Source organism: Paenibacillus gyeongsangnamensis (genome assembly GCF_027533625.1).
GTDB lineage: Bacteria > Bacillota > Bacilli > Paenibacillales > NBRC-103111 > Paenibacillus_G > Paenibacillus_G gyeongsangnamensis.
The window spans coordinates 1-230,686 of the sequence record NZ_JAQAGZ010000005.1 but is presented as its reverse complement, the minus strand read 5'-3'; the positions used below and the strand labels follow the sequence as shown (position 1 = coordinate 230,686).

Here is a 230,686-nt window from a genome sequence, read left to right as displayed (position 1 = left end):
GTAATACCGGGAACACCCGGGGCCCGATGGTCATCGGCATTGGGATGAACCTGCTGCATATCGTCGGTAACGCGCTGTTTATTTACGGGGCGCTCGGGTTTCCGAAATGGGGACTCAGCGGCGTAGCCTGGTCCACGAATTTCAGCCGAATCGCGGCGCTGCTGTTCCTGTTCTATATTTTCCGGCAGGCGTTCCCGGTTCTGATCCGCATCCGCGACCTGAAGAAAATCGATGTGCCGATCCTGAAAGAAATCACCCGCATCGGCTGGCCGATGTCCATTAACGCCGCCTCCTGGACGTTTACGCAAATGATCATTTTCTCGATTATTGCGATGATGGGCGTTCATGAGCTGGCCGCCCGGACGTATATGAACACGATCGAATCGTTCTCCTTCTTATGCGGCTGGTCTCTCGCCATGGCGGTGCAGATCCAGATCGCCCATCTGTACGGGGCGGGCCGCATCGAGGAGGCTTACCGCGCCGCGTGGAAGGCTTTCTATGCCGGACTCGCCGTCGTGATGACGAATACGCTGCTTATGTATGTGTTCGGCAAACAAATTCTACACATCTTTACGGGCGACACCGACATCGTCCGGATCGGCCTCGTGCTGCTCGGCATGAATCTGCTGCTGCAGCCCGGCAAGATGGTGAACATGGCCTTCGGCAATGCGCTGACCGCCGTTGGGGATACCCGTTTCATTATGGCCTCCGGCTTCTTCTCGCTCTGGGTCATTTCCGTCGGAGTATCCTACTGGCTCGGCTTAACGCTCGGATGGGGACTTGTCGGCGTCTATATCGCCATGATCTCGGACGAAGCTATGCGCGGCCTGTTCTCCGTCATTCGTTGGAAGCGCAAGAGCTGGTATGGTGCAGCCCGTCCGGCTGCCGCCCGGTTCACCGAAGCCCGGTAAAAACGATGCACATACGACCAGGTTAAACGGCTACGCCGTCCTTGTCTTACAAGGACCAGCGCGTTTATCAAGGTTGATGCGATGCTATAAGTTGCGAACACTTATAAAGTCTTATCAACTAAAAAAAGCACGCCCCGGACGGCAGGAACTTGGATCTCCAATTCCTTGCTGCCGCGGCGTGCTTTTGGCCGTTATGTTCTTCCAACCAATATGGTCAAATCAACTGTTATTTCTTTAAGGTTCCTGTCTAAAGCTTGCTGGAGACGCTCTTCCGCCACTCCCCAAGACAAGGGCGTCATCCGGAGCAGCGGCTGGATGAGCGTATCGTCCAAAGCATAACGGTAGCGTACCCGGTCCGCTTCCACCAGCTTGAAATGCTCTTGGAAACGGCTTACCGTGCGATCGTTGGAATAGCTTGGTTTCCCCGTCCCCCCATGGATCAGCTCTCTCCACTCTTTGAGATAATCCTTCCCGGGAATCACCTTGATGAGCGCTCCGTCGTCCGTCAGCATCCGCCGAAACCCAGCATAATTGGAAGGGGACAGCATATTCACAATGCAATCGAAAGAAGATGGGGCAAACGGACAATGGGCAAGATCGGCAACGCACCAAATTGCATTCGGATACTCCCTCGATGCGAGCCGGATCCCATCTTTGGAAAGATCCACGCCGACTCCCAGCAGTTCCATGCCGAAATCTCGTCGGATAGTTTCCTGCATGCGGTGTAAATGCGTGCCTTCGCCGCATCCGGCGTCCAACAAACGGATGCGCTGATTCTCGGCTCGGCCGGCCTTCACGATCTTCTTGCACAGGATGTCATAGAGCGGGTCAAAAAATCCGCTTCTGCCAAGGATCCTTCGGGATGCAAACAAACGTTTATCGTATAGGGTATGGACGGGACGAACGGATAAATTGACATACCCCTGCCTGGCAATGTCGAAGCAATGACGACGGCGGCACACGAGACTTTGGGAATGAGCCGTTTCCATCGGACTGAAGCAGATCGGACACCGAAATAGGTCTTGATATTTGGATAGAAGATTAGCATGTTCGGACACAATAAAAGCACCCCGTTCATTCGTAATCGGTGAATGAAAAAAGGCACAGTCAAATAAACCCTAGTCATCTTTTTCAAAAAAATGACCGGATTATCAGGCTGTACCTCTTTCTATCGTAAACGAATGAATTGGATGATCATGCTTGAAGCACTCCCATGCGGGTCATGTTTGGTTAATCCGTTGGTTATTATAGCACAAAAATAGAGCGCCTGCCGGCGCTCTTACCCTAATGATTTATTCCGTATTAGTTCGAGATAAATTCTTGTACCCATTCGCCGTTATAATAAGCGACACCGATTTTGGTGTAGTTCGGGCTAAGAATATTTTGGCGGTGACCCGGGCTGTTCATCCATGCCGTCATAACTTCTTGCGGGGTACGTTGTCCCATAGCGATGTTCTCGCCTGCATAGGAGTACTGGATCCCGTATCGATTCATCATGTCGAAGGGCGAACCGTAGGTCGGAGACGTATGGTCAAAATAATGATTGTTGTACATATCCTTCGCTTTATCCAGTGCCATCCCTGTTAGGGCGCTGTCGCTCGCCAGAGGATTCAAGCCGGCCTTAGCGCGTTCTTGATTCACCAGCGTTAAGACTTGGCTGGCAAAGGCGGATGTCGTCGTGCTGCCGCTCGGCTGTTGAACCGTCGTTCCCGTCTTGCCAGGAACGTTCAGCACCATACCCGGCCAAATGATGTTCGGATTGGCTACTTGCGGATTAGCTGCAATCAGCGATGCCAGACTGATTCCACGGTTCTGGGAGATTTTCCACATGGTGTCATTGCCCGAAACGGTATATGGTGCAGCCGAGACCGCGCCGGCTCCTACAATCATGCTGAGTGCCAAGGCTCCAGTTACAATCGACTTCTTGAAACGCATTAAATAACTCTCCTTTTCACGGCCTGCGAGGTTAGCTGACGGATTCGGGTCAAAGAGCAAGCACCCGGCCACATGGCGTGGCTTCACCCCGGAAAACTTGGGTTCCCCCGTGCTTCTGAACTGAAGCTTCGGCCTTTAATTTGGACTCCAACAGGGACGGAAGCTCCCGTCCTGGTGGGCACGTCCATTTTAGCATGCTCAGTCCGCCCAGACACCCCTCAATTTTTCCCATGTCAAGGAATCTTACGAACGACCGTACCGGATCAGACTGCCTAGCTCAGTCTTCACAAGCCGATAGCCAGTCCACCCCTCGGATAACAGCGCCACCTGCCGATCCGTATCGAAGCTGTCGATATCCGCCGTCTCGTTCGGGGGGACTTCTTCTCCCGCGGACATATTGCGGAAGAAGATATACCGCCAGCGGCCTCCATATTTCGGCTTCAGCCCGACAATCCGAAGGCCCGCGCTGAATTTATCCTGCAGGCTCGCATAATTGCCTGGAGCCACCGTCGCGCAAACATACCGGTAATCGCCCGGAGCACCCGGTCCAGAGCCAGCTGCCTCAGCCGCTGCTGCAGCCCATTGCCGCGAAAATCCGGATGGACGGCGGATGCCTCGAAATGCACGACGTGATGCCGTTCCTCTTCATCCAAGCCGACATCGCCGCCCAGGTTATGCGTCCTGCCTCCCGGATAGTAGAAGACGCGGAAGGCCACTAACTGCCCCCTAACAGACACCCCCAGCGCAAACCCGCGACCCCGAAGCATATCGCACAGTTCTTCCCTGCTCAGCGGACAGAATGAGTCCGGATCCGCAAGATTCCGGGCGATGTACGACTGCAGCGCAGCCACAGCTTCCTCATCTCCGGCCGTCAGCTCGCGCACCGTAGCTTCCATCAGATCTCCCTTGCACAGCAGGCTCCAGATTTGAGGCAGCTTCCCTTGCTCGTTCATCTCCCAGCTTCACTCCTTTCACAACATTCGTTGACATCCTTAGTCGCGATTCGTTGACGTTTTATTTCGCGGCTTATCTCGACGGTCCGTTCACAACCTTCAGCGCTTCCCTCACGCTAAGCGGGGACAGCGGCTGCTCCGCGACAAAAGCCCTTACCGCGTTCTCATCCGTCTTGGAGTACTCGCGCAGCGCCCAGCCGATCGCTTTGCGGATGAAAAACTCCTTGCTGTCCGCACATTCGCTTATAAGCCGGAACAACAGCTTCGTGTCCGTTCGCCGCTTATAGCCCAGCTGAAACAAGATCGCCGTACGCTGCAGCCATAAATTCCAGGACGCCATCCAACATTCCACGCAGCCCGGAATTTGCTCCGGGAAGCTTGCCAAATGCGCTCCGACACCGTGCGATGCAAGCCAGTCCACCGTATCCCACCATGATTTGGCCAGAATAAGCTCCTCCAAGAGCTCGATCCGCGACGGATCCGTTTCTTTCCGGCGTTTCTCGAGCAGCGTCATGGCTACATATTGGAACTCCCGCTCCGGGAGCCGCCATAAGGCGCGCACCACCATTTCCAGCGCCTCTCCTTGCGGCACGCCGTGCTCTTTGATGAACGCCCGGGTAAGCTCCTTTCGCTCCGGCGATTTGATTCCGAGGAACGGGAACTGGCCGCGCATATAAGCCTCCATCGGCCCAGCCTGCTCCATATTGGCATGCTCACGCATCCAGGATTCCAGCCTTGCGACGTAACGGTCCGGCGTATTCATTCGCAAACTCCCTCCCCTGACTTCATCTTCTTTACCGTACTGCTCTCCGGTCCTCGGCCCCATTCCTTTCACCCTTCCTTACCGGATGAACAGGCGTATAAAAGGCCGCCGGGGAGATCCCGGCAGCCTGCAGCACTCATTTACTTTCTAACAAAGCCGGCAAAAGGCCGCTGCGCTTCCTCCACCGAGGAGAGCGGAACCATCTCGGCCGCCGCCATCATCCGCTCCCAGATCGGCCATACGACCGGAGACCGGTGGGCCGCATCCTTGGCCGCTTCGGACTTCCACTCGAAAAGCTCGATCAGCGTTCCGTCCGCCGCCTGCAGCTGCACGAAGGGGAAGTCGGTGATCAGCCCTTCCCGCCGAAGGGCAGGCTCGTGCTCCCGCAAAATTTCGCGCAGCTCGGCTTCCTTCCCCGGATGGGGACGATAGGACGCAATCGCAAACAAGGTTTTTTCGGACATCGGTACATTCCTCCTGTCACTTATCCCCGCAATACGGGGGTCTTACGCCTGCCGCTTCTTCATTTGCTCCTCGATCAACCTAGTCATTTCCGTATCGCTCCACTTCTTGAGCATCAAAACCAGCGCCCGTCTCACCAAGCCTCCGCGTCGGCGGGATACACCAGACCGATCTGACGCCGCACCTCATCCATGATGCTCATGACGGCCAGCGAATTCGCATGCGAGTTCACCCGGGATTGCCGCTGCCCGGTCCGGATCAGCGAGATGAATTCCTCGGTCTCATACCGCATCGTCTTGCCGCTCTGCAGCACCGTGAGATCATCCATCCGGCCGTCCCGGAACCGCAGCTCCACGCGCTCCGGCTGGTTGATTTTATCGATGACCAGCGTAGCGCGCTCTCCTTGGATCTCCGCCGGCAGGAACGAGTGGGCGATCTTCGAGTACATGATGACCGCGTCCATCTCCTTATATTTCAGCAGCAGGCTCCCTTCCCCGTCCACGCCTGAACCGAGCATCCAGCCTTGCGCCTGAATGCGCTCCGGCATCCCGAACAGCACCACAAGCGGGTAAATGCAATAGATCCCGAGATCCATCAGCGCCCCGTTCGAGAACTCCGGCTTGAACGCGTTCAGCACGTTCCCTTCCTTGTAGGCGTCATACCTCGAGGAGTACTGGCAGTAGCTCGCAAAATAACGCCGCACCTGTCCGATCTCCGGCAAATGTTCCCGTACCGCTCGGAAATTCGGCATCAACGTGGACTTCATGGCCTCCATGAGCAGCACGCCGTTCGTTTCGGCCGCCGCGACCATCGCGGTCAGCTCCCGCGTATTGGAGGCGATCGGCTTCTCGCACAGCACATGCTTGCCGTGGTTCATGCATAGTATCGCCTGATTCGCGTGAAACGCATTCGGGCTGGCGATATAGACGGCGTCGAACGTGTCGCTCCGGGCCATCTCCTCCAGATCGGTGAACCGATTCGCGATCCCATGCTTGTCCGCGAAAGCATTCGCCTGCTCCTCCGTTCTGGAATACACGGCGGTCAAGGCGAATTCATCCAGCTCCCGTGCCGCGTCGATCCACTGCTCCGTAATCCAATTCGTGCCGATCACAGCAAAACGTACCATATCCGCTCCATCTCCCTCTAAAAATCCTTGATTCCCGGAAACCGCCTCTCGACATCCGCCATCAGCTCCCGATAGGTCAGCAGAAATTCGTTCAGCGTAAGCAGCTCCGGCGTACGGAGGCGTTCCTCTTCCGTATGGCCGTTCAGTATGCTTTCCATGCCTTCCACCTGATACTTCAAATCCTTATATGTCTGACCCAGCTTCTCGATCATGACGCCGATCAATGCGTTGTATCGCTCCATCGCGGCACCCTCTATCGTTATCGGTTTGGCTTTCCTCTGAACTCCATTCTAGTCGATCGGAATCGGAAATCACAACCTTACCGTTTCGCAGTTCCCATCTTGGAGCGCAGCAGGTCAGAGTAGCCGTCGTAGGAGGTCACGGCGATGCCGTCCAGGAACAGCACATCGGTGATGCCCTGTTCCTTCACGAAATCGAGCACATTCGTCTTGAAGTACCGCAGATCCAAAAACAGCACCTGCTCATAATGCGGCAGCAGGAACGGAATAAACGGGTTGCCGTAGGAATCCTTGATGACCAGGAGTCGCTTCCCGTTCGCGTTCTCGGTCTCAATGCGTCCCCAAGGGGAATCTCCCTCCAGGAACACCTGGTAGGCTCCCCCTTCTTTGCCCGCATAGCCCGGGTCCACCACATTGCGCTTTAGCGGCACGTCATCGTACCAGTAGAGCGTGTAATGATGGGGAACAAAAGGCTTGTAGATCGTGATCGTATCCGGGTTTTTCTTCAAATTTTTGTTGAGCGTTGCGGCATAAGCGCTGCCAAGGAATCCCGGAACCTCCGCCGTATCATATCGGCTTAACGGAACGGCCGTTTCCCCGGTACGCTCGGCGAACGCCCTGTAAGCATAATAGGCGCCCAAGGCGGTCCAGTGATGATCCGTACGGAAATAGGTATATTCATTGCTATGATCAGCCAACGGCTTATAGGCGTCGACAGGAACGATCCGGCCGGAGAGCCGGCGGTTGACACCGGCGATGGCGTCCTTTTGCGAATCGGAGAGCGATCGGTATTTGTCCATATTCAGGAATTCGACGGCCGACGGAACAAGCAGCGAATACACCTTCACCCCCGGGTCGATGGACTCGGCAAAAAGATTCAGCGACTTCGCATAAGCCTCCGCGTCGCTGTCGTTATAGCTGAAGAGCGACATGGCGCGGTCCTTCACCACCAAGTATTTATCCGATTCCGTGCCTTCCAGCTGGCCCTTCTCGTCTTTGGCGGCTTGAGACTGCGGGGCCAAGGCCGGGGCCGGGCTATCCGCGAGCGCGGAAGCGGAAGCCGGAACGGCGGCGGAAGCATAGGTCCCGGACGCTACGCTTGTCTTGTCCAAGCCGGATGCGGGCGGGGTTGCCGCCGTCATGTCCTGGAACATGTTGTTGCCCTTCTGCACGACGATGGAGGCTTGATCCCCCGCCGGAATGCCGCGCAGCTCCTTCAAAGCGCTTCCCGCATGAACGAAAGCGTCCCGGAAGGCGAAATGGTCGGCGAAGTAATTGTCATAATCCCGGAAATAACTCCCCGTCCGGAGAGCTTCCCAGCTGAATTGGGGCAGCGCCTTGAGCGCGCGTTTCTCAAGCAGCGAGATGTCCTGGCGGTTCGGCACGGCCGCATTGTACAGCGACAGCAGGAACAGCGGAATCAGAAACAGGAAAACGTTCAATTTGTGCATGGCTTCCGTCCTTTAAAACCGGTAGTAGAGAAACGGATTGTAGGTGCTGCCCACGAGCAGCAGCGTAGAGACAGCGAATAGGCCGAAATTCATGACCGGCACCAATGTCCGTCCGAGCGCAGTATCCTGCAAGCGGAGGAGGTCTATGATTCTCCGCGCCAGGAAGGCCGGCAGAGGCGTCGCCCCGATGGCAGCGAGGAGGAAGATGAGCAGGTTATCGTAGAACACGATCCCGAGCTCCACATTCGCGAGCGGCTTCCCGGTCGCACCGAACATGACCTGGATCAGGCCGAGCCCCTCGCTCAGGTCGGTGTAATAAAACCAGACCCAGCCGATCAGCATAGCCGCGGTCAAATACGTATGGGACACAAGCCGTGGGGCCGCCTCCAGCAGCCGCGACAGGAACGCCCGCTCGAGCCAGATCAGCAATCCGAAGTAAAGGCCCCACACGATAAAGTTCCAGCTGGCTCCGTGCCACAGCCCCGTAAGGAACCAGACGACGAACAGGTTGCGGAGGTACAAGCGGCGGTTTCCGCCAAGCGGAATGTAGACATAATCGCGGAAGAAGCTTCCAAGCGAGATATTCCACCTTCTCCAAAATTCCGACGCCGACCGGGAAACGTACGGGTAGTGGAAATTTTCGCGCAGGGTGAAGCCGAACATCTTGCCGAGACCGATCGCCATATCCGAGTAGCCGGAGAAGTCGAAATAAATTTGCAGCGCAAAGAGCGCGATCCCGAACCAGGCCCCGAGCACGCTGTGCGTCCCGGCTCCGCCGTGCTGCAGCAAATTCGTCACATGCTCGCCGATGGTGTTGGCGATGATGACCTTTTTGCCGAGGCCGATCATAAACCGGGTGACGCCCTCCGAGAACAGGCTCAGCGAGAACGGGCGGGACTTCATCTGCTCCTCGATATCGACATACCGGATAATGGGACCGGCAATCAGGTGCGGGAAGAAGGAAACGTACAGAAAAATGTGGGCGGGCGATCTCGGCGCTTTGAGCGTTCCCTTGTACACGTCCGCCATGTACGAGATGATCTCGAAGGTGAAGAACGAAATGCCGATCGGCAGCCCGATCTCCTGATGCGGCAGATTCCAATGCAGCAGTGCGCTCATATTGTCCAGCAGGAAGCCGGTATATTTGAAATAACAGAGCACGAGCAGGTTGACCGCGACGGACAGGACGAAGAGCGGCTTCGCGAGCCGCGTCCCTCGGTACTTCTCGATGGCGAGAGCGAACAGATAGCCGAGGAAAGCGCAGGCGATAAGCAGCACAATCCATACGGGCTCGCCCCAAGCGTAGAAGGCGAACGAGAATACGATCAGTACCGCGTTGCGGTAAGCCATGCGGCCCGAAAGAAAATAAACCGCAAGGAGCATGGGCAGAAACAAATACAGGAAAATCAAGCTGGAAAAAACCACGCTGTGGCGCTCCTCTCCGAAGGTTAAGCGGATAACGGCGGAACCGCCCGCTTATTTGGCGTCTTGCGACTCGCTTGGCTTCACGTTAGCCCGGTACAGATCGCCATTCCAGTCGACCTGGGCGCCTAGGGCTTCCGCTACGAAGCGCAGCGGCACGTATAGATGCCCGTCCACGATCTGAGGCTCTGCGTCCATCGTCACCGTACGGCCGTTCACGGACGCTGATCTGCTGCCGAGACTTACCTCAAGCTTGGCCTTATCCTTTGTTATGGAAAGGCTCGATGTTGCCCCGTCCCAGCGGTACTCCTCCTTCAAACGGTTCAAGAGCACCCGGAAAGGCACCATGGTCACGTCTTGATCGACATAGCCGTAGTAGTTGCCTACGGATTGCCCGTTCACCTGCAGCTGCACCTGCGGACTAGCCGTCTGCCGGACGATCAGCGCGTTGCTGAGCAGCCTGCCGGGCGCCCGCAGCATCCGCCCCTTGTAGTACAGCGCGGAGCTGGCTCCGCCATCCAGGTTGATGGCGTCCTTCATCCCGATCTCCACCATCACATCCGCCATTTGTTCGATCGTGCAGTACGAGACGGTCCCGAAGACAAGCTTGCCTTCCTGATCCACTCCCGCGAAGCTTCGGACATTCGGCCTCTCCGTGACCAGCGGATCGTTGAACCGGTCCCGCTCGAAATCAAGATCGACCCGGCCCTCCGTCACCAGCTTCGGTCCGGCTCCGATCGCCATCCGTACCTGATCGATCGGCACACTCGCTTTCGTATCGAGGTTCGTGACGGTCTGGCTCACGCTGAATTTATCGCCGGCCTTTACGATCTTGATTGTACGGTCGAACGTGAAGTCGGAGGAAAGGAGCAGTACCTTCCCTCCGGCCGGAATCGCCGCCGTCCCTTCAGCGGTCACGGAAGCGACCTTGCCGTCCGGTCCGACGACGATTTTCACCCCAGGATACGACAGGTCGTCCCCGTAGTCCTTGGTGAACAGCCAAGCGCTATGAGGAACGTCGCCATAGTATACGTCGACGCCGGCCAGGAGCGAGCTCCAGCTCCCCGCCCTCACCGTGCTGTTCACCTGCAGCCGCTGGACCGACGCTTCTTTATCCGTCGAGACGGTAATGGACGTTTCCTTATCCCCGCTGTATAACAAATCGTTGTTATTCATGACGAGGCCATAGGGCGTCCGGTAGGATATATCCTCCGTGAAGGCATCGAAGAACGTACCGTTGATGCCGGCGGCCGCATCGTTATCCGCCAGCATGTCGCTGAATTTCTCCACGCTTCCGAGCTCGCGGTTCGCGGCCACGGCTTTCACTTGAATCGTCGGATCCTTAAGATTGACGCGGATGATATCAAGAGTGTACGTTGCGCCGTTCGATTGGACTTGACGGTGCTCGTGCGCAATGGGCGGCTCGGCTGCCGATGCGAGACGGGAGAAGCAGATAAGCATGACGGCGGCAGCCGCAAATATCATCCGATAGGGTTTCCGGAAGGTCAAGGTGACAGCTCCTCTTCTGCAGATCCGGTTGAACGATCTGGTTATTTATGGTACATATTCGGCGAAAAAAGTGAAAATCCTGTAGAATTCTGTAATTTAATAGACTAAGAAGGCACCTCTGCATGGGTTGCAGGGTGCCTTGGTAGATGGTTATGGAAAAGAACTACACCGCTCGAAGAACAAGATGAAGCGTGATCCCGGAAGGATCTTGAACGATAACGGCCGTTCCTTCCCGCTTGAAAGGAAGACCCGCCGCCTCCAGCCGACCAATTACCTTTTCAAGGGCTTCCGGCTCCGGCAGCTCTATCGTGTAGTACGACAAACCTGCAGCCGCCTGTGGAGCGAGCGCTGCCCCGACGCCGGCCCAGACGTTCAGCCCGATGTGGTGATGATAGCCCCCGGCGGACAGGAACAGGGCGGAATCGTCCATATGCGCCGTCACGTCGAAGCCCATCACCCCGTTATAGAAGCTGCGCGACCTCGCGAGATCCGAGACGTGAAGGTGGATGTGTCCGATGATCGTGCCCTCCGGCAGCCCTGTCCATTCCTTGCCTTCCGCCAAGTCGAGCAAACCGTCCCAATCGATCGGGTCAACCGCCATTCGGACCTCCCCGCGCTCGTCCCAGCTCCAAGCAGGCCGCGGCCGGTCGGCATAGATTTCGATTCCGTTATTGTCGGGATCGGCAATATAGAGCGCTTCGCTGACGAGATGGTCCGCTTGCCCGATATGGATGCCGGTGCGGATCAGATTCCGCAGAGCAAGACCGAGCGCTTCCCGGGTTGGAACCAGAAGCGCATAATGATACAGTCCAGCCGCGGAACGGCGGGGAAGCTTGACCGCATCCGGGATTTCCTCCAGCAGCACCAGCGGACGCTCCCCGTCCGCCGTAAGCTCCGCCGAGCCGCTCCCTTCCTTCAACACTTGGAGTCCTACCGCCTCGCGGTAAAAAGCGATCGATCGCTTCAAATCGCTGACTCGCAGCTTCACCAGACCGATTCCCGTATGCGGGTGAATCGTAAACGGCGTATCCTGAATGACATTCGGCATCGTTTTGCCCCTCCTGGTCCTCACCGCGGACGATCTCCTCGTCCGTTTTCATCATCGTTTTTCACTAACTTATTTTAGTATAGCTATTAAATATTTTTATTTCAATCCTAAAAACTCCCCACCTATTGTATCCAATAATAACCAAGCTACTCCGGTTTCTCCGAATCCCCCAATACGGCTGGGCGCTTGAATTCGTTGACACCTTCTGGGCATTCGCGGAATACAGTACCTTAGATCATCCTGAAAAAAAGAAGGTGCATTCCGTGCTAATCCATGTAATTTCCAAAGGAGAGAATTTGTGGCTGCTCTCCAATATGTACGGCGTTACGGTCCAGCAGATCGCGGCGGCTAACGCGCTCCCCGATCCGAGCAAGGTTACGATCGGGCAGGCGCTCGTCATCCCTGCGCCTCCTCGCTATACCGTCCGGCCGGGCGATACCCTGTGGCAGATCGCCCAGCGTTTCGGCACAACCGTCCAAGCCTTAATCCAGGCCAATCCCGGGGTTAATCCTAACCAGCTCTACCCCGGTCTCGTGCTCAATCTTCCGCAGAAGCCGAAGCCGCTCATTGAAGTAAATGCATTCACCACGGAGTTTAACCCGGCCGGGGCTGCCGAAGTACGGGACATCGGAGGTCATCTGACCTATTTGGCCCCGTTCGGGTACAAAATCAAGGCGGACGGCAGCCTCGAGCCACCGAACGATGTGCCTTTGATACAAGCGGCTCAGTCGACACGCACCGTGCCGATGATGGCCGTAACGAATTTCACCGCCACCGAGCCGGGCTCCAACAGCGCTCACATCATTCTAAGCAGCCCCGAAATTTCGAATAAGGCGCTGGACAATATTGTAGAGACGATGAAGAGCAAAGGCTACCGTGGGCTGAACGTCGACTTCGAGAACATCCTGCCGGCCGACCGGGAGCTGTATAGCGATTTTATACGCAAAACGGCGGCGCGGATGCATGCGGAGAACTTCTTCGCCTCCTCCTCGCTCGCTCCCAAAACCAGCGCTACCCAGACGGGCGTGCTTTATGAGGCGCACGATTATCCCGTACATGGAGCCCTTCTCGACTTTGTCGTGCTGATGACGTATGAGTGGGGCTACCGGTTCGGCCCTCCTCAAGCGATCTCTCCGATTAACGAAATTAAGGCCGTCCTCGACTACGCCGTAACGGACATTCCAAGGAATAAAATTATGATGGGCTTCGAGCTGTACGCCCGGGATTGGGTTCTGCCGCATGTGAAGGGACAGGAAGCCGAAACGTTCAGTCCGCAGGCGGCCGTCCTCCGGGCCGTTCAATATGGGGCGGAGATTCATTACGATCCGAAGGCCCAGTCTCCCTATTACCGTTATACGGATGCGCATGGGCGGCTGCACGAGGTATGGTTCGAGGATGCAAGAAGCGCTCAAGCGAAGTTTGATTTGGCGAAGCAGTACAACTTGCGCGGCATCAGCTACTGGGTGCTCGGGTATCCGTTCCCGCAGAACTGGCTCCTGCTCGCCGACAACTTCAGGGTGAAGAAGCTGATGTAACGACAACAAGCGTCCCCCATGTACAGGGAGACGCTTGTTTTATAGTATTTATGGGAATTACACTGTATGGGATTAAACGGGGAACCGGCTTCGCAGTTCTTCCGGCATTTCCCGTCCCGTGCGGGTCGCCATGTCCATCGTCACGCTGGTGACCTCCGCATCGGCGCACAGCTCTCCGCGATCATTGCGTATTTCCTGCTTGAACACGTAGCTTGAACGTCCTGCCCGGCCCGGATAAGTCCGGATCGTCAGCAGGTCCCCCTGCCTGCACTCCCGCCGGTAATTGATGTTGATATTGACCGTGACGGTTTGAATGCCGAGCTTCAGGAACGCTTCGTAAGGCAGCTCGGCATTCTCGTACCATTCCTCGCGTCCCCACTCCAGGTACTCCAAATATTTGGCGTTGTTCACATGGCCGTTCACGTCGATTTCCGTGGAACGGACGATGATATCGAGCGATGCTTCCATCCTGTCACTCCTCGCTGCTAATGAACGGTTTTGCCTTCCATTGTAGCACAATCACCTGCCGATTAGAAAAGCGAACGCTGAAAGCCCGCTCTTCCCTCACATAAAAAGAAACCGTTCCGGATAAAGGAACGGTTTCTGGGGTGCAGCCCGTTAATTGATGAACTCTACGAATTTCAGCAGCCGCTTCAGCATGACCGCGGCTTCCGCGCGGGTCGCTTGGCCGGCCGGCACGAACGTGCTGTCGGTTACGCCGCTCACGATTCCCGCGTTCACCGCGCCTGCAACGGCATCCTTCGACCAACTGGAGAGGGTGGAGCTGTCCTTGAAGGCATTCAGCTTCTTGGCATCCGTATCGCTCTGCTTCCCGGCCAGCTTCATGGCACGGAAGATCATTACCGCCTTCTGCTCGCGGGTAATCGTCGCATTCGGCTGGAACTTGCCTTCGCCTGTGCCTTCGATTAGACCCGCCTTGGAGGCTGCTCCTACGGCTCCGGCGAACCAATCGGTCGACTGCACATCGGAGAAGTCCGTTACCGCCGCCTCCGTCAGACCTGCTGCCCGTACGAGCAGCGCGGCAAATTCCGCACGCGTAATTCGTGTATCCGGAGCAAAGGTCTCAGCCGTTGTTCCGTTTACCACTAATTTCGAGGCGAGCAGCTCGATATCGCTCTTTGCCCAATGCCCCTTCAAGTCATCGAACGTCTTGGACGATTGCACGACTGCGTAAATGCTGTTGCCCGGACGTTTGATCGTCACTTCGATTGTTCCGTTGATCGTCGTTCCATTGCAGATTGAAATGAGCCTTCGCACATAAAAAAACAACCTTCCGAAAGCGGCAAGTTGTTTTAAGCTGATGACAAATATGAAATTCGCTGCTTTTCCTCCTGCCCCAACCCAAGCGCATGGAACAGTATATCGGTTGGGTCGGGCTTCCCTTGCCTGCAGGACAGCCCGCGCAAAAAACGGGGCTCACCGCGCCCCGGCCAATAGAACACGCGCTTTCCGGTTAAGCCCCGAACCGCTTGCGGTACCCGCACTTCCGGCACAGCTCCTCCACCGCTTTCCGTTCGGAGAAGCCGTAGTAAAGGTTGTTCGCCCGCTCCCCTTCGACGATCTCCGAGAACGGCGTCGTATGGACGTTGCCCAGATTAATGACCCCTTCGCCGTCCAGGCAGCAGGGCACGACCGTGCCGTCCACGAGCACGGCCGCCTGGCTGCGCAGCGCGTAACAGAAGCCGACGCCGTCGTCCTCCGGCGCATCCAGGCTGGGCCACTCGAACTCGTGGTCCTGATTGAGATAGACCCGGTCGGCGATCTTGACGCCGCTGCCGGGGACGACCTTCTCCTCGATGCGGTAGTCCAGACCGAATTCCTTCTCGATGATTTCCAGTGTGGCCCGGTTGCGGCTTCGCTCCAGGTTCGTCGCGTTGTCCTTCGTCAGATTCCACAGCCGGAACGAGAAGATGATCTTATGCTCGGCGGCTTCGCGGACGAACGATAAAATTTCCCTCAGGTAGCCCTCGCGGTCCGTCGATCCCTCATGACCGTCAAAGCTGTGCAGCGAGAAGTTCATCTGGCGCAGCGCCGGCTTGCCCAGCAGCTTGTGCTTCGATTTCTGTATCAAGGTGCCGTTCGTCGTGATATTGACCTTGAAGCCCTTCTCGTGGCTGGCGTCCAGCAGCTCGTCAATCTTCGGATGCAGCAAGGGCTCGCCCTTCACGTGCAGGTAGATATGATTCGTATGAGGCTTGATCTGATCGAGTATGTGATTGAACGTATTCAGCTTGATGAAATTTTTCGCCCTTGCCGTCTGCGGGCAGAAACTGCACGCCAAATTGCATACGCTCGTAATTTCGATGTACACCTTTTTGAAAGTTTTCATGATGCGTTCCCCATTCCAGCCCGTTTCTATGAAACCTATTATAGCATAACGGGAACGGGATCATAGAAAAAGCGGTGTCTATTCCCAGTACCTTCTCGACGCGCAGTGCTCGGCCGCCAGACGATAGCCGCTTAAGTCGATCAGCTCGATCGATTTAACCGATTCGGGGGAGTGAAGCATCCGGCCGTTACCGGCGTAAATGCCGACATGATGAACCGCGCCTTTCCCTTCTTCGTGGGCAAAAAAGAGCAGATCCCCCGGCTCCAGCCGGTCCTTCTCCACGGGCTTGCCATGTCTGGCCTGATCCGAAGCGTCCCGCGGAATCGACAGGCCGAAGGCGCGGTGCATCGAATACGCGAAGCCGGAGCAGTCGTAGCCGAAGGAGGACATCCCGCCCCACAAGTACGGAAGTCCGAGGAAGGCCTCTCCCTGCTTCACGATCGCTTGCCCGACGCCGCCCTCAGGGGCAGGCCCGGGAGCCGAAAGATCGTCAGTCAGACGCACATCCGCCGCCCGCAGGAAGCCGCTTCCCTCTGCAGTCCGTACCTTGACCCATTCCTCGCCTGTTTCCAATACAGGCAGCACCGTAAGGAAGCTGAGCTCAAGATGCGGTATCGGGGCCGATGGGGCGCTGTACAGCCAAGCTCTTCCCGACGCCACTTTCGCCTGCAGCGCCGTGGCCGGCCACCCCTCAGGCTCCGGCATAAGCTGGCGGCGCGGCACCCAGCCGGGATAGCCTCTTGCTTCCTTACGCGTCGCCTGCTCCGGGATCAGCACCTTCACCCAGCCGTCCCGCTCCTCTTCCGCGAGAACGAGGGTCCCGTACAGGATTTGCGTCTGAACCCGGTTCGCTTCGCATAAGTCCAGCTTGTCGGCTACCGACATGTGCGCAAGCCATGCCCGCAGGTCCGCCGGATGCCGCAGCGCAGGCTCATCCATCAGGCGCGGCGATTCCGGCTTCGTCCATACGGTCGCAACGGATACCGCGGCAATCATCCGTTTCAGCTGTATCATCCGACGACTCCGATCGTCCGGCTGTGCAGCACGTCGCGAATCCCGAGACCCGGCTCGTCCGGGAAGGTCATGATCCGGCCGTCGTACCGCACCCCTCCGACTACGATATCGCTGCGCATCATGAGCGGAGCGTCGAAGTCGAAGCGCGTAATGTTCTTCTTGCTCGCGGCCAAATGCGCAGCGGCCGTCACGGCGACGCGGGATTCGATCATGCTGCCCACCATGCACTCGACGCCGAACTCCTCGGCGATATGGTTGATGATCTGGGCCTTATAAATGCCGCCGGATTTCATCAGCTTGATGTTGATCAGATCGGCTGCGCGGCGCTTCAGCACCTCGAACGCCTGAGCCGGCGAGAACACGCTTTCGTCAGCCATAACCGGCGTCTCGACCGCATCCGTCACGGCCTTCAGCCCTTCGATGTCATGCGCTTTGACCGGCTGCTCCACCAGTTCGATGTCCAGTCCCAGATCCTCCATACGGCGGATGGCCCGGACCGCATCCTTCACTTGCCAGCCCTGATTGGCGTCGACCCGGATCTTGACGGCACTGCCGACGCGGCTGCGGATTTCCTTGATTCGCTCGATATCCTCCTGGGCGTCGTCCTTGCCGACCTTGATCTTGAGCACGTTAAACCCGTCCTGGACGTAACGGAGGGCGTCCTCTCCCATTTCCTTCGGCGCATTGACGCTGACGGTGAAGTCCGTCTCGATCCGGTCCTTGTAGCCGCCAAGGAATTGGTACAGCGGCAGACCGCAGTATTGGGCTACAAGATCGTATATCGCCATATCGACCGCCGCCTTCGCGCTGGAGCTGCCGATCATCGAATGATGCACGGCCTGCAGAAGCTGCTCGTATGCAAGCAGACTCTTACCCACCAGGAGCGGCGTGAACGTATTCACGATCGCCGAGTGGATGCTGTCGAGACTGTCTCCGGTGATGACGATCGTCGCCGGAGCCTCTCCCCAGCCGACGCGGCCGTCGTCCGCCTGAATGCGGACGAGCACCGATTCGGCGTTAACGACGGTGCGCAGCGCCGTTTTGAACGGCTTCTTCAAGGGAGTGGATTGTCTCATGACTTCTATGCTTCGTATTAACATGCTTGTTGCCTCCTTGGGCGTTCTATGCTGCCGTGCCGGGAAAGCGACAGCCGCTTCATGTAGCAATCCGGCTTCGCAAAAAATTTAACCCTCAACGCCGGGCTCCACGCATTCCAGCAGCTTTTCGGCCGTGCTCATGCGGGCTTCGATACCGAGCGGGACGGCGATGTTCGGGGAGCAGTGGCCGATCTTGAACCCCGACAGTGCCGGTTTGCCTGCCGGAACGATATATTCCTGCAGCAGCTGCTCCAGCGTGAGCGAGACCTTCCGCTTGTTCGGCTCGCAATTATGGAAGTCGCAGACCATAATGCCTGCCGCATCGGCGAATTTCCCGGCCTGCCTCAGCTGGTTCAGCATGCGGTCGATCCGGTAGGGCTCTTCGTCGATGTCTTCGAGGAACAGGATTTTCCCCGCCGTATCCAGCTCATAAGGCGTTCCCATCGTGCTCGCAAGCAGCGTCAGGTTCCCGCCGGTCAGCGGTCCGTACGCCTCCCCTTCGACCAGCGTCCGCAGCGGCGTGATGTCTTCCGTATAACGGAGCACCGAGGGGCGAAGCAGCGTCTCGAAATTTTGCACCGTCACCGGAAGCAAGTCCTCCCGCGTCAAATCCACCAGCATCGGACCGTGGAACGTAACCAATCCCGCGAACCGGCCGATCGCCGCATGCAGGAAGGTGATGTCGCTGTAGCCCCAGAACACCTTCGGGTTCGCCCGGATCAGCCCGTAGTCGAGCAGGTCGGCAATGCGCCCGGTCCCGTACCCGCCCCGCGCGCAAACGATCGCCTTGATCTCCGGATCGGCGAACATCGCGTTCAGCTCGCCTGCCCGTTCCTCGTCCGATCCGGCCAAATAGCCGTACTGCTTGGTCAGCGTCTGCCCGAAACGCACCCGGAATCCGAGCCGCTCCAGATAAGCCGCCGCTGCTGCTGCTTGGTCCCGGTCCACCCAGCTGGCCGGAGCCGTAATGCCCACGAGATCGCCGGGGAGAAGCTTGGGAGGCTTCACCAACGTTTTCATTCTGACGCCCCTTTCCCTGTTGGAACCTGTAAGTCCGACGCCTCTCCGGAACGCTTCCGCCCGCTCCGCCGCTTATCTTCTTCGCCGGATCTCCTCAAGGGGCGGCCCCTTCTCCCGGCGCACACCCCTCGTCCATTCATTCGCTCTTATTTCAAATCCGCCCACTTGAAGTCGAGAAAACCGAAGGCGTGCCGGACAATCCCGTCCACCTTTTCGCTTTGCAGATATACGTTATTGTAGAAGTACAGCGGCAAAATCGGCGCTTCGTCCATCAGAATCTTCTCGGCGTCGTGCATCATCTTGAAGCGTTTGGCTTCATCCGGTTCATTATATGCGTCCTTGATCAATTTATCGTACTGCGGATTCGCCCAGCCTGTCCGGCTGAACGGATTCGTCGACTGGAAGCCGTCCAGGAAGTTAATCGGGTCGGCGAAATCCGGAAGGAACGAAGAACGGGAGATTTGCAGCTGCAGCTTCTTCTGCTCGTCGGTCAGCACCTTGCCTTCCTTGTTCGCCAGCTTCACGTCTACGCCGAGGTTGTCCTTCAGCATCGCTTGGAGCGCTTGGGCCACCCGCTGGCTCACATCGTTCGTGTTATACGTCAAGGTCACTTCCGGCAGCGTCTTGTAGCCCGCTTCCTGCAAGCCCTTCTCCAGCAGCTTCTTCGCATCGGCCGGATCGAACTTGATCAGGCTTCCGCCGGCTTTGCGGAAGTCTCCGCCCGCCGGATCCTTGAGCCCCGGAGAGACGTAGCCGTCGGCCGGCTTTTGCTTCTGCTTCAGGACGAGGTCCACCAGCTTCTGGCGGTCCACCGCCTCCACGAACGCCTTGCGGATGTTGGCGTTGTTGAACGGCGCCATTTTCACGTTGAACCGGTAAAATGCGGTGCCCGCCCCGTCTTCCACCTTGACCTTGTTCTCGGCGAACAGCTTGTCGCTGAGATCGGCCGGAACGGCTCCCGTCGTGTTGGAGCTGTGCAGCTCGCCGGTGGAGAACAGCTGGTAAGCCGTATTGGAATCGTTGACCATCTTATACGTCACGCCGTCCAGCTTCACGTTCGCGGCATCCCAATATTGGTCGTTCTTCACGAGCTTCAGCTCGCTGTCGTGCTTCCATTCCGCCACCTTGAACGGCCCGTTGCTGACGATCGTCGCCGCTTCGCCGGCCCACTTCGGGCTTTTGTCCACAGCCGCTTTGTTCACCGGGAAGAACGCCGGATTCGCTACCATGCCGAGCAGCCAGGAAGCCGGCTGGGCCAAGGTCACCTCCAGCGTCTTGTCGTCCAGCGCCTTGACCTTCACCCCGTCGGCCGGACCTTTGCCGGAGTTGAACGCTTCCGCGCCTTCGATCGGATAAGCGAGGAACGCTGCGTCGGACGCGGTCTTCGGATCGAGCATCCGCTTCCAGGCGTACTCGAAGTCGCCGGCCTTCACCGGATCTCCGTTCGACCATTTAATGCCGTCCCGGAGCGTAAACGTGTACTTCTTTCCGTCCGGCGTAACCTTCCATTCCTTCGCCATCGCCGGCTCGGGGGTTTGGTTTTTGCCAAGCCTGGTCAGCCCTTCAAAAGCGTTGTTCACGATGTCGTAAGACACTTGATCGAAACCGATCGGCGGATCGAGCGAGGTCGGCTCTTTCAGGTTGTTGTAGAGGAGGATCTTGGACTTCGTTTCTTTGGCGGCTTCCTTCTGATTGCCTGACGCCGCACCCGGATCTTTACTGCATCCGGCCAGCGCCGTTCCGAATACCAGCGCGCAGCTGATCAGCATTGCGTAACCTTTTCTCATGAACAGTTCTCCCCCTAATCGATAATCGTGATTTTTATCCTAGAGCCGTCTTGATCGAAATCTTGGGCGGCGTTTGGAACGCTTGTCGGGCCCGCGGGTCCTGAAGCCAGCAGGCGGCCTCGTGGCTGCCCGTCACCGGAGTCGGCTGCGGCATGTAAGCACTGCATACCTCCATCGCATGACTGCAGCGGGCGGCAAAGGCGCAGCCGGCAGGCGGAGCGAACAAATCCGGCGGCGTGCCGGGAATCGGAGCGAGCGGAAGGCCCCGATCCGTGTCCAGGCGCGGGATGGAGGCGAGCAGCCCCTTCGTGTACGGATGCTGCGGCTGGTGGAACAGCTCCCGGACGGTGCCGGATTCGACCACCTGTCCCGCGTACATCACGTTCACCCGGTCTGCGATCTTGGCGACGACGCCGAGGTCGTGCGTAATGAGAATGATCGAGACGCCGGTCGTCCGCTGGAGCATCTTGAACAGGTCGATGATCTGCGCCTGGATCGTCACATCGAGCGCCGTAGTCGGCTCGTCCGCAATGAGCACGGAAGGCCGGCCGACCGCCGCGATCGCGATCATCATCCGCTGCCGCATCCCGCCGCTGAATTCATGAAGATACTGCTTCAGTCGCAGCTCGGGGTTCGGAATGCCGACCAGCTGAAGCATCTCTACGGCCTGCCTCCGGGCTTCCGCCCTCGACAGCTTCTGATGGCGGATAATACCCTCCATAATCTGCTCCCCGATGGTGATCGTCGGATTGAGAGCCGTCATCGCATCCTGAAATATCATCGAGATTTCCGAGCCCCGCAGCTCCCGCAGCTGCTTCTCGGTCAGCTGCGTCAGCTCCCGGCCCTTGAACCGGATGCTGCCCTGCGTAATTCTTGAGGTATGCTCAGGAAGAAGGCGCATGACGCTGCGGGCAGTTACGCTCTTGCCGCAGCCGGATTCGCCTACGATCGCCAGCGTCTCCCCGGGGTTCAGCGTAAAGCTGACGCCGCGTACGGCCTTTACTTCACCCCCGTGGGTCTTGAACGACACGTGCAGGTTGTCCACTTCGAGCAAAGCCTCGGACGGATGGCTCTTTGTCATGCCGGTTACCTCCTCTGTTTCGGGTTAAAAGCGTCCTGCAGGCCGTCCCCTACCAGGTTGAACGCCAGCATCGTCATCGAGATGAAGAATGCCGGATAGAACAGCCGCCACCAATGGCCGGACAGGATCGTCGGCAGTGCGTCGTTCGCCATCACGCCCCAGCTGGCGAGCGGCGGCTGAATACCGAGGCCGAGGAAGCTGAGGAACGCTTCGGCGAAGATCGCCGACGGCACGGAGAACGTCACCTGAACGATGATGACCCCGACCGCGTTCGGCAGCAAATGCTTGCGGATAATGTAGCCCGCTCCGGCACCCAGCGTCCGCGCCGCGAGTACGTACTCGGACGACTTCAGGCTGAGCACCTGTCCGCGGACGATGCGGGCCATGCCGATCCAGCCGGTGGCGCTCAAGGCCACGATGATGGTCAGAAGCCCGGGGCCCATGACCACCATGAGCAGGATGACAATCAACAGATAAGGGATGCCGTACAGCAGATCGACGAACCGCATCATCACATTATCGATCCGGCCGCCGAAATATCCTGCGATGCCGCCGTAGACGATGCCGATGGCGAAGTCGATGAGTGCCGCCGTCAGGCCGATGAAGAGCGAGATGCGCGCCCCGTACAGGATGCGGGCGTACACGTCGCGCCCCAGCTCGTCCGTGCCGAACCAGTGCAGGGCCGAAGGCTTCTGGTTGCCGTCGAGCAGCGATTGCTTGGAGTAGCTTTGGTCCGTGAGCAGCGGGCCGAAGACGGCAAGTGCGGCGATAACGATAATGAGGATGAGCCCTAGCATGGCGAGCTTGTTTTTCAACAGGCGAAGCCACGCCTCCTGCCAGAACGACAGCCGCGGGCGAACGATGGCCTCCGCCGTGCTTTTATGCGCCATCGGTACGAATAACGAATCCGGAACGTTCATGATTATGCCTCCTTCCGGTGCAGCTTGATGCGGGGGTCGATGAAGCCGTAGGCGATATCCACAAGAAACATCATGAAGAGGAGCAGCGCGCTGTAGAACACGGTCGTCCCCATAATCAGCGCATAATCGCGGTTGTTGATGCCGTCCACGAAATATTTGCCCATCCCCGGTATGGCGAAAATCTTCTCGATGACGAAGCTTCCCGTCAGCACGTTGGCCACGAGGGCACCGAGCAGCGTCACGACGGGCAGCACCGCATTGCGGAGCGCGTGCTTGAATACGATCATGAACGGCGAGAGGCCCTTGGCCCGCGCCGTTTCGATGTAGTCCGCCGTCAGCACCTCCAGCATGTTCGCCCGGGTCAGCCTCGCGATGATCGCGAGCGGTCCGGCCGACAGCGCCAGCGCGGGCAGAATCACGTGCTTCCAGCTGCCCCAAGTCGCTACCGGCAGCAGCCTCCACTCGACCGCCACGAACTTGATCAGCATCGTCGCTACGATGAAGTTAGGCACCGCGATGCCGATGACGGCGAAGATCATGGCGAAGTAGTCGATCAGCCGGTTCTGCCTTAGTGCGGCCACCGTCCCGAGTGCGATCCCGGATACGATGGCGAACAGGATCGATACCATCCCGAGCTGGAACGAAACGGGAAACCCCCGCTCGATCATGGAATTGACGCTGTCCGGGAAGTGCCCGATGGACGGGCCGAGGTCGAGCGTCAGCAGCGATTTTAGATAAAGCACATACTGCACGGACAACGGTTGATCGAGATGATAAAACTCCATCATGTTCTGAACCGCGGTCGGGTTGGCATTGCGACCGTCCTTCTCAAACGGCGACCCGGGTACCGCATGCATCAGGAAGAACGTGATCGTGATGATGAGCCATAGCGTGACGATCATGGAAAAGAGTCTGCGAACGATATATTGTGCCATGCCTGCCTCACCCGCCTTTAACTGAATGCCGTACGCATCGCCAGCTCCGTCATGACCAGCATCGCTTGGTAGGCTTCCAGAATGTCCTTGGCCTGGAACCTCACGACCGGGCTATGGTCCTCAATCGTCGTACCCGGCATCAGATGGGCCCATTCCGCCTGCCCGTAGTTGGCGAATTCGATCGACAGCACCGGCCGGTCAGGCGGAACAAGCGGCTTCACCCGGCTGCGTCCTGCCAGCGCCTCCTTCGTCTTCTTCCGAAGCAGCTCGCCGCTCTTCTCAGGGGTCAGGCACAGCGCCGCCGTGCGCGATATGCGCTTTTTCACAACGGCCGTCGTGACGCCCGGAATGAGCTCCTCCGCCTCGGCCGCCGTCTCGTCGTCCCCCGCCACGAGCAGCACGGGTACGCCGTAATGCCCCGCTACGTAAGCGTTGAAGCCAAGCTCTCCGATCGCGGTATCGTAAATGTACATATCGCGCACGGCGAAGATCATCGTATGGCCTAGCACGCCCTTCTGGGCCGCTCTCGTGTGGTAGCCGAGGAAAGCCGCTCCCCCGAAGGAGGCGTCCAGTCCTTGGACCATGGAGAAGGGCTTCACGTCGCCCGAAATCAGCTGCGACTCGGGATGAAGCTTCTCGATCAGTAAATTGTTCATCTTGGAATGGCTGTCGTTGACGATCACTTCCGTACACCCTTCGTCGAAGGCGGTGCCGATCACCTGATTCGCTTCCTGCGTCATGATGTGCTGCCCGCGTGGGTAATTGTGCTGTCTGGAATCGACGAACGTCGGGTCCACAAGCCCGGTAATGCCTTCCATATCCACAGAAATATACAACTTCATGCCTCTTCCTCCAAACTTGTTGGGTACCAGGATAAACGGCTACGCCGTCCTTGTCTTATAAGGACCAGCGCGTTTACCAAGGTTGATGCGAAGCTATAAGTTGCGAAAACTTATAAATTCTTATCAACCCAGGATAAACGGCTACGCCGTCCTTGTCTTACAAGGACCAGCGCGTTTACCAAGGTTGATGCGAAGCTATAAGTTGCGAAAACTTATAAATCCTAATCAACCAAAAAAACCCGGCAAACAGTTTCGGGACCACTTCATCCCAAATCACCGTCTGCTGGGTTTTATTTACGGGGTATGGGCCAGCCATACGATAAATAAAGCAGCTACACCGTGCCGGAAGAGGGGCTTCCCTGCTCTTCCCGGCCGCTTAGTGCGAGTTTATATTTTTTTTGCGCGTCCTTGTACGCTACGATCAGCGCCTTCTGCGAGGAGCCGTGATATCTCCGGCGAATCTCGGCCGCCACGGACTCGAGGTGCTGCATACTGTGGCCGATAAAGATCGAGCGGACAAAGTCCGATGTCAGCGGGATGGTCGAGGAGCATCCGGCATCGATGATTTTATGGCTCGCCGTATCCACGACCAGCCCGATAAAAAACGCGTTGTACTGCTGCGTAATCGGATTATTGACCGAAGCCTGCGCGTCGCCGATCACATAAATCGTGTCTTTGTCGTACATCATGCGGCTGCACTCCTTATTAGCATTCAGACTTGCTCCGTTCGGGATGTCGGAAGGGAAGCTTCCCACGACCGCCGGATGCTGAAATACTAATGGTGTAATATAGTCTAACATCACATTTACATGTTGTAAATATTCGAATTATCGGGTATGCAAAAATGTCTCGTACAGCAGTCCCGCCAGCTCCTCCTCCGCCTCGAAGAACGCGCCACGTCCCTTGCGCCGGACCAGGCCGTTCATGATCAGAACGAACCCCCACCGTTCCTGCGGCTCGAAATACATATCGCTGAGCAGGCCGTACGCGTCGCCGGCATGTCCTACGAGCCGGTGTCCCGGGATGAGATCGTCCGTGAGCTGAAACTGCAGTCCGCTGTGGCGAAAAAAGCCTTCGGCCCGGTGCCCCGACCAATGCGGGGCATGCATCCGCTCCGCCGTCTCCCGCCTCAGGATGCGCGTCCCCCCCAGCTCGCCTCCGCCCGCATGAGCCTTAAGGAACCCCGTCAAGTCCTTCACCGTCGTACGGAGCCCGCCCTGCGGACTGAACAGCGCTCCGTTCGTGCCCGGCACATAGCCGCTGTAATTGATCGCTTCAGGCCTCCGGCCCTGGAAATCATCGGTGCCGACGATAAAGCGCCGCTCGGCGTCCGAGTATTCGTACAGCACGGCGATGTCCTCCATCCGCTCAAAGTCGCTGATATTGAAGCTAGTATTCCGCATCCCGAGCGGCTCGAACAGATGCTTCCGGCAGTAGAGATCGAAGCGCTCGCCGGACAGCTTCTCCACAACCGCCGCAAGAAGGACCGCGCCAAGATTCGAGTATTCAAAATGGCCCGGGTCCCCCGGCGGCCCCTCGCCCCAGAGGCGGTCCGTATAGTATGGCCCGTCCGGCAGCAGCAGGTCGGCAAGCCGCAGCCTCGGCGGATTCTCCCTGCGCGAATCGGCGACGAAACGCGCATATTCATCTTGCAGTCCGGAGGTATGCGTCATCAGCATCTTCAGCGTAACCGGAAGCTCAGGGTACCGGGGATTCCGGAGGGGCAGCCCGAGCAGCTCGCCCGCATCCTGATCGATGCCGCACAGCCCCTGCTCCGCCAACTGCATGAGCGCCGTGGCAACCACGGTCTTGGAGATGGAGGCGATGCGGAAGACAGTATGCTCCGATACCGGGATATGGCGATCCAGATTCGCTGAGCCGTAAGCTCCGCTCCAGACCTTGTGCCCATTACGGATAACGGAGGCAGCCAATCCTGCAATCCGGTGCCGCTCCGTCAGCTGCCGGATCCGCACATCCAAATCGTTCAATCCGGGCGCCTCCCGCAATAAAATGTAAACCTTTTCAAAAGGAACATATCTCCATAGTAACTTAAAACCTAGCTTAGGTAAATTGTTTTTGCAGGGTGCTAATGGCCGCAGCATTTCTTAAACTTTTTGCCGCTGCCGCAAGGACAAGGGTCGTTCCGGCCTACTTTCGTGCGTGTCGTAAAATCGATGAACTCTCCCGCACCCGACCGCAATGGTGGAGTACCCGTACTGCGGTTTCTTAAAGCAGACAACTCGTTCGGAGAATAGCCCTTCAGGAACCATTGCTTTGTATTATTGTGGAGCTTCACAAGGTGATCCAGGATGACTTGTGCCGTGTTCACGTCATTGATCTCCAATTGTTCCCGAAGGTACTCAAGCACTTCGGAAGGCGTATCGCCGTTCTGAATATCGTATACGCAGTCCTCGACGATGCCGTCGGCCTCTTCCGGAGAAATCGTATAATGATTAACGATATAATGAACAAATTCCCTGTAGCTCGCATTTCGCTCCACGTAATCCGGGTCGCCCGCTTGCAGCAGCTGCTCTTTGGAGAATGAATAGAAAGGCAGCTCTTTTCTCATCCTGTGCTCTTTCTTCACCCGCTCGGAATCCATGACCGTAATATACGAGTATCCTGAATTACACTCCTCAGCCAACTCCTCGTAGTCTTGGGCCTCCTGCATAACCTGTAAATATTCACTCATGATGACATGTTCGCCGGAGTATTGCTTTATAAAGTCGTTCAGCTCGCTAAGCGTCAACGAGCCGTAGTAATATAGCAACCCTTGCGTAAGCAGGATCCACTCCGTATTCCTGCGAATCCTGGCTTTGTAGTCCTGCGTATCCAACGCCTGAAATACATGCTGCACTTCCTGCGGAATCGCCAATGTTTTCTTGCCTTTATAGGTTCCTGAGAAGATAAGGCTTCGATTTTTAAAATAATTCAAGTGGTACAGCTCCACAGAAAGTTGCCCTTGTCCTCCTCGATTCGCAAGCTTCTTCAGGAGGTCATAGCGGGTTTGATCCAACAGTTTTAAGCAGTAGGGAATTGCCGTCGGCACATTGTCTACCAACGCGTGAATCAAATCCTGCTTCTTAAGCGAGCTCAATCCCGGGATGGCTAAGCTCGACCGAATAGCGGACAGCTCATCCTTTGTAAATACGGCAAGCGCTGCCTCAAGCGTCAGCGGGATTTCTATCGCAGACCAACACTTCTCCTCTTCCTTTGCCTTTAGTGTATGACTCATTTCTTGCATTTTGTTCAAGGCGTTTAACAGAGCGTTCTTCTCATTTCTAGAAAAGTGCTTGTCCATAAGCTCATCCTTTCATTTAGCCGACGGTATGATCTTTTCTTCTAAACTCGCTGCTTTAACTGAACGATGAATTCCAGCTGCTTAGGGGCTGAATCGTGAATGGTCCAGGATAAACGGCTACGCCGTCCTTGTCTTACAAGGACCAGCGCGTTTACCAAGGTTGATGCGAAGCTATAAGTTACGAAAACTTATAGCTTCTTATCAACTAACAAAAGCCGCTCAGCAAGCGGCTCATGGATAACGTACTTATTTATTTCGCCGTCAGAAGCAGCTCAAGAATGGCGATGACCGCGAGATGAGCGGGGTAGAAGCTTCTCCAGAGCCAGCTCGGTATGCTTCGGTGCTCCAACCGGCGGTACAGCGCCGGAACGTAAGCAATAACCAGGGTCGGAATCAGACTGAAGCCTTCGATGAGCCAGTCCTTGAGGAACAAGTATAGAAGGTTCAATACGAAGTGACTGAACACCATCGTATGGCTTTTCGAGTATTTGTAAATGAGCACCAGCAGCAAGCCGTACAGGCCGTAATCAAAATCCAGAACCTCCATGAGAATGACTGAGGCGGCGGCGACAGGAATCCATACGCTTTTCTTGCGGTTCTCGATGAGATATAGTACCGCGATGCAGACGAGCAGCGTCCCTACGGCATTCACGCCCATGATGCCGAAGGCCAGCATGAAAGGAATTTGAGATACCGCCGCAATGAAGAAAAGGCGCCTCATATAAAGCTTTAAATTCCTCGTGTGCATGTACCCCAGCACGATGCAATATGCATAGATGGGGAAGGCGATCCGCCCGATGATTCTCCAGAGCAGTTGATCCTTGAAAAATACGGCGCCTACGTGATCAATAAGCATGGTCAGCATCGCGATCAGCTGCATGGGCTCCTCCTTGTAAAGCTATCGATATACAACCCGCTCAGCCTATCATATCAAGCCGATCCCGTTACTTCCAGAATAATTGTTGTGATTTCACAAAAAGTAGAGTTTATTTTTAATAGATTTGTCGATGCTAGTTTATAGTCCGTATTGCTCGGTTAATCATGGGATGATCCTTTTATACGAAAAATAAACGGAATTTACTCCCTTAGGAAGGAGGGGTCGATGTTATGCTGCCGCAGACCCGATTTTTCAAAGCATGTCTGGGGATCATTTGCATCCTTGTCATCCTTCTGCTCTTATCCAAGGTGAGCTTTCTCTTCAAGCCCGTCTTGTTGATATTTCATATTCTGATCGTTCCCTTCATCCTGTCAGGCTTTCTCTACTATTTGCTTCGTCCGCTCGTCGCCTACCTATGCGCCAATCAGATGAAAAAGACGTTCGCGATCCTATTTATTTACTTTGTGCTCATGGCTGTTCTCATTTTGTTTCTTACCCTCGTCTGGCCGACGCTGCAATTCCAAGTGAAGAACTTTATCGAAGGAGCTCCCCTGCTCATCCTGGCGTTCCAGGAGCAGCTCACGCGGTTTCAGCAAAACCGCTTGTTCTCCGCCTTTCTGACGAACGGAACAGATTTTTCGAAGCAGTTGTCGGACTACCTGAGCCATTGGATCACGGTCGCCTCAAATTATGTAACGCATGTCATTTCCTTCGTCACGAACTTTGTAATTGTTGTGGCAACCGTACCGATCATCCTCTACTACATGCTGAAGGAAGGCGAGCAGCTTCCCTCCTACATCCTGCGCTTGGTCCCCCGCCGGTACCGTAAAGACGGGCGGGAGGTGATGTCGGACATCGATTCGGCGCTGAGCGGCTTCATCGTCGGCCGCGTAATCATTACGCTTCTCCTGGGAGTGATGATGTTCATCGGCTTCCTGCTGATCGGACTCCCCTTCTCCCTGCTGATTACGGTGGCGGCCACGATACTGAACCTTATCCCTTATATCGGCCCGATCCTTGGCGCCGTGCCGGTACTTATCGTCGCCTTCGCCTATTCCCCTGGCATGGTCCTGTGGTCGCTGGTCGTCGTATTGATTGCCCAACAGGTCGAGGGTTCCTTACTTGCGCCCCATATTTACGGGAAGCGGCTCGATATCCATCCGCTCACGACCATCGTCATCCTGCTTGTTGCCGGCGATATCGCCGGCATTCTCGGCGTAATTCTCGCCATTCCGCTATATATGGTGGTCAAAATCCTGATCGCCAGGTTGTACAGCCTGTTCTTGGAGGAGAAGGTGGAGGAGCTCGTGGAGTAGGGCTTGGTATATTCAGGGTTCGTCTCCGGCAACGTTAATAAGTCAAAAGCAGCCGATCCTCGAGTAAGGATGGGCTGCTTTTTCATTTTGTACGGCGACTGTTTTCTTTTGTCAAGGATTACCTCTACCTGCTGCTTAAGCCGCCAGCTTAACGGATAGCGCCAGCCGCGGCAAAGCTATATTTCTTCCGAGACGTCTGATCATTCGTCTCCAATGCTTCCCGTTCATTGACTTTCTCACCCGGCTTTCGAGTTTTATCAAAAATCCAACGTGTTCCATGATACAGATGGTTTGTAAAATCCGCTTTAGAATCTAATAAAGTTATTGTAAAAGGCAATTTTTCAAAACCAGGATAAACGACTACGCCGCCCTTGTCTTACAAGGAGCAGCGCGTTTACCAAGGTTGATGCGAAGCTATAAGCTACGAAAACTTATAAATTCTTATCAAACAAAAAAGCCTGTCCTCAACGGACAGGCTCTTATTATTTCATTCGATAAATTCTGGCTTCATAGGGACTCAGCCGAAGCTCATCGCCTTCATGCGGCTGTCCAGAAGCATTCGTAAGAATCATTTCTCTCGCTCGTCCAGACATCGAGACTGGAAGATTACATGCAGCCGGACGGTCCGAAATGTTGAGGACGACGAGCCATTGTTCTTCCCCCAATACCCGGGAATAAGCATAAATCTGCAGGTCGTTCTCCAGGATCGGCTCGTAGCTTCCATAGACCATCACTTCATTGTGCTTGCGAAGCTCAATGAGCCGCTTATAGTAATAAAACACGGAATCCGGATCGGCGAGCGCCTCGGATACGTTGATCTCTTTATAGTTAGGATTGACCTTGATCCAAGGGGTGCCGCTGCTGAACCCGGCATTCTCCGTTCCGTCCCACTGCATGGGCGTTCTTGAGTTATCCCGGGAAAGATGGAGCAAGCTCTCGAATACTTCCTCCGGATCTCTGCCTTTGGCTACTTCTTCCTTGTACTTGTTCTTCATCGCGATATCGTTGTAATCGTCAATGGAACCGAAGCGGACGCCGGTCATCCCGATCTCTTCGCCCTGATACACGTACGGCATTCCGGGCAGCGTGTGCAGCAGCGTCGCGAAGCATTTAGCGGATTCCACGCGGTAACGGCCGTCATTGCCGAAGCGGGTCACGAGCCGCGTATGGTCGTGGTTGTTTAAGAACTGGGAATTCCAGCCTTTCCCCCACATGCCTACGTACCACCGCTTCTGGATGTCCTTAAATTTCGGCATATCCCAATGGGCCATATAGTCGCACACTTCAAAATGGAACAGCGTATGAAGCTCCTTGCGGCCTTCTCCTACGTAAAGCACCCCGTCCTCGGGCGTAACGAACGGAATTTCCCCTACGGTAAAAATATCGTAATGCTTCAGCACCTGATCGTGCATTTCCTGCAAATATTCATGGATTCCCGGATTGTTGCCCAAATACGAGATGTTCTCCGGATGCTCCGCATCGGGGAAGCCGGCTTGCTTGGCGAGCAGGTTGATGACATCCATCCGGAAGCCGTCGATCCCCTTATCCAGCCAAAACCGCATCATGTCGTAAATTTCTTCCCGGACCTTCGGGTTCTCCCAATTTAAATCCGGCTGCTCAACGGCAAACGAATGGAAATAATATTCCCCTGTACGCTCATCGTATTCCCAGGTCGAAGGAGTGAAATACGATCTCCAGTTGTTCGGCTCCTTGCGCCATATATAATAGTCCCTCTTCGGATGTTCCTTGGACGACCGGGATTCCTCAAACCAGGGATGCCGATCGGACGTATGATTGACGACCAGGTCCATGATCAGCTTCATGCCGCGAGCGTGGACTTCTTGAAGCAGCCTTTCCAGTGTTTCCATCGTCCCGGCTTTAGCCATCACGGAACGATAATCGGAAATATCGTACCCGTTATCGACGTCCGGCGAGCCGTAGCACGGATTCAGCCAAATGACGTCGGCCCCCAGCTCGCGGATATAATCCAGCTTGCGGATTACGCCCTCCAAATCTCCGTAGCCGTCCCCGTCCGTATCGTAGAAGCTTCGCCAATATACCTGATAGACGACCGCTTCTTTCCACCATGCTTTCGTTATGCCCTTCATGCCTTGGAGGCCTCTCTTTCCTTGGAGGAATGAATCAATTCAAAGCCCGTCGTATTTTCCAGCACCTGTACCTCGAAGCCGCTTCCGGTCTCCACGCCGCGGGTTACCTTGAGCGACAGATAGCCGGAGCCGATCCGGATGCGCTCCGCCGCAAGCTCATCCATGCCTTCCGGCAAATAGGGATCGATCGCGATCTCACGGGTGAGCGCATTCGGATGCAAACCGAGCATAGCCTGCAAGAAAACCACCGACGTGCCTGCAGCCCAAGCCTGCGGCGAGCAGGTCGTCGGATACGGCACGGGATGGCCCAGACTCGAATCGTGACCGCAGAACAGCTCGGGCAGCCGCTGATATTCGAACGCGCGGGAAGCCTCCAGCAGGCTGGAGATCACCTTGCCGGCCTCCTTCTTATAGCCCATCCGGCTTAAGCCCAGCAAAATCATCGCATTATCGTGCGGCCAAACGCTGCCGTTGTGATAGCTCATCGGGTAGTAGCCCGCGGCCTTCGTGCTCATCGTGCGGATGCCGTAGCCGCTGAACAGGTCTTCCGCGACAAGCCGCTCCGCAACGTGCCCGGCGCGGGAAGCGTCCGGCAGACCGGACATCAACAGATGTCCCGGATTCGACGTCACGGATTGGACCTTCCGCCCATCCCTATCCAAGGCGATGGCATAGAACCGCTCTTCCTCCATCCAGAACGCCTGCTCGAACCGGGCGCGCAGCGCCTCGGCTTCCCTAGCCAGCTTAGACGCAAGCCCGCTCTCGCCCATGGCCTCGAATACGGACGCCAAGCCGTTCTTCGCCTGGTACACGTAGCCCTGCACCTCGGACAAGGCGATCGGCGAGGCCGCGTAGCCACCCGAGGCGTGAACGATGGAATTGCTCGAATCCTTCCATCCCTGGTTCGGGAAGCCCTTCTCCGCTTCCTGGTGATAAGTTAAAAATCCCGATCCCGCTGCCGCGGCGGAATCGATCCACTCCAGAGCGCGCACGATATTCGGCTTCAGCTCCTCCACCAGTGCAAGATCGCCGGTCCAGCGGACATATTCGGCGATCAGGACGAGGAATAACGGCGTCGCATCCACCGAGCCGTAATAAGGTCCGAACGGCGACTGCTTCGTATTCACCAGTTCGCCGAAGCGGATTTCGTGCATGATTTTGCCCGGCTGCTCGTCACGCCATGCATCGGTCGTCGTTCCTTGATGCGCAGCGAGCGTTCTCAACGTGCCCTTCGCCTGCTCCGGCTGCAGCGGGAGCAGGAACAGGGACGCGATCAGGCTGTCCCGGCCGAACGGAACGGCAAACCACGGCAGTCCGGCCACCGTCGTATGTCCGTAGCCCACGTCGGTCATCAGCATCCGCAAATCCTGCACGCCGCGGCGGTACAGCCCATTAAACACGTCCGAATCGGAAGCGATGCGGGTTGTCTCTTGAGACCATACCGCATAGGACGCTTCCAGCCGCTTGAGGCCTTCCTCGAAGCTGAACATAAGCGGCGGCTGCCCTTCCAGCACGGGAGCAATATAGAAGCAAATACGCTTCGTTTCTTTAGGCTCCAGCGACAGCGCAAAACGAACATGGCCGTCCGCGTCCCTTTCCGTCTCTTCCAGGTCCCACCCGATCCGCGTTTCCCGCAGCAGGTTGTCCGCCCCTTGGTAACGGATCGCCAGCTGACGTTCCCCGGCTTCCGAGCCAAGCAGTTTCCCGACCTCACCCGTCCGGTACTTCCGGACGATGAACATGTCCTGGAAGTCGGCCGCGAAGGAAGCGGCCAATTCAAAGGCCGCGGCTTTCGGGAAATAATTCGTTACCGTTACCCTCTCGTACAGGACGCCGCCGTAGATGAACCGCTCTCTATGGAGCTCAATGGCTCCCTCATCCTTGCGGTCCTTCATTAGCCGAATCGAAGCGAAGTAGCTTCGGTCCGCGGCAGAGGACAGCAGCGTCGGCTTCTCCCCGTCGATGAACAGCTCCATCCGGCTTAAGAACCGCGTATCCTTGGTGTATAATCCGTGCCCTTGATCGTTATTTCCGGTGACGTCGCCTTGCTTGTCCGTAAGAAAGAACAAGTCTCCTTCTTTAATTACGCTGTAATCCATATGTCTAACGCCTCGCCCTCGCTTGGTTTATCCTTTGACCCCGGAGCTGGAAATGCCCTCGATGTACTGTCTCTGGAAGAAAAAGAAGAAGATCAGGATCGGCAGGGTGGTCAGCACAACCCCGGCCATAATGAGCGGCGTATTCTCGAACATCATGTCCTTCACGCTGTTCAGACCCACCACGAGCACATACATATCCGGAATATTGGTTAGCGTGCTCGGGATCAGGTAGCTGTTCCATGTCCCGGCAAAAGCGAGAATCGACATCGTAATCAGCGACGATTTGGCCAGCGGATAGACGATGCGCCAGAAGGCGCCCATCTTCGTCAGCCCGTCCAGCCTTGCCGCTTCGATGAATTCATTCGGCACCGTGATGAAAAATTGCCGCAGCATGAAGATGTACATGCATTGATACAGGAACGGAACCGTCAGCCCAGCGAACGTATTCAGCCAGCCGAGCTGCGCCATATTCACATACACAGGAATTAGGATCATATGGTAAGGCACCATCATCGTAGCGACGACGATCCAATAGATGACCTTGCTTCCCGCAAAATCCAGCTTGGCCAGCGCAAAGCCGGCCATCGGGTTGATGATCAGGTTGCCGAGAATGACGATCCCCGTCATGATTACCGTATTGAAAAGCCATTTAGGCACGTTATAGGCGTCGTTAGTGAAAAAGATTTTGTAATTCTTAAAACTCCAGTGGGATATGCCGGCTAATTTATTGACATCCTGCATCGAAACGAAAGACGTGTACAGCGTATAAAGGAACGGCAGAAGAAACAGCAGTCCGACGATCGTAATGACCGTATAATTGCTAAACAACGAAACGCGGTTTTTGAGCTGCATGGATGTCACCCCTTTTCGTCCAGCAATTTTTTCTGAAGGAATGTAATGAACATGATGATGAAGAAGAACAGGACGACGGCCGCGCTGCCGTAGCCGATTTTCATATACCGGATCCCGTTCTGGTAGAAATAGGTCACCACCGTGCTGGTAGCTCCCGCAGGCGAGCCCAAAGCTCCGTACCGGGAGATGGCGGCGATCTGGTCGTAAATTTGGAAAGCCAGGATCGTGGAGACGGATACGACGAAGAAGGTAACCGGCTTCAAATAAGGAACGGTAATGTAGCGGAACTGCTCCCACTTGGAGGCCCCGTCCATCTGCCCCGCCTCGTACAAATCCTTAGGCACTTCCTGAAGCCCGGACAAGTACACGATCATCGTAAATCCGCACTGCTGGAATATAAACAAGATGCAAACGAATAACAGCGCATAATGCGTATCGGCAAACCACGTCACGTTCCCGAAGCCGAAGATCGAGAAGAAATTCGTCACGAAGGTACCTTTCTTGAACAGCATCATAAACACCGTTGCGATCGCGATCTGCGAGGTAATGTACGGGATGAAGAAGACCGTCCGGAAAATGCCCTTTCCTTTGATCTTTTGGTTCACTAGAATGGCCATGAGCAGGCCGAGTATGGTTTGGACCGGAACGGCAATGACGACGATCTCGAGCGAATGGACCACCGCCTTGTAAAATTCCGGGTCATGCAGGATTTGAACATAGTTCTGCAGGCCGATAAATTTCGCATCCTTCAGGGAAGCGAAGTTGGCATCCTGGAAGCTCCGCACGAACGACTGCAGGAACGGATACAGGAACCACCATACCCACAGCACCAGGAAGGGCAGGATGAACAGCCACCCTACGGTGAGATCGGAATCGGCGACGAAACGGATCCAGGACTGCTTCTTCACCCGGCTTGCGGGCATATCTGTGCTAACATGATCGTAGGCAGCCATAGCGCACCTCCCAAACTAAATAATGGATATTCGACGTGAAAAAAAGCGTTCCCGTTTCATCGTCCGAAACGGGAACTGACCGGTTATTTAAACTGCTGCTGAACGCTGTCGAGAATCTCTTTCGGCGATTTGTTCGTTCCGCCCAGAATGCTGGATTCCAGCTGCTTCACGAGCTCATCCTTGAACTTCTTCGCTTCGACCGGATAGCCGAAGTCCGTGCTGTATTCAAGCGCCGGCTTCACGGCCTGGAATTCCGGATTCAGCTCGAAGTATTTCGAGGTCAGGCTGACGTTCGACGAGTTGAAGCCGAGCTTCATAAATTCCGTCTGCGTCTTGTCTTCCGTCATATAGTAAGCCGCCTGCGCCGCCGCTTGCCGGTTCTTCGAATCCTTCAGAACGATATAGGCGTCGGAGATCATCGTACTGCCGTTCACCGTCCCTTTCGGAACCGGAATCGCTACATATTTCAGGTTCGGATTGGCGTCCTTCAAATACCCTTTATACCAATAGCCGCCCGTCGTCATGGCCGATTTGCCGTTGGCGAACACTTCGCCGTCCCAGCCGTAGCCCAGAGACTTCGGTGTCACAGCCGAGCCGTCTTTGTACATATCCAGAATTTTTTGGAGCGCTTGAACGTTTTCCGGGGAGCTGATCGTCTTGCCTTCGCCCCAACCGCCGCCGTAGCTCTTCACATAGTTGGTGATGTGGTAGGCGTCGATATTGATCGTAATCCCTTTGACATCCTTGGTCGTCAATTTCTTAGCGGCTGCTTGGACGTCGTCCCACGTTTTCGGATAATCGGTCAAGCCGGCTTGCTTCCACATGTCTTCGTTAATAAAGAACATAGCCGGCATGTTGACGTTCGGAATGCCGTACTGCTTGCCGTCTTTCTTCCACAGCGCTACCGCCGACGGCGTGAAACGGTTCATATCGATGTTCGCTGCGGGAATCAGCTCGTCCAGCGAAGCGAACAAGCCTTTATTGATGTATTCCAGCGCGCCTTCATTGGAGATCTTGATAAAATCGGGCGCTACGCCGGCCGCGATTTCGCCGGGCAGCATGTTCCAGAACTGGTCGCTGCTCGGATACTGCTTCACCTTAAGCTCGATATTCGGGTATTTTTCCGAAATGGACGCCGCCGCGTCCTGGTATACTTTCAATTCCTGCGTGGTTCCCCAGAAGCCCATCGTGACCGTGGCTTTTTTCGCCCCGCCGTTTGCTTTGGCATCTCCCGCTTGGCTGCTGCTGCCGTTATTGCCGCAGGCCGATAAGCCCGCCGCTAAAGCAATGGAAAGAACAATGGCCGAAACTCTTTTCATGCTGCGCACTCCCTTTTTTGTTCAAATGTCTATCTGTAGGAATAGGTTAACGGTTTCGGGCACAAAAAAAAATTAATCAAATGATGATTAATTTAATAAGATTAGCTTTATTGATTTTTTTTAAAGCCCTCCTCCGGGCATTTTTAATAGGATTGACTTTTTTTCAATAAAATTAAACATGCTCCTTCCGGTATTCCTTCGGCGCCATGCCCACATATTTCTGAAACACGATCGCAAAATGCACTTGGCTGTTGAAGCCGACCATCTCGGATACCTCGTAAATTTTGTAACGGTAATCCTTCAGCAGCTCCTTCGCCCTCTCGATCCGGATTTCGTTGACGAAATGAAACAAGCCTTTGCCTACTTCCTGATTGAACAGCCGGCTGATGTAGTTGGCGCTGACCTGGAAGTGCTCGCCCAAGCTTTTGAGCGAGATATTTTCTTTATAGTTGGCTTCGATATACTGCACGATATTCCGGATCAGCGGACTGTACTCCTTGTTCGTTGCGGAAATCATGGCCTCCAGCTTCTTATTAAACAGGTCATGATAATATACGGAGAGCTCCTCAAAATCCTCGATAAACTCCAGGGTACCGCCGGCCTCCAGGTACTTCTCGCGGTCCTCCATCATAAAGAGGAGGCCCTCGTAAATTTTTTTCACGTCTCTTTCGTTCAGGATCTCCTTGCTGCGGATATACTGCTCCCATTCATTTAAGTTCCGGGCGAATTCATCGTACCGTTCTTCCCTGAGCCCGTTCTTCATCGCAACTATAAAGTCATTCACCCGGTCGAGCGACGGTTCCTCGTCACTTTGACGGTAATAAAACACAGGGTCGCTCGGATGATAAAATTTTTGCTCCAGCGCCTGCCTAGCCTGCGCCGCGGCCCGTTTGCCGCCCTCAAACGATTGGAACAAGTCGCTTATTCCGAATACCGTCTCGATATTGACAAACCGCATCAGATTCGAGCTAATCAGATACGCAATATCGTTGACGCGGGTAAAGCAGGCTTGTACGCTCTTGATTTCATGCTGGCTGAGGATCACTGCGTACAGATTGTCTTCGAGCTGCACGAATTCGGTTTCCGGCTCTTTGGACAGCAGCTCGGTTAACAGATTCCTAATCGTGCTCGGAAGGAAGGAGGCCGGGCCTTGGGCATATCTTTGGAGCACATGGGCCCACTTCTTGACGGAGAACAGCATGATGTACAGATTGCCTTCCCTCAGCTTCGTCCGTTCAATGCCTTCCGTGCTTCCCTGGAGCCAGCGGCGCAGAACCCCCTCTCCCGTAACCTCTCCGGGGACCGTGGCTTCGGGACCGGACTGCCGCTCGCTTTCCAGCTCTTCCTTTACCTTATACAGCACAGCCTCAATCTCATGCTCGTTCATGCTGGGCTTGTGGAAATAATCGACGGCTCCCAGCTTCATCGCTTGCTTGACCATCGTGAAGTCGTCGAAGCTGCTCAGGATGATGACCTTCGCGCGGATGCCCTTTTCCTTCATCTCCGTCAGAACTTGAATCCCGTCCTTGCGGGGCATCTTAATGTCCAGAATGACGACGTCCGGCTTTCGCTCCTCGATCAGCCGCAGGGCCTCTTCGCCGTCCGCCGCCTCCCCGACGATGTCCATTCCGCCCGCTTCCCAGCGGATGGACGATTTGATTCCGATTCTTACCAAGGCTTCATCATCCGCAATCAGCACCTTCATTCCGGCTCACCCTCTTCTTCCTGTTTCATGACCGGAACGACGATGGTTGCGGTCGTACCGTTGTTGTTCTCGCTTGTCATCGATAAGCCGTAGCCTTCTCCATAATGGAGCCGGATCCGCTCACGTATATTTCGGATTCCGATCGAATTCATTTGATCCGCCGTTCCCCGCGGCTCCGGGCTCTCCAGCTGCGCTGGGGCCATTCCTTTGCCGTTGTCGGCAACCTCCATCACCAGGTTCCCGGCTTCCTCCCGGATCCGGATGCTCAGCAGCCCCTTATAGGGGATACCGTCAAAGCCGTGGAAGACGGCGTTCTCGACCAGCGGCTGGAGCAGGAACTTGAGCGTCCGGTATTCCATTACGGCGGGATCGATTTCAAAGATCACCTCGAACTTATTCATGTACCGGAAATCGAGAATTTTCGTATAGCTGCGGATAAATTCGACCTCTTCGTTGACCGTCACGAAGTCGCTTTCCGTCTTGGCCGTAAACCGGATCACGGAAGAGAAGGCCGTCAGCGCGTCCTCGATTCCTTTGGCTCCTTGCATTTTGGCCATCCATTTAATGACGTTCAAGGTGTTGTATATAAAATGGGGGCGGATTTGCGATTGCAGCGCAAGCATCTCCACCTTCCGCTTCGCCTGTTCCTCGTTGTAAATGCGCTGGATCAGCCTGCGGATCTCCGACAGCATATGGTCAACGGTAACGCTGATTTTTCCTACGTCCCCCTGCTGGATATCGATCTTCACGTCCATATTGCCTTGGGCGATCTGCTTCATTTTGCCGTTCAGAATGAAGAGCGGCTTCGTAATACCGAGGGCGATATAGACGGAGGCTATAATGGACAGGCCGAGCAGCAGCAGCAAAGCGATCAAGATCGTGCGGACGATCGTATTGACGAAGCCGAACAGCTCATTCTTCGGAATGATGGTCAAAGCTTTCCAGCCCGTTACAAGAGAAGTCGACATTATGAAATAATTCATATCGTTCTCCCGCGTTTGCTGCTCCTCCCCGTGGACAAAGTCTATATCTTGCCCAAGCGCGCCGGCAGCCGGCAGCCCGTATTCGGACGGGTTGTTGCTGTACACGATATTTTGATTCTCGTCGATCAAATAAAACCGGGTGCTGTCCGTAAAGTGGATGTCGCTCCATAACGTCTTCAGCTTATCAATGCCGACATTGAGCAGGATCAGCCCGAGAATGTCCTTCGTATACGGGTCCACGACCGCCCGGCCGATCGAAACCACGGGACTGCTGTTCGTCGACATCAGCCTCTCCGGATGGACGCCTACGGGAACGACAAGTCCCCGCTTTTGCAATATCTTTTGTACGAAGGGCTCCCGGTAAAATTCGGTTTCGAGGTAACGGTGATTCATGTATTCATTATTGCTTCGTCCCACGATGATCCGATTCTTGCTTTGGTAAATCGCCACGGAATCCAGCAAATCCGTATACAGCATCATGCTGTTCCGGATAATCCCGCCCGCCGTATCGAAATCCTCGCCCCGTTCATATAAGGGGTAAGGCAGCGCATCGTAATCTTTTTTCATCATTTGAAAAATAGCCGGGTCATGCTCGGGAAACATCGACAGCCGCAGCAGCGGATTGAACGAGGCATCGATATTCTTGACGATTTGCTTGTTATTCTCAACCGCCGCGTCCAGAACCATACTCCGGTTCGACTGCATGTACAGCCAAGATAGCGTCCCGCCGATGGTCACGAAGGGGATAATAATAAAGCAGGAAAACGCGAGAATGAGCGTGTTCCTTAGACCTAAATTTTGTATTTTGCTCTTGAGGCTCGTCTTCATCCAGGCTCACTCATTTTCCGTCATTCATTATTTATACTATAACCAAATTGAGAAACAATGGGCAAATGGATGTCTATGAACCCCAAACCTCCTTCAGGGTCTCGCGGAACAGAACGTCGAATGCGGCGTCCTGCTTCTCCCCCGAGACGGGAGCGTGTTTGGCGGTTTCCTCGTAATAGGCGATTCGCTGTTCTAAAAATTCGTTGATCATGGAGATCTTCGGCTCCAGGCCGAATTCGACCCCCGACTTCTTCCGGGTAAGCAGCTTAACCACCTCTTGCTTCAGTCCGGAAGCAACGCTTCCGCCAGCGCTTCAAAATCCATCGGCGGCATGCCGCCCCGCTCCTCAATCCATTGGCAGGCGAGCATCGGACGCAGCACGTAGAAGTATTTTTTGATCTTAACGGCATCGTCCTGCAAATATTCTCGGAAGTTCCGCTTCGCCATATGCAAATAATGGTAAATGCTGGACTTCGGCGAGAAGGCTAACGGGGAGAGCTGCCGGATTCGGTCCGTCACCGTATGGCGCTCGGCATAGCGGATGGGCGACTGCAGCCATTCGAGCAAGGGCGGGTTCGATTTGCGGAACAGGCCCAGCGCCTTCTTCAAATCCCACCCGTTCACGTCCAGCTGATCGTTGATCGGACGCTCGATCACGTCTCTTTGCTCGAATATCGACAAGTACCAGTCCACGGGCCGCACATACAGGAACCTCACGTCGTAATCGCTGTCCTTGGACGACAATCCCCAAGCTCTGCTCCCCGATTCGCATGCGTATAAGATTCTTACCTGCTCCTCGCGCTCGATCCGCCGCAGTTCTTCTTCAATTCGGCCTCTAATCTCATCTTGCATGGAAATCATCCTCTGTATCGTTATGAACTCAAAAAAAGTATAGACCCAGGTTGCTCATTTATACGCAAATCATACCCTGAGGCCCTTTCGGTTGTAATAGAAAAAAGGACGCTGAGGCAAGCAAGCCTCAGCGTCACCCAAAAATATGGATATGATCTTACTTCGATTCCCCGAGAATGCCTTCGATCCGCTCCAGCAGTTCCTGCGGAAGCACAATCCCCGAAGCCTTGGCGTTCTCTTCCACCTGCTCCGGACGGCTCGCGCCGACCAGGGCGCTGGCGATGTTCGGCTGGCGCAGGATCCAGGCGAGAGCGAGCTGGCCGACCGTAATATCCAGTTCGCCGGCGATGGCCGACAGCCGGCCTACCTTCTCGATCTTCTCGGCCGTTATAGCCTTGCGCACGCCTTCCAGCTTGGCCGCGCGGCTATCCTGCGGAATGTCGGACACGGACTTGTATTTGCCGCTAAGCAGCCCTTGCGCAAGCGGGGAGAACACGACTTGGCCGATTCCTTTGGACTCGCCGAGCGGAATGACGTCCTTCTCGATATAGCGGTTGAACATATTGTAAACCGGTTGATTGACCACAATGCGATCCAGCAAGTATTTGTCCGCAACGGCCAAGGCCTCGGCCATCTGCACGGCCGTCCACTCGCTGACGCCGACGTAGAGGATTTTGCCCTGGCGCACCAGATCGTCGATCGTCCGGAGCGTCTCCTCGATCGGGGTTTCCGGGTCGAAGCGGTGGCAGTAGTAGATATCGACGTAATCCGTTCCCAGCCGCTTCAAGCTGGCGTGGCACTGCTCCATGACATGCTTGCGCGACAAGCCGCGGTCGTTGGGACCGTCGCCCATCGGCCAGAACACTTTGGTCGCCAGCACATAGGAATCGCGCGGATATGGCTTCAGCGCTTCCCCTACCACTTTCTCGGCGGCTCCGCGTTCATACACATTGGCCGTATCGAAGAAGTTAATGCCAAGCTCGTACGCCTTATGAATCGACTTCACCGCGTTATCCTGCTCTACGTAGCCGCCGTACGTAAGCTAACTGCCCAGACTGATCTCACTGACCTTCAAGCCGGTTTTGCCTAATTTGCGATATTGCATGTTCATTGCCTCCTAATAAAGTATATAGTTTGGGGAGAAATGTTCCCTCATCAAGCCTGTATAGCGAACCGGTCCCACCAACGGCCCTCCGGCCTCTAGCGCTCGCCTGCAGCCCGAGAAGCGGAAGCTGCAGCTGCGGCCGGAGCCTCGGCTTTGCCCCCGCTTCGGAGAACGACAGCCCCGGCCAAGCCGGCCAAGCCGGCGATCAGAAACACAGCATTGAACGAGATATAATCCGCCAGCCAGCTGCTTCCGATCATCACGATCGAGCTGACGCACAAGGTAATCATCGCATTGATGCTGATGCCCATCGGCAGGCGCTCTCTCGGGATTTGTTCGAGGATCAGAATGCCGCTGCTCAGGTTATAGCCGATGACACATAAATTCGTTAAGGCGAAGGCTCCGTATATCGTCCATAGGCTGGGAAACAGGATGATCAGCCCGCATGCCAACCCTCCTGCGGCCGATGCCATCACAAGAACGGGCCGATGGCCGATGCGGTCCGCCAAGATTCCGAAGACCATACTGCCGGCAATATTGGCCAGTCCCGTAATCGCCGTGAACATCGCGATCGCGGTGCTGCCGGCATCAAACGTCCTTACCGCATAAAGCGTATAATACGCAAGTCCGGCTTGCGCCGCTACGGTGCAGGAGAAGCCGATCACCGTGCGCTGATACGCCTTGAATTCGCGGAACATCGCCGGTATCGCCTTGAAATATTGAAAATAATTAAAATCGACCTTCGTGACCGCATCCGGTTCCATCTCTTTCATCATCGCAAACGTTAACACGTCGAGCAGGAGCAGGACGACGCCGATGGCGAAAATCAACGTGTAATTGTACGGATACGGCACTTTGCTCAAGATAACGCCGCACAGCGCGGAGGAACCGAGCGCCAGCAGACTGCCGGCACCGCTGCTGAAGCCGCGCAGCCGGCCGCGCGAGCTCTCCGCGACCAATTTGGCGAACAGGCTCATAAAGAACGGACCATATGCACCGACGAACAGATTGAACACTCCCCAGCCCGCAAGGAACAGCAAGACCATCAACTTCGGGTGTGATTCGGCAACCAGAGGTATCGTCAAGACGAACAAGAGAAAGACGATCCTTTGTATGAACAGGATTCTCACGAACGTCTTCGCCTTGTGCGTCAAATTCATCACCTTCTTGGCGAAGAACGGCTGGCTGACGAACGCGCCGATCGAGACCAGGGCGTTGACCAAGCCGATCTCGAAGGTGCTCGCCTTCAGATGGGCCAGGAAATAAGTAATGACGGCATTGACCGACAAGAATGTCATCGCATTCATAAACAACACCGTGTCCATAAACAAGAGAACATAATTTCTGCGATGATCATTCATAAGCGCGGTTCTCTCCTATCGATACATTCGCCGGGCGTCAACCCTGATAAAAATTGCGGACCCAGCGATGCCTGCGCAGAATGCGAAGCTGTTCGTCGCTCAGCGGGTTTCCGTCGCTGACGGCGCAGTTGTTCTCGACGTTGCGGATGGACCGCATCCCCGGAATCACCGTCGACACTGCCGGATGGCTGAGCACGTACCGCAGCGCCACCTCGGGCAGCCGGTCGAGGCCTACTCCTAAGTCCTGGACGATCGCCCGATTGCGCTCGGCGATCTGGCGTTTGCGGTCGTCCCGGAAGTAGCCGTTACGGAAATCGCCCTCGGGGAACGTCGTCTCCTCGTTGATCCGGCCGGTCAAGCCGCCCTCGTCGAAGGGCACGCGAACGATCACTCCGACGTTATGCTCGAGACAAGCGGAAAACAGCTCATCCTCCGGACTCTGGTCAAACACGTTATAGATCACTTGAACCGAATCCACGACCCCGGAGCGGATCAGCTTAATCGCGTTGGACGGCTGGTGATCGTTGATCGATATGCCGAAGTAGCGGATCTTCCCCTGCTCCTTCAGCTTGCGTACCGCCTCCAGCCAATCGCCGTGACCGACCCAATCGTCGTTCCAGACGTGGAACTGCTGCACGTCGATGGTGTCCAGCCCCAAATTGCGCAAGCTTTGCTCCGTGCATGCGATGACATGCTCCGCCGGGAACGTCTCCTCTACGGGCACACCGGGACGTGCCGGCCATTGGTAGTTTTTGGGCGGAATTTTTGAAGCTACGGCAATCGTCTCCGAACGTTCTCGCACCACCTGGCCGACCAAACGTTCGCTGTGGCCATTGCCGTAGCCGAGGGCCGTATCGATAAACGTAAGTCCCAAATCAATCGATTGGTGCAGCGCGCGAAGCGAATCGTCATCGCTCGCGCCGATCCAGCTGCTCTTGCCGATGCCCCAGGCGCCGTAACCGATTTCGGATACGCTTAGCCCTGTCTTACCGAGCGTACGGTACTTCATAGTCCGATTCCCTCCATCGTTAGTTATAGGCCGAACTCTTTCATTATAAAGTCAATCGGGATTCCATGTAAGAGCTTACAGCAAGCTAACCTAATTACCTGAGGGTAAGTAATGCTCCTAAAGTAGCTTCCTTGAAAACAAGAATGACTCTGACAATTCAGAAGTCATCCGCTCATGCGCTTGTTATAAAGGTGCCCCAACGTTAATGTACCCGTACCTTTGTCCGATCTCGTTTACTTTTTGGATGTCGACTTTACCGCTCGGAAGCGCGGCTACCTCTTCCCAAAATTTTCAGGTGGATATGCAATGGTACACATGGATAGATTAAATCCAAGCTTCAACATAAAACATCCCCTCTTCCGTCCTGACCCGGTATAGCTCATCGAATCCTTCGCTGAATGCGGGTACCTGCAGCTTTTTCATGACGCTCCTGATCCCTGCCTCCGGCACTTTGTCTTTCCCCGTACGCGCTTCATTTCTTTTCATCGATTCGGCGAAGTCCGGTTCGAAGTAATATCCCGCTACCCGGAATTTGTGCTCTTTGGCAAGGAAGATGTACTTGCTCCGATCTTGGGCCGTGGGATTGGTGTTGTCTACGACAAACGGCTGCTTGGCTTGGAAGGAAGCCTCTAAATAAATCATTTCCCTGTGCCTGGTCTTGAGCATGTCCAAGTTGATTCGAATGTGGGAGTTGAACATCCGCTCTTTAAAGAAGGTGGATTTGCCTGAAGCCTGGATACCGATAAAAATGACGCATTCCATCATTACTCATCCCTATCCGAATAGACATATTGGTCGATATAGTCCCGATCCTGCGAAAAAACCGGCGTATCCGGGTCCACGTCCCACTTGCTTCTTCGGGCTTCCCCTTTGAAATACGACTGTTTCGTGATGCATACCCCGCGTTTCTGCCAGACCGGAAGCTCGTTCCAATCGATCCCCTTGTCCGCCAGCAGCTTGTCCAACAGCCGTTTCCCGTCAAGTCCATGAAGCTCCTGATGCGGGAAGTGGGCCTGAGCCGTCATCGACATGCTATTCCTTATCGCATCCTGCTGCCGCCATATAAAATAGTTCGTTACCTCGCCCTGCGGAAGCACCCAGGCTCTGCTGTCAAAGGTCGCCAGCTCCTTGTCCGGATAATATTTCTTGATCGCTTCGTTAAACTTAGCCGTGGCCATGGAGGCGGACACCGATACCATTTTCTGCAGGTTGTTATCGTACCACGATTGGGTAGTCCATTGATCGTCATTCGTAAGGAGAAGCGAAATCTCGTCGCTCTGGTGATAAACCAGCTTGCAGCCCATGATCTGCCCAGCCAAATACTTACATGTATCCCATAGCGCCAGGGTGAGCGGCTCGTCGAACGGCTTGCCCATCCCGCGGGTAAAGCTATGAAAGTGGCAGCCGTCGATTCTTAGCACCACGGGAAGACGCCGCGGCAAACGGTGCCGATAGGCATTCTCATACTCCTTCATCCGGTTTCCGAAATCATCCTTTTTCATGGGCGCTCCACCTCCCCTTTCCCCCAAGCCGACATTGTACTAGTTTAATCCAATTTTCAGGATATCATAATCCAAGCCACCCAAAAGTAAGAGTTCCCCTTAAATGCAAAAAATCTTCCCTGTCCGGTCCGGACAGGAGAAGATTCTTCAGCCGTTCTATTCCCGAATGTCGGGTTATAGACGATCTATTATTTTTTGTTCGGAAAGATGTGAAACGATATTTTAGCCCGTTCGGGTGCATTTAAATTTTTATATTTGCCAAGCTCCTCGGGAGATAGAAAATAAGTGGTAACCTCGCCTGATTTATAATCCTCATATACTTTGAGATCGTGCTTGGAAATTGCCGTATGTTTTCGCATTTTCACTCGTCTCCTTTAATCATAATAATGAACGCTAGTATGACTGTATATGAAAATAACATTACTCTTACCTTCTCATTGTAAAAAACAAATGTCAATTAGGATAGAGAAATACATTATAACGATGTAAATTTTCAGACTGCGCTATGGAATTTTTACAAAAATAAACGGTCACCCCATTCAAGGGTAACCGTTCATAAGCTTTATATGCAGCTAATCACAGCCGCAAGATGATTTTATGTATTTTTTTCTTCGTCTTGGTTATTCATTACGTTGTTGACCAAATTTTGCGTTGCATTCTGCGTTGCTTCGCCCGCATTTTCCAATGCATTCTGTACGTAATTCGTCGCCCTTTGCAAACCGTTTCTAACCGCATTCGTCGTATTCTCAACAGCATTGTTCTGGTTCTGATTATTGTCAGCCATCTGCTCACCTCCCTGTCATCGATTCAAGACTTAATTTGCCAAGGATAACGGAATAATATGCATCTGAATCCGGCTTTCATCCTTTACATCAGGTTACGGGTGCGGGGTTAAACAAGCTTAATGCGTTGTGCAGTCCCCAATGATCCGCCCACGTTATCTTACGGCCGCTGGCTACGTCTAGAATGAACCGGAATATTTCCCAGCCGACCTCTTCTATGGTCGCCTCGCCCGTCGCAATGCGTCCCGCGTTGATATCGATCAGATCGTGCCACTGCTCCGATAATGCATTGCGGGTCGATACTTTGATCACCGGTGCCATAGCCAAGCCGTAAGGCGTCCCGCGTCCGGTCGTAAAGACTTGCAAATTGATCCCCGAAGCGAGCTGCAGCGTGCCGCATACAAAATCGCTGGCCGGTGTTGCCGCAAAGATTAACCCTTTCTGAGCTGCCTTCTCGCCTGGAGACAGCACCCCTGCGATCGGACTGCTGCCCGATTTCACGATAGATCCCAGCGATTTCTCCACAACGTTCACCAATCCGCCTTTTTTATTGCCGGGTGACGGATTGGCGCTTCGGTCCGCCTGACCGTTCTGCAAATAGTGATCGTACCATTTCATTTCGCGAATCAGCGCGCGGCCGACCTCTTCATTCACTGCCCGGGGCGTTAACAAATGAACGGCGTCCCGTACTTCGGTCACCTCCGAGAACAAGACCGTCGCCCCTGCGCGCACGAGCAAATCCGCCGCGTATCCGACTGCCGGATTGGCCGTAACGCCGGAGAAGGCATCACTCCCGCCGCATTGCAAGCCGACGACTAGATCGGATGCGGGGCAAGTCACGCGCTGCCGGCGGTTTAACCGCTTGAGGCGCTCTTCAGCCATGCTCATGATCGATTGAATCATGGGCATAAACCCTTGATGATCCTGCAGCGACATGAGGCTAGCGGCCGGATCCCCGGCCGGTATCAATCGTTCCGGAAGCAGCTTCTCACACCCCAAACCGACGACCATGATTTCACCGCCGAAGTTGGGGTTCCTGCTTATATTTTGAAGCGTGCGGATCGGGATCACCGCATCGGGGGCATGGATCGCCACGCCGCACCCATAGGTATGATTCAATGCCACGACATCCGATACGTTCGGATAACTCGGGAGAAGCTCATCTTTAATCCGTTTGACCGCATAATCCAGGACTCCGGCAACACATTGAACACTTGTCGTAATGCCTAAAATATTTTTCGTCCCGACGCTGCCGTCTGCATTCCGGTACCCTTCGAACGTAAATCCTTCAAGAGGCGGCAGCGGTTCCGGCACACGGTTTGCAACGGGAAGCTCATCCAAGTCGGGAGGCTCCGGCAGCCTGACCAACGATTCGTCAATCCAGCAGCCTTGCGGGATCGGCCTGACCGCATAGCCAATGACTTCACCGTAGCGGATAATGGCTTCATCTTGCTCCAAATCCGTTAAGGCCACTTTATGGCCTTGCGGAACATGTTCCTTAAGCTGAAGACCGCAAGGAAACCCGGTTCCTGACGGCAATCCTCCCGTATTGACAATGATTGCAACGTTATCCTTAGGATTGACTTGGATATAGAGCGGCTTTTCGTTTTGATGGATGGGCATGGCCACGACGAGTTCCCCTTTCTTGTTCCAAAGAGCGATTAGATGGCGATCGTTGAATTGTTCTGTTCCGCGGCGCTTTCCTCGGGTAATTCGATTCTTTCCACCTTATTCACGATGAAGATGTAGGAAAGAGCTCCGATAAACAGGATCACGCCTATAAACAGAAGGGCGCCGCTGAATGAATGGGTTGTGGCCAAGATATAGCCGACCAGAATCGGAATCACAATGCCGGCCAGGTTGCCGAATGTATTAAAAATGCCGCCACTGATGCCAATCAGCTCTTTAGGCGACATATCCCCAACAAGCGTCCAGGTCAGGCCTGCCAATCCTTTTGCAAAAAAGGCAACCGACATGATCACGATAATCGCGGCAATCGAACTGGTGTAATTGGCTAATATAATGGTGCTGGAAAGAAGGAAACCCGTAATAATCGGCGTTTTGCGGGCTACCGCCAAGGACTTGCCGCTCTTCAGCAGCAGGTCGGAAACATATCCTCCAACGATGCCGCCCGCGAAGGCCGCTATATAAGGTATTGAGGCTATAAACCCGACCTTAAGCATGGACATGCCTTTGTCTTGGGCGAGATAGGTGGGGAACCACGTTAAGAAAAACCATACAATTGTATTTAAAGCAAATTGCGCAATATAGATTCCGATCATTTGCCGGTTCGTCAACAATAGACGTACGTGAGACCACTTCACCTTCTTGGGCTTATCTCCCACATCCGTAAGGCCCCCGCCCTGCTTGATATAATCCAGTTCAGCCTGATTTACGCCGGGATGATTCTTGGGATCGCGCACGATTTTAAACCAAAAGAAGGATAAAAGGATGCCGGCCGCGCCCGTATAATAAAAAATCGAATGCCATCCGTAGTTTTGTAAAAGCCACGCCAATACCGGTGTAAAAATGGCCAGCCCGAAATACTGTGCGGAGTTATAAATCGCAACGGCGCTGCCGCGCTCGTGCTGCGGAAACCACATCGTTGTGATTCGGCTGTTCGCGGGAAACGAAGGGGCTTCGGCCAGCCCGACGACAAATCTTAATGCGAACAGCGTGATAAAGCCGCCGACATACCCTTGGAAAAAGGTAAACAAGGACCATAGGAAGAGACCGGCGCCATAAACGACACGCGCTCCGAACCGGTCGAGCAGCCAGCCTCCGGGTATTTGTAAAAAAGTATATGCCCAGTTAAACGCGGAAAGAGCGAAGCCTAATGTAACCGCATCCAAAACTAAGTCTTTTTTCATGACAGGGGCCGCAATGCCTAACGTGGAACGGTCCAAGTAATTGATCACGGTCGTGATGAACAAGATGGCTAGAATCAGGTATCGCACATTGGTCTTCTTCGTTAACGTATGGATCGGAGTTTCCTGACCGGTCATTGAATTTCTCCTCCTTGTCGTAACAAACAGGGTTACCCTTCGAATTCAACCAGTGCTGCGAGCAGCGCTTTAATGTACCCGATGGAATATGCGTACCCGATGTTGTTATAATTCCATTGAATACAAGTATTAGGCCAGCTGTCGTTCTTTTCGATCTGCACCCCTTCCAGAATCGGAACGTGATCGGGGTTCAAGCAGCCGTTAAAGCCTACCTTGCGAAGCTCCAGCAAAATCTTGAACATGTTCATGTCGCCATCGTCCAGCAGCGCCTCCTCGAAAGCGCCTGCTGTCGGAAGACTGCCCCTGACATTACGGAAATGAACCAGGAACAGCTTGCCTTTTCGGCCATAATGATTGATTTCATTCAAGACAAGCGGACTTCCCCCCTCTTCGGCTCTTGTACCGATACAGTAAACATAGCCGACATGCTTGCTTGGAAACGCATCGATAATCCGATGATAACCAAGTCCGCCGAAGGCCGTTTCCGGATGAGGCGCGTCCGACGGGTGCATGCCTAAAAGCACGTTGTAATCCTCTGCCACGGGAACGAGTTTTTTGTAGGCTTCGCAGAAGCGTTCCCAATAGGCTTCATGCTCCTCTAATGTCGGGTGCGCGAACTTTTCCTTCGTAAAACCTAGACTCTCCCCGCGCGCGATGGCCCCCCCTCTTTGGATGGAACGATATTTGGTCGTCAAATAAGGAAACGTATCCCCTTCAAACCGTTGTCTGGCAACCGGGATCCCCGCTTCGCCGAATACCTTCATCGCGTTGATCGAATTTTCCAGCTCTCTTTCGCATCCGGGTTCATTCCTCATGAACTTGGTTGATAAATCCGGCAAAGTCACACGGTTAATATCCAGTCCGAAGGAACGAATTCTGCGCTTTAGCTTCAAGAGCGAGTCCAGGTCCGGATAGCCTTGCTCTTTTACTCCCGCAAAGGCGGAGCCTTTTCCGAAATCAATGCAATCGACCCCTAATTGGTTTAATTGTCTTAGATCGCCGTCGGTTAAATCAGCCGTGTACGACGTGATTGAAACTTTCATCATACTCCGCAGCTCCTATTCTCTCCCCAGCATTGTTACCGCTTTCATTATGTAATAAAATTGTAGTATGATCTTGGAAATAAAAGAAGTATTTAATTTTTATTGAAAAATCACTAGCGTTGCATTAAAATCGTTTGGATAAGTTGTCGAATTATTCTGAACAATGATTCAAGCCGCATCGCCAAAAGGTCGATCACCTCTGAAAGGTAGCTCTGTCCATTTGGTAATTATATGGTAATTTACTCATCCATCTAACAACGGTACTTATTGCTTTTTTCGTCTACCCTCGGATATCCTTTGAGGCAAGCGATGTATTCGTTCCATCCAGTCTTGAACGGAATCCCATAATAAGATTTTCAACCATCGGTAGAGCTGAAGCAGGCTGTGACGAGTTCCTGTTTCCAGTTTCACCAATACCAGTAAGCAAAAAGCAATCAGTGCTGTCCATACTTGGTTCATCACGGCTTGTTCGCTTGTTCCGTAAAACGACTTAATCCGGATGTGCTGCTTCATCCATTTGAAAAAGGTTTCAATCACCCACCGTTCCCGGTAGATCTGTCCAATTTCTTCGGCATTCAGATCAAATCGATTGGTTAAAATGGCGACAGGGTTGCCCTCGGAATCTACCGTGTGAATCAGACGCAGCACGTTTTCCATTCTCTTTTGCGGGGTACCGACATAGACCATTTCATCGGTAAGAACGGCGCTCTCTGGCGGCAAGCTAAAGGATTCTATCGGACGAATCATCGTATTCTTCTTCGTTCGGGTCACGAAGAAAATGCCGCGATCACAGTAATCATCGAACCTCCCGTAGTCGATGTAGCCGCGATCATACACATAGGTGACTCCGAGTTCGTTGACTAAAGCATCCATCTGAGTTCGATCATTCTTTTTTGCCGAGGTGATCGTCACTTTCTCGGGAACGACCGTCTCATCATCGATGTATTCCAGCCGGAAATGCAGTTTAATACCTGCTTTTGTTTTTCGGAATTCTGCCCATTTGTACTTTTGCAAGCACAGTCCGATGGTTGTGGAGTCAATGATTTTAAAATCCTTCCGTAACATGGAGGGCGATGTATGTTGGCGAATACGTAAAACCAACTGCATAAAAACATGCTCCAGCAAAGCGGGATCGACTTGGTTATGTTTCCGACTCAATTGAGCAGCAGAGATCGATTTCAACCCAAGTTCTTTCTGGAAGTCTTTCGAAAGCACATCATCGGCGATTTCACGCAGTCCGTCCCGCTGCTGAATCTGAGCATGAAGGAATAGCTTCAGATAGGACAGCGTAGTGAATTTCTTAACGTACTTATCTTGGTTCGTTTCCTTCACTTTTTCCGTGAACGATTTCGTACAAATGGGTGCTAACCATTTACCAAATGAAGAAAATAGAGTATCCTTGTCCATGGGCTTAATCCTTTTCAGTGGATTATGGACAGGAACTACCTGCCATTTCATTGTAAAGGATTTTTTTATGCCCTGATGATAAAAAGGCAGAAGATTATGAACATTCAGAGAAAATTAATGCAACGCTAGTGATAAGATTTATAAGTTTTCGAAGGCTTATAGCTTCGCATCAACCTTGATAAACGCGCTGGTCCTTGTAAGACAAGGACGGCGTAGCCGTTTATCCTGGGCATGGAACAACGCCTATAAGTTTCTTCCTGTTTATAGTTACCCATCCATCCCGGATAAGAAACGCCGTCTTGCATAGCTGCGTCTGCTTATTTCGTCACGTAATAGCCTGCGGCCGCCTGCACCGTCTGCTGCATCGGCAGATGATACGGACACTTCTCTTCGCACAGCGGCTTTTCTTTGCACGGTTCATACTCCGCGCATGCGAGGATCTTATCCTTCATCCGGTCGTAGAAGCCGTTTCCCTTCGGAAGCAGCCCGAGCGTCTCGCGGATCCGGCTAGAGATCATGACATCCGGGATCGCTACGCCTACCGGACACGAGCAATAATTGCAGCGGCGGCAGTTATGGCTCCCCAACTGCAGAGCGAGGCTTTCCAGCTCACTCCGCTCCTCGGCACCGACCTCCACACGCATCGCCGCGATATTCTCACGCACCTCTTCTACGCTGACCATACCCGAAATCACCGTGTGCACATCCTGACTATACGGGTAGCGGATCGCCTTCTCAACCGGCTGAATGAATCCGCCCGAAAGCGGCTTCATCGCGGTCTTGCCCATGCCTTGACGATTCGCCTCCGGTATCAGTTCCTGAAGGGCGAAAGGCTGCGCCAGATTCAAATGAAACAGCACTTGATCGAACTGGCCCTTGCTGATCCACTTCGCGAGCAGTTCAGGGCGGTGACCGGTAATGCCGATGAACCGCACATGCCCCTTATTCTTCATCTCGAGCGCCGCATAGTAAGCGCCGTCCTCTTCCATCGCCGCTTTAAAGTCCTGAACGAAATTGACATAGTGAATCTGCAGCAAATCGATGACGTCCGTTTTCATCCGGTCCAGGCTGCGTTCGATCTCTTCCTTCGCCGTCTTGTAATCCCGGTTATTCGTCTTCGTCGCCAGAAAATATTCCGAGCGGCGGTGCGAGATCGTCTCCCCGATAATCTCTTCGGAATTGCGATAGCCGGCGGCCGTATCGATATAGTTGATCCCTTCGTCCAGCGCATAATTGAGCGCGGCCCGCGCTTGCTCCAGCGGCACGCCGGGCAGATTCATCGCCCCGAAACCTAACGAGGACACCTCATAGCCTGTCTTGCCGAACGTCGAATAACGCATGCTCCCCATCTCCCCTGAAATGACAATTAAGCCTACGAAGCCTTTACCGATATTATAGTGGAATCTCCCGTAAAAAAATAGTTCTAGCAGAGCCGGACCGCTTGCTTGCGGCTGGCGATTCGGCCCCAAATCCAGCCTATTCGCTAGATTCACCCTAAATTTTAGAAAAAAAGAAGACACAGCGGTCTCCCCTAACTTCCGCTGTGTCACGCGATTCATCGCTTATCAAAAGTTCCGATCCCGGGAAATTGATCCTTTGATCCGATCGTCCTACTAAGATTAATCGTCTTTTTTCGACTTATCGTCGGAGGCGTTCGATCGGTTGTCATTCCCCTTTTTATCGTTGTTGCTCTTGTTGTCGTCCCTCTTCGGATCGTCCTTTTTACCGTCGTCCTTGGCATCCTTAGAGGGCTCATCCTTTTTTCGGGAATCCTCCTGCTTCTTGCCATCCTGCTGCTTGGAATCCGTGCTTTTCTTCAAGTCATCCTTCGCTTGCTCGTCGGACCGCTGCTTATCTTCGTCCTTCTTCTGCTGCTGGTCCTGTTTGTCATCCTGCTTCTTGCCGCCGGCGTTCCGATCGTCCTGATTATCTCCGGGACGGGAAGCGCCAGGAGCTGTCGTTCCTGGCTTGGTGTCGGCGCTTGATCCCGGCTTACCGTTCACGGGAGCCGAAGGGGAGCTGCCCCTTTTATCATCGTTTCCGTTACCCGACCCGTTGTTCTTGCTGCCGTTTTCATTATCGCCGTTCTTGTTGTTATTGTTGCTGCTATTGTTTTTGGAATTGCTCGGGTTATTGGCACCGTTTTTGTTATTGCCGTTGTTACTGTTGTTGCTGCCATTCCCGTTTTTGTTAGTACTGTTGTTATTGTTGTTCCCGTTGTTGTTATTGCCACCGGGCTTCTTCGGATCGGTCTTGTTATTATCCGTTCCGTTCTTCCCGTTGTTGTTCTTCTTCTGCTGCTCCTCAAACTTCTTATCCAGAGCTCCGCTCTTCTCTTCCTCCACCAGCTGCTTGATCGCCGCTTTGCCAGGAAGCCGGTCCTGCTGCATGATTTGCGCAACCTCCGGTTTATCCTTGAGAATTTGGAGCACGGATTCCTTCTTCAGCTCATCCACCGTCAGCGGCGTCCCGCTGTTCTTGGCGTTCAGGTAAACGGTATATTTCCCCATGGACAAACCGTTCTCTGCGGCCGCGGTACGCACTTCCTGCGGTGCCGCGAAGGCCGCTACCTGGTATGCGCTTGCCTGGTTCGGATGTGTTTCCTGAATGTGCTTCGTCACCTGCTGCTTCAGCTTCTCGGCAAGCTGGACGTCATTCACCTTGCTGTTCTCGTTCACTACCGTGCTGGCGATGACGATTTCGCCTTCGCCCTTGGCGAGCGCTTTCTGCTCGGCCTTGTCCAGCAGCTTCGAGGTGACCTGGTCGATCGGCTTGTTTTTGTAATCTAGCGCCTCGATCAGCTGAACGCCGTCATCGTTGAGACCCCTGAGCTCAAGCACGTTTTCTTTCGTATCGATGCCCATTTCCACGCTGGGATTAATGTCCATCGATACATAGGCGACTACCTCCGGGCTGCCGAGCTTGCCGCTGAAGCTCGCAAACAGCACAATGCAGAATACGACGGCGGCTGCAAGCGCCGATTTTCCGGCCACGGACGGGCTGCGCCAATGGAAGCCGGCGTCGGCATAGACGATTTCCTCGCCGATCTCACAGGTACGGTTCTTGCGCGCTACCCGATCGAATTTGCCGTCCGGACGCATCACGATAATGTTGCTTTCCGTGATGTCCATCACAATCCCTTTATTCATTCGCGGCCCCCCCTTCTTCCGAATCTTCTCTAATATGTAGGTATTCCCTAAGAAACGGATACGGTCCGTTGTAAATCAGCGCAACGGCAATGATAAACTTGCGGTTACGTTCCAACGTTTTCCGGGATACCTCCACTTGGTCAAGCAATTCCTTAATCGGCAGCATTCGCTTGGTCAGCATGACACGCATAAGATCGACATCATTCGACAACGTTTTGGCGATGCTGAACAACGCCTGCCGGGAATCATCATGCTTTGGGGACGCTTCAACCAGATCATTGAACCCAATGCCGAAGTCCTTCAGGCACCGGTTCAAATCTATGATTTCGCTGCGCCGCTCCTCCATTCCTTTTTGTTTCTCGTATTGTTCGATCGCTTGGTGAATTTCGATCGGATTGACGATGTTGTCCTCCTCGTCCTCCACCTCGAACGTACTATAAGGAATTTGCTGGGAGAAGCGCTGCTCCTTGCGGACGTAGTCGATCAGACGCCGGCGGATGACCTGTTCGGCGAAGCCGAGGAAGGATCGCCCCGCTTGCTGCGAATATTGATTGATCGCTTCGTTGAATGCGGCAAGCGCAATGCTGAACTCATCGTCCCTTGCCGGGTCTACATATCGTTTACAGAAACGGCTCGTAACCTTTGCGACATAAGGCTGATAATCCGTTATAAATTGATTCCGAAGTCGCAGATCACCTTCTTGTATTCGAATCACAGCCTGTTCCGGTGTTTGCGAGCCGGCCGTATCAGGGTGGTGAGACTGACGTTTCCCGAGAAACTTCTTGAATAACACTAACAGCAATCGTTCCACCTCACACTAAAATTTTCGCTACCATCCAATCGATTACGGGGGTTGTGTAAGTCGTGCGAAAAAGGTTTTTTTCAAGGATTTTTTTGTAAAATCCAGAAACCTCTGCCTGTCCCCCATGACATGAAAAAGTCCCTTTCCTTCTCGCGTGCGCCGGCAGCCGGCTATGGAAGAATGGGCCCTTAGCCCCAAACGTAGCGCTGCCCGCTGACAGCGGGACGGCAGGAACGGAAGGAGGCAGCTGGAGCCGGGGCTTCGCACTGCGCGATAAGGTTAGGGACGGAATCTTTCGGAGCGGCTTCGGCCTACGAGCGGCCGCGCAGCGTTTTCTTATTCTTCAGCCGGTCGCGGCGTTTGCTGAGCGCATTCAACCGTTTGATCAACGCAGCTTCCCATTCGGCATCGCCGATTTCCTTGGATACCATCAGAAGATCGAGCGCCATGTCGATTTGACTGCGGACGACGTCCATCGGATCTTCATTCTCGGTATTGACGCAATTCTCGAACAGCTCGGCTTGATCGCGGCTTTCCACGTATTCCTGAAAATCCACCTCAAGCGCGCCGTCCCCATGCGCATATTCGGCTAATATTTCATACTCGTTCTCCACTTGATGATGGACCTCCACCCGGTGGCACACCGGACAAAACAAAAGAGGCACATTATGGATTTGGGTTCGGATATGCTTTAAGGTTCCTTTAGTTCCGAGCATACTGGCTCCGCAGCAAAAACTCATCGTGTTATGCCTCCCTTATCGAATCACAAGCAGGGCTTGTTGCATTCTTTCTATATCGTATTCCGCATTCATTCTCAAAGTGCTGTGCTCATTGGCATCCTACGTGCCGCTCCAAGGAATAACGGCATTCATGCTTACAGATATTAACCATTAACAGCCTTAATCGTAAGGCGGTTTTATACCGTAATACCGCTATCCGTAAAACTATTCGACCCCTCACCCTAAAAATCCTCTTTTTTCGCCGCCGAAAGGTGCAGTTAAATGTTTCCTAGGTATATGGAATAGGAAAGCTTATTCCAACTCTATGTATGAAGGGAGCTCGATTATGATCAATCCACGGGCGAAAGAAGGGTTGGAAGGCTAGTCCGCTTATGGTTCTCCATGCCCAAGCCCAGTACCGCAGGAAGCCGTGAAGTTTTCGCCGGAAGTGCCTTCCGGAACCGCTTCTAAACGGAATTGGCTAAGCATATAGTGAATTAAGGAATGCCAACCGAAGCCGGGCTTCCCGGACCGGTTGACCTCTCGCCAATCGCCCCGGACCGTGCCGTCGGTTCCTGCGACTTGCGACGGACTTCGGACCATCCGCTGCTGCGATCCCTCCCGCACGCAGCAGGATGGTCCGCACTTATCAGCCTCCCTGGGAAGGAGTAATCGGTATGAAGATGATTCCGATCGGCTCAAAGCAAATCACGTTTGTCGCGTACGACGATCAGGCGGCCCAGATGCACATCCAGTATCATACGGGCCAAACCTATACCTGCTGCGGGGTCAACGAGGACCAGGTGCAGCTTCTGCTGCAATCGCCCAATCCGTATGATCTGATCGTTAGAATGACGGGAAAGAACGCTCTCCCCACCAAAGTATAGAAGCCCGGCTTCAGACCGAACCGGCTTTGCCCCTATCACAGCGCAGGTAACGGCTGTATCCGTCTTTAAGAGCAGCCGATTGGACGGTTACCATATAGATCAAGCACTTACGTACAATCCCAAATGCTTTCCTCTGATCTCCAACCGGCTGAGGGCCGCGGTCTCCTTGCCACGGGCGCTCCTCAGCATGGTTTGGAGATTATTTTTTCCTTCCGTATATGAAGACTCCGTACAGGAAATCATAGATTCATAGAAGCCTCAACATCGCTCGAGTTCACCCGTTCATGCGAAAAAATCGCGCCGGAATCCGTTTTCAATAATTTTCATGCATTGACCGGCTTGGCATAAAAAGGTACTCTTATCTTAAGATCAGATAGCAACAACCCGGAAAGAAAAGGATGTGGATCGATTGCCTAGACAGCTTGTCATCGGAAACGGCAAATTTTTGATTAATCTGGACAGTCATACGTACATGCGGGACTTATATTATCCCTATGTAGGGCAATTGAACCACGTCGGCGGATATCAATGCAGAGTCGGCATCTGGGTGGACGGTTCATTCAGCTGGCTTTCCGACCCGGAATGGAGCTTTCAGCTTTCCTATGTGGAGGATTCGCTCGTAACCGAAGTAAAGGCGTCCCACTACCATTTGGGCATCACCCTGATCATTAACGACGGCGTACATCAGCGCGAGGACATCTACTTGAAGCGCGTCCGCATTCAAAATCATTGGGAGACGGTTCGCGAGGTACGGATGTTCTTCAACCAGGATCTCGTCATCAACGAGACGGAGGTCGGCGATACGGCCGCCTATTATCCTCTTAACAACACGGTGTTCCATTACAAAAAAGACCGCTACTTCATGTTCAACGGCCTCACGGGAACGGAAGGGCTCTTTCAATATACAACCGGGGTCAAGCGCTTCTACAACGCCGAAGGCACGTGGCGCGACGCCGAGGACGGCCATCTGATGGGCAATGCGATCGCCCAGGGCTCGGTGGACAGCACGATCTCCTTCCGGCTTCATGTGCCACCGAATTCGGAGGAATCGCTTTACTACTGGATGACGGCGGGCAAAAACCTCGAGGAAGTCAAGAAGCTGGACAGCTATGTCAAAGAAAGCCATCCGGGCAATCTCCTGGACCGGGCGCAAATTTACTGGAAGCGGTGGGTCAACAAATCGGAGCGCGACTACGGCAACCTGAGCGAGGCGTGCATTCGCTTATACAAGATGAGCCTGCTGATCGTCCGGACACAGACGGACGTGAACGGGGCCATTATCGCCGCGAACGACTCCGACATCATGCAGTCGAACCGCGACCATTACAGCTACATGTGGCCGCGCGACGGCGCGCTTATCGCTTATGCGATGACGATGGCAGGATATCAAGGAATGATTACGCCGTTCTTCCACTTCTGCGCCAATGCGCTCTCGCCGGAGGGCTACCTGCATCACAAATACAACCCGGACGGCACCGTCGGGTCTTCATGGCATCCCTACCTGAACAACGGCAAGATGCAGCTGCCGATTCAGGAAGACGAAACGGCGCTCGTGCTGTTCGCGCTCTGGCAGGATTACGTCCGCCACGGGGTGATCGAGCTCCCGCAATCGTTGTACCGGACGCTGATCCGCCGCGCGGCGCGGTTCATGTCCAGCTACATCGAGGCCGATCTTAATCTGCCTAAGCCGAGCTACGATCTGTGGGAGGAGCGCTACGGCATCTATACCTTCACCGCATCGGCCGTTTACGGCGGGCTGATCGCCGCCGCGAACTTCTGCAGCCTGTTCGGCGACGAGGAGCGCTCCAGCAGGTACCGGCATACCGCGGAGCGGATCAAATCGGGCATTCTGAAGCATCTGTGGGATGAGAAGGAAGGGCGTTTCGTCCGCGGTCTCTATCTGGAAGGCGGGCAGTGGGTCCAGGATAAGACTCTCGAGAGCAGCGTCTACGGCATCTTCGAGTTCGGTGTTCTGCCGGCCGACGACACTCGTGTCGTCAGCACGATGAAGGCCAACAAAGCCGGACTTACGATCAAGACGGACATCGGCGGCGTAGCCCGTTACTATCACGATTATTACTTCCAGCGCTCGTCCGATATTGATAACGTTCCGGGCAACCCGTGGATCATCTGTACGCTGTGGATCGCGGAGTGGGAGATCGAATACGCCAAGACGCTGTCCGATCTGGAGTCGCCGCGCCGTACGCTCGAATGGGTCGTCTCGCATGCGATCGAGAGCGGCATTTTGCCGGAGCAGCTCGATCCGTTTGACGGCAGCCCGGTTTCGGTAGCCCCGCTCACCTGGTCCCACGCCACCTATGTCCTGACGGTTGTAAAATATACGGAGAAATACAAGAAGCTGAGCCTTTAAACCAAATACAGAGCTTGGTACCCTCCCTCTGGAGGGCTTTTTTTATTTATAAGAAAGTCAAAACCTCGTTCCATTTCACATATTTTTCACAAAATTGATGTCTGTTTTGTCCTAAATTCACATTCTCTTCACACTATCTTCACAATAAATTCGCTAATATTATTTCAAAATCAAATTTCACGCGCGCCTCCAGCCCCTCACCTGAGTCATCTGCTGGAGACCCGATTACATAGATCAACCTATCGTTAAAAGGAGGCGGCTCAAGTCAAAGGGATCGGAAGCGAAAGGCTCGCTGCACAAGATCGTCAAAGTACATAGACAAGGGAATAGAGTGGATGAAAATAAACAAATACTTAAGCGCTTACAAAACCAATGACGGAGGTACTAAAATGAACTCAAAAGCCATGTCTAAGATATTCTCGCTTGCCACAGCATTTTCGATGGTAGTGTCCGGCCCTGTCCTAGCGGCCGAAGCGGACGCGACCAAAGATTCCTCAAGCTTCTCCGACCTGAAGGACCTGGATGCGGCCACCAAAGCCAAGTTTGACGAACTGATCAAAGGCGGCGTATTCGACGGCGTGAAGGATAACGTCTTCGGGCTCAAGGATAAAATGAACCGGGCCCAATTCGCCAAGGTCGCTTCGCTCATTTTTCAGTTAAAAGTAGACAGTTTTTTGAAAGCGTCTTCATTCTCCGACGTCAAGGCGGACGACCCTGCCAATGGTTATGCTCTCCCTTATATCGAGGCCATCTATAAAGCCGGGATCACCGACGGATATGCCGCAGGTCAGTTCAATCCGGCCGGCGAGGTGACGAAGGAACAGCTGGTCGCCTTCCTGCTGCGCGGCTTGAATTTGGATACACAGGCCAAGGCGACGCCCGGAGTAAGCGATCAGACGGTTTCCGACTGGGCTAAAGGGTATGTCGCTCTGGCCCTCCAGAAGAAGCTGATGACGAGCGGTACCGACGGGAGCTTCGGCGGAACCTCGGCGGCCACCCGAGAAGTGCTTGTACTGGCAGCTTATGAGGCCAAGAAGCAGGTTGTACCGGCGAAGCCGGATACGGTCACGAAAGTTTCGATTGCCAAAGCGGAAGCAACCGGGGCCAAGACCATTACCGTTACGCTGAACGGCGCCATTGCCGATACGTCCAAGCTGAATGTGTCCATAAGCCGAGGGTCCAGCGCCGTGACCGCCACGCCGAAATGGAATGACAACAAAAATCAGGTGACGTTAACGCTCGATACGAAAATGACGGAGGCCACCTACTCCGTTAAGCTGGAAGCCGTCAAGGACGGCGGATTAACAGTGGACAAAGGCACGGCCGACGTAGCGGTACAGAACGAAAAGATTACAAAAATCGAATTCGTCTCCAGCTCCGATACGGTAGCCCAGGGCGAGAAGGTCAAAATTGCTTTTAAAGCCTTAAACCAATACAACGAGCAGTCGGACTTGTCGGCTTCGCGGTTCAATATCGTGACAAGCCCGGACCTAGGAGCCCAGCTTTCCGGCAGTGAGCAAGCCCTTTCCGTCAACATTTATAAAGCCGTTAACAGCTCTCCTGCCCTCCTCGTGCGGGATCAGCTCTTTGCGGTCACGATCATCGCTCTCGACAACACGGCGCAGGCGAGCAAGACCTTCAAGGTCGGCGACCGCCAATCGATAGCCAAGGTAGAGCTCGGGGATCTGAAGCTGCTCGGAGGGAAAACCCAGCTGGAAGCGGGGGACAGCGCCTATCTCGCTTACAAAGCTTATGACCAGTACGGCTTTGAAGTAACGGATCTGAAGACGCTTCGCGACGGCACATCGACTTACAACACCGGTGCGAACGCTCTGGTTTCCGGGACGACGACGGACAGCAACGGGCTGCAGGTCGATAAAGGCTTTGACTTTTACGACGATGAGGACGGGGATGATCGTCCGGAATTGAAGATCAATACGGTAGCCGTGGACATGAGTACCTTCTTGGTCGAACAAGAGCTGAACCTTACTGTCGTAGCCCACCAGAGCGGGCAATCCGCAACGAAGAAGGTGAAGCTGAACGCCCCGAAAATTCCTTATGAGATCAGCTTCGGCTCAACCAACAATACGATTGCTTGGGGCGATGACGACGTTTATCTTCCAATTGTAGTTAAAGATAAATTCGGCAATACGCTTTCGGGCGATGATGTGCTGAAATACGCCGGGGATATAAGTATTTACGCATACGGCTCCGCAGGTGCCGAGGTCGGAACCGAAGGTCGGATCGAGATTACGGGAGCCAACAAGGGCAAGATTCGAATCGGGGGACTGAAGATTAATGAAGAGACGAGGAAATCCGGCAGCTTGACGATCAATGCGCTCGTTACGAAGACCGGCAAATCGGCTACCTATACGACTACGATCTCGGAGAAGCGGTATCCGAACCAAATCTATGTTTCTTCCGAGCCGAAACCGAAGATGCTGCCTTCTCTTGCGCCGTTCGGCGCCAATGCCTCCACTACGGAAGATAAGATGAAGCTGAAGTTCAAGGACCAGTACGGCGAGGATTTTGACAAGGACTATGGAGGCTACGAAGTGGAGCTCTCGTTCTCTCAAGTTGGCGGGAACAGCTCGGTTACCGGGAATGTATACTTCTCCAAAGGCTCCATGAATGGTACGCCGACCTGGTCGATGAATGCCGACCCGAAATCTGGAAAGCCGAGCACCCTGAAATTTATCGGCGACGATACCCGCGCGGACGGATACAGCACCGCTTCTACTTCGATCAAGGCCATTCGCGACACGGACTTGACCTTTACGCCAATCCAAGGGGACAACTACGAAGGATCTTACCAAGTAACGGCAAGGCTGTTTAAATCCGGTACGAACCGCACCCAAGTATCCTCTACCTCGCGTACCATAGACGTCATTAAGCCGGAACAGGCGGCGAACCTAACGTACTCGCTCGCAGCGATGTCGAACGGCTTGTATGCAACCCACGAGCTTGACTATGCGAGCGTATTGACTGAAAATCCGGCGGATGCGCTCCCTTCGACGAATATCCAAGGGGTATCCTCGCCTGCGTCGGACATCGATTATATGATAAACTGGAATGCCGCCAAAGTGGAGGTCACGGCCAAAGACAGCTCGGGCAACAATGTGGCCATGCCGAACAACCTGATCCGCGGCATCTCCATCTCCAACCCTAGAGCCGCTCAAGCCGTTCTCAAACCGAAATCTGACTCCATCGGCTATGACGTTTATGGCGTCCGGGGATTGGAGGCAGGAACGACATCCATGCTAGTCTCCTTCTACCCGTCCAACTACACGGGCATTAGGACGGCGCTTCTCGAGAATGTGCAGGTGAAGAAAGACGCTCCCGTCACAGCCTCGCTCTCCGCCGGAGAGAACGGCAAAGGCAAAACAATCTGGTTGTCGGTTCTTAACGGCCTGAGCATCAGCAGCGGCGACTCTGTAGTAAGCAATCGGACCGCGAAGAAGAAAACGTTCGGCGATATTAAATTGAAAGATGCTTACGGGTACACCGAATATAAGAACTATGGCGTATACCGGACTGCGGACTTGTACGGAACGATATTTTATGTGAGCAGCCTGAAATGGTCCGATCCGGCGAATCCCGGAACGCTTCGGATCGATGTCGATAAAAATGCCGGTACGGCCGTCTACTATTATCAGCCGGGCCCGGGAGGCAGCCGGATCATTTCCTTTACGGCAACGGTGACCAGCGGCGGCAAAACGCAATCCGTGGACGTTTTTGTAGACGCGAACAATTAAACAGGCGATTGGTACAAAGAGGGCTCTGCTGCGGGAATTATCGCAGGGCTCTCTTTTTTATCCGATAGGACGAAAAAAAGAACCGAATGGCCGGTTCCCCAGGAGACCGCCGCTTCAGTTCATTCGGAAAGCCGCTATTCGTGCACGTAGGTCGCTTCGTACTTGTCCGCATCCCACAGCTGCTCCAGCTCTGAGGGGTCGCTCATCTCTACTACGATCAGCCAGCCTCCCTCATAGGGCTGCATATTAATGATGCCCGGGTTTTCCTGCAGCTTGCGGTTCACTTCCAGTACCTTGCCGGAGACCGGCGCGTAAATCTCGGTTACGGTCTTCACCGACTCCATGCTGCCGATCGGGTCTCCCGCCTTGAGCGAATCCCCTGCTTCCGGAAGCTCGACGAATACGATCGTGCCGAATTCCTCCTGCGCGAAGTCGGTGATCCCCATAAAGGCGCGGCTGCCCTCCACCCGTACCCATTCATGATTCTGGCTGTATTTCAGCCCTTGCACGATTTCCATTAACGGTCGTAAGCCCCTTCCTGCCACTATGTATTCTTTAACGCTAAAAAAACCATTAGGCCTGCCGGTAAGGGCAGGCCGAGGTTTATCGGTATTGAACCGTATAAAAGATGGGCTTACTTCGCAACCAGGTGCTTGTCGCCTTTTTTCCAGCCGATTGGGCACAGGCCGCCGGATTGCAGAGCTTCCAGCACGCGAATCGTTTCTTCTACGCTGCGTCCAACATTGTTGTGGTGAACGACTTGGTACATCAGCTCACCCTCTGGGTTGATGATGAACAGGCCGCGGAGCGCAACGCCCTCGTCTTCGATCAATACGCCGTAGTCGCGAGCTACGGATTTCGTGATGTCGGAAGCCAGAGGGAAGTTCAATTGACCCAGGCCGTTTTGGTCAACAGGCGTGTTGATCCAAGCGCGGTGGGAATGGATGCTGTCGATGGAAACGCCGAGGATTTCAGTGTTCAGCGCTTTGAACTGGGAAGCCGCTTCGCTGATCGCCGTAATTTCCGTCGGGCACACGAACGTAAAGTCCAGCGGGTAGAAGAACAATACGAACCATTTGCCTTTGTAGTCGGACAGGGATGCTTTGCTGAAATCTTGTCCGTTGCCGAGTACCGTGTCCATTGTGAAATCCGGAGCTGGTTTACCAACCAAACGTTCTGCCATGATATAAAATCCTCCTTATGAGTTAAAATTTAAGTTTGTTTTTACGAGATAAATCGTATCATTCCAACCGTGCCTAAGTCAAGATTAAAACAATTATTTAATAATAATAATTATAATTTGTCACATTTTGTACACATTTTGTTCGATAATGTAGAAAAAACTCTCAAGAATGATCCATTCTCAAGAGTTTCTTCGATGTCTTCTATGCCAAATCCTGCTTACTTGCGGATAGCGTTCACGATCAGTTCGCCCATCGCAACGGTGCCGATCGCCTTGCTCTTGTCTACGGCGATGTCGCCCGTACGGTGACCGGCGTCCAGCACTTCCTTCACGGCGTGCTCGATTGCTTCAGCCGCGTCGTGATAACCGAAGGTAAGGCGGTACATCAGCGCGACCGACAGAATCGTAGCGATCGGATTGGAGATGCCTTGGCCTGCGATGTCCGGAGCGGAGCCGTGTACCGGCTCGTACAAGCCGAAGGCGCCTTCGCCGAGGGAGGCGGAGGACAGCATGCCGATGGATCCCGTCAGCATGGCCGCTTCGTCGCTCAGAATGTCGCCGAACATGTTCTCCGTCACGATGACGTCGAAGCTCGAAGGGCGGCGGAGCAGCTGCATCGCGCAGTTGTCGACAAGCACATGCTCCAGCTCCACGTCCGGATATTCCGGAGCGATCCGGTTCACGACTTCACGCCACAGGCGGGACGTCTCGAGCACGTTCGCTTTGTCTACGGAAGCCAGCTTCTTGCGGCGGGTTTGGGCGATTTCGAACGCTTGGCGTACGATGCGCTCCACTTCCGTCACGTTGTATACGCAGGTATCCACCGCTTCTTGTCCGTTCGCGCCTTCGCGGCGGAACTTCTCGCCGAAATAAATGCCGCCGGTCAGCTCGCGCACGACGATCAGGTCCGTACCCTCCAGCACTTCAGGCTTCAGCGTGGACGCTTCCTTCAGGCAATCGAATACGTTCGCCGGACGGATGTTGGAGAACAAGCCGAGCGCTTTGCGGATGCCGAGCAGGCCGGTTTCCGGACGAAGCTCCTTCGAGTTGTTGTCCCACTTCGGACCGCCTACCGCGCCAAGCAGAACGGCGTCCGCTTTTTTACAAATGGCGAGGGTTTCCTCCGGAAGCGGCGTTCCTTTCTCGTCAATGGCGATGCCGCCGAACAAGCCGTGCTCGAATTCAAAACGGTAGCCGAACAGCTCCTCCGTCTTCTTCATCACTTTAATTGCTTCCGCCACAACCTCGGGACCGATACCGTCCCCGGCGATGACGGCGATCTTTTTCACGTCTGCCATGTTTTCACTCCTCCAGAATCTCAATATCTCATTAATAGCACACTTGTCTCTCTTTTACAAAGATATAAAAGCTATCATCGCGATAGGCTTTGACTATAGCGCTGCCCAAAGACAAGAAAGCCTGATTTCCTTTATTTTCCAACAGTCGAAGGAACAGGCTTCCCTCCGGAATAGGCCCGATTTTTCCGATCGAGTTGTTGTATTGACTCTTTGAAAGGTTTACAATAATTTTAATCAGTCTCAATTCGATCCCACAGCCCAAAGGAGTCATTATTCATGAATTACCGATTCTCCGATACGATGGAAAGCTTCAAGTCGTCCGCGGTCCGCGATATTCTCAAGCTGACGCAAGGCAAATCGATCATCTCGCTCGCCGGCGGCTTGCCGAACGAGCAGTACTTTCCGGTGGAAGCCGTCCGCGACGCCTTCTCCCGTGTGTTCGACCAAGGCAAAGGCGTGCTGCAGTACGGCCTCACGGAAGGCTTTACGCCGCTGCGGGAAAGCCTTGTAAAGCATCTGGCGCGCAGCAAGAACATTCATGTCGGCATAGACAACATGCTGATCACGACAGGCTCACAGCAGGCTATCGATCTGCTCACGCGCGTATATATTGAGCCGGGGGACGTCATTCTCGTCGAGAAGCCGACCTACCTCGCGGCGATTCAGGTGTTCCAATCCTACAAAGCGCGGCTCGTATCCGTCGACTGCGACGAACACGGTATGAATCTGGAGGATCTGGAACTCAAGGTTCAGCAGTATAATCCGAAGATGATCTATGTCATTCCGACCTTCTCCAACCCGTCCGGTAAGGCTTGGAGCCTGGAACGGCGCGTGGGGACGCTCGATATCTGCAAGCGTCACGAGGTGCTTATTCTCGAAGACGATCCTTACGGCGAGCTGCGCTTCGGTTCGGGCGAAACGTTCCCTACTCTCTTCTCCCTGTACGGCGAAGCGGAGAACAACCCGGTCGTCTATACCAGCACGTTCTCCAAAATCGTAGCCCCCGCCCTGCGGACCGGCTGGGTCGTCGGCGATCCGCGCGTCATCCGCAATATGACGCGCGCGAAGCAGGCGGCGGACCTGCACTCCAGCACCATGGACCAGCAGGCGCTGCACCAGCTGTTCGAGCATTTCGACCTGTACAGCCATATCGACCTGATCCGTACGCAGTATGAAGCCCGGATGCGCCAAATGCTCGAGCTGCTTAAGGCGCAGGCCTGGGAAGGCGTGCACTGGATCGAGCCGAAGGGCGGCATGTTCATTTGGGTCGGAATGCCGCAGGGAATCGATACGCAGGAGCTGATGAAGTACGCAGTGGAGGAAGGCGTCGCCTTCGTTCCCGGCGTCAGCTTCTTTGCGGACAACCCGGAGAACAACAAAATGCGCCTCAACTTCACGCATACGGATAGCGACCAAATGAAGCTGGCGTTTGAGCGGCTCGACCGCGCCTTGAATCGGATGCGCGAAACCGCCGCGCTGTAATTATTACGGCCAGGATAAACGCGCCGGTCCTTGTCATATAAGGACAAGGACCGGCGCGTTTTCTTTTCAACCCAGGATAAACGGCTACGCCGTCCTTGTCTTACAAGGACCAGCGCATTTACCAAGGTTGATGCGAAGCTATAAGTTATGAAAACTTATAAATTTTTATCAACTAAAATAAATCCCCCTCGCTTTCATTCCGCTGCCGGATGGGAAAACGAGGGGGATTTTTTTGTTAAATGAGGGTTACATTATCGCGGCTGCTGCGGGCAGGCGACTTCCGTTTGTCGATCAGGCGGTTGATCGCGTCAATGTAAGCTCTTGCGCTCGCTTCCAGGATATCGGTGCTGACGCCCCGTCCGGTCACGGCGTAGTCGCCCTGCTTCAGTACCACGTGTACTTCACCAAGCGCATCCTTGCCCTGCGTAACGGATTGGATCGAGTAATCGTCCAGCTCCACGTCCTCTTGCGTCGCTTTGTCGATAGCCTTGTAGATCGCGTCCACAGAGCCGTTCCCAACGGCCGCTTCCTCGATTGAACCATCCTCCAGCTTCTTCAGACGGATCGAAGCCGTAGGCGTCGATTGGTTGCTATAGGACACTTGCACGCTCTCGAGCGCGTAAACCTCCGGCGTCTCGATCAGCTTCTCCTCCAGCAGCGCGATCATGTCTTCGTCCGTCACGTTCTTCTTCTTGTCGGCCAGATCCTTGAACTTGGCGAATGCCGCATTCACCTGATCATCGCCCAGGTTGTACCCGAGATCGACCAGCTTCTCGCGGAACGCGTGGCGTCCGGAATGCTTGCCGAGCACGAGCTTGCTTTCCTTCAGACCGATCGTCTCCGGCGACATGATCTCGTACGTCGTCTTTTCCTTCAGCATGCCGTCCTGATGAATTCCCGATTCGTGGGCGAAAGCATTCGCTCCGACGATCGCTTTGTTGCCCGGAACAACCATGCCGGTCAGCTTGCTGACCAGACGGCTCGTACGCGCAATTTCCGAAAGAACGAGCGACGTCTTCGCTTGGAAAAATTCCTGTCTCGTCTCCAGCGCCATCGCCACTTCCTCAAGGGACGTGTTGCCGGCCCGTTCGCCGATCCCGTTGATCGTGCCTTCCACTTGGTCGGCTCCGTTCTGGATTGCCGCGAGTGCATTAGCCGTCGCGAGCCCCAGATCGTCGTGGCAGTGCGCGCTGAGCTGGATCTTCTCGATGCCCGGCACCTTCTCCTTCAGCGTTTTGAAAATGTTGCCGAATTCGTAAGGCGTCATGTAACCGACCGTATCCGGAATATTCACGACCGTTGCGCCGGCGCGGATCGCCATCTCCGTCACTTCGCACAAGAAATCGAGCTCGGTGCGGCCAGCGTCCTCCGGCGAGAATTCGATCTTGTTAAAATATTTCTTCGCGTAACGAATCGCCGCTTCGGCCGTCTCCAGCACCTGTTGCTTCTCCATCCGCAGCTTATGCTTGCGGTGGATCGGCGAGGTTGCGAGGAACAAGTGGATGCAAGGATCCTGAGCATCCTTGAGCGCTTCCTTCACGGCGTCAATATCCTGCTCCCGGGAACGGGCCAAACCGATCACGGAGGCGTTCTTGACGGCACGCGCGACCGCATTCACGCCGGCCAGGTCGCCGGGCGATGCGGCAGGGAAGCCGGCTTCCATCCGGTCGACGCCGAGCTTCTCCAGCTGGAGCGCGATCTCCACCTTCTCCTGCATGTTGAGATTGACTCCCGGCGACTGCTCGCCGTCCCGCAGCGTCGTGTCGAAAATGTAAATTTTTCTCATGTCGGTCACCTCCTCCAAGTTTTGCGAAGCAAAACTGCTTCGTAAGCTTCTGCTTAAGTTTTCGGTAGAAAACTGCTTCGTAAGCGTAATCTTAGTTTTGCGAAGCAAAGCTGCTTCGTAAGCATCTGCTTAAGTTTTCCTAAGAAAACTGCTTCGTAAGCCCAATCGTCCGCCAACCGCAGCCTAACGAATTAACGATGACAGCCATCGTTATTTCTTCATTCTTTAATATCGTTATAAGTTAACGATATTAAACATCGTGAATCGCGTCAAGTGTTGACTTTTCCAACCCTTCACGCCCGATTGCAGGATAAACGTGCGAAAAACGGACCGGTTTCCCGTCCGTCTTCCGCTTTAACATCAACCAAGCCTATGAAACGGCCGAATGTATCGGTCCGATGAATCCAATTACTTCTTGATCCAGTGCATCAATTCGCGAAGCTGGGAACCTACTTGCTCCAGCTGATGCTCGGACTCCAGGCGGCGGGTAGCCGTCAGGAATGCGCGGCCGGATTGGTTCTCCAAGATGAAGTCGCGGGCGAATTTACCTTGCTGGATGTCGGACAGAACTTCCTTCATCGCTTTCTTCGTTTCTTCAGTGATGATGCGAGGGCCGGTTACATAGTCGCCATACTCCGCCGTGTTGGAGATGGAATGTCTCATCGTAGCCAGACCGCCTTCGTACATCAGGTCAACGATCAGCTTCAGCTCGTGCAAGCACTCGAAGTAAGCCATCTCAGGCGCATAGCCTGCTTCAACAAGCGTTTCAAAGCCGGCTTTAACGAGCGCGGAAGTACCGCCGCAAAGAACCGCTTGCTCGCCGAACAGGTCGGTTTCGGTTTCTTCGCGGAACGAAGTTTCGATTACGCCCGCACGCGTGCAGCCGATCCCTTTTGCGTAAGCAAGACCGATTTGCGTCGCTTGTCCGGAAGCGTCTTGGTGAACCGCGATCAGGCCCGGTACGCCGAAGCCTTCAACATATACGCGGCGAACCATGTGACCCGGGGATTTCGGAGCTACGAGAAGAACGTCCTTGTCCGCAGACGGGTTGATTTGGCCGAAGTGCACGTTGAAGCCATGCGAGAACATGATGGTAGCGCCTTGCTTCAGGTTCGGCTCGATTTCGTTTTTATACACGCTGGCTTGGGTTTCGTCCGGCATCAGGATTTGCACCACGTCAGCCAGCTTGGTAGCTTCGGCAACGGAGAATACTTCGAATCCGTCGTTCTTCGCTTGTTCGAAGGAACGGCCTTGACGAAGACCGATAACAACCTTCAAGCCGCTGTCACGCAGGTTTTGCGCTTGGGCGTGGCCTTGGCTGCCGTAACCGATGATTGCGATTGTTTTACCTTTGAGTACGTTCAGATCTGCGTCTTTTTCATAGTACATAGTAACTGCCATGGGATTTAGCTCCTCCTTTGATTTAAAACCCTGAGAGCGGGTGTCCAAACGGACCACCGATGATGCGGAGCGTCATCCGCTTGGGCCCCCGCTCACAAGGAACATGATTAATATGATGAATAACCGGTCAAACCGTTACTTCACGACGCCGCGAATCATGGCCGTAGCTCCCGTGCGGGACAGCTCCTTGATGCCGTAAGGCTTGAGCAGCTCGACCATCGCGTCGATCTTCTCGGAATCCCCGACGACCTGAACGATCAGCGACGAAGGGCCGATATCGACGACCGCCGCGCGGAAGGTTTCCACGACGCCCAGAATTTCAGGACGGGCACCGGGTTCGGCGAATACTTTGATCAGAGCCAGCTCGCGCGCCACCATCGGATTCGAGCTGAGGTCGATAACTTTGATCACGTCGATGAGTTTGTACAGCTGCTTGGAAATTTGCTCCAACATCTTGTCGTCGCCCGTCGTGACGATGACCATCCGGGACAGGCCTTGCTCCTCGGATTCCCCGACTGTAATGCTCTCGATATTGAAGCCCCGGCGGCCGAACAGGCCGGATACGCGCTGAAGCACACCGGGCTGGTTATTGACTAGTACGGAAATGGTGTGTTTGCGAATCATTCCGAATCCCCCATTAACATTTCATCTAAGGCCGCGCCCTGCTGTACCATCGGATACACGTTCTCGTGCTTGCGTACAACGAATTCGACCAATACCGGTCCAGGGGTATCCAGCGCTTCCTGCCATACGCGGCGGGCGTCTTCCTTGTTGGAAGCGCGCAGGCCCTTCACTCCGTAAGCTTCCGCGAGCTTCACGAAATCCGGGCTGCCGGCGAGGTCGATATGGCTGTAGCGGTTGTCGTAGATGAGCTCCTGCCACTGGCGAACCATTCCCAGCACCTGGTTGTTGATGACGACAATTTTGACCGGGATGTTGTTAATGGCGCAAATAGCCAGCTCCTGGGAGCACATCTGCATGCCGCCGTCGCCGTTGATCGAGACGACCAGCCGGTCCGGATGCGCCACCTGCGCGCCGATGGCGGACGGGAAGCCGAAGCCCATCGTGCCGAGACCGCCGGAGGTGATCCAAGAGCGCGGATGATTGAATTTATAATATTGTGCAGCCCACATTTGATGCTGGCCCACGTCGGTGGATACGATCGCTTCGCCGCCCGTCGTTTCGTGAATCATTTCGATGACATACTGCGGCTTCAGCTCCGTATCCGAATCCTTGTAGCTGAACGGGAAGTTGCGTCCGCTCTCCTGAACCCACTTGATCCAGGCTTCGGATTTCGCCGGCTTCGCCTTCAGGTTCGCCAACTGGAGCACGGCTTTCACGTCGCCGACGACCGGAATCGCCGTCTCGACGATCTTGCCGATTTCGGCCGGATCGACGTCGATATGGACGATCTTCTTCGCCTTGGGGGCAAACCCGTTCACGCGTCCCGTAACCCTGTCGTCAAAACGTGCGCCGATGCTGATCAGCAAATCGCAATTTTGAATCGCATGGTTTGCCGTATACGTTCCGTGCATCCCCGGCATACCCATCCACAGCTCGTGCGCGCTCGGGAAACCGCCGAGGCCCAGAAGCGTTGTCGTTACAGCGATCCGGGTCTTCTCCACGAACTCCAGCAGCTCTTTGGATGCGTCGGCATACACTACGCCGCCGCCGGCAAGAATAACCGGCTTCTCGGCCTCGGCGATCGCCTCCAACATACGGTCCACCTGCAGCTTGTTCGGCTGTACCGTCGGGTTGTAACCGCGGATCTCCACCTTCTCCGGATAATGGAACTCCGCTTTCGTGTTCGAGACATCCTTCGGAATATCGATCAATACCGGACCTTTGCGGCCAGTCGACGCGATATGGAACGCTTCTTTTACGATGCGGGGAAGCTCCTTCACGTCGCGCACCAGGTAGCTGTGCTTCGTGATCGGCATCGTGATCCCCGTGATATCCGCCTCCTGGAACGCATCGGTGCCGATAAGCGAGGTCGCCACGTTGCCTGTGATCACGACAAGCGGCACCGAGTCCATATACGCCGTAGCAATCCCCGTGACCAGGTTTGTAGCTCCCGGACCCGACGTTGCCAGACAGACGCCGACTTTGCCGGTCGAACGGGCGTAGCCGTCCGCCGCATGAATCGCTCCCTGCTCATGACGCGTCAGCAGGTGGTTGAAGTCTTTATTGCCATGCATGGCATCGTAAATATATAGAACGGCTCCGCCCGGATACCCGAACACGCAATCGACGCCCTCGAGCAGAAGGCTGCGCAGCAGCGCCTCCGAGCCTGTTACGACATCCGGCCTGAGCAGTTCTTCACGAAGCTGCTCTTTCGACTTTTGTGTGGTTTGAACAATCATTTGGTGGGCCTCCTCTCAAATTCTCGCGAATAACCAAAAAACCCCTTTCGTCCCAGACGCAACAAGTGCATCTGCGGGACGAAAGGGATTGAATCTTCCGTGGTACCACCCAGAGTTTGTCATAAGCCTCACGGCAAACGACCTTAGCAGGTAACGTGCGCCGCTAGCAAGCGCAGCTCTTACCCTCAGCACGGTAACGTGTGCTACTCCGATTCTCCCTACTAGCTATGCCGCTTTTAAGCGTTAAAGCCGCTTGATACACGTCATACTTTTCAGGAAAACAGCTCCGAGGTGAGCTCGTACATAAGGGATTAATGGCATTGGTCTCAGCAAATCCGCCGCTCTCTGAACATAAGAGCCCTTATAACTTCGTCCTCATCATAGCCGATTACAAGTTCATCTTTTAGTTATTATATGCCGAATTCCTGCTATAGTCAAGCGCAAATCCGTCGCTCTCCGCGTCCGGCGGGAGCCTGGCAGGACGCGGTTCGGAGCGGCTTTCCCGCGGCAGCGGCCGTTTTTTTTACAACCGCTTCCGCCCCCTTCCCCGGCAATCCAACTTTTACCTGCCCGCTTCAGCGAAAAAATTCGGTCCCAGCCGCTAACCATAATATGCAAATGAAATGACTTTCAAGGAGAGGATCCCATTGAAACGATGGCTGCTGTCATCCACCATTGCGGCGCTGACGGCTCTGAGCGGCACACTGATCCCTGCCGGGCTGCCAAATGCCGCCCCAACCGCCGCCCGGATCGCGAAACCGCCGGTACCCCGTCCCGAAGAGCCGCGGCTCGCCTTTCCGGTCATCAGCGACGTCCACGTGCAAGCATGGGATGCGAAGTCCCAGGCCAAGCTCGCAGCCGCGCTGCAGGACCTGAACCGGATCCGGCCGAAGGCGGACGCGCTGGTCATAAACGGCGACCTCACCAACGGGATGCCTGCCGATTACGCCCGTCTGGCGAAGCTGCTGAAGCAGTATCCGCATCCCCGGAACATGCTGTTCTCCATCGGCAATCATGAGTTTTACAAAGCATGGTTCAAGGAAGGCGGCGGCGAGAGCCGGTCTGCTTTCCCCAACGGCGAGACGGAGCAAGCCTCGATCGAGCGGTTTTTGCGGTTTGCGGGAGTGGAGAACGTATATTTCGAGCGCCGCCTCAATGGATATACGTTCATTTTTCTCGGATCGGAGCAATATCGTCAGTCCCATCCGGATAATCTGGAGGACGCCTATCTTTCCGGAGAGCAGCTTCAATGGCTGAGGACAACGCTAAAGAAAGCGGCCGTCGACGGAAAACCGATCTTCGTGTTCCTCCATCAGCCTTTACCGTATACGGTATCCGGCACCTCCTTCTGCTGCGTGAACAACCGCGGGATTATCCAGCATGAGGAGCTGAAAGAGATCCTATCGTCATACCAGCAGGTCATTTTCTTCTCCGGCCACACCCATTGGAAGCTGAAGCTGCCGACGACGCTCAAGCGGGACGGTTTCACGATGGTTAACTCCTCTGCCGTCGTCCAGCCTTGGACGGGTGACGGCAAGGGCGGCGAAAATGCCTCCGGACCGAATGAGAGCGAAGGGCTCTATGTCGAGGTTTACGGCGATGAGGTGCAGATTAAAGGCCGTGACTTTTTCCGCAGACGCTGGATCCCAGAGGCTCAGTTCTCCTTGCCGATTCCAATGGGAACGAACCGGCCTCATGAATAACGGAAACGGGAGAAGGCCGTCTCATGGAAAAGCGCATTCGACCCGAAGAAGTCCATGAAGGCCTTCGGCGTCACGGAGTTCGCCTTTTATTAACGACGTAGCACAAAGCGCCAGGTTTGCGGCTGCCAGCCATACCGAAGCGCACTGAGGAAAAATCCGAACGTCGGCCACGGGTCGTCTTTAGAGAGAATGTCATCGGGAAGAGTAGTCGTCCAAAACGGCGGATCCATGGCCATACGCTTCGGATTGCTTAGAAAGTGCAGGATATCCCCGGGTAGTAAAGACCTTCCCCGCTTCCCGACGATGTATTCGTTGACCGGCTGAACCTCTTGCTCGCCTGCGAGCTGATATAATATCCAAGGAAAATCGACTCCGGAACGAATGGACAAATGCGTGGAGCTCCAGAATCGGGGATTGATCTCCATCAGCTTCGGCTCGCCGTTCCGGGGATCGATCATGTACTCCACATCGGCGACACCAATCCATTCCATGCCGTCCATGAGCTTCTGCGTATGCTCGATCAGCCCCGGTACATAGGCGCTCTCATGAACCGTGCTCGGTCCCCGTTCGATGGGGTAATTGCGTATCTCCTGCTGAACGAAAGTGGCTTTCAGTTCATGCCCCGCATCGTAGCATACACATACGTCATATTTTTTTCCCTGCGGAATGAGCTCTTGAATCAGGGGATACGGGTACTGCTCATGTACCGTATTGTAAGTTGCGAACAACGCCTCCGGCGACTCAACGAAACGGATGCCCCTTGATCCTGAGCTGTGGGTCGGTTTAATGACAAGCGGATACTGCATCGATCCGGTTAGCTTGCGGAGCCACTCCGTCGTTATCGCTTCGTTTCCTTCCATAAACACGGTTCGTGGAGCGGGAACACCGAGCTCAGCCGCCCGCCGCAAGGTCTTACCTTTGTCCGCAGCGATATGGTAGCTCTCCGTAGGGGGCAGCGGCACCTTGCAGATCGGCTCGAGCTGATGCCTGTACTTAATAGCAAATTGCATCGTATCGTCGTCCATGGGGATAAACGTATCCACCTGCTCCCGGTTAACGGTATCGATTAACCAGGTCAAATAGCGTTCGGACTCTGTCTTTACATCTGGGCTTAGCAGCGTTTTACTGCAATATTTGGAAAACCCGCTTGTGTGATAGCGCGACTTCTCGGCTACCAGCGTACGTATTCCCTTGGAACCGAGAGACCGGACAACAGCCAGGGTTTTACTTAAGAACCCGTTGGTTAACAAGACGGTTTCCATTCGAATCTATTCTCCTTCGTTAACGGCCCTTTTTCGATTGATGCACCGGTCTTCAGGCTTTCTTTATTAAAGAAAAGACTTCTCCTTTAGCCTGGGTTTCGGTATAAACCACGCAGGATTGGCAAATCTTCCCGTGCGACTGGCAATTATTCTTTTCGAATTCCCAGCATGGCTTAACCATTTGATCATAGGCCGGACACGTCTTGCAGATGTCGGACGGCGTGCAGCACATCTCCCAACAGGGGCCAAGCGGAAAGCCGGGCTTCGCTCGGGACTGCCGTTTGCCTTCAAACCATCTTATCAACGCGTCTACGACGTTCGGGTCCAATTGCGCCCCGGCAATCGATCGGACAAGTCCCATCGCTTTGTCAAAAGGAAGGGGCTCGCGGTATTTCCGCCCGCCGATCTTGGCCAGGAACGTCTGGACTACCGCAATAATGCGGGCGCCCACAGGAATTTCATCCCCCCGGATACCGGCAGGATAACCGTTTCCATCCATACGTTCATGATGGTAACGAATGCAATCCGCCACCAGTTTGTCGCCGATCGTCATCTCGACAATCGACGCGCCTACTTCCGCATGGAGCTTCATCTTCTCAAATTCCGCTTCGGAATATTTCCCTTCCTTCAAATAAAGCTCCTCGGACAAGCCCAGCACTCCGATATTGCTCAAATACGCGGCAAGGGAAATGGATGCAATCTCTTCCTTGGGCAGCTTTAGCTCCTGGGCAATCGCTACGGAATAACGAGCCATCAGTTCGGAGTAGCCTACCGTGTACGGATTCAAATTGTCGATCGAACGCGAAATCATTTTTAACAGCTCGGTATAGGAAGCGGCATAAGGCTTCATCTGCTCTTGGATGTTCGTCAATCGGGTCATGTCTTTCGCCGCCGCGCGGATGGAGGCCAGCCGTTCCGATTCGCTGAGTCCGCTGGACGTTACCGGCTGAACCCTGCATACAAGAACGGCATCGCGCCAGGAAAGCTTCAATCGGCAGAAGATGAAATGGTCGCCTTTTCCGCTGATCATCAGCCGGGGAACCTGATCGAATAACGGCTCCCCTTCATGGACCACAACGTCGCCGTCCTTTCCGGACAGGAATGGTTCGATCCATTCTCCTGCGCTGGCCAAGCTTCGCTGACATTCCGGGCCGAAGCCCTTTTGGGCAAGCGTATCATAGCGACCGCCCTTCTGAACGAACACGGCCGTTGCCGTAACATCCAGAGCCACTGACAGCATGTGGATCATCTTCTGGATCAAGGTGTCCGAATCCAAGGCCATCGAACAGACGTCATGCAAAGCGGTTCCGGAAGTAACAACCACGTCGTGATCCAGCTTCATAGCGTCCGTTTCGATGAGGACATCCAGAATACGGGGCAGCAGGCCGGCAATGAATCGCAGCTGCCTTTTCTTCAAACCCTGCAATCTTCTCATCGGAGCGATCCGGATTAAGCCGTGATCGCCTACCGGCAGACTGAGGACAGGGACCTCTCCCTCTTTAATAAACGCCAGATTCGGGGTTGGCGCCGGCTGGGCCGGAATACTGAGCGGGGGCAAATATCGCTCCTTGCCGCCCGCTCCCTTCCTCTTCTCGTTCACCTCGCTCCGAACCGCTTTAAGCACGTATTGCTTGTTTTTGGAATGATAAATATAAAAGGCAAATTCCGGAGCGGATACGACGCTGCCGATTAGCTCCAGAATGGAGGTCAGATTATTTTCCAGCCCCGCAGACGGCTGCAGCCTCTCCAGCAAGGTCAGCGCATGCGATAGCCTACGGTCTGCTCTTCTCTTCATCCCGTTCAATATCAACAGGCCTGCAAGGGAGAGAATCAACATACCGGTTACGGCCAGTACCGTCCAGTCGGAATAAGAAGTGTACAACTGGTACAAGCCAAGCAGCCAATCGTTTACCTTTTCCACCATGCGTAGCTCCTTTCTGCTTTAACCGTTCTCGGTGCCCGTCCCATTCTCCGGCGGATTCGCCGTTTGCTGCGGATGCTTGCTTTGCTCCTGCGGCTTTGACTCCAGATGGTTGGATAACGCAAGCCTCTGGGCAAGCTCCTTGAGCTTCTCGTTCAACTCGGAGATTTGAACCGATTGGTAAAGCACAAGCAGCAGCAAAACAAGCGTCGAAAATAAAAATACAAGGGCCGGTGGATAACTGACGCGAACCCATGAAGCCACCCGGTCAACCATCTGCGGGAATGCGGACACCGCCAGAATGGCTACTGCGGCCCCCATCCAGGCGATGGAGTTGCGCTCGCTGATTTTTTGCTGGATCAACAACCGGACAACGGCAGCCGCGAAGAGCAGCCCGCACAGCAGCACGATGTATTTTAACGGCTCACTCATGGTTAACTACCTTCTTTGTTAATTGATGACGTAACAGCACGATACCGATGCTGACCATGATTTTGAGCATATACTTGACCGGCTTCAGACCCGCATGCATGCTGGTCCCCGCCGTACGCTCCTTCATTTGCGCAGGAATTTCCTTGACTGTGTAGCCCCGCAGGATCATTTGGATCAGCATGTTCGCGTCCGGAAAATCGGCAGGAAACCTTTTGCTGACGGAATAGTAGCCGAAGACTTTGACGCCGATGCCGCGAAGCCCGGATGTCGGGTCAAGGATGGAAACGCGGGTTGCGCGCCGGATCAGCCAGCGGAAAAATCCGGTTGCCGTCCGTTTCAGCAGACCGGGATCGTAACGCATGTCCGCTAAATAACGCGAACCGATAACGATGTCCGCTTCCCCCTTTTCCAGCTCCTTGATCAAGTCCGGAATGGATGACGGCAGGTGCTGGCCGTCCGCATCAAATTGAATCAGGTATCGGTATCCCTTGGCATAGGCGTATTGGTAGCCCGTCTGCAGAGCCGCGCCGTAACCAAGGTTACAGGGGTGGGAAGCGACAATAGCCCCGTTCTGTCCGGCAAGAAGGGCGGTCCGGTCATGAGAGCCGTCGTCGATCACCAGGATGTCCGAAGGCAATTGCAGCTTCATGAGACCTTGAAGCACTTGGGAGATATTCGCTTCCTCATTAAAAGCGGGGATGATAATCAAGTATCGGTTCATTATGATCTCTCCTTAGGACATCCTACTGTGAAGAAAACGTTGTGCGGACCATGCGAGAACGAGCGCGCCGACCAGCGAGCCTCCCAATGCGCCATAGCCTAGCCCTGCTGCGCCCAGGACGGGTATCAGGCACAAATCCAGCCCGATATTGACGGCGGCGGCGGCAAAATAACCGAACAGGGGGACGGTCATTTTGCCGATCGTCATGAAGAGCCGCAAATAGACCAAGGTGATGGCCTGTCCGACCATAGCGAGCGAATATCCAGCCAGAATGGTTGAAGTCATCTCCTCGGACCGGAAGTCGAAGGAGCCGCGGACAAATAGCAGCGTAATGATGGGATGCCGGAGCATACACAAGATCAAAGCGGCCGGAACCGTGATGAGCAAGGTGAATTGTACCGCCCGGCGCAGGGTGGAGCTTAACTGCTCCCTGTCTTTGACGTTCCAGGCCTGGGACATCTTCGGGAGAATGACCACGGTAACGGCCGAAACGAACACCCAGTTTGGAAATTGGGATAAGCGATAAGCATAATTCAAACCGGAGATCGTGCCGGTGCCTAAGCCCGAAGCCAGCCCGCGTTCGACTGCCAAAATCAGCTGCGTGCTGATTAATATCAGCAGATAAGGCCAGAATGTCCGCGCGATGGAGGACATGTCCTCTTTCAAGCCCGCCTGTTCAATCGCGTTTCTTTGACGAACGGGGTAAGCCTTGACGATTCTCCGGATCAAGACGCCCATGAACAACGCTTGCGCTGCGGTGCCGATTAAGATGGCGCCGGAAATTCCATATACGCCGCTCGGCTTCGGCACCTGCGCGGCCAGCAGGAAGAGCAGGGTCAGCAGGCCGGCGATGTGATAAAGCAGCGGAGCGAAGGCCGGCGGAGCAAACGACCCGCGTACCTGCAGGAACGCCGAGGCGATGAAAGCCAGCGGGAGCAGGATGACGATCGGCGTCATCAGGACATACAAATCCCAACTGGCCTGCAATCTTTCCGGAGCCAGCCCGCTGCCGATCAGCCTCAGCATGGGCCGGCCAAACAAAAGCATGATCACGCACAGAACAATGCCGGCCATAAGTACCCGCCGCGTCAATAGCCCGACGCCGGACAGCAATCGCGAATGCCGCTTCTCCGCATTCCACGCCGCGAACATCGGAACGCAAGCAACGCCAAGGGCGGAGGCGAACAAGTTATTCCCGAGCGTATCGGGGAGAAAGTAGGCCAGCGTGAACGCATCTGCTTCAGTCGAAGTACCCAAGTAGGCGGCCGACAATAAATCTTTGACGAAGGCGGCGATCGCCAAGGTTAGATTAATGACCGCAACCGTATTGATGGTGCGCAGCATTCGGCCCTGCTTCTTCAGCTTGCCAATGGAGTCCAAGAGGGTCTTCATGGGAACCGGCTCTCCTCGGCAGCTTGGCCGGGCTGCCCGTTCCCGAGAGCAACGGCCGGATAAGAGTCTTTGCTTGGCTCCAGAAGCTTACCCAATGGCACGAATTCGAAATCCTGCAGCAGCCGTTCCAGCTTGCCTAGCGTAGACCTCAGCCGATAGTAATGGGACAACCGGACAAGCGGAGAGCCCGGCAGCCTGGGCTGATCCGGGTCCACCTCCCAAGGATGAATGTAGATCATGCCCGGACGTGTCCTGTTTACGGAACGCAAGGCTTGCCGAATGAAAGGATATGGCAGGACCCGGAGATAGAACCCGCCGGAAAACGGCATTCGAATCCCTTTCATCTGAAGCACCGTAGGAGGGAATTCGAGGAGCTCGAGCTTTCTCCCGTTAACAACAGGCATAAACGGCTCTAGCGGCGCCCCGTCCACACCCGATAACGGCGTACGGAACGGCTGCAGGCTGGAATCGCAATGGAAGCCTTCTTCCTCCATGATTCGGAGGTAATGAAACCGGTCCTTCGCTATCGACCAGGATGGAGCGCGAAACATCGTGACCGGGCTTCCCGATATTTCTTCCAGCAGCCGCTTCGACAATCGCAGATCTTCACGGAATTCCTCTTCGGAGAGGCGGGTAAGCATCCGATGCCAATATCCGTGCGACGCAATCTCATGACCGCGGCCCGCGATCTCCGCCACAAGCTCCGGGTGCCGGCTGGCTACACAACCCAGAATGAAGAAAGTGCCTTTGACCTCATACTTCTCGAATAATTCCAGCAGCATACGGGTGCTCCCCGCTACACGATCCTCGAACCGGTGCCATTCCTGATGCGGGATATCAAAGTCGCTGGTCATGTACCAATCCTCAACATCTACGGTCAGCGCGTTAAGCACGGACAGCCTCTCCTTTCCTGGTCAAATGAATTCGTCCCCTTCTATCCCTCCCCGTGATGCAGCGGTACGGGCCCGTTCCATATGGAATCGGGATTATCTAGAGGATCCTTATCCAAAGTAAACTGATAGATCACCAGATGCTCGTCCTCGTAATATACCTTCGGGCGGGGATGAGTCTTCATATATTCCTTCAGCCAAGCCTCGAATTCGGCATTCGCTTTTTCTCTAGCTTCATATTTGGGCAGCAGCTTCTTATAGAAGGAAAGAGATTCCGAGACCCGGAAGACGGTTTTCTCCTGATACACAAACGCATTAGGCGCAATATTCCGGTCCGGCTCGGTTTCACCTCTGCGGGTCGGAAAATCAGCCTTGCCATGGGGATCGTACGTGTCAACAAAGTTTTGCAAAAATTGATGAAAGCCGTTTCCGAGCACCAAGTCATAGCCCTCATCTTGCGAGTAGATGGTCCATGTTTTGGGCCGGAATTCGCTCGCGATCCGCAAGTATTGACGCACCCCTGACTCCCATTCCATTTTATAAGGCACAATAGGCTGCAGATGATAACTACGTAGAAAGAATATAAGAAGTACTAGACACAGTGCAGGCTCCCAAAATCTTCTCCATGGAATCCAAACAAGCGCGCGCCAAAGCGTTGCCATGCCCATTCCCATACCAAGCGTTGCTCCGATCCCCCACAAATTGCCCACCCGCGAGCTGATGACCTCGCTATGCGTGATTGCTCCTCCATACCAATAGAGGAAAAACGAGGAGATGCCAAAAACGACCATCGCCGCTTCGGGCAATCGTTCCTCCCGGCGCTTTCTCGTAAAGATAACCCCGAGCAAAGTCACGAAAATTGCAGCGGCCGCCGTATAATCCCACACGGTTAACGGAACCGGAGGAACGTTTACCCTTCCGTTAAGAAACTCGTTGACCGCATCATTGTCCACCGTTTTCGTCAGCTTCGACAGCACAATCAATTTATGCAAAAACACTTGCGCATAAGAAGCAGCTGCGGAGATCACCCCGGCGACGGCAATCCATAAGCTTCGCTTATAATAGGCTTTAAACGATAAACAGATCGCTGCCCCTACCGCGCACGCCACTCCCATGGCCAAATAGCCATAAGCAAGCGTATGAGCGAATCCTGCGGCACAGCAGGCAGCCAGCATGGCCGTCAGCTTATCCCGAGCCCCGCTCTGCAAGTAGCGAATGGCAAAGTAGACTGCCGGCAGAACGAATACCAAGGAAAATTCCTGAGAGTTCGTCCCCACCTGACGTTCCCAGCTGTAGTCCAAGAATACATATCCGGACCATCCGTAAATCGCTGCCGCCAAAATACCGGCATACCGGTTGCCGGTAAAGCGTGAGATCAGAATGTAAAAGCTGAAGGTAATTAGCAACGTCATGACAGGTCCGCTGTCCTTCAACACATATAATTGGTCGATCGCTGAAAACTTGTGCAAGTAAGCTAGAATGATATGAAAGCCGGCGGGATAGAACCCGTCCTGAAACAGCAAGCGCCGTTCGATATATTTCATCCAGGCCAAAGCGACGTAGGAGTCCGCAAGCGGAGGCGCCGCATGCATGACCACATCATAGAACCGGATATAACAAGCGCCGGCAAGCACTCCCGTCAACAGCAAGGCGGGCGCATGCTTGAGTATCGCCTCGAACCATATGTAAATCCGTCGTCTGGGCCCAGATTCATGTGCCGTCTGGTTTCCAGAAGCTATGTACTTCCGATACTTCTTTACGGCCAGCTCGCTCTTGCCCCGAAGCTTGGCCAGAATCTGCTTTAAACGAAAACCCGTTTCGAGAGCATCGTAGAACCGGTATCTAATAAAGCTGACAGCCTGCTCCCGGATATTCGCTTTGCTGCCGCGCAGATACGGAAAAATAACAATAATACCCGCGATAAAAATTAAAGCCAGAACCTCATACAATCTTGTCAGCACAAGCAAGTATCCCAAAACAATATAAAAACAGCAGGCCTTGACGAAGAAGCTGCTCATTCGTTCCAGCCGGTCGTTTCCCGAATCAACGAAAGCCAGCTTCGGCCAAACCCAGAATAAGAGCCAGAAGGCAAATGCGTAATGACTCAGCTGATACAATTGATTGGCAAATGAGTCGTATTGCATGCGCACGTCCCTCCCGGCTAAAGCATTCCGACATGTAAACCATCAAGATGTCGCGTACAAATAATAATCCAGCTTCTTAAGTACTTTAAGTAAGTTTTGCGTTGAAAGCACGGCAAACATGACGGATCCAAGAAGCAGCCCGATCACGGCCCAGCTATAATCAACCCAGCGGGTGAGCAAAAAGCCGGTCAGCACATTCACGGCTAACGCGGGGACTAGCGCCCGGTTCACGAATTGCGGCTGCGATAATGAAAACAAGATTACCGCATTCATCAGTCCGATGGATAGAATCGCATAAGCGGCCAACGAAATGTAAAAAACGAACCAAGTAATCCAACTCGCGTGACTGCCATCGTCTGCAATTAAATGTTTTCCGTAATAAATCATATATTTATCATCGAAATAAATAAGGGCCCAGTATACCAGTAGCGCACTGATCAAGCTTGCAATGGAAATGACCCCGAGCATCTTCAGATACATCGACCGGTACAGATCGTTCATCCGCTGCGTGTCAAACCCCAGAAAGCTCTTTTGACTCGTTTCCAGATCCCGCATCATCTTGCTGACGACAACCTCGCTGATTCCAAGCGGAATCATTAGCACCAAGAGGGCAAAGTCCAGCCCAAGCTCATAGGGCCCTCGAAACCACAGGAAATAAGGCATGTACTGCTGGTCCGGGTCCCAAGCATGATCGGTCGACCATGCCATCACGCGGTCGGTGTACAAGAAAGCGAAATAGAGGAAGCCATATATAAAGTAAGGCATCACCCCATATACCATAACGGACAATCGGGTCAATTTGGGGGCAATGCCCTTCTCTTCCTTCTTCTCCGCTTGCCTGAAAAAATAATAGGCCAAACCCATCCCTGCAATGGATACCAACGATACCGCGATGAGCTGAGCTTGAATAATCGGCATGTCGACAATTTTGAAGAGCAAGTACACTATCGCGATCCCGCAAGCGATCAGCCCGGTGAACGTCAGCTCTTTGCGAAGCAAGTACATCACGGTAACCGAGAGCCAGATGGAATTCAGAAAGAAATAATAGAGCACGATAATCCAAAACATGCTGGACGGGTACAAGTTAAAGATCACGTCGGCAAGATAGATGACGACGGATACGCAGGCACAAGCCAGAAACCCGACGCGGATGAAGTAAAAGGTAATTTTTCGGCTCATATAATAATAATGCTGAGATAAATAAAAAAAGCCCCTTCTTGCTATTGCTTGCGTAAATCCGCCTACGGTGAGGAAGCTCAGAATCGTTCCGATCGCAATACTCGTAGCGAAATCAATGGATAGCCTTTCATAGGACCATAATGAAAATCGGAGCGTCAGCATCGCGAATACGGAAATCGCCATGGGCAGCGCGAAGATCAGTCCGCGCAAGAAGCTGCGGATGACTTCCATGATCAGCCTGATTCCGCCGAGCTTCTCCTGAAGCTCAAAGGGGGTGGATACGAACCTTTGGCTTACGGTATCCCAAATTTCGTCTGCGAGGGCGAATACATCTTCCACACCGAAGGCCGCTTCCGCCCGTTCGTCATTCCAACCGAGCGATTCGAGGATAGCCGCGATCTCATACCGGTCTTCCGGCTGCCGCCTGCGCTCCAGAACCGCCTCCACTAACTGCTCGAACGCGGAGGCAGGCTGTTCCTCAAGGTAGGCAACGGCTGGACTATAATCGGCTTTACTCATGCATCACCAAGTCCCGGAATTGTCATTTGAACAATAAGCTCGACTAGTAGTCCGTTGCGTTCCGCCCGTTCCACCAGCTCCGGCGTAATTTTCTCTCCTCGGCCGGCGATTTTTCGGCCATCCCGCCCGAATAAATCTTCCCCGACGATCTTTCCGACGATGTACCGGTAACGAATCGCCATAATTTCCGAATCGATGGCCTTGCTGCCGCCTTCCGCATGGGAATGGATGTCGGCAGAGGGCCGGGCTTCGGTTCCTGACAAGCTTTCCTGAACTTCTTCCCTTTTTTCCTTCGGCTCATCGTCTGCGCGAGCTTCGGCACGGACTTGATCGGGGTCCGCGGGTGCAGCGTATTCATGGGCAGACGAGGGTTCGAACGCCGGGGCTGCGGCAACAAAATCATCGATCTCTCCCCAAAAATGCGAACGCCCTCCCTCCCCGGTCGGTTGCGAATTGCCGCCGGCACCTCCTTGGTACGGGTTCTCTTTGGCCTGAACCTCGAATGCAGCTGCAGGCATCTCCACCGCTTTCGAAGCGGGAACGGGCTTATCCCCGAAGAAATAATTCGTGCCTGCAGAAACGAAGGGCTTCTCCTGAGCCGTTGTTTCCAGCGTTAATCCGTCAGCCGTCGTCAGAAGAGAAGCATAGGCATCGCCTAATGCTTTAGCTGGAAAAGGCACCACGTTGTTCGCTTGGGCTGCAATCTCTTGCTGCTGCAGGGTCAGATCGGCAACCGGCATGTCGCTGGCCTGCCGCAGTTCGTTTACCGGCGGCTGTTCTTCCAATCCGGCCGCCTCGATGCCGGCGGACATCTGCTCATACGCCTGCTCTTCAGTGACAAGCTCATGCTGAGGCGCCGAAGAGGCCGTGAACGAAGGGCTAACCATCGATTGGCTTTCTTGCAGCGCCCCCTGCAGCATCGCCTCGATGGCATTAGGCAGACGCTGGTATGCAAGCTCCTGCAAATCCCTGTCGTTATGCCGGGATCGTTCCTGAAGCAGCTTATCACGTTGCGCGAGCAGCCGCTGCCGTTCCATCCTTAGCTGCACAGCTTGATCATGTAAGGCTTGCAGCTCGCTATCCTGAAGCTGCTTTAGCCTTCGGATGGTTGAACGTACCTGGCTCTTCTTGTAACCGAACCAAATCATCCGAAAATTTGCTGCGCCCCGCTCCATCATTTACCCCTCCTCGTCCCGTCGTTACTTTTCTTGCCCGGATCGCAGCTCCTGCAGTCTGTCGATCAAATTCCTTTGAATCGCTTCTTCGCTCCCCTTATCATGAAGCCGGTCGCCGGCTGGATTATTCTTTATGTCGCTTAATTCTTTAATCGCCTTCAAGATGGCTTTCGTCTGCTCGAGATGAGCATCCGTCAATTCGCGGGTCAAGTCCTGCTCCCATGCTTCGTCCGGCTTCTTCCGCTTAAGCTCCCCAATCTCCAGGTGAAGCTCCTCAATTTCCGCCTGTATTTCAATGACTTCTTGCTCCAATGCGGATTTGGCCTTCACGTGATCCTCGCGAAGCTCTTCCAGCCACTGTTTAACCTGCTTCGGATCATATCCGAACAAGGACTTTTTCACAATCGCGTCCCCCTCCCTAGGCAACCCCCTGTCCTAAGCCTTCTATAGATTCGGTCAAAGCCTGAATCCTCTCCAATTCCTGAAATACGAGATCAAATTTCCCCATACGGTTATAGGCGGAGGAAATTTCAAGCAAAATCACCGGTACGTGTACCGAAACGGGAGCCTCATTCACCGCATGCCTGAATTGCTCGACCGCTTGAGGGTCCAAGCCGTTGGCAGCGAGTGCATAGCCTCGTTCCATATAAAGCCGCTGGCGGGCGAGCGAAGCGGTCCGTTTCGGCACATCCGTTTGCCGGGTCCACTGTTCTTCAACGCGAACAGCCAGCCGGATGTAGCTCTTAAGATGCAAATCAAGCACTTTATCGAGCGTAAAAAAGTTCATCGCCCGTTCACGGCCATCGCGGCCGAGAGAATGCCGTAGCTCCGCATTCTGCAACAGTCTGACCATGCCCTCGGCCAAGGCGTCGGGGTCTCGGGGCGAAACCAGAATACCCGCTTCTCCAACCGCCTCTTTCACTCCGCCGACATCGGTGGAAACAATGGCTTTTCCCGACATCATCGCCTCTACGACCGAGTATGGGAATGCCTCCGAAATACTGGACAGCACAACAAGATCGCCGCTTTGGTAGGCGGCAGCCATATTACTGGTATGGCCCGCAAAGATGACCGTCTCCTGCAGCTGGAGCTGCTCCCGTAACGCCAGACATTCTTCATAATAGGAAGGCACAGATACGGAGCCGTATATAATGATTTGTGCATCCGGAATGGATTCCTTCACCTTAGCCGCCGATCGGATTAAAGTAAGGATATCCTTTAAAGGATCGATTCTGGCTATGCTGACAACCGTAGGCTTTGCGTGAGGCTCGCTGGGCGTATCGGTAAACACCGTATTGTCCACACCGTTATAAATAACCTTCACATTCCGCTGCGACACACCTAACCGGGTTTCCCAGCGGGTATTATAACCGCATACCGGTGATACCTGGTCCGCAGTGTAATAATTCAGGCTGACAACCGACTGGATAAATCGGATTAGAAACGTGCTTAAGAAGGAAGAGTACTCCCTCTCCCTCTTGCCCAAGGACAAGTATTGCTCCCGCAAATATACTCCGTGTTCGGTCAATAAATACGGCGTACGGTTGCGCAGCTTGTCAATGGCGCATGGAATGCCGCAGAAGCCCGAAGCGGAGGAATGGGTAACATGGACTTTCGGTACCGGGGTATTCACAATATTCAGGAAGCGATATAACCAGCCCAAGCTTTGAATCATTCCGTAAATATCCGGTTGGCTGATCCGATTGGCAGAATCTCCGCATAATCTAAGCAGATGGGCTTTATATTGTTCCCAAACCAATTCGGATTTGAAGGTTGCCTTATATTCATACACCTGCAGATAATCCTGCAGCGACAGCAGCAAAAGTCCGAATTGCGCAGGATTTTTCTGCGGCCGGACGATTTCCTCCACCAGCTTGATAAATAAGGGAAGAAAGTGCTTTCTGATATTCTCGTCATCCGTACGTTTCTTGGATTCCAAGATGCGGGAAAAAGGTACGTCGAGGTGCTCGCTAGGCTCCTCCGTGCCCCATAACGGAATTTTGATAATTGAAGCATTGCTGGACACAGGGAATTTCTGCGTGACGAACGGATTAGCCAGAATACTATATATAATAAAATCAACATCGGGCATACGTTGGACCAAGAGATCGCACCAAGTGCTTACTCCGCCTTGATGATACGGATAGGTACCTTCGGTTGAAAGCAAGACCTTTATTTTATCGTTTGCTCCCATATTCATCACCTATCTTTCTCGTCGCCCGATCATAGTAATAAAGAATCACAAAAAGTCGAAAATAATAGTTCTATAGAACTATTTTACTTTTATCAACCGTTTAATGCTACTAAAATTTTATTAAAAAACGATCAAGTCGCCCGAACCGATGGCGAGTGATCCGATTTTGATATTCATAGACCATCATACCATGTGTTTTTTCAAAAAGTATTGGGTAAATATTAGGAACCGATGAGGTTATGGCTCCAATTCAGTCTAATTGTTAGGATTATTTTAAGTGGAGAGGCTGCGGCAGGATCTAAACGCAAAAAAGCCGCCGGGAATCCCGGCGGCTTACGTCGGACGCTGAACTAAGCGTTCACTTTTTGCTTAGCCGTGTCAGCCAACGTATTGAATGCGTTGATGTCGTTTACCGCGAGGTCCGCCAGCATCTTGCGGTTCACTTCTACACCGGCCAGCTTCAGGCCGTGCATCAGCTTGCTGTAGCTCAAGCCGTTTTGGCGAGCAGCCGCGTTGATCCGGACGATCCACAATTTGCGGAAGTCGCGTTTTTTCTGACGGCGGTCACGGTATGCGTACAGCAGGGATTTCATAACCTGCTCTTTAGCGGTTTTAAATAATCTATGTTTGGAACCGAAGTATCCTTTTGCAAGCTTCAAGATTTTCTTACGACGACGAGTGCGGATAAAACCGCCTTTAACTCTTGCCATGACAATCTACCTCCATGAATGTTAGATGAATATCCCAGGTCTACCCGAAATTACTTAATGTTAGCAAGCCCTTGCTTCAAGCGTCTTACGTCGCCTGGAGCCATAACCGGGTTCGTTCCGAGAACGCGCTTCTGGCGTGCGGATTTACCGGACAGCAGGTGGTTTTTGTACGCTTTGTAACGTTTTACTTTACCTGTACCTGTGATTTTGAAACGATCTTTCAGGCTGCTGTGAGTTTTCATTTTAGGCATGGTGTGTTCCTCCTTAAGTATTCGTTCGTGCTTTTATTGCGGCTTCGGTGCCAGGATCATGATCATGCTGCGGCCTTCCAGCTTCGGTCTGCGTTCAACGATACACAGCTCTTCCACTTCGGTAGCCATACGCTCCAATTGGCGCTGTCCGATCTCGGCATGGGCAATTTCCCGGCCGCGGAACCGAACGCTCAGCTTCACCTTATCGCCTTCGTTAAGAAACTTCACGACATTACGAAGCTTCGTTTGAAAATCGTGCTCGTCGATCGTCGCGCTGAGGCGTACTTCCTTCAGTTCCACGATCTTCTGGTTCTTACGGGCTTCCTTTTCTTTCTTCTGCGTTTCGTAGCGAAACTTCCCGTAATCCATGATGCGGCATACCGGCGGCTTTGCCGTCGGAGCGACATTCACGAGATCCAGGTTAGCTTCTCCTGCAATCTGCAGAGCTTCACGAATCGGTTTGATACCCAGCTGTTCGCCGTCAGCCCCGATCAGACGAACTTCCTTCGCCCGAATATCATCGTTAATGATGTGATCTGTACTTATGACCAGCCACCTCCAAAGGATTGTACAAAAAAAGACGTAGGCGCCATACGCCCACGTCCTGTTGGTCAAGTGATCTTCATTCGAACTTGGCTCGAATACAAGGAATAACTTCACTCTAGTCATAACCAGCCAACGCAAGGTCGGTCAGGTGAGAAGCGGGCGCTTCTTCTTTCGCACTGAAATACTATATCATTATTTACGCTTCCGTGTCAACCCGTTGTTGATCGCCGGCGTCAGCTCGCCTGTTTGCTCTGCACATCCTCCAGCCGGATGACCCGGGTGTGCTCCGTATGGCTCCACTGCTTGTTGTTTTGGGTGAAGAACGCATAGAACGTGATCGGCCACCAAGACAGCAGGAACAGCGGGAACGTAACCAGATATTTATAAGATTTCCAAGGCGCTTTCTCGAGGACCAGTGCGATAACGAACTGCGCATAGGTCAGCACGGAAAAGGCGGCAAAGAACATCGGCGAAATCTGATAAAGCGAGGTGAATCGCGGCAGGCCCGGAAGCGTCACGTCGATCCAGAGCACTACCGTTACGAGCGAGCCGATGAACAGGTTGTATACGTTGAGCGCATAGACGGCCGTATCGATCTTCGACCAGCTGCCTTCCTTGATCCCCTGCCAGAACAGCGGGAAGAAATAGCGGCGGGCTACCTCGAAGTGCCCCTGCATCCAGCGCAGACGCTGGCGGGCCGAAGCCTTGAACGTCAGCGGCTTCTCGTCGAACACCTTGGCGTCATAGTTGAATGTCGGGTTGACGCCGCGCTGCACGCAGCGCATCGTAAACTCCAAATCCTCTACAAGGCTTGTCGCTCCCCAGCCCATTTCCTTCAGCAGATTGGAGTCGAAGCACATGCCTGTACCTCCCAAGTAGTTGGCGAGGCCGAGGTTTGTCCGAGGCAGCTGCCATAGACGGTTGCAGTACCAGTAAGTGACCGCATAAGCGGCCGTGATCCAGGAATCGTGCGGGTTCTTCGTATCCAGGTAAGCCTGAATGACCTTGGACCCGTTGCACAAGTCGTTGTTCATGTGCTTCAGGTAATCGGTGCTCACCAGATTGTCGGCGTCGAACATGACGACGGCATCGTACTGGCGGGGCATCTTCCACATTTCCTTGAGCATCCATTCGATCGCATAGCCTTTGCCCCGCAGCTTCGCATTGTGGCGTTCCATGGCATGAACGCCATGGTCGCGGGTGATTTGCGCCGTTCGGTCCGTACAATTGTCGCAAATCACGAATATATCATAGAGTTCTTTCGGATAATCCAGGTTTTTAAGGTTCTCGATCAGTGCGCCGACGACCTGCTCCTCGTTATGAGCCGCTACCAGCACGGCAAACGTTTTTTGCGGTGCATGCTCGGCTTTATTCTTGCGTCGGTACCAACCGAAAAACGTCAGAACCAGCTGGTAGGCACCGATCATCGCGATCACAATCTGGATACCTAACAGTATACTGTCCAGCATGAAATATCCCCCTTTTTTTGTATGTACCCCTTGTTTCGTCTCTGTTTGTGCTTATTCATTTCATTCGTTGGCGTTTATTGGGTTGTGCGGGTTGCCGTATATGATTTTCCTCTGTTTAGCCCGTTTTGTCAAATCTCATGGGCGCTCTCTTCGCCACGCATGAGCATCCAATTACGGTAAAACGAGGGGAATTTCGCTCAGACGCTCCGCCTTCCCTCTTTTTAACTCTTATTTTCATCGATTTTCATTCTTTTTATAAGCGTCCGCTGGAAAAAACCTTCAGAGGCTCCTGCGCAAGCACCTCCAGATAGCTGTCGAACAACCGGCCGAAAATCTCATCCCACGATTGACGCAGGCTGTAGCTTCTTCCTTCAAAAGCCAGCCGTTCCCGCAGGGACGCGTCATCATACAGCCGTACGACGGCTTCGACAAATCCCGCCACGTTCCCCGGCTCGCAAAGCAGACCTGTTTGCCCATGCCGAATATTGTCAGCTACACCGCCCGCTCTCGCTCCAATCACGGCAGTCCCGGAGGCCATCGCCTCCAGCACCACGTTGCCGAACGTTTCGGTCGCCGACGGAAAGACGAACGCATCGGCTGCCGCGTACAGGTCGCTCAGCGCTTTCCCCTGCTGGAAGCCGGTGAACGTCAAGTCCTCCCGCTCCCCGTGCTGCTCTTGCAGCGGCTTCAGAAGCGGACCATCCCCGGCGATGACCAAATGGGCATTCGCGCGGATCCGCTCCGGCAGGGCGTCAAACGCCTGCAGAAGCACATCCGTGCTTTTCTCCGGCGCAAGCCTGCCCACATAAAGCAAAACGAACTTGGCTGGGTCGATGCTCAAGGAGCGCAGCACCTGCGGCCGATCGACCAGCGGATGAAACCGGTGCACCTCCACCCCCCTGGACCAGATCTCCAGATGCCTCAGCCCTTTTTCCTGCAGATGGCTTCGGGTGGATTCGGAAGGAACGTAAATTTTGCGGCATTCTTGATGAAACCAGAGCATGTATTTCCACAGCATCGGTTCCATCCAAGGAAGCTTATAATAGGATAAGTATTGGTCGAAATTCGTATGATAGGAAGCGACGATCGGCACATGATTGCGTTTGGCGTAATGCAGCCCTAAGAGGCCAAGGTTAAACGGCGTCGCCACATGGATGAGATCCGGCGCAAAGGCGCGGAGCGTTCTCCCGAGGTTGACCGGGTTGGGGATGGCCATCCGGCATTCGGGGTATAATAGGAAGGGAATACTGTAAAATCTCTCCACCATCCATTGCTCCGTATCGGCTGCGGCTGTGCTTTGGGGTGCGAACACTTTGCATTCGGCGCCGCGCGACTCCAAGTACTTCACCCACCGGCCCAGCGTCTTGGCTACACCGTTCACATCCGGTACGAAAGTATCCGTAAACAGGGCTACTCTCATAATTAACCTCCTCATTGTTTGTTGAAACAAAAGGGCTTATGGCGTTTGTTCGAGCAGGCTCCGAATCAGCAGTATATGCCTTCGGCCGCTCTTGAAAACGGATTTATCGAATTTGAACTAATATATAGGAATTAATCCGATTTCAAATGCAACACGTGAACTCTCCGGCACATACTCTGTCTTCCGTTTAATGATAAACAAAAAATTTTGTTACAAAAACAATTTCGTCGCAGCAAAAGGGACAAACAAACGTTCACAATTCTTTCACAGCTATTGTAACGAAGGAGTGTTAAGAGAACGTCAATACAACATTAAATCGTTCTTTATATTCTGATAATGTTCTATTAACATTTACCCGGTATACTCAAATATATGAACGAATGCGAGAGCTTATCCCCACTGCAAGGAGGCGCTTTGGTTTGAGCCGTGTTTTGAGCTGGCTTCAGCACCATGAGAACCGGATGTTTTGCTTGGTGAATCAAAAAATGCATCATACAGCCCTGGACCGTTTCTTCAATACGATTACGCACCTCGGCGGCGCAACCGCCACGATCATGCTGGCGCTTTGTCTGGCCATATTCGCCCGGGGCGACTGGCGGACCGCAGGTTTCGAAATGTGCGCAGCACTGGCCGTCAGCCACCTGCCCGTCGCCATCATAAAGAAGAAATATCCGAGGCTTCGCCCTTATCTTGTACTACCCGATACCGTAACATGCAAGAACCCGCTCACGGACCATTCTTTTCCTTCCGGCCATACGACGGCCGTTTTCTCCGTAGCGGTGCCGCTGATGTTCATCGGCTCGAGCGTCGCTATTATTTTGCTGCCGCTGGCATTGCTTGTGGGCTTATCGCGTATATATTTAGGACTGCACTACCCGTCCGATTGCCTGGCAGGCTCCTTAATCGGGTCGGGAACGGCGCTGATGGCCGTTGCCGTGTTCAGCTAGAACGGCAGCATCAGGCAAATCTGGTGGATTCCCATTGGCAAGGTAGGGTGAAGCATTATGCGGAAAAAGAGGGTTTTATTGTTATCCGAAGGGTTCGGCGCCGGCCATACGCAAGCGGCCCATGCATTGTCCGACAGCCTTCGCATGCTTGCTCCCGATGTGCAGACCCGCGTTCTTGAGCTCGGATCGTTCCTGCATCCGACGCTGGCACCGCTGATCTTCACGGCATACCGTAAAACGGTAACGACCCAGCCGAAGCTGTACGGTCTGATGTACCGAACTCAATATAAAAAATCGCTCAACCGGTTGACGCAGCTTGCGCTGCACCGGATATTTTACGCCCAGACGGCGGAAATCATCCGTCAGCTGCAGCCGGACACGATCATCTGCACGCATCCTTTTCCCAGCGCCGTCATCAGCCGCTTGAAGCGAATCGGTCTGGATGTCCCTTTATGCACCGTCATTACGGATTACGATGTCCATGGGACCTGGGTCAGCCGTGAAGTGAACAAATATTTGGTGTCTACGAATGAAGTAAAGGAGAAGCTGCTTCGCCGGGGGATTCCCGAAAGCAGCATCGAAGTGACGGGAATTCCCGTTCACCCGAATTTCTGGGCGCAGCATAACCGGGAAGAGCTTCGCGCGGCCTTCTGCCTGCAGCCGCTGCCTACCGTGCTTGTGATGGGCGGGGGATGGGGGCTTGTGAAGCAGGAAAACTTCCTGAATCACCTAACCCGGTGGCGGGACCGGATTCAGCTTGTCGTCTGCCTGGGCAGCAATGGAAAAGCATTGTCGACGTTAAGCGCGGACGAGCGGTTCCGTCATCCGAATATCCGCCTTCTCGGTTTTACGAAGGAAATCGATAAATGGATGGACGTTTCCGATCTGCTGATTACGAAGCCAGGCGGCATGACCTGTACGGAAGGACTCACCAAAGGGATTCCGATGCTTTTCTACAAGCCGATCCCTGGGCAGGAGGAAGAGAATCTCCAGTATTTCACCCAGCACGGCTTCGGGGAGCAGATCAAATCGGCTGAGACGATCGACCACTGGCTCCAGCTCCTGATCGAACGCTATCCGGACGTCGTGCAGCAGCGGCAGCTGCTCACGGGAGCTGCGGCCGGATACAATCCGGCCAATTGCCCGCAGGCCGTTATGAACATTTTAAGAAAATAAGCCAAACAGCCCTTGATCTCTTCTCGAAGAGCTTCAAGGGCTGTGTTTATTAGTATTGGAAGCTACTCTTGCTCCTTGTCCTCATCGGAAGATTTAAGGGCCTTAAGATGCTCGGCCAGCGCCTCTTCCCCTACGACGACCTCCAGCCGGTGAATCGGTTCGCCCCGCTCGAAGAACTTGGTCTCATATTCGGTCATGACCAGGTCGGTCCGCGCGCCTTCCGCATGAAGGTTTAAGGAAATATGGCGCATCCGAAGCCCGAGATCTGCGAAGGAATTGAGGGAAAACTCGAAAAGCGATTGGGAGTCGGTCTTAAAGTGGATTTGTCCGCGAGAGTTCAATATCTCCAGGTACTTGTTCACGAAATTCGCATGCGTCAAGCGGCGACGGGCATGCTTCTTCTTCGGCCACGGATCGCTGAAATTCAAATAAATGCGTTCGATCTCATCCTTGGCAAACATCCGTTCAATCGCTTCAATATTATACCGCGCGAGCCGCAGATTCGAAAGATCGCCGTCGTGCTCCTCACGGGACAGCTTCGCCTTCTCGCTGGCTCTCCGGACCAGCTCATCATACATATCCACGCCTATGTAATTGATTTGCGGATTGAGCGCGCTCAGCTGGCTGATAAACCGCCCCTTGCCCATTCCAAGCTCCACATGGATCGGCCGGTCGTTGCCGAACAGCTCCGACCATCGGCCGCGATACCGCTCGGCCTCCAGCACAACCAGTTCGGGCTGGGCCTCCAGCGCTTCTATAATTCCTTTACGTCCTCTTAACCGCATAATGACTATCTTTCCTCCACTGCTTAATGTCTTGATCGATTATACTCCCATTTGCGGATAAAAGAAAGACCGGCCGGGCTGCTGCGGCAGACGCGGCCGGTTCTTAAAACGCCCCGCTTCCTTCTAACCATGGAAGCGGGAATTATCGGATATTGCCTTCGTCACGGTTACGGCCGCGGAGACCTGCAAGTCCGATCAGACCCAGCAGTCCGAGCCAACCCCAACCCGTTCCCGTCCGAGTCGTGCCGTCGGCATAAGCGCGGTAAGAAGTCGTGTTATAGTTGCCGCCGTACCCGTATCCCGTACGGTCCGTCGGGGTAGTATAAGTGTTCATCCGGTCCAGCATATTGTTGCTGTAATTCCGGACGGTATTAGCCGTATTGGTTGCGGGATTGGTGGTGTTGGTAGGATAAGTGCCTGTTCCGGTTGTGCCGTATGCACCCGTTCCGGTCGTACCCGTAGTACCGTAAGTGCCGGTCGTACCGGTTGCAGTCGTTCCGGTCGTACCCGTCGTCGTTGCTGTGGTGCTGACCCCGGTGCCGTCCGTCGTAGTCGTTGCCGTCGGATTCAACGTACCGGTCCCCGCTGTCGTAGAAGAAGTGGTGGCCGTTCCCGTAGGGGTGGTTTCCGCGAATGCTTGACCGCTAAAACCCAGAGCTGCCGTCAATGCCAAAGCCGCTGCCGTCTTGGTAAACTTGTTCATGTCGAAGTTGGCTCCCTTCTGCCTTGCTGTAGTGTGCTGCAACCATAGCATGGGCTTTGCCGCAAGTTCCTATCCCGTCTGAAGATAGGTGGATGTTGCTATGGAAAGAAGTTCGCTATTTGCTGCGTTTTCCGTTAAAATATATCGGTAGCCCGGTTTATACCGGAGCTTGTTTTATAGGAAGAAGGTGTACACGAGATGCAAAACACAACGGTAGAGCCCCGTTTATGGGGGGATAAACGTTTTCATACCTGGAATTACGAGATGCGAAATCAGTTTGGCGGCAAGGTATTCAAAGTCATGCTGGATGCGGGCTTCACCTGCCCGAACCGGGACGGCTCGATCGCAGCCGGCGGATGCACGTTCTGCAGTGCCAGAGGCTCCGGCGATTTTGCCGGCAGCCGCCGCGACGATCTTGTCACCCAATTCAACAAAATCCGGGACCTGCAGCATCAAAAATGGCCCGAGGCCCATTATATCGGCTATTTCCAAGCCTATACCAACACCTACGCTCCCGTGGAGGAGCTGCGCGAATATTATGAAGCGATCCTCCAGCAGCCCGGGGTCGTCGGACTTTCCATCGCCACAAGGCCCGATTGTCTGCCGGACGATGTTGTGGAGTATTTGGCGGAGCTGAACCAAAGAACGTATCTATGGGTCGAGATGGGACTTCAGACGGTGCACGAGCGAACCTCGGAGCTCATCAACCGGGCCCATGATACGCAGTGCTATCTCGATGCGGTGGCCAAGCTGCGAAGACACGGAATTCGGGTGTGCGCCCATATCATTTACGGGCTCCCGCAGGAAACGCATGAGATGATGCTTGAAACCGGCCGCGCCGTCGCCCGGATGGATGTTCAAGGAATAAAAATTCATTTGCTTCATTTAATGAAGAAAACGCCGATGGTGAAGCAGTACGAAGCCGGGCTTCTTCAGTTCCTGGAGAAAGACGAATATGTGAAGCTCGTGGTGGATACTCTGGAGTTTTTACCTCCGGACATGATCGTTCACCGGTTGACGGGTGATGCGCCTCGGGAGCTTTTGATCGGACCGATGTGGAGCCTCAAGAAGTGGGAAGTGCTCAATGCGTTCGATCAAGAGCTCGCCCGCCGCGACACATGGCAAGGCAAGCTCTGGACCCCTTAAGCCTTGCGCGCAAGCGCAGGGCGCTTTATTTTCCGGCGCATGAACCGAACCGGGCACGGGCGCGTTTACTTCATCGAGAGTAAACAAAGGAGCTGGTGCCCATGAAGAATAAAGGTTGGATGATTGTCATGATCGGAGCGCTGGTCGTCATGGCGGCAGCTTGCAGCCAAAAGCAGGCTGCGCCTGATACGCCGCCGGGTCAGACGGCCGCCCCGGGCAAGGACGCGGGATTGGCCGCGCCGCCCAAGGCGGAGAGCGGTGCCGGCAAGACGGGCCCCGGCAGTGAAGCGGGCGGCGGCAGCCGCGCGGCGGATGCGGCAGCAAGCGCCGGAACGGTCGGGGGCACGCCGCCGGCGCCAAGTGCGGCGCCGAAAGAGGCGGCTCCGCCGGCAGCTGCACCTGCGCCGAAGCAGGAGGCCGCGCCGGCGGAGGTACCGAAGGCGCCGGTAGCCGCCGCGAAGCCGGCGGAAGCGGCCCAGCCGCAGGCGAAGCCGGCGCCGGAGCCCGCGAAGCCGGACAGCGCAGCCGCCGCGAAGCCAAGCGCCCCGCCGCAGGCGGAGCAACCGAAGGCGCCAGCTCCCGCGCCGCAGCCGGCGCCAAAGCCGGCCGCGGCAGATGTAGCCGCCAAGGCCGAGCCGATTTTTAAGGAAAACTGCATGGCTTGCCATGGCGGCAATTTGGAAGGCGGCGTCGGCCCCAACTTAACCAAGATCGGCGAGAGGAAAACTAAAGCGCAAATTGCGGAGCAAATTAACGGAGGCGGCAAAGTGATGCCTTCGTTCAAAGATGCGCTCAGCGCGGAAGAAGTGGAAACGCTGGCGGCTTGGCTTTCAACGAAGAAATAAGACAGCTCGGAGGCGTAACGAAGTGGGATTTTTATCGATTCTCAGCACCGCTCATAAATTGATAGAGGAACGGCTGCAGCCGGGCGAGACGGCCGTCGACGCTACGGCGGGCAACGGCGTGGATACCGCCTTCCTGGCAAGGCTCGCCGGACCTTCCGGTACGGTTCACGCCTTCGATATTCAGGCGGAGGCGCTGGAGCAAACCTCGGGCCGCCTCGCCAAGGAGCGGCTGGGGGACCGCGACGTGCGCCTCCATCTGCGCAGCCACGACGAAATGCTGGAAGCGGTACCGGCCGAGCAGCATGGAAGCGTGGCCGCGGTCATGTTCAATCTCGGCTACCTGCCCGGGCAGGACCATGCTACCGTCACTCGGCCGGACACCACGATTGCAGCGCTCGATGCAGCGGCCCGCCTGCTTCGCAAGGGAGGCATCATCACGATCGTATTGTATACCGGCCACCCTGGAGGCCAAGCGGAGGCGGAAGCGGTGGAACGCTGGGCCGCGGAGCTTCCGCAGCGTCTGTATCAGTCGCTGCAGGTCCGTTTTGTCAACCAGAAAAACAGCCCTCCCTATCTGATTGCGGTAGAAAAACGGCAGATTGATTGATATAATCGCTGTAGTAAACCAGACAGATAGCAGAAAGTAGGGAGAGCGTTGAAACCATATCCGCTGCAATGTAAACCGGAATTCAAAGAGAGAGTATGGGGCGGCCGCGCGCTTGCGCAGTTCGGTCTCGAGCTGCCGGAGGGCCACATCGGAGAAGGCTGGATGATCGGCGACCATCCGAACGGAACGACCTCGGTGGTGAACGGCGAGCTAGCCGGCATGGGCCTGGACCAAATACGGGAGCAGTACGGCGAAGCGTTCTTCGGCAGCAAAGGCTTTTCCAAGAAAAACGGCCGCTTCCCGCTTCTGATCAAATTGCTGGATTGCCAGGACGATCTATCCGTGCAGGTGCATCCGACGGACGATTACGACCGTCTGCCCGCCGGAGAGCTCGGCAAGACCGAGATGTGGTACATTCTCGACGCCAAGCCCGGCGCCAAGATCATTTACGGCTTGAAGGACGGCGTAACCCGGGAGCGGCTCGCCCAAGCGATCGAAGAGAACCGCATCATGGATGCTTTGAACGAAGTGACGGTGGAAGCCGGCGATTCGTTCTACATTCCGGCCGGAACGGTACATGCGCTCGGTGCGGGCGTTCTCGTAGCGGAGATTCAGCAAAACTCCGACAGCACTTACCGACTCTACGATTACGGCCGTCTCGGACTGGATGGCAAGCCACGCGAGCTTCATGTCGAGGACTCGCTGAACGTCATTGCTTATGAAGGCGCCGGGGCAACCTACATGAAAACGGACCTGAACGCTTCCGGCGAATGGCTGACGTTAGCGCGCTCTCCGTTCTTCGTGACGGAGAAGGGCCGGGTGAGCGGCGAATGGAAGCTGCAAACGACGACGGACAGCTTCGTGATCCACATCATTTGCGACGGCGAAGGCACGATTCGCTGGGCGGACGGCGAGCTTCGGGTAAAGCCGGGTGAATGCTACCTGCTTCCCGCCAATTTGGGCGACTATTCGCTGGACGGCAGCATGACCGTTCTCCGCAGCTATTTGCCATAGCCTTTCCATTGCAAAAACGTCCGGTCCTCCGGACGTTTTTTTGCTGCCGCAAGCCAGGATAAACGGCTGCACCGTCCTTGTCTTACAAGGACCAGCGCGTTTATCAAGGTTGATTCGAAGCTATTAAGCTGCAAAAATTTATAAAGTCTTATCAACTTAAAAAGACCGGTCCCCTCGGGTACCGGCCCTTCTTCTTCAACGTTTCCCCCGCTTCGATCGGGAACTTACGCCTTCGGCTTCTTCTTCGCCGCGAGCTGCTGCTTGTACTCCTCGATAGTAAGACCCTTGCTCTTCGCTTTCGCTTCCAGCTTCGCCTCATAAGCAGCTTGGCGCTGGGCTTTCTGCTGCTGCTGGTACTGCTGCACCGTCAAGCCTGCCGCCTTCGCCTTCTGCTGCAGCTCCTCGCGCTTCGCCTTCTGCGCCGCAAGGTACTGCTCGACCGTCTGGCCTTTGGCTTGGGCCGCTTTCTCCAGTCTGGCCTGATAGGCTACCTTCTGGTCGGCTTTATACTGCTCGACCGTCTTGCCAGCAGCCTTCGCCTTTTCCTCCAACGCCGCTTGGCGGGCCTTCGCCTGGGCCGTCAGCTGCTCGGCCGTAAGCCCTTTGGCTGACGCTCTCTTCTCTAGCTTGGCCTGCTTGGCCGCTTCCTTGGCTGCTTGCTTAGCTGCCTGCTTCTTGGCTTGATTCGCTTGTTTGGCTGCCTGCCTCTTGGCTTGCTTCGCCTGCTTGGCGGCGGCGTGCTTGGCCGTTTTCGCCGCCGTCTGATCCGCAGCCGGAGCCATGCCGCCATCCGCGGCGAATGCCGTACCCACCGAAGCGGCGGCAATCAATGCGCCCAGAGAAACGGTGATCCATGTCTTTTTCATGCTCATTTGGATAGACCTCCCGGTCGTTCAAAGTAATCTTTCATGAGCTAGTGTATCCCCAAGTTATGACAAGGCTGTGACAGAAAGCTTAAACCCGGCTTAAAAAAAGAACGATCCGTTCGTAACTAGTGAACCACTATACGTTCCAGTTACTAGTGTATCTGTGAACGCTCTATGTACTCGGAAGTTCACTACGGTCTATTACATGGCAGCCCGGCACTACGCTACTGAACCTAGGTTCCTTTGTAGCGAACCTGGATTCACTAACGCCAGGCCGTCGGCCGTTTTGCGGGCTGTACTGAACCTCCGTTCCTTACTAGTGAGCCTGCGTACGCTCCATGTACCTGGAAGTTCACTACAGCCTGTCGCTTGGCGCCCGGCACTACGCTACTGAACCTAGGTTCCTTTGTAGCGAACCTGCATTCATTAACGCCCGGCCGTCGGCCGTTTTGTGGGCTGTACTGAACCTCCGACGGTCGGCGAGGCCGGCTCGAGATCCGCCAGGAACGTCCGCACCCGCGCCGAGCCGTCCGGCGGATAATAAACGACGAGCAGCTGCGGCTGCGACCGGTCCGTCTCTCCCTCCTGCAGGTAATGCTCCAGCGAGAACGGCAGCACCTCGATCATCGCGTGCTTGTGCAGCTCCTTCTCCTCGAGCCCCAGCGCCGCGAACGACTCCGATACGGAGCCAGGCTGCTCGGCCAGCCGAAGCATATAGTCGGCCTGCCGGGACTTGTCCAGGGTAAAGTCCCACCAGATTTTGCGCGGCTTATATTTATGATTGAGGAAGTAATCCAGCTTCATGAGCCCCTGAATTACATCCATGTCCGGCGTGCCCCGGTGCTCCAGGAAGGACTGAAGCCGCGTAAACAGATCCTCCAGCTGGTGTCCGATCTTCTGCCAGCCTCTGCCCTCCCAGTAATCCCCAAACGCCTGGAAAAAATCAAAGGCCGAAGGGAATTCCTTAGAGATTAAATATTCGACGGTATGGTCCATCCGGTGCGCGTTCCAATATTTCTCCAGCACGTCCTCCACCCGTTTGATCCGGATCAGGTCGGAGAACGGAAGGATGTCGTTGCCGAGGATCTCGTAAGGGGCGCGGTCCATATAAACGTAACCGTACTTATCCGCATCGTGGCGCATCCCCGTGCCACGCAGCATCTTCAGGAAGCCGAGCTGCAGCTCCTCCGGCCTTAGCTCGAACACGTCGTTGAACGTTTTGCGGAACGAGCCGTAATCCTCCTCCGGCAATCCCGCGATGAGATCAAGATGCTGATCGATCTTCCCGCTTTCCTTCACCTTCGTGACGGTCCGTGTCAGCTTCGCAAAATTTTGGCGGCGCTTCACAAGGCTGTTCGTGAGGTCGTTCGTCGACTGTACGCCGATCTCGAACCGGAAGATGCCAGGAGGTGCGTTCTCCGCGAGATAATCCAGCACCTCGGGCCGCATAATGTCCGCGGTAATCTCGAATTGGAACACGCAGCCGCGATGATTTTGAATCAGGAACTCAAAAATCTCCATCGCGTATTCCCGCTTGATATTGAACGTCCGGTCCACGAACTTGATCAGCTTCGCACCCGACTCGATTAAGTAAAGCAGATCGCTCTTCGTCCGCTCCATATCGAAATACCGTACGCCCACTTCGATGGACGAAAGGCAGAACTGGCAGCTGAACGGGCAGCCCCGGCTCGTCTCGAAATAAACGACGCGGTTGGCCAGCGACGGCTGGTCCTCCGCGAAGCGGTGCGGTGTAGGAATGGCATCCAGCTGAAGCTTGGGACGCGGCGGGTTGACGATCACGCGCCCGTTCTTGCGGTAGGCCGCGCCGAACACACTGTATAGCGCGCGGTCTCCCCGCAGCTCCTTCAGCAAGTGAAGGAACGTCTCCTCCCCTTCGCCGACGACGATGAAATCGACCTCGGGGATGCGTTCCATCCAAAACTCCGTGTCGTACGACACCTCCGGACCTCCGAGGACGATCGTCAGCTCCGGCATAATTTTGCGCAGCATCCCGATGACCGTAATCGTTTCCTCGATGTTCCAGATATAGCATGAAAACCCGACGACGTCCGGCTTCCGCTGGTACAGATCGGAAACGATGTTCATCGCGGGGTCTTTAATCGTATATTCGACGATATCGATATTCGGAAATTCGTTCCGGCTGAACGATTTCAAATAACGCAGCGAAAGCGACGTATGAATGTATTTCGCGTTTAAAGTGGATAACACAATGTTCATGTCGATGTTTGGACCCTCTTTGCATTCGGTTACCAGGCCCTGAAGCGCCTATATGGTGCGCATCCGGCATGGGCGTAGTTCCCCCTATTTTACACCGATTCCCTTTTCAACACAAAAAAAAGAAAACGGAACCGTTGTCCCATTTTCTGCTTAATGCATCGTGTCTTGGAGCCATTCGTTATCCGGCGTCAGGCTGGCCAGAAGAAATTCGTCCTGTCCTTCTTCGGACCATACGGCCGCTTGCGTGTGCAGCTGCTCTTCCACTTGTTCTTTCTGCGTAATTAATGCCTTGACATCCCCGTCCGTCACGTCGATCGTTTGCTGCAGCCGCTTGCGCTGCTCGAGCCGCTTGGCCAGTTGATACAGTATCATTTGTCACAGCTTCCTTTCCTGTTTTGGGGTCAGGTCTTATGTTAGCTTCCGAACATTAAGGCAAGATTAGCGGAACATCAACGGTTCGTTAAAAAACTCGGGTGTTTTGTAATCTGTCACAAATTGCACGGATTGCACCGCCTCATGCATTAGCTTTTCCCATGATTATGAAATAAATGCATCTTGTTTCGCGAACCGGCTCGTTCCATGGTATAGTGGAAGCAAATTAAGCATGTTCACAAACCAGGAGGCTCTAATGCACAAGAAGAAAGCGAACCCTTCCCAAGGCGCGCCGGCCAAAACAAGGCTGTATACGGTCAAGGAACCGTCCGGGCTGCTGCCTTTTTTATTGCATACGCTCGCCGGTCAAGGACGCAATTCCGTGAAATCGATGCTCGCCCGCGGACAGATTTCCGTGAACGATAAGGTCGTGACGGCCTACGATTTTCCACTCGAAACGGGCTATGTGGTTGGGATTAACAAGGACAAAGTGATCGAGCCGTCCCCTTTCGTCGGACTGACCCTTCTGCACGAAGACGACGACATCATCGTAATCCAGAAACAGGAAGGACTGTTGTCCATCGCCTCCCCGCAAGAGAAGGACATGACCGCTTACCGTCAGCTGATGAGCCACGTCCGTCGGCAGAACCCCAAAAATCGGATCTTCGTAGTGCACCGACTCGACCGGGATACTTCCGGCGTGATGATGTTCGCGAAAAGTGAAGCTATGCAGCAGACGCTGCAGAACGACTGGCAGGAGATTGTGAAGGAGCGGTCTTACGTGGCGCTGGTGGATGGGCAAGTGAAGAAATCCGAAGGAACGATTACCTCCTGGCTGAAGGAAAGCAGCACGCTGAAGATGTACTCCAGCCCATATCCGGGCGACGGCCAGCATGCCGTCACCCATTACAAGAGGCTGCAGGCGAACCGCAGTTTCTCCTTGTTGGAGGTACACCTCGAAACGGGCCGCAAGAACCAAATACGCGTCCATATGCAGGACATCGGCCATCCCGTAGCCGGCGACAAGAAGTACGGCTCCAAGTCGAATGAAATCGAAAGACTCGGCCTGCACGCCCGCGTCCTGGCCTTTCTTCATCCAAGGACGGGGCAACTGATGCGATTTGAAACGGATATTCCGAAGCCGTTCCTGAAGCCTTTCCGTGAGTCGTCCCCGGGTCCGCGGGGCAGAGGGTAATACGGGTGCCTTCAGCCGATTATCCGCTGCCTTACAGCAACTAAAGTTTCTTCTTTCACAGCCGTGATTTCCCGGATCAATGCGGACGCCCGGCCGGCAACCCGTTCTTTGAATTCCGCATCCTGAAGAGCGGCCAGATTGATCTCGATCGTGAGCAGAGCCGACTGGGCTGCGGACTCGAACAGGATGGCCCCTATCCCCAAATCCGAAACGACGCTCTTATTGGACGCTTCCGCCAGACGGGCCGCGCTTCGGATCCCGTCCCGGCATGCCTCCAGGATGCGCACCGGTACCTGTGCGGCTGCCTCTGCAGCCTGCTGCAAAGCTTGCATGCGGATTTCCTTCTCCTCCTCCGTGGCTTTGGGGAGCCGCAGCGCCTGCATGTATCGCTCGAACGATTCGATATCCTCCATTAGCAAGGTCTCGCATTGCGCCGACAATTGTTCCATGACGTTTAGTACCTCGGTCACTAACGGCCGGATGGCGATATACTTCTCTCCTTCCGACAACCGGCCAACCATCGAGGTCATCGCTGCGCCAAGCGCGCCGACGAGCGCAGAGACGCTCCCTCCGCCCGGCGTCGGAGCAGCGCTTCCGGCTTCGCGGAGGAAAGAACGAAGTGTGCTGTCCCAGGTAATCAAGCGCTGCTCCGTCATCGTCCCGCCTCCTTGGCATCGGCTTGAAGCGCGATGGCTTTCATTAAGTTCTCGAACAGGATCGCAGTCGTCAGCGTACCTACCCCGCCCGGTACAGGAGAGACGGCCGATACGGCCTCTCTAACGTCCTCCGCCGCATCGCCGACAATTGCGCCATCGTCTGTTTCGTTGATTCCCGCATCGATCACCACGAGCTTCGGGTGGACAATTCCCTTCGTAACGACGCCGGGGCGGCCGACCGCCACAAATGCGATGTCGGCATGCCGGAGATGAAAGGCGATGTCCGGCGTCCGGGAATGGCACAAGGTGATGGTAGCCTGCTCCCGCTGCAGCATATGGAACAGCGGCAGTCCGACCGTCTGGCCTCTGCCGATCAGCGTCACGTTCTTGCCCTCCAGGCGGTAGCCGTAATGCTTGAGCAGCCGGAGGCATGCCTCCGGAGTCGCCGGATACAAGCCGGGGGATCCCGTTACGGTAGCCAGCTTATTGGTTGGAGTAACGCCATCCACATCCTTCTCCGGAGAGATGACGCGTTCTAATGCGCCAGCGGACAGATTTGGCGGCAGAGGGAGCTCCAGCAGAATGCCGTGCACCCCCGGATCCTCATTCCATTGAACGATCAGCTTCGTAAGCTCCGCTTGAGTCACCTCACGGGGGAATGTATGCAAGCTGAACGTCACTCCGAGCTTCTCCGCCAGCTTGCACTTGGCCTGCGCGTAATACGCCGAAGCCGGATCCCCCTCCACCAGCAGCGTACAAAGATGAGGTTGAATCCCCTGCTCTTGGTATCGCCTTACACACTGTCCAACGTTCTCATAGACCAGATCGGCCGCTTCTTTCGCCTTCAGCAGCTGTGCCATTTAACCGTCTCCTATCCCTGTAATCTTACAAAACATTCATTAAAACGAAAAAAAGCATTCGCGCAGAACCCGATGATTCGAGTTCTTAGCAAATACTTTTCCCAGGCGAGCGGCACGTTCATGGCCGCAGGCTCCCTCGTGGTTCATTCCACTCTTCTTCGCCAGTCACCTGCGGGTTATTTTCTTTCATCATACCAAAGCGTTCGGCGGAAAGAAAGCCCGAATTCATTCTCGACACAGCCGGATTTCCCTTGATAAAATGAAAGTGAAAATACGAGCAAGGGGGCCGTATCCTAGCGGCACACACGTATAAAAACTGCCAAAGCTGCGGGATGCCGCTGGCGCGAGACGAGCATCGCGGCGGAACGGAGCTCAGCGGCGAAAGAAGCAAAAAGTACTGCAGCCACTGTTACCTTAACGGGGAATTCACACTGCCGGACCTGACGGCCGCGCAGATGCAGCAGAGAGTACAACAGAAGCTGGTGGAATTCGGCTTTCCCCGGTTCTTAACGGGTTTGTTCACAAGAAATATTCCAAAGCTCGAGCGGTGGTCTAAGCCCTAACGCTCTCCGGCAGCGGAGAAATGCGAAAATTCGGATTGTATGCGGGACAAGGAAGGAGGCCGTCATGTTTTCCTACACGATTGATGAAGAACTGAAGCTAAAGCTGCTGGAAGCGCGGGATGCCGAGGAGCTGTTCCTTCTGACGGACAAGAACCGAAAGTACCTGCGGGAATGGATGCCTTGGGTGGATGGGACCAAGACGACGGAGGACAGCCTGGTGTACATCGACCAGGCGCGCAAGCAATGGACCGCGCAAGAGACGGTTACCGCCTGCATCCTGTATCAGGGCGCGTTCTGCGGCATGATTGACCTGCACGGCATCAGCCGCCTGAACCGCAAGGGGGCGATCGGCTACTGGCTGTCGGCGGATAACCAAGGGAAAGGGATCATGACTCGCGCCTGCCGGGCGATGGTGGATTATGCCTTCACTTATCTGGGGCTGCATCGCGTTGAAATCAGTGCCGGGGTCCATAACCGGAAGAGCCGTGCGATCCCGGAGCGGCTCGGCTTTCAGCAGGAAGGCATTGCCCGGGATGCTCAGCGGCTGTATGACCGGTACATCGATTTGGTCATTTACAGCATGCTGGACCATGAGTGGACGGGCGGAGTGCCCGCGGATAAATGAAATCATAGAAGCCCGCCCCTTATGGACGAAGTCCATAGGGAGCGGGCTTTTGGGGTTACGAGCCTCTCTTAGAAGAACCCTCCGCCAAACGGAAAGCCGAAACCGCCGCCGAAACCACCGCCAAACGGAAAGCCGAAACCACCGCCGAAAGCGAACGGAGACGTTCCGATGGCCAGAAGATCGAACAACACCAGCGGAATGAACGCCGATGTTTTCACCTGCTTGCCCTTGGGCGCTACGATCAGCCGGTTGCCGCTGATTTTCACCAGCTTGCCTTCGACCACAGTGCCGTCTTTTTTGAGAGCATAGATTTGCTTGCCAATGAGCTTTTGCACATCCTGCTTGCGAACCGCTTTTTGCATTTGCATGCACCTCCCATACTTTTAGCGTCGGGCCAGGCCCTTGTGTAAATCTTGGGGATAACGCTATATAGTACGGATGGTGCCTCGCTGCCGCCTGTATGGCTGTCCCTGTCCCGGCAAAGATGTGCCGTTGTCCTCTAATGTATCCGATGGAGATCTCCAACGGACGAGCCATGGGTCTCAAGATCGGCTTTAAGCTTTGCGCAGACGCCCCAGCTCCTTCGTGATAGCTTCAATCTCGCTGATGCTGAACTGCATTTTTCCCGCCACCATGTCATAAATGTCCCGCAGGTCATCATACTGGTCGTCGTTCAGCTTGGAGGCCTTGAGCGCCGCCCCTGAGGCCATGCGCAGCTTCTTCTTGATTTCCTCGATCATATATTCCGTATTTTCCAGCGTATTCAGCGTCAGATCCATGTCCGTCTCCTTTTTATCCTCAGTATTTGGATGAAATCCTTCTCATCATTGTACCACGTTTTGTGAACCGGCGTCCCCCTGTACTATAATGAGGGCATCGTCGCTAATGAACGAAGGAGGCGCATACTCATGATTCATACGCTGCATTTGCAAACGAAACAACGGGACGAAATGATCGACATCACCGGAAGGATCGCCGAGCTTCTCAAAGAAGACAAGCTCGAGGAAGGAGCCGTCGTGGTCTACTGCCCTCATACGACAGCGGGTATCGCGATCCAGGAGAATGCGGACCCGGACGTCAAACACGATGTGCTCATGCGCCTTGACGAAGTATACCCATGGCAGCATCCGAAATACCGCCATGCCGAAGGCAATACGGCATCCCACATAAAGGCGATGACGGTAGGCTCCTCCCAAACCGTCCTCGTGGCCGGAAGCCGTCTGCTGTTCGGCCGCTGGCAGGGCATCTACTTCTGCGAATTCGACGGCCCCCGCGACCGCACCATCTTGGTAAAGTTCATCCGCGGATAAGCGCCTAAGCGATTCAGCGAACAAGCGTCGAAGCTTCAACGCATTGAAGCAAGGGGCTGCAAAGAATCCCAAGCTTGCTGGGTTGTGTCATTATCCCTGCAGCCCCTCGCACAAATATTTGACATGCTGCCCCGCCAATTTCTTTACGTCATCGTAAGTTTGATTGTAATGAATGTTATAAGAGATGAAACCGTGCAGCGACATGAACAGGCTCCAAGGCAAGCTGTACATTTTCTTCTCGCTGTCCGGCATCTTGGATACCACGGCCCTCACGACTTTAGCGAACAAATCCAGACACTGGGCTTGCTCGTTTCGCGAATAACGCTGCAGCTCCGGATCCTTGATCATGAACATGATCTCGTAATGGTTCGGGTTTTCCAGACCGAACCGGATGAATTCGAGCATCAGCCGCTCCAGCTGCCCCATATCCCCCATCCGTGTCCGTGAGATCATTTCCCTTTGCCGCTCCAGCAGCATCCGGAAATCTTCCGTTACGAGCGCGTAGAATAATTCCGCTTTTTCCCTGAAATGATAATACAACGCGCCATGGCTGTAACCCATCGACTTGGCGATGCTTCGCATCGTTAAAGCATGATAGCCATGCTTGATAAAGAGCTGCCTGGCTTCGTCCAATATCCGCTCACGGCTCAGCTCCTGCTCTACTGCCTTTCTCGCCAACTGTGCTCAACTCCCATTATTCGGCTTTATGGCCTCTATGATATATAAAAAGCCGCCGTGCTCCCTGTCATGGAAGCTCGGCATGCTCGATATAGCGTTCCTCTCCCTGCACAATATGCGCCTGTCCTTGCGTGATATCGGTCATCCAAGCGGTGAAGGCTTCCGCTTCTGCAGCCACCGGAAGACAGGTCAGCGTCACCTTGTCGGCGAAGACGTTGCCGCCCATCAGCGTCCCCCGTCCGCGCAGCTCGTTCTCCACCTTGCCCAGCCAGGTGTAGTCGATCTCCACCAGCACCTCACGGTGCAGTACGCGGTACACTTGTTCCGCTGCGGCCAATCCGGCGACCGCCCCGTCCGTATAAGCGCGGATGAGACCGCCGGCGCCCAGCATAATGCCGCCGAAATAGCGGGTGACCACGACGACGACATTCTTAAGTCCCTGGTTCTTGATGACTTCCAGGATCGGCTTGCCGGCTGTGCCGCTCGGCTCCCCGTCATCGGAGGCCTTCTGAATCTCGTCCCGCTCCCCGATCATATATGCGGAACAATTATGCGTGGCTGACCAGTGCTCCTTCTTGATCCCCTCGATAAAACGGATCGCTTCCTCCTCCGTCTCTACGGGCTGAGCGTATCCGATAAAACGGGACTTCTTGATGACGATTTCCGCTTGGCCGAAGCCTTTCACGGTTCTGTACTGCGCCAGCATCGCTCCTCGTGCCGCCTCCTTCGATCCCTGCCGCCGGCCCGGCTGACGGACAGCAGCTTGCAAAAAAAGCAGCCACCCCGCGCAAGGGGTGAACCGCTTTTGTGCTTGCCTCGAGGCTTATCGGGTTAACCGAGCCTCCAGCGCCGCCTTTTCCTTCTCATATCCGGGCTTGCCCAGCAGGGCAAACATATTTTTCTTATATGCTTCGACTCCGGGCTGATCGAACGGATTCACACCGAGCAGATAGCCGCTGATGCCGCAGGCTTTTTCAAAGAAGTATACCATGTATCCGAACGTATATGGCGTCGTATCCGGCAAGGTGACGATCAGGTTAGGAACACCGCCGTCCGTGTGAGCCAGCATCGTGCCCTCGAACGCCTTCTTATTCACGTAGTCCATCGTCTGGCCGCTGAGGAAGTTCAAGCCGTCGAGGTCCTGCGGATCCGTGCCGATCGTGATTTGCTCCGCCGCCTTCTCGACTTGAATCACGGTCTCGAACAGGTGGCGGGAGCCTTCCTGAATGAACTGGCCCATCGAGTGCAGATCGGTGGAGAAGTCGACGGACGCCGGGTAGATCCCCTTGTTGTCCTTGCCTTCGCTCTCGCCGAACAGCTGCTTCCACCACTCCGATACGAAATGCAGGGAAGGCTCGTAGTTCACGAGAATTTCCGTCAGCTTGCCCTTGCGGTACAGTGCGTTGCGCACAGCGGCATATTGATAAGCTTCGTTCTCGGCAAGATTCGGGTTCGAATACGCTTCGCGCGCGTCGGTCGCGCCCTTCATCATCGCTTCGATGTCGATGCCCGCGGTAGCGATCGGCAGCAGACCGACTGCCGTCAGCACGGAGTAGCGTCCGCCTACATCGTCGGGAATGACGAACGATTCGTAGCCTTCCTCGGTCGCCAGCTTCTTGAGCGCGCCCTTCGCCCGGTCCGTTGTGGCGTAAATCCGCTTGCGCGCGCCGTCCTTGCCGTATTTCTTCTCCAGCAGCTCGCGGAAAATGCGGAAGGCGATCGCAGGCTCGGTCGTCGTGCCCGACTTCGAGATGACGTTCACCGAGATGTCCTTGCCTTCAAGCAGCTGAAGCAGGTGGGTCAAGTAGGTGGAGGAAATATTTTGTCCGACAAAATAAATCTCCGGCGTCTTGCGCTTGCCCTTCGGCAGCAGATTGTAGAAGGAGTGCGACAGCATTTCGATCGCCGCGCGCGCCCCCAGGTAAGAGCCGCCGATCCCGATCACCACGAGCGCGTCGGAATCCGCTTGAATCTGCTGCGCCGCCTTCTGGATGCGGGAGAACTCCTCTTTATCGTAATTCACCGGCAGGTCGATCCAACCGAGATAGTCGTTGCCGGCCCCTGTTCCGTTATGTAACTGTTCATGCGCCACCCGTACCGGTTCGGACAGGTAGTCTACCTCGTGCTGCTGAATAAACCCGATCGCTTTGCTGTAATCAAAATGCAGTTTGGCTGACATGGTTTCTTAGCGCCTCCTATCCAGATCTTGTTCCGCTTCTCTGTTTGTCCTTAATTCACAAAATGTCTATAGAAATAGAATACTTTACTTCACCGCCCGAAAGCAAGAGTCTCATTCACAGCGATCTCTTGAAGTGCTACAATTGAACCAGAGGTGATCCAATGAAAACCGTAGCATTTATCGGACTCGGCACCATGGGCAAACCTATGGCAGCCAATTTGCTCAAGCAAGGCTTTGCCGTCCGTGCATACAACCGCACCCTGGAAAAAGCGGAGGAGCTTGCGGCGCTCGGCGCCGAGACCGCGGCAACGCCTGCCGAGGCTGCAGAGCATGCCGACGTCATCATCATAATGCTCAGCACGGACGACGTCGTCCTGGAAGCCGTCTTCGGCGGAGAAGGCATCGTGCATTCACTGCGTCTCGGACAAACCGTGATCGACTGCAGCACCGTGTCTCCCGATACGAGCCGCCGGCTGTACCGCGAGCTGGGCGACCATCTGGTCGACTTCCTGGACGCGCCAGTTACAGGCAGCAAGCCTGCCGCGGAGAGCGGCACGCTGGTCTTCATGGTCGGCGGACAAGAGGAAGTACTCGAGGCGCAGATGGACGTATTCCAGGCGCTCGGCTCCAAGATCGTATATATGGGTCCTTCCGGCTCCGGCTCGTACGCCAAGCTGGCCCATAACACTATGGTCGGCATCAATGCGCTGGGCCTTATGGAAGGATTGTCGATCGTAACCAAAGCCGGCCTTGATCCGGAAAGCTTCCTGAGCATCGTGCTTGCAGGCAGCGCGGGCAGCAAGCAGGCGGAGCTGAAGGGACCGAAGATCGTGAACCGCGACTTCAGCAATCAATTCTCGCTCAAGCTGATGCTGAAGGATCTTCTGCTCGCCTCGAACGTAACCAATGGCTTCCAAATGCCATCGCCGATGCTCCGCACCGCGGCCGGCATCTTCCAGATGGGCCTCAGCAAAGGGCTCGGAGAGGACGATCTGAGCGCCGTCGTGCAGTGTTATGAAGATTGGATGCACGTCCAGGTGGGCGGGGCGAAGAGTGCGGAAGGAGCCGCTCCAGCGGAAGAACGCCGCCGCAACGCCCGCATTGCCATGGATATCAAGCTGCACTTGTCCGTCTATCAATGGGAACAGGAAGGCGCCTTCTCCGGCCAGACCATCGAGGGTACGCTCATCGATCTGTCCGAGAGCGGCATCCGCCTCATGTCCTCGTTCCCGCTCGCCAAGGACATGTTTATCGTCATCCACTTCCCGCAGGAGGCCGAATTGCCGCCTGTTACGGCCCGCATCATCCGGATCGACCACGAAGGGGAGCAGTTCCGCTACGGCTGCATGCTGTCCGGCTTGCCGCCTTACGTCCGGCTGAAGCTGGAGGAATACATCCGCAGCAAATCCGAGACGAGCCCTTCTATCGTTTAATGCGAAGCAATTATCTACTAAAAAACCGCCGGAGTTCTGTCCTAACAGCGCTCCGGCGGTTTATTCGTATTCAGCCGCTTATTCTGCCACGTAGGAGCAGATATAGTCGGTTACCGTCTTGATCTCCAGCTTGAATTTCGCGTTCGCGGGAACCGTGAATTCACCCGTTCCGTTGATCTGCAGCCATTCGCCGGAGCCCGGCAGCAGCACCTTGAGCTCGCCGGCTTGGATCTCCATGATTTCCTTGGTATCCGTGCCGAACTCATATTCGCCCGGCAGCATAATGCCCAGCGTTTTCTTGGTGCCGTCCGCGAATACTACGGTGCGGCTGGTCACTTTACCGTCGAAATAGACGTTGGCTTTCGTTTGAACCGTTACGTTATCGAATTGGGACATGATCTTAGAGCTTCTCCTTTATTGCCGCTGCCGCTTAACCGAGCAGCTGCTTCACATGAGCTACGACGTTCTCTACCGTAAAGCCGTACTCGCGGATCACGACGGGACCCGGAGCCGATGCGCCGAACTTGTTGATGCCGAGGACGGCGCCTTGTTCGCCGACATAACGCTCCCAGCCGAAGGAATGGCCCATTTCCACAGCGAGACGGGCTTTCACTTCAGGCAGGATGACCGAGTCCTTGTATTCCTTGGACTGCTTGTCGAACAGTTCCCAGCTTGGGACGCTGATGACGCGAACGCCCACGCCTTCTTCCGCAAGCTGCTTCTGAGCCGCTACGGCCAGCTGAACCTCGGTGCCGGTAGCGAGAATTTGCGCCACAGGCTTGCCGTTCGGAGCGTCGGACAGCACGTAAGCGCCGCGGTCGACCGAACCTTTGTCCGTGCCCTCCAGGGTAGGAGCCGCTTGACGGGAGAAGATCAGGGCTACAGGGCCGCGCTTGTTCTGAACCGCATAACGCCAAGCCGCAGCGGTTTCGTTGCCGTCCGCAGGACGGATGACCGTTACGCCGGGGATGACGCGAAGCGCCGCAAGCTGCTCGATCGGCTCGTGCGTCGGTCCGTCTTCGCCGACACCGATGCTGTCGTGCGTGAAGACGTAGATCGCCGGTACATTCATAATGGAAGCCAGTCGAATCGCCGGACGCAGGTAGTCGGAGAAGACGAAGAACGTTCCGCCGAATACCTTCAGGCCGCCGTGCAGCAGCATGCCGTTTACGGCAGCGCCCATACCGAACTCGCGCACGCCGTAATAAAGGTTCTGGCCGCTGTAGTCCTTAGCCGTCAGTACGCCCAAATCCTTCATGTGAGTCATCGTGGAGGACTCCAGGTCGGCGGAACCGCCCACCAGGGACTTCACGTTCTTCGCGATCGCGTTCAGCACGATGCCGGAAGCGGTACGCGTTCCTTTGTCAGCCGGTACATTGGCCGGAATATCTTTATCCCAGCCTTCAGGCAGCTCGCCCGCTTCTGCGGTCTGGAACTGCTTGGCCAGCTCCGGATACGCCTTCGCATATTCTGCGAATTGCTTCTCCCATGCTTCGTAGGCCGCGATGCCTTTCTTCTTCACTTCGGCAAAATGCGAGCGGACTTCGTCCGGCACATAGAAATGCTGGTTCTCGTCCCAGCCGTAAGCTTTCTTGGTCAGCGCCACTTCCTCTACGCCGAGCGGAGAGCCGTGCGGACCGACGTGTCCGCCTTTGCCCGCTTTGTTCGGGCTGCCGTAGCCGATCACGGTTTTCACTTCAATCAGAGTCGGACGGTAGTCGGCCTGCGCTTCCAGCACGGACTTGTGCAGCGCTTCGAGATCGTTGCCGTCTTCAGCGCGCAGTACTTGCCAACCGTAGCCTTCAAAACGCTTCGCCACATTCTCGGAGAAGGACAGGTTCAGCTCGCCGTCCAGCGAGATATCGTTGGAATCGTACAGCACGATCAGCTTGCCCAGCTTCAAATGGCCGGCGAGGGAAGCGGACTCCGAGGAGATGCCCTCCATCAAGTCGCCGTCGCCGCAAATGACGTACGTATAATGGTCGATGATATTGAATTTGTCGCGGTTATATACAGCCGCCAGGTGCGCTTCCGCCATAGCCATGCCTACGGCCATACCGAAGCCTTGTCCAAGCGGACCGGTCGTCGCGTCCACGCCTGCGGTGTGACCCACTTCCGGGTGACCCGGCGTCAGGCTGCCCCATTGACGGAAGTTTTTCAATTCTTCCATCGGCAGGTCGTAGCCGCTCAGGTGCAGCAAGCTGTACAGCAGCATGGAGCCGTGTCCGGCGGACAGCACGAAGCGGTCGCGGTTGATCCAGGTCGGCTGATCCGGGTTATGTCTCATTTGTCTTGCAAACAGCTCATACCCCATCGGGGCCGCGCCCATCGGCATGCCGGGATGTCCGGATTTCGCCTTCTCCACCGCGTCGATCGCGAGCGTACGAATCGTATCCACAGATAATTGTTCGATTGATTTGTTCGTTACAGTCATTGTGATCCTCCCACTCTTCTTTTTCTCGGCAATGCATTAAAGCCGGAATTCAGGAACCTACCTAATTGTTCACGTGTGCATAACAAGCTGGCAGGATGATTCACTTGCCCTATTGTACCATTCCTCGTGTAAGTTTTCCATATGGAACCTTGAATCATACCTTAGAAAATCATTTTAACAAAGCTTTTGATCGAAGCCCACGCGAAGAAGCTGTATTCGTGCTCTAAATATTAGCCTTTCTTGAAAGATCGGAAAGCTGAAGGTGAACTTAAAATTTTCCATATCATTCAAAAAAAACGTTTCCGCTGCAAAGGAATTCACCAGGATTTGGCGAATATTACCTTAGCAAGCGCTGTTCCCGGATCCTCTTACTCTTCGATTGGGAGTCGATTTATGAACCATCTGCTGCTGGAGCTGGCGGATACCCGCCAAACCTATAGAAAGCTGCTTAATCTCTACTGGATGACCATCCTGCTGACGATTTTCCTGGAATACGCCATCCATGGAAAAGAAGCGTCTGCACTCAGTTCTTCCAATTTCATCGGCAGTCTGACCCTGCACGGGTTCACCCTAGCCCTCGTCACGGGAGCGGTCGAGATCCTCTACCGTTACCGTAAAATGCAGAACGACTGGCTGCTCACCTTAACCGGCATTATTTATGCTTCCACCATCATTTGGATGAATCCGCAGATAGGAATCGTACCGGCCATCTTTATCTTTCCCATTCTGACATCCGTTCTGTCCTTCAACAAGAATCGCATTCTGGCGGCCTTCGCCCTGATCCTGGTCACCTTCGCCGCGCTATACTCCGCCAGTCCCGAGCTTCGCGTTACGATGCAGCCCATTCATACGATCGGCATTCTCTTTCTTTACACCGGCGTTACCGTCATCGCGCTTGCCATTACCAGCAGCGGCATCGAGCTGCTCGATAATCTCAAGCACGCCACGGAAGCCAAGCAGGAGCTCCTCGTCAAAAATATTCTGATGGACAAGCTCGCCAAGATGGACGCGCTCACCGACATGTACAACCACAAGACGTTCCATGAGTATCTGGACAAGCTGATCGAACAGCATGAACGCAACCTTCTGCCGCTGCAGCTCGCCCTGCTCGACATTGACAATTTCAAAAAAATTAACGATACCTACGGCCATTGGGTAGGTGATATCATTCTCATGCGCGTCGCCGGCATTATTAAAGAAACGGTTACGCCGCACGACTTTGTAGCCCGTTACGGAGGCGAGGAATTCGCCGTCGTGTTTACGGAGAAGTCCATGGACGAGGCCCATCGTCTGGTGGAGCAAATCCGACAGCGCCTGTCGGTTACCATCCATCCCGAGCTGGACTCCCAGGCGGCCACGATCAGCATCGGACTTCAAGGATACGAAGAAGGACTGCGCAAGGAAGGTTTGTTCAAGGGCGCCGACGCCTCTCTCTATGAGGCCAAGCGGTGCGGCAAGAACCGTACGGTGGCCAAAGCGGCGACCATCAGCAATCACGTAGGCGCGTAAGCGGATACAAGTTTTCGTCTTCCGCCCTTTTCACCTGCTGCCACGTTGCCCCGTTAAGACGGCGACGATGGCAGTTTTTTTCCCTAAAAAAAGCCCGCACCCTCTGTGAAGGATGCGGACCTGCTCCATTTCAATTGCATCAGCTAAAAACGACCGTCTTGTTCCCGTGCACAATGACCCGGTCTTCCACATACCAAGCTACCGCGCGCGCCAGCACCGTGCGTTCGATATGGCGCCCGATCCGCTTCAAATCATCCACATTGTCGCGGTGGCTCACCCGCTGCACGTCCTGCTCGATAATCGGGCCGCCGTCCAGCTCTTCCGTCACATAGTGCGCCGTAGCGCCGATGATCTTCACCCCGCGGTTGTACGCCTGGGCGTAAGGCTTGCCTCCGACGAACGCCGGAAGGAAGGAATGGTGAATGTTGATGATCCGGTTCGGAAAATGCTCGATGAACTTCGGCGAAATGATCTGCATGTACCGGGCAAGAATAACGACGTCGACCTGGCCGGAGACGAGCTCCAGCTGACGGCACTCCGCTTCCGCCTTCGTATCGGCGGTCACCGGAATGTAATGGTATGGAATGCCGAGCGGCTCGACAAGCTCGCGCATGTTGTTGTGGTTGGAGATGACCATCGCAATCTCCGCATCCAGGTCGCCCGACTGCCAATGCCACAGCAGCTCCAGAAGAGCATGGTCCTCCTTGGATACGAAAATCGCCAGCCGCTTCTTGCGGCTTGCCCGGGTAATGCTCCATTTCATGGAGAACTGCTCCGCCACTAGGGCGAAATCCGCTTTCAGCCGGTCCCGGCGCTCATTCAGGCCCTCAAGATCGAATTCAATGCGGATGAAGAACAATCCGCCCTCCGGATCCATCGTATACTGGTCGGATTGGACGATATTCGCGCCGTGCTCGTACAAGAAACGGGATACGGCGGCTACGATACCCGGCTGGTCCGGGCAAGAAACGAGCATCCGCGCACGGTTGCTCAGGTCGATGCTTCTAGGTTTCGGTGTCGCTTTCGGAATCATAGGGTTTCTGTGCTCCTTCTTACTTCAAGCTATACGACGGCAAAGACATGCTCTCCGGCAAACCAGGCCGTCAGACGGTGATTCAGCTGCTCCTCGGTCAGCTCGGGGAACAGGCTCTCTGCAATAATCATATCGTACAAACGCTCCATCGGCTCGCGGCCGTCCGCTTTCTTCGCCTTGGCGTCCGTCTTGAGCACATCCCACATGCTCAGCACGAACTCGCGCGCATCCACATCCCGCTTCTTGAAGAAATCGCCAAGCTTCTCCACATCAGCAACAAAATCAGCGCCGAAGCGCTCCTTTACCGTACCGCTGAGCAAGGCGATCTCCGCCTCGTACATCGGACGCTGCGTGCTGTCTTCTTTCCCGATCCACGGCGTCTCGAGAATGAACGGCAGATGCTTCAGCTTCTCGTGATGCACGATGCCGTGCATCGCCTTGAAACCGATCCAGCCCGCGCCTACCGGCGCATGGCGGTCTTTGCCCGCGCCCCGCGGATTTTTGCTGTCGTTCAAGTGGATGACGGCCAGACGATCCAGGCCGATCGTACGGTCGAACTGTTCCAGCACGCCGTCCAGATCGTTCACGATGTCGTACCCGGCGTCGTGAACGTGGCACGTGTCGAGACAGATCGTCAGCTTGCCGTTGTCCTCGACCTTCTCGATAATGGCCGCCAGCTCCTCGAATCTGCGGCCCATCTCCGTGCCTTTGCCCGCCATTGTCTCGAGGGCGATATGCACGCCCGTTTCCTTCACGCCGGACAGCACTTCGTTCAAGCCCTGCGCAATGCGGTCCAGCCCGTACTCCGCGTCCTTGTCCGTAAAGGCTCCGGGGTGCAGCACGATCTGCTTCACGCCCAAATAGTCCGTGCGGCGGATTTCGTCCTGCAGGAAGCGTACCGCCAGCTCGTAGGTATCGTCTTTATACGACCCGAGATTGATGATGTAAGGCGCATGCACGATGATTTCGTGAATGCCGTGCTCTTCCATCACCGCCCGGCCTTCCTCGATAAACTGCGTTTCGATTGGTTTCCGGCGGGTATTCTGCGGAGCGCCGGTATATATCATGAATGTGCCCGAGCCGTAAGAGACTGCCTCCTTGGCCGCGTTCAGCAGGCCTTTATCGGAGAACGAAACGTGCGATCCGATTCTGATCATGGGTAAGTGCTCAGCTCCTTTTTTTTCACTTTCATTTATTTTACTAGGATTGCCTCAAGAAATCTAGAATAGGAAATAGAATCCTGCCCTTACGACGACGGGGCGATGCGTTCGAGCTGATCCCGCTTTCCCGGATCCTTGGCGATCGGCTTGTCCATCCGTTACTTTACCATATTAAGGAATTCTTTTTTCATTTCCCATCCTCATTTTATTTTCCCTATGCCCAAATTGAGGTATAATAGGAAATTGAGGTGACCGATTCCATGCACAACGCGTTTATGTGGTTTATCTTCTTCTGGGTATTTGTTCTGCTCTTCATGATGTCGGTGGGCGGATATTTTATGTTTCGGAAGTTTTTCAAGGTTCTCCCCAAGGAGGACGGCAAGTCCAAGCTGGATTGGCAAAATCATTACGTCGACGCCTCCCGCCACTTGTGGACGGAGCAGTCGAAGGAATTCCTCGATCTGCTCGTCGCTCCCGTGCCGGGGCCGTTTCGCGATATCGCCAAGCATTCCATCGCCGCAAGAATCGGACAGGTGGCGCTCGAAGCGAATGCCAAGGAAGTGACGCGAGAGCATTGCATTGAAGGTTATATTCTGGCGACGCCGAAGCGGGATTACAATAGCCTGATCAGCTACCTGGACAAAATGCAGATCGACTATACGCCCTTCAAGCATTTGCTGCAATAGAATGCTTCTTGTCGGAACTGCCCGAAAGTGACCGGCCCGGCCGCTTTCCCCTTCAGCTTAACCCCAAGCCGATGCCGGCCCAACAACAAAGCCGCCCTCCGGACTCTGAACGCAGTCCGTGAGGGCGGCTTTGTTTCGTCATGCCGTCCGGGTAGCCGGTGAGCACCTGCGTGGCGGAAATGAGCTGAATCGAGTTCACCGCCCACGCGTAGCGGCGCGCATCCATATCCGAGAACGCTCCCGCGCCGCGCCCTCCGGCGACAGCAGGCCAAGCAGCAAAGCTAACGCCATCAGCGCCGACATGAACCGGGTAACCGGATGATAAGATTTTGTCATAATCAAGCCCTATCTCTTCTTTTATTATCGGAAGGCCGGCGAGATTTTGTTACCTTTTGCTGCCAAAAAAAGAACGGCCCGAAGGCCGCTCCCGCGCTGCATATGCTTTTTATGACGGAAGACGGGATTTCAGCAGCTCCCGAAGTCTCCCTGGATAATCCGTGATGATGCCGGACATCCCGGCTTCGATGGCCGCAAGCAGGTCTTCCTGCCGGTTGATCGTGTATGGATATACCGACAGCCCGTGTGCCGCGGCATCGGCAACATCCTCCGGAGAAATCAGCCGATAGTAGGGGTGAAGAGAATAAACCTCAAAGCCGGATACCTCGGCTACTTTGCGGTGATTCGCGAAATTCGAGGAATACAGCAGTCCGATGCGAAGCCGGGGCTCCGACCGCTTCAGCCGCTGCAATACTTTGTGGTTGAAGGAAGAAACGACAACGCCCTCAAGCCGGTCAAACTGTTTCAGCAGCTCGAACAGGCGCTCTTCAAGACGCGGCGAATACGCACATTTGATCTCTACATTGATCATGATTCCGGCAGGAACCATGGAGAATACTTCCTCCAGCAGCGGAACCGGCTCTCCCGCGTACCGTTCGGCGAACCAGCCGCCGGCATCCAGCCGCTTGAGCGACGCCGCCGTCAGCTCGGCAATGGCTCCCTCCCCGTTGGTGGTCCGGTTCACTGTAGCGTCGTGGCATACGACAAGCTCCCCGTCGGCCGATACGTGAATGTCGAGCTCAATCGCGTCGGCCCCCTGGCGCAGCGCCAGCGCGAACGAAGCTAGCGTATTCTCAGGCGCTTCTCCCGCCGCTCCCCGATGTCCGATAATCAACGGTTTTGCTTGTAACGAAGTCAATGACATCTGCTCCTTTCGTCCCCGGCCGAACCCTTTTCCAGCCGATACTTTACGAACGCATCTATTATGCGCCGGAACCTCGCCTGTGACAAGGTACCGGGGGCCGCCCTCATATAAAGATTATGTAAAGCCGCTTACTTCGTCAAATACTCGGCATACCGGCCGACGGCAAGCTCCAATTGCTCATCCGGGAGCGTACGTACGCCGTTCAATACAAAAGAAGGCAGGAACCGCATGCCGATTAGATTACTCGTCGCTTGGAACGGCTTCGTCAGCTCGCTGATCGCGTACCGGTTGTATCCGCCGGCCTGGTACGCCTCCTGCGGCCCTCCTGTCGACAGTGCAAGCCCGAATTCCTTGCCGTGCAGCTTGTCTCCGCCCGAGCCGTAGGCCCAGCCGTATGTAAGCACCTCGTCGAACCATTGCTTCAGCAGCGCCGGGGCGCTGTACCAGTAGAACGGAAATTGAAAGACGACCCGTTCGTGCGCGAGCAGCAGCTTTTGCTCCTTCTCCACATCCACGCGGAAAACGGGGTAATGCCGATACAGGTCGTGGACCGTGACGCTCCCCAGCGCGGCCGCGGCCGCCGCCAAACGGCGGTTGACCCGGGATTGCTCCAGATTCGGGCGGACGAGAATCACCAAGGTTTTTGCTTGTGTCATCAAGAACGCCTCCTAAGATAGAAGGATGAAGGCCTCTTAACTGCTTGGCTCATCATCCCGTTTATGCTTGTTCCGCCGGTTGCCTGTTTACTTCCTTCACCCTTGCCCAGCTGCCTTCCGCTCATGAAACGGCATGCGTCTCTTGAAGCTCCTTGATAATCCTTTTGCGCTTGACGAGATACAAGAGCGCCAGCGCGGCCAGCCCGTAAAGGGCCAGAATGAACGCGTCCCTGGCAATGACCGAGGCTTCCCCGATCGAGATCAGCTCCCGGAACCCTTCTACCGCGTAGGTCATCGGCAGCAGGGGATGAATGAATTGGAAGAACCTCGACTCCAGCTCGACCGGATACGAACCGCTGCTCGAAGTCAGCTGCAGCATCAGCACCACAATCGCCACGAACCGTCCGACATCGCTGCCGAGCACCGAAATGAGCATGAACAGGATCGCGGTGAAGGTCAGCCCCAGCAGCAGCGCAAAGCCGTACATATGGATGGCCGGCAGCACCGTGGGAATGCCCAGCCCGTTATGCAGGATGAATACGGACAGCACGGACTGGAAGACACTGACCGAGGCCAATGCCAGATACTTGTTCGTCAGGTAAGAGATCGGCCGCTTCGGCAGGGCCACGACCTTGTTCAGGTCGATGACGAAGAAAAGCACGAGCGAGCCCACCCAGAGCGACAACGCTATAAAATAAGGCGCGAACCCCGTCCCGTTGTTCGGCACCGGGTGCAGGTTCTGCTCCGTCATCTTCACGGGGTAGGTGATCGTGTCGATCCGCGCGTCGGCCTGGCCGTCCTGCGCAGCCATCCCCGCCGCTTCGCCGAGCTTCGCGGCAAGCTCCGCCTGGCCTGCATGGATGTCCTGCAGGCCGCTCGCCAGCTGCACGCTGCCGTCGTAGAGGCGCGTGTTACCGTCCCGCAGCTGCTGGAAGCCGGACTGGAAGGCATTAAGGCCTTCCACGAGCGCCGTGCTTCCCTGCTGCAGCTGCTTCACGCCGTCGGCCAATTGGCCCAGCCGGCCGGATATGTCCTCGATCAGCTGAGCGTTCCGGTTCAGCTGATCGAGCGAAGCCCTGACGGCGCTCTGCATCGCCGTCAGCCCGCTCTGCAGCTGGGCGAGCTGCGCGTCCAGCTGATCCCGCCCCTGGCGCAGCTGCGCATTCGCCTGCGTCAGGTTCGCGCGCAGCCGGCCGAGCGACGCCGATACGTCGCGCCGGTCCTGCTCCAGCAGCAGCCGCTGCGCGTTCGCCTGCTGCAGCTTGTCGACGGCCGCGCGGAAGCGCTCGTTGCCGCTTACCTGGCTGATCTGCTCGCCGAGGGCGATCAGATCGGCCAGCGCGCCGTCGAGCTGCGCCTTCTGCTGCTGCAGGCGGGCCCCCGCGGACGCGTCCCAGTCCTTCTGCAGCTCGTCGATGCGCTTATTCGTATCATCCAGCGAAGCGCCGACGTTATCCAGCGCATTCAGGCTCGACTTCACCGTCTGGGACGTCTGGTTCATTACGCCCTGCAGCTTATCGGCCTCGGCGGCCAGCTGGTTCACCGGCTGCAGCAGCTGCTTCAGCTGCTCGGGAAGCTTGCTGACCCCGGCCGTGCCAACGCCGATCACCGCATCCAGACGGATGATGCCGTTCTCCAGCTGGTTGGCGCCGTTCAGCAGCTTCGTCAGTCCTTCCGACAGCGGAACCATGCCGTCCTGCGTCTGCTTCAGGCCGTCCCTCAGTGCATTCGCTCCATCCTGCGCCTTCTTCGTCCCGTCCGCGAGCTGAGAAGCGCCGTCGGCCGCCTTTTTGAGCCCTTCGCCGCCGTTCAGGATCTGGTCGAACAGCACGCGCAAATATTTGGCCGTCATCTGCTGCTCCAGCTTATAGCTCACCTGATCCATGATGCTGCGGACCACCTTGACCCCCAGCATATTGGCCCCTTCATTCACCTGATAAGTCAGCTGGCTCGCCCTGGGCTGCGGCGTCCCCGCACTGTAAGCGCGCTCCGTGAAGTCGGCCGGAATCGTCAGCACGAGAAAATATTGCAGCCTCCGAATGCCTTGATCCCCCTCCTCCGGCGTAACTTCCCTCCAGTGCGTCTTCGTATCGTTCAGAAGTTCCTTGGTCAGGTCCGACCCCAGATTGACCTGCTTGCCTCCCTGCAGCATCCCTTTGTCCTGATTAATCACCGCCAGCGGCAGACGGCTGACGAAGTCCGTCGGATTCCAAAACGCCCACAAGTAAATAAAGCTATACATCAACGGGAGCACCATCAGTCCCAGCACCGACCGGCGCATGATACCCGAGCTCCACATCTGTTTGATATCGTGCATCGCCATTTGAAAACCGTTCACGCGCATCACTCGCTTTGTCCATGAATAAGGTAATGATAGTATACGGGAGCCCGGTTTAATCTATCCTTGACCGGTTCCCGCCAAATCAAAAAACCCCGCTATGCGGGGTGATTGTGCCCGTATCAAGCACGTAGATCCAATGACTTGCCAAGATACGGATGCGGAGCCTGAGCGGCCGCGAAATCGCTGAGCATCACGGCGGCCATCGACGCCTGGGAATCCTTGATTTTGCTCAGAAGGGCTATGCCTACGGCTTGTTTCAAGCTATCGCCGCCGTTTACGGCATTCATCACTTGGCTTATTTCCATCGTCTCACCCCGGAATGGCTTTTTTATCCAGTATAACGGGGACAAGCCGATCCGGCAACTGAAAAAGGATTTTCCCCGCTCCGCGTGGAACCTTAAACTATACGACCTATTCGGATACAAAGGGTGAGCTAAGATGAATTCCATGACCGGGTTGATTGGAGCGGCGCTGCTTCTTGCCGTGCTCGGGGTAATCGGCTGGCTTCGCCGCAGGCGCAGATCCTCCCGCGTAACCCGCCTATCCAGCTACAGCAAAAGCCGCGGCATCGCCAAGATGAGCTGCAGCTTCTGCAAACGCAAAGTACCTGCGAAGGAGCTGTCTTACTACGCGCGCCACGGCAAGGCCATCGGCGTTTGCAAGGCTTGCCGTCCGCAGGCGGAGCGCCAGGCGCTTCCCCGTTTGTAATGCCTCGGCCAATACAAAAAAGCCTTGCATGCGCAAGGCTTCTTCGGAATGCGGTTGAGAGGACTCGAACCTCCACGGGCGTAAGCCCACTACCCCCTCAAGATAGCGTGTCTGCCATTCCACCACAACCGCGTGTGTAAATCATATTATAGCTCCTTCCGGAAGCGGAGTAAAGCTCCAAAACCTGAGAGGCTGCGGGACGGGTCCGCCGCTGTGATCGTACGAGGCGCCAAAAAACAAGCCCGGCGATCCTATGATCGTCGGGCTTGTTGATGTGTGATGCGGTTGAGAGGACTCGAACCTCCACGAGCTTACGCCCACTACCCCCTCAAGATAGCGTGTCTGCCATTCCACCACAACCGCATATTACGTGTGACGAGCTGTCCTATCGAAGCTACTCCTTCGACGTACCCACCGGGTTCTCATCCTGAGCGTCACAACTTTGTTGGTGACCCGTAGGGGATTCGAACCCCTGTTACCTCCGTGAAAGGGAGGTGTCTTAACCCCTTGACCAACGGGCCTCGCCAGTAAGTTTTCGTCACCCTTTTTGAGCGACAAGTGTTATTATAGCCGAAACGATGGAGGTTGACAAGCCCTTTTTTAAACCTTTTTTAAACCTTTTTTAACAAAAAGGATGACGGTTCGTTTGGGTCTTGCTCCGCGGTTATGCTACAATCGGGCTATCGCAATGCAGTCTGTTACCGAGGTGTCCGATCATGCTTGTATGCCGTCAATCCGAAAGCAAATCGTTTGAAACCGAGCTTCGCGCCCCCCTGCCGGACGAGACCGTCTGGATCCATTTGGAGAACTCCGAAGCCGGGGAAGTCGAGTATGTGCTCAAAGATCTGTACCATTGCCATCCGCTGGTCGTGGAAGATTGCATCAAGCTCAATCAACGGCCCAAGTTGGACCGCTATACGGATCATATCTTTCTCACCTTCTTCCCGATTATCGACAAAAAGCTCACTGTAGCCGAGCTCGGCATTATCATCGGGGCCAATCATGTGATCACCGTATGCAAGAAGCCGATTCCCCTGATCGGAAAGCTGAAGGATCACTTCCTGCAGATCGAAGGCAGTATGAAGAATCCCGGCGCGGTTCTCCATCAGCTGCTGGACCGCTGCGTAGACGATTACACGGAGATCATCAATCAGGTGGAAGACCGCGTAGACCGCATGGAGCGCCATATTTATAAGAATCCTTACCTAAACATTGCCAGGGAAATCTTCCAGCTTAAGCGTACGTTCCACCAGCTTAGACGCATTATCGTAGAGGAAAAAACGATCATCGGCTCCATTAGACACCAAACCTTTCCTTACGTGCGCAAGGAAGCCGATGTTTATATTATCGATATTTACGATCATATTTCCCGGGTTGTCGACTCGCTCGACGTATTCCGCGAATCGCTAACCGGACTTCTGGAGCTGCAAATGAGCATGAAATCCGACCGCATGAACCAAATCATGAAGACGCTGACGATCTTAAGCTCGATATTTCTGCCTCTTACGTTTATTGTAGGGCTGTACGGCATGAACTTTAAAGAGATTCCCAAGCTCAGCTGGGATTTCGGCTACGGCTACGTCTGGGCGTTGATGATCGCAGTCATTGTAGGGATGTGGATCATCTTCAAGTGGAAACGCTGGATTTAGACGGAAGTCTACTGAGTAGAAAAAAGCCATTCGGAACGTCACCGGCCCCTTGCCTCCCTTGCGTTCCAATGGCTTTTTGTCATGCCTCGCTCGTGCCCTTTAATCGGCCGCATATCCGTTCGGGTTGTTCGACTGCCAGCGCCAAGCGTCCACACACATATCTTTGATATTTTTTGTGGCCTTCCAGCCAAGCTCTCGTTCGGCTTTATGCGGGTCGGCGTAGCAAATGCCCACATCGCCGGGCCGGCGGTTCGTCAGCTGGTAAGGGACCTTTTTGCCCGAAGCCTCCTCGAACGCATGGACCAGCTCCAGCACGCTGCAGCCTTGTCCCGTGCCAAGATTATACGCTTCGACCCCCGTTGCGGTCAGTACTTTATCCAGTGCCTTCAAGTGTCCAAGCGCCAGGTCGACGACATGAATGTAGTCCCGGACCCCCGTACCGTCTACGGTCGGATAGTCGCTACCGAATACGCTCAGCTTCTCCAGCTTTCCTACCGCCACCTGAGTGATATAAGGCATCAGGTTGTTCGGCACGCCGTTCGGATCCTCACCGATCCGGCCGCTGGCATGCGCCCCCACCGGGTTAAAATAGCGAAGCAGCGAAATGCTCCAAGCCGGATCGGCTGCGGCCAGATCCTTTAGAATCTCCTCGATCATCAGCTTCGTCTGTCCGTAAGGATTCGTCGCGCTGAGCGGGGAGTCCTCCGCAATCGGCACCCGCTCCGGCATGCCGTATACGGTGGCGGAGGAGCTGAACACCAGCTTTTTCACGCCATGCTCCTGCATCACTTCTGTCAGGATTAGTGTACCCGTAATGTTGTTATGGTAGTAACGCAGCGGCTGCCGCACCGATTCCCCCACGGCTTTCAGTCCGGCAAAATGAATCACCGCTTCAATCTTATTTTCTTCAAAAACGTTCCGGAGCGCCTCTTTGTCCAGCAGATCGACTTCGTAAGTCTGTATCGTCCGGCCGGTAATCTCCTGTACTCTCTTGAGGGCAACCGGACTGCTGTTGACATAATTGTCCACGACTACGATATCGTACCCTTGTTGAAGCAGCTCTAAACAAGTGTGGCTGCCGATATATCCGGCTCCGCCAGTTACTAAGATAGCCATATCCGTCCCCCGCGCCATGATTTTATATATGTAAAATACCATGAACCTTACTGCCAATTGTACCAATTTTGAAAAAATAAAGCCATTTACTATTTCGAGAGGGATACTCACGGCTTCGACTGCGAGATTCTGCAGCGCACGCACAAGCCGCTTTGACGCCCCCTCTGCTCGGGTTCTCATCCCGCCTCCCTCCTCCGAACGCAAAAAAACCGCCATATTGGCGGTTTTTGTTCTACGGAGAGAGAGGGATACTCGAGGCTTTGCCTGCGAGACTCCGCGCGCACGTGCACGCCGCTTCGACGCCCCCTCTGCTCGGGTTCGACTCCTCTGCTTCTCTCCGTATACAGCACAAAAGCCGCCTTTCGGCGGCATTCTATGTGCTATATACGGAGAGAGAGGGATACTCGAAGCTTCGCCTCCGAGACTCCGCAGCGCACGCGCACGCTGCTCCGACGCCCCCTCTGCTCGGGTTCGAACCCCTCTCCGTCTCTCCGTATATAGCACAAAAGCCGCCTTTCGGCGGCTTTCGATGTGCTATATACGGAGAGAGAGGGATTCGAACCCTCGCACCACTTACGCAGTCTAACCCCTTAGCAGAGGGTCCCCTTGAGCCACTTGGGTATCTCTCCAAGAAAGAAATGGCTCCCCGAACAGGACTCGAACCTGTGACAACTCGATTAACAGTCGAGTGCTCTACCAACTGAGCTATCAGGGAACGGTAATTGTTAATTTATCATGATTGCGTCTGCAAGTCAAGATGCAGTAGCTTCAATTTTCCGCTGCATCGTCCGCACGCGAACCGCTTCGGGTCAACCTTCCGTTTGCGCATGTATTCCATTCGGCAGCTCAAGCAAACCAGCTTGTACCGATAAGGCTCTTTCCTCTTCAGGCTCGCCGGCAGCGACCGGCAGTAGCGCGATCCGCCCACCTGCTGCAGCAGCTGCTTGAAATCTTCGTCCCGGTGCTGGAACCCGCGGTTCAGTAGATGCAAATGATAATGGCACAGCTCATGCTTGATGATTTTCTCCACATCGGCCGCCCCGAACTGCTCGTACTGCAGCCAGCTGATTTCGATATCATGCGACCGCATGAAGTAGCGGCCTCCCGTTGAGCGCAGTCTCCGGTTGAACCGGGCCTGGTGCAAAAAAGGACGTCCAAACGACGACATCGAAATATGCTCAACCCACTGCTGCAGCTTTCGGTCATCCATCGGTTCTCCCACCTTATCTCCTGTGTATCTCTAGGTTCTCCTCTTGAATTGTAACCGCAGCTTAGGCTAAACTGTCAAGTAGGAATCCTGCATTCGGATAAAATCATGCCTTTAGTATGAGAGGAGCCTCACCCAACTATGCCCAAAATGAGATATGCGCTGCTGCAGCTTAGCGACCGGCTGGAATTTGTTGAGATGCCCGCGACGCACATGTACCAGCTCGCCGCCCTGAATCAGCGCCTGCACAAGGAGCTGGACAAGCTGACCTCAGACTCCGTGCCCGCACTGCCGGTATTCATCGCCGAGTTTGACGAGCTCGAGCTCGTGCACCCGAAGTACGCCGTTCAGCACGGACTTCAGTACATCAATGCCCTGGAGCAAGACTTTTCTTCCATCCAGGAAAAAGAATACCCCCTCGTCTCCCTGCTGACCGAGATCCGGGCGCTGCAAGCCCAGCTGGAGCAGTGGTACGAAGAGGAAGAGGAGCTGGCTTAGGCTGCGGTAGAATCCTAAGCCTGGACCTGCACCATCCTTCCCAGCCGCCCATATGATGAAGCATATGCAGCGAGATGGGAAGGGGCTGATGGGCTTGCCGCAATGGCTGTGCAACCAACTGATGCGCGCCTTTTATAACAAGAACCGCCGGCAAATCCGGTTATTGAACGATTGCTGGTTTTTTTACCGGACACGGAGGCAGGAGCCGGATTCCACGGAGTCCCAGCTTCCGCAATAACGTAAACGCCATAAAGCATAAGCCGGGAAGCAGGGCACGAACACCCCTTCCTTCCGGTTTATGCTTTATTTTATGCCGGCAGCCGGCGGCCGATACGCGTAACAATAGGACATGGTGCAATCGGCAAAAAAAGAAGATGAACGTCCCCCTAGTCGGAGGCCTGTTCTTCTCTGGTTTCTTAACGCTCTTGCTGCAGCCTTGCTACTGCGGCTTCTTCATCGTGAGCCCAACGCGGCCCTTTTTTAAATCCACGTTCAATACCCAGACCGTAACGACATCCCCGACGGATACGACATCCATCGGATGCTTCACGAACGAGTTGCTCAGCTGCGAAATATGGACAAGCCCGTCGTTCTTGATGCCGATATCCACGAACGCTCCGAAGTCGATCACGTTCCGCACCGTCCCCTGCAGCTCCATGCCCGGCGTCAGGTCCTCGATCTGCAGCACGTCCGTACGGAACACCGGCGCATCCAGCTCGTCGCGCGGATCGCGTCCCGGCCGCTGCAGCGAATCCAGGATGTCCCGCAGCGTCGGCACGCCTACGCCCAGCTTCACCGACAGCTCCTCCGGCTGCAGGTGCTGCAGCATGTCCTTCAGCTGCTGGCTGCCAAGCTGCGATAGCTCCAGCTTCAGCTCGCGGAACAGCTGGTCCACCACCGGATAGGACTCCGGATGGATCGGCGTATTGTCGAGCTGGTTCTTGCCGTCGCTGATGCGGAGGAAGCCTACGCACTGCTCGAACGCCTTGGCTCCGAGGCGGGGCACCTTTTGCAGCTGCTTGCGGTCCGTGAACTTCCCGTTCTCATCGCGGTATTTCACAATGTTCTTGGCCAGCGTGCTGTTCACGCCCGACACGTAGGAGAGCAGCGACGCCGAGGCCGTGTTGAGATCGACCCCAACATGGTTCACCGCCGATTCCACGACGAAGGTCAGGCTCTCGTCCAGCCTCTTCTGGCTCACATCGTGTTGGTACTGCCCTACGCCGATCGCCTTCGGCTCGATCTTCACGAGCTCCGCGAGCGGATCCTGAAGCCTGCGGGCGATGGAGATCGCGCTGCGCTCCGCCACGTCCAGATCCGGGAATTCTACCTGGGCCAGCTTGGAGGCCGAGTACACGCTCGCTCCCGCTTCGTTGACGATCAGGTACTGCAGCTTCCGGGTCTTGATCTCACTAATCAAGTCCGCAACGAATTGCTCCGTCTCGCGCGATGCCGTCCCGTTCCCGATCACGATCAGCTCGACGCCGTATTTGTCGATCAGCTTCTTGAACTTCTCCTTCGCCTCGGCCACCTTATTATTCGGAGGCGTAGGATACGTTACGGCGATCTCCAACATTTTGCCGGTATCGTCGACAACCGCGAGCTTACAGCCTGTCCGGTACGCCGGGTCCACGCCCAGAACGACCTTGCCCTTCACAGGGGCTTGCAGCAGCAGATTGCGCAGATTCTCCGCGAACACCTCTATCGCTTTCTCCTCCGCCTTCTCGGTCATCTCCCCGCGCACCTCGCGCTCAACCGATGGGGACAAGAGACGCTTGTACGCATCCTCAGTGACCGCCATAAGCGTCTCCCGGACCGGAGAAGGGCCTTTCAGCACCTGCTTCGCCATATAATCATGGATACGCTCCACAGGAACGTCCAGCGCGACCTTCAGCACCTCTTCCCGCTCCCCGCGGTTGATCGCAAGAATCCGGTGCGGCGGCAGCTTCCGGACCGGCTCCTGGTAAGCGTAGTACATCTCGTATACCGATTCCTGCTCCGCATTCTTGGCCTCAGTGCGCAGAATGCCTTGCTCGAACGTATGCCTGCGCACCCAGGCGCGGATTTTGGCGTCATCGGCCAGCTGCTCGGCCAGGATGTCCATTGCTCCCTGAATCGCTTCCTCCGCACCTCCGACGCCTTTGTCTCCGTTTATGTATTTCGCCGCCTCCGCCTGCAAATCGCCTTGCTTCGGCTGCTTCCAGATCCACTCCGCCAGCGGCTCCAGCCCCTTCTCCTTCGCCACGCTCGCCCGCGTCTTGCGCTTCTGGCGGTAAGGCCGGTACAGATCCTCGACCTCCTGCAGCTTCACGGCCTGCTCAATGCCCTTCCGCAGCTCGTCCGTCAGCTTGCCCTGATCGTCGATCAGCCGGATCACCTCCAGCTTCCGGTCCTCCAGGTTGCGCAAATACGACAGCCGTTCTTCAATGTCGCGCAACTGATTTTCGTCGAGCTCCCCCGTCATTTCCTTGCGGTACCGCGCGATAAAAGGAATCGTATTCCCCTCGTCCAGCAGCCCTACGGTCGTTTTGACCCGTCCTGCCGGCAGCTGCAGCTCGGAAGCAATCTGCTTCAGGATGCGCTCCTGGATCGCCGCCTTCATTTCCTCCGTTACTTCCACGACCGCCCGAACCTCGTCTGCCGGTATTTGGACGCTTTGCTCTTTTACCATTTGCCGTATCCCCTCTCTATCTCCGAACACAAAAAAACGGAGGCCCCCGGACCCCCGCTCTCGTGAACAAATTAAAACTCGATCAGTCCCACGCTAATCTGCAAAGCTTCATCGACCTTGCGCATGGTTTCCTCATCCAAGTGCGTGATTTTATCCGTTAGACGCTGCTTGTCGATCGTCCGAATTTGCTCCAGCAGGATGACTGAATCTCTGTCAAAACCGTGCGCTTCCGCCTCAATCTCCACGTGCGTCGGCAGCTTGGCCTTTTGAATCTGCGCTGTAATCGCCGCCACGATAACCGTAGGGCTGAAGCGATTGCCGATATCATTCTGAATGATCAATACAGGCCGAATGCCGCCCTGTTCCGAACCTACCACCGGTGAAAGATCCGCGAAAAAAACATCGCCACGTTTGACAATCAATCGTTACACCCCGCTAACTAGACGGTCCAGCGTATTGTCCGCTTCTTCCTCCGCCTGAAACGCTTCCGAGGCCATGTGTAGGTTAATCTTTGCCATCTCCATATACCCGCGCTGCATCGATTCCCGCAAGTGCCGTTTTTTCCGTTCGAGCAAATACAATTTCATGGCTTGACGGATAAACTCACTGCGGTTGGAATTCTCCTTCTCGACCAGAACATCCACTTCCTGCAGCAAATAATCCGGCAAACTAATCATGATTCGCTTCGTGTTCTGAGCATTGGACACCTGAACATGCACCCCCAAAAACATTACAAAACCTGTCCTGACTATGACGTCCGGACGACAATCTCACTCGGCACATCCTTGGAGGATGCCTTCAAATGACATTGCCCCGTATTTCCATTATAACAAACTTGCAGTTAAATTATACAAAATCAATATATGCACAAGGTATATCAATTATGTTATACCTGACGATCACAAAGTGCGCTACCCAATACATATTCGCGGTAAAAGGGGAAAATCCTCTCAAGCCCGCGAAAAATTTCAGTGGAAATTGCCCCCAGTCACCGGATCCTCCGGCTCCCACCGGTGGCGAAGCAGCGGATTCAGGGTATATACCACTTCCCCATTCCTCACGTAAACGCGCGGAACCCGGTGCGAGATCATGCAGATGATCTCGTAATTGATCGTACCGATCCATGCGGCATGCTCCTCCGCCGTAATCCGCTCCTGACCCTGGCTGCCCAGAATGACAACCTCTTCTTCATTAGAGATATCGGCAAGTCCGCTCACATTCAACATACATTGGTCCATGCAAATTCGGCCAACAACCGGAACCCGAACGCCGCGGATGAGCATCTGCGCCTTCCCCGTCATCAGCCGGGAGAAGCCGTCCGCATAGCCGATGGGAAGCGTGGCGATCATTTCCTCGCGCTCCGGCCGGTAAATCGCCCCGTAGCTGACGCCCTCGCCGGCCGGGACCTTTTTGACCATAGCAATCCCCGACTTGATGCTCAGCACCGGCTGCAGCTCAACCCGCTGCTTGTTGACCTCCTCCGACGGATAAAGACCGTACATGCTGATGCCGAGCCGCACCATATTGAAGCTTAAGCCTGGCGTATCGATCGCTGCCGCGCTGTTGCCGGCATGCACGAACGGAAACTCCACTCCGCGCCCGCGGAAATGCTCCACGACCCGCGCAAATCTCGCGTACTGCTGAAAGGTGTACGTTTTGTCCGTCTCGTCCGCGCAAGCATAATGTGTGAACAATCCTTCGACGTGCAGCCCCGGCATAGCCATCGCCCGCTCGATAAAAGCAATGGCTTCCGCCTCCGAATTCAAACCGATCCGGTTCATCCCGGAATCGATCTTCACATGAAGCTTCAGAGGCTGCTCCTTCAGACCGAGCTTCTCCCAAGCGTCCAGAAGTTCATGCGTATATATATTTAGCGTCACATCGTGCTTCCAGGCCGTCTCCAGCCCTTCGGGCGGCGTGAAGCCCAGCACCAGGATCGGTGCCGTAATGCCCGCCTGCCGAAGCTCCAGCGCTTCATCCAGGAACGCAACCGCAATGTAATCGATCCCGTATTGCAGCGCCTCCCGGCAAACCTGAACCGCACCGTGACCGTACGCGTCCGCTTTGACCACCGCCATCATATGCACATCCTCCGGCAGCACCCGCCGAAACTCCTCCAGGTTGTGCCGCAGCGCATCCAACGATATTTCCACCCTAGTAGGCCGGTAAAACGAATCCACAAGCTCCACCTTCTCTTACCCTAATAAAATCAAGGGGAAGCTCCCTGACGGCTTCTCCAGCCGAAGGAAAGCTTCCCAGCCTTCGCTCAATAAAACCATGTTAATCCGTTCCCCCGGCACTGTCAATGATAAAACCGTGACAAAAGGCTGTAAGGAAACTGTTACCACAAGTGTCTGGTACGCGTTCCTTTCCCTTTACCCGAATCTTCTATTCTTGAATCAGCCAATCAGGTATAATGGAAGATGCACCGACAAATCCGACAAGAAAGGAGATGAATCTATGAGCGACGACATTTTGCATCAAATCCTCGGCGAGATACGCGGAATGAAGCAGGATTTGACTGAAGTCAAGACCGGTTTGGCGGAAGTGAAGGATGAGGTAAAGTGTACTAACAAGCGTTTGGACTCTTTGGAGACTGAGTTCAAACAATTTAAATCCGAAGTCCGCGCCGAGTTCCAGGTCCTCAAAGCGGGCCAACAAGGCATTCGCAATGAAATCAGTGACCGATTTGACGAGGTTAAGCGAGAGCTTACTCGCCATGACCATGCTATCGCCATCCTAAACAATCGCCTGTTAAACAATGAGGTTGAAGTCAAGAGCTTAAAAGACAAATAACCATCACTGTTAAAATAGATTAGCTCCCCACAATTAGTCCGAGGTCAAACCTGACACCACACCGGACAACCCGGGGCCCTTTTCTCCTCTCTTAGAACAAAACCCCGTAACTCATCAGCTGCGAGGCCTTGTTCCCTTTTGAACCAGGATTTACTTTTCTTTTACTAATCTTATGCGGTCATTATTTCCCCATTTCCCCCTGTACTGCCTGCGCTACCTTGATCATTTCCGTCATCGGAAGATCCCCGGTAGAGAGACGGAATTCGACCCCATCATAAGTCCATGTCAGCGTCTTCTTAGCATCCCCTGTAACCACCGCAAGCGTAAAGCCCAGATCTACGATATCTCCAGGCAGAATGGATACCGTCTGCGTTACCGGACGAGATTCCACCAACGTGTAGTTGTACTTTCCGGAGTAACGAATCATGACCGCCTTATCGTCCCCGAGCGGAATCTCGCTGGAGTCCTGCTTCTTCACGCCCGTCGGCGCGTACCGCGGCTCGATCATACCGAACGACTGCTGTTTTGCAGCGCTGCTGCTTGTCGTGTTCGAGCTTCCTGCTGCCGTACCGCCTGCTGCAGACGTGCCATTCGTGCCGGACGTTTTACCGTTTGTTCCATTGGCCCCATTCGTACCTGCGGCTCCGTTAGCCCCCGCTCCCGTCGCGGCTCCATTGGTACTTGCACCTGTCGTTGCCCCATTAGCGGCTCCAGCAGCTGCACCATTCGTACCCGTAGCGCCGCTTCCTGCACTCCCCGCTGCCTTCGCGCTGTCCGCCTTCGTGCCTGCAGCCGCTCCGGATGCCCCGTTTGCTGCGCCCGCTGCTCCATTCGATACCGTCCCTGAAGCACCTGCCGCTCCATTGGTTCCTGCTGCTCCCGCTCCGTTTGTCCCGGCGGCTCCATTCGCTCCTCCATTAGATCCTACAGCCCCATTGGCACCGGATGCTCCGGTCGCACCACTGCCTACACCTGCATTTGCCCCCGTACCTGCTGCGGAACCGTTTGCCGCTTTTCCACTTGCGCCAGTACCTGCATTTGCTCCAGTGGTTCCTTTGTCGCTGCTGCCAGCCTTTGCTCCGGAATCGGCTGCACCTGCTTTGTCCGCCGCCTTCGCGTCTCCCTGCGTCATCGTAGGCATCATATGACTTGTATTCCAGCTGGTCATATTGCGCTGCATATCAAAATAATCCTTCTCGAACTTCGTTCCGAATTCAAATTTATCAAACTTCACAACCACCATGACATTGGCATTCGCATCCGAGACCTCCACCTGCTTCGGAGCATACGTTTTCTTGTCCAGCCATACCTTCTGCCGCGCAAGCGAGGCGTTCTGATAATTCGCCGCCACATCGAACACATACCCTTTATCATCCGTTGTAAATTGACGCTGATTATCCATCAGAATGCTTTGCACAAGCGACTGATACAAGTAGACTTGTCCTTGATTTTCCGGCCAATCGCTCTGGAAGCGGAAGCTCTTATTCAAATGAGGCGTCAGAACGAACACCCCATCGTTGTTCCGCAGCACGATTTGCGTGATGTCCTTCTTCTGATTCGTCAGCGCAATCCGGTAAAACGCCGGCGCTTCAAAACAAACCTCCACCTGATACTCCTGCGGCTCCTGCCCCGTCTTAAGTATCATTTGACCGGTCCCGTGATAGCTCTGCAGCCTTCCGATGACCCCATCCAAATCCTTAACCACCGAGCCCGCATTCTTCTTCCCTATCCCGCAACCGGCCAACACCAGCGTCAGGCACAGCATCACCGTCACTGTCCACTTCCACCGCCGCATAGCTTCATCCCCTCCACGACATGATCAAGATTGAACTGATAACATGTCTATGTAGGGACTTGGCCGATTATGCAGACAAGGTTTGGGGAGCAAATAAAAACTCCTATAACCGGTTAGTCATAGGAGTTGGGGAGAATTGGCCTCTTGTGAAGAATGTTCAATCAAGTATTTCACAATGGAATCAGCACATTCTTCTATGGAATAAATATTTGTTTGAACTACAATGTCCGGGTTTACAGGGGGCTCATAGGGGGAAGATACACCTGTAAAGTCTTTAATTTCCCCCTTTCTAGCTTTCTTGTAAAGACCCTTTGGGTCCCTTTTCTCACATACCGTAAGCGGACAGCTAACGTACACTTCTATAAAATCTTTATCCCCGAATATTTCCTTCACCATTTGCCGGTCACGTTGGAAGGGAGATATAAATGCAGACAGTGCATACAAACCCGCATCGACAAACAGCTTGGCCACTTCTCCGACCCTTCTTAAGTTTTCGCGGCGGTCGTCAGGACTAAATCCAAGATTTTTATTCAACCCGTGCCTCAGATTATCCCCATCTAAAATATAAGAACGTATTCCTAGGTCAAACAGTTTCTTCTCCATTGCACTTGCTAAAGATGATTTCCCTGAACCCGAAAGTCCGGTAAACCAAATTACGCCACTCCCATGGCCATTTAAGACTTTGCGCTCCATAGGAGTTACAACTCCATGATGCCATATAATATGGTCCGTTTTCGTCTCCATCCAGTTCACCTTTCTTTTTTCTTTAATTGTTACTTGCTTAAATAATATATTATCGTTTAAATGTTAAGAAAAATTTACTTTTCGCCGTATTACTGTATATTAGCAATAATATCTTCTTCATAAAGTTTATTATTTTGACAAATATTGAACGTATAGTTTATGTTAATGCTTTTAAAATATAATATAAAAATAATTTGAAATTGGAGACTGCAAAAATAATGATTTCATTAATGGGTTTAAAAGAGAAGTTCCCCGAAAACAAATCTCGATTACTTATTAGTTGCCCAAAAGATCCAAAAAAAGATGGGGGACTGTTTGTACTCGACTTTGACTTAAATAATATAAGTAGAATTTTCACAGGCGATTGTCGAGGCATAGCACCAAATAAAGATGGTTTTTTTGTTGGTACTAACTCACATGGAGTACTTCAATTAGATAAAGAGCTTAATATCATGAAACAACACAATGTACCGCAGTTGGATATCCATGGATTAAGAATGGATGAAGACGGTCTCCTCTATATAGTTGAAACTAAGCATAATTCTATTGGTATATATCAAACCAATCCTTTTAAACGTATAGATGAACTTAAAATTTCAAATTCGGAAACGGATGAACACCATATCAATGATATTTGGATTGAAGATGGAAAAATTTACGTATCCATGTTCTCGTTTAAGGGAGGATGGAAACAAATTGATGGTAATTATGACGGGGTTATTGCGCGGTATAATCTAGAAGATAAAGAAATGGAGGGGATACTGCTCAATGATTTACAACTTCCCCATTCCGTTATGAAAATAAACAATGAATTATTTGTTTGTGAATCGTTAAATATGAATTTAATGAGAGAAAATAAAATCGTAGCTCAATTTAATGGCTTTACTAGAGGATTGGCTTATGATAGTCTTCATCTTTATATTGGACAAAGCGAAATGAGACATCTGAATAGAATATTGTCTAAAAACACAAACGTTTCACAAGACTGTGGTATTTATGTTTTTAACATAGAAACCAAAACAAACCGATTTATTCATATTCCTGCTAATCAAATTTATGAAATTTATAATTTATCGCAGGAAACAAAACAATATCCTTCTTCAATTAATTTGGGTGACCCAGGGGCAGATACTTTTTTACTGTTTAATGAATGGCACGAACATGAACAGACGCATAGATGGACAAAAACAAACCAAACAACCATAATTTTAGAAACCGATAATATGGTCAATACATTAATTATAGATGCTTTTAGCGGTTACCCATATGAATTAAATTTATCTCTATTTTTTAATGGCAAGCAAATCTTAATTACAACATTTAAAGGAAATGAATCCAAATATTTCGAGATCCCTTTAGATAATTTCAAGGGTAAAGCCGAGATTACTTTAAAAACAAACCTTCTATGGTCTCCTTCTGAATCACTTGGTACAAACGACGATAGATTTTTAGGAATTGCAATTAGGAAGATCGCATTTTCTTAGTTACTTACCATAAAATTGCTTCAATCTTTTTTAAAGCAAGGGGCAGAAAAAGTCCTGCCCCTCAATCAATTCTGCCATTTGCATTAGAGCTCGAGAAAGAAAGGGATAAATACGATTATAACCAATTCGATAATCAATATTTTTAAAAATTAATTCATCATTGCTTCTGAAACCTCTTTCCCCAACTTAACACTAAAATTCATTCCTCTATCATTTGGATATATCTGTGAAGTGTTTGCCAGATATAATCCTTTGTAAGGTGTTTTGTATTGTGGTTTAAATTTTGAATACTGCATAGGCCATATTGGCTGAGCATAGCGATCCCTTGAAACGATAAAATCTTCTATCATTTCTTCTTTGAAATGAGGATGAATTTTCTTTAAATGTCTTATATATTCCTTTAATATTTCTTCATCTTTCATTGTTAATAACTTATCGTCAACACTCAAATACTTGGAAAAATATAGAAGTGTTTTGCCATCGTAATTTTCTGAGGAAATAAAATTTGTATGTTCGATTAAACCACCATACGGTATCTCATTATCACTTATGTTTAACCAATAAATGTCGCTCAATTTTTTATTTATTACCATAAGAGAAACAAGTGCACAATCATATTTGATTTTTTCCAATGGTGTTTTATATTCTAAAGAAGCATTCTTTATTAAGTTTACAAACACCGGTAAAGCAGCTGTACATAATACAAAGTCATATTTTTTATATTCGTTGTTTACGATTAATCCTTCACAAATATTATCTTTTATAACTATTTCTTGTACATCCGAGTTTAAATTAATGCTAGCTCCTTGGAACTTAATAACCTCTAACAATTTTTCATTTAATGTGTGAAAGCTACCTTCCATATAACCCAGCAGTTCTTTTTGCCCACCGTCTGATCTTGATCTAAAACGTTGAACAATTCTTTCCCAGATCCAAACTGCTGGAATTTTGTTATAATTCTCACCGAATTTTATTCTAAGCATGGGTTTCCAAATAACATCCCAAACTTGTTTTCCAACTATTTTTACCATAAATTCTTCAGTTGTCATATTTTCCATTTTATCTATATTTTTGTATTTAGAAATAAATAACGTAGATAAACCAAACCTGATCCTACTAATAAAATTCAATGGTTTAAATTTTAATAGATCGAACGGCGTTGCGAATGGATATACAGTTCCGTTTGTATAAAAACCAGTCATGGTTTCTTTCCAAATCAATTTATCTTCTAAATTTAAATCTTTAACTAAATCCAAGTAATATTTATCGTGTGTAAAGATATGATGATAGTATTTCTCAATAATTGAATCACCAATTTTCAATGTTCCAGCCAAACCACCGATATCGTTGCTTCTTTCATATATATCTACTTGAGCATTCAGGTTTTTTTGGAGATAAAATGCAGCTGACATTCCAGCAATACCGCCACCTATAACTGCAACTTCCACTTCTGAACACCTCCATTTATTTGTTCCATTGTTCTTTTTAAACCATCTTCAAGTGGTATGTTGGGTTTCCATTCTGTAAGCTGTAACATCTTTCTATTATCACACGCGAAAGACATGATTTCGGTTTTACGATATGGGATCGCTCCAATATTTATTTTTGAGTCAGTTTTTGTTAGTTTAGATATTATGTCAATTACGTCAATTAGCTTATATTGTTTACCAGAAGAAATATTAATGATCTCACCTGCAAGTGATCTTTTCTTACTTATCTCAACTAATCCCCTAACGAGATCATCAATGTATATAAAATCCCTAGTTTGTTCGCCAGGAGACATATCAAAATCTGATCCAGACATCATGTTTTTTATTGCTTGATTTATGAAAAAACGATCCTTTTGTCCAGGTCCATAGATCAGCGAGGGCCTAACGGTTACAACTGGTATATGGAAAATATTGTAAAACATCTTGCATAATGATGTAACCGCAGCCTTTGTCCCTGAGTATAAAGAGATTGGGCTAGAATATTTATCTTCTGTAAATGGTTGGTCAATAAACCCATATTCCTCACATGTACCTATATTGATCAAACTATCAATCTGTAAATTATGACTTCCAATGATCGACAAAAGATTTGTTGTACCTAATATATTAGTCGATATCATTGCATCTAAATCAGCCAAATCTCTACTTGGGTTAATATTTGCGGCCAAATGAAAAATAACATCAGGCTTAATGTTTAATAGTATTTTTTCAAGCTTTGGTTTATCTGTAATATCACACTCAATATCGCTTGTACTGTTTACGTTAGCTAACGTTCTACTAATTCTATAAACGTTTTTGCATCCTAATTCTTCAACTAAATAAGTATAGAGATTTACGCCAACGAAACCTGATGCACCTGTAATTAATATATTTTTATTCTTGTAATTTTCCATAATTCCCCTTAAGAGATAGGAGACCTAAACATTAGTTTAAGCCTCCCTAAATATTTATTATTTAGAAAATGTCCATGCAATATTTCTTTCTACAGCACAACTCGTGTAAGAATTGATTTGTTTTTTACATAGTTGATATACATTTTCATTAGTATATTCTTTATACCAATCGCAAGTTAGTTTAATACATTTTTCTACACTCATCGAAGGCTTCCAGTTTAAAATAAAATGAGCTTTACTACAATCTAGGTTTAGAAGTCTTGCTTCATGTGGTTGGTTTGGAGATGAAACATCTTCCCATTCACCAGCCGGAAAATTTTCAAGAATCTTTGTTACCACTTCTTTTACTGAAATAATAGCGTCATTGGTTGGCCCAAAGTTCCAATTACCTATATATTTCTTAGGATCATTTGTTAATTGAGCTCCTAACCATAGATAACCGCTTAAAGGTTCCAGAACATGTTGCCATGGTCGAACCGAGTAAGGACTTCTCACCTGGATCGCTGTCTTCTTCTCAATTGATCTTATGCAATCAGGAATGATCCTATCCTTTGACCAATCTCCTCCACCTATAACATTACCTGCACGAACTGATACAACTGCTTTTTGGTGGGAATCATAATTTTCCGGATTAAAGAATGAATTAATGTATGCATTAACGACTAATTCTGAACATCCTTTTGAGGCACTGTATGGATCGTATCCACCCATAGCATCCGTTTCTTTATAACCCCAAATCCATTCTTTGTTATCGTAACATTTATCACTTGTTATATTAACAACAATTTTAACTGATTTACTCTTTCTCACGCATTCAAGAACATTTACCGTACCCATTACATTATCCTCAAAGGTCTCCCTAGGAGATTCGTAGGATAATCGGACTAACGGTTGCGCAGCTAAATGAAACACGATTTCAGGTTTATACTGTTGAAATACAGATTCTAGTTTTGCTAAATCTTTTATATCACCGCGAATATCGACCATTTCATTTTGAAGACCAGCCAAAACATAATTATCTTTCTCTGTATAGGGATCAAGTGCATACCCAACTACATTTGCACCTAGTTCTTTTAGCCATATTGCTAGCCATGAACCTTTAAATCCAGTATGCCCTGTAATAAGAACTTTTTTATTTCTGTAGAAATCATTAAAATACATCTGCAGTCACCTTATTTCCCCACTTTTTCCAAGGAGCTTTCTTCTCCTGCCATAATTTCTCAAGAAGTTGCATATCTCTTACAGTATCCATACATTGCCAGAAATCATCATGTTGGTACATCATTAATTCGCCATCAATTGCCAATTGTTCAAGAGGTTCTCTCTCAAAAATACAATTTTCGGCTTCTGTTACATAATTAAATACTTCTTTATTAAAAATAAAGAATCCACCATTTATTCTTCCTTCAGAAGTTTGTGGCTTTTCACTAAAACTTCTAACCAAATCGCCTTCAACCAACAATTCACCGAATCTAGAAGGTGGGCGAACTCCAGTAACAGTTCCAATTTTACCATGGGAAAGATGGAAGTCTAATAATCTGTTAATATCCACATTACAAACTCCATCGCCATACGTAAGCATGAAGATATCCGATTGAATATATTTTTGTATTTGCTTAATTCTTGAACCTGTCATAGCTTCTTCTCCGGTATTAGCCAGAGTTACTTTCCAACTATTTTCATCGTGTGAATTATGTAAGCTTATGTTATCTTTTTTCCCCAGATCTACTGTAAAATCGCTATTCATACATTCATAATTTAAAAAGAATTCTTTTATAACATGTCCTTTAAAACCTAAACAAATAACAAAATTATTAAAACCATGGTGAGAATAGCCTTTCATGATATGCCACATGATAGGTTTCTCTCCGATTCTAACCATGGGTTTAGGTATTGTTTCAGTCATTTCCTTAATTCTTGTACCTTTACCTCCACATAATAAAACAACTGGAATATCTCTATAATTCATTTTTATCCTCCTCTGTAGTTGCTGCTACCTCATGTATATGATTAATTTTTGGTTGCTTTGTAATTAATTCTCTAACAATATATCTAGGTCTTCCCTTTACTTCATTAAATATTCTTGCAATATATTCTCCAATAATACTAAGTGACAATAATTGAATAGCTCCTAAAAATAAAATTAATACAATTATTGTAGAAAAACCATACGGTGTCTCAGGATAAACAAAATGAAGTACGATATAATATATAATCCCTAATAGCGAAACCAATGTAAGGATTAGGGATAGTGTAGATATCCATTCTAGGGGCTTATACGAAAAATTATATATACCCATCTTTGCCCACTTAAAATTTGCAAAAAAAGGTATGCTAGTTTTCCCTAAATGTCTATCATCTCTTATGTACTCTACACCTATTTGCTTATATCCCACCCAAGACCTTATTCCTCTAAAGAATATTTCATTTTCCTTTAATTTCTTGATTTCATCGATAACTACTCTATCAATAAGCCCAAAGTCACCAGCATCTAAAGGCATTTCTATATATGACATTTTCTTAAATACTCTATAAAACAACTTATATCCAAATCGTCTTAGTATTGATCCTTTTCTTTTAGTTCTTACACCATAAACAACCTCAAACCCCTCTTCCCATTTTTTGATGAACTCGAGGATTAACTCAGGAGGGTCTTGAATGTCACCATCAATGATGACAACAGCATCGCCATTTGCATGATGTATTCCTGCCATAGTGCTGGGTTGTGAACTACCAAAGTTCCGAGCCATCGTAATACCCATAACTCTTGAGTCGAGCTCATTTAACTTTCTAATTTCTTGTACGGTATTATCTTTACTACAATTATCAACATATAGGATTTCAAAATCATAGTTACATTTTTGAAAAGTATTATAAATTCTTTCATACATGGGCCTAATATTTAATTCTTCATTATATACAGGCACAACAACCGAAACAATCCCTTTTGACATTTTTATGCTTCTCTCCCATTTTCAACTTCACTCATCTTAGTTAATTGAGTTATAGAGATACCCTCTTTAAGTAAGAATAAGAATCCTATTATTGTAATAGGCAAGTATTGAAATACCCTTAAAACAAGAGCGTAACTAAGGGAAATTTCCTTTGTTATGCCAAATACACTTAATGCTTTTGTAATAAAATATTCAAAAGTACCAACATACCCAGGGGAAGAAGGGATCATTATGCCTAGATTAACAACAACTAAAGTAAAGAACGCTAAATAAATTGCTCCATTAAAATCAAAAGCCTTTGCTAGTGCATAAAATAAGCAAGCTTCCATAGACCATATTACTATAGAATAAACAGCTATTGGAACAAAATTTTTTTTGTTTTTTATAATATCAAAGCCATCAATAAATTTTTCAATGATTCCTTTAATGCTTTTGTTGTAATTACTAGGAAGATACTTTGTAAACAAGTTGATAAAAGCTATTGTTCTTTCTTTAAATAACACCAAACAAAAGATGAATCCTAGGGCACAAAAAAAGAATAAAGTTGTAACTAATCCAATTTGCTTAACCCAATTTGGGAAAGGATATACAATAGCAGTTACTCCTAAAAACAAGAGCAATGTGATTCCGTCGTATATTCTTTCTAAGATTACAGTTGAAAAAACTGCAGTAGCACTAATTTTTTCTTTCTTCCCCATTAAATAAGCTCTTACGAATTCTCCAATTCTAAGCGGCAATAGATTATTAGCCATATAGCTTATACAAATAACTGGAAATAAATTGTTAACTCTCACCTTCTTTATGTTTTTTAGAATAATCGCCCATCTCATACTTCTAACCCAATAACTAAGAATTTGAATAATAACTGCTGGAATTAATATTAAATAATTTAAACTAATAATGACTTTCCAAACATCGACAAAATTAATTCCCTTTACTACGAAATAGACCAATATAATGCTAACCAATATCCCAACAAATAATTGAATTTTTTTCACTTTTTAGTTCCTCGTTTATTAATTTTTTGTGGAGTATTGGAAATTAACCAAACTAAATCCAAAAACTCTTGGATCACCTTCAACTTTTACTACATCACCTAAATACTTAAAGATTATATTTCCCTCTCCTGAATCGAGAGGAATGTCAATATTATATGAATTAGTTTGACTAGCTGATATTTTTATTTTTTGAACAAGATTATTATTATATAGTAATTCAATTTCTTTATCTTCTTTTATATTAGGTGGGAGTCCAATTGAAAAAGATAAGTTTAATGTTTTAATTGTAGAATAAGGATTATATGCTTTTACATAAACATTCCCATTACTCCAATACCAGCTTTGTTTTTCATTTGTTTCTAAACCATGTACACCTGATACGATATCTAAGTATATGCTTTTCCCCAAAATCTCCATATTTGCCGCGCCTGTCTGTGTATTAGGTTTATACACAAGAGTTACTCCATCTTTCCGTAGTTGGGGGGTCAAATCTTTTGAATCTAGCATAGAATTAAGGTAGATGTCCTTTGACCAATCACTAACTAGAACATGGTCCCTAAGAATATATAAGACCATTTCCTTATGTTTTTCTAGATTATCAGGCATTATTATATTAATAGGTTTCTCTTCATTTTTTAGCTTTTCGTTTAATTTATAATACTCACTTATCGGGTTTTCTTTATTTCCAGTAAAATTTCTCATTTGATCAGTATTAACATAGTCGTAATAATAAGTTATAACCATACTTAGAGTTATGAAGATCAATCCGTACAAGGGAATTAATCTCTTTGTGATTGAGGATCTATTAAATGACCCATATAAGCCTAAACCAATCACAGAAGGTATAAGTACAAATAAGTATTGTACGGTTTTATATATACTCCAAGAATGACCTCTCAATTGCGTATTCCATGGGTTATGTGCTATATATGTAAAGTAAAATAAAACCAACAAAAAGGAAGAAGATAAACAAATAAGATATAGTAGTTCTTTTTTATATTTGCCCTCAGTAAATCCTTTTATTATCAAGACAACTATTAAAATTGTGAAGATTGAAAGTATAACATTTAAAAAAGGATATTTATTATAAAATGCCGCTTCATACATTATAGGATGAAGAGATAGAACTAGTTCAACATAATCCCATAACGTATAATCAATTTGCCATCCTACAACAGCAGATAATTGATGCTTTACTGATTGTATAGCTTTAACCAAGGCAATATTACTAAATATTATTGTGATAACAATTACAACACTGCTTTTCAAAAGTAAGCTTTTAACATTTTTTTGCTTAATTGAAAGATATATCAAAATAATACTCAAACTTAAGAATGCAAAAGGCACCAATTCATTATAAGTAATAATTAATACAGCTATGGATAAAGAGCTTAATAATATATTTTGTAATGAATTTGTCTTATTAGTTAAAGCTACTGTCATAAAAGTGAACACTAACATAATAACTACCATTCCATAAGACTGAGGAAAGAAACCAAATAAAGAATTCTGAATAGGAATACCAATATGGAATGAAGTAAAAATAACAATTATTATAAGAGCAGCATTAGCTAGTTTTAATACATATTTATTAAATAGCCAAATTGCAAGCACTAGCATGAATTGCCCGACAGCAAGAACTGGTACGTAAACATCTAATGAAAAATGTCTATTATAAATAGAAGCAATAAATGAAAGGAAAAACTGAGCCCCCATCCGGTAACCCATGACTTGGTACATTTTCATTTGAGTTAACCAAGGGCTATTCGCATCCGGCTGAGCTGGATCAAAATAGCTGTGTGTAAGTAAGTAATCAGAAATAGAAAGATAGGTGAAGGCGTCAACGTAAGGATTAAAAGCTTTAAATATTAGCATTGGACTTAAAACTATTATTCCAGACAAAAAAGACAAAAACAGAACTATGGCTGTATGCTTCGTTAATAACCAATTATGAAGAGTCCTATTCCGATATTCTATAATTAAAGTTATTAAGCTCAGTAAACAAGAGATACCTAATAAATAATAGCAACTTTTAACAAATGAAAACCCTGCGTAGCTTGACCAAGAAGAAAATAGAATTAACCATAAAAAGCCTAACAAAAATGCTAAAATTAATTTATTATTTTTGAAAATACTTTTGCCGAAAATGTAAGACAACCAAATTCCGGATGAAAATATAATAAATAAAATTCCAATATAATACCCTATGTTGATCATACTATTTCCCTTTCAATTTTTTGAGAGAAAAGCTCATCGAATATATTTGAATATCTATTTATTAAAATTTCATCTTCTTCTAGTAAGGAAGAATATTTGTCTGCAAAGGAATCAATATAAGTATAAAAATATCTAGCTTTATCTTTATAGACATTACTGTTGAATAGATTCCCTAAAACATCAAGGTACCTATCAGCTGTTACTTGAATATTATGTTCTTCTTTTACAAGTCTATATCCGTAATCGCCCATTTTATTTAATAAATTTTCATCTGTTAATAATTTTTCAATTGAGTTAGAAATTTCTTTTCTTTCAATATTCTCATCACCAACTGAAATTTTAATTGAACATTCATCTGGTAATTCAATAAAGGTACCCACATTACTAACTATTACTGGTTTACCAAATCCCAAAATCCTCAATAGACTTGCAGATGTTTCGCCTTGAGTAGGGTATCTTAAATTTATACAAACATCAGATAATTTAATATAATCTTTAAATTCATCAAGAGTAACAAATCCTATATACTTAACATGTGATTCCAATTTTTGTTCCCGGATCATTTTACTTACTTCATACACATTCTTTTCGTCTTCACCAACAATTAAATACAAAAAATTTTTATATTTATTCATTAATTCACTTATTGCATCTAACACTAAATGAATTCTCTTAGCTCTAGATACGAAACCAAATGATGCAAAAATCAACACATCTTGAGGTATACTGTATTTTTCTCTTAGAGATTTCTTTTCGGATTCTGTAATTAATTCTATATCTTCGGTAAACAACGGTGCTACTTGAACATATGCATCATTTTTTATTCTCAGAATTTCATTATATGCATATTGAGAATGTACAATAATTCCTTTGGAAGAATCGATTATTCTTTTATTTGCAGGATATTGTAACGTATGTTCAGTTTCCCACATAACCTTTCGCTTACCCATTTGTGATTCTCTTGCAAAATGAACTCCCTCTGGACCATAATTATATTCCATTTCATTAACATACTTATCCCAATTATTTCTTCCGACTGTTAACTGAGCTATTAAATGATGGAGCGCATAATCATGTAGTACCACAACACCCGGGTATTTAAGAGCAGTAAGATAAATATTTTCATGATATTTCGAATTATTACCAATATGATAAATTACTTCGTCGTAGCTTTGGTAAATTTCTTGGTTGAAACTATCAATTGAATGTATTTTGTAATTTGAATTAATATTCGAATCGGTAGGTTGGAAATTATCAACAAAGATGTCGATATCTAAATGATTTGAGAGAACAGGAATTAACTCCTGATTATAATCGGAAATTCCTGTTTTTTGTGGAGATAAAGGAGTGAAGATTGCTACTTTCAAGCTTTGTTCACCTCATATTTTGTCTATTCTATAACCAAGCTTTTGATTGTATGATCCCAATTGATATATTTAACTGTCTCGATTCCTTTTTTTCCGAGTTGGAATAGCTTTTCTTGATTTTCAATTAAATTATTAATATTGTCAGCAATCTCTCTAGAGTTTGGGTTACATACAAGACCATTCCCATTGTGACGAACAAATTCTAGAACTCCACCAGAATCATTTGTTGTGATTACCGGCTTCCCACTTTTAAAAGCTTCAATTGTAATGAAACCATAATCTTCATCTTTGGGTGCAAAGAAAATCATACTTGCATTAGAGTAATAATTTATTAGAGTTTCATCATTTACAAATCCTGAAAATTTAACTCTATCTTCTACACCCTCTTTTACCACTAAATCTCTTAACTTTTCCTCATGCTTTCCTTTACCTGCAATAACTAATTTATACTCTTTATTAATAAATTTTAGAGCTTGAATTAAAAGCTCCACTCTTTTTAATGGATCAAGCCGTCCAGCCGAAAAGATATATTTTTCAAAATTACCTTCTTTATAAGAGCCATCCAATTTGGTTGGTGGATATAGGACTTCACTTTCTATACCATTATACTCTTTCAAGCGATTTCTAACATTTTCTGAAATACAATAAATTTTCTTAGCTTCAGCTAAAGTCCTATTATCAATTTGTCTAATATGGTTAATTATTTTTAGATCATTACCTGTTTTTGAAAATTCAGTATATGGTGTATCAAGAAGATCATATACAGGTCTATGTTGATGGAATAACCAAACAACTTTATTAGGATGATTTATTACATAGGTAGGATATTTTGTGCAAATAACTTGATCTATTTTTTCTCCATTGCTTTCAGTTAAATCAACCATTTTCCATTGAAGAGCATTATCTATTAATTGTTCTTTAGGATACCATTTAAAAGGAACATTGATTATTTCAGATTGATAACCTCTCATATTTAGCTGGTTATTTAATTCTTCTACTAGGATTTCTGCACCGCCATAATTAAAAGGTATTTGAGCTGCGCAAATAGCAATTCTTTTTTTTCGGTTAAACAAGTTAAATACCCCCTACTTTTTCCCTATAATTGCATAGTTTTGATAGCTATATAATAAAGTATTGATTTTCTCCATGTTTTTATTAAATATTTTATTTTGCTCAATATGTTCATCAACATATTCCAATTTTACTTTATCGTCAACTGGTTTAAGATGCTTTACTTTTATATCGGTGAAACCTACCTCTTCCAGAATAAATCTTAAAGTGTAAGCATGAACTGGTTTTATATGAGTCATGTCAATAGTAAATCCAAATGCTAAATTATATAGACATTCAGGATTAGGTGTTTCCAAAATAAGAACTCCGTCCTTATTTAAGTTTTCATATGCAGTTCTTACTAGTTCCAAAATTTGACCCGGCTTAAGATGTTCAATTACATGCAAAGATATTATTGCATCAAAATTCTCATTTGTTTCCTTTAGAAATTGAATTGCATCCATATGATGTACATTTAAACCTTTATTTTTTAAATGATCAATCATATCAGAATTTAAATCTATTCCCGTTGTAACAAACCCTCTTTCTTGCATTGCACTTATTAATTCTCCTCTTCCACACCCAACATCTAATATTTTTGCACCATTAGGGATAAATGGAAGATACACTTCTACTTGCTCTTCTTTAATATTGGCCTCATTACCCCTAAATCTATCCTCGAATTCAACATAATTAATATTGAAATCTTCATCTTTTTCTTTTTCGCTATATTTATTTTCTATGGATGATAATCTTTGTTCTATACTTTCATTAATTTTATAATCTTTGAGGATCTGTCCAATGTTAAAAAACGATTGATTATATTCCTCTATTTTGTAATTTATTTTATTTTCTAAATCAATTATTTTATTATATATTTGATTTAAACTATCTAATTGATTATTATAATGATTGTTAAAAGACTTATTATCTCTATATAATTCATTTAAAGATCTTGTAATTGAAGCATTGAATTCTCTCTGCTGCAAGAACGGTTTAGTTACAAGCCAGTATAGTATTTTTCTTATAACTTTCTTTATGAAAACTAAAGAGGGACCAATAAACTTTCTATGAGAAGTAATTGGTTCACTCACAGGAATATTCCAAGTTAAGTTATTTTGACTAATTTCTCTTTCTAACTGAGTGTAATCTTGAATATGAAAATTAAATAATCTATTGTTATTATTTATTTCTTTCTTTTTATTTTGGTTAATTTTTAATTTAAATCTTTCTTTGAAATCTTTCTGAAACATAAAATCACCTGTTTTCCATAATTATGTTATTTCCCATTTGTGATCTACTCTCATCACGCCGATATCATTTCTCTCAGAAAAGAACATAAATTTTTTTGCCTTGACAATATAATCATAAGGTTCCCCCTCTTTACTATGAACAGCAACATCAAGCCAATATTCTCCTGGAAGAAACTCGCAAGAGTCAACAATAAATTTTACAATTCCATTTGTTGATATTTTGGAACAATCTATCTTATCAACATCTGTATTCGTACCATAACAACACAATCCGTCATTTCTAAATAATCCAATTCCAAAAGAAATATTTTTGTTATTAGACATAATCTCATAATTCATTTCAATTATTAAACTTTCTCCAGTACGAAAATTCCTTTTTTTCTCACCTTGTTTATTTAGTAAATTAATTTCATGAATTCTAACCTTCTTGTTTCCCCATCGATCCACTGATGCATCAATGGATAATTCACTCACAGGAAAGTCTTGATTTTCATTGATTGGGGTATTACTTAGGGTTGTTACACTAATGTCTTCTTCTTGATTCAATCGATTATTTTCTTCATCAGCTAAGTCGTTTAAATACTGTATTATCACTTCTTTAGGATGACCTTCCGCTTTTACAACACCGTTCTTAAGCCATATTGAATAATTACAAAGTTTCTCAACTATGGAATGATCATGAGTTACGATAACGATGGTTTTACCTAGACTTTTTAGTTCCGATATTCGGTTAATACATTTTTGTTGAAACGCTGAGTCTCCAACTGCTAAAACTTCGTCTATTAATAAAATATCCGGGTCAACTGAAATGGCCACAGAAAAAGCAAGTCTCATATACATACCTGATGAATAGGTCCTTATTGGTCGATAAATAAATTCACCAAGTTCCGAAAATCCTATAATGTCGTCTAACTTCTCAGTAATATCTTTTTTGCTCAATCCAAACAAAGAAGCATTCATATATATATTTTCAATACCATTAAAATCAGGATGAAATCCCGCTCCCAGCTCCAGCAAACTACATACTCTGCCCTTTATATTTATCGAACCCTCAGTTGGAAATATGATTCTGCTAAATAGCTTCAAAAGGGTGCTTTTTCCTGATCCATTTCTTCCAACTAAGCCGACTACGTCTCCCTCTTGAATTGAGACACTTACATTATCTAATGCACGAAATATTTTTTTTTCTGCTTTTTTATTGATACGTAAAATCTTATCCTTTAACGTTTTCGGTTTATCATCAATTATTCTGAAGTCTTTTGTTACATTAAATGTTTCAATAACAATCATATATGATCGCCTCATTCATATTTCTTCAGCAAAATTTTTGTTCAATTTTGCAAATACTATCCATCCTAATGAAAAAAAAATGATAGCCACTAGTAGACATATCCATACTGTATTTAGTACAGGTACTCTTCCATAATAAAATAAATCATGATACAAATCGAAAATCGGTTTTAATGGATTTAGACTAAAAATATGCTCATATTTTTTTGGAATTAAATCAGATGGGTAAATAACTGGTGTAAAATAAAACCATGCTGTGACTAGCACACCTATAATATGTTCAACATCTCTGAAATACACATTTAGTGATGAGAAAAGTAGTATTAAACCGAAGGTCAGAATTAAGTGAATTAATAAAACAATTGGAAACCAAATAATAATTATACTTAACTTTAGTTTGAGGAAAAATAAAAAAGGTATGAGAATTATTAATCCAAATAAATAATTGATCAAGCTTCCTAGTAGTACAGATAGCGGTAATACTTCTCTAGGAAAATATATTTTTTTTATAAGATTACTATTCCTTACAATACTCCCAGTCCCAACTTGTAGTGATGACTGGAACATAATCCATGGAAGCAAACCAATAAACATAAATATATAATAATAATCAATATCCATTCTCATGACCGTTGAAAAAACCAATGAGTAAATCCCCAACAATAGCAATGGATTTAAGAATGTCCAAAGAAATCCAAATACTGAGCCTTTGTATCGTGTTCTTAAATCATATAGGGTTAAATTTATAATCATTTCCTTATAACTATAAAGTTCTTTAAATTTATTCATCACCTTAATAACTTCTTTCTCCAGTAATCTAAAATATCATCTAAACTTTCTTCAATTGAGATTTTTGGTGACCATCCGACTTTTTTTCTTATTTTTTCGTTTGACCCGATGTAAATGGGGATATCTACTGGTCGAAATTTTGTTTCATCTATTTGTACTTCAATATTTCTTGTGCATTGACTTATTAAATACTTTAATATATCTCTTATTAAGACAGGTTTGCTGGAACAAATGTTATATACTTGTCCAAATTCGCCGTCAGCTAATAAATCATAATAAGCAATAACAATATCCCTTACATCTGTAAAATCTCTTTGTGAATTCAAATTACCAACTTTAATTAATGGAGATTGTATACCTTTCTCAATATCTACAACTTGCTTAGCAAAATCTGCAGTAACAAAACCAAGTGATTGAAATGGTCCAATATGATTAAACGGTCTTGCATGTATAATTTGCAATCCAAAAGAATGATAATAAAGTTTCCCAATCATGAAAAGTGAAGATTTGGATAAGCCGTAGGGATTGCTTGGTTGAAGGATAGTTTCCTCATCTACAGGTAAAGTAGTGGTAGGGCCATATTCTTCAGATGACCCTACTGTTAAAATTTTTGTATTTTTACAAATGGTACTTAATTTTATAGCTTCTAATAAATTTATAGTTTTAATTGTGTTTGTTTGAAAGGTCTCTTCAATGTTGTCCCAAGAGTATCTAACATTGCTTTGTCCTGCAAGATGATAGATATGATCCGGTTTTGTTATGTTTAATAATTCTGTAATCGCCTTTATACTAGATAAATCATTATTAATAATATTAACTTTATGCGAATTGATCATAGTGGAACTACTTCTTGTAGTTCCACTCACTTCAAATCCTAGAGTAATTAAATGCTCAGCCAAATATCTCCCAACAAAACCATTAATTCCAGTAATTAGAGCTTTCATTTAGCAAGACTCCTTTTTAGGATGCTACTTTAAAGCCCTTGTAGTTTTTTTAAATCACTCTCAACCATCATTGTTATCAACTGTTCAAAACCTACTTCAAGCTTCCAACCAAGTTTCTCTTTAGCTTTGGTACAATCACCTAACAAGAGATCCACTTCAGCCGGTCTAACAAATTTAGGATCAATAACTACGTAATCTCTCCAGTTCAATCCAACATGTCCAAATGCAATCTCAACTAATTCTTCAACTGTATGCGTCTCACCTGTGGAAATAACATAATCATCAGGCGTTTCTTGTTGAAGCATAAGCCACATAGCCTTCACGTAATCACCAGCAAAGCCCCAATCTCGTTTGGCATCTAAGTTCCCCATGCGGAGTTCTTTTTGAAGACCCAACTTAATTCTGGCAGCTGCATCAGTAACTTTTCGGGTAACAAATTCAACGCCGCGGCGTGGAGATTCATGATTAAACAATATACCAGAGCAAGCAAACATATCGAAGCTTTCACGATAGTTTACGGTAATCCAGTGACCATAAACTTTCGCTACTCCGTAAGGACTTCTTGGGTAAAACGGTGTCGTTTCTTTCTGGGGTGTTTCCACTACTTTACCGAACATCTCGCTGCTGGATGCTTGATAGAATCTTGCTTCGGGTTTAGCCAAACGTACAGCTTCTAGTATATTCGTTACACCAATACCAGTAGATTGACCGGTGAGGACTGGTTGCCCCCAGGAAGTCCCTACAAAGGATTGAGCAGCCAAGTTATAAACTTCATCCGGATTAGATACTTTTATTGCATTTATTAGTGAACCTTGATCCAACAAATCTCCTTCAATAAATTCGATCTCGTTTTTGATATGTTCAATGTTCTCCAAAATCGGCACGCTTGTTCTTCTACGAAGTCCGTAGACTTTGTATCCTTTAGATAATAACAATTCTGCTAAGTAAGATCCGTCTTGTCCTGTAATACCAGTAACCAGTGCTTTTTTAGTCATGATAATCTCCTTCAATGAAATGTATATTATAAGTAATGTTCAAGCTTTTGGGTTCTCAATTCTTTAAGTAACAATTTGACTTCTTGAGCCTTATCTTTAGTACAAATCAAAGTAACATCTTCAGTATCAACGATGATTAGATCTTCGATTCCCAAGGTAGCAATGAGTTTTCCATTACTCTCAATAATGCATCGTTTGGTATCAATATTAAGTATGTTTCCTTTAATCACATTTCCATTCCCATCTCGATCGTTAATGCGATCAAGCGCGGTCCAACTTCCTACATCATCCCAGCCAAAAATACATGGTATCACATAGATATTGTTAACTTTTTCCATGATTCCGTAATCGATCGATTGGTCAGGCATTTTGTGAAACTCTGAATTAATTACGTTCCTTTTCTGATCTGTGCCAAATGCAGCTTTCATTGTTTCCAGAACATCGTGCATCTCAGGCATTAGCTCTTTAATATACTTTCTTATAACAGCAGTTTTCCAGATAAAAATACCGCTGTTCCAGAAGTAATTTCCGGAAGATAGGTATCCTTCTGCTGTTTCTAGATTTGGCTTTTCAACGAACTTGTTCACTTTATGAACATCCAAGTCATTCACTTTATTAATTTCTTTAGTGCTCTCAATATAACCATAACCCGTTTCCGGATAAGTTGGCTGAATTCCGAGAGTAACCAAGTGACTGTCCTCTTGGGCAACCTCTACAGCGGTTTTAAGTATCCTGATAAAGCCTTCTTCATTCTCAATAATGTGGTCAGAAGGCAACACTACCATTGTGCTATGTGGAAATTTCTCTTCGATAAGTATGGATGCCAAACCGACACAGGGTGCTGTATTCCGACCAATCGGCTCAATAATAATATTGTCATGCGGAAGATGTGGGATTTGAGCTCGAATCAGTTCGGCATAAAGCTCATTAGTCACAATAAATATTTGACTAATATCTATTAAATTCTCGAGTCTAGCAATGGTTTGTTGAATCATAGATTTATTCCCTGAAATATTCAGGAACTGCTTGGGCAAATGAGTCCGGCTCTTCGGCCAAAATCGTTCACCCTTCCCGCCAGCCATAATCACCGCTGTAATAGTCATATTGTAGCTCCTCCTAGAAACAAACACATTACAAATTTCTCTATTATATGACAACTATCTTATTATAACGTACTAAAATACGACAAGGCAATGATTTACAAATTTTTGGTTACACAACTAAAGTACGATACATCTCACGAAATTCATTAATAAGCGTTTTTATTAACAAACCCATTCATGATAGTCATCCAAATGATTTTAATATCAAAAATAAAGCTCCAGTTCTCAATGTAGAAAATATCGTGTTTTATCCGTTCTTCGATAGAAGTATCTCCACGAAAACCATTGGATTGAGCCCATCCGGTAATACCCGGACGAATATGATGCTTCACCATGTATTTAGGAATTTCTTCTTTAAATTGCTCTACAAAGTAAGGACGCTCCGGCCGCGGGCCAACCACACTCATATGGCCAAAAAGCACATTAAAGAATTGAGGCAGCTCATCCAAGCTTGTTTTTCTAAGGAACGACCCGAATTTGGTCTTGCGGGGGTCATTCTCGGTCGTCCATTGAGTATTGGATGTCTCCTCCGTTTGAACCCTCATGGAACGGAACTTATACATCTTGAAATGCCGCCGATTTAAGCCTACCCGTTCCTGTTTGAATATGATTTCCCCTGGCGAAGTTAACTTAATTCCGATTGCAATAAGGATCAGCAAGGGTGAAGTAATAATTATGGCGATTAAGGAAAAAATAATATCAAAGGCTCTCTTCAAGAATCGGTTCCTGAATTCATCTAACGGTATATCCCTAACATTGATTAAAGGAATACCTGCGAAGTTATCGAAATAGGGTCTTGATGGCAAATAGTCAAAGAAATCCGGTATAATGAGTGTTTTTACGCCTGCTTTTTCGCAAGTATTTATGATTTTGCCGTATTTCTGGTAAGCATGTAAGGGAAGCGCGATGATAACCTCATCAATTAACATGGTATTAATGATTGACTCAAGATCATCAATCCGCCCGATAATAGGTTTATATTTCTGATGATTCATTTCATGGGCGGCCAAGTTATCGTCAAGAAAACCCACGACTTCATATCCCAATTCGGGATGCTGCACTAGGTTAGCAAAAAATCTTTTCCCTAAAGTACCAGCACCCAAAATTAATACGAACTGGCGATTGTAACCTTTTTCTCTCAGACGTTTCAATGAAGTCTTCAAAATGAATCGATAAAAACTGATGGCTAGAATATTATTTACTAAATAAAGCAGTAAATAGGAACGGGAAAGGTTTAATTCCTTAAAAATAAATAAGAAGCTTAGTAGGATTAACAAGCTTATACTGTATACTTGGACAATGATAAACAGTTCGTAGGAAAACTTCTTTTTCCTCTTGGGTGTATAAAAGTTATAAAAATAGCCAAGAAATATCGCTACGGCGCCATAAACTAAGCTCCATAAAGCATAAGTCTCGATCGGTAATGTTTCATCATTGGGTATCCAACCGCTTTTAAACTTTAACCACCAGGAGAGTAAGAAAACGATTTGGATACACACAAAGTCGGTAAGAGCATAAAATTGGGATAAAAAACTTTGGCTTCGTCTTATCATGTTCTCACCTCACTGACCCGAATCGGTTTAACAAAATAGATGCGCTGAGCTTAACTAAAATACCGAGATATACCATCCAATTGATTAGAAAAAAATACTTATCCCGATAATGCTTCCTATGAAATAGAAACATGGCGCGATGAAATTCATAAATAATTTTGAGAGGCTTTCGTCTGCTGCTTGCACCTTTATAATGAATGATTTGTGTTTTAGGGTAATAGTAAATATCCCATCCTGCCTGTTTAATGCGATAGCACCAATCAATATCCTCTCCGTACATGAAAAACTCTTCATCCAGAAGTCCCGCTTGATCAATAGCTGCCTTACGAACCATCATAAAGGCTCCGACTAAGCAATCTACAGGATAATCTTGATCAGGATCCAGATGTGTCAATTGATACTGATTAAATCTAGGATTCTTAGGGAATCTTCTTGCTATCCCGGAAGCGTAATAAAAGGATGCTGAAGGGGTAGGAAACCCTCTCCTGCACGCCTTATCCAAGCTCCCGTCAGGCAATACGATTTTGCAGCCTGCTGCACCTACGTTGGGGTTTGAATCCATGAAATGAATCATGGTTTGAATTGAATCCGGTTGAATTATCGTATCTGAGTTTAGAAGAAGGACATATCGACCTTCAGCCATCATAATTCCTTGATTATTTGCTTTGGAGTATCCTAAATTATCCTTGTTGGCGAGGAATCGAACAGCTGGATACTGTTTTGGAATCTTTTCTATCGAAGCATCCTTGGAAGCATTATCCACAAGAATAACCTCATATGAATACGATGTTTCGGATTCAAACACAGATTTGAGGCAGTTTAGCGTTAACTCACAGGTATTATAATTAATGATAATGATACTTAAGTCCATAATGATCTCCAACTTTAGACATGATGTGACTATTATACCATGAAATATTTTCAAAAAGATGACAAAGTAATTATTCAAAAAATGTAAACAAACGTCGGTTATTTGATTTTTTTTTGGATTGAATCAACCTTCTCTTGTAAAGCAATCGAGATAAGCTTCTCCAAAAGCTTCCCCATGCACCCAAGACGGAAGGCTCCTTGATGATGAAATACACCAAACTTTGAATTTCGTAAGCCAATATAAATGGAAAATCTCTTAAAATATATAACCAGTGATCATTCTTTACGATCATTTTATAACGATTGATGTAAGAATATCTACGGATGATTACTGGAATTTGATGTCTTGATTCTTTTTTCCAACCCCGTTCATGATATGCGATAGCATCAGGACAAAAGTATGCAGTCCACCCCATGATTTGAGCTCTCCACGCAACATCTACATCTTCTTTGTAAGCAAAAAAATCATCATCAAAGAAGGAGCCTTCTATGCTTACATCCTCAATCATTTGGCGCAAATACAGGGCTGCCGCACCGGAAACTCCGAATACTTCATCTTGTTTGGTCCATACATCGGCAGACTGACCAGCTCCCCGGTCAAAAGCTCTCCTGGCTTTTGTCATTTTTAAACCTGTACTGTCGATCCGGTCTGGCGATTGGCTTAATAGAAGCTTGCCTGTCATACTGCCGATTTTCTTATCTAGATTGTCCTCAACAAACTTAAGCAAGTTCAATACATAATCCGGATGCAGAGTTACGTCAGGATTTAATACCAACGAGTACTCACTCTCAGTAAGACGAAAAGCTTGATTATGTGCTGGTGCGAAACCGACATTCTCCTTATTAACTATAAGATGAATGTTATTTTTAAATTCTGCAAGTATAGACAACGTTTCGTCATGAGAGTTATTGTCAATAACAATGATTTGATCTATCGGATAGTTTTGTTGTAGGACAGCATTTAGACAGTTACGTATATAAGCTGAACTATTAAAGGTTACGATATGAACACTTACTTTTCTCATATTTAAAGGCTTCCTAACTCACAAAGAAATTCTTTTAAAGCGTCCCTCCAGGGCCTTAGATCCTCTAACCGATTACTTCGTATCGCTTGATGATCCATTACTGAATATGCAGGACGCGGAGCGGGTCTAGGATACTCTTTCGAAGAACAAGGTTCTACTGAAACATTCAATTTCTTTTCTTCCATGATGGCTTTAGCGAATTCAAACCAGGAGCAACTCCCGGTATTTGTTGCATGATAAATCCCAAACTGCTCGGTCTTTATTAATGCAAGCAAAAATTTAGCCAGGTCCTTTGTATAAGTGGGCGAACCGAATTGGTCATCCACCACCTTCAATTGACCTTTTTCTAGAGCAAGCTTCAACATCGTTTTAACAAAATTATGGCCATGAGATCCGTACACCCATGAAGTACGGACAATGAAATATCGGGAGGACAAACTGCTGACGAGTTCCTCTCCTGCATGCTTGGAATGCCCGTAAACGTTGATTGGTTCTTTCCTATCATATTCTTTATAAGGGACATTCTTTGTGCCGTCAAAGACGTAATCTGTACTAATGTAACAAATTTTCGCTCCGATTTTCTCCGCAACTACGGCTAAATTACGCGCTCCGAATGCATTTACGGAATAAGCAAGATCCTCTTCTTTCTCAGCCTGGTCTACTGCAGTGTACGCGGCGCAATGGATAATTACATCGGGACGAACAGAATTTAGGATAGCTTCGCAATCCTCAACCGAGGTTACATCCAATTGTTGTCGATCTAGACCAATAACGGAAAGTTCGTTATTCTCTCCAAACAATTTTATGACATCGTGCCCCAACTGCCCGGCCGCTCCAGTAACCAATATTTTCATAGGTTTTCACCCAATCGATTAGCGTATTGTGTCATGTAATATTCCCGATAAGTTCCAGATCGGATGCGATTCCACCAATCCTTATGATTCAAATACCAATTTATAGTTGATCTTATGCCCGATTCAAAAGTGAATTGAGGTCTCCAACTAAGCTCAGTCGTGATCTTCTGGGCATCTATGGCATAGCGACGATCATGTCCAGGACGATCCTGTACAAAGGAGATGAGAGATTCAGGCTTATTCAATTCTTGCAATATTGCCTTGACGATTTGCAGATTCGTACGTTCATTTTTGCCGCCAACATTATAGATCTCTCCGCTTCTCCCAGCATGAAGGACCAAATCAATTGCTCTACAGTGATCCTCCACGTGAAGCCAGTCACGAACATTCAATCCGTCTCCATATACAGGGAGCGGCTTTTCCTCGAACGCATTGGCGATCATGAGAGGGATAAGCTTCTCCGGGAATTGATATGGACCATAATTGTTAGAACATCTCGTTATGTTGACATTGATCCCATACGTTTCGTGATATGCGCGCACCAGCATATCAGCTCCTGCTTTACTCGCTGAATATGGGCTGTTTGGGGAGAGGGGGGTGTTTTCTGAAAATAAGCCAGTTTCCCCTAAAGTACCATACACCTCATCGGTCGAAACGTGCACAAATTTCTTAATATTGTATTTGCGCGCTGCTTCTAAAAGAACTTGGGTACCCGTCACATTCGTTTGCACGAAAATACCCGGGTCTAAAATGCTGCGGTCAACGTGCGATTCCGCAGCAAAATGAATTACATAATCCGGACTCATTTGAAATATTGTATCGACTAGCTTTCGATCCGTTATATCGCCCTTAATAAAGGTATACTTTGGATTATCTTGAATAGAAGTAAGGTTTTCTAAATTCCCGGCGTAAGTTAGCGCATCCAGGTTTATGATTTCATAGTCGCTGTAACTCGAGATCATATGATGGATAAAATTACTCCCGATAAATCCAGCTCCTCCAGTAACTAACAGCCTCAAGAACACCCCTCCTGTTTATTCAAAATGAATGTCCGCATCCTGCAGTAACGGAAGCCTCTGATCTTTATCCGAAAGGATTGGATTAGATACCGGCCAATCAATACCTATCGACGGATCATTCCATATAATCCCTCTATCGTGCTCCGGTGAATAAAACTCGTCTACTTTATAAAAAATTTGTGTATTTGCTGCAATTGTGCAGAATCCATGTGCAAATCCCTTGGGAATAAGGAGCTGGCGTTGATTAGCCTCACTGAGAATAACACTGATCCATTTGCCGAAAGTCGGTGAGGATTTGCGAATGTCGACAACAACATCACATATGGCACCGGTAAGAACACGAATCAGTTTAGTCTGAGACTTTGGACTATTCTGATAATGCAACCCGCGAATCGTACCCGCCTCTACCGAAAGAGAATGATTGTCTTGAACAAAGGAATGCGATATTCCATGTTCCTGAAAAGTGCGGGAGTTATAGCTTTCTATAAAATAACCTCGGGAATCCGCATGAACCTTCGGCTCGATAAGAAATACACCGGATAAAGCCGTTTCAAGTGTCTTCACCCTAGTCCACCTTCTAACTTATTTTATTATCCCGAATTCTTCTGACAGCGTGATGGACTGCGCCAGTTCGTTCGCTTTTTTTAAGGAAGCATGGGTACCGGCATCCGTCCACCATCCCCCTAAGATATCGTAGGCCATCTCATTTCTGGCAATATATGCGTTGTTAACATCCGTTATCTCGAGTTCCCCTCTGACGGAAGGATGTAACGTCTTAATAATCTCGAAAACCGTTCTGTCAAACATATAAATACCGGTAACCGCATAACTGCTCTTAGGCACGGCTGGCTTTTCTTCAATCGATAGGATTCGAGAACCTGACAATTCGGGTACACCATATCTCTGAGGGTCATGAACCTCTTTAATAAGAATACTAGCGCCGCTGGAACGCTCTTTGTATTCATTTACAAAAGTAACGATGCTATCCGAAAACACATTATCCCCTAGAAGAACGACCATTTTATCGTCGCCTACAAAATGCTCAGCAAGACCAAGCGCATGTGCAATTCCACTGGCCTCATCCTGCACTTTAAAAGTAAAATCGACTCCCAATTCTCTTCCGCTGCCTAATAAACCTACGACATCCCCCATGTGTTCTTTTCCAGTCACTACTAAAATGTCACAGATTCCGGCTTCTTTTAATTTTGAAATGGAATGGAATATCATTGGGTATTTCCCTACCGGCAACAAATGCTTGTTCGTTACTTTTGTTAAAGGGTATAGTCTTGAGCCCGTACCTCCGGCTAAAATGATTCCTTTCAAGATGGAGCCTCCTTATGGATGAATAACTATTAAGTTTATAAATTGAGTTATAATCGGATATACTTCAATCTTTTCTTTATTAGCTCCCCGATAGCGGAAGGTGAAAAATCTTGCTTTATGGTTTCCTGACCGTTTGCTGCGACCCTAATGCAAAACTCTCGATCCGTTACTAGCCGCTTCATGAAGCTTCCTGCATGCTCCACATCCGGATTGGCCCAATGTTGATAAGCCTTATACGGACCATGATCAGTACCAACAGGTATCAATTTATAATTTACAACGCAAGAATTGTTTTGGTTCATAAAATCGGTATTAGATGACCAATTTGTGCCAATAACCGGTTTGCCAAGATACATAGCTTCTGCCAACCCAAGTCCAAACCCTTCACTACGGTGCAAGGAAATATAACTGTCGGTAGCTTCAATAAGAGCGTTCGTATCTTCACGGCTAAGGATTTGCTTTATTGTATATATATTTTTATAATCCGAAATTAAGCCTGTTAATAAATCAAGCTCTTCCAAATTAGCTTTCAACGTATTAACCTTAATGACCAAACCTACACTCATATCATCCGGACGGAATGCTTTTTTAAACGCCTCAATGGCGGCAAGAGGGTTTTTTCGTTCCTGGTAGCTCTTTACATCATACATCGTAAGAAATAAAAAACTTTGTTCCGGTAAATTAAAGTAACTCCTATCCCGCTTAGTAAAATGATTAACTTGTATGGAATGAGGAATTTTCACTACCGGAACCGGGCTTTTCATTGAAATGGAATCTGCAACGAATGCAGAAGGAACCCATACTTCATTTATCAGCTCGAAGCTGTCAACCCACTCATCAGGGAAGTCCGGCAACTCCCAATGCCAGTAACCGATATTGTATCTGTTCTGGAAGATATCACTGCCATACTGAGCGTACACTTCCATCATTTGCTCTGCATTAATATGAAATAAATTTATATTAAATGCAGGACTTGTTACTTCTTTATGCATCCAAGAGGTATCGCTCATTCTCGCACTGTTCGTGCCGGTAAAATTAATGATGCCAAAAGGAATTTCAGCAGCAGATAGACTTTTAGCAGCGATTCTGCAAGATTCTCCTATTCCCATTTCCGCTCGAGCATATCCAATTAAGTTAATACCATTGCCGGCCCAGTGAGAAGAGTTGTTTGTTTTTTGCTGCCCAGCTATAGGATATGCCTGCTTCAGTATCCTTTTTTTGATTGCCGTTCTTGCCGTTTGAGGGACAAAAGGAATTATTAAAACTTTGAATTTTACAGCCATTTTATAAAGAAGCTTATAAATTTGAGACTTTATTGTAAACACCACCATATTTTGCAGAATTCATTTCCGCCACTTATTTTGTGAAAATTGTCCTAATCATTCTAACAAAGTTCATTTATAAAAACTACTATTCCAAATTTATTCCTTTTTTGATCATAATCATCTTTTAACATTATTATTGCATTGGAATCCCTATTGTTTTTATGATAGAATTTTGTCGTAATTTCCACATTACAAAAGGAGACTTATATGAGTACCAAAAAAACGTACGGCCATCCCTACTCATCTGGGTTAAACAAACAATCGAAAACTTCTGACACCAGCTCTATTCTTTTCTGGATCCTTACCGGCTTTACGCTTTTATTCCTTATTTGGGCCCCGTTCCAAAAGGCGCTGTTCAACGGAAACAGCTTCGATTTCGAGCGGCCTATTTATTCGTCCTTCGTCTGGTCGTCTATTATCCTCGTACTTATAGGGATTTTCGCGTTTTATCGTTGGAGCTTGAAAAGTTCCTCGGAGCTATTGAGTTTAGCTGTTTGGCTGGTTCCCATCACTTATGTGATCTCCATGTTTGGCGCGGGATCCCATTATTACGCAACAAATATGATTTATATCCAAACGATTTACGTCACTTTTTTGTTGCTGGGATTCTTCTTGGCCAGAACCGATTTGGGCGCCGCGGTATTGAAGAATGGCTTCATGACATCGGCCTATGTGATCGTGTTTTTCGGCTTCTTCAACTGGTTCGGCAACAAACAAATTGCGTTTTCTTGGGTGAAATGGTTCGCAGCCGAAATGAGAGGAAATCCGATTTATCAGGATGCCGTCATGACGGACACCAACGGTTTGCGCTTAACCTCGGTATTCCAATATGCTAACAGCTATGCAGCCTTCTTGATCGGCGTTTTATTGTGCACGCTCTTTCTGGTTCTCTCTTCAAAGAAATGGATTTCCATCGGTATTCATGGCTTCCTTGCCGTTCCGATCATCATCTCGTTCTTCCTGACCCTGTCCCGCGGCGGATTGGTAATTCTGCCGGTTGTCCTGCTGTTGGTATTGCCTTTCCTTAAGCCGTATAAACAAATTTTGTATATCGTGCACCTGATCGTTTCGTTCGGATTATCGTTTACCATTCTCTCGAAATTAACTAATATGGGGATTGAACTTAATAAAAGCTTTTCGGCCGCCTCTTCCCTCCGCGCTTGGCTGATTCTCTTAGGCGTTTCGTTAGTCAACGCGGTCCTTGCGGTGCTTATTCAAAGGTTCGCTTCGGATTGGCTGAGCCGTAAGCTTGAGCGTTTTGACAAATCTCGTTATGCCAACGTGGCGATTCCTGTAGTTGCATTAATCGTAGGCGCAATCGGAGTAACCGTATTGTTCGCTGATCTGGGTTTCACCAAGCTGCTGCCCGATAATATTCGTACTCGTGTTGAGAATATTAACTTCCAACAGCATAGCGTATTGGAGCGCGGTACCTTTTATAAAGACGGTATGAAGCTGTTTGCGGATTATCCGGTGTTCGGCGCCGGCGGCGGTGCTTGGGCCGCTCTGTATGAGAAATACCAGAACAACCCTTATGTCAGCCGCCAGGCGCACAACTTCTTCCTGCAGTATCTGGTAGAGGTTGGCCTGGTAGGATTCATCGTGTTCCTTCTCTTGCTGGCAGCCGTTTTCTATATTTACATTCGGAACTACCTGAAGCAAGACGAGACGACGAGAGACAAACGATTTATCTTTTACATTCTTGTCATTTCCTTGCTAGTTCATAGTATGATTGACTTTGACCTTAGCTATGTATATCTGGGGGTACTGCTTTTCCTTAGTTTGGGCGTATTGATCTCCAAGGACGAATTCGAAATCAAAGGCGCTTGGATTGAGAAGCTGGTTAAAGTCAAATGGGCTTACCCGTCCCTGCTTCTGGTTTTATCGCTGGTATGTTTCTTTAATGCCGTCTCGGCATTAACTGCGAACTCTTTATATGCTAATGCGGTTGCCGCGGCGCAGATCAACAAGAACATTACGGAAATCTTCACTCCGCTCGATAAAGCATTGAACCAGCATCCGAATCATCCCGATTATGCCGGATTCAAAATCGATATTCTGATGCAAGCTTACCGGCAAACGAAGGATGACAGCTGGTACAATCAAGCTATGGCCTTAATGAATCAGACGATGGCCAAAGAGCCTCATAATCGGACTTTGCTTGAGAAACAAATCGGTGCTTATACGGAAAAGGGTGACATTCCAAAGGCGCTGGAGCTCGTAAATAACAATATTCCAAATTATCCTTGGGATATCACTTTGTACGAAAAGAACATCTCGATGAATTTCGATTTGGGCAATGCCTCTCAAACCGCTAACAACACTAAGCTGCGGGATCAATATTGGAATGCCGCATTTGATACTTATAATCAAGTGCAAGAGAGAGTAAAGCAGCTGGCATCCCTGCCTAAAGAACAGTTGCAAGGACGCGAATTCGGCTTAACCAAAAATATGGGCTTCGCCTTGGGACAAATCGACTTCATTCGCGGAAAGTTTGCCGAAGCCGAACCGTTCCTCAAGGTTGGCCTGACGGATCAATTTGACGATCAGTTAAATAAACAGATGACTCGTTGGTACTTGGCCGATCTGCAAAGGCAAGGAAAAAACGATCAAGCCCTATACGATAAGCTGATCGCCAAAGATCCAAACGAAAAAACGGAAATTTTTAAATTAGTGAACGCCAAAATTTAATAGATTTGTAAGATACAAATGGTAGCCTTTTGTTACGACAAAAAGCTACCATTTTTGCGTAATTGGTGATAAAATGGACCCTGGGTCCTACTACTTTTGGTTAACAATGGCAATAGCCATGTTATATAAATCACGCTGGAAGGGAGGTGAAACCTAGACATGCGTATGTTTTATAGAACAAATCAACTAGAGAGCTTTGAAAGGAGTAGGACTGATTTGAAATCCGCTGTAATGAAGAAGACGTCTCAAGTTTTGGCAGTCCTTATGATTGTTTCGCTGCTGTTACCGGTACTCGCGTTTGCCGGAGCCGGATTTGGTAACGACGTAAGCTATAACAAATCCACCGGTTCCATTACGGGCTCTGTATATACCGATGTGTATACGGTAGGTCAAGGTGTTTATGTTAATGTTTATTCCGATTCCGGTGTAACTTCTGTCCTTGCCACATCTGTGAACAATGTCACTTATGATTCGATGCGCTCTGTAAATAGGGCTACATACTATGCATTCAGCATTACACTCAGTCAACCTAGTGTTAGTGACAGTGTGTATCTGAAAGTATATTCTGACAACACTTCCGTGTTAAGCTCAGTTTATAACGCAGTTTACCAAGTGACGACGCCGACGCCAACGCCGACGCCGACGCCGACACCGACACCGACACCGACGCCAACGCCAACGCCGACGCCTGTACCTCCAACAGTTACAAACAATACCTACTTGGTGATTCAACCGGCTCGTTTCGACGTTAAGGTTAACAGAACACAGTCAGTAACTAGTGTTACTTACTTCGATGGCTCAAACTTGTTGGATGTCACCAAAACCGCGCAGCTTTCCATCACTTCGGATACTTCCAGTTTTGCAAGTGTTCAAAACGGAGTTGTCCAAGGTCTGCGTGTGGGTACTGCGGTTCTGCAAGCTGTATACGGCAACACTAGCGTAACGGCTAACGTTTATGTTACTGCCAACTCGGATTCGAGCTCTACAACGTCTCCTGGCGGCTCTACTGGCGGTCCTGCAGGCGGCTCTACCGGCTCGACTTCTTCTTCTGCAGTACAAGTAACAGCGGGCTCTGACGGTAAAGTCGATGCAACGGCACTTGCTAACGCTTTTGCTTCCAGCACGAGTGTACAAGTCAACATCAGCGGCGACAAAGCTCAGCTTCCGGCTTCCGCACTTCTGGATGCAGCGGGCAAATCCGGTGCAGCCGTAACGATCGTTTCCGACAAAGGTACGTACACGCTGCCATTGTCCGTTCTGAAGCTGGACGCTTTGGCTAAAGCTCTCGGGGTAGACGTGAAAGACCTGACAATCGTCGTTTCGATCACCAAAGCAAGCGGCGACGCTGTTACCGGTATCGCAAATGCGGCTGCTGCTCTTGGCGGCAACACGATCGCCGATGCGATTGACTTCAATGTAACGGCTGCAGGTAAAGATGGCAAATCCATCTCCGTAGGCTTCGGTACTACTTATGTATCCCGTACACTGAATGCAACTAAGGCGATTGACGGTAAGAAAGCAACCGGCGCGCTGTACAATGAAACAACGAAAAAGCTTAGCTTCGTACCTTCGACTTTCGATGGTAAAGTAGCTACGCTGAAGCGTAACGGCAACAGTATTTATACCGTAGTTGAAAACAACAAATCGTTTGATGACCTCGCTAACCACTGGGCGAAAGCCGATGTGGAGCTGCTGGCTAACAAACTGGTAGTGGAAGGCGTATCCGACAAGAAATTCGACGCGGACCGCAACATCAGCCGCGCAGAGTTCGCAGCTCTGGTTGTTCGTTCCTTGGGTCTGACTTCCGTATCCACGGACAGCAAATTCAAAGACGTAAAAGCCGGCGCTTGGTATGCTGACTCGGTATCCACCGCTGTTTATGCAGGTATCATCAACGGTTACGAAGACAATACGTTCCGTCCGGATGCGCAAATTACTCGTGAAGAACTGGCCGCTATGGTCGTTCGCGCTCTGAATTATGCAGGCGTAAAAAGCGATGTAAATGCAATCCAAGCGGCAAACGTACTGGCGAAGTTCAAAGATGCGAACAAGATCGTTTGGGCGCAAAATGAAATCGCCGCTGCCGTTCAAGCAGGCATCATCAACGGTTTGACGGATGATACCATCGGTTCTGCCAACCAAGCAACCCGTGCACAATCCGCAACCATGCTGAAGCGTTTCTTGAGCGCCGCAAACTTCATTAACTAATTGGCTGCTCCCATAGCCAATTCGTTGGAAAGAGGCCCGATACTACGGTATCGGGTCTTTTTTTATCTATTAAGGTATTCGCAATAAGAAGCAGGACAAGGAGGGTACTAAAGGAAAAAAGCCCTTCCTGTTGAAGGAAAGGCTCATTCAAGCTTATGCAAAATAACTATTCATCCCATACCGATTGGCGAACGGCGGCATAGAACCGCTGCCAAGCGGGTGACATCTCCCGCTGCCACGGGCCCGCCTCCAAGTCCAACAGCTCGCTATAGTCCGGCTCCGGCTTTGCCTTGGGCGCACGCCCTCTGCGTGGCTTTAACGTGGGCAGATCCTCGGTAGATGCGCTCACAGCCGGCTTCGTGCTCGAGCGTTCTTCTTCGTCTGCTTCGGCAATCGCCTCGACATGGGCGTGTCCATCCGTTTGAGGGGAATCGTCTCGGGCACTGCCTATTGTCACTTCCACGCTTCTCGATCTCCGAGCCATTCGTTCATTCCGCCTCCTTATTTCCCCATCCATTCCCGCCGCAGCGCGAACAGCTCCTTCAACTCGTTCGTGGACATTTCGGTCACCCAGTTCTCTCCGGTTCCGACAATTTGCTGGCTCAGCCCTTGCTTGCGCTCGATCATTTCGTCGATCCGCTCCTCCAGTGTGCCTAAAGCCACGAATTTGTGCACCTGGACGTTACGGGTTTGCCCGATTCGGAATGCCCGGTCGGTCGCTTGATTCTCCACCGCCGGATTCCACCAGCGGTCGAAGTGGAACACGTGATTGGCCGCAGTAAGGTTGAGGCCTGTCCCTCCCGCCTTGAGCGAGAGAATAAAGATGCCGCAGCGCTCCCGTTCCTTCAGACCCTGATCTTGGAACGTTGCAACCATTTCATCCCGCTGCTTCTTGGGCACCCCGCCATGCAGAAACTGTACCCGTTCGCCCAGCTCCTGTTCGAGCATGCGCCGCAGCAGATGACCCATTTCGACAAACTGGGTAAAAATGAGGCAGCTATCGCCCTCGTCCCTCAGCTCCTGTACCATGGCCATGAGGCGGGATACTTTGGAGGAGCGGTCCTCCCACGTTGCCGCCCCGGTTTCTTTCAGAAATAGCGCCGGATGGTCGCAAATTTGCTTCAGCTTCGTAAGAGCGGCAAGAATTTGGCCCTTCTTCTCGATACCCGTCAGGTGATCGACGCTCGCCATCAGCTCTTGCACGACGTTCTCGTACAGCGTGGCCTGCTCCACGGTCAAGGATACGTACGCCTTGGTCTCGTACTTCTCCGGCAGATCCTGCTGGATCGCCGGGTCTTTCTTCACGCGGCGCAGCAGGAAAGGACGAATGAGCTGCTGGACCTGCATGACAAGCTCGTCTTCTCCGCCCTTTTCGATCGGATTCACGTATTTATGGGAGAAGGCGCTTAAGGTGCCGAGGTAGCCCGGATTAATAAAATCGAAAATCGACCAGAGCTCGGTCAGACGGTTCTCGATCGGCGTCCCGGTTAGCGCGATCCGATGATCGGCTTCGAGACGGCGGACCGCCACGGACTGCTTCGTATAGGCGTTCTTGATGTTCTGGGCCTCATCCAGGGCAATCGTATCCCAATGGATCGCTGCCAGCTCCTCTTCGTCGATCTGAGCCAGATTGTAGGAGGTCAGTACAAGATCCGCTTCCTTGATCGCCTCTTCCAGCTCATCTCCCTTTCCCCGCTGCGGACCGTAATGCAAGTAGATATTCAACGATGGAGCGAACCGTTCGAGCTCTTTTTGCCAGTTGCCAAGGACCGACGTAGGGCAGATCAAGAGTGCTGGAGCCACCGTCTTCGTGCCGCCACTCTTCTCCTCCCGCGCATGCAGCAGGTAAGCGATGAATTGGACGGTCTTGCCAAGGCCCATGTCGTCGGCCAGACAGCAGCCTAGACCGAAACGACGCATGAACAGGAGCCAAGATACCCCCTCGCGCTGATAACGTCTTAAATCGGCTTTCAAGGCTTGAGGCGGCTCGACCGCCGGGATCCGCTCCGTATGCTGCAGCCTCCCGATCAATTCCGCCATCTGGGTGTTCAGTTCGACCTCGATGCGCAGCTGCTCCTTCCAGGCTCCGGCTTCATCCCCTTCGGATACAGAGCCGGCCCCCGGCTCTTCCTGCTGCAGCAGATGCATCTCCAGAATCTCGCGGAAGCTGAGCCCTTTCTTCCTCCCGGACTGTCTAAGAGCCATCTGCACCTGCGCGACAAACGCGGGATCCAGCTGAATCCAGCGTCCCCGGATGTACATCAGCCGCTTCCTCTCCGCAGCCATCCGGAGGAATTCATCCTCCGACAGCTCCACGCCGCCGACGGCGACCTTCCAATCGAACTGAACGAGCTGATCGGCGCCGAAGAGCGCGCTTGCTTTGGAACCGCCGCCCTTCAGCTTGGCACGAAGCTTCGGCCGATGGCGGCTCAGCTCCTCCCACCAGGACGGCAGAAAGACGGAATACCCGGCCTGAAGCAGCCTCAAACTGCCCTCCTGCAGAAATTCGTAGGCCTGGGCATCCGTAAGCTCCGCTTCGGCTCCTCCCTGCCACGCCAGCTCTTCCAGGGAAGGAATCAGCTCCGCGCAGCGGTCCCGATCCCGTAAGAAGCGATCCGTATAGGCCGCCCAATCCGCAGGAAGCCGGTCCTCGGCCGAAGGCATCACTAGCACATTCGCATCCTGTTTGTCCTGCAGCACAAGCCGAAGCTCCCATGCCGCCTCCCCGTCTGAGTCCAGGTCCGGCTCCGCCAATTGAAAGCAGGTGCGGAACGGGACCTCGTCCTTTTTCCAGCCTGCGGCGACGAGCCATTCCTCTTCATCGAGCCGAAACCCTTGCGGCTCCTGCACTTCCGGCGAAACCTCCAGCAAATAAGGCTTCTCCGCAGCAAGCCGTTCCCACGCCTCCCGGACAGCCGGATGGCTGTCGATTTGCTCTTCAATCGCCGCGCTAAACCATGCAGCATACGCCGGATTGCCGCTGAGAAGCCGGCCGTCAGCCTGCAGCCGATCATCAGGAAGCAGGAGCTTCCAGCTGCGCCTTCCTTCCTGCCAAGCTTCAGGATCCGGGGCATACCACCCTTTCTCCAGCGCCTCCTTGAAAATCACCGCCGCTTCCCGTGCCTGCTGCAGCTTCTCGGACCATTCCACCCGAGTATGCACGGAAACGACAGGCTCCGCGAAGTAGTGCAGCGCCGTAAAAGGAGACAGGAATAGCCGTCCCGTCTCGGTCTCCTCCTCCAGCCAAATCCCGTATAAGCTCGGCCGGTGCCAAGCAAAAAGCCGCAGCCTCAGCTCCCGCGCCGTTACCGGTACGCCTCCCTGCCAACGTCCGGATACGGTCCACCTGCCTCCGCCGACCGCTTCGCCGTCCGCCAGCAGCGTATCTAACCCGATCATCCCGCCTCGGCCCCTTTCCTCAGCTTGCGCAGCTCCTCCTGAAACGCTCTTAACCGGGCGTACCGCTTCACTAAATAGCCGATGTACGCTTCCCAGCGGTCCTGCCGCTTCAGCCGCTTATAGATCGGCTGCAGCTTGCGGAGCACGCGCACGGCCCGCTTATAGGCATCCCGGTTCTTCTCTGCGACCAGCGCCTCCACGCTATGGTGATACCAAGGGAGCAGCAGCTCTCTCTGGGAAGACTCGATCGACTTGAGAATCGCGTTCGGTACGCTGAGCGGCTGAACTTCCAGCAGCAGGTTCAGATCGACCCAAGCTTGATAATGTTCACTCTTTAGCAGATAGTCCGAATAGTAACCATAGCTGTCCGGCAGCATGCCCAGCACGGTCTCCTTCCATTCCTCTTCCATAGGCAGACGCGCTTTGACCTGCTCCCAGTAGCCGAAGTACGTCCGCAGTTGGGACGGAGATGCGTTCACGGCAACCGGCTGAAGCCATCGCACCCACAGCAGCAGCCGCTCCCATTCCTCCTCCATGACCAGATAGTCGGTAATGGCGAAAAAGTCCGCCGCTCTCGCATTCCCGAGCCGCTCCTCCGCCAGCTCCATCGCTTCCTGGTCCTTGCCCGCCTGAACCAGATGAAGCAGCAAAGCGTGATTTAACATCTCCTTGCGGTACACGGAGGCCGTCTCCCGGCTTGCCTCCTCATCCAGTCGGGACATCTCGCGAGCGCTAAGCGCTTCCGAGCCCTTTGTGCGAGACAGCACGTGAAGCCAGAATGTGGAATAGATCAAACCCCAATGCACCGGTCCGGACGCACGCGGGAAGGCCGCCTCGAACAAAGCATCCGTTAACTCCTCCAATGCGTCCCTGGAAAGCCCCTTCAGCTGTTCGGAGGTCCATTCCTCCGCTATTGACAGCAGCTCCTGCGTCCATTCATCCCTTGCTTCAAAAACTTGATCCCTCAGGTCAAAATAAGCATACGAATAACGGATCTGGTTGCGGTACAGCTCGTCCAGTTGATCGAGCAGAAACAAGCAGGCATGCAGCGCATAGACCTGACGAACGCTCGGCTGCCAACCGGCAGCCGCCTGCATCAGCTGCTCCATCGTCCGGCGGAACATCGGGGTCACCGCTTGTCCTAACCGGTACCCTCCCACATTCAGCAGCTCCCCGAAAAATTGGCGCCACTCCGCCGCGCTTCCCTTTTCCTGGGGCGGCAGCAGATTTTGCTTCCGATGAACAGTCGGCGCATTCGCCTTTCTCCCGGAGGGCAGCAACAGCTCTTCCGGCGCGAAGCCCATGTCCTCGCAAGCCTGGAACAGGACGGCCGCGATATGCTTGCAGTAGCCTCCGAACGGACAGTCGCAGCTGCTGCGCCGCAGCTTTTCCAAATCCACCTTCACTTCATACACTTCACTGCCGTACACGTTCGCGTAGCATTGATCGCCTTTGCGCTCGAAATCATCCACAAAGCCGTCGGTATAATACGACCAGCCGCGCTTTAAAATTTTATGGTCAAAGGTGCCCAGCACCTGTTCCTTCAGTCCGTCTATTGTAATGACTTGCATTGTCTCGCCGTCCTCCGATTATCCCGCTTCCTTTACGACTTAGTATATCATGCAGGCGTAGGCAGGGGAAAATAAAGAAACGGCAGCCATCCCTTTAGTAGGGATGCTGCCGTTTCCTCTGGCGTACGGCCGGATCTTAGAATCCGCCCATGCCGCCCATACCGCCCATGCCGCCCATATCAGGCATAGCCGGTTTGTCTTTTTCAGGCTTGTCAGCGATAACCGCTTCGGTTGTCAGGAACATAGCCGCAACGGATGCTGCGTTTTGCAGTGCGGTACGGGTTACTTTCGCAGGGTCAACGATACCCGCTTCGAACATGTTCACCCACTCGCCGGATGCCGCGTTGTAGCCGATGCCTACTTTTTCTTTCTTCAGACGGTCTACGATTACGGAACCTTCTTGTCCTGCGTTAGCCGCGATCGTGCGAATCGGCTCTTCCAGAGCACGCAGAACGATGTTCACGCCGGTTTGTTCGTCGTCTTGAGCATTTACAGCCGCTACAGCGTTGTATACGTTCACGAGGGCCGTACCGCCGCCGGATACGATACCTTCTTCAACCGCTGCGCGAGTCGCGTTCAGGGCGTCTTCGATGCGAAGCTTGCGCTCTTTCAGTTCGGTTTCGGTAGCTGCGCCGACTTTAACAACCGCTACGCCGCCGGACAGTTTAGCCAAACGCTCTTGCAATTTTTCTTTATCGAAATCGGAAGTCGTTTCTTCCAATTGGGAACGGATTTGCGTGATGCGCGCGCCGATGTCTTTCTTGTCGCCGGCACCATCCACGATGATGGTGTTTTCTTTCGTTACGCGAACTTGACGAGCGGAACCGAGCTGCTCTACACGAGCGGACTTCAGGTCAAGTCCGAGCTCTTCCGTAATCATTTGGCCGCCGGTGAGCGCTGCAATGTCGCCCAGCATCGCTTTGCGGCGGTCGCCGAAGCCAGGAGCTTTAACCGCTACGCAAGTGAATGTACCGCGGAGCTTATTGACTACGAGCGTAGCTTGCGCTTCGCCTTCTACGTCTTCCGCGATGATCAGCAATTGCTTGCCGGATTGAACCACTTTCTCGAGCACCGGAAGAATTTCTTGAATGTTCGAGATTTTCTTGTCCGTGATCAGGATGTACGGGTTGTCAAGGATCGCTTCCATTTTATCCGTGTCCGTGATCATGTAAGGGGAAGTGTAGCCGCGGTCGAACTGCATGCCTTCCACAACTTCCAGCTCGGTTGCGAAGCCTTTGGACTCTTCTACGGTGATTACGCCGTCCTTGCCCACTTTCTCCATCGCTTCGGCGATCAGTTCGCCCACTTCTTCGTCAGCTGCGGAAATCGCCGCAACTTGAGCGATGGATTGCTTGCCTTCGATCGGCTTCGCGATGTTGCGGAGCTCTTCGACAGCCGCTTTAACCGCTTTGTCGATCCCTTTGCGAACGACCATCGGGTTAGCGCCTGCCGTTACGTTCTTCAGGCCTTCGCGGATCATCGCTTGAGCCAGAACGGTTGCCGTCGTCGTACCGTCGCCGGCTACGTCGTTCGTTTTGGTTGCTACTTCTTTCACAAGCTGAGCGCCCATGTTCTCGAATGCGTCTTCGAGTTCGATCTCTTTCGCGATCGTTACGCCGTCATTGGTGATGAGCGGGCTGCCGAATTTCTTCTCGAGAACGACGTTGCGGCCTTTAGGACCGAGTGTTACTTTTACGGCGTTTGCAAGCGCGTCAACCCCGCGGAGCATCGCGCGGCGAGCGTCTTCACTGAACTTGATTTCTTTTGCCATGAGTGAACCCTCCCGAATCTTCAATAGGTTTTATTTAAACGTTCCGAATCGTCGTAAGTAATTCGCACGAACTTAAGTAAAGGCGGCTTGATTAAGCCAGGATGGCGAGAATGTCGCTCTCACGCATAATCAGCAGCTCGCGGCCGTCGTATTTCACTTCGGTGCCGGCGTACTTGGAGTAGATTACACGGTCGCCTTCTTTAACTTCAAGCGGAGTGCGCTCTCCGTCTTTGAGTGTACCGCTGCCTACGGCTACGATTTTACCTTCTTGCGGCTTTTCTTTAGCCGTATCAGGCAGGACGATACCGCTTGCTGTCGTTTCCTCCTTAGCAATGGCTTCAATGACTACGCGATCACCCAACGGTTTGATCATGAGAAAATAGCCTCCTTTAGATTTGGTTACCTTATTAGCACTCGAATGTGTTTAGTGCTAACAACAATTTATATAATAATCACTTCAGCCTAATTTTGCAAGTGGTTTTACAACAATTTTATCACCTCACTCATTCTGTCCACGAAATGGATGATTATTCCTCGGGCAGGCGAAGCGATCCTTCTGTCATGCCGGTTTCCTTGCAAAAATAAAAAGTCTGCCGGTTCGACAGACTTCGAGTTGTTCCGCTAAGCGGAGCCTTCGCGCTCCCAAGCCGCATCCTGTTCCAGCTGCTTGCGGTAAACGACCCCGGACAGGAAAACGCTGAACTCGTACAGCACAATCATTGGCAAGAATACGATAATGGCGGAGGCCGCATCCGGAGGCGTAATCATCGTGGCGACGATCACGAGGATCATGTATGCATAGCGCCGCATTTTGCGAAGGCGCGCCGGATTCATAAGCCGCAGCTTCGTCAGGAACATCACGACGATCGGCAGCTCAAACAAGAGAGACAGGGGGATCAAGATATTGAACATAAACGAAAAATATTGCGAAATCCCGTACGTTTCCTTCAGATTCAAGCTTTCGGTGATCGAGGTGGCGAACATAAACGCCATCCGGAAGACGACGAAGTATCCGAACGCGAGCCCGACAAGGAAAAGCGCGAACGCAAAAGGAACGAACATCAGGGAAGCCTTCTGCTCCTCGGCCCGAAGCCCCGGTTTCATAAAGGCCCACAGCTGATAAAGGGCCACGGGCAAAGTAATGATAAGCCCCGTGATCAGGGCGCAGTTCATATATAATTTTATGGAGTCCCAAGGGGAAAACACGTTGAGCAAATCAATGGAATTCGCCGGAGGCATGCTGGTGATGTACTTGATCATCGGCTTTGCCGCGATCAGTCCAATAACCATCCCGAGGACGAGTACGATCACCACGCGGATGACTCGCTTCCTCAGCTCCGTCAAATGCTCCACCAAGCTCATGGCTTCTTCTGTTTCCAACCGCACTCACCTGCCTACGTTCAAGGTCTACTGAAGAATCAATCCGGCAGCCGCCGAGGGTCGCTCGGACGGGATTCCGCCGCCCGTACGGGCGCTGCCGAGCCCTCATGCTGCGGAGACGGCTGGGCCGCAGCTTCCTTCGGCTTCGGAGGCGCAGGAACGACCTGCGGTGCCGCTTCCGCCGCAGGAGTCACGTCCACTCGAGCCGGAGCGGGCTCTGCAGGGGCCGGAGGCGTAACGTCTTTACGCACAGGGGGTGCCGGCTCGTCGTCCGCCATCAGGTTGCGGGCACCCTCCTTGAACTCGCGGATCGTCTTCCCGAGCGAGCGACCCAGCTCCGGAAGCTTGTTCGGTCCGAACAGCAGCAGCGCGATCAAGCCGATGAGCAGCAGCTCCGAAAATCCAAACATCGTCATCGGTCCTTTCTATGGTAACACTCTTTCATTCATTAACAGTTATATAATCCGCCGTATCCGAGCTCCGTAATGTCCGGCCGGACAATCCGTTCCCCGGCACAAATCCGGGGCAGCAGCACATCGAACGAGGTGTACGGGTCATGCATGACGCAGCCCGGCAAGCCCATGATCGGCACTCCCTCCAGATAGCCCATCAGCAGCATGGAGCCCGGGAGCATCGGCGTACCGTAGCTGACGATCTCCGCTCCCGCTTGCTTGATCGCACCCGGCGTCCGGTCATCGGGATCGACGGACATGCCCCCTGTTACGAGGATTAGATCCGCGCGGTCCTCCCGCAGGAAGCGGTGGATTTCGCGTACGATCACATCGCTCTCGTCCGGCGCCAGCCGCTGGTCGATGACCTCGGAGCCGAGCGCGGCCAGCTTCTCGCGAACGACAGGACCGAATTTATCCTGAATGCGTCCCTTGAACACTTCGCTCCCTGTCGTAATGAGTCCTGCGCGAAGCGCTCGAAACGGTTTTACTTCCGCTACGGGTCCCGCATCCGGCGCTCCGGCCGCGGCAGCAAGCTCCGCCTGGCGGATGCGCTCCTCCTCAATAACGAGCGGAATGACCCGTGTGGCAAGCAGCGCCTGTCCCGGCTTCACTACCGTGCCGGTCTTGATCGTGGACATGACCACTTGATCAAGCGCATTCACGGCGTCGATGCGGGCCTTGTCGATCTTGGCCAGCCCGTGAATCGTCGATTTCAGCGTAATCTTGCCTTCATGGGGCTCCGTGAGCTCAACGTTCGGTCCCTGAGCGGCCAAGGCCATGCGCAAAGCGGCCTCATCCTCATGCAGATAGCCCGTCTGCAGCTCCATCGTATAAATATGCTCCTTGCCGATGCTAAGCAGCGCCGGAATGTCCTCCGCCCGAATGACATGACCCTTCTTGAACAGCCGGCCCTTGAACTGTCCCGGAATGATCTGGGTCAAATCGTGCGCCAGCACCAGTCCGACCGCGTCCTCCACCTTCACCTCGCGCAGCATCGAATCAGACTTCATCGCCGTGGTCTCCTTCACGCCCGGTCAGAATCGCGAGTGCATGCGGTAGCTGGCCCATAATCGCCGACAAATTCTCCGACACGCCCTTCGGGCTGCCGGGCAGGTTAATGATGAGCGTCCGGCCGCGGATGCCCGACACTGCGCGGGAAAGCATCGCCCTAGGCGTCTTCTGCATGGAGATCATACGCATCGCCTCGGCGAACCCGGGGGCCTGCCGGTCGACGACCGCCAGCGTCGCCTCCGGCGTCACGTCCCGCGGAGCAAGACCGGTTCCTCCGGTCGTCAGGATGAGCTCCGCTCGGAAATAGTCGGTCATCTCGATCAGCGCAGCCATGATCTCGTCCTTTTCGTCCGGCACCACGCGATATTCGATGATCTCCCCGCTGATTTCCTCCTCGATCAGTTCCCGGATCACCTGTGCACTTGTGTCTTCTCTTTCCCCCCGGGAACCGCGGTCGCTTGCCGTTAAGATAGCCACCTTCCAGCGCATAAGCTTGCTCCTCTCCTCGGTTCGTTTCATTGTATCGTAAACTTGTTAAGAAAAAACGTCAATGATCTGTGACAGATCATCTCTCAGCGCTAAAATCGCCGCTCTTTCCCCCGGTTTTGCTGAGCAGCCTCGTCGGCCCGATTTCCATCGTCTTCTCCGCCGCCTTGCACATATCGTATACGGTCAGCGCCGCGGCGGATACGGCGGTCAGCGCCTCCATCTCCACGCCCGTAAGTCCTTTGGTCTTCACCGTCGCTTCGATATACAGCTCGTCTGTCCCGTTATCGTCAAAACGTACGTCGATCCCGGTCAGCATAAGCGGATGGCACATCGGGATCCAGTTCGACGTATTCTTCGCCGCCATCACCCCGGCCACCTGGGCAACCGCCAGCACGTCGCCTTTGCCGATCTTCCCCTGCTTGATCAGCTCGAGCGTCGCCCTCTGCATCGTGACCTTCGTCCGGGCGGTGGCCGAACGAGACGTTTCCGACTTGCCGGAGATATCCACCATACGGGCCCGGCCCTGTTCGTTGAAGTGGGTCAGCGTCCCCTGCCCTTGCTCTACTTCTCGCTCAGTCATCGCCTTGATTCCCCTCTCTCCACGATCATGCGCGATTCAGTAATCAGCTCGTTAATGTGGAAATCGAACAAGCCCATCGGCACCTCGGAAATAATCTGCTGCTCGAAGGCGGCTGCGATAATATAAGGCTTGGGCAGGCCTGTCCGCACGTACTGCTGCATGAACCGGTCGTAGAAGCCCCCGCCGTAGCCGAGACGCCCCATATTCAGGTCAAATGCGAGACCCGGTACCAGCGCCACATCCAGCTGCCGGATATCGTACAGCTGCTGCGCCTTGGCGACCGGTTCCCGGATTCCCCAGGACCCCCGTTCAAGATCCGCGTAGGATCGGACCTCGAACAGCTTCATCTGCTTGTACGCAGGCACCACCTTCGGCACGACGACCCGCCAATGCCGCTTCCAGCAAGCTTCCATAACCGGGGTAACGTCGACCTCGGTCTTGACCGGCATGTATGTGAACAGCGTCGGCTTCCGCCGGACGGAAGGCTCTAACTGAAGCAGCGTCTCCAGGCGCTCCACCACCTTGTCGCAAATTTGGGCGGACTTCACTTTCCGTTCTTCCTCCAGGATGGAGGAACGCACCTCCTCCGCCTTGCGGCGAAGCTCGATTTTTTTCTCTTTAATATTCATGAAACGGCCTCTCTTCGGTCGTACGATAGGTCGGATTTCGGATACTTTCCATTCTAATCCGGGCCGGGCCCGATAGCAAATGCTGCCAACCCGGAATGAGAACGCCTATACGTTTCATTGTCGCTCGAAACGATTCCTTATATTTTACCATAGAATGCTGAGAAATACCGAATTTCAAGCGAATTCGCCAGGATATACGGCTGCGCCGTCCTTGTAACGGAAAAAAACGGGCTTTACGCCCGTTCTGCCGCCGCCTGAGCCGTCAGCATCAAGCTTCCATGCACAGGCAAGTGGTCGGAAGCCCGCGTCGGCTCCGTCCAGCATTTGCCTTCCTCGGGAAGGTTCGTCAGGATGTGGTCGATCTCGCCGCCGCTCCGTACCGTCGGTCCCGGCGTCCGCAGCGGAAACGGGCTAAGACGCAGCTCCCGAATGCATGCCGCCAGCTGCGGGTCTTGAAGCCCGCTGTTGAAGTCGCCCATCAGCACCAGCGGGGTACGGACGGACTGCAGAGCGGACTCTAGCCGCGGCAGCTGGCGCTGACGATCCGCGGGCGTAAGCCCCAGATGCGTCGTCGCCACCGTGACGCGCTCGCCGCCGAGACGCACCTCGGCGGTCAGCAGAGAGCGGGGCTCTTTTATGCCGCCGAGGTCGTGCACTTGCACGGACTCCAGAGGATAACGGCTGAGCAGCATGACGCCGTACTGCGAGAGGCCGCTGCGGATGGCCGGAGCGAAGGCGTAATGCATGCCGAGGGCATCCGCGAAATAATGGGCCTGATCCGTCAGGCCGCTGCGCCATTTCAGCCGATCGACCTCCTGGAGAGCGATCAGGTCGGCCTGGTTGTGCCGGAGATCCCGCACAATGCTCTCAGGGTTCACCTGTCCGTCCAGGCCTTCGGCATGCCGGATGTTGTAAGTCATCACGCGAATCCGGGCCGGATTTGCGCTTGCCTGCGCCGGCCCGGGGACAGGACGAACCGAAAGAATTGCCGTCCCCATAACGGCAAGGAGCAAGACGGCCAGGATGCTTTTTATGGATAAAGATGGCGAAGGTCTGCCCGGAGTCGTTGGAATGATCTGCATATTCGCTTACCTGCTTTCTACTAAATAGGAATGCCTTATCGGATCGAGCATACGATAGGCCGGCGGCGTTTGTACACCGTAAACGGTTGGAAATGATAACGGCGGCAGGATATGCTACACTAATGGAAGAATACAAGGGAAGAATGCAAGAAATGTGGGAGGATTAAGATGCTGCTGCAAGTTTCCGGAATTACGAAGAGCTACGGAGTCACTCCGGTGCTTTCCAATATAACGCTGCAAATCGAGCCGCGGGAGCGGATCGGCTTAGTCGGGGTGAACGGGGCCGGCAAATCGACGCTGCTGCAAATCATTGCGGACGAGATGTCGTATGATTCGGGGGATATTTTTAAGGCGAAGGAAACGAAGATCGGCTATTTGAAGCAGAACAGCGGCCTTTCTTCCGACCGTTCCATATGGGACGAGCTGATGAGCGTCTTCGCCCGGTTTACGGAGACGGAGGAGGAGCTGCGGCGTCTGGAGAGCCTGATGTCGGATCCCGCAGTGCTGGCGGACGAGAAGAAAACGGAAGAAACGATGAAGAAGTACGCCGAGCTGTCGGAATGGTTCCGCGAGCGCGGAGGCTATGAGACGGAGGCCCGGGTTCGGGGGCTGCTGCACGGAATGGGGTTCGGCGATTTCGATCCGGCGACGCCGGTCAATACGCTGAGCGGCGGGCAGAAGACGCGGCTGGCCCTTGCCAAAATGCTGCTCGAAGCGCCCGACCTGCTCATGCTGGACGAGCCGACAAACCACCTCGATATTCCGACGCTGACGTGGCTGGAAGGCTATTTGCGGTCGTATCCCGGCGCGATTCTGGTCGTATCGCATGACCGGTACTTCCTCGATGCGCTGGTAGGCGCCATCTACGAGGTCGAACGGCATAACTCCAAGCGGTATACGGGCAACTACACCCGTTATGTAGAGACGAAGCAGGCGGATTACGAGGCCCAGCTGAAGCAGTACGAGAAGCAGCAGGAAGAGATTGTGAAGATGGAGGAGTTCATCCAGCGCAACATTGTGCGGGCCTCCACGACCAAGCGGGCGCAAAGCCGCCGCAAGGCGCTGGACAAGATGGAGCGTCTCGACAAGCCGCTGGGCGATTTGAAGCGGGCCAGCTTTTCGTTTGAGGTGGAACAGACGTCGGGTAAGGATGTCCTAGATGTCCGCGGCGTAGCGATATCGTACGACCGGAAGAAGATATTGTCCCGGGGGATCAACCTCCAGCTGCGCCGCGGCGATACAGCGGCCCTGATCGGACCGAACGGGATCGGGAAGTCGACGCTGTTGAAGACGCTGATCGGACAACACACACCTGATCAAGGGCTCGTGGAGTGGGGCGCGAATGTGAAGATCGGTTATTACGATCAGGAGCAGACGGGCCTGAATCCGGCGAATACGGTGCTGGACGAGCTGTGGAACGAATATCCCCACCTGGAGGAGGCGCGTATCCGGACGGTGCTCGGAAGCTTCCTGTTCAGCGGCGAGGACGTGTTCAAGAAGGTCGGGTCGCTGAGCGGCGGCGAGAAGGCCCGGGTCGCCCTGGCGAAGCTGATGCTGCTGAAGGCGAATATGCTCATCCTGGACGAGCCGACCAACCATCTTGACCTATATAGTAAAGAAGTGCTGGAGTCGGCGCTAATCGATTATGAAGGGACGCTGCTGTTCATTTCGCATGACCGGTACTTCCTGAACAAGATGGCGGAAAATATGCTCGAAATGACCCCGGACGGCGTTGCCGCTTATCTGGGTAACTATGACGACTACCTAGAGAAGAAGCAGGAGCTGGCCGAGATGGAGCGGCAGCGCCTTGAGGCGGAATCGGCCCGCGGAAAAGCCGTCAACGCCGGGGGCAGCGGCAATGGCGCCGGAGGCTCCGGCGTTGCTGCTTCGGCGGGGGCCGCCGGTGCGGGCGCGGCCAAGAGCGGCGACTACGAGGCCGGCAAGCAGGCGAAGCGCGATGAGCGCAGCCGCCAGCGCAAGCTGGAGCAGCTCGAGCAGCAAATCGCCGAGCTCGAGGAGGCGCTCGGCGCGCTGGAGCAGGAGCTGGCACTGCCGGAGGTGTTCAACGACTACGTGCTGCTGCAGGAGAAGAACGCGCAGATCGAGGCGAAGAAGGCACAGCTGGCGGAGTGCTACGAGCAGTGGGAGCAGCTGGCGGAGTGAGCGTAAGAATGAGTGAGAGTAGAATGCGTGTGAGTGTAGAATGCGTAAGAGTAAAATGAGTGTGAGTGTAGAAAGAATGCCTCTTGCGGACCTAAGCTCACTACTAGTGAACTTGAGTTCATTGCCGTAGTGGGATTGGGATCAAGCGGTTAGAGGTATTTAATGAACTTCGAGGCGCTACTAATGAACTTTCGGACGCTTCATGTCACCTCAAGTTCATTACAGCGCTCAGACGGCAAGAAAGTGTATGGCTCTTGCGAACCTAAACTCATTAATAGTGAACTTGGGTTCATTACCGTACTGGAATCAAGCGGCTCGAGTTATTTAGTGAACTTCGGGGCGCTACTACTAATGAACCTCCGGACACTTCATGTCACTTCAAATTCATTACAGCGCTCAGAGGGCAAGAAAGTATGCCTTTAGCGAACCTAAGCTCATTACTTATGAACTTGGGTTCATTACCGTACTGGAATCAAGCAGCACATGAACGGTTAGTAACTTTGGTTCGCTGCGACGATGAAACCCAGGTTCATAACTTGTGAACCTGGGTTTATTCGCGTTCTGGACGCTTGGAAGCGAATCGTTCTTATCAATTGACTGCAAGACTCACTAAGCTTCATACGGCGGAAGCCCCGCCTTCCCGCTCCTGCAGATTCAGCAGCAGCAGCGGCACGCTGCTGTAGACGATCATCGTCGCCGCGGCGACGATGCCTGAATCGTTGAGGGCAAGCGCAGCCAGCGCGCCGATGACGTTGGCATAGCACCCGTGCATAAGACACGGGTAATCGGTTTCCCACCGGCGGAGCCGGCCCTTCGGACGGAACACCAGCACGGCCATGACGACGAGCCCGGTGAGCAGCACCTTGCTCCAGGCGGAGACTCGGATCAGGTGCACGTTCATCTGCAGTTTGCGCAGCATCATGGCACCGATGACCTCGAATCGCCCCTGGCGCAGGTCTTGAAAAGCGTGGCCGACATGGCTCGGCCCTGCCGTCAAGGCGTTCGAGCCGGCGAGGGCGGCGGGCGTGCTGGCGGCTGCGACAGAGCCTGGTGCTGCGGCGGTTCCGCCGAAGCTCCAGGCGGCGTTCAGCAGCCAGAGGCCGGCGAGCGCAGCGGCAAGCGGCAGCGCGAGCCACGGCACCAGGCGGCGCAGCCGGAGACCGGCGCAGCCGCAGTGCAGGCGCGCGGCAAGCGCGCCGAAGCCGGCTGCGCCGGCGAGGGCACCGCCGGCCTCGGCGCCGAGCGCAGGGGCCGCGAGGAAGGCGCAGAGCGCAGCGCCCAAGCCGGCGGCCGAAGCGACGGCGCGCCGCCGCGGGAGGCGACGCTCAAGCCAAGCGCTGAGTCCGAGAATCCCGGCTCCCAGCAGGACACCCATATACTCGTTGCCAACGCCATAATAACGGGCCCCGATCTGGGGATCGTAGCTCAGGATGGAATAGCGCATGGCTTGCCCGCCCGTAATTACGTCCAATACAATCAGCAGCACGGTTCCCGCCCCGACTCCCAGCAGGACACGATACAGCCCCTCCTGTCGGCGCGTCACGAATCCGGCAGCGACACCTCCCAATGCAATCAAACCGATCAAAGCGGCAGATTGCTGCATCATGGTGCCGTCCGGGAACCGGCCAAGCACTAGCAACCCGGCGGGTACGGTCAGCACGGTCAGCAGCGTTCCCCTAACCCAGCGACCTTTCTCCAAAGGGCTCCTCCTCAGACCGCTATACAATCCGATAACCATCACCAGAATCTCAAATCCCGCCAGACCATACAGAACCGGAGGCCGCAGCTTGTAGATGCGGCTTATTCGCTTCATTTCATTTAATAGGTAGTTCAACGCGTCATCGCTAGTCCCATAACCGTTGAGCATCAGCTCGGCCGCCTCAGCAGCTCCCCTGCTACCGCCGGATTCGAGGGGGGCGGCGTCAAGGGAGCCGTTCATGCTCCGCTTTTCCGATGCCCCGGCAGACCGTCTCTCCGGCATCTTCCTCTCCACAGCCGATATCGCTTGACCAACCATCGGCAAAGGCTTCTCTATGCCGAACTCGGCAAGAAGCGTCGGTGCGACATCCACCGATGCCACCACGCCGGGACGACGGGTGGAAGCGGAGCTCAGCAGCGCACTCCCTTGGGCCGCCCGGTCCCCCGTCCAGCGCAGCACCGGTGTAAGCATCAGCTTACCCTTGACCGCCTCCGAGTGTGCCCCGGGACTCAGCATCCACAGTACCGTGCCTGAGCTTCCATCGAGTTGTTTAACGAGCTTCCCCAGAAACCAGTCCATCGACTTCAGTGTCTCCTGCTTCCGAACGGCGAAGATGTCCGGGTTGTATTTTCCCCGCTCCTCATACAGCCGGTACAGATCCCCCAGTTCGACGACCGCTAGCGCACCGCCTCCTGCTGGAGCCCCCATTGCCTTCGCGTCCTCAGTCTTCCTCACCTCCGGCTCTTCCCTGCCCGCACTTCCCAACCTCTCCCCTTCAATGCTCAAACCCTCATTTACTCGCCCATCAGCCTTCCCCTCCCTCGGCTCCTCCCTGCCCACACTTCCAGTCCTACTCCCGTCTCTATACAAAAAATCACTCACCTGCGCGAGCAGCAAGTCATATCGAGTCATTAGCCCGTACGGACCCTTTCCGTCCGCGGCAAGAAGGCGGCTCCGCTCGGCCTGTCCAAAAGGCACCCGTCCTCCCTCGTCCATGCCCATCAAAAAGACCGGACGCCGATGGGCATCAACACCGCCGCCCGGCCGGTCAAGGTTGCCCCATGCGCCCACGCGTACGCCGCGCTCCTGCAGCATTCGGCCGAGAAGACCAGGCTGCGCACGGTACGTTTGAATCGCATTGCGCGCCCGCAGCGCTTCCAAATCCGGGACAAGCACCGCTTCCTTCTCCACCTTCCTGCCGCTGAACCGTTCCATCCGCACCGCAGGCTGCCCCCCGTCCGCCCACTCCTCCTTGTCCCATCCCGCGCCGCCTCGCCCATCGGCGAGTTGTCCCGCCCCCCACGTGGCGTAGACGGATTCAAGACCCTTCCACGGAACGCGTACGTTCATCGCCCCAAGCTGACCTGTTCGCAGAAGCGCTTGCCATGCCGGAAAATCGGCGAGCCCCAATGGCTCAAGCTCGGCAAAGGACAGCCCCGGGATCGACAGTACCACGACTTTTCGACCCCCGCCCCCTTCCTGCCGCCCTTCTCCGTCCCCGTGCGCACTGCGTTCCGCCAAATTCCCTACACCGCCCTGGACAACCTCCGGCTCCGCCTTCCCTGCAGTGGATAGGTTCTCCGCGTTCGACGGCAATCCCCACAGGCTCATTCCCATGATCCAAGCGATTGCGACAAGCAGCGCCGTTTTCGACTTGTTCAGCATCTTTCGCCAGAACCGATATCCACAGCCCACGAATCATTCCCCCTCGTTGACACGCCGCCCGGGCAGATATGCCGAATTTCCGAACCGCCGTATAATTGGTACGTTTCCCAAATTCAGATGCCTTATCCAACATGTGCACAACGATGGAAAGGTCTTTCTTTATCCACAAGATTATCCCCAGAAAAAAATGTCACTTTGGCCAGAAAAATAAGGCTTTTTTTATTCATCCACAGAGTTATCCACGTTATCCGCAAGCCCTTTACAAAATCTTTATCCACGCAGCCGTCGCATAACCTAACCCGCAAAGTGCTGCTTCTGCGCGCTTTTCCGGATTTATGCACATTATGCACAAGGGCTGTGGATAAGTTTTATCCACAGCCCTTTTTTTCCTGCATATTATCCGTTAAGGTATCGTGATCTCCACTTCGCCTGCAAAGGCCGCATCCTCCGCTTTCCCCTGCGGCCGTTGATCTCTCGCCGCTTGATTGCAAGCCGCCATAAACGCATAAGCCGCCGCCAAAATAATGTCCCCGTTCACCGCAATGCCCCGGTAGGACGTCTGGTGAGCCTTAGCCGTCACGATCGCCTCTCCGTTCGCCTGCTCTCCGGAAGAAAGGGAGTACAGCTCAAGGTCCGCAAACTCCACGTCAAAAGGCAGCGCCTGCTTAATCCCCGCCACAACCGCTTCAATCGGGCCATCCCCCGACCCTGTGTACAGCTTCTCTTCGCCGGTCGCGTTGTTCCTTACCGTAACCGAGGCCATCCGATGACCCGTACTGCCGGTCACCAGCTGCACGGCCTCAAGCTTATAGGGCTCCAGCACTTCGCCTTTCGCCTGACCGACCAGCTCCAGCAGCTGGTGATCGTGAACGACCTTCTGCCGGTCAGCGAGCGTCTTGAAAGCGGCGTAGAACTCCTCCAGCTGCTGTTCGTTCAGCTCGACGCCGAACTGGCCTGCCCGGTGCTTGATCGCATGACGGCCGGAGTGCTTACCCAGAATGATCATGCTGCGCGGAATGCCCAGCTTCTCGGGATCCATGATCTCGTACGTATTGCGGTTCTTCAGCAGTCCGTCCTGATGGATGCCCGCTTCATGCTGGAAGGCGTTGCGTCCGACAATCGGCTTATTGAACGCGATCGGGAAGCTCATCGCCCGGCTGATCATTTGCGACGTGGCGTAAATTTGCTCCGGCTGGATCGCCGTCTCGACGCCCAGCGTCTCCTTCCTCGTCTCCAGCGCCATGACCAGCTCCTCCAGCGAGCAGTTCCCCGCCCGTTCGCCAACACCGTTGATCGTGACCTCCACCTGGCTGACGCCTGCCCGAACCGCCGCCAGGCTGTTCGCTACCGCGAGTCCCAAATCATTGTGACAGTGTGCGCTGTAGAGCACCCGTTCCCCGCCGCGCACATTCTTCATCACCCGCGTAAACATCGCGCCGTATTCCTCCGGCAGCGCATAGCCTACGGTATCCGGAATGTTGATGATCGTCGCCCCTTCGGCGATAACCGCCTCGATCATCTCGAACAGGAATTCGTCTCCGGTACGCGTCGCATCCATAGGCGAGAACTCGATGCGGTCCACGAACTGCTTGGCGTACGCGACCATTTGCCGGGCAATACCGATGACCTGCTCCCTCGACTTGCGCAGCTGGAAATCCAGGTGAATATTCGAGGAAGACAAGAACATGTGCAGCCTTCTGCGCTCCGCATCCGCCGTTGCCTTCACCGCTGCGTCGATGTCCTCCTTGACCGCCCGGGCGAAGCCGCAAATTTCGACCCCTTGAATTTCCCTTGAAATTTGCTGCACCGCCGCGAATTCGCCGGGACTCGAGATCGGGAAGCCCGGCTCGATGACGTCGACGCCCAGCTTCGCGAGCTGGCGGGCGATGACGATTTTTTGCTCCGGCTCCAGCGACGCTCCAGGGGCCTGCTCCCCGTCTCTCAAGGTCGTGTCAAAAATCATAATTTTCCGTTTTCCGGTTTCCGTTGTCATAGGTCTGTTCCTCCTTAGATTAAAAGCGAATTTAAATTTTTCGGCCTATATAAAGCAAATGCGATGATAAACCAAGCAAATACGGACTTTCTGCGGCCTCATAGACCAGCTCCATCACGCGGTTCCATTCCGGCTCCCCGAGGCCCCGCCAATAGTCCGTTTGTTCCTGACTGAAACGCCCGATACCCGAGGAGGCGACCAACCGGACGCTCTCAAAGCCTTGAGCCTGCATGAACGGTTCGATCTCGTCAATGTTGAAATAATACGCTCCTGTGAACCGGCCCTCATCCTGATGGTCGAACACGCCCGTCTCCAGGAAACGGTCTATCGCTGCGGCCCGATCGAGAGGCTTCCAATGCTGCGGGTGCATGAGGGAAGTCGCCATGAATCGGATACGGGACATGAAAGCGACGAAGACCAGTCCTCCTGTGACGGTGACCCGCCGGAGCTCCCGAACGGCCTTCACGCGATCTGCTTCCTCCTGAAGATGATACATAGGCCCCAGCATCAGGGAAGCATCGAACTGCTCCTCCCGGAACAGCATGAGCTCCCTCGCATCCGCCGTATGGAAGCCGCGAAACTGCTGCCGTAGCCCCAACTCCTCCGATTTACGCTCGGCCTGCTCCACCAGCACCGGAGTAAGATCCGTCAAGGTGACCTCGTACCCGCACCGTGCCAGCTCCATCGCGTATTTCCCCGGGCCTGCACCGTTGTCAAGAATATGCCCCCGTCCGGGCAGCAGTTTGCGGATGAAATGCCAATTCACTTGGAATTCCATCGGTTCCCTGTCGAGGCGGCCCCACTCGTCGAACCTGCTGTAATACCGGATAACCGCATCCTCCATACGGATCACCTCCAACGGATGGTTGAACAGCAAAAAGACCTACCCTCTCCTACAACCAGCTTGTAAGAGACGACAGGTCTTGACCTACCGCGGTACCACTCTACTTGACTCCGTTCTGCCGAATGCAGCCGAAGCCCATCTCAAAGCCCTGTATCGGGGGCATCCGTCGAAGTTTACGGACCGATCCGTTCCAGAACCGCCTAGGCCGTCCGTTCGCGAATCCATCGTTCAACTTCGCCGCTCCCGGGCGAGTTTCAAGCCTGCGCCGACTGCGTCGCACCAACCCGCAGCTCTCTGGACAGCGTATCCGGCCTTACTTGCTCCCGTTCCTCGCGTTCTTGTTATTTCGACTCTAACACTATTCCTCTAAAAACCAAAAAGCCCGCCGCCTCTTTAGTATCAAAGAGACGACAGGCTTGATCCTATCGCGGTACCACTCTTGTTGACCTCTCCGCCGGTAAACCGGGGAACGGAGAAGCCCGCTCGACGCCTGATCACGGAGGCGATCCGTCAAAGCCTACTTGCCGCGATGCAGCGCTACAACCGGCGTGTTCCGCTTTGCCGCTCCCGGGCGAGGTTCACCGGACTCCCTGACTGCGTTGCACCTACCCGCAGCTCTCTGAACAGGTCCGACGGCTACTGCTCCCGTTCCTTGCGTTTATCAAGATTTGTTTGAATTATAGTATGCGCAATCGGAAATGTCAATGCATGATTCGGCAAAAAAAAGCCCCGGCATCCGAAACACGTTTCGGACACAAGGGCTTAAATACTCCGGGAAACCGTTATCCTTCCGAACCGATCATCGCGTAGCGAAGAATGATGAGCACCGCCAGAATCCACATGAGCCAGTGCACCTTGTATTCGCCTTTGCCGCTGAGCTTGGCGATGGTCGCCAGAATCACGTACGTCACGATGCCGAAAGAAATGCCGTTCGCAATGTTGTAAGTGAAAGGCATCAGGGCGATCGTCAGGAACGAAGGAATCGCGTATACCATATCTTGAAAATCGATTTCTTTCACGGCCTGCATCATCAGCACGCCGACCACAATCAGAGCGGCAGCCGTAGCAGAGCCGGGAATCAAAGCCGCAATCGGAGCCAGGAACAGCGCGAGGAGGAAGCAGACGCCCGTCGTTACCGCCGTAAGGCCGGTCCGGCCCCCTTCGGCTACACCTGCAGCGCTCTCGACGAAAGCCGTCACGGTGCTCGTCCCTACCAGGGCGCCTACGCTGACGCCCGCCGCGTCGACCATCATCGCTTTGCCGACGCGCTTGTTGCCTTCTTCTTTGTTCTTCATGATGCCCGCGCGGTTGGCCGTACCGACCAATGTTCCGAACGTATCGAACAATTCAACGAATGTAAACGTAGCAATGACCGAAATAATTCCGGCATGCATAATACCCGCAAAATCGAAATGGCCGAACGCCAGCTTGCTCATGTCCGGAACCCAGGTCGTTTTCTCGCTGCCGAGGCTGGCGAGGTTCACGACCGGAGAACCGTCCGGGTTGTGAAAAAAGAGCCCCACGAGCGTCGTCAGCAAAATCCCGAACAGAATCGCGCCGCGCACGCGCAGCACCATCAGGATGGAAATCAGCACGAGGCCGACAATCGTCAGCACCACGTTCACGTTGTGAAGGCTTCCGAGGTGGAACACCGTCTCAAAGCCCAATACGTCGGTGAACTTGCCTTTGGGAATGTCGTTTATGCTCTCTACGGCGACCGTCAGCAGGCCGCTGTTCTTGAGACCGATGATCGTGATGAACAGCCCGATCCCTACCGTGATGGCATGCTTGACGCTGTCCGGCACGGCCACAAGCAGCATTTGGCGCACCTTGGTGACGGTCAGCACGATGAAGATCAAACCGGAAATAAAGACGGCCGCGAGTCCCATCTGATACGTAAACTTGCCCTGCGAAGCGAGAACGACTGTTGCAAAATAAGCGTTCAGCCCCATGCCCGGCGCCAGCGCAACCGGAAAATTGACGAAGAGGCCCATCGCGATCGTCACGACGCCCGCCGCCACTGCGGTAGCGAGGAACACCGCCGTCCAGTCCATGCCCGTCATGCCGAAGGCCGTCAGCACATTCGGATTGACCGCCAGGATGTAGGCCATCGTCATGAACGTGGTGAGACCGGCCATAATCTCGGTGCGTACCGACGTGCCGTTCTCCTTTAATTTAAAAAACTGGTCCATTCCTGAAACCCCTCCAAAGATTGGTATGGTATTCGAGGAAACAACGACAAAAAGCCCGGGTTCCCTAAACCCAGGCTTCCAAGCACAAGAAGCACCGCGGACTTGTCCGCGGACGCTCTCATTCTTGTTCGTAGCCAGATCATTTACGGTGACCTCGTAGAAACTCCCGGGCCCATTCCCGGGATTATACGAAACGGTTATTCCCTTGTTTTTCAACCTTATTCTAAAAGCGCAAGCCCATCTTGTCAATGGATTTTCCGAACATTATCATATAATTATCAAAATTCGTTCGGCAAAAAGCCCGCGCTTTTCCACAAGGGAACAGCACGGGCTTAGTATCCTGCAATATTTCGGAATTTATTCCCACTCGATGGTAGCAGGTAGTTTCGAAGTAATATCGCACACGACGCGGTCGACGTTCTCAAATTCGTTGACGATACGTACTGAGACTCCAGCACATCCCAAGGAATGCGCGCCTGCCGTCGATGGACGTCACTGCACCGATACCTACGGTGTATTACAATAGAGCTCCCAATCACTGGGTGAATCGGACAGTCCTCGTACTTACACAATTGTCAATAAATACTCGAAAACTTACTCGTGTGCATTTAAAGATAACTTTTACGTGTAGATCGAAAGTACCGGTTCCTGCGACTTCAACTCTGTCGTTGCCTACTCTACGTGAACTTCCCACAATCCTAAGATTGCCTGGATTTGCTTTATCGGTAGGTGTTAATGTCCATTCATAAACAATGTCTCTATCACGACCAGAACAAAGGGCTCCCGTGCATATTAAATTAGCATCTGCAAAGTATACGTTGCGAGTTCCTGGCACCCTTTTTATTCCTTCGCCTCTTAGATGTGACTTAAAGCAACAACCAACTGCACCTCGGCGTTTACGGCGTTTATGACCTTTACAGATAAATGATGGAACAGACAGCATAGCATTTCCGATTCGGGTACTGATCATGCGATTTTGGCACTTTCCCCCACATCCACACGAACATGACATCCTGATACACCTTCCCATCAAATTGGATTATGGTGTATCGTATGTGATAACTTGTTCAAGTGCATGGATAAGTATCATATGAGAGTGCCCAAATGGGAATCTGATAATTTCTTGGTTCAACTTGAAATCTTCGATTAGCTCATTGATTTTTGTCATAAAAAATACTCCCCTCTATTGCTCAAAACAACGCAATAAAAGAGAGTAATTTTTTGCACTCTATTGTAGCAGGTGTACGCGGATTTACAATATCGTCAACGCCAGAAGCCCTTCTGTATCAAGGATTTCGAGCGTTTCATGACATTAAATATTTCCAACCTATTCCCACTCAATCGTTGCCGGCGGCTTCGACGTCACGTCGTACACGATCCGGTTGACGTTCTCCACCTCGTTGACGATCCGAACCGAGATTTTCTCCAGCACATCCCAAGGAATGCGCGCCCAGTCCGCGGTCATGCCGTCGATCGAGGTCACCGCGCGAATACCTACAGTGTAGGAATACGTCCGGGCATCGCCCATGACGCCGACGCTCTTCATGTTCGGCAGCGCGGTGAAATATTGCCAAATCTCGCGGTCAAGCCCCGCTTTGGCAATCTCCTCGCGAAGGATGGCATCGGAATCGCGAACGATTTTCAGCTTGTCCTCCGTCACTTCGCCCAGAACGCGAATCGCGAGCCCCGGACCCGGGAACGGCTGGCGCCAAACGATCTCCGCAGGCAGACCGCACTCTTCGCCCACCTTGCGCACCTCGTCCTTGAACAGCGCCTTCAGCGGCTCGACGAGCTCGAACTTCATGTCCTCCGGCAGACCGCCCACGTTATGATGGGACTTGATCGTATGCGCCGTAGCCGTACCGCTCTCAACGATATCCGTATACAGCGTGCCTTGCGCCAGGAAGGCGAAATCGTCGAACTTCACGGACTCTTCCTCGAACACGCGGATGAACTCGTTGCCGATAATTTTGCGCTTCTGCTCGGGATCGTCCACGCCGGCCAGCTTGCCGAGGAACCGCTCGCGGGCGTCGATCTTGACCACCTTCATGTCGAACTTGCCGACGAACGTCTCCATTACGCTCTCAGCTTCGCCCTTACGCAGAAGACCATGGTCGATGAACATGCAGGTCAGCTGGTCGCCGATCGCCTTGTGAATCAGAATCGCCACAACCGAGGAATCGACGCCGCCGCTCAGCGCGCACAGGACCTTCTTGTCCCCAACCTGAGCGCGGATATCGCGAATCGTGTCCTCGATGAACGACTCCATGCTCCAGGTGCCTTCGCAGCCGCACACATGGTACAGGAAGTTCTTGATCATTTCGTTGCCGTAAACGGAATGGCGCACCTCCGGATGGAACTGCACCGCGTACATCCGCTTCTCCGGATGGCTCATCGCCGCTACCGGAGCGTGCTCCGTGCTTGCGTCCAGAATGAAGCCGGCCGGCAGCTGAACGACGTGATCGCCGTGGCTCATCCAAACGGTCTGCTTCTTGTCCAGACCATGCACCAGGCTGCAAGCGTCGGTGAAGTCCACCTCCGCCTTGCCGTATTCGCGCTTGGCGGCCGCTTCCACCTTCCCTTCCAGCTGATGGGCCATCAGCTGCATGCCGTAGCAGATGCCGAGAATCGGCACGCCCAGTTCGTACACGGCCGGGTCGACCAGCGGCGATGCTTCTCCGTACACGCTGGACGGGCCGCCCGAGAACACGATGCCCTTCGGCTGCAGCGCCTTCAGCTTCTCCACCGGTGTATTGTAAGGAAGCAGCTCGCTGTACACACCCAAATCGCGGATCCGGCGCGCGATCAGCTGGTTGTATTGCCCTCCGAAATCCAGCACAACGATTATTTCATTCGGTTTTTCCATGAGATTTCATTTTCCTCCTGCCTTATTCGGTCCAATCAATGAACTATATTATAAGCTTCCGCAGGGCAAAGGGCAATGTTTTGTTCCCGCCGGACGGGCTTGGGAAAAGATGGTTTGCCGGGACCTGTGACAAAAACGCCGAAGTGCCCTGCACGGGGCAGGACTTCTTCAAAGAGCGGTTTACTTAACCGCCGACGGCTTGACTCCCTCCGGGATCGGATTGACGTAAGGCGCGCCGCCGAGCCGTTCCTTCAGCTCCGCCTTGGCCTGTTCGATCAGCTGCGGATTCTGCATCGCCTTGGCGGCGGTCGCAGCCATCACCTTGCCGGCATGGAGCATCCCCTTATGCCCGATCGAATGAGCGCCGAGCGTCACCCACTGCCAGCTGTGCGCCGGAGAGCCGACGGCGAAGCAGGCCGTCATGCATTGCGCGGTCGGCGCGATCCAGCTTACATCGCCGACATCCGAGGAGCCGGGCATGCTGCCCGGAATCTCCCGGTACGGCAGGAGCACGTCCGAGATCGCCTTGTCTTTCTGAGCAGGTGCGAACCGGACAAGGTTGCTCCCGTTCCGTTCCTCCGGGGTGAGCGTTTCGCGGATTCGGGCCGCAAGCGCCAGCTCCTCTTTATCATGAGCCGGAATGCCGAGCTCCGTGAAGCATTCATGCATAACGGTTTCGAGCGTCCGGTTGGGAATCAGATTAGAGCACGCCTTATCGAATACGATGCTCACCTCGGTTCCCGTCATGAGCGCGGCGCCTCTGGCGATATTGCATACCCGTTCATAAAGCTCGCTCACCTGAGAAATCTTTGGCGCCCGGATCAAATAGAGCGACTCCGCTTCGCCCTGGACGACGTTCGGGGAGTGACCGCCGCTGTTCGTTACGGCGTAATGAACCCGCGCCTCGGGAATCATATGCTCCCGAAGGTAATTGACCCCTACGTTCATCAGCTCCACGGCATCGAGCGCGCTCCGGCCGAGATGCGGGCTTGCCGCCGCATGCGACGTGCGGCCCTTGAACTTGAAATAAACCTGGAAGTTCGCCAGCATCGAGACGGACAACACGATGTTCAGATCGCCCGGGTGCCAGCAAAGGGCAAAATCGACGTCGTCGAATATCCCTTCGCGAGCCATGAACGTTTTGCCGGAGCCGCCCTCTTCGCCGGGACAGCCGTAATACCTTACCGTGCCTGGGATGCCGTTCTCCTCCATGTATTGCTTTAATGCTATCGCGGCCGCCAGCGACCCGGTACCCAGAAGGTTGTGCCCGCAGCCGTGGCCGTTGCCGCCGGCTTGGACAGGCTCCTGAACGGAAGCGCCTTTGACCTGGCTCAGACCGGACAGCGCATCGTATTCGCCCAGAATCGCAACGATCGGCCCTCCGCTGCCGCAGCTGCCTACGAAGGCGGTCTCCATTCCGGCCAGGCCCTTTGTGACGGTAAAGCCCTCTTGCTCCAGCGTTTCGCATAATAGCGCCGCGGACTGAAACTCCTCGAACCGGGTTTCAGCAAAGCCCCACAGCCGGTCGCTCACGCCGATCAGCAGGTCCCGTTTATTTTCTATCAGCTCGGCAATACGCTCTACATCCACCATAACATCCAGCATAAAATCTACCTTCTTTCTGTTTACGAATCGATAAGAAACGATAATTTAGATGATCAATGATTAATTCAATAAAACTATAACGCCACTTCCGCATCGGACATGGAGCCCGGCTCCGCCTCTGCCGATTTTCCCTTCGTACGAAGCGCCAGGGATACAAGGAACGGAATGAACATGCCTACGATCATCACCCAAAAGGCCGCCTGATACGAACCGTTAAAGCGGTGAATCATAAACCCCATTAAGGAAGGAGCGATGATGCCGGCCGTCTGCCCGCCGAAATAAATGCAGCCGGTAGCCGACCCGACCGTGTCTTTGGAGATATACTTGAGCGGCAAGGTTAATGCCGGAGTGACGACCAGAACGGAGCCGATCGTGCTGAGGCATTGATAGAAAATGACAAGTCCGACGGTCGACGCCTGAAACATCAAATAGATGCAAATACAGGACAAGAGGGCGCCGATCATGACGAGCAGCTTCTCCCGGCCGACCAGCGCTTTTTTATCCAGCAGCCAACCGGTTAGCAGGACGCCCGCAAACCCAACCAGCGCCGGAATGGAAGAAAGCGCTCCCATAGATACCATGCTTAAATGCCGCACCTTCACCAAATACGACGGCATCTAGGAATTCATTCCCCAGGTCACGAGGCTGGCTCCGAAATAAATCGCCGTCAGCTGCCAAACAAGCGGAATGGTCAGCAATTGCTTCAAGGGCACTTTGCTTTTATGAGCCTTCGGCTCGGCTGCCTTCTCATCCGAACCCGCCGGCTTTAGGAAAAAGAACAGGATGATGCATAGAACGACGCCGAGCGCTCCAAGAACGAAAAACATGTTCCGCCACCCGAACGAGGAGATCAAGGAAGCGGCAACGAGCGATCCGAGCATGCTTCCGAGCGTCGTAGCCGAGGTCAGCACGGATTTGGCCCGGGCTCTTTGCTTATAGGGAAACGATTCGGCTACCGCCACCGTGCTAGCCGAAGGGTAGCTTCCCTCCCCGATGCCGAACAGAAAGCGCACGACGAGCAGCGAGACGAAGGACCACGCCCACCCGCTGACGACCGTAAACAAGGACCAGAACAACGCGGAAATCAAGATCACCTTACGCGAGCCGAAGCGGTCCGAAAGCCAGCCGCCCACCGGCTGCATCATAGCATAACTCAGAAAAAAGCTGCTTAAAATAAGCCCGATCTGAGATTCGTTTAAACCGAACTCCTTCGCGAGCGGAATGCTCGCCACATTAATCGCTACTTTGTCGAAGTAATTGACAATCCACGTGATGCATAGCAGCCCCAAAACCACATACTTGCTGTAACCTGCTGCCGAACGGGTATTCATGGGCATTCCTCCAAGCAATGAGGTGTACATCGCCGTTCATACGGCCCTGCCGTGCGCATCGGAATTTATGGACATATTTTGGACGATGTCTTAAATTAATAATAGTACGGTTTGCCGGATTGTGCAATCCTTTGTTCACATTTTCCTAATAAATCGGATTTCAGTATAATGGAGATAAGCAGCAAAAGATCGGGGGCCTTATATCATCTTGATACGATTGGGTGTCATTATCGCGGAGCAATCGCTGCCGAAGCTTCAAGCCGTCCAAGGGGAGCTGGGCAAGAGCGAGCTGATTCTGCTGACGTATTCCCGGCTGGAGGAAACGAAAGCTTTATATACGGAGCATTGCCATCGGGTTGACGGAATGATTATGACCGAGCTCAGCTACCGTTATTTGGAGCTGCAATGGGGCGGCTTTCCGGTCCCCACCTATGCCTACCACATCCATGAGGACGATTTCTACAAAATCTTGTTTCAAATCAGCTTGAAGCGGCCGAATCTCGATTTTTCCCGCGTGTTCATTGATTTCATCTACGATGAGAACGGATATTTGGGACTGAAAGAGGTGCTGGGGCCGGCGAGCTTCCCTCAAACTAAGCAGCTGCCGGAAATCCGGGAGGACTTCTACGATACGGCGCTGGAGCATCACGTTTCCTTGTGGAGGCGGGGAGCCATCGACTACTCCATCACCAGGGTCGGCAACATCGTTCCCCAGCTGGAGGAGCTCGGCATCCCGCACTTGTATTTATTCCCGTCGCAGAAATCGCTGGTCCAGCAGTTCGAGCACATCGCTACCGAAATCGAAGTGCTGAAGCTGGCCGACAATCAGATTGCCGTCGGGCATCTCTCCATTCACGGCCTGGACAAGGAGCCGCCCGGCATCAACGACCTCGAGCTGAAGCTCATGCTGCTGCACAAGGCGCTGCTGGAGTTCACGGTGGAGGCCAAGGTGCCGTTTATTATTCAAAAAGCGGGCAACAGCTTCGAGCTCATCAGCTCCGCCAAGGATTTGCGCGCCATCACGGATGGCTTCACCCGCTGCTCGCTGACGGCTTTTCTGCACGGGAGCGTTCCTTTCACCGTCGATATCGGCTGGGGCACGGGAGATACGATGTACAAGGCACGGACGAACGCCCAGTCGGCGAGCCGGCAGTCCTCGGCCAGCACGATGCACGGCACGTTCGTCATTCAAATGAACGGCCAGGTGATCGGCCCTCTCGGCGAAGAAAGCTGCCTGGATTACCGGAACGAGGTCAGCCCGCAGCTGCAGCTCCTGCACGAAACGACGGGCATCTCAACGCTGCAGCTGCAGAAGATCGTAGCGGTGCTCGCCAAGACCGAGCGGTCTGAAATTACGGCGGAGGAGCTCGCTTACCATCTGGGCGTCACGATCCGAAGCGCCAACCGCATTCTGAATCAGCTGGAGGAGAAAGGAGTCGCTGAGGTTACTTACGTGAAACAGGAAAAGCTGCGGGGCAGACCGAAAAAGATTTACCGGATTCAACTCGGACCCCAGGCGCCAGGATAAACGGCCACGCCGTCCTTGTCTTACAAGGACCAGCGCGTTTACCAAGGTTGATGCGAAGCTATAAGTTATGAAAACTTATAAATTCTTATTAACTAAAAAAGAAGCCAGTAAGCCGTCCTCCCGGAGGAGAACGGTTTACTGGCTTCTCGCTTGCTTGAGGCGCCGCCAGGCTTCCTCAAGCACCCGGCGGGAAGGGCCGGCGGTGCCGGCCGGATCCGCGTACCGGAGCGCTTCAAGGAGCCTCGCCAGCTGCTGGAGCGCCTCCAGCTGGGCCGCGCTCCGGCAGGCGCGGCTCGCCGCGTACTCGCGGAGCGTCTGATCCGGCCGGGCCCGCCCGTAGCGCCGCTGCACACGCTGCCAGAGCCGGTCGCTCCGGCGCAGCAGATCGGACCGCCGCAAGTCCCGCGGCTTCCCGACAGCCGGGTCGGCGGCTTCGGGCAGAGGCGGCACACACAGCTTGCGGGTCATCCACAGGAGCATAAACCCGAGCGCAAGATGAACGGTTGTCCACAGGGATAACCGGAGCTGCTCCGCGGAGGGGACTGTGGATAATAATCCGCGGACCCATGCCAAACCGGCGGAAGGGGTGGCTTCAGCCAGAGAGCGCGACGCTTCCGCGATGCGGGAGCCAAGCTGGCCCGCCTGCTGAAGCAGAGGCCAGACGGCTTGCCCCACTTGCGCGGACTTGCTCTGAGCTTCCGCCGTCTTGACCGCGGCAGGGGTCCGCGCCGCGTCCGCGCTTCCTCCTGCGAAGCCCGGGGTCGGCTCGAACGGAACCCAGCCGGCCGCGGGAAGGTACACTTCCGCCCAGGAGTGCGCGTCTCTTTGCCGGACCTGCACCGTATAGCGCGGCTCCCCGTCGCTATACTCCGTGGCGACTAGCTCGCCCGGGGCGAAGCCCTTTACCCAACGGGCGGGCACCCCTGCGGACCGGAGCAGCACCACCATCGCGCTTGAGAAATAGTCGCAGTACCCCGCCCGCTGCTCGAATAAGAAGTAGTCGACCAAATCCTGCTGCGGGCCGGGCGGAAGAACGTCCTCCATCGTATACGCATAATTGGACCGGAGGTACGCTTCGATCGCCTCCGCTTTGGCCAGATCGGCGGACTTGCCCTCGGTAATATTCGCCGCAAGCTCCCGAACCCGCTGAGGGAGGCCTTCCGGCAGCTGCAGAAACGTGTCCCTTATTTCCGGAGGGACGAGGGTATCCGTCACTTGACGTCCGAGGTTATCCCGGTCCGGGATAACCTCGGACGTCAGCTTGTACCACGCGAGCGGGTCGCTCATCGCAGGCAGTCCGATCCGGTCCGCTTCCGGCTGCTTCCACAGCCACTCGGAAGGGACGATGCCCCCCTGAACCGAGCGCATTCCCTCTACCGAAACGATCTCCCCTCCGGCGAACAGCAGCCGGTTGACGGACGGATTTTGTACGGTAATTTCTTGGGACACCCGGGCGGTCCACGGCGGCTCTTCCCCGGACGGGGCCTTCATCGCAGCCTGCCCGACATTCTGAATCTGCCCGGTATCCGGCTGCGTCCATCCGCGTCCGGTATACCGGCTCTTGGCTTCGCCCCGCCAATAGGTGAGCCGGGAGGTTACCGCACTGAAGACCGGACGGTCGCTCGGCTTCAGCGGATATCCCAGCTGCGTATCGTCGGTGCCGTAGCCGGTCTCCGCCCAGGAGGCCTCGCGGGAATCCGCCGTCAGCTGCACCCCCTGGAACCGCTGAAGCCATTCGTCGACATACCGCTGCCATTCCAGCGGCTTGGCGGGTGCGGGATGCGCCATGGCTCCGAGCAGACCCGTCAGCATCCCGGCGCTTACAAGCAGCAGCGGCAGGAGGACCGGCATCCGGACCCGGCGCATCGCTTCCTGCTCGGGGACGAGTTCGCCCCCTTGGGCATCCAGACGCCATCGTTCCCGACGGCCCGCCTGCAGCAGCGCCTGAAGCCAGAAGCCCGCCCCCGCGGTCCTCAGGACGGCTGCCCACAAATCCACCTCGAATACGGATTGCATCACCAGCAAATATGCCAGCGTCATGAAAGTAAACCAAAGCACCGTCCGCCGTTCCAGCACGAAGGACTGCACGACGGAGATAAAGAACGCCCAACCGGACAAGAACAGCAGCGTCCGTGTGGCAGGCTGCCAGTTCTCCAGATGTCCGTGCAGCCCGTCGGCCGCATCCTGCAGGAGCGACCGGCTCCAATCGGCCCACCATCCCGCTGCCGGGATAGCTTGCCCGTTGTGAAGCCAGGCCGTGACCGCCACGATAGAGAACAGCTTCAGCGGCCACGCGGTCCAGCTCCGCATCCGGAACGTATCCATGAAGAGGAGCAGGGCGAACATGACGACAAACGGCGTGATCGAATACAGCTCGGTCACGTTCGAAAGGCGCTGCAGCGGGTACAGCCATTCCAGCAGCTGCAGACCCAGCAGGGCGCTGAGGAACGCGTCCGCGAGCCAGTTATTCCGTGCCGGTTGCGGCATGGCCGGCACCCCCTTGCCCTGCGGCGTAGCTTCCCGCCGCCAGCACCGTCACCCGGCAGCCGATCGCCTCGAGCTGCCGCTTCCAGTCGTGCACAGCGTCCGGGAGCGCTCCCGCGCCGCCGTGCACGTACACGACCCGCGCGGCGCCCCGGGGCAGCGCGCGGAGCACCGCCGGCAGCTGCGCGTCGGCGCGCGCCGTCACCAGGGCCGCCGCCGCGGCGCCCGATTGCCGGAACTCGCGCAGCGCGAGCTCGGCGAACGCTTCGGGGCGCGCCCCGCCGTAAGGCACGCCGGCCAAGAGCTGCAGCAGCTCCGGCAGGCGCGCGCGCCCCTGCGCGTCCAGCGCGCTCCCTTGCCCGTCACTGACGGCAAGGCGCACCCGCAGGCCCAGCTCCAGCGCGCGCTGGGCCAGCCCTGCCGCGGCCTCCGCCGCCACATCGGCGCCGGCCGCGTCCAAACAAACGAGCTGCAGCCCGGCGGCGGGCAGCTCGGTTTCCACCGCGCGCAGCTCGCCAGTGCGCGCGCTGGAGCGCCAGTGGATCCGGCGAAGCGGATCCCCGGGCGCATACGGCCTCGTGCCGCACACCTGCGGCACGTCGGCCCAGCCCGGCGGCCGTGCCGCCGAACGCGGACCTGACGGTCCCGCGCCCGGCTCCGCCGCCAGCTTCCACGGCCGGGGCAGCACGTACAGCTGCCCCGCGCCCCCTCTTCTGCAGGTGACCGGCAGAAGCGAGAACCCGTCGCCCGCGCGCACCGTCAGCGCAGCCACGCGGTAAATCCCGCGGCGCAGGCCCGGCAGCTGCAGCGCGAGCTCCCAGCCGAAGCCGCTAGTCCAGCTCTCGCGCAGCAGCAGCCGTTCGCCGCTGCCGAGATGCTGGAGCTCGGCCTCCACCGTGAGCCACACGCCCGGCAGCCAGCGGAGAGCGTCCGGACCTTCAAGCCGGAAGCAGAGCGTATACGGTTCGCCCGCATACCACCGCAAGCTCGCCTCTGCCGGCTGCACAAGCCGGAGCCGCCCCCGCAGCAGCCAAAAGACGGCGATCGCATACCCTCCCCATAAGCTGAAGGCCGACGCGAGAAACCAAGCCGTCCTTCCGCCATGCATCCAAGCGGCATACCAGACGCCGGTAAGAAGACACAGCAGTCCGGTCCATCGAAACCAGGCACCCATCGCGAGGCTCCTCCGTTTACCCGGCCGCCGTCCGCCGGACGGGCACCGGGGTCGCCGATACGAGCGATGCTACAACGGTCTCGGTCTGCCGGCCCGCCAGCTGTGCGGCGGGATTCAGCAGCAGCCGGTGGGCCAGCACCGGGACAGCCAGCGCTTTGACGTCATCCGGGATGACGAAGCTTCGGCCCGACAGCAGCGCCTGAGCCTGCGCGGCGCGCATCAAGGCGATCGTCGCCCGGGGGCTGGCGCCCAGCGCCACCTCGGGATGCTGCCGGGTCGTCGAGGTCAGCTGCACGATGTACTGCTTCATCGTTTCGTCTACATGGACGGAACGGGCCGCCTTTTGCAGGTGGACAAATTCCTCCTTCAGCAGCACGGTCCGCACCTGCGCCAGCGGGAACGTCTCTTCCATCCGATTCAGCATTTCGATTTCATCGCGCACCTCGGGATAGCCCAGGCGCAGCTTGAGCAGGAACCGGTCCAGCTGCGCTTCCGGCAGCGGGAACGTTCCTTCGAAATCGGCCGGATTTTGCGTGGCCAGAATGAAGAACGGCTCCGGCAGCGGATACGTCGTCCCGTCCACCGTAATGCGCTTCTCCTCCATCGCTTCGAGCATCGCCGCCTGCGTCCGTGGCGAAGTCCGGTTCAGCTCGTCGGCCAGCACGATATGCGCCAGCAGCGGTCCCGGCCGGAAATCAAACTCCCCGGTCCGCTGGTTATATACCGACACGCCGGTTAAATCCGAAGGCAGAAGGTCCGGCGTACACTGAATCCGCTTAAAGCTCCCGTCCACCGTGCGCGCCAGTGCGCGGACGAGCATCGTTTTGCCGACGCCCGGCACATCCTCCAGCAGCACGTGCCCTCCGCACAGCATGGCGACGAGCAGCTTCGTAATGACCTCGCGCTTCCCTACAATCACCTTTTCCACCTGAAATACAATGCGTTCCAGAACGGCCTGCGGCTGATCTTGACCTGATGAGGACAATGACATGATGAATAACCTCCCTGTACCGAATCACGAGCTCCGGGACAATCCCTCCCGCTCGTACTCTATGATTCTAGTATGGACGGTTTTTATAGAGTTTAGACGCCTTCCCGCCGGAGCGGGATCAGGCCGCCGGCCCAGCTGAAGCCGCCATGAAGCGTGGTGGCGATTCTCGCGGTACCGTCGGCTCCGGGGGCCTCATACGAGAGAATACTGCCTCCCGTCAGCTCCAGACTGCGGCGCAGCGGCACATACAGCACGCCGTTACGGAGCTCCATCTCGGGTAACGATACCGTGGCAGCCGGTTGAGCCGCAGGGTTCGCCGGATCCGCCCCGCGATATACCCGCAGCGTGAGCCGGCTCAAATCATAATCCACCCGGGTGATGCCGTAGCGTACGATTGCGGTCCGTTTCTCCCCGTCCCAATCGACGGTTCCGCCCATCGCTTCGGTCAGCTGGCGCAGCGGCAGCGAGAAATACCCGTTTCGGAACACATAGCCGTCCCGGCTTAGCAATAGCTTACGCTCCCCGAGTTCGATCTCCAGACGCTCCGGTCCCGGAGGCTCGGCTGCGGCCACGGCGGTCTTCGGGGCTTCCACGGCTTCCTCCGCTACAAGCTTATCCCCCCACTCATCTTCGCGCTCAAGGGAAGCGTCCCATTGGCTTGTGAAGGCGCTCCAGCTCACCGATCGCCCCCATTTCGACTTGCCCACGCTGAATTGGACAGGCTTCACCTCCGTGCTCAGCGAAGCGAAAGCGTACCCTTTTTCCTTAAACCAGCGGATCACCTCCGGGAGTGCTTTCACCGATTCATCATGGCCGGTTCCGTCGTGCATCAGGACAATATGCTCCCACCGGTAAGGGGTGTTTTGTATCGCCCGGATGATTTCCTGCGCCTTGACGCCGGGGCGGGTGGCATCCCCGCTGTCTACATTCCAGTCCACCACTTCATAACCCGCCTGTTCAAGATAGTAGAAGTAGAACGAATCGAAATTGCCGGCCGTGCCGCCCGGCGCCCTTATGAGCCGGGGTGCGATTCCGGTCGTTTCCGAGATGATGCCGTCCGTCTTCCGGATCTGGCTCCAGAAATTGCCAAAGCCCGAATAAAGCTGCTCGTAGACGTGGTTATAGCTGTGATTTCCGATAGCATGGCCTTCCTTGACGATCCGCTCCGCCGTGCGGGGATACGCCTCCACTTGATTGCCCAGCACGAAGAAGGTCGCCTTAACCCCTTCCTCCTTTAAAATGTCGAGCACCTTCGGCGTCAGCTTACTCGGCCCGTCATCGAACGTCAAATAAACGGTAGGCTGTTCCGGCTTGACGTAGCTTTTGCCGGAATCGACCCGTTTGCCAGCCTTGAGCTGGTTGTACGCGGCTTCGGCCTCCGTCTCTCCGTCGGCCTTGGCGATTCCCTGGATCAGCCCCGCCGGGAACAGCAAGAGGAGCACCAGCAGCCAAATTCTTATTGCGATTCCCCGCTGCGTTGAATCATTGTTGTGCCGGTACGTCATATCCCAATCCCTCCGCATAATCTATCAATTGATAAGTTCTAATAGAATATATGGAGAGGCCGGGCATTGTATGATAGGCGCAGAAAAAAAGAGCAAGCCCTTCCGGGGCCTGCTCTTCTCGTATGCGGAACGGTCAGTCGCCTGCCGCTACATGGCCTTGATTGCGGCGGATCAAATGAACCGCCTCATCGTAGTCTTCCTCCCGCACCGTCACGCTAAGGGAATAGCGGAGCGTTCTGTCTTCCACGCCGTCTCCGCTCTGGTCGTTCGCTTCCGCATCGAGGAAACGAAGACCGAAAAAGGCCCCTGCGGTGGAAGCATCGCCGGAGGCGGCGCCGGTCCCGCTGGCCCCCGCTACGTAAACGCCGGACGGCTCCGCCCCGGCGATCGCAAATGGATACAGCAGCGGCGTATCACGGTCCAAGGTGTCCGGCAGGACACCGATCTCGATCCGCTCCACCGGGTAGGCTTGAAGCTTGATACGTACGTCCTCCGCCTCATTCTCGGTATAGAAATAAGCTTGAATAGTTTGGCTCACGGCATAACACTCCTTTATCGGCTTGGAATGGGCTTCACACCTCATTACCCTGTCTTGCCCTAGCCTACTCAACGGAAGAAATGCGTATACCGCGTAGTTCAACATATTTCAGGGAGCCGGGACCTGAATAAACTAGAATTTGCCGTCGAGGTCTGCCAACATGAGGACGGAGCACTTTTTTGCAGTACGCCAAAAAGCAGCATTCGGATATCCGATCGCCGCTCTTTTACACTTATACCACCGGCCAACGAACCGACTCTCAGCCCTGGGCCTTCACGGCTTCGAGCACGGCCTCCACATGGCCTTTGATGCGTACTTTACGCCACTCCTTCAGCAGCCGTCCCTGCTCGTCAATCAAGAAGGTGGAGCGCACCACGCCCATATATTCCTTGCCGTACAGCTTCTTGAGCTGCCACACCCCGAATAATTCGCACACCCGGTGCTCCGGGTCGGACAGCAGCAGGAAAGGAAGCTCGTGCTTCGCAATGAACTTGCCGTGAGCCTTCAGTTCGTCCGGACTAATCCCGATAACCTCCGTACCCAGCTCGGCAAATTGTCCGTTATAATCCCGAAAAGCGCACGCCTGTTCGGTACAGGTCGGCGTCATATCGGCCGGATAGAAATAAATGACCACCTTCTTGCCGCGAAACTGATGCAGCGATACATCGGAGCCGCTGCTGGCCGGGAGGGTAAAATCCGGGACGGGCTGTCCCACCTCCAGCGCTGCGGCCGCTGCTTGATCCGTCATATGCAGTCCACTCCTTCACCAATTTTCTTTTATCTTTATCCAAAAAATACACAGCTTAATGCAGCAAGGCCAGACTTCCTGTAGGAAGCCCAGCCCGCCCGTCTGCCAGCCTCAACCTGTCATTCCGGCTTATCCTTCACCTGCTTAAACGCTTCTGCCGCTTGCGTCCACTTGGCCGCAGCTTCCGGGCTTTCCGGCAGCGCTTTGTCGCTCTTGACCGACCCAGCCAAGGCAAACAGCAATTGCTCCGGCATGATGGCTTCGTTATCGTTGTTCGCGGTAACCGCGACAATCATCTTCAGCCCCGGTACTATGAATATCCGCTGTCCGCCGGAGCCCGCCGCAAAATACACCTCTTGCTTCCACTGGGCGGACGCCGTATCGGGAGCGAGCTGCTTCATCCACCAGTAATAACCGTATCCGCCCTGCGTGCCGTCATTGAACTTCTGCGGCGCACGCTTTTCCCAGGAAGCGTCGATCCACTGCTCAGGCACGACCGCGCGGCCGTCCCATACCCCGTGGTTCATGTAAAGAAAGCCGAGCTTGGCCATATCCCGCGGAGTCAGCATCAGGGACCAGGCGCCAATGGAGTACCCTTGCGGGTCCTTCTTCCAATCGGACGCCGTAATGCCCAGCGGCTCGAACAAGCGGGGCTTCGCATAATCGTACAGCGTCTGGCCGGTGGCCTTCTGCATAATGCCCGACATGAGATGCGCATCGCCGTTGCTATAATGAAATACCGTTCCCGGCTCCGCCCTGGAAGGCTTGCTGAGAATATACTTCATCCAATCTGGCGAGCCCATCAGCTCCAGCGACGACTGCTCTCCGTTATTGTTCCAGTCGAGGCCCGAGGCCATATAGAGCAGATGCTCCACTGTCATGTTCGCTTTCTTGGGGTCGCTCGCGATTTCCGGAAAATAATCCGAGACCTTCTGGTTCAGGTCCTTCAGCTTCTTTTCTGCGACCGCCATACCGACTAAAGAGGATGTAACGCTCTTCGTAGCCGAATGCAGCTCTTGGATGGTATCCGCCTGGTACCCGCTGCTGTAAGCTTCGGCCACCAAATAGCCGTTGCGGACAACGACCACGCTATGTAAATTATGGTCCTTGTACGATTGCAGCGCTTCCGCCAGCGTCTCCGAATCCATGCCCTGCGCTTCAGGCGACGTCGTCTTCCACCCGGCAGTCGGCCAATAGTCCGGCTTCGCCGCATCGGTAAACGCAGGAGCCTGCTTCGAAGGCTGCCCTGCCGCTGACGGAGGGGCAGCCTGTTGCTTGGCACAGGCCGCTAACGATAGTGCAAGAACCAAGCTGCACAGCAGCAGCACGCTTCTTTTCATCCCCGGATTCAACCTGATTCCTCCTGCCCTTATCTTTCTATCTTCATATGATGTAACCATAAATTCCGCCATAAGTAAAGTTTTCCCAAACCAAGCGAAAGCCACCCCCGATGACCGGAGGCGGCATGCCGCTTAAGCTTGCTTATTTGTTATGAATGAAATCCTGGAGCGTTGATGTCAGCTGGTCCTTCAGCTTCGCGATCAATTGGTCCTCGGTGATGCCTTTATCCTTCGCGATATCCGCAAGCTTCTTGCCGTCTTGATTCACGGCTTTGTCGAACTCCTCGCCGGTCATGCCCAGAATATTCGCAAGATCGGCGGAGCTTACGCTTTTCTGGATAGTGAAATCCTCGCTTGCTCCCAGCTGTACGGCGTGGTCCTTATAGCCGGGCGTATCGAATGCGGTTTTCACGTACTGGGTGATCTGCGTATTCAGCTGATTCGCTTCATCGGAAGTAATCACCGACTCGTTCAGCGCATTGGTGACCTTTTGCTCCAGCTGCTGGACGATCTGATTCGTGACGTCGGCACGATTTGCCCCTTGGGCCGATACGATGTCCGACAAGGTTTTACCGCTGCCGAGCTGATCGTTGATATCACTGTCTTCCATGTCCAGAATCGAAGACGTCTGCAATACGATCGTGCCAAGGTCCGGACTTACCCGCTGATTCAGCGGTATGGACGTGTTGGGCGCCGGCATCTCGACCGCACCGTCATCATCCGCATAAGCCCTCGGCGTCACTACGCCGCCGAAGCTGCCGAATAGCAGCGCTGCCGCTACCGTACCCGCCATTACAGTTCCAGTCCATTTTTTCATTACCATTCTCTCCACCTCTATCCGAATTTTACGAAGGTCTGCCGGTTGCTTGTTCCTGCAGGCGCCTTCTGTATGTAATCGATTTACAATTTGAAGTATAAACGCGATTTGTTAATTAATTGTAACGGCAACCTTAGCCGGAGATAAAAGAATGCTGAAATCCAGATTAAAAAATGGGACTTTTAGGAAGATTTTCGGAATGACCGCATAGCAAAAAGCCCCCGCTCCCGAGAGGAGCGAGGGAATGGCCGGAACGGCTTAGGAGCCTGCGCCGCGGTACAGCTTCACGCCGTAGTTCCAAACGGACAGCCCGACGAAGAGGAAGACCATTCCGACGACGGGAGTCAGGAGCGCGAAGGCCCCCCAATTCGCACGGTCCAGGAAATACGCCGCAGGGTAGAAGCCGACAAAACCGAAAGGCAATATCCACGTCAGCAGAATGCTGAGAATCCGGTTGTAGATGGTCACCGGATACCGTCCGTAGTTCTGCAGATTCCACAGCAGAGGCAGAATGCCTGTAGGCGAATCGGAGAAGAACGACAGCGCCGTGAAGAAAATATAGATGCCGCCGTAGATCATGATCGATCCCAGCACCAAGAGCACAAACACAATCGGATCGTACCACGTGAGTCCAAGGCCCAACTGCGACCAGGAGTAGACCATAATGACGAAGCCGGTCAGGGCGCTGAACAGCGACGAAGGGTCCATATTTTCCAACATGAGCTGGATCAGGTTATAGGCGGGCCGCGTCAGGATGCGGTCCATTTCCCCTTTGACGATATAGCGCTCGGTAAAGCCCCACAGGTTAAAAAAAGTAATAAACAAGCCGTAAGGCACCATAAAATAGCCGTAAATGAACAGAATCTGATGCTGGTTCCAATCGCCGATCGAGGCCGTGTGGAGGAATACGACCAGCAGGAAGAACAGATTCAGCCCGTTGAACAAGAGGTCGGACAATACCTCCATCCAGAAGTCGGAGCGATAGGTAAGCCGCGTTTTCATGTAATTTTTCAAATAATCGACAAGCAGTCCCGCATAGAACATGACGCATCAACCTCCTTGCACGAACAGCCGCGTCCGCGCGCCGCGCCACAAGCCGTATAAGGGGACAATCAGCACCAGGAACCAGACGAGCTGCACCCCTAGCACCTGAAAAGCGGCATCCCCGGTCACCTTGCCTGTGAACACGGAGCCCGGCAAATAAGTAATCGCCGGGAACGGCAGCAGGTTCATGAGCTTCTCCGCCCAGCCGGGGAAGAAGGACATCGGGACGACAAGGCCGGAGAACAGGTCCACCGCCACCCGCTTCATGCGCATCATGCCTTCGTTATTTTCGAGGAAGAAGGCGAATAGCCCGGTAATAATATTGATCTGCGTATTAATCAGGAAGCTGAAGAACAGCATGATCAGGAAAATGACCCACACCTTCGGGTCCGTCGGCAGCTTAACCGGAAAAAGGAAAGCGACGACCACCATGCCGGGAGCGGAGAAGAGGAAGAACCGGAACAAGCCTTCCCCGAGGCCCTGCATCATTTTGACAATAATATAGTTATAAGGGCGGATGAACTGGATGGCGACGCTGCCGTCCTTAATCTCGTTTGCGATTTCCCGATCCAGGTTATTAAAGTAGAAAGCCCTCGCCATCCACGATACGGCCACGTAGGTCGTCATCTGGCTGACGGTCATGCCGCCGAGCAGCTCCTTGCTGCCGTAAATGGCTTTCCACAGGAAGTAATAAGCGCCGATATTTAGGGCATAGATGATAATGCCGCTGTAATAATTCACCCGGTAGGCGAGCATCATGAGGAACCGGATGCGGAGAACGTCGAGATACGCACTAAGCATGGACGGACACTCCCTCTTCCGCCTCGCTCGCCGCGGCGTCCTTCCTGGCCTCCGCCGACCCGGATTTATAGATTTCGCGCACGATGTCGTCGGTCCCGGTTTCGAGGATTTTGATATCCGTAATGTCCATCACGCCGACCACCTTGCCGAGCACGACCGATACATTGGCTTGCTCCTGGGGAATCCAGACCTTCGCCGTTTGCGCATTCTCCTGCGTCCAGGTAACGCCCAGGCCCTGGGTGAGCCGCTCCAGACGATCCAGCGATACGGCTTCGGGGAACTGGAAGACGACTTCCTTGCCTTTGCCCCATTGGGTCTTTAGCTCCTCCAGACCGCCGTCATAAATGATGCGCCCTCCGTCGAGCATGATGACGCGGGAGCACAACGCTTCAATATCCTGCAAATCGTGGGTGGTGAGCAGAATCGTCGTGCCGTAGCGTTGGTTCATGGATTTCAGGAACTCGCGGATCTCCGTCTTCACGACGATATCGAGTCCGATGGTCGGCTCGTCCAGGAACAGAATTTGCGGATTGTGAATGAGCGACGCCGCAAGCTCGCAGCGCATCCGCTGGCCGAGGCTCAGCTTCCGGACCGGACGGCTCAGCAGCTCGCCAAGCTGAAGGCGCTCCGTCAGCTCATCCATGCGAAGCTTGTATTCCTTCTCGGATACGCGGTACACCTTCTTCAGCAGCTGGAACGATTCGATGACGCCGATATCCCACCAGAGCTGGCTGCGCTGTCCGAAGACGACGCCTATATTCTGAACGAACTTCTCCCGCTCCTTGAACGGGATATACCCGCCGACCCGGATGTCCCCCGAGGTCGGGACGAGAATGCCGGTCAGCATCTTGATCGTGGTTGATTTGCCGGCGCCGTTCTCGCCGATATACCCGCAAATCTCCCCTTGCGGAATTTGGAAGGAAATATCCTTCACCGCAGTGACATGGTTGTATTCGCGCCGGAACAGATCCCGCACGGCCCCTTTAAGGCCTTCGCGGTTTTTCTGGACCTTGAATTCTTTTCTGAGGTTGTGCACATCGATCGCCAGCATGGTTATTCTCAGGTACCTCCTGTCGTATTTTGCCGAAGCTTGCGAGTGATTCGGTAAAAATTTTATAATATTAAGCAAATCTTTCCTGAACTTACGGATGCATGATCCCGGAGCAATGTCAGAACCTATACATGTTCATGATACACGAATGCTACCTCGAGTAAAAGCCGTTTCCCGGCAGAAAGGATCGGATAACCGATGGTAAAGACAGTGAAATGGTTTTTTATTGCGCTGCTGCTTCTGGTGCTCGCGGCAGCCGGCTATTATACATATGGTTTCCTTCGGTTTGCGAACAACATTCAGAGCCACCCGTATTCGTCCAAAATCGGCACCGGCCTGACCGCCAAGCAGACGGGCACCGGCTCAGCCTACTCCGGCCAAGCTTACCTCCCGCCCAAATGGGAGGGCAAGCAGCGCGTCAACGTTCTGATTCTCGGAGGGGATTCCCGGGGGCTCAAGAAGAATGAAATTCCGCGTTCCGACTCCATGATGGTGGCGTCGATCGATCCGGTGACGAAGAAGGCTTACCTGTTCTCCATTCTCCGGGACACGTACGTGAAGATTCCCGGACAGGGGGAGGAACGCATTAATACGGCGCTGTCGACCGGCGGCCCGAACCTTGCCATGAAGACGGTAGGGGACTTGCTCGGTATCCCGATTCAATATTATGTGTACACGGACTTCAAAGGCTTCATCGCGCTGGTCGACGCCATCGGCGGCATCGATCTGGACGTCGAGAAGGATATGAAATATACCGACGCCGAGGACGGTCACGAATACGACATCAATTTGAAAAAAGGCATGCAGCACCTTGACGGCAAGACGGCGCTGCAGTATGTTCGCTTCCGCCACGATGCGCTCAGTGACTTCGCCCGCACCGAGCGACAGCGGAAGTTTCTGCAAGCCGTGGCTGAGAAAATGCAGTCTACCAGCTCGCTGATCCGGCTGCCCAGAATACTGAACAGCATCGATCCGTATATTGAGACGAATCTGGCGACGACCGACATGCTGAAGCTGGGGTCCCTCGCTTACGAGGCCAAAACGGAAGGCATGGTCAGCCAGCAGGTGCCGCCGCAAGAGCTGCTCATCGAGAAGCGGGTGGGCGGAGCCGACGTGATCGGCGTCAACAAGGATAAGCTGCAGGCCTTCGTCCAGGCGCTGCTCGAGGGACGGGATCCGAACGCGAAGCCGGCGACCGGAGGCGGCAAGACGGCACCGCAGCGCAGCTCACGCAGCGGCGGTTCGGACGTCGGGCTCGGCAGCGCGAAGTGAGCTTTACAGCGAAAAAACGCTCCGCTTTTCTTCGGAACTTGCGTTCCTCGGAAAGCGGGGCGTTTTGGCTATTATGGATTCAAGATCTAAATCCGGTCCACAGCAGGCGCCGATGCCGATTTTCTCGACAACAGCAGGTAAGCCGCATACAGTGCGATGAAGAGAACCATGGCGGAAGCGGACCAGCGGTACATACCCGCATAGCCGGTCACCGTGGACACATAGCCCAGCAGGAAGGAGCCGATGGCGATGCCGAGGTCGATGGAGTTGTAGAATAGGCCTGTCGCCGCCGCCCTCCGGCCGGGCTTCGACCTTTGGATCGTCCAGGCCTGCAGCGACGGCTGCAGCATTCCGTACCCGACGCCGTAGCACAGAGCGGACAGCAGCAGCATGACCATGCCGCCGGTATACGACAGCAGCACAAGGCCAAGCCCCGTAAAGACCGCCCCGGCGGGAAGTACGGCGGCATGTCCCTTCCGGTCGAACAGCTTGCCCGAGAACGGGCGAACCACCAGCACCATCATGGCGTTGAAGAGAAAGAACCAGCCGACATTGCCTAGATTCGTTTCTTTGCCGAATAAAGCGATGAAGCTGATCAGACCGCCATAGGTGACGGACAGCAGCAGGCTCAGCAGACACGGGAACATGGCCCCGGGGTCAAACCAAGCCATGCGTTCCGGCGCCTGCGCAGCAGCGGCAGCGGAAACCGGGCGCTCCTCTTTGTGAGAGGCTTCGGACGGCTTGATCCATGCCGCGAACACGAACACCAGCGCCGCGAGCGCGCTGGATACCAGAATAAGCCGGTGAAAGCCGTAGCCGTTCAGCAGCCATAGGCCGATGACGGGAGCGAGCGACATGGATAAGCTGGTGGACAGGCCGAAGTAGCCCATCCCCTCTCCCATCCGGCGCACCGGAATGACTTGGGAGACCAGGGTGCCGAAGGCGGTTCCCGCAAAACCGAAGCCGATGCCGTAAACGATACGGATGACGAGCAGCAAACCGAGCGTCGCCACGGCCGCATAGCCTGCCGTAGAAATCGCGAAAATGATCAGACCGCCGAACAGGATCGTCCTAAGCCCGAACCGTTTGAACGCCGCCGCCGTGAACAGCCTGGTCACGATGGCCGAGAGCGCAAAGAGGCTGATGACCAGACTTACGGTCATTCCCCCGCCTCCCAGCGTGCCGGCCACATAAGCCGGGAGCGACGGCGTAATCATTTGGATGTTCATATAAATACACAGATTGCAAAGCGTTAACAAAATAAAACTCTTGGTCCATAGGGCCGAAGAGGTACTCTCAGGTATCATAATTTCTTTGATTCTCCTCTCCAAGATGCTTGCCTAAGCGGAAAGCCGTTTACTGATCGGATCCGTTATTGTAGGCGGCCTCCGTAGGTTCTGAGGTCTCCTTCAGCGCTGCGGCCCGTTCGCCGATCCGCTTCAGCGCCTGTTTCAATGCCTCGCACTGGCTTTCCTGCACACATTCGAGCAGCTCCTGCAGCGTCTGCCGTTCGAGCGGCTCGAGCTCAGCGGCCAGCTTGCGTCCTTCCTCCGTAGCGTAAACAAGAAACGAACGGCGGTCTTCGGAGTTCGGCTTCCGGACGGTCCAGCCCTTGCGCTCCAGCACATCGAGAATGCGGGTAACCGTAGGCTGGTCCCGATCCGTCCGCTCCGCTAATTTCTTTTGCGGCACACCTTCTTTCACGCACAGCTGATTGAGCAGACTCCACTGCTCGGGCGTAATACCGTAAGGCCGGAACCGGTTCGTCAGCAGCAGCACGACTCGGCGGTACGTCTGCGCCAGAATGACGCCGAACGGCTCCTGATCCGGTGTCGGATTAGGTTTCATACACCTTTCTCCTTTCCCTGCGGGCGAGTATACCATCAAATGATGGCGATTTAGTTGTTATAACAATTATATATATTACAACTAATTTACGTCAAGACGGTTTTCTTCCGGAGCAAAATTCCTTATAATGTACAGAATACCTTACTCCGTTCGCGAAACGGCTGACCTTGTTCCACGTTACATGATCATGATAAGGAGAAGATGCTGATGACCGAACTCATGATGGTCGATGCCTTTACCGACCGGCCGTTTCACGGCAATCCGGCTGCCGTTTGCTTCCTGGACGCCTTTCCCGGTGACGCTTGGATGCAGCAGGCGGCGATGGAGATGCAGCAGTCCGAGACGGCCTTTCTGTGCCAGGAGGGCCCCGACTACCGGCTCCGCTGGTTTACGCCGGATGTCGAAGTCGACTTGTGCGGCCATGCCACCTTGGCGGCGGCCCATGCGCTTTGGGAAACGGACCGGGTGCCGCTTCAGTCGGAGATCCGCTTCCATACCCGCAGCGGCCTGCTTACGGCGAGGCGGCAGGAAGATTGGATCCGGCTTGATTTTCCAAGCGAGCCCGTAGTTCCTATGGAATGCCCACCCGGTCTGGCCGAAGCCCTCGGAACAGCCGAAATCGGATTTACCGGAACGAACCGGATGGATCTGCTCGTTGAGGTCGCGGATGAAGAGACGGTCCGCCGTCTAAAGCCGGACTACGCCTTGCTCTCCGCCATTCCCGTTCGGGGCGTCCTTGTTACCGCCCGTTCCGATTCTTCCGGCACGGACTTCGTCTCCCGCTGCTTCTTCCCACGGCTCGGCATTCCGGAAGATCCCGTGACCGGATCGGCTCATTGCGCGCTGGCACCCTATTGGGCGTCCAAGCTCGGGAAGCGGATCTTTACAGCAAAGCAATGCTCCGCACGCGAGGGCACCTTGCGGATCGAGCTGACGGAGACGCGGATGCTGCTCTACGGCCAGGCCGTTACCGTCCTGAAGGGAAACCTGCTCCCTCCGCCGCGCAGATGAAAACGAACGATTTTACATAAAAAAAGGATGCGATCAGAATCATGAACCAATCTTCATTCCTTGCGAGCTCCCGGAGCCGCTCCGAGCAGCTATATCAAGACGCGCTGCAGCATATCGTCGGCGGGGTAAACAGTCCCTCCCGCTCGTTCAAAGCCGTCGGCGGCGGCGCACCCGTCTTTATGAAGCGAGGCCAGGGCGCCTACTTCTGGGATGCGGACGATAACCGCTACATTGACTATTTGGCCGCTTACGGTCCTATTATTCTCGGCCACGCCCATCCGCATGTAACGGAAGCCATCTGCCGCGCGGCACGGAACGGCACGCTCTACGGCACGCCGACCGAGCTGGAGATCGAATTCGCCCGCCTGCTGAAGGAAGCGATTCCGTCACTCGATAAGGTCCGTTTCGTCAACTCCGGCACGGAGGCCGTCATGACGACGATCCGCGTTGCCCGGGCCTATACGGGCCGCAGCAAGATCATCAAGTTCGCCGGCTGCTACCACGGCCACTCGGATCTCGTGCTCGTCGCCGCGGGCTCCGGCCCGTCCACCCTCGGGATCCCCGACAGCGCCGGGATCCCGAACAGCATCGCGCACGAGGTGATCACCGTGCCCTACAACGACCTCGCTGCGCTCGAAGCCGCTCTCGCCCGCTGGGGCGGCGACGTCGCCGCGGTCATGGTCGAGCCCGTCGTGGGCAACTTCGGCATGGTCATGCCGAAGCCCGGCTTCCTCGAAGGGCTCTGCGCGCTGGCGCGGGGCAACGGCTCCCTCGTCATCTACGACGAGGTCATTACGGCGTTCCGGTTCCACTACGGAACGGTACAGACCTTTGATGGCCTCCCGGGCGCGGACGGTGCCGCAGGCACCGCCGACTTCTCGGCCATCGAGCCGGACCTGACGGCCCTGGGCAAAATCATCGGCGGTGGACTGCCGATCGGGGCCTACGGGGGCCGCAAGGACATCATGGCGCAGGTGGCGCCCTTGGGGCCGGCTTATCAGGCCGGCACGATGGCGGGCAACCCCGCGTCGATCTCCGCAGGCATCGCCTGCCTGCAGGCCCTCCAGGAGCCGGGTACGTACGACCGGCTCGACAAGCTCGGCGCGGCGCTTGAAGCGGGCCTCGCGAAGTCCGCGCAGCGGCACGGGGTGCCGCTGACGATCAACCGCATCCGCGGGGCGTTGTCGACGCACTTCTGCGACCACCCGGTTACGAACTATGAAGAAGCCCAGGATACCGACGGAGAACAGTTCGCCGCATTTTTCCGGCTCATGCTCGAACAAGGGATCTGCCTGGCTCCGTCCAAGTATGAAGCTTGGTTTTTGACCACTGCTCATACCGAGGAAGACGTGGCCTATACGCTGGAGGCCGCAGACCGGACCTTCGCCCGGATGTAGCGTCGGGCAGCAACAATAAATTTCATTTATCACCTAAATCACGAACTATTATCGAAATTCGGTAATAGTTCGTTCGCTTTTTCAAAACCGCGAAACGGCGCGATTTTTCCCCATTATTCACCAGTTATGCAAAATAGATAGCGCTTACATCAATCAATTACCCTTATTGTTCTATTGTCTAAGGTACAATTTCATGGTATTCTAGTAATACTTTAAGCAGCATTACAATCGGATATAATGTAAGGTTTTCGTCATGAAGGCCGCGATGATATGCGCTCATTTTGTCGAAGTGGGCACATTATTTTTTTATCTTCGACCGCTTTAGCGCTTTTTCGCGTCAAACAAAGAACTGTAGATCAAGTCATTTATGCAGGTTTAATGTATTTTTATTCAACCTCTCTGCCGATGTGACTTTGTCCGCTTTCTTATGCGACATGAGCAAAACCTTAACTTACGGATGATCCGCCACATTTTATTTGGGAGGTGAAGGTCAGCCTGCTGACCATCAGAACATGAATGAAGTAATGCGCAATGAAGGCCGTTTTCAGAACCTTTTGGCCACCGAGCACGATAGCTGCGGTATCATTTGTATTGTAGAGAAAGACGGCTTCCCTTCCCGTGACAACATCCAAAAGACGATCGACGCCCTTGTTAAATTGGAACATCGTTCGGGTTTCATTAACGGAGAAGGAGACGGCTGCGGCATTCTGACCGATATTCCGAGAGCGCTGTGGGAGAAGAAGCTGACCGACGCCGGCCTGGACGGCAAACTCGTTTATGACGAGCGCTTCTCCGTTGCTCATATTTTTGTACCGCGCAAGCTGGACATTTCCGTTGCCGATATGCAAGCGGGCATCCGCGAGCTGTTCAAGCAGCATCAAGTCAGCATCCTGCTGGAGCAGGAGAACCAAGTGGACAGCAGCGTTCTGGGCCCGAACGGCCGAAACGACGAGCCTACCTTCTGGCAAATCGCAGCTCTGTGCGACAAACAGGAAGTGAAGGTGGCCGACCATCTGTTCGAGCTACACGTGGCGATCGAGGCCAAGTACAACGTTCACGTAGCTACCCTCAGCAATGTCACGGCCGCCTATAAAGTCATGGGTGCGGCCAGCATCCTTCCGTTATATTACAACGATACCCGCGATCCGCTGTTTGCGGCGCAGGTCACGATCGGCCATAACCGTTATTCCACCAACACCCAATCCAGCTTCTTCCGCGTGCAGCCGTTCTCCCTGCTCGGCCATAACGGCGAGATCAATACGGTGAAAAAGCTCCGCATCGAAGCGGATATGGTCGGTGTACCGCTTGTCGACGGCGGCTCCGACTCCCAGGACATGAACCGGACGATCGAGACGTTCATCCACCGTTTTAACCTGAGTCTGTTTGAAGCGATGGAGATCGTATTCCCTCCGATCCTGAACGAAATGAAGCTGTACCGCGAAGAGCTTCAGGACTTGTACGTATACTTCCGTCAAATGTGGGGCCATTACGCCCAAGGTCCGGCCGGGATCGTATCCCGTTACGGCAACGAATGCATCTTCAGCGTAGACGCGCTCGGTCTTCGTCCGGTATGGATGGTCGAGAGCGAAACGTCCCTGTATTTCTCCTCCGAGCAAGGCGTCATTACGGTCAGCGACATGGTTGCGGATCCGAAGCCGATCGCCCCTGGCGAGAAAGTCGGCGTTGTCTTGACTCCGGGCGAGCACGTTCAGGTCATTCCTTACCATCAGGTACAAAGCAAAGTGCTGGAGCGCGCGAAGAGCCGCGGCATCCAGTTCGACGGACTGCGCCATCATTTGAAAAATACCGCCCAAGCTCCGGAAGCGGCCGCTTCCGAAGATCTCGCTCCGACGGATGCGATCTATAGCGCCTTCGGATGGGACCGCGACGGCATTCAGCATATCGAATCGATGGCCGAAACCGGCGCCGAGCCGATCCGCTCCCTCGGCCATGACAGCCCGCACGCGGCGCTTGCATGGGAACGTCAGAACATTCCGGATTTCATTAAAGAGAGCGTAGCGGTCGTAACGAACCCTGCGATCGACCGGGACCGCGAGATGGAGCATTTCTCCACCCGGATCATCGTCGGCCCTCGTCCGTCCGTATACGGGCAGCCCGATCAGCGTCCTCGCGTCGAGCTGCTGTATCCGGCCGTACTCGAAGGCAGCAACGGCACGGATTCCTTGTCGGAGCTGAAGCAGCCGAGCCTGGAGCAGCTGATGGCGATCTTCCAAGGCGCCGTCGTGAAGCTTTCCTTGACCTTCCCTCGCGGCGGTTCGCTGCAGACGGCGCTCGACCAATTGGCGCAGGATGCCGTTCAAGCGGTACGCGGCGGCGCCATGCTGCTTATTCTCGATGACAGCGAAGCGCATCAGAACGATCGTCTCTGGATGGATCCGCACCTCGCGGTATCCAAGGTCGATATCGCACTGCGCGCCGAGAAGCTGGGCTCCGGCGACAACCTTCGCCGCCAAGCGACCGTCGTGCTGCGCAGCGCTTCGATCCGCAGCCTGCACGATATTGCCGTAGCCTGCGGTCTGGGCGCGGATGTAATTTCCCCTTACGTGCTGTTCGCTACCGCATCCGCGAAGGATGGAGCGCCTGCGGCGCGCAAGGTGTTCACGGCACTCATGAAAGGCCTGGAGAAAGTCATCTCCACCATCGGTACCCACGAGCTTCGCGGCTATACGCGCTTCTTCTCCTCCATCGGACTGAAGCCGGAGCTGGCGGAAGTGCTGGATATCGTCAACTACCTGGGCAGCGACAAAGCGGGTACCGGCTATGCCGAGCTCGAAGCGAACGCCGAAGCCCGTTACAACGACTTCTCCAACCCGAAAGCCAAAGCGGCGAAGAACTTCCGTTTCTTCCAACGCATGTGGAAGGCTCTCGGCGATGCGGCCTCCGGAGCGGCTTCGTATGAAGATTACCGCAATAAGCTGCAGGAAGAAGAGAAGAAGAATCCGATTTCCATCCGTCACGTAGCGGATTTCAATGTTGAGAAGGCATTGGCTGAAGGCCGCAAGCCGCTTGATCCGTCTCAAGTAGACATCAGCATTGGCGGGCACGATCTGCCTATGCTCATCTCGTCCATGTCCTTCGGTTCGCAGAACGAAACGGCGTTCCGCGCCTATGCGGAAGCCGGCGAGCGCCTGAACATGGTTACCATGAACGGCGAAGGCGGCGAGATCAAAGACATGCTGGGCCGCTACAAGCGGACCCGTGGCGCGCAAGTGGCGTCCGGACGTTTCGGCGTCAACGTCGAGCTGGCCAATGCCGTAGCGTTCCTCGAGATCAAGATCGGTCAAGGCGCAAAACCGGGCGAAGGCGGTCACCTGCCGGGCTCCAAGGTTACGGCCAAAATTGCAGCTGCACGGAACGCAACGATCGGCTCTGACCTGATTTCGCCGTCCAACAACCATGATATTTACTCCATCGAGGACTTGGCGCAAATCATCTCCGAGCTGAAAGAAGCGAGCGGACGCAAAGCGAAAATTATCGTAAAAGTACCTGTCGTACCGGGCATCGGAACGATTGCGGTCGGCGTAGCCAAAGCGGGCGCGGACGTCATCACGCTTTCCGGCTTCGACGGCGGTACGGGCGCGGCGCGGATTCACTCGATCACGCACGTCGGCTTGCCTACCGAGATCGGCACGAAGCTCGCTCACCTGGCTTTGATCGAAGCTGGCCTTCGCCACCGCGTTGAGCTGTGGTCCGACGGCGGCATGAAGTCCGGTGCGGACGTTGTCAAGATGGTGCTGCTCGGCGCAAACCGCGTAGGCTTCGGCTCGATCGCGATGCAGTCCATCGGCTGTACGACCTGCCGCGGCTGTCACCTCGACACCTGTCACGTAGGTATCGCAACTCAGATCGATTCCATGGAAGAAGCTGAGGAAAAAGGCCTTCGCCGCTTCGTACCACGCGTATACGATCTGGCGGTCGAATCCCTTGTCCGCTTGTTCGGCGGCATCGGTCAAGAAGTGCGTGAAGTCGTAGCCGGCCTCGGCTTCAATAACCTGCAGGACCTGGTAGGCCGTTCCGACTTGCTGCAGCAAGTGAGCCACCTGGACCGAATCGACCTGTCCGACATTCTTCGTCCGGCTCCGGTTTCGTTCGCGGCAGCTCACGAAGTGGCCCTGGCGGAAGCAGCCGCAGCAGTATCTTCCGATATCCGCATCGCAGCCGGCGCCGAAGGCCAAGAGTTCTTCCCGGATTCCGTCTCTTTCGAGACTACAGTCGAGCGCAAATGGCACAAGGTTGACGCTGAGTCCCGTATTCTGGGCAGCCGTTATGCCAGCCACCGCGTACGCGACCGATTCGACGGCAGCTACGATTCGCTGCCTGGCGTGGACATCACCATTACCGACGGCTCCGTGCCAGGTAACGGTCTTGCAGCCTTCAATGCGCGCGGTATTGCGATTACGGTACACGGCGGAGCTGAGGACGGCGTAGGCAAGATGTCCTCCGGCGGTAAAGTAGCCATCATGAAGGCGCCTAGCAAGCACAAGCAGTTCATCAACGGTTCCGTCGGCAAGTCGTTCGGTTACGGCGCACAGCATGGCTTGTTCCTGATTCAGGGCAACGCCGATACCCGTGCCTGCATCCGCTTCTCCGGAGCGGACGTCGTCTTCGGCGGCGAAATCACGACACCGTTGCGCGACGATCTGGGTGGATTGGCCGCTCGCGCGAACCTCAAAGGCTTCGCCTTCGAGTACATGACCAACGGCCGCGCCGTTGTCATGGGCGATCCGGGTCCATGGATCTGCGCAGGGATGACCGGCGGCGTAATCTACCAGCGCCTCGTTCCTGAGATGGGTCTCGACCAAGCTGCGATCGAGCGCCGTATCGCGAAAGGCGCGAAGGTGAAGATCGAATCCATCGGACAGCAAAGCATCAGTGATCTGAACGAGCTGCTCGGCGCTTACCGCGATGAGCTCGAGAAGTCCGGCCAAACGGAAGCGGCGCAAGGCATCGACCACCTGCTCGCTAACCTGCAAACGAACTTCGTGCGCATCGCGCCGGTAGGCTTGCAAGCCGACCAATCCGTTGCAACCGAATAGTAGAACAATTAGCTTTCCCCCTTGAGCTTTCGGGCTCAAGGGGGATTTTCTTTTGTTAGTGAAAGTATTAGACCGGAACCCCTTATGGTACAAGGAGTCCCGGTCATCTTATCGCTAGTTATTTGAATATTAGTTATAAATTCATCGCCAGAATGAAGCAAATCATGGATCTATTCAATAAAGGTATATACTGCGTCGTTGAACAGTTGTTCCCGTCCCTCAGTTACTATTTGAAACCGAATAACTTACTTAAGATTATAGAAAATTTCCGTTTCGAGCTTTGTTTCATCAGCATTCCAATGTCCATATACCTCCAATAGGGGAAGCTCATGGTGTTCTCCTAAAGCTTTTACTGTCGATTTTATGCTCTCATAGGTTTTGTTTAACTCCTTATATGGTCCGATATGTTTGCAATAGGTATATTTTTGTAAAATAACATTTCTTTTTTCCAATAATGAATCTTCATTAGGCGGAGAGATCAACTCTATCCCGGCAAATATGATGTGATCACTATCATAAACTACGTGATTAATTCCTGTGTGAGAGAGTTCTTTGTTACGAACTTCCTTCCAAACCTTATCCAACAACTCGAAAATTGTTTCACTGTATGCTTTGTTTTGATCATGAATTTTAGAAAAACCGAACAATGTAAAGCTTTTGCTTTGATGAATAATAACTGGTTCCATTATTATCACCCTTATCTCATTTATTTGACAGCGCTTACGCTAATATTATCATTTGATACATTATATCTCCCGTTTAGCACTTGCTGGATCGATTTGAAATTAAAAAATGGTACGCACGAAGGGCACCATACAATGTAAGCCCATCAAAAATCAGACGAATAAACGCCACGATAGAGTAAAAAAATATCATCATTTGCAAGCTGGAATCATCTATAGGAGGCGGCCCGAAAAATAATTTAAAATTGAATTGAGTCACGATGATCACCGTAATCAGAATCGTAATTACCCCATAAACCGTAGCCTTCTTAAGCCACTTGTTTAAATTCGTGGTTCGGTCACAAATTCGAGCATAGGAGATGAAGGTTGAGATAAACCCAATTACACCTAGAGGGATGTAATAGAAAACAGGATTTGAAAACACAAAAAATTCTCGAAATGCAATTAATCCCTTTATTCCACCTAAGCCGATTAGATTAGGTACAAAGACTACATATTCATATAAATTACCGAAAAACGTTAGACCTAACCCGAATATAGCAAGAATAAGAAATGCGCTGAGCTTTTTATCCCGTAAGCTTTTCATTTTTCCACATCCTGCCCATTTGCCATTCTCCGTTACCTTAATACGTTGCGTTATATTTAGTATAGAATGGGTCACTAAATCCATGTTGTCCATTTAACTTATGGACCTCATTTCCGCTTTGCATCACCTTATTCCTGAACTCAAGTGCTTATCAAGCCATTCCTTTGATTTTTGCAGCATCCCGATCGTTACGTGATGGTTCACTCCGGAGTACTCAACTATTTGCAAACTCTCGGAAGGCGTATTTGACTTAAGATTCATAAAGTATCTTTGGCTGTCGATAGGAATTATCGTGTCTTCCTTACCGTGTAGCAAAAGCAATGCTTTTTTTCCTTCAAAGCTTAAATGGGATATAGGATCATGCTCCTCTAATGATATCCTTTCATTTGGATTCATCGGAGGTCTTCCATCTTTTTCACGATATAACTCTTCAAATTTTACCCATGCACAAGAGCCATTTATAACTATCGCGGATTGCACCCGGGAATCATTCGAAAACGCACCCGCGCTATAAATCCGCCGCATGAATGTCCGATAAAACCGATGTGATCATCGGTTTTAGAAAGTTCGCACACTAGTTCCCCTGCTTCTTTAACACTTTGGAAGACGACATCCCAAAAATATTGTTGCAACACGAATTTGTCAAAATAATTGAGGATTCCCCGTTCACCATGATGCGGCAATTCCGGCACAATGACCTTATAACCCCAACTTGATACCGTGGACGCAAAGAACATGTAATTCTCGATATTTGACGCCCAACCGTGATACAAAAGAACGGTACCTATCGGCTTGCATAATGGACTTATTTCTAAGCATGGTATAGTAGAAATGCGATGCTTTCTGTAATTATCCACGATTGTCTCCCTCACTGCATTTGTTACATATTTAGACTATCATAAATTACAGTAAAAAACTTCCGTAACTTTACTTTAGTGTGGAAATATCCTGTCCGTAAATCTTGCTTTAAAAATAAAAAAGGGTTCTTCACTCCACCCCGGGGTGGTTGGAAGAACCCTTTTTTTCAGCTTTTCGCTTAAGCTTTAGCCGCGCGGTAAGCCTCAATATACTGAGCCGCTTTCTTGGCTACCAGACTGTAATCGCCGCTCTTGACCGCATCCGCCGTTAGATCGGATCCGATGCCTACCGCCACGGCGCCGGCCTTGATCCACTCGCCCAGGTTGCTGAGCGATACGCCGCCTGTAGGCATGATGTTCGCTTGCGGCAATGGTCCTTTGATCGCTTTGATCATCCCCGGGGAGTACAGGTTGCCCGGGAACAGCTTAACTACGTCCACGCCTAGCTCCAATGCCCGCTGAATTTCTTGAATCGTCATAACGCCCGGCATGACCGGAATCCGGTACCGGTTGCACAGCGTGACCGTATCCGGATTGAGGGATGGGCCTACCACGAATTCCGAGCCGCTCAGAATGGCCGCGCGGGCGGTTTCCGGATCAAGCACCGTGCCCACTCCGATAATGGCGAATTTGGATGCATCCTTCGTCGTGCTGGAATACTTTTTCGCCAGCTTCTCAATAGCCTGCAGAGCAAAAGGAACCGTCATCGTCACTTCGATGACCTTAATGCCGCCCTCGATGGCCTGTTCGGCCATCTCCACAACTTCATCCGGCGTTTCGCCGCGGAGTACCGCAACGACGCCTTGATCCACGATTTGCTGAACGAGCTTCAACTTTTTCATAGAATGTACCATTTCCTTCGCTAATAAGAATTAGGGCTATTAACATTCTACATGCTTAACGTTCTACGTGCTTAACGTTATTCATGAAGGCTTCAACCTGCTCCCAGGTCGGGATCCCTTCCCAATCGCCTTCCATTTGGACCACCATGCACCCGATCAGGTTACCAAGCTTGACGGCTTCCGGCAAGCTGTATTCTTTAAGGAGTCCGGCGAAAAATCCGGCACAGAAGCCGTCCCCTGCACCCACTGTATCCACAACCTGCTCCGCCTTGAAGTACGGAACGGCAGTCACGTTTTCTTTATCCACGATATAAGTCTCGTCATCCCCGCCTTTTACGATGGATACGGCAGGAAGTTCACGCAAGCGGTCTACGATCTCATCGAAGCTTTCCGTCCTGTATAGCAGCTTCAGCTCGTCCAGACCGGGCAGGAAATAATCCGCTTCCTTGGCGAGCTCCAGAAGAACCTCGCGAGCCTCCTCAATCGACCATAGCTTCAGACGCAGGTTCGGGTCGAAGCATACCTTCACCCCGTTCTTCTGCGCGAGCCGGATCGCTTCCTTGGCCGTTTCACGGCAGCTTGCGCTGAGGGCGGGAGTAATCCCCGTGACATGCAAATATTTCGCTTGCTTGATATATTGCTCTTCCAAATGCTCCGGACGCAACGTACTGGCGGCAGAGCCCTTCCGGTAGTAGTAAACGGAGGTTTTCCCCGATACGACCTCCCGCAGCATTAAACCTGTAGGAGCCTCCGATGTCAGCTCCGCTCGGGACACATCGACGCCTTCGCCGCGGATCTTCTTCAAGATCATCTGGCCGAGCGGGTCCTTCCCTAACCGGCTGAACCAGCCGACTCGGTGGCCAAGACGGGCCAAGCCGATAGCTACGTTGCTCTCCGCACCGCCGAACAACCCTTGGAAGCCGGGAGTATATTCAATTCCTTTGGAGCTCGTCGGCATCATGAGCGCCATCGTTTCTCCAAAAGTAATGACTTCCGGTTGAAACATTTGAACAGGCTTCTCCGCTTGTGTTTGTCCCATCGCTTATCGAGCCATCCATCCGCCGTCCACGCACAACACGTGTCCGTTCATATAGTCGGATGCCGCAGAGGCGAGGAACACAGCCGGTCCTTGAAGATCCTCAGGCGTTCCCCATCGCGCCGCAGGAATGCGCACCATGATTTGTGCCGTACGCTCTTGGTCGGCGCGAAGAGCAGCCGTATTGTCCGTTTCCATGTAGCCGGGAGCAATCGCATTGACTTGAATGCCTTTGCTGGCCCATTCGTTCGCCAGCGCTTTTGTAATCCCTGCAATCGCATGCTTGGAAGCGGTGTAGCCCGGTACGTTAATGCCTCCTTGGAAGCTGAGCATCGAGGCGATATTGATGATTTTGCCGGATCCCTGCTTGATCATCTCGCGTCCTACCAGTTGGGACAGGAAGAAAGCGGAGTTCAGGTTCAGATTAAGCACATCGTGCCAATCGGAAGCCGCATGGTCCGCAGCCGGAGTGCGGCGGATAATGCCGGCGTTATTCACGAGAATGTCCACTTTGCCGAACACGGACAACGTTTCCTTTACAACGCCATCAAGTACGCTTTCATCCATCAGGTTCGCAACGATCGTATGCACCTTGCGGCCCAACACTTCAATCTGCTGCTGGGTTTCCTGCGAACGGTTATTGCTCGTTACAATGACAACGTCTGCGCCGGCTTTAGCCAAACCGATGGAGATAGCGCCGCCCAAACCGACCGCCCCCCCGGTCACCAATGCTACTTTTCCAGTCAGGTCAAACAAACTCATCTTTAGCACCCCATTTAAACGTTTTAAGCTTATCCGTACTCGCTTATAGCCCGGATTACTTGTCCTCTCTATTATTATAAGTTAATTGCCCCTAATGCGCCATACTAACGGGCCAAATCATGCACCGCGCAAGCGGCGCCGGCTCTGCAAATTCCATCCATTATTTATTCTTATCCGTCATGCTGGGACAAGCCGAAAAACAAAAAAAGCCTCTCTGAAATACAGAGAGACTTGATCTATCACAGGATTGAGTTGAAAGGTGAAAGCGTCCCAGGAGGGACTCGAACCCCCGACAACTCGCTTAGAAGGCGAGTGCTCTATCCAGCTGAGCTACTGGGACTAGTCGATTGGAGCGGGTGATGGGAATCGAACCCACGCTACCAGCTTGGAAGGCTGGAGTTCTACCATTGAACTACACCCGCATAAAAAAAGAAATCGGGACGACACGATTCGAACATGCGACCCCCTGGTCCCAAACCAGGTGCTCTACCAAGCTGAGCTACGTCCCGTTAAAAATTATGGTGCCGGTAGAGGGACTTGAACCCCCACGGTTTCCCTCACGATTTTGAGTCGCGCGCGTCTGCCAATTCCGCCATACCGGCATATGATTTTGTTGGAGCGGAAGACGGGAATCGAACCCGCGACCCTCGCCTTGGCAAGGCGATGCTCTACCGCTGAGCCACTTCCGCATAATAATCTAACTACTAATTTACAAAATAACAGTACGAAATGCAAGTAAATGATGGAGCGGAAGACGGGAATCGAACCCGCGACCCTCGCCTTGGCAAGGCGATGCTCTACCGCTGAGCCACTTCCGCGAATTGAAAAGTGAGCCATGTAGGACTCGAACCTACGACACCCTGATTAAAAGTCAGGTGCTCTACCAACTGAGCTAATGGCTCATAATACTACTGCTTGGGTTACCCTCTTGCCAGCACATGTAATAAAGAAACTGGGGATCTAGGATTCGAACCTAGGCATGACGGAGTCAAAGTCCGTTGCCTTACCGCTTGGCTAATCCCCAATAAAAATAAACAATGGGGCGATCGATGGGACTTGAACCCACGAGTGCCGGAGCCACAAACCGGTGCGTTAACCCCTTCGCCACGACCGCCATGTTTCGTGTAAAAGGCTGTAATGGTGCCGTCGAGAGGAATCGAACCTCCGACCTACGCATTACGAGTGCGTTGCTCTACCGCTGAGCTACGACGGCATGAGATCTGTAATTCGATAAAGATGGCGGAGCCGACGGGATACTCTCCGTTACACTCCGAGACTGCGATGTACTGCTAACGAAGCTAATGCTTCGACGAACCCTATGGGTTCTCATCCCTTACAAAGAAGGATTAATCATGGCGGAGCCGACGGGATTCGAACCCGCGGTCTCCTGCGTGACAGGCAGGCATGTTAGGCCTCTACACCACGGCTCCACACTGAGTATAAATTGGTTGCGGGGGCAGGATTTGAACCTGCGGCCTTCGGGTTATGAGCCCGACGAGCTACCGGGCTGCTCCACCCCGCGTCAGTAAAAATGATATATGGTGGAGGCTGACGGGATCGAACCGCCGACCCTCTGCTTGTAAGGCAGATGCTCTCCCAGCTGAGCTAAGCCTCCATGGGATAATGACCCGTAGGGGATTCGAACCCCTGTTACCTCCGTGAAAGGGAGGTGTCTTAACCCCTTGACCAACGGGCCTTGCTATGTATAGGAAAGTGATCATATCACTATCCCATCGGACTACTTAAGAAAGTGCTACGGAGAGAGAGGGATACTCATCTCTTCAAGATGAGACTGCGATGCGATCCTAACGAAGCTTAGCTCCGACGAACCTCACGGTTCTCATCCCTTACCAAGAAGCATTGCTACGGAGAGAGAGGGATTCGAACCCTCGAGACGCTTGTGACGCCTACACGATTTCCAATCGTGCTCCTTCGGCCAGCTCGGACACCTCTCCAAGAAAAGAGTGGCTCCCCGAACAGGACTCGAACCTGTGACAACTCGATTAACAGTCGAGTGCTCTACCAACTGAGCTATCAGGGAACAATGCTTGGCGACGTTCTACTCTCCCAGGACCCTTCGGTCCAAGTACCATCGACGCTGGAAGGCTTAACGGTCGTGTTCGGGATGGGTACGCGTGGTTCCCTTCCGCCATCGTCACCAAACATAAGTATGGCGATGTCCCCGCCAAGGAACATCTTGGTGTTACAGCTCAGAACGACTTGCGCCCTGAAAACTGGATCGAAACATCGTACTTTAGCTGAGGTAATCTTGCTTGCTTTTGCTTTACCTGGCCCCCGCAAAGTACTCGGAATCCGCTTCGTCAGCTTCATCTTCACTTTGTGGATAAACCTATGCTTCCGATGTGGTTTTGCTGTCGCAAAACCTGTAGGATAAGCCCTCGACCGATTAGTATTCGTCAGCTCCACGCGTTGCCGCGCTTCCACCCCGAACCTATCTACCTCGTCGTCTACAAGGGGTCTTACATACTGGGAAATCTCATCTTGAGGGGGGCTTCACGCTTAGATGCTTTCAGCGCTTATCCCGTCCGTACTTGGCTATCCAG

The 230,686-nt window shown here is 52.7% G+C and carries 200 protein-coding genes, 21 tRNA genes, 2 rRNA genes, 3 pseudogenes, 3 riboswitches and 2 other annotated features (1 of these 231 cut by a window edge); of the genes and pseudogenes, 35 read left to right on the top strand and 191 right to left on the bottom strand.

Annotated features, from left to right (window positions below):
• Nucleotides 1–911: the 3' portion of an MATE family efflux transporter gene (locus tag O9H85_RS09750; protein ID WP_269881137.1), read on the top strand. The gene continues 448 nt to the left of window position 1, outside the view; only the last 911 of its 1,359 coding nucleotides appear in the window; its start codon lies beyond the left edge, outside the window; its stop codon occupies nucleotides 909–911.
• A gap of 191 nt (nucleotides 912–1,102) precedes the next feature.
• On the opposite strand, the gene O9H85_RS09745 is transcribed toward O9H85_RS09750, so the two are convergent.
• From O9H85_RS09745 to O9H85_RS09690, 12 genes are all read right to left on the bottom strand, one after another.
• Nucleotides 1,103–1,969, bottom strand: coding sequence for a putative RNA methyltransferase (locus tag O9H85_RS09745; protein ID WP_269881136.1), 867 nt, complete (start codon nucleotides 1,967–1,969; stop codon nucleotides 1,103–1,105).
• 244 nt (nucleotides 1,970–2,213) lie between these two features.
• A complete protein-coding gene (locus O9H85_RS09740) occupies nucleotides 2,214–2,846 on the bottom strand; it encodes a CAP domain-containing protein (RefSeq protein WP_269881135.1) in 633 nt (210 codons plus the stop codon).
• Nucleotides 2,847–2,851: 5 nt separating this feature from the next.
• Nucleotides 2,852–2,990, bottom strand: a riboswitch (cyclic di-AMP (ydaO/yuaA leader).
• Nucleotides 2,991–3,089: 99 nt separating this feature from the next.
• On the bottom strand, nucleotides 3,090–3,353 hold the full coding sequence (locus O9H85_RS09735) for a hypothetical protein (protein WP_269881134.1): 264 nt from the start codon (nucleotides 3,351–3,353) through the stop codon (nucleotides 3,090–3,092).
• Nucleotides 3,287–3,799 (bottom strand): hypothetical protein, encoded by a 513-nt coding sequence (locus tag O9H85_RS09730; protein ID WP_269881133.1) that lies wholly within the window; start codon nucleotides 3,797–3,799, stop codon nucleotides 3,287–3,289. Before O9H85_RS09730 ends, O9H85_RS09735 begins: the two co-directional genes overlap by 67 nt.
• Nucleotides 3,800–3,872: 73 nt before the next feature.
• On the bottom strand, nucleotides 3,873–4,562 hold the full coding sequence (locus O9H85_RS09725; RefSeq protein ID WP_269881258.1) for a DNA alkylation repair protein: 690 nt from the start codon (nucleotides 4,560–4,562) through the stop codon (nucleotides 3,873–3,875).
• Nucleotides 4,563–4,702: 140 nt separating this feature from the next.
• Nucleotides 4,703–5,026 carry an antibiotic biosynthesis monooxygenase gene (locus O9H85_RS09720; protein WP_269881132.1) on the bottom strand — a complete coding sequence of 108 codons (324 nt, stop codon included), beginning with the start codon at nucleotides 5,024–5,026 and terminating at the stop codon, nucleotides 4,703–4,705.
• 131 nt (nucleotides 5,027–5,157) lie between these two features.
• Nucleotides 5,158–6,150 (bottom strand): Gfo/Idh/MocA family protein, encoded by a 993-nt coding sequence (locus O9H85_RS09715; protein ID WP_269881130.1) that lies wholly within the window; start codon nucleotides 6,148–6,150, stop codon nucleotides 5,158–5,160.
• A 17-nt stretch (nucleotides 6,151–6,167) separates the two neighbouring features.
• Nucleotides 6,168–6,392 (bottom strand): hypothetical protein, encoded by a 225-nt coding sequence (locus O9H85_RS09710; protein WP_269881129.1) that lies wholly within the window; start codon nucleotides 6,390–6,392, stop codon nucleotides 6,168–6,170.
• A gap of 77 nt (nucleotides 6,393–6,469) precedes the next feature.
• Nucleotides 6,470–7,840, bottom strand: coding sequence for a DHHW family protein (locus O9H85_RS09705; protein WP_269881128.1), 1,371 nt, complete (start codon nucleotides 7,838–7,840; stop codon nucleotides 6,470–6,472).
• A 12-nt stretch (nucleotides 7,841–7,852) separates the two neighbouring features.
• The gene (locus tag O9H85_RS09700) at nucleotides 7,853–9,265 is read right to left on the bottom strand and encodes an MBOAT family O-acyltransferase (RefSeq protein WP_269881127.1); all 1,413 of its coding nucleotides are present in this window, start codon (nucleotides 9,263–9,265) and stop codon (nucleotides 7,853–7,855) included.
• Nucleotides 9,266–9,316: 51 nt separating this feature from the next.
• Nucleotides 9,317–10,771 carry a stalk domain-containing protein gene (locus O9H85_RS09695; protein WP_269881126.1) on the bottom strand — a complete coding sequence of 485 codons (1,455 nt, stop codon included), beginning with the start codon at nucleotides 10,769–10,771 and terminating at the stop codon, nucleotides 9,317–9,319.
• 163 nt (nucleotides 10,772–10,934) lie between these two features.
• Nucleotides 10,935–11,819, bottom strand: a complete 885-nt coding sequence (locus O9H85_RS09690) for a VOC family protein (RefSeq protein WP_269881125.1) — start codon at nucleotides 11,817–11,819, stop codon at nucleotides 10,935–10,937.
• A gap of 263 nt (nucleotides 11,820–12,082) precedes the next feature.
• On the opposite strand from O9H85_RS09690, the gene O9H85_RS09685 reads away from it, so the two are divergent.
• A complete protein-coding gene (locus O9H85_RS09685) occupies nucleotides 12,083–13,354 on the top strand; it encodes a LysM peptidoglycan-binding domain-containing protein (RefSeq protein ID WP_269881124.1) in 1,272 nt (423 codons plus the stop codon).
• A 72-nt stretch (nucleotides 13,355–13,426) separates the two neighbouring features.
• On the opposite strand, the gene O9H85_RS09680 is transcribed toward O9H85_RS09685, so the two are convergent.
• The 15 genes from O9H85_RS09680 to O9H85_RS09610 all read right to left on the bottom strand — a co-directional run bounded on the left by O9H85_RS09680 (nucleotide 13,427) and on the right by O9H85_RS09610 (nucleotide 28,581).
• Nucleotides 13,427–13,822 (bottom strand): acyl-CoA thioesterase, encoded by a 396-nt coding sequence (locus O9H85_RS09680; RefSeq protein ID WP_269881123.1) that lies wholly within the window; start codon nucleotides 13,820–13,822, stop codon nucleotides 13,427–13,429.
• Nucleotides 13,823–13,972: 150 nt separating this feature from the next.
• Nucleotides 13,973–14,632 (bottom strand): S-layer homology domain-containing protein, encoded by a 660-nt coding sequence (locus O9H85_RS09675; RefSeq protein ID WP_269881122.1) that lies wholly within the window; start codon nucleotides 14,630–14,632, stop codon nucleotides 13,973–13,975.
• Between the two features lie 196 nt (nucleotides 14,633–14,828).
• Nucleotides 14,829–15,704 carry a radical SAM/SPASM domain-containing protein gene (locus O9H85_RS09670; protein ID WP_269881121.1) on the bottom strand — a complete coding sequence of 292 codons (876 nt, stop codon included), beginning with the start codon at nucleotides 15,702–15,704 and terminating at the stop codon, nucleotides 14,829–14,831.
• Nucleotides 15,705–15,782: 78 nt separating this feature from the next.
• Nucleotides 15,783–16,718 carry a C40 family peptidase gene (locus O9H85_RS09665; RefSeq protein ID WP_269881120.1) on the bottom strand — a complete coding sequence of 312 codons (936 nt, stop codon included), beginning with the start codon at nucleotides 16,716–16,718 and terminating at the stop codon, nucleotides 15,783–15,785.
• On the bottom strand, nucleotides 16,715–17,818 hold the full coding sequence (locus O9H85_RS09660) for a dipeptide epimerase (RefSeq protein WP_269881119.1): 1,104 nt from the start codon (nucleotides 17,816–17,818) through the stop codon (nucleotides 16,715–16,717). Before O9H85_RS09660 ends, O9H85_RS09665 begins: the two co-directional genes overlap by 4 nt.
• 84 nt (nucleotides 17,819–17,902) lie before the next feature.
• Nucleotides 17,903–18,835 carry a S66 peptidase family protein gene (locus tag O9H85_RS09655; RefSeq protein ID WP_269881118.1) on the bottom strand — a complete coding sequence of 311 codons (933 nt, stop codon included), beginning with the start codon at nucleotides 18,833–18,835 and terminating at the stop codon, nucleotides 17,903–17,905.
• Between the two features lie 146 nt (nucleotides 18,836–18,981).
• The gene (locus O9H85_RS09650) at nucleotides 18,982–20,622 is read right to left on the bottom strand and encodes a peptide ABC transporter substrate-binding protein (protein ID WP_269881117.1); all 1,641 of its coding nucleotides are present in this window, start codon (nucleotides 20,620–20,622) and stop codon (nucleotides 18,982–18,984) included.
• Nucleotides 20,623–20,656: 34 nt separating this feature from the next.
• Nucleotides 20,657–21,703: an ABC transporter ATP-binding protein gene (locus O9H85_RS09645; RefSeq protein WP_269881116.1), complete on the bottom strand. Its 1,047-nt coding sequence runs from the start codon at nucleotides 21,701–21,703 to the stop codon at nucleotides 20,657–20,659.
• Nucleotides 21,704–21,708: 5 nt separating this feature from the next.
• A complete protein-coding gene (locus O9H85_RS09640; protein ID WP_269881115.1) occupies nucleotides 21,709–22,623 on the bottom strand; it encodes an ABC transporter permease in 915 nt (304 codons plus the stop codon).
• A gap of 2 nt (nucleotides 22,624–22,625) precedes the next feature.
• The gene (locus tag O9H85_RS09635; protein WP_269881114.1) at nucleotides 22,626–23,558 is read right to left on the bottom strand and encodes an ABC transporter permease; all 933 of its coding nucleotides are present in this window, start codon (nucleotides 23,556–23,558) and stop codon (nucleotides 22,626–22,628) included.
• Nucleotides 23,559–23,575: 17 nt separating this feature from the next.
• Entirely contained in the window at nucleotides 23,576–24,400 is an 825-nt protein-coding gene (locus O9H85_RS09630) for a M55 family metallopeptidase (protein WP_269881112.1), read from the bottom strand.
• Between the two features lie 332 nt (nucleotides 24,401–24,732).
• Nucleotides 24,733–25,086 (bottom strand): DUF3870 domain-containing protein, encoded by a 354-nt coding sequence (locus O9H85_RS09625; protein WP_269881257.1) that lies wholly within the window; start codon nucleotides 25,084–25,086, stop codon nucleotides 24,733–24,735.
• 141 nt (nucleotides 25,087–25,227) lie between these two features.
• The gene (locus tag O9H85_RS09620; RefSeq protein ID WP_269881111.1) at nucleotides 25,228–26,388 is read right to left on the bottom strand and encodes a serine hydrolase domain-containing protein; all 1,161 of its coding nucleotides are present in this window, start codon (nucleotides 26,386–26,388) and stop codon (nucleotides 25,228–25,230) included.
• 98 nt (nucleotides 26,389–26,486) lie between these two features.
• Nucleotides 26,487–27,701, bottom strand: coding sequence for an SEC-C metal-binding domain-containing protein (locus tag O9H85_RS09615; protein ID WP_269881110.1), 1,215 nt, complete (start codon nucleotides 27,699–27,701; stop codon nucleotides 26,487–26,489).
• A gap of 250 nt (nucleotides 27,702–27,951) precedes the next feature.
• Nucleotides 27,952–28,581: a TraX family protein gene (locus tag O9H85_RS09610; protein ID WP_269881109.1), complete on the bottom strand. Its 630-nt coding sequence runs from the start codon at nucleotides 28,579–28,581 to the stop codon at nucleotides 27,952–27,954.
• A 227-nt stretch (nucleotides 28,582–28,808) separates the two neighbouring features.
• On the opposite strand from O9H85_RS09610, the gene O9H85_RS09605 reads away from it, so the two are divergent.
• Nucleotides 28,809–29,894, top strand: coding sequence for an AI-2E family transporter (locus tag O9H85_RS09605; protein WP_269881108.1), 1,086 nt, complete (start codon nucleotides 28,809–28,811; stop codon nucleotides 29,892–29,894).
• A gap of 482 nt (nucleotides 29,895–30,376) precedes the next feature.
• Here the strand turns inward: O9H85_RS09605 and O9H85_RS09600 are convergent, their stop codons facing one another.
• From O9H85_RS09600 to O9H85_RS09485, 24 genes and pseudogenes are all read right to left on the bottom strand, one after another.
• Nucleotides 30,377–31,993 (bottom strand): glycoside hydrolase family 13 protein, encoded by a 1,617-nt coding sequence (locus O9H85_RS09600; RefSeq protein WP_269881256.1) that lies wholly within the window; start codon nucleotides 31,991–31,993, stop codon nucleotides 30,377–30,379.
• Nucleotides 31,994–31,998: 5 nt separating this feature from the next.
• Nucleotides 31,999–34,101: an amylo-alpha-1,6-glucosidase gene (locus O9H85_RS09595; RefSeq protein ID WP_269881107.1), complete on the bottom strand. Its 2,103-nt coding sequence runs from the start codon at nucleotides 34,099–34,101 to the stop codon at nucleotides 31,999–32,001.
• A 27-nt stretch (nucleotides 34,102–34,128) separates the two neighbouring features.
• On the bottom strand, nucleotides 34,129–34,953 hold the full coding sequence (locus tag O9H85_RS09590) for a carbohydrate ABC transporter permease (protein WP_269881106.1): 825 nt from the start codon (nucleotides 34,951–34,953) through the stop codon (nucleotides 34,129–34,131).
• 5 nt (nucleotides 34,954–34,958) lie between these two features.
• Nucleotides 34,959–35,906 (bottom strand): carbohydrate ABC transporter permease, encoded by a 948-nt coding sequence (locus O9H85_RS09585; protein WP_269881105.1) that lies wholly within the window; start codon nucleotides 35,904–35,906, stop codon nucleotides 34,959–34,961.
• 83 nt (nucleotides 35,907–35,989) lie between these two features.
• On the bottom strand, nucleotides 35,990–37,225 hold the full coding sequence (locus tag O9H85_RS09580; RefSeq protein ID WP_269881104.1) for an ABC transporter substrate-binding protein: 1,236 nt from the start codon (nucleotides 37,223–37,225) through the stop codon (nucleotides 35,990–35,992).
• Nucleotides 37,226–37,397: 172 nt separating this feature from the next.
• Nucleotides 37,398–38,930 carry a response regulator transcription factor gene (locus O9H85_RS09575; protein WP_269881103.1) on the bottom strand — a complete coding sequence of 511 codons (1,533 nt, stop codon included), beginning with the start codon at nucleotides 38,928–38,930 and terminating at the stop codon, nucleotides 37,398–37,400.
• Nucleotides 38,927–40,741: a sensor histidine kinase gene (locus O9H85_RS09570; RefSeq protein ID WP_269881102.1), complete on the bottom strand. Its 1,815-nt coding sequence runs from the start codon at nucleotides 40,739–40,741 to the stop codon at nucleotides 38,927–38,929. The genes O9H85_RS09575 and O9H85_RS09570 overlap by 4 nt, the downstream gene beginning before the upstream one ends.
• Nucleotides 40,742–40,814: 73 nt before the next feature.
• Nucleotides 40,815–41,602: pseudogene (locus O9H85_RS09565) on the bottom strand (nucleotidyltransferase domain-containing protein).
• Between the two features lie 148 nt (nucleotides 41,603–41,750).
• Nucleotides 41,751–42,698 (bottom strand): annotated as a pseudogene (locus O9H85_RS09560) (aldo/keto reductase family protein).
• A gap of 95 nt (nucleotides 42,699–42,793) precedes the next feature.
• Nucleotides 42,794–44,059 carry an MFS transporter gene (locus O9H85_RS09555; protein ID WP_269881101.1) on the bottom strand — a complete coding sequence of 422 codons (1,266 nt, stop codon included), beginning with the start codon at nucleotides 44,057–44,059 and terminating at the stop codon, nucleotides 42,794–42,796.
• A 37-nt stretch (nucleotides 44,060–44,096) separates the two neighbouring features.
• Nucleotides 44,097–45,068 (bottom strand): aldo/keto reductase, encoded by a 972-nt coding sequence (locus tag O9H85_RS09550; RefSeq protein ID WP_269881100.1) that lies wholly within the window; start codon nucleotides 45,066–45,068, stop codon nucleotides 44,097–44,099.
• A gap of 324 nt (nucleotides 45,069–45,392) precedes the next feature.
• Nucleotides 45,393–45,830: an ATP-binding protein gene (locus O9H85_RS09545; RefSeq protein WP_269881099.1), complete on the bottom strand. Its 438-nt coding sequence runs from the start codon at nucleotides 45,828–45,830 to the stop codon at nucleotides 45,393–45,395.
• Between the two features lie 2 nt (nucleotides 45,831–45,832).
• Nucleotides 45,833–46,570: a tRNA(His) guanylyltransferase Thg1 family protein gene (locus O9H85_RS09540; RefSeq protein WP_269881098.1), complete on the bottom strand. Its 738-nt coding sequence runs from the start codon at nucleotides 46,568–46,570 to the stop codon at nucleotides 45,833–45,835.
• Between the two features lie 188 nt (nucleotides 46,571–46,758).
• Nucleotides 46,759–46,929, bottom strand: coding sequence for a hypothetical protein (locus O9H85_RS09535; protein ID WP_269881097.1), 171 nt, complete (start codon nucleotides 46,927–46,929; stop codon nucleotides 46,759–46,761).
• A 236-nt stretch (nucleotides 46,930–47,165) separates the two neighbouring features.
• Nucleotides 47,166–47,354 (bottom strand): hypothetical protein, encoded by a 189-nt coding sequence (locus tag O9H85_RS09530; protein WP_269881096.1) that lies wholly within the window; start codon nucleotides 47,352–47,354, stop codon nucleotides 47,166–47,168.
• 88 nt (nucleotides 47,355–47,442) lie between these two features.
• Nucleotides 47,443–48,975: a galactarate dehydratase gene (garD, locus tag O9H85_RS09525; protein ID WP_409348122.1), complete on the bottom strand. Its 1,533-nt coding sequence runs from the start codon at nucleotides 48,973–48,975 to the stop codon at nucleotides 47,443–47,445.
• 38 nt (nucleotides 48,976–49,013) lie between these two features.
• A complete protein-coding gene (locus O9H85_RS09520) occupies nucleotides 49,014–50,357 on the bottom strand; it encodes an MFS transporter (RefSeq protein ID WP_269881094.1) in 1,344 nt (447 codons plus the stop codon).
• A 32-nt stretch (nucleotides 50,358–50,389) separates the two neighbouring features.
• Nucleotides 50,390–51,403, bottom strand: a complete 1,014-nt coding sequence (locus O9H85_RS09515; RefSeq protein ID WP_269881093.1) for a mannonate dehydratase — start codon at nucleotides 51,401–51,403, stop codon at nucleotides 50,390–50,392.
• 261 nt (nucleotides 51,404–51,664) lie between these two features.
• The gene (locus O9H85_RS09510) at nucleotides 51,665–52,807 is read right to left on the bottom strand and encodes an IS4 family transposase (RefSeq protein ID WP_269881092.1); all 1,143 of its coding nucleotides are present in this window, start codon (nucleotides 52,805–52,807) and stop codon (nucleotides 51,665–51,667) included.
• 317 nt (nucleotides 52,808–53,124) lie between these two features.
• Nucleotides 53,125–54,147, bottom strand: coding sequence for an aldo/keto reductase (locus O9H85_RS09505; protein WP_269881091.1), 1,023 nt, complete (start codon nucleotides 54,145–54,147; stop codon nucleotides 53,125–53,127).
• Nucleotides 54,148–54,426: 279 nt separating this feature from the next.
• Nucleotides 54,427–55,956, bottom strand: coding sequence for an anti-sigma factor domain-containing protein (locus O9H85_RS09500; RefSeq protein ID WP_269881090.1), 1,530 nt, complete (start codon nucleotides 55,954–55,956; stop codon nucleotides 54,427–54,429).
• Nucleotides 55,949–56,758, bottom strand: coding sequence for an RNA polymerase sigma factor SigI (gene sigI / locus O9H85_RS09495; RefSeq protein WP_269881089.1), 810 nt, complete (start codon nucleotides 56,756–56,758; stop codon nucleotides 55,949–55,951). The genes O9H85_RS09500 and sigI overlap by 8 nt, the downstream gene beginning before the upstream one ends.
• A gap of 311 nt (nucleotides 56,759–57,069) precedes the next feature.
• A complete protein-coding gene (locus O9H85_RS09490; protein WP_269881088.1) occupies nucleotides 57,070–57,498 on the bottom strand; it encodes a hypothetical protein in 429 nt (142 codons plus the stop codon).
• Between the two features lie 369 nt (nucleotides 57,499–57,867).
• On the bottom strand, nucleotides 57,868–58,080 hold the full coding sequence (locus tag O9H85_RS09485; protein ID WP_269881087.1) for a hypothetical protein: 213 nt from the start codon (nucleotides 58,078–58,080) through the stop codon (nucleotides 57,868–57,870).
• A 74-nt stretch (nucleotides 58,081–58,154) separates the two neighbouring features.
• Between O9H85_RS09485 and O9H85_RS09480 the strand changes: the two genes are divergently transcribed.
• The 3 genes from O9H85_RS09480 (at nucleotide 58,155) to O9H85_RS09470 (ending at nucleotide 64,490) form a co-directional block, all read left to right on the top strand.
• A complete protein-coding gene (locus O9H85_RS09480) occupies nucleotides 58,155–58,364 on the top strand; it encodes a KTSC domain-containing protein (protein ID WP_269881086.1) in 210 nt (69 codons plus the stop codon).
• Nucleotides 58,365–58,773: 409 nt separating this feature from the next.
• Nucleotides 58,774–60,735: a glycoside hydrolase family 15 protein gene (locus O9H85_RS09475; RefSeq protein WP_269881085.1), complete on the top strand. Its 1,962-nt coding sequence runs from the start codon at nucleotides 58,774–58,776 to the stop codon at nucleotides 60,733–60,735.
• Between the two features lie 389 nt (nucleotides 60,736–61,124).
• Nucleotides 61,125–64,490 carry an S-layer homology domain-containing protein gene (locus O9H85_RS09470; protein ID WP_269881084.1) on the top strand — a complete coding sequence of 1,122 codons (3,366 nt, stop codon included), beginning with the start codon at nucleotides 61,125–61,127 and terminating at the stop codon, nucleotides 64,488–64,490.
• A 134-nt stretch (nucleotides 64,491–64,624) separates the two neighbouring features.
• On the opposite strand, the gene gcvH is transcribed toward O9H85_RS09470, so the two are convergent.
• From gcvH to leuB, 3 genes are all read right to left on the bottom strand, one after another.
• Nucleotides 64,625–65,008 (bottom strand): glycine cleavage system protein GcvH, encoded by a 384-nt coding sequence (gene gcvH, locus O9H85_RS09465; RefSeq protein ID WP_269881083.1) that lies wholly within the window; start codon nucleotides 65,006–65,008, stop codon nucleotides 64,625–64,627.
• Between the two features lie 116 nt (nucleotides 65,009–65,124).
• Nucleotides 65,125–65,673 carry a peroxiredoxin gene (locus O9H85_RS09460; protein WP_269881082.1) on the bottom strand — a complete coding sequence of 183 codons (549 nt, stop codon included), beginning with the start codon at nucleotides 65,671–65,673 and terminating at the stop codon, nucleotides 65,125–65,127.
• Nucleotides 65,674–65,891: 218 nt separating this feature from the next.
• A complete protein-coding gene (leuB, locus tag O9H85_RS09455; RefSeq protein WP_269881081.1) occupies nucleotides 65,892–66,971 on the bottom strand; it encodes a 3-isopropylmalate dehydrogenase in 1,080 nt (359 codons plus the stop codon).
• Nucleotides 66,972–67,247: 276 nt separating this feature from the next.
• On the opposite strand from leuB, the gene O9H85_RS09450 reads away from it, so the two are divergent.
• Entirely contained in the window at nucleotides 67,248–68,453 is a 1,206-nt protein-coding gene (locus tag O9H85_RS09450; RefSeq protein WP_269881080.1) for an aminotransferase-like domain-containing protein, read from the top strand.
• A 235-nt stretch (nucleotides 68,454–68,688) separates the two neighbouring features.
• Here O9H85_RS09450 and O9H85_RS09445 read toward each other — a convergent pair whose 3' ends face one another.
• The 4 genes from O9H85_RS09445 to ilvB all read right to left on the bottom strand — a co-directional run bounded on the left by O9H85_RS09445 (nucleotide 68,689) and on the right by ilvB (nucleotide 74,003).
• Nucleotides 68,689–70,239 (bottom strand): 2-isopropylmalate synthase, encoded by a 1,551-nt coding sequence (locus tag O9H85_RS09445; RefSeq protein ID WP_269881079.1) that lies wholly within the window; start codon nucleotides 70,237–70,239, stop codon nucleotides 68,689–68,691.
• 408 nt (nucleotides 70,240–70,647) lie between these two features.
• Entirely contained in the window at nucleotides 70,648–71,640 is a 993-nt protein-coding gene (gene ilvC / locus O9H85_RS09440) for a ketol-acid reductoisomerase (protein WP_269881078.1), read from the bottom strand.
• Nucleotides 71,641–71,775: 135 nt separating this feature from the next.
• On the bottom strand, nucleotides 71,776–72,264 hold the full coding sequence (gene ilvN, locus O9H85_RS09435; RefSeq protein ID WP_269881077.1) for an acetolactate synthase small subunit: 489 nt from the start codon (nucleotides 72,262–72,264) through the stop codon (nucleotides 71,776–71,778).
• Nucleotides 72,261–74,003, bottom strand: coding sequence for a biosynthetic-type acetolactate synthase large subunit (gene ilvB, locus O9H85_RS09430; RefSeq protein WP_269881076.1), 1,743 nt, complete (start codon nucleotides 74,001–74,003; stop codon nucleotides 72,261–72,263). Before ilvB ends, ilvN begins: the two co-directional genes overlap by 4 nt.
• 647 nt (nucleotides 74,004–74,650) lie before the next feature.
• On the opposite strand from ilvB, the gene O9H85_RS09425 reads away from it, so the two are divergent.
• A complete protein-coding gene (locus O9H85_RS09425) occupies nucleotides 74,651–75,706 on the top strand; it encodes a metallophosphoesterase family protein (RefSeq protein WP_269881075.1) in 1,056 nt (351 codons plus the stop codon).
• Between the two features lie 89 nt (nucleotides 75,707–75,795).
• Here the strand turns inward: O9H85_RS09425 and O9H85_RS09420 are convergent, their stop codons facing one another.
• From O9H85_RS09420 to O9H85_RS09345, 16 genes are all read right to left on the bottom strand, one after another.
• The gene (locus O9H85_RS09420) at nucleotides 75,796–76,968 is read right to left on the bottom strand and encodes a carboxylate--amine ligase (RefSeq protein WP_269881074.1); all 1,173 of its coding nucleotides are present in this window, start codon (nucleotides 76,966–76,968) and stop codon (nucleotides 75,796–75,798) included.
• A gap of 52 nt (nucleotides 76,969–77,020) precedes the next feature.
• Nucleotides 77,021–78,892 (bottom strand): HD-GYP domain-containing protein, encoded by a 1,872-nt coding sequence (locus O9H85_RS09415; protein ID WP_269881073.1) that lies wholly within the window; start codon nucleotides 78,890–78,892, stop codon nucleotides 77,021–77,023.
• Nucleotides 78,893–78,910: 18 nt separating this feature from the next.
• Nucleotides 78,911–79,321 (bottom strand): DUF2304 domain-containing protein, encoded by a 411-nt coding sequence (locus tag O9H85_RS09410; protein WP_269881071.1) that lies wholly within the window; start codon nucleotides 79,319–79,321, stop codon nucleotides 78,911–78,913.
• Nucleotides 79,314–80,042, bottom strand: coding sequence for a glycosyltransferase family 2 protein (locus tag O9H85_RS09405; protein WP_269881070.1), 729 nt, complete (start codon nucleotides 80,040–80,042; stop codon nucleotides 79,314–79,316). The genes O9H85_RS09410 and O9H85_RS09405 overlap by 8 nt, the downstream gene beginning before the upstream one ends.
• A 12-nt stretch (nucleotides 80,043–80,054) precedes the next feature.
• Nucleotides 80,055–81,434: a murein biosynthesis integral membrane protein MurJ gene (gene murJ / locus O9H85_RS09400; RefSeq protein WP_269881069.1), complete on the bottom strand. Its 1,380-nt coding sequence runs from the start codon at nucleotides 81,432–81,434 to the stop codon at nucleotides 80,055–80,057.
• Nucleotides 81,431–82,327, bottom strand: a complete 897-nt coding sequence (locus tag O9H85_RS09395) for a DUF3473 domain-containing protein (protein WP_269881068.1) — start codon at nucleotides 82,325–82,327, stop codon at nucleotides 81,431–81,433. Before O9H85_RS09395 ends, murJ begins: the two co-directional genes overlap by 4 nt.
• Before the next feature lie 41 nt (nucleotides 82,328–82,368).
• On the bottom strand, nucleotides 82,369–84,468 hold the full coding sequence (locus tag O9H85_RS09390) for a hypothetical protein (protein WP_269881067.1): 2,100 nt from the start codon (nucleotides 84,466–84,468) through the stop codon (nucleotides 82,369–82,371).
• A 42-nt stretch (nucleotides 84,469–84,510) separates the two neighbouring features.
• Nucleotides 84,511–86,166 carry a polysaccharide biosynthesis protein gene (locus tag O9H85_RS09385; RefSeq protein ID WP_269881066.1) on the bottom strand — a complete coding sequence of 552 codons (1,656 nt, stop codon included), beginning with the start codon at nucleotides 86,164–86,166 and terminating at the stop codon, nucleotides 84,511–84,513.
• On the bottom strand, nucleotides 86,163–87,341 hold the full coding sequence (locus tag O9H85_RS09380) for a hypothetical protein (RefSeq protein WP_269881064.1): 1,179 nt from the start codon (nucleotides 87,339–87,341) through the stop codon (nucleotides 86,163–86,165). Before O9H85_RS09380 ends, O9H85_RS09385 begins: the two co-directional genes overlap by 4 nt.
• Nucleotides 87,342–87,365: 24 nt before the next feature.
• The gene (locus O9H85_RS09375) at nucleotides 87,366–87,743 is read right to left on the bottom strand and encodes a hypothetical protein (protein WP_269881063.1); all 378 of its coding nucleotides are present in this window, start codon (nucleotides 87,741–87,743) and stop codon (nucleotides 87,366–87,368) included.
• Between the two features lie 16 nt (nucleotides 87,744–87,759).
• A complete protein-coding gene (gene pelF, locus O9H85_RS09370) occupies nucleotides 87,760–89,541 on the bottom strand; it encodes a GT4 family glycosyltransferase PelF (RefSeq protein WP_269881062.1) in 1,782 nt (593 codons plus the stop codon).
• Between the two features lie 344 nt (nucleotides 89,542–89,885).
• Entirely contained in the window at nucleotides 89,886–90,245 is a 360-nt protein-coding gene (gene rplT / locus O9H85_RS09365; RefSeq protein ID WP_269881061.1) for a 50S ribosomal protein L20, read from the bottom strand.
• 50 nt (nucleotides 90,246–90,295) lie between these two features.
• Nucleotides 90,296–90,496 carry a 50S ribosomal protein L35 gene (gene rpmI / locus O9H85_RS09360; protein ID WP_269881060.1) on the bottom strand — a complete coding sequence of 67 codons (201 nt, stop codon included), beginning with the start codon at nucleotides 90,494–90,496 and terminating at the stop codon, nucleotides 90,296–90,298.
• 33 nt (nucleotides 90,497–90,529) lie between these two features.
• The gene (gene infC, locus O9H85_RS09355; protein ID WP_269881255.1) at nucleotides 90,530–91,027 is read right to left on the bottom strand and encodes a translation initiation factor IF-3; all 498 of its coding nucleotides are present in this window, start codon (nucleotides 91,025–91,027) and stop codon (nucleotides 90,530–90,532) included.
• Between the two features lie 248 nt (nucleotides 91,028–91,275).
• Complete coding sequence (locus O9H85_RS09350; RefSeq protein WP_269881059.1) at nucleotides 91,276–92,511, bottom strand: glycosyltransferase family 2 protein; 1,236 nt, start codon at nucleotides 92,509–92,511, stop codon at nucleotides 91,276–91,278.
• Between the two features lie 253 nt (nucleotides 92,512–92,764).
• Complete coding sequence (locus tag O9H85_RS09345) at nucleotides 92,765–93,931, bottom strand: glycosyltransferase family 4 protein (RefSeq protein ID WP_269881058.1); 1,167 nt, start codon at nucleotides 93,929–93,931, stop codon at nucleotides 92,765–92,767.
• A 419-nt stretch (nucleotides 93,932–94,350) separates the two neighbouring features.
• Here O9H85_RS09345 and O9H85_RS09340 point away from each other — a divergent pair, with 419 nt between their 5' ends.
• Nucleotides 94,351–94,878, top strand: a complete 528-nt coding sequence (locus O9H85_RS09340) for a phosphatase PAP2 family protein (RefSeq protein WP_269881057.1) — start codon at nucleotides 94,351–94,353, stop codon at nucleotides 94,876–94,878.
• A gap of 57 nt (nucleotides 94,879–94,935) precedes the next feature.
• On the top strand, nucleotides 94,936–96,054 hold the full coding sequence (locus tag O9H85_RS09335; protein WP_269881056.1) for an MGDG synthase family glycosyltransferase: 1,119 nt from the start codon (nucleotides 94,936–94,938) through the stop codon (nucleotides 96,052–96,054).
• A 62-nt stretch (nucleotides 96,055–96,116) separates the two neighbouring features.
• On the opposite strand, the gene trmB is transcribed toward O9H85_RS09335, so the two are convergent.
• Both trmB and O9H85_RS09325 read right to left on the bottom strand, forming a co-directional pair.
• Nucleotides 96,117–96,839, bottom strand: a complete 723-nt coding sequence (trmB, locus tag O9H85_RS09330; RefSeq protein WP_269881055.1) for a tRNA (guanosine(46)-N7)-methyltransferase TrmB — start codon at nucleotides 96,837–96,839, stop codon at nucleotides 96,117–96,119.
• Nucleotides 96,840–96,981: 142 nt separating this feature from the next.
• A complete protein-coding gene (locus O9H85_RS09325) occupies nucleotides 96,982–97,542 on the bottom strand; it encodes a WGxxGxxG-CTERM domain-containing protein (protein ID WP_269881054.1) in 561 nt (186 codons plus the stop codon).
• Nucleotides 97,543–97,740: 198 nt separating this feature from the next.
• On the opposite strand from O9H85_RS09325, the gene O9H85_RS09320 reads away from it, so the two are divergent.
• The 4 genes from O9H85_RS09320 (at nucleotide 97,741) to O9H85_RS09305 (ending at nucleotide 101,154) form a co-directional block, all read left to right on the top strand.
• Complete coding sequence (locus O9H85_RS09320) at nucleotides 97,741–98,688, top strand: TIGR01212 family radical SAM protein (RefSeq protein ID WP_269881053.1); 948 nt, start codon at nucleotides 97,741–97,743, stop codon at nucleotides 98,686–98,688.
• Between the two features lie 101 nt (nucleotides 98,689–98,789).
• Entirely contained in the window at nucleotides 98,790–99,533 is a 744-nt protein-coding gene (locus tag O9H85_RS09315) for a c-type cytochrome (protein WP_269881052.1), read from the top strand.
• Nucleotides 99,534–99,555: 22 nt separating this feature from the next.
• Complete coding sequence (locus O9H85_RS09310; protein WP_269881051.1) at nucleotides 99,556–100,140, top strand: tRNA (mnm(5)s(2)U34)-methyltransferase; 585 nt, start codon at nucleotides 99,556–99,558, stop codon at nucleotides 100,138–100,140.
• Between the two features lie 48 nt (nucleotides 100,141–100,188).
• Nucleotides 100,189–101,154 (top strand): type I phosphomannose isomerase catalytic subunit, encoded by a 966-nt coding sequence (locus O9H85_RS09305; protein ID WP_269881050.1) that lies wholly within the window; start codon nucleotides 100,189–100,191, stop codon nucleotides 101,152–101,154.
• A gap of 224 nt (nucleotides 101,155–101,378) precedes the next feature.
• Here O9H85_RS09305 and O9H85_RS09300 read toward each other — a convergent pair whose 3' ends face one another.
• The 3 genes from O9H85_RS09300 to O9H85_RS09290 form a co-directional block, all read right to left on the bottom strand.
• Nucleotides 101,379–102,026, bottom strand: coding sequence for a hypothetical protein (locus O9H85_RS09300; RefSeq protein ID WP_269881049.1), 648 nt, complete (start codon nucleotides 102,024–102,026; stop codon nucleotides 101,379–101,381).
• Nucleotides 102,027–102,446: 420 nt separating this feature from the next.
• Nucleotides 102,447–104,258, bottom strand: a complete 1,812-nt coding sequence (locus O9H85_RS09295) for a B12-binding domain-containing radical SAM protein (protein WP_269881048.1) — start codon at nucleotides 104,256–104,258, stop codon at nucleotides 102,447–102,449.
• Nucleotides 104,259–104,408: 150 nt separating this feature from the next.
• Nucleotides 104,409–104,630 (bottom strand): hypothetical protein, encoded by a 222-nt coding sequence (locus O9H85_RS09290; protein WP_269881047.1) that lies wholly within the window; start codon nucleotides 104,628–104,630, stop codon nucleotides 104,409–104,411.
• A gap of 256 nt (nucleotides 104,631–104,886) precedes the next feature.
• Between O9H85_RS09290 and O9H85_RS09285 the strand changes: the two genes are divergently transcribed.
• A complete protein-coding gene (locus O9H85_RS09285) occupies nucleotides 104,887–105,825 on the top strand; it encodes an RluA family pseudouridine synthase (protein ID WP_269881046.1) in 939 nt (312 codons plus the stop codon).
• 11 nt (nucleotides 105,826–105,836) lie between these two features.
• On the opposite strand, the gene O9H85_RS09280 is transcribed toward O9H85_RS09285, so the two are convergent.
• Nucleotides 105,837–106,481, bottom strand: coding sequence for a cyclodeaminase/cyclohydrolase family protein (locus O9H85_RS09280; protein WP_269881045.1), 645 nt, complete (start codon nucleotides 106,479–106,481; stop codon nucleotides 105,837–105,839).
• A complete protein-coding gene (locus tag O9H85_RS09275; RefSeq protein ID WP_269881044.1) occupies nucleotides 106,478–107,341 on the bottom strand; it encodes a bifunctional 5,10-methylenetetrahydrofolate dehydrogenase/5,10-methenyltetrahydrofolate cyclohydrolase in 864 nt (287 codons plus the stop codon). The genes O9H85_RS09280 and O9H85_RS09275 overlap by 4 nt, the downstream gene beginning before the upstream one ends.
• A gap of 92 nt (nucleotides 107,342–107,433) precedes the next feature.
• Nucleotides 107,434–107,520, bottom strand: a riboswitch (ZMP/ZTP riboswitch).
• 111 nt (nucleotides 107,521–107,631) lie between these two features.
• Here O9H85_RS09275 and O9H85_RS09270 point away from each other — a divergent pair.
• Together O9H85_RS09270 and O9H85_RS09265 are read left to right on the top strand one after the other, a co-directional pair.
• Nucleotides 107,632–107,904 (top strand): zinc ribbon domain-containing protein, encoded by a 273-nt coding sequence (locus O9H85_RS09270; protein WP_269881254.1) that lies wholly within the window; start codon nucleotides 107,632–107,634, stop codon nucleotides 107,902–107,904.
• Between the two features lie 64 nt (nucleotides 107,905–107,968).
• Nucleotides 107,969–108,529 carry a GNAT family N-acetyltransferase gene (locus O9H85_RS09265; RefSeq protein WP_269881043.1) on the top strand — a complete coding sequence of 187 codons (561 nt, stop codon included), beginning with the start codon at nucleotides 107,969–107,971 and terminating at the stop codon, nucleotides 108,527–108,529.
• A gap of 68 nt (nucleotides 108,530–108,597) precedes the next feature.
• Here the strand turns inward: O9H85_RS09265 and O9H85_RS09260 are convergent, their stop codons facing one another.
• Both O9H85_RS09260 and O9H85_RS09255 read right to left on the bottom strand, forming a co-directional pair.
• Nucleotides 108,598–108,891 (bottom strand): hypothetical protein, encoded by a 294-nt coding sequence (locus O9H85_RS09260; protein WP_269881042.1) that lies wholly within the window; start codon nucleotides 108,889–108,891, stop codon nucleotides 108,598–108,600.
• Nucleotides 108,892–109,083: 192 nt separating this feature from the next.
• Nucleotides 109,084–109,308, bottom strand: a complete 225-nt coding sequence (locus tag O9H85_RS09255) for a DUF1128 domain-containing protein (protein WP_269881041.1) — start codon at nucleotides 109,306–109,308, stop codon at nucleotides 109,084–109,086.
• Nucleotides 109,309–109,437: 129 nt separating this feature from the next.
• Between O9H85_RS09255 and O9H85_RS09250 the strand changes: the two genes are divergently transcribed.
• Nucleotides 109,438–109,839: a secondary thiamine-phosphate synthase enzyme YjbQ gene (locus O9H85_RS09250; RefSeq protein WP_269881040.1), complete on the top strand. Its 402-nt coding sequence runs from the start codon at nucleotides 109,438–109,440 to the stop codon at nucleotides 109,837–109,839.
• A 90-nt stretch (nucleotides 109,840–109,929) separates the two neighbouring features.
• Here O9H85_RS09250 and O9H85_RS09245 read toward each other — a convergent pair whose 3' ends face one another.
• The 3 genes from O9H85_RS09245 to O9H85_RS09235 form a co-directional block, all read right to left on the bottom strand.
• Nucleotides 109,930–110,517: a TetR/AcrR family transcriptional regulator gene (locus O9H85_RS09245; protein ID WP_269881039.1), complete on the bottom strand. Its 588-nt coding sequence runs from the start codon at nucleotides 110,515–110,517 to the stop codon at nucleotides 109,930–109,932.
• A 67-nt stretch (nucleotides 110,518–110,584) separates the two neighbouring features.
• A complete protein-coding gene (locus tag O9H85_RS09240) occupies nucleotides 110,585–111,223 on the bottom strand; it encodes a YigZ family protein (protein ID WP_269881253.1) in 639 nt (212 codons plus the stop codon).
• A gap of 117 nt (nucleotides 111,224–111,340) precedes the next feature.
• Entirely contained in the window at nucleotides 111,341–112,696 is a 1,356-nt protein-coding gene (locus tag O9H85_RS09235) for a glucose-6-phosphate isomerase (protein ID WP_269881038.1), read from the bottom strand.
• 161 nt (nucleotides 112,697–112,857) lie between these two features.
• Between O9H85_RS09235 and O9H85_RS09230 the strand changes: the two genes are divergently transcribed.
• Nucleotides 112,858–114,129 (top strand): NAD(P)-binding domain-containing protein, encoded by a 1,272-nt coding sequence (locus O9H85_RS09230; protein WP_333474182.1) that lies wholly within the window; start codon nucleotides 112,858–112,860, stop codon nucleotides 114,127–114,129.
• 78 nt (nucleotides 114,130–114,207) lie between these two features.
• Here O9H85_RS09230 and ppnP read toward each other — a convergent pair whose 3' ends face one another.
• Both ppnP and tkt read right to left on the bottom strand, forming a co-directional pair.
• The gene (gene ppnP, locus O9H85_RS09220) at nucleotides 114,208–114,525 is read right to left on the bottom strand and encodes a pyrimidine/purine nucleoside phosphorylase (protein ID WP_269881037.1); all 318 of its coding nucleotides are present in this window, start codon (nucleotides 114,523–114,525) and stop codon (nucleotides 114,208–114,210) included.
• Between the two features lie 34 nt (nucleotides 114,526–114,559).
• Nucleotides 114,560–116,563, bottom strand: coding sequence for a transketolase (gene tkt / locus O9H85_RS09215; protein WP_269881036.1), 2,004 nt, complete (start codon nucleotides 116,561–116,563; stop codon nucleotides 114,560–114,562).
• Between the two features lie 393 nt (nucleotides 116,564–116,956).
• Between tkt and O9H85_RS09210 the strand changes: the two genes are divergently transcribed.
• Nucleotides 116,957–118,072 carry a GGDEF domain-containing protein gene (locus O9H85_RS09210; RefSeq protein WP_269881035.1) on the top strand — a complete coding sequence of 372 codons (1,116 nt, stop codon included), beginning with the start codon at nucleotides 116,957–116,959 and terminating at the stop codon, nucleotides 118,070–118,072.
• 139 nt (nucleotides 118,073–118,211) lie between these two features.
• On the opposite strand, the gene purU is transcribed toward O9H85_RS09210, so the two are convergent.
• Nucleotides 118,212–119,105: a formyltetrahydrofolate deformylase gene (purU, locus tag O9H85_RS09205; RefSeq protein ID WP_269881034.1), complete on the bottom strand. Its 894-nt coding sequence runs from the start codon at nucleotides 119,103–119,105 to the stop codon at nucleotides 118,212–118,214.
• A 29-nt stretch (nucleotides 119,106–119,134) separates the two neighbouring features.
• Nucleotides 119,135–120,262: a deoxyribonuclease IV gene (locus O9H85_RS09200; protein ID WP_269881033.1), complete on the bottom strand. Its 1,128-nt coding sequence runs from the start codon at nucleotides 120,260–120,262 to the stop codon at nucleotides 119,135–119,137.
• Nucleotides 120,263–120,525: 263 nt separating this feature from the next.
• Between O9H85_RS09200 and O9H85_RS09195 the strand changes: the two genes are divergently transcribed.
• Nucleotides 120,526–120,951 (top strand): DUF2621 domain-containing protein, encoded by a 426-nt coding sequence (locus tag O9H85_RS09195; RefSeq protein WP_269881032.1) that lies wholly within the window; start codon nucleotides 120,526–120,528, stop codon nucleotides 120,949–120,951.
• A 195-nt stretch (nucleotides 120,952–121,146) separates the two neighbouring features.
• Here the strand turns inward: O9H85_RS09195 and O9H85_RS09190 are convergent, their stop codons facing one another.
• The 5 genes from O9H85_RS09190 to O9H85_RS09170 form a co-directional block, all read right to left on the bottom strand.
• Complete coding sequence (locus tag O9H85_RS09190) at nucleotides 121,147–121,287, bottom strand: hypothetical protein (protein WP_269881031.1); 141 nt, start codon at nucleotides 121,285–121,287, stop codon at nucleotides 121,147–121,149.
• A gap of 109 nt (nucleotides 121,288–121,396) precedes the next feature.
• Nucleotides 121,397–122,146 (bottom strand): glycerophosphodiester phosphodiesterase, encoded by a 750-nt coding sequence (locus O9H85_RS09185; RefSeq protein WP_269881030.1) that lies wholly within the window; start codon nucleotides 122,144–122,146, stop codon nucleotides 121,397–121,399.
• Nucleotides 122,147–122,280: 134 nt separating this feature from the next.
• Nucleotides 122,281–122,808, bottom strand: a complete 528-nt coding sequence (locus O9H85_RS09180; protein ID WP_269881029.1) for an NAD(P)H-dependent oxidoreductase — start codon at nucleotides 122,806–122,808, stop codon at nucleotides 122,281–122,283.
• 121 nt (nucleotides 122,809–122,929) lie between these two features.
• Nucleotides 122,930–125,146 carry a YhgE/Pip domain-containing protein gene (locus O9H85_RS09175; protein ID WP_269881028.1) on the bottom strand — a complete coding sequence of 739 codons (2,217 nt, stop codon included), beginning with the start codon at nucleotides 125,144–125,146 and terminating at the stop codon, nucleotides 122,930–122,932.
• A gap of 122 nt (nucleotides 125,147–125,268) precedes the next feature.
• Nucleotides 125,269–125,454, bottom strand: a complete 186-nt coding sequence (locus O9H85_RS09170) for a YjfB family protein (protein ID WP_269881027.1) — start codon at nucleotides 125,452–125,454, stop codon at nucleotides 125,269–125,271.
• Between the two features lie 133 nt (nucleotides 125,455–125,587).
• Between O9H85_RS09170 and O9H85_RS09165 the strand changes: the two genes are divergently transcribed.
• Complete coding sequence (locus O9H85_RS09165) at nucleotides 125,588–125,857, top strand: hypothetical protein (RefSeq protein ID WP_269881026.1); 270 nt, start codon at nucleotides 125,588–125,590, stop codon at nucleotides 125,855–125,857.
• Between the two features lie 49 nt (nucleotides 125,858–125,906).
• On the opposite strand, the gene O9H85_RS09160 is transcribed toward O9H85_RS09165, so the two are convergent.
• The 3 genes from O9H85_RS09160 to O9H85_RS09150 form a co-directional block, all read right to left on the bottom strand.
• Nucleotides 125,907–125,989, bottom strand: a tRNA-Leu gene (locus O9H85_RS09160).
• A 148-nt stretch (nucleotides 125,990–126,137) separates the two neighbouring features.
• Nucleotides 126,138–126,220: transfer RNA gene (locus tag O9H85_RS09155), tRNA-Leu, on the bottom strand.
• Nucleotides 126,221–126,303: 83 nt separating this feature from the next.
• Nucleotides 126,304–126,378: transfer RNA gene (locus O9H85_RS09150), tRNA-Glu, on the bottom strand.
• A 195-nt stretch (nucleotides 126,379–126,573) separates the two neighbouring features.
• Here O9H85_RS09150 and corA point away from each other — a divergent pair.
• Complete coding sequence (gene corA, locus O9H85_RS09145; RefSeq protein WP_269881025.1) at nucleotides 126,574–127,506, top strand: magnesium/cobalt transporter CorA; 933 nt, start codon at nucleotides 126,574–126,576, stop codon at nucleotides 127,504–127,506.
• A gap of 99 nt (nucleotides 127,507–127,605) precedes the next feature.
• Here the strand turns inward: corA and galE are convergent, their stop codons facing one another.
• From galE to O9H85_RS09125, 4 genes are all read right to left on the bottom strand, one after another.
• Nucleotides 127,606–128,622 carry a UDP-glucose 4-epimerase GalE gene (gene galE, locus O9H85_RS09140; protein WP_269881251.1) on the bottom strand — a complete coding sequence of 339 codons (1,017 nt, stop codon included), beginning with the start codon at nucleotides 128,620–128,622 and terminating at the stop codon, nucleotides 127,606–127,608.
• Nucleotides 128,623–129,163: 541 nt separating this feature from the next.
• Nucleotides 129,164–129,251, bottom strand: a tRNA-Ser gene (locus O9H85_RS09135).
• 10 nt (nucleotides 129,252–129,261) lie between these two features.
• Nucleotides 129,262–129,337, bottom strand: a tRNA-Asn gene (locus tag O9H85_RS09130).
• Between the two features lie 18 nt (nucleotides 129,338–129,355).
• On the bottom strand, nucleotides 129,356–129,832 hold the full coding sequence (locus tag O9H85_RS09125; RefSeq protein ID WP_269881024.1) for a SprT family protein: 477 nt from the start codon (nucleotides 129,830–129,832) through the stop codon (nucleotides 129,356–129,358).
• Between the two features lie 138 nt (nucleotides 129,833–129,970).
• On the opposite strand from O9H85_RS09125, the gene O9H85_RS09120 reads away from it, so the two are divergent.
• Nucleotides 129,971–130,327: a hydrolase/acyltransferase gene (locus tag O9H85_RS09120; protein ID WP_269881023.1), complete on the top strand. Its 357-nt coding sequence runs from the start codon at nucleotides 129,971–129,973 to the stop codon at nucleotides 130,325–130,327.
• 94 nt (nucleotides 130,328–130,421) lie between these two features.
• The gene (cmpA, locus tag O9H85_RS09115; RefSeq protein WP_269881250.1) at nucleotides 130,422–130,565 is read left to right on the top strand and encodes a cortex morphogenetic protein CmpA; all 144 of its coding nucleotides are present in this window, start codon (nucleotides 130,422–130,424) and stop codon (nucleotides 130,563–130,565) included.
• A 201-nt stretch (nucleotides 130,566–130,766) separates the two neighbouring features.
• On the opposite strand, the gene O9H85_RS09110 is transcribed toward cmpA, so the two are convergent.
• The 4 genes from O9H85_RS09110 to alr form a co-directional block, all read right to left on the bottom strand.
• Entirely contained in the window at nucleotides 130,767–132,998 is a 2,232-nt protein-coding gene (locus tag O9H85_RS09110; protein ID WP_269881022.1) for a Tex family protein, read from the bottom strand.
• Nucleotides 132,999–133,069: 71 nt separating this feature from the next.
• Nucleotides 133,070–133,420 carry a type II toxin-antitoxin system PemK/MazF family toxin gene (locus O9H85_RS09105; RefSeq protein WP_269881020.1) on the bottom strand — a complete coding sequence of 117 codons (351 nt, stop codon included), beginning with the start codon at nucleotides 133,418–133,420 and terminating at the stop codon, nucleotides 133,070–133,072.
• Nucleotides 133,421–133,423: 3 nt separating this feature from the next.
• Nucleotides 133,424–133,705, bottom strand: a complete 282-nt coding sequence (locus O9H85_RS09100; protein ID WP_269881019.1) for a CopG family ribbon-helix-helix protein — start codon at nucleotides 133,703–133,705, stop codon at nucleotides 133,424–133,426.
• A 261-nt stretch (nucleotides 133,706–133,966) separates the two neighbouring features.
• Nucleotides 133,967–135,178, bottom strand: coding sequence for an alanine racemase (gene alr, locus O9H85_RS09095; protein WP_269881018.1), 1,212 nt, complete (start codon nucleotides 135,176–135,178; stop codon nucleotides 133,967–133,969).
• A gap of 280 nt (nucleotides 135,179–135,458) precedes the next feature.
• Here alr and O9H85_RS09090 point away from each other — a divergent pair, with 280 nt between their 5' ends.
• The gene (locus O9H85_RS09090) at nucleotides 135,459–135,794 is read left to right on the top strand and encodes a hypothetical protein (protein ID WP_269881017.1); all 336 of its coding nucleotides are present in this window, start codon (nucleotides 135,459–135,461) and stop codon (nucleotides 135,792–135,794) included.
• 181 nt (nucleotides 135,795–135,975) lie between these two features.
• On the opposite strand, the gene O9H85_RS09085 is transcribed toward O9H85_RS09090, so the two are convergent.
• Both O9H85_RS09085 and cysC read right to left on the bottom strand, forming a co-directional pair.
• Nucleotides 135,976–137,589 carry an outer membrane lipoprotein-sorting protein gene (locus O9H85_RS09085; RefSeq protein ID WP_269881016.1) on the bottom strand — a complete coding sequence of 538 codons (1,614 nt, stop codon included), beginning with the start codon at nucleotides 137,587–137,589 and terminating at the stop codon, nucleotides 135,976–135,978.
• A 117-nt stretch (nucleotides 137,590–137,706) separates the two neighbouring features.
• Complete coding sequence (gene cysC, locus O9H85_RS09080) at nucleotides 137,707–138,333, bottom strand: adenylyl-sulfate kinase (RefSeq protein ID WP_269881015.1); 627 nt, start codon at nucleotides 138,331–138,333, stop codon at nucleotides 137,707–137,709.
• A gap of 218 nt (nucleotides 138,334–138,551) precedes the next feature.
• Between cysC and O9H85_RS09075 the strand changes: the two genes are divergently transcribed.
• Nucleotides 138,552–139,817, top strand: a complete 1,266-nt coding sequence (locus tag O9H85_RS09075; protein ID WP_269881014.1) for a DUF4915 domain-containing protein — start codon at nucleotides 138,552–138,554, stop codon at nucleotides 139,815–139,817.
• A 149-nt stretch (nucleotides 139,818–139,966) separates the two neighbouring features.
• Here the strand turns inward: O9H85_RS09075 and O9H85_RS09070 are convergent, their stop codons facing one another.
• The 23 genes from O9H85_RS09070 to O9H85_RS08960 form a co-directional block, all read right to left on the bottom strand.
• On the bottom strand, nucleotides 139,967–141,265 hold the full coding sequence (locus tag O9H85_RS09070; protein ID WP_269881013.1) for an NAD(P)/FAD-dependent oxidoreductase: 1,299 nt from the start codon (nucleotides 141,263–141,265) through the stop codon (nucleotides 139,967–139,969).
• Complete coding sequence (locus O9H85_RS09065; RefSeq protein WP_269881012.1) at nucleotides 141,247–142,200, bottom strand: NAD-dependent epimerase/dehydratase family protein; 954 nt, start codon at nucleotides 142,198–142,200, stop codon at nucleotides 141,247–141,249. Before O9H85_RS09065 ends, O9H85_RS09070 begins: the two co-directional genes overlap by 19 nt.
• A 57-nt stretch (nucleotides 142,201–142,257) precedes the next feature.
• Nucleotides 142,258–143,361, bottom strand: coding sequence for a CDP-glucose 4,6-dehydratase (rfbG, locus tag O9H85_RS09060; protein ID WP_269881011.1), 1,104 nt, complete (start codon nucleotides 143,359–143,361; stop codon nucleotides 142,258–142,260).
• Nucleotides 143,351–144,169, bottom strand: coding sequence for a glucose-1-phosphate cytidylyltransferase (gene rfbF, locus O9H85_RS09055; protein ID WP_409348121.1), 819 nt, complete (start codon nucleotides 144,167–144,169; stop codon nucleotides 143,351–143,353). Before rfbF ends, rfbG begins: the two co-directional genes overlap by 11 nt.
• A complete protein-coding gene (locus O9H85_RS09050; RefSeq protein WP_269881010.1) occupies nucleotides 144,159–145,154 on the bottom strand; it encodes a glycosyltransferase family 2 protein in 996 nt (331 codons plus the stop codon). The genes rfbF and O9H85_RS09050 overlap by 11 nt, the downstream gene beginning before the upstream one ends.
• Before the next feature lie 2 nt (nucleotides 145,155–145,156).
• Complete coding sequence (locus O9H85_RS09045) at nucleotides 145,157–146,152, bottom strand: lysylphosphatidylglycerol synthase transmembrane domain-containing protein (RefSeq protein WP_269881009.1); 996 nt, start codon at nucleotides 146,150–146,152, stop codon at nucleotides 145,157–145,159.
• Nucleotides 146,153–146,170: 18 nt separating this feature from the next.
• A complete protein-coding gene (locus O9H85_RS09040) occupies nucleotides 146,171–148,369 on the bottom strand; it encodes a hypothetical protein (protein WP_269881008.1) in 2,199 nt (732 codons plus the stop codon).
• On the bottom strand, nucleotides 148,366–149,736 hold the full coding sequence (locus tag O9H85_RS09035; protein WP_269881007.1) for a glycosyltransferase family 4 protein: 1,371 nt from the start codon (nucleotides 149,734–149,736) through the stop codon (nucleotides 148,366–148,368). Before O9H85_RS09035 ends, O9H85_RS09040 begins: the two co-directional genes overlap by 4 nt.
• A gap of 23 nt (nucleotides 149,737–149,759) precedes the next feature.
• Entirely contained in the window at nucleotides 149,760–150,809 is a 1,050-nt protein-coding gene (locus tag O9H85_RS09030; RefSeq protein WP_269881006.1) for a glycosyltransferase family 4 protein, read from the bottom strand.
• A gap of 12 nt (nucleotides 150,810–150,821) precedes the next feature.
• Nucleotides 150,822–152,039 carry a class I SAM-dependent methyltransferase gene (locus O9H85_RS09025; protein WP_269881005.1) on the bottom strand — a complete coding sequence of 406 codons (1,218 nt, stop codon included), beginning with the start codon at nucleotides 152,037–152,039 and terminating at the stop codon, nucleotides 150,822–150,824.
• Nucleotides 152,040–152,060: 21 nt separating this feature from the next.
• Entirely contained in the window at nucleotides 152,061–153,329 is a 1,269-nt protein-coding gene (locus tag O9H85_RS09020) for an ABC transporter ATP-binding protein (RefSeq protein WP_269881004.1), read from the bottom strand.
• A gap of 15 nt (nucleotides 153,330–153,344) precedes the next feature.
• Nucleotides 153,345–154,118: an ABC transporter permease gene (locus O9H85_RS09015; RefSeq protein ID WP_269881003.1), complete on the bottom strand. Its 774-nt coding sequence runs from the start codon at nucleotides 154,116–154,118 to the stop codon at nucleotides 153,345–153,347.
• Nucleotides 154,118–155,062 carry a GDP-mannose 4,6-dehydratase gene (locus O9H85_RS09010; RefSeq protein WP_269881002.1) on the bottom strand — a complete coding sequence of 315 codons (945 nt, stop codon included), beginning with the start codon at nucleotides 155,060–155,062 and terminating at the stop codon, nucleotides 154,118–154,120. Before O9H85_RS09010 ends, O9H85_RS09015 begins: the two co-directional genes overlap by 1 nt.
• Nucleotides 155,063–155,091: 29 nt before the next feature.
• Nucleotides 155,092–156,057 carry a GDP-mannose 4,6-dehydratase gene (gene gmd, locus O9H85_RS09005; RefSeq protein ID WP_269881001.1) on the bottom strand — a complete coding sequence of 322 codons (966 nt, stop codon included), beginning with the start codon at nucleotides 156,055–156,057 and terminating at the stop codon, nucleotides 155,092–155,094.
• Nucleotides 156,058–156,083: 26 nt separating this feature from the next.
• A complete protein-coding gene (locus O9H85_RS09000; RefSeq protein WP_269881000.1) occupies nucleotides 156,084–157,160 on the bottom strand; it encodes a mannose-1-phosphate guanylyltransferase in 1,077 nt (358 codons plus the stop codon).
• Between the two features lie 146 nt (nucleotides 157,161–157,306).
• Nucleotides 157,307–158,713 carry an undecaprenyl-phosphate glucose phosphotransferase gene (locus tag O9H85_RS08995; RefSeq protein WP_269880999.1) on the bottom strand — a complete coding sequence of 469 codons (1,407 nt, stop codon included), beginning with the start codon at nucleotides 158,711–158,713 and terminating at the stop codon, nucleotides 157,307–157,309.
• A 4-nt stretch (nucleotides 158,714–158,717) separates the two neighbouring features.
• Nucleotides 158,718–159,584 carry a glycosyltransferase family 2 protein gene (locus O9H85_RS08990; protein WP_269880998.1) on the bottom strand — a complete coding sequence of 289 codons (867 nt, stop codon included), beginning with the start codon at nucleotides 159,582–159,584 and terminating at the stop codon, nucleotides 158,718–158,720.
• Between the two features lie 70 nt (nucleotides 159,585–159,654).
• Complete coding sequence (locus O9H85_RS08985; protein ID WP_269880997.1) at nucleotides 159,655–160,608, bottom strand: glycosyltransferase family 2 protein; 954 nt, start codon at nucleotides 160,606–160,608, stop codon at nucleotides 159,655–159,657.
• 2 nt (nucleotides 160,609–160,610) lie between these two features.
• Nucleotides 160,611–161,462 carry a dTDP-4-dehydrorhamnose reductase gene (gene rfbD, locus O9H85_RS08980; RefSeq protein WP_269880996.1) on the bottom strand — a complete coding sequence of 284 codons (852 nt, stop codon included), beginning with the start codon at nucleotides 161,460–161,462 and terminating at the stop codon, nucleotides 160,611–160,613.
• Nucleotides 161,459–162,481 carry a dTDP-glucose 4,6-dehydratase gene (rfbB, locus tag O9H85_RS08975; RefSeq protein WP_269880995.1) on the bottom strand — a complete coding sequence of 341 codons (1,023 nt, stop codon included), beginning with the start codon at nucleotides 162,479–162,481 and terminating at the stop codon, nucleotides 161,459–161,461. Before rfbB ends, rfbD begins: the two co-directional genes overlap by 4 nt.
• Before the next feature lie 15 nt (nucleotides 162,482–162,496).
• Nucleotides 162,497–163,045 carry a dTDP-4-dehydrorhamnose 3,5-epimerase gene (gene rfbC / locus O9H85_RS08970; RefSeq protein WP_269880994.1) on the bottom strand — a complete coding sequence of 183 codons (549 nt, stop codon included), beginning with the start codon at nucleotides 163,043–163,045 and terminating at the stop codon, nucleotides 162,497–162,499.
• 18 nt (nucleotides 163,046–163,063) lie between these two features.
• Nucleotides 163,064–163,804 carry a sugar phosphate nucleotidyltransferase gene (locus O9H85_RS08965; protein WP_269880993.1) on the bottom strand — a complete coding sequence of 247 codons (741 nt, stop codon included), beginning with the start codon at nucleotides 163,802–163,804 and terminating at the stop codon, nucleotides 163,064–163,066.
• Between the two features lie 47 nt (nucleotides 163,805–163,851).
• Entirely contained in the window at nucleotides 163,852–165,135 is a 1,284-nt protein-coding gene (locus O9H85_RS08960) for a glycosyltransferase (protein WP_269880992.1), read from the bottom strand.
• A 201-nt stretch (nucleotides 165,136–165,336) separates the two neighbouring features.
• Between O9H85_RS08960 and O9H85_RS08955 the strand changes: the two genes are divergently transcribed.
• Together O9H85_RS08955 and O9H85_RS08950 are read left to right on the top strand one after the other, a co-directional pair.
• Nucleotides 165,337–167,820: an O-antigen ligase family protein gene (locus tag O9H85_RS08955; RefSeq protein ID WP_269880991.1), complete on the top strand. Its 2,484-nt coding sequence runs from the start codon at nucleotides 165,337–165,339 to the stop codon at nucleotides 167,818–167,820.
• 807 nt (nucleotides 167,821–168,627) lie between these two features.
• On the top strand, nucleotides 168,628–170,028 hold the full coding sequence (locus O9H85_RS08950; protein ID WP_269880990.1) for an S-layer homology domain-containing protein: 1,401 nt from the start codon (nucleotides 168,628–168,630) through the stop codon (nucleotides 170,026–170,028).
• A gap of 166 nt (nucleotides 170,029–170,194) precedes the next feature.
• Here the strand turns inward: O9H85_RS08950 and O9H85_RS08945 are convergent, their stop codons facing one another.
• The 12 genes from O9H85_RS08945 to O9H85_RS08890 all read right to left on the bottom strand — a co-directional run bounded on the left by O9H85_RS08945 (nucleotide 170,195) and on the right by O9H85_RS08890 (nucleotide 182,392).
• Nucleotides 170,195–170,512, bottom strand: a complete 318-nt coding sequence (locus O9H85_RS08945) for a hypothetical protein (RefSeq protein ID WP_269880989.1) — start codon at nucleotides 170,510–170,512, stop codon at nucleotides 170,195–170,197.
• Between the two features lie 17 nt (nucleotides 170,513–170,529).
• Nucleotides 170,530–173,427 (bottom strand): DEAD/DEAH box helicase, encoded by a 2,898-nt coding sequence (locus O9H85_RS08940; protein ID WP_269880988.1) that lies wholly within the window; start codon nucleotides 173,425–173,427, stop codon nucleotides 170,530–170,532.
• A complete protein-coding gene (locus tag O9H85_RS08935; protein ID WP_269880987.1) occupies nucleotides 173,424–174,998 on the bottom strand; it encodes an SWIM zinc finger family protein in 1,575 nt (524 codons plus the stop codon). The genes O9H85_RS08940 and O9H85_RS08935 overlap by 4 nt, the downstream gene beginning before the upstream one ends.
• Before the next feature lie 136 nt (nucleotides 174,999–175,134).
• Nucleotides 175,135–176,769 (bottom strand): chaperonin GroEL, encoded by a 1,635-nt coding sequence (gene groL / locus O9H85_RS08930; RefSeq protein ID WP_269880986.1) that lies wholly within the window; start codon nucleotides 176,767–176,769, stop codon nucleotides 175,135–175,137.
• A gap of 91 nt (nucleotides 176,770–176,860) precedes the next feature.
• On the bottom strand, nucleotides 176,861–177,142 hold the full coding sequence (gene groES, locus O9H85_RS08925) for a co-chaperone GroES (RefSeq protein WP_269880985.1): 282 nt from the start codon (nucleotides 177,140–177,142) through the stop codon (nucleotides 176,861–176,863).
• 248 nt (nucleotides 177,143–177,390) lie between these two features.
• On the bottom strand, nucleotides 177,391–178,155 hold the full coding sequence (tatC, locus tag O9H85_RS08920) for a twin-arginine translocase subunit TatC (RefSeq protein ID WP_269880984.1): 765 nt from the start codon (nucleotides 178,153–178,155) through the stop codon (nucleotides 177,391–177,393).
• Nucleotides 178,156–178,187: 32 nt separating this feature from the next.
• Nucleotides 178,188–178,559 carry a twin-arginine translocase TatA/TatE family subunit gene (gene tatA, locus O9H85_RS37710; RefSeq protein WP_409348120.1) on the bottom strand — a complete coding sequence of 124 codons (372 nt, stop codon included), beginning with the start codon at nucleotides 178,557–178,559 and terminating at the stop codon, nucleotides 178,188–178,190.
• A 38-nt stretch (nucleotides 178,560–178,597) separates the two neighbouring features.
• The gene (locus O9H85_RS08910) at nucleotides 178,598–179,611 is read right to left on the bottom strand and encodes a molybdopterin-binding protein (protein WP_269880983.1); all 1,014 of its coding nucleotides are present in this window, start codon (nucleotides 179,609–179,611) and stop codon (nucleotides 178,598–178,600) included.
• Nucleotides 179,601–180,101 (bottom strand): molybdopterin adenylyltransferase, encoded by a 501-nt coding sequence (gene mog / locus O9H85_RS08905; protein ID WP_269881248.1) that lies wholly within the window; start codon nucleotides 180,099–180,101, stop codon nucleotides 179,601–179,603. The genes O9H85_RS08910 and mog overlap by 11 nt, the downstream gene beginning before the upstream one ends.
• Nucleotides 180,102–180,177: 76 nt before the next feature.
• The gene (moaC, locus tag O9H85_RS08900) at nucleotides 180,178–180,681 is read right to left on the bottom strand and encodes a cyclic pyranopterin monophosphate synthase MoaC (RefSeq protein ID WP_269880982.1); all 504 of its coding nucleotides are present in this window, start codon (nucleotides 180,679–180,681) and stop codon (nucleotides 180,178–180,180) included.
• Complete coding sequence (locus O9H85_RS08895; protein ID WP_269880981.1) at nucleotides 180,678–181,310, bottom strand: 5-formyltetrahydrofolate cyclo-ligase; 633 nt, start codon at nucleotides 181,308–181,310, stop codon at nucleotides 180,678–180,680. The genes moaC and O9H85_RS08895 overlap by 4 nt, the downstream gene beginning before the upstream one ends.
• Before the next feature lie 233 nt (nucleotides 181,311–181,543).
• On the bottom strand, nucleotides 181,544–182,392 hold the full coding sequence (locus tag O9H85_RS08890) for an endonuclease/exonuclease/phosphatase family protein (protein ID WP_269880980.1): 849 nt from the start codon (nucleotides 182,390–182,392) through the stop codon (nucleotides 181,544–181,546).
• A gap of 168 nt (nucleotides 182,393–182,560) precedes the next feature.
• On the opposite strand from O9H85_RS08890, the gene O9H85_RS08885 reads away from it, so the two are divergent.
• Nucleotides 182,561–184,555 (top strand): ABC-F family ATP-binding cassette domain-containing protein, encoded by a 1,995-nt coding sequence (locus O9H85_RS08885; protein ID WP_269880979.1) that lies wholly within the window; start codon nucleotides 182,561–182,563, stop codon nucleotides 184,553–184,555.
• A 616-nt stretch (nucleotides 184,556–185,171) separates the two neighbouring features.
• Here the strand turns inward: O9H85_RS08885 and O9H85_RS08880 are convergent.
• The 9 genes and pseudogenes from O9H85_RS08880 to O9H85_RS08840 all read right to left on the bottom strand — a co-directional run bounded on the left by O9H85_RS08880 (nucleotide 185,172) and on the right by O9H85_RS08840 (nucleotide 198,750).
• Entirely contained in the window at nucleotides 185,172–187,949 is a 2,778-nt protein-coding gene (locus O9H85_RS08880; protein ID WP_269880978.1) for a hypothetical protein, read from the bottom strand.
• Between the two features lie 373 nt (nucleotides 187,950–188,322).
• Nucleotides 188,323–189,912 carry a 2-isopropylmalate synthase gene (locus O9H85_RS08875; RefSeq protein WP_269880977.1) on the bottom strand — a complete coding sequence of 530 codons (1,590 nt, stop codon included), beginning with the start codon at nucleotides 189,910–189,912 and terminating at the stop codon, nucleotides 188,323–188,325.
• 31 nt (nucleotides 189,913–189,943) lie between these two features.
• Nucleotides 189,944–190,756: a class I SAM-dependent methyltransferase gene (locus O9H85_RS08870; protein WP_269881247.1), complete on the bottom strand. Its 813-nt coding sequence runs from the start codon at nucleotides 190,754–190,756 to the stop codon at nucleotides 189,944–189,946.
• Nucleotides 190,757–190,818: 62 nt separating this feature from the next.
• Nucleotides 190,819–191,096 (bottom strand) — a binding site (T-box leader).
• Nucleotides 191,097–191,156: 60 nt separating this feature from the next.
• Nucleotides 191,157–191,418: a binding site (T-box leader), on the bottom strand.
• 120 nt (nucleotides 191,419–191,538) lie between these two features.
• Nucleotides 191,539–192,948, bottom strand: coding sequence for an NCS2 family permease (locus O9H85_RS08865; RefSeq protein WP_269880976.1), 1,410 nt, complete (start codon nucleotides 192,946–192,948; stop codon nucleotides 191,539–191,541).
• A 111-nt stretch (nucleotides 192,949–193,059) separates the two neighbouring features.
• Nucleotides 193,060–193,160: riboswitch (purine riboswitch) on the bottom strand.
• Nucleotides 193,161–193,305: 145 nt separating this feature from the next.
• Nucleotides 193,306–193,465: pseudogene (locus O9H85_RS08860) on the bottom strand (GMP synthase (glutamine-hydrolyzing)); the annotation flags it as partial.
• 810 nt (nucleotides 193,466–194,275) lie between these two features.
• On the bottom strand, nucleotides 194,276–195,814 hold the full coding sequence (guaA, locus tag O9H85_RS08855) for a glutamine-hydrolyzing GMP synthase (protein ID WP_269880975.1): 1,539 nt from the start codon (nucleotides 195,812–195,814) through the stop codon (nucleotides 194,276–194,278).
• Between the two features lie 180 nt (nucleotides 195,815–195,994).
• Nucleotides 195,995–197,419, bottom strand: coding sequence for a M20 family metallopeptidase (locus tag O9H85_RS08850; protein WP_409348119.1), 1,425 nt, complete (start codon nucleotides 197,417–197,419; stop codon nucleotides 195,995–195,997).
• Between the two features lie 74 nt (nucleotides 197,420–197,493).
• On the bottom strand, nucleotides 197,494–198,036 hold the full coding sequence (locus O9H85_RS08845) for an MFS transporter (protein ID WP_333474179.1): 543 nt from the start codon (nucleotides 198,034–198,036) through the stop codon (nucleotides 197,494–197,496).
• A complete protein-coding gene (locus tag O9H85_RS08840) occupies nucleotides 198,037–198,750 on the bottom strand; it encodes an MFS transporter (RefSeq protein WP_333474178.1) in 714 nt (237 codons plus the stop codon).
• A gap of 208 nt (nucleotides 198,751–198,958) precedes the next feature.
• Between O9H85_RS08840 and O9H85_RS08835 the strand changes: the two genes are divergently transcribed.
• A complete protein-coding gene (locus O9H85_RS08835) occupies nucleotides 198,959–200,278 on the top strand; it encodes a helix-turn-helix domain-containing protein (protein WP_269880974.1) in 1,320 nt (439 codons plus the stop codon).
• 135 nt (nucleotides 200,279–200,413) lie between these two features.
• Here O9H85_RS08835 and O9H85_RS08830 read toward each other — a convergent pair whose 3' ends face one another.
• The 12 genes from O9H85_RS08830 to O9H85_RS08775 form a co-directional block, all read right to left on the bottom strand.
• Entirely contained in the window at nucleotides 200,414–202,765 is a 2,352-nt protein-coding gene (locus O9H85_RS08830; RefSeq protein WP_269880973.1) for a DUF4129 domain-containing transglutaminase family protein, read from the bottom strand.
• Nucleotides 202,743–203,657 carry a DUF58 domain-containing protein gene (locus tag O9H85_RS08825; protein ID WP_269880971.1) on the bottom strand — a complete coding sequence of 305 codons (915 nt, stop codon included), beginning with the start codon at nucleotides 203,655–203,657 and terminating at the stop codon, nucleotides 202,743–202,745. The genes O9H85_RS08830 and O9H85_RS08825 overlap by 23 nt, the downstream gene beginning before the upstream one ends.
• Nucleotides 203,658–203,700: 43 nt before the next feature.
• Complete coding sequence (locus O9H85_RS08820; RefSeq protein WP_269880970.1) at nucleotides 203,701–203,919, bottom strand: hypothetical protein; 219 nt, start codon at nucleotides 203,917–203,919, stop codon at nucleotides 203,701–203,703.
• A 33-nt stretch (nucleotides 203,920–203,952) separates the two neighbouring features.
• Nucleotides 203,953–204,927 (bottom strand): AAA family ATPase, encoded by a 975-nt coding sequence (locus O9H85_RS08815; protein ID WP_269880969.1) that lies wholly within the window; start codon nucleotides 204,925–204,927, stop codon nucleotides 203,953–203,955.
• Nucleotides 204,928–205,019: 92 nt separating this feature from the next.
• A complete protein-coding gene (locus O9H85_RS08810) occupies nucleotides 205,020–206,432 on the bottom strand; it encodes a polysaccharide deacetylase (protein WP_269880968.1) in 1,413 nt (470 codons plus the stop codon).
• A 133-nt stretch (nucleotides 206,433–206,565) separates the two neighbouring features.
• Nucleotides 206,566–206,970 (bottom strand): hypothetical protein, encoded by a 405-nt coding sequence (locus O9H85_RS08805; protein WP_269880967.1) that lies wholly within the window; start codon nucleotides 206,968–206,970, stop codon nucleotides 206,566–206,568.
• Between the two features lie 259 nt (nucleotides 206,971–207,229).
• The gene (gene bcp / locus O9H85_RS08800; RefSeq protein WP_269880966.1) at nucleotides 207,230–207,718 is read right to left on the bottom strand and encodes a thioredoxin-dependent thiol peroxidase; all 489 of its coding nucleotides are present in this window, start codon (nucleotides 207,716–207,718) and stop codon (nucleotides 207,230–207,232) included.
• A 119-nt stretch (nucleotides 207,719–207,837) separates the two neighbouring features.
• Nucleotides 207,838–209,070, bottom strand: a complete 1,233-nt coding sequence (locus O9H85_RS08795) for a serine hydrolase domain-containing protein (protein ID WP_269880965.1) — start codon at nucleotides 209,068–209,070, stop codon at nucleotides 207,838–207,840.
• A gap of 130 nt (nucleotides 209,071–209,200) precedes the next feature.
• Nucleotides 209,201–209,875: a hypothetical protein gene (locus O9H85_RS08790; RefSeq protein ID WP_269880964.1), complete on the bottom strand. Its 675-nt coding sequence runs from the start codon at nucleotides 209,873–209,875 to the stop codon at nucleotides 209,201–209,203.
• Between the two features lie 258 nt (nucleotides 209,876–210,133).
• Complete coding sequence (locus O9H85_RS08785; RefSeq protein ID WP_269880963.1) at nucleotides 210,134–210,919, bottom strand: ABC transporter permease; 786 nt, start codon at nucleotides 210,917–210,919, stop codon at nucleotides 210,134–210,136.
• Nucleotides 210,920–210,925: 6 nt separating this feature from the next.
• A complete protein-coding gene (locus tag O9H85_RS08780) occupies nucleotides 210,926–211,720 on the bottom strand; it encodes an ABC transporter permease (RefSeq protein WP_269880961.1) in 795 nt (264 codons plus the stop codon).
• Nucleotides 211,713–212,771 (bottom strand): ABC transporter ATP-binding protein, encoded by a 1,059-nt coding sequence (locus O9H85_RS08775; RefSeq protein ID WP_269880960.1) that lies wholly within the window; start codon nucleotides 212,769–212,771, stop codon nucleotides 211,713–211,715. Before O9H85_RS08775 ends, O9H85_RS08780 begins: the two co-directional genes overlap by 8 nt.
• A 198-nt stretch (nucleotides 212,772–212,969) precedes the next feature.
• Here O9H85_RS08775 and O9H85_RS08770 point away from each other — a divergent pair, with 198 nt between their 5' ends.
• The gene (locus O9H85_RS08770; RefSeq protein ID WP_269880959.1) at nucleotides 212,970–214,043 is read left to right on the top strand and encodes an LCP family protein; all 1,074 of its coding nucleotides are present in this window, start codon (nucleotides 212,970–212,972) and stop codon (nucleotides 214,041–214,043) included.
• Between the two features lie 86 nt (nucleotides 214,044–214,129).
• Here O9H85_RS08770 and O9H85_RS08765 read toward each other — a convergent pair whose 3' ends face one another.
• A complete protein-coding gene (locus tag O9H85_RS08765; RefSeq protein WP_269880958.1) occupies nucleotides 214,130–215,350 on the bottom strand; it encodes an MFS transporter in 1,221 nt (406 codons plus the stop codon).
• Nucleotides 215,351–215,399: 49 nt separating this feature from the next.
• The gene (locus O9H85_RS08760; RefSeq protein WP_269880957.1) at nucleotides 215,400–215,891 is read right to left on the bottom strand and encodes a MarR family winged helix-turn-helix transcriptional regulator; all 492 of its coding nucleotides are present in this window, start codon (nucleotides 215,889–215,891) and stop codon (nucleotides 215,400–215,402) included.
• Between the two features lie 207 nt (nucleotides 215,892–216,098).
• On the opposite strand from O9H85_RS08760, the gene O9H85_RS08755 reads away from it, so the two are divergent.
• From O9H85_RS08755 to O9H85_RS08745, 3 genes are all read left to right on the top strand, one after another.
• Entirely contained in the window at nucleotides 216,099–216,902 is an 804-nt protein-coding gene (locus tag O9H85_RS08755; RefSeq protein ID WP_409348118.1) for a PhzF family phenazine biosynthesis protein, read from the top strand.
• A gap of 41 nt (nucleotides 216,903–216,943) precedes the next feature.
• Nucleotides 216,944–218,299, top strand: coding sequence for a glutamate-1-semialdehyde 2,1-aminomutase (locus O9H85_RS08750; protein WP_269880955.1), 1,356 nt, complete (start codon nucleotides 216,944–216,946; stop codon nucleotides 218,297–218,299).
• A gap of 512 nt (nucleotides 218,300–218,811) precedes the next feature.
• Complete coding sequence (locus O9H85_RS08745; protein ID WP_269880954.1) at nucleotides 218,812–223,356, top strand: glutamate synthase-related protein; 4,545 nt, start codon at nucleotides 218,812–218,814, stop codon at nucleotides 223,354–223,356.
• 245 nt (nucleotides 223,357–223,601) lie between these two features.
• Here the strand turns inward: O9H85_RS08745 and O9H85_RS08740 are convergent, their stop codons facing one another.
• The 25 genes from O9H85_RS08740 to O9H85_RS08620 all read right to left on the bottom strand — a co-directional run.
• Nucleotides 223,602–224,042 carry a GyrI-like domain-containing protein gene (locus O9H85_RS08740; protein ID WP_269880953.1) on the bottom strand — a complete coding sequence of 147 codons (441 nt, stop codon included), beginning with the start codon at nucleotides 224,040–224,042 and terminating at the stop codon, nucleotides 223,602–223,604.
• Between the two features lie 73 nt (nucleotides 224,043–224,115).
• Entirely contained in the window at nucleotides 224,116–224,718 is a 603-nt protein-coding gene (locus O9H85_RS08735) for a hypothetical protein (protein WP_269880952.1), read from the bottom strand.
• Between the two features lie 30 nt (nucleotides 224,719–224,748).
• The gene (locus tag O9H85_RS08730) at nucleotides 224,749–225,021 is read right to left on the bottom strand and encodes an alpha/beta hydrolase family protein (protein WP_269880951.1); all 273 of its coding nucleotides are present in this window, start codon (nucleotides 225,019–225,021) and stop codon (nucleotides 224,749–224,751) included.
• Between the two features lie 68 nt (nucleotides 225,022–225,089).
• On the bottom strand, nucleotides 225,090–225,482 hold the full coding sequence (locus O9H85_RS08725; RefSeq protein WP_269880950.1) for an alpha/beta hydrolase family protein: 393 nt from the start codon (nucleotides 225,480–225,482) through the stop codon (nucleotides 225,090–225,092).
• Nucleotides 225,483–225,661: 179 nt separating this feature from the next.
• Nucleotides 225,662–226,324 (bottom strand): bifunctional 2-keto-4-hydroxyglutarate aldolase/2-keto-3-deoxy-6-phosphogluconate aldolase, encoded by a 663-nt coding sequence (locus O9H85_RS08720; RefSeq protein ID WP_269880949.1) that lies wholly within the window; start codon nucleotides 226,322–226,324, stop codon nucleotides 225,662–225,664.
• Nucleotides 226,325–226,379: 55 nt separating this feature from the next.
• Entirely contained in the window at nucleotides 226,380–227,363 is a 984-nt protein-coding gene (locus O9H85_RS08715; protein ID WP_269880948.1) for a sugar kinase, read from the bottom strand.
• 3 nt (nucleotides 227,364–227,366) lie between these two features.
• Entirely contained in the window at nucleotides 227,367–228,122 is a 756-nt protein-coding gene (gene kduD / locus O9H85_RS08710) for a 2-dehydro-3-deoxy-D-gluconate 5-dehydrogenase KduD (RefSeq protein WP_269880947.1), read from the bottom strand.
• Nucleotides 228,123–228,388: 266 nt separating this feature from the next.
• A tRNA-Arg gene (locus tag O9H85_RS08705) sits at nucleotides 228,389–228,462 on the bottom strand.
• Between the two features lie 8 nt (nucleotides 228,463–228,470).
• Nucleotides 228,471–228,544: transfer RNA gene (locus O9H85_RS08700), tRNA-Gly, on the bottom strand.
• A 13-nt stretch (nucleotides 228,545–228,557) separates the two neighbouring features.
• Nucleotides 228,558–228,631: transfer RNA gene (locus O9H85_RS08695), tRNA-Pro, on the bottom strand.
• A gap of 10 nt (nucleotides 228,632–228,641) precedes the next feature.
• Nucleotides 228,642–228,724: transfer RNA gene (locus tag O9H85_RS08690), tRNA-Leu, on the bottom strand.
• Nucleotides 228,725–228,736: 12 nt separating this feature from the next.
• A tRNA-Gly gene (locus tag O9H85_RS08685) sits at nucleotides 228,737–228,811 on the bottom strand.
• Between the two features lie 54 nt (nucleotides 228,812–228,865).
• Nucleotides 228,866–228,940: transfer RNA gene (locus O9H85_RS08680), tRNA-Gly, on the bottom strand.
• A gap of 11 nt (nucleotides 228,941–228,951) precedes the next feature.
• Nucleotides 228,952–229,024: transfer RNA gene (locus tag O9H85_RS08675), tRNA-Lys, on the bottom strand.
• Nucleotides 229,025–229,074: 50 nt separating this feature from the next.
• Nucleotides 229,075–229,146 (bottom strand) — tRNA-Gln (locus tag O9H85_RS08670).
• A gap of 14 nt (nucleotides 229,147–229,160) precedes the next feature.
• A tRNA-His gene (locus O9H85_RS08665) sits at nucleotides 229,161–229,236 on the bottom strand.
• 24 nt (nucleotides 229,237–229,260) lie between these two features.
• Nucleotides 229,261–229,335 (bottom strand) — tRNA-Thr (locus tag O9H85_RS08660).
• 140 nt (nucleotides 229,336–229,475) lie between these two features.
• Nucleotides 229,476–229,552: transfer RNA gene (locus O9H85_RS08655), tRNA-Asp, on the bottom strand.
• A 15-nt stretch (nucleotides 229,553–229,567) separates the two neighbouring features.
• Nucleotides 229,568–229,644: transfer RNA gene (locus O9H85_RS08650), tRNA-Met, on the bottom strand.
• 17 nt (nucleotides 229,645–229,661) lie between these two features.
• A tRNA-Val gene (locus tag O9H85_RS08645) sits at nucleotides 229,662–229,737 on the bottom strand.
• 9 nt (nucleotides 229,738–229,746) lie between these two features.
• Nucleotides 229,747–229,818: transfer RNA gene (locus O9H85_RS08640), tRNA-Glu, on the bottom strand.
• A gap of 170 nt (nucleotides 229,819–229,988) precedes the next feature.
• Nucleotides 229,989–230,077 (bottom strand) — tRNA-Ser (locus O9H85_RS08635).
• Between the two features lie 10 nt (nucleotides 230,078–230,087).
• A tRNA-Asn gene (locus O9H85_RS08630) sits at nucleotides 230,088–230,163 on the bottom strand.
• A gap of 5 nt (nucleotides 230,164–230,168) precedes the next feature.
• A 5S ribosomal RNA gene (gene rrf / locus O9H85_RS08625) occupies nucleotides 230,169–230,285 on the bottom strand.
• Between the two features lie 224 nt (nucleotides 230,286–230,509).
• Nucleotides 230,510–230,686 (bottom strand): 23S ribosomal RNA (locus O9H85_RS08620); the annotation flags it as partial.

What these genes read in the sequence shown, in the direction of transcription:
- O9H85_RS09740 (WP_269881135.1), bottom strand. Translation starts at nt 2,846, where the DNA reads ATGCGTTTCAAGAAGTCGATTGTAACTGGAGCCTTGGCACTCAGCATG.
- O9H85_RS09730 (WP_269881133.1), bottom strand. Translation starts at nt 3,799, where the DNA reads ATGAACGAGCAAGGGAAGCTGCCTCAAATCTGGAGCCTGCTGTGCAAG.
- O9H85_RS09725 (WP_269881258.1), bottom strand. Translation starts at nt 4,562, where the DNA reads ATGAATACGCCGGACCGTTACGTCGCAAGGCTGGAATCCTGGATGCGT.
- O9H85_RS09720 (WP_269881132.1), bottom strand. Translation starts at nt 5,026, where the DNA reads ATGTCCGAAAAAACCTTGTTTGCGATTGCGTCCTATCGTCCCCATCCG.
- O9H85_RS09715 (WP_269881130.1), bottom strand. Translation starts at nt 6,150, where the DNA reads ATGGTACGTTTTGCTGTGATCGGCACGAATTGGATTACGGAGCAGTGG.
- O9H85_RS09710 (WP_269881129.1), bottom strand. Translation starts at nt 6,392, where the DNA reads ATGGAGCGATACAACGCATTGATCGGCGTCATGATCGAGAAGCTGGGT.
- O9H85_RS09705 (WP_269881128.1), bottom strand. Translation starts at nt 7,840, where the DNA reads ATGCACAAATTGAACGTTTTCCTGTTTCTGATTCCGCTGTTCCTGCTG.
- O9H85_RS09690 (WP_269881125.1), bottom strand. Translation starts at nt 11,819, where the DNA reads ATGCCGAATGTCATTCAGGATACGCCGTTTACGATTCACCCGCATACG.
- O9H85_RS09680 (WP_269881123.1), bottom strand. Translation starts at nt 13,822, where the DNA reads ATGGAAGCATCGCTCGATATCATCGTCCGTTCCACGGAAATCGACGTG.
- O9H85_RS09670 (WP_269881121.1), bottom strand. Translation starts at nt 15,704, where the DNA reads ATGAAAACTTTCAAAAAGGTGTACATCGAAATTACGAGCGTATGCAAT.
- O9H85_RS09665 (WP_269881120.1), bottom strand. Translation starts at nt 16,718, where the DNA reads ATGATACAGCTGAAACGGATGATTGCCGCGGTATCCGTTGCGACCGTA.
- O9H85_RS09660 (WP_269881119.1), bottom strand. Translation starts at nt 17,818, where the DNA reads ATGTTAATACGAAGCATAGAAGTCATGAGACAATCCACTCCCTTGAAG.
- O9H85_RS09655 (WP_269881118.1), bottom strand. Translation starts at nt 18,835, where the DNA reads ATGAAAACGTTGGTGAAGCCTCCCAAGCTTCTCCCCGGCGATCTCGTG.
- O9H85_RS09650 (WP_269881117.1), bottom strand. Translation starts at nt 20,622, where the DNA reads ATGAGAAAAGGTTACGCAATGCTGATCAGCTGCGCGCTGGTATTCGGA.
- O9H85_RS09645 (WP_269881116.1), bottom strand. Translation starts at nt 21,703, where the DNA reads ATGACAAAGAGCCATCCGTCCGAGGCTTTGCTCGAAGTGGACAACCTG.
- O9H85_RS09640 (WP_269881115.1), bottom strand. Translation starts at nt 22,623, where the DNA reads ATGAACGTTCCGGATTCGTTATTCGTACCGATGGCGCATAAAAGCACG.
- O9H85_RS09635 (WP_269881114.1), bottom strand. Translation starts at nt 23,558, where the DNA reads ATGGCACAATATATCGTTCGCAGACTCTTTTCCATGATCGTCACGCTA.
- O9H85_RS09630 (WP_269881112.1), bottom strand. Translation starts at nt 24,400, where the DNA reads ATGAAGTTGTATATTTCTGTGGATATGGAAGGCATTACCGGGCTTGTG.
- O9H85_RS09625 (WP_269881257.1), bottom strand. Translation starts at nt 25,086, where the DNA reads ATGTACGACAAAGACACGATTTATGTGATCGGCGACGCGCAGGCTTCG.
- O9H85_RS09615 (WP_269881110.1), bottom strand. Translation starts at nt 27,701, where the DNA reads ATGGACAAGCACTTTTCTAGAAATGAGAAGAACGCTCTGTTAAACGCC.
- O9H85_RS09610 (WP_269881109.1), bottom strand. Translation starts at nt 28,581, where the DNA reads ATGCAGCTGATCGCGATGCTGACCATGCTTATTGATCACGTAGGCGCC.
- O9H85_RS09605 (WP_269881108.1), top strand. Translation starts at nt 28,809, where the DNA reads ATGCTGCCGCAGACCCGATTTTTCAAAGCATGTCTGGGGATCATTTGC.
- O9H85_RS09595 (WP_269881107.1), bottom strand. Translation starts at nt 34,101, where the DNA reads ATGGATTACAGCGTAATTAAAGAAGGAGACTTGTTCTTTCTTACGGAC.
- O9H85_RS09590 (WP_269881106.1), bottom strand. Translation starts at nt 34,953, where the DNA reads ATGCAGCTCAAAAACCGCGTTTCGTTGTTTAGCAATTATACGGTCATT.
- O9H85_RS09585 (WP_269881105.1), bottom strand. Translation starts at nt 35,906, where the DNA reads ATGGCTGCCTACGATCATGTTAGCACAGATATGCCCGCAAGCCGGGTG.
- O9H85_RS09580 (WP_269881104.1), bottom strand. Translation starts at nt 37,225, where the DNA reads ATGAAAAGAGTTTCGGCCATTGTTCTTTCCATTGCTTTAGCGGCGGGC.
- O9H85_RS09575 (WP_269881103.1), bottom strand. Translation starts at nt 38,930, where the DNA reads ATGAAGGTGCTGATTGCGGATGATGAAGCCTTGGTAAGAATCGGAATC.
- O9H85_RS09570 (WP_269881102.1), bottom strand. Translation starts at nt 40,741, where the DNA reads ATGAAGACGAGCCTCAAGAGCAAAATACAAAATTTAGGTCTAAGGAAC.
- O9H85_RS09555 (WP_269881101.1), bottom strand. Translation starts at nt 44,059, where the DNA reads ATGAATGATCATCGCAGAAATTATGTTCTCTTGTTTATGGACACGGTG.
- O9H85_RS09550 (WP_269881100.1), bottom strand. Translation starts at nt 45,068, where the DNA reads ATGAAGTACCGTACGCTCGGTAAGACAGGGCTAAGCGTATCCGAAATC.
- O9H85_RS09545 (WP_269881099.1), bottom strand. Translation starts at nt 45,830, where the DNA reads ATGGAATGCGTCATTTTTATCGGTATCCAGGCTTCAGGCAAATCCACC.
- O9H85_RS09540 (WP_269881098.1), bottom strand. Translation starts at nt 46,570, where the DNA reads ATGAAAAAGGATGATTTCGGAAACCGGATGAAGGAGTATGAGAATGCC.
- O9H85_RS09535 (WP_269881097.1), bottom strand. Translation starts at nt 46,929, where the DNA reads ATGCGAAAACATACGGCAATTTCCAAGCACGATCTCAAAGTATATGAG.
- O9H85_RS09530 (WP_269881096.1), bottom strand. Translation starts at nt 47,354, where the DNA reads ATGGCTGACAATAATCAGAACCAGAACAATGCTGTTGAGAATACGACG.
- garD (WP_409348122.1), bottom strand. Translation starts at nt 48,975, where the DNA reads ATGCCCATCCATCAAAACGAAAAGCCGCTCTATATCCAAGTCAATCCT.
- O9H85_RS09520 (WP_269881094.1), bottom strand. Translation starts at nt 50,357, where the DNA reads ATGACCGGTCAGGAAACTCCGATCCATACGTTAACGAAGAAGACCAAT.
- O9H85_RS09515 (WP_269881093.1), bottom strand. Translation starts at nt 51,403, where the DNA reads ATGATGAAAGTTTCAATCACGTCGTACACGGCTGATTTAACCGACGGC.
- O9H85_RS09510 (WP_269881092.1), bottom strand. Translation starts at nt 52,807, where the DNA reads ATGGACAAGGATACTCTATTTTCTTCATTTGGTAAATGGTTAGCACCC.
- O9H85_RS09505 (WP_269881091.1), bottom strand. Translation starts at nt 54,147, where the DNA reads ATGCGTTATTCGACGTTCGGCAAGACAGGCTATGAGGTGTCCTCGTTA.
- O9H85_RS09500 (WP_269881090.1), bottom strand. Translation starts at nt 55,956, where the DNA reads ATGAATAAAGGGATTGTGATGGACATCACGGAAAGCAACATTATCGTG.
- O9H85_RS09490 (WP_269881088.1), bottom strand. Translation starts at nt 57,498, where the DNA reads ATGAGTTTTTGCTGCGGAGCCAGTATGCTCGGAACTAAAGGAACCTTA.
- O9H85_RS09485 (WP_269881087.1), bottom strand. Translation starts at nt 58,080, where the DNA reads ATGGTCCGAAGTCCGTCGCAAGTCGCAGGAACCGACGGCACGGTCCGG.
- O9H85_RS09480 (WP_269881086.1), top strand. Translation starts at nt 58,155, where the DNA reads ATGAAGATGATTCCGATCGGCTCAAAGCAAATCACGTTTGTCGCGTAC.
- O9H85_RS09470 (WP_269881084.1), top strand. Translation starts at nt 61,125, where the DNA reads ATGAACTCAAAAGCCATGTCTAAGATATTCTCGCTTGCCACAGCATTT.
- gcvH (WP_269881083.1), bottom strand. Translation starts at nt 65,008, where the DNA reads ATGGAAATCGTGCAAGGGCTGAAATACAGCCAGAATCATGAATGGGTA.
- O9H85_RS09460 (WP_269881082.1), bottom strand. Translation starts at nt 65,673, where the DNA reads ATGGCAGAACGTTTGGTTGGTAAACCAGCTCCGGATTTCACAATGGAC.
- leuB (WP_269881081.1), bottom strand. Translation starts at nt 66,971, where the DNA reads ATGGCAGACGTGAAAAAGATCGCCGTCATCGCCGGGGACGGTATCGGT.
- O9H85_RS09450 (WP_269881080.1), top strand. Translation starts at nt 67,248, where the DNA reads ATGAATTACCGATTCTCCGATACGATGGAAAGCTTCAAGTCGTCCGCG.
- O9H85_RS09445 (WP_269881079.1), bottom strand. Translation starts at nt 70,239, where the DNA reads ATGAGAAAAATTTACATTTTCGACACGACGCTGCGGGACGGCGAGCAG.
- ilvC (WP_269881078.1), bottom strand. Translation starts at nt 71,640, where the DNA reads ATGGCAGTTACTATGTACTATGAAAAAGACGCAGATCTGAACGTACTC.
- ilvN (WP_269881077.1), bottom strand. Translation starts at nt 72,264, where the DNA reads ATGATTCGCAAACACACCATTTCCGTACTAGTCAATAACCAGCCCGGT.
- ilvB (WP_269881076.1), bottom strand. Translation starts at nt 74,003, where the DNA reads ATGATTGTTCAAACCACACAAAAGTCGAAAGAGCAGCTTCGTGAAGAA.
- O9H85_RS09420 (WP_269881074.1), bottom strand. Translation starts at nt 76,968, where the DNA reads ATGGAAACCGTCTTGTTAACCAACGGGTTCTTAAGTAAAACCCTGGCT.
- O9H85_RS09415 (WP_269881073.1), bottom strand. Translation starts at nt 78,892, where the DNA reads ATGGTGGAAAAGGTAAACGATTGGCTGCTTGGCTTGTACCAGTTGTAC.
- O9H85_RS09410 (WP_269881071.1), bottom strand. Translation starts at nt 79,321, where the DNA reads ATGAGTGAGCCGTTAAAATACATCGTGCTGCTGTGCGGGCTGCTCTTC.
- O9H85_RS09405 (WP_269881070.1), bottom strand. Translation starts at nt 80,042, where the DNA reads ATGAACCGATACTTGATTATCATCCCCGCTTTTAATGAGGAAGCGAAT.
- murJ (WP_269881069.1), bottom strand. Translation starts at nt 81,434, where the DNA reads ATGAAGACCCTCTTGGACTCCATTGGCAAGCTGAAGAAGCAGGGCCGA.
- O9H85_RS09390 (WP_269881067.1), bottom strand. Translation starts at nt 84,468, where the DNA reads ATGCAATACGACTCATTTGCCAATCAATTGTATCAGCTGAGTCATTAC.
- O9H85_RS09385 (WP_269881066.1), bottom strand. Translation starts at nt 86,166, where the DNA reads ATGAGTAAAGCCGATTATAGTCCAGCCGTTGCCTACCTTGAGGAACAG.
- O9H85_RS09380 (WP_269881064.1), bottom strand. Translation starts at nt 87,341, where the DNA reads ATGGAGCGGGGCGCAGCAAATTTTCGGATGATTTGGTTCGGTTACAAG.
- pelF (WP_269881062.1), bottom strand. Translation starts at nt 89,541, where the DNA reads ATGAATATGGGAGCAAACGATAAAATAAAGGTCTTGCTTTCAACCGAA.
- rplT (WP_269881061.1), bottom strand. Translation starts at nt 90,245, where the DNA reads ATGGCAAGAGTTAAAGGCGGTTTTATCCGCACTCGTCGTCGTAAGAAA.
- rpmI (WP_269881060.1), bottom strand. Translation starts at nt 90,496, where the DNA reads ATGCCTAAAATGAAAACTCACAGCAGCCTGAAAGATCGTTTCAAAATC.
- O9H85_RS09350 (WP_269881059.1), bottom strand. Translation starts at nt 92,511, where the DNA reads ATGCTGGACAGTATACTGTTAGGTATCCAGATTGTGATCGCGATGATC.
- O9H85_RS09345 (WP_269881058.1), bottom strand. Translation starts at nt 93,931, where the DNA reads ATGAGAGTAGCCCTGTTTACGGATACTTTCGTACCGGATGTGAACGGT.
- O9H85_RS09335 (WP_269881056.1), top strand. Translation starts at nt 94,936, where the DNA reads ATGCGGAAAAAGAGGGTTTTATTGTTATCCGAAGGGTTCGGCGCCGGC.
- trmB (WP_269881055.1), bottom strand. Translation starts at nt 96,839, where the DNA reads ATGCGGTTAAGAGGACGTAAAGGAATTATAGAAGCGCTGGAGGCCCAG.
- O9H85_RS09325 (WP_269881054.1), bottom strand. Translation starts at nt 97,542, where the DNA reads ATGAACAAGTTTACCAAGACGGCAGCGGCTTTGGCATTGACGGCAGCT.
- O9H85_RS09320 (WP_269881053.1), top strand. Translation starts at nt 97,741, where the DNA reads ATGCAAAACACAACGGTAGAGCCCCGTTTATGGGGGGATAAACGTTTT.
- O9H85_RS09315 (WP_269881052.1), top strand. Translation starts at nt 98,790, where the DNA reads ATGAAGAATAAAGGTTGGATGATTGTCATGATCGGAGCGCTGGTCGTC.
- O9H85_RS09300 (WP_269881049.1), bottom strand. Translation starts at nt 102,026, where the DNA reads ATGAGCATGAAAAAGACATGGATCACCGTTTCTCTGGGCGCATTGATT.
- O9H85_RS09295 (WP_269881048.1), bottom strand. Translation starts at nt 104,258, where the DNA reads ATGAACATTGTGTTATCCACTTTAAACGCGAAATACATTCATACGTCG.
- O9H85_RS09290 (WP_269881047.1), bottom strand. Translation starts at nt 104,630, where the DNA reads ATGATACTGTATCAACTGGCCAAGCGGCTCGAGCAGCGCAAGCGGCTG.
- O9H85_RS09285 (WP_269881046.1), top strand. Translation starts at nt 104,887, where the DNA reads ATGCACAAGAAGAAAGCGAACCCTTCCCAAGGCGCGCCGGCCAAAACA.
- O9H85_RS09280 (WP_269881045.1), bottom strand. Translation starts at nt 106,481, where the DNA reads ATGACGGAGCAGCGCTTGATTACCTGGGACAGCACACTTCGTTCTTTC.
- O9H85_RS09275 (WP_269881044.1), bottom strand. Translation starts at nt 107,341, where the DNA reads ATGGCACAGCTGCTGAAGGCGAAAGAAGCGGCCGATCTGGTCTATGAG.
- O9H85_RS09265 (WP_269881043.1), top strand. Translation starts at nt 107,969, where the DNA reads ATGTTTTCCTACACGATTGATGAAGAACTGAAGCTAAAGCTGCTGGAA.
- O9H85_RS09260 (WP_269881042.1), bottom strand. Translation starts at nt 108,891, where the DNA reads ATGCAAAAAGCGGTTCGCAAGCAGGATGTGCAAAAGCTCATTGGCAAG.
- O9H85_RS09255 (WP_269881041.1), bottom strand. Translation starts at nt 109,308, where the DNA reads ATGGATCTGACGCTGAATACGCTGGAAAATACGGAATATATGATCGAG.
- O9H85_RS09250 (WP_269881040.1), top strand. Translation starts at nt 109,438, where the DNA reads ATGATTCATACGCTGCATTTGCAAACGAAACAACGGGACGAAATGATC.
- O9H85_RS09240 (WP_269881253.1), bottom strand. Translation starts at nt 111,223, where the DNA reads ATGCTGGCGCAGTACAGAACCGTGAAAGGCTTCGGCCAAGCGGAAATC.
- O9H85_RS09235 (WP_269881038.1), bottom strand. Translation starts at nt 112,696, where the DNA reads ATGTCAGCCAAACTGCATTTTGATTACAGCAAAGCGATCGGGTTTATT.
- O9H85_RS09230 (WP_333474182.1), top strand. Translation starts at nt 112,858, where the DNA reads ATGAAAACCGTAGCATTTATCGGACTCGGCACCATGGGCAAACCTATG.
- ppnP (WP_269881037.1), bottom strand. Translation starts at nt 114,525, where the DNA reads ATGTCCCAATTCGATAACGTAACGGTTCAAACGAAAGCCAACGTCTAT.
- tkt (WP_269881036.1), bottom strand. Translation starts at nt 116,563, where the DNA reads ATGACTGTAACGAACAAATCAATCGAACAATTATCTGTGGATACGATT.
- O9H85_RS09210 (WP_269881035.1), top strand. Translation starts at nt 116,957, where the DNA reads ATGAACCATCTGCTGCTGGAGCTGGCGGATACCCGCCAAACCTATAGA.
- purU (WP_269881034.1), bottom strand. Translation starts at nt 119,105, where the DNA reads ATGATTCCGAAAGCGACACCGAAACCTAGAAGCATCGACCTGAGCAAC.
- O9H85_RS09200 (WP_269881033.1), bottom strand. Translation starts at nt 120,262, where the DNA reads ATGATCAGAATCGGATCGCACGTTTCGTTCTCCGATAAAGGCCTGCTG.
- O9H85_RS09195 (WP_269881032.1), top strand. Translation starts at nt 120,526, where the DNA reads ATGCACAACGCGTTTATGTGGTTTATCTTCTTCTGGGTATTTGTTCTG.
- O9H85_RS09190 (WP_269881031.1), bottom strand. Translation starts at nt 121,287, where the DNA reads ATGACAAAATCTTATCATCCGGTTACCCGGTTCATGTCGGCGCTGATG.
- O9H85_RS09180 (WP_269881029.1), bottom strand. Translation starts at nt 122,808, where the DNA reads ATGACACAAGCAAAAACCTTGGTGATTCTCGTCCGCCCGAATCTGGAG.
- O9H85_RS09170 (WP_269881027.1), bottom strand. Translation starts at nt 125,454, where the DNA reads ATGGAAATAAGCCAAGTGATGAATGCCGTAAACGGCGGCGATAGCTTG.
- O9H85_RS09165 (WP_269881026.1), top strand. Translation starts at nt 125,588, where the DNA reads ATGAATTCCATGACCGGGTTGATTGGAGCGGCGCTGCTTCTTGCCGTG.
- corA (WP_269881025.1), top strand. Translation starts at nt 126,574, where the DNA reads ATGCTTGTATGCCGTCAATCCGAAAGCAAATCGTTTGAAACCGAGCTT.
- galE (WP_269881251.1), bottom strand. Translation starts at nt 128,622, where the DNA reads ATGGCTATCTTAGTAACTGGCGGAGCCGGATATATCGGCAGCCACACT.
- O9H85_RS09125 (WP_269881024.1), bottom strand. Translation starts at nt 129,832, where the DNA reads ATGGATGACCGAAAGCTGCAGCAGTGGGTTGAGCATATTTCGATGTCG.
- O9H85_RS09120 (WP_269881023.1), top strand. Translation starts at nt 129,971, where the DNA reads ATGCCCAAAATGAGATATGCGCTGCTGCAGCTTAGCGACCGGCTGGAA.
- O9H85_RS09110 (WP_269881022.1), bottom strand. Translation starts at nt 132,998, where the DNA reads ATGGTAAAAGAGCAAAGCGTCCAAATACCGGCAGACGAGGTTCGGGCG.
- O9H85_RS09090 (WP_269881017.1), top strand. Translation starts at nt 135,459, where the DNA reads ATGAGCGACGACATTTTGCATCAAATCCTCGGCGAGATACGCGGAATG.
- O9H85_RS09085 (WP_269881016.1), bottom strand. Translation starts at nt 137,589, where the DNA reads ATGCGGCGGTGGAAGTGGACAGTGACGGTGATGCTGTGCCTGACGCTG.
- cysC (WP_269881015.1), bottom strand. Translation starts at nt 138,333, where the DNA reads ATGGAGACGAAAACGGACCATATTATATGGCATCATGGAGTTGTAACT.
- O9H85_RS09075 (WP_269881014.1), top strand. Translation starts at nt 138,552, where the DNA reads ATGATTTCATTAATGGGTTTAAAAGAGAAGTTCCCCGAAAACAAATCT.
- O9H85_RS09065 (WP_269881012.1), bottom strand. Translation starts at nt 142,200, where the DNA reads ATGGAAAATTACAAGAATAAAAATATATTAATTACAGGTGCATCAGGT.
- rfbG (WP_269881011.1), bottom strand. Translation starts at nt 143,361, where the DNA reads ATGTATTTTAATGATTTCTACAGAAATAAAAAAGTTCTTATTACAGGG.
- rfbF (WP_409348121.1), bottom strand. Translation starts at nt 144,169, where the DNA reads ATGAATTATAGAGATATTCCAGTTGTTTTATTATGTGGAGGTAAAGGT.
- O9H85_RS09050 (WP_269881010.1), bottom strand. Translation starts at nt 145,154, where the DNA reads ATGTCAAAAGGGATTGTTTCGGTTGTTGTGCCTGTATATAATGAAGAA.
- O9H85_RS09040 (WP_269881008.1), bottom strand. Translation starts at nt 148,369, where the DNA reads ATGATCAACATAGGGTATTATATTGGAATTTTATTTATTATATTTTCA.
- O9H85_RS09025 (WP_269881005.1), bottom strand. Translation starts at nt 152,039, where the DNA reads ATGTTTCAGAAAGATTTCAAAGAAAGATTTAAATTAAAAATTAACCAA.
- O9H85_RS09020 (WP_269881004.1), bottom strand. Translation starts at nt 153,329, where the DNA reads ATGATTGTTATTGAAACATTTAATGTAACAAAAGACTTCAGAATAATT.
- O9H85_RS09015 (WP_269881003.1), bottom strand. Translation starts at nt 154,118, where the DNA reads ATGAATAAATTTAAAGAACTTTATAGTTATAAGGAAATGATTATAAAT.
- O9H85_RS09010 (WP_269881002.1), bottom strand. Translation starts at nt 155,062, where the DNA reads ATGAAAGCTCTAATTACTGGAATTAATGGTTTTGTTGGGAGATATTTG.
- gmd (WP_269881001.1), bottom strand. Translation starts at nt 156,057, where the DNA reads ATGACTAAAAAAGCACTGGTTACTGGTATTACAGGACAAGACGGATCT.
- O9H85_RS09000 (WP_269881000.1), bottom strand. Translation starts at nt 157,160, where the DNA reads ATGACTATTACAGCGGTGATTATGGCTGGCGGGAAGGGTGAACGATTT.
- O9H85_RS08995 (WP_269880999.1), bottom strand. Translation starts at nt 158,713, where the DNA reads ATGATAAGACGAAGCCAAAGTTTTTTATCCCAATTTTATGCTCTTACC.
- O9H85_RS08990 (WP_269880998.1), bottom strand. Translation starts at nt 159,584, where the DNA reads ATGGACTTAAGTATCATTATCATTAATTATAATACCTGTGAGTTAACG.
- O9H85_RS08985 (WP_269880997.1), bottom strand. Translation starts at nt 160,608, where the DNA reads ATGAGAAAAGTAAGTGTTCATATCGTAACCTTTAATAGTTCAGCTTAT.
- rfbD (WP_269880996.1), bottom strand. Translation starts at nt 161,462, where the DNA reads ATGAAAATATTGGTTACTGGAGCGGCCGGGCAGTTGGGGCACGATGTC.
- O9H85_RS08960 (WP_269880992.1), bottom strand. Translation starts at nt 165,135, where the DNA reads ATGGTGGTGTTTACAATAAAGTCTCAAATTTATAAGCTTCTTTATAAA.
- O9H85_RS08955 (WP_269880991.1), top strand. Translation starts at nt 165,337, where the DNA reads ATGAGTACCAAAAAAACGTACGGCCATCCCTACTCATCTGGGTTAAAC.
- O9H85_RS08945 (WP_269880989.1), bottom strand. Translation starts at nt 170,512, where the DNA reads ATGGCTCGGAGATCGAGAAGCGTGGAAGTGACAATAGGCAGTGCCCGA.
- O9H85_RS08940 (WP_269880988.1), bottom strand. Translation starts at nt 173,427, where the DNA reads ATGATCGGGTTAGATACGCTGCTGGCGGACGGCGAAGCGGTCGGCGGA.
- O9H85_RS08935 (WP_269880987.1), bottom strand. Translation starts at nt 174,998, where the DNA reads ATGCAAGTCATTACAATAGACGGACTGAAGGAACAGGTGCTGGGCACC.
- groL (WP_269880986.1), bottom strand. Translation starts at nt 176,769, where the DNA reads ATGGCAAAAGAAATCAAGTTCAGTGAAGACGCTCGCCGCGCGATGCTC.
- groES (WP_269880985.1), bottom strand. Translation starts at nt 177,142, where the DNA reads ATGATCAAACCGTTGGGTGATCGCGTAGTCATTGAAGCCATTGCTAAG.
- tatA (WP_409348120.1), bottom strand. Translation starts at nt 178,559, where the DNA reads ATGTTTGGATTTTCGGAGCTGCTGCTCATCGGCTTGATCGCGCTGCTG.
- O9H85_RS08910 (WP_269880983.1), bottom strand. Translation starts at nt 179,611, where the DNA reads ATGAAGTCTGATTCGATGCTGCGCGAGGTGAAGGTGGAGGACGCGGTC.
- mog (WP_269881248.1), bottom strand. Translation starts at nt 180,101, where the DNA reads ATGCGCTGGAAGGTGGCTATCTTAACGGCAAGCGACCGCGGTTCCCGG.
- moaC (WP_269880982.1), bottom strand. Translation starts at nt 180,681, where the DNA reads ATGACTGAGCGAGAAGTAGAGCAAGGGCAGGGGACGCTGACCCACTTC.
- O9H85_RS08895 (WP_269880981.1), bottom strand. Translation starts at nt 181,310, where the DNA reads ATGAATATTAAAGAGAAAAAAATCGAGCTTCGCCGCAAGGCGGAGGAG.
- O9H85_RS08890 (WP_269880980.1), bottom strand. Translation starts at nt 182,392, where the DNA reads ATGCAGATCATTCCAACGACTCCGGGCAGACCTTCGCCATCTTTATCC.
- O9H85_RS08885 (WP_269880979.1), top strand. Translation starts at nt 182,561, where the DNA reads ATGCTGCTGCAAGTTTCCGGAATTACGAAGAGCTACGGAGTCACTCCG.
- O9H85_RS08875 (WP_269880977.1), bottom strand. Translation starts at nt 189,912, where the DNA reads ATGACAACGGAAACCGGAAAACGGAAAATTATGATTTTTGACACGACC.
- O9H85_RS08870 (WP_269881247.1), bottom strand. Translation starts at nt 190,756, where the DNA reads ATGGAGGATGCGGTTATCCGGTATTACAGCAGGTTCGACGAGTGGGGC.
- O9H85_RS08865 (WP_269880976.1), bottom strand. Translation starts at nt 192,948, where the DNA reads ATGGACCAGTTTTTTAAATTAAAGGAGAACGGCACGTCGGTACGCACC.
- guaA (WP_269880975.1), bottom strand. Translation starts at nt 195,814, where the DNA reads ATGGAAAAACCGAATGAAATAATCGTTGTGCTGGATTTCGGAGGGCAA.
- O9H85_RS08850 (WP_409348119.1), bottom strand. Translation starts at nt 197,419, where the DNA reads ATGCTGGATGTTATGGTGGATGTAGAGCGTATTGCCGAGCTGATAGAA.
- O9H85_RS08845 (WP_333474179.1), bottom strand. Translation starts at nt 198,036, where the DNA reads ATGCCGTCGTATTTGGTGAAGGTGCGGCATTTAAGCATGGTATCTATG.
- O9H85_RS08840 (WP_333474178.1), bottom strand. Translation starts at nt 198,750, where the DNA reads ATGAATACCCGTTCGGCAGCAGGTTACAGCAAGTATGTGGTTTTGGGG.
- O9H85_RS08830 (WP_269880973.1), bottom strand. Translation starts at nt 202,765, where the DNA reads ATGCCGCAACCGGCACGGAATAACTGGCTCGCGGACGCGTTCCTCAGC.
- O9H85_RS08820 (WP_269880970.1), bottom strand. Translation starts at nt 203,919, where the DNA reads ATGGACCGGACTGCTGTGTCTTCTTACCGGCGTCTGGTATGCCGCTTG.
- O9H85_RS08815 (WP_269880969.1), bottom strand. Translation starts at nt 204,927, where the DNA reads ATGTCATTGTCCTCATCAGGTCAAGATCAGCCGCAGGCCGTTCTGGAA.
- O9H85_RS08810 (WP_269880968.1), bottom strand. Translation starts at nt 206,432, where the DNA reads ATGACGTACCGGCACAACAATGATTCAACGCAGCGGGGAATCGCAATA.
- bcp (WP_269880966.1), bottom strand. Translation starts at nt 207,718, where the DNA reads ATGACGGATCAAGCAGCGGCCGCAGCGCTGGAGGTGGGACAGCCCGTC.
- O9H85_RS08790 (WP_269880964.1), bottom strand. Translation starts at nt 209,875, where the DNA reads ATGAAAAAATGGACTGGAACTGTAATGGCGGGTACGGTAGCGGCAGCG.
- O9H85_RS08785 (WP_269880963.1), bottom strand. Translation starts at nt 210,919, where the DNA reads ATGTTCTATGCGGGACTGCTTGTCGATTATTTGAAAAATTACATGAAA.
- O9H85_RS08780 (WP_269880961.1), bottom strand. Translation starts at nt 211,720, where the DNA reads ATGCTTAGTGCGTATCTCGACGTTCTCCGCATCCGGTTCCTCATGATG.
- O9H85_RS08775 (WP_269880960.1), bottom strand. Translation starts at nt 212,771, where the DNA reads ATGCTGGCGATCGATGTGCACAACCTCAGAAAAGAATTCAAGGTCCAG.
- O9H85_RS08770 (WP_269880959.1), top strand. Translation starts at nt 212,970, where the DNA reads ATGGTAAAGACAGTGAAATGGTTTTTTATTGCGCTGCTGCTTCTGGTG.
- O9H85_RS08765 (WP_269880958.1), bottom strand. Translation starts at nt 215,350, where the DNA reads ATGATACCTGAGAGTACCTCTTCGGCCCTATGGACCAAGAGTTTTATT.
- O9H85_RS08760 (WP_269880957.1), bottom strand. Translation starts at nt 215,891, where the DNA reads ATGAAACCTAATCCGACACCGGATCAGGAGCCGTTCGGCGTCATTCTG.
- O9H85_RS08755 (WP_409348118.1), top strand. Translation starts at nt 216,099, where the DNA reads ATGACCGAACTCATGATGGTCGATGCCTTTACCGACCGGCCGTTTCAC.
- O9H85_RS08750 (WP_269880955.1), top strand. Translation starts at nt 216,944, where the DNA reads ATGAACCAATCTTCATTCCTTGCGAGCTCCCGGAGCCGCTCCGAGCAG.
- O9H85_RS08745 (WP_269880954.1), top strand. Translation starts at nt 218,812, where the DNA reads ATGAATGAAGTAATGCGCAATGAAGGCCGTTTTCAGAACCTTTTGGCC.
- O9H85_RS08740 (WP_269880953.1), bottom strand. Translation starts at nt 224,042, where the DNA reads ATGGAACCAGTTATTATTCATCAAAGCAAAAGCTTTACATTGTTCGGT.
- O9H85_RS08735 (WP_269880952.1), bottom strand. Translation starts at nt 224,718, where the DNA reads ATGGACAACATGGATTTAGTGACCCATTCTATACTAAATATAACGCAA.
- O9H85_RS08730 (WP_269880951.1), bottom strand. Translation starts at nt 225,021, where the DNA reads ATGAATCCAAATGAAAGGATATCATTAGAGGAGCATGATCCTATATCC.
- O9H85_RS08720 (WP_269880949.1), bottom strand. Translation starts at nt 226,324, where the DNA reads ATGAAAAAGTTGAAGCTCGTTCAGCAAATCGTGGATCAAGGCGTCGTT.
- O9H85_RS08715 (WP_269880948.1), bottom strand. Translation starts at nt 227,363, where the DNA reads ATGGGACAAACACAAGCGGAGAAGCCTGTTCAAATGTTTCAACCGGAA.
- kduD (WP_269880947.1), bottom strand. Translation starts at nt 228,122, where the DNA reads ATGAGTTTGTTTGACCTGACTGGAAAAGTAGCATTGGTGACCGGGGGG.